This window comes from Parabacteroides johnsonii DSM 18315, from assembly GCF_025151045.1.
GTDB lineage: Bacteria > Bacteroidota > Bacteroidia > Bacteroidales > Tannerellaceae > Parabacteroides > Parabacteroides johnsonii.
This window is the reverse complement of sequence record NZ_CP102285.1, coordinates 2595219-2825904: the sequence shown is the minus strand read 5'-3', so window position 1 is coordinate 2825904 and position 230686 is coordinate 2595219. Positions and strand designations below refer to the sequence as shown.

Sequence of the window (230686 nt, the reverse complement as noted above, 5' to 3'; positions counted from 1 at the left end):
GTGGCTAAGGCCGGATTGCCCGATCCAGTGAAGCCTAAGGCTGCTAAGGCCGTAAATCCTTTTCATTTGGGTATGGCTGGGTACACATTTGTAAACTTTGACTTGGAAACTACGTTAAAAACTTTGCAGCGTTTGGATATTCATTATCTTTGTATCAAGGATTTCCACTTGCCGTTCAAAAGTACGGACGAAGAGATCAAGGCGTTTCATGAAAAATGCGCTTCGTATGGTGTGACTGGATATGCTGTCGGTCCTATCTATATGAAGAGCGAGGCTGAAATCGATCGTGGTTTTGAATATGCGAAGCGAGTAGGTGTGAAAACGATTGTCGGCGTACCAAATTACGAACTTTTGCCTTATGTAGACAAAAAAGTGAAAGAGTACGACTTCAATTATGCGATCCATTTGCACGGACCCGATATCAAGACTTATCCGGATGCAACGGATGTTTGGGAACATACGAAAGATCTGGATCCGCGTATTGGTATGTGTTTGGATGTTGGTCACGACCTGCGTAATGGTTGCGATCCTGTTGCCGACTTGAAGAAATATCATACCCGCGTGTTCGATATGCACATTAAGGATGTGACGGATTCTTCAAAAGCCGGACGCGGTATCGAGATCGGTCGCGGAAAGATCGACTTCCCCGCGTTGATTCGTATGATGCGCGAAGTGAACTATACCGGAATGTGTAGTCTGGAGTTCGAAAAGGACATGAAAGATCCTTTCCTCGGTATCGCAGAGTCTATCGGCTATTTCAAGGCCGTTAGTGATATGGCATGATAAGAATTATGATTTATGATTTGTGATTTATGACTTATGAAGCACAAGTTGTGAAGCATAATTCATAAATTATAAATCATAAATGTAAAGATGAGAACAACGTTGTATCTGTTAGTGGCCTGCCTGTTTTCGGCGTGCAGCACCATTGAATATATCGGAATAGAAACTTATAACCCGGCCGAGATTACTTTCCCGAAGAAGGTCGACAAGGTTTTGATTGTTAATAACGCCGTTCCCCAGCCTGATGATGTCGGTTATACCTATAATTTATATGGAACTGTGCAGGACACGGCCCGCGCCCATGCGGATAGTGCTTTGTATGATGCCTGCCATTCTTTAGGCAAATCGATTGTGGATGTTTCTTTCTTCAATGATGTCCTTCTCTATCATGATGGCACCCGTCAGGATACAAAATATTTGGTGGATGAAAAGTTGACGCCCGAAGCGGTGAAAGAATTGTGCCGGGAGACAGGGACGGACGCTGTTATTTCGTTCGACCGCCTGCTGTTCCGGATGGAAAAAAATGTTGTTGCTTTTGCCGAAGGTTTTGTTGTGGGAGGAGTCGATGTCGAGATTACGGGAGTCGTCCGCGGTTATCTTCCCGGACGCGACAATCCGTTGGCCACCGTCTATGTGCAGGATAGTGTTTTCTGGTCTGAAAGCGCGGACAATATGGAGCAATTGAAACTTTATCTGCCGTCGCCGGATGAAGCTTTACGGGCTGCTGGACAGTATATAGGTACGAAGATTACTCCGAACTTTGTACCTCATTGGGATAATGAAAGCCGATGGTTCTACAAAGGTGAGGGGGCGCGTTGGAAAGAAGCGACTGCCTATGCCTTGTCCGACAAATGGGAAGAAGCGGCTTTGCGTTGGAAGCATGTGTATGAAAATTCTTCGCGTTGGAAAGAACGGGCAAAAGCTGCATCGAACTTGGCTTTGTACTATGAAATGAAGACTCAGTTGAAGGAAGCCTACAACTGGGCTGCTAAATCTTACGAGATTTTTAATAGTAAAAAGGGAGAAGACTATAATTATACGAAAATGCAACGGCTGTATGTAGAGGCTCTTGGCAAGCGTATCCGTTCAGATCAAAAACTAAATAAGCAATTTGGAGAATAATAATCTTATATTCTCTGAATTATTATTACTTTTGGCAGACGTTTCGAATAAAGAATAAATAATAAGATATGAGTGCTAATAATGCAAAGGTTCAAGCTGTCATAGAAGCTACTTTCAATTCGGCCATCAATAAACTTGCGGCAAACGAAGCTGGCAACTGTTACAGCGATTTATACGTACAGGTGGATGCTGAAAGTGGAGAGTTGCTTATTTATGATGAAGAGGATGCGCTGGTTGAGAAGACTATCATTTTCGATTGGGTGAATACGACATGTGATGACGATCAGTTCACTCAGCAGGTTGCTGCAACTTTGAAAGCCGTGCTTGCCGTTTTGGTTACAAAAAAAGTTTTTGAAAACCCTTGTTTTTTGAAACCGTTCTCGGTAAGCCTGACAGATGAGGATTTCTCTGTTATTGAGGAACTTCTGTTCTTGGACGATGAAAATCTTCGTTTGGATGATCCTCTTTTAAAAGATTTAGATGCAGATTTAGATGATTTTTTAGCGAAACTTCTTTCAGATGTCAAATAGACTTCTTATATTTGCGCCCGCATTCAGGAAGTAAATGTCGCCGAAATAGCTCAGTTGGTAGAGCAACGCATTCGTAATGCGTAGGTCGCCGGTTCAAGTCCGGCTTTCGGCTCACAATATCAAGCAGTTATCTTTTTCGATGACTGCTTTTTTTATGGCTTTTTCTGTGGTTTTCGTGGTTTGTTTAAACCAGCGTTTAAACCATGAGTACAACAGTCAATGTCGTATGTTACAAATCTAAAGTCTTGAAAAACAATGAATCACCTTTGATGATTCGTGTTTGTAAGGATCGAAAAATGAAATATCAAAGTCTTGGTATTTCCATATTGCCTAAATATTGGGATTTTAAAGTCAACAAACCAACTTCTAAATGTCCAAATAAGGAGTACTTAGAAAGGTTAATAGCGGAGAAAGTAAAAGTCTATACAGATAAGGTTATAGAGTTTAAATCACAGGAAAAAGAATTTACTGCAACTTCTTTAATGGAGAAGGTGAACAAACCAGTAAAGCGTAAAACTGTACAAGAGGTCTTTAACCTGTATATTCAAGAACTTGAATCTGCAAATCGTTTACGTTATGCGGATATGTATAAATGTACTATGTACTCTCTTATAAAGTTCAACAAGCATTTGGATATTCCTTTTTCTGATATAGACACTATCTGGCTAAAACGTTATGAGGTGTGGTTGCAAAGTCAAGGATTGGCTATAAACACATTGGGAACACGCTTTAGGCATTTACGGGTGATTTATAATCTTGCGATAGAGGAGAAGATCGTTAAATCAGAATATTATCCTTTTTATTCGTTTAAAGTCTCTAAATTAAGCCAAACTACAGCCAAACGTTCAATTCTGAAAGGTGAGATTCTATCAATACTAAATTATCAAGGGCAATCGCCTTTGGAATGTTTAGCTATAGACTTGTTTACTTTTTCATATTTGGCAGCAGGCATTAACTTTGGGGACATTGCTCGTCTGACAAAAGATAATATCTTGGAAAATAGATTAATCTATATCAGAAAGAAAACTCAAAAGCAGATAAAGGTTTCATTGCAGGAACAGGCTATTAAATTGATTCAGAAATACTCAATGCCTGATAATCCCTATTTATTCCCTATTCTATCCAATTTTCATAAGACGGAACAACAGAAAGTAAATAGGATTCATAAGATTATAGCGAAAGTGAATAAGTCTTTGAAAGAAATAGGAGAAAGGTTGAGTATTCCTATTGACTTGACAACATATAAGGCAAGACACAATAAAAATTATATCTTTCTAAATATGAGATGATTAACATAGAAACAAAACAGGCTTGTTAACGGTTTAGAAACCAGCGAACTTCTATAATCTGCCTCATTTTGCATCAAGCGAAAGAACGTACTTACCTTTTGCAAAGGTACAAAACTGCATCTATCTTTGCAAGGTTTCCTGCAATTTTTATTTCTCCGCAATTTTATCCTCCATCATTTTTCCTGTTCTGAAAACGGCTTCCGGCTTGATGTGCGCAAGCCCATTCCAGAAGCGGCACAAGCAAAGAAAAGCCCACGACGACCACAATGTCACCAGTGACACTGCCATCGTCGCGGACACTTCTTTTATGTGCTTGTGCTGAACGGCGTGGACAGTCTTGTCATTTTCCTTTTTCGTTTCCGTTGTCAGCCGGAAATGCCGCCGGATGCAGGACACGGCAAGCGTGAATCTGTTCCTGCGACTATTCCCGGCTGTCATGTGTTGCCTGTCTTCCAACCGTCTTGCCCTGCCGTTGCCAATCGGAGCAATGGCAGGCAAGACCATTTTCAGACAGATGCCGCCGGAGGAACACCCGCGACCGCAAGCCATGCCCGCATGACAATGACGGTCACGGGACTTCCGTCACGGCGGCAGGAAAGCGAGGCTTTCCCTTGTCAGTTGCGCCGCCCTTTCGATTTTCCTGTGGCGCGTTGCGCCATCTTACACACTTTACTCCTTTTCCTTTCCGCCTCTTCAAGTGTATGCCAATGTCCCCATGCCGCCATTCCAGACGGCATCAGTGGTCATTTTCGTTGCAGGGGCAAAGGTAAAGACGGGATTAGGAACACAAATTTTTTAGCCACAATCTCCACACTTCGCAGGCTCAGGTAGTATTCTGTCGAAAAAATTTGCTGAACCTACTCCCCTGACCTTTGCTTTTTTCCCCTGAAACGAAAACGACCGATGCGCGGTCGGAAGACGTCACAAGGAGACATCGGACATACGGAGAGGCGAAAAGAAAAAGGATTCGACCCGACCCTCCCCATCCGAGCAAGACAAGTAAGTAACAACAACTTAAAATTGGAAGATATAAGATTGACTTTGAACGACATCGGAAAGGCTTTGCGGATGGCATTGTCCGCAATGGCGAGAGCGGCATGGGGCATTACCCTTTGCGCAGGAGGTTTGGCGGTGGGCATCGCAGGGGAAATCCTGTTGGGTGTGTTTAACTTCATGTTCGGCATCCTCACCGCCCTGCTTTCAGTAGCGGCAGCTATCGGAATTTTTATCTGGTTATTAACCCTTTAATTCATACGGACATGGCGAAAAGACAAAGCAAGACGGCAGCGCAGCAATGCAGGTATTACGAGGTGGACAACATCTTCGAGTATATGGTAGAGGTGTACATCAACGGCAACTTTACTTCATTCAGAAAGTTGTACCGCGAGTTGAACAAGGAAACGAGAAAAGACTTCATCGCCTTTCTCATCTTGGAATGCCCGCCCCAATACCATATAGAGATTTTACAAGAAACCGTATAACCATCTTAAATTACAGACAATGGAAACTTTTGACTTTTACATGGATTGCAAGGTAACTTGCTGGGAACGTACCCGCTTCTCAATCAAGGCGAACAGCTATGAGGAAGCCAAAGCCATCATTCTTTCATGGAAAGATAAAGACGTGAACAGCCATATCGGTATGGACGAGAACGTCATCTATTGCGACTACGAACTGAACCCCGAAACGGCAGAAGGACTATCCCCAGTGGAAAACGAAAACAACCCTACGATGGAAATCTACGGACGGGATGACGAGTTGTTTTATCACAATATGTTGGACGAACAATAGAGCAAAGTTATGAACGGAAACGAGGAAATACGAAGTTTACAAGGTGGACGAACTTTCGGACAATGCGAAAGAAAACGCCTATTGGAATTGGCTGAAAGGCTTTGAATATGACGCATCCGACAACCGGGCAACGCTGAAAGCCTTTGAGGAGATTTTCAAGGTAAAGGTAAGCAGGTGGAATTATGATGCCCATACCTATAATTTCCAATTCACCTCACATTACAGCGGGGAAGAGGAAGAACTGTGCGGTGTGCGGTTGCTGAAATTCATCGTGAACAACTATTGGCACAGCCTTTTCAAGCCCAAGACCTATTGGCACAAAAAGGATTTCCACAAACAGCGCAGAAGTCGGATATCCGTAACCAATGATTGTGTGCTGACGGGTTATTGTGCGGACATGGACATACTGAAACCCATATACGACTTCCTGAAATCCCCCGACAAGCATACGAACTTGTATGACTTGATGAATGACTGCATCGACAGCTTTTTCCGCTTTTGCAGGGATGATGTGGAATATGCGAGCAACGAGGAAGCCTTTGAGCGTGATTGTGAAGCCAACGGATACGAGTTTTTATCCAACGGAGAAATTTTCAACTAACTAAAATACATACATATATGAACGGAACAGACCATTTCAAGCGGACCATCCAAGCCTATTTGGACAGCCGTGCGGCGGAGGACAAACTGTTTGCAGCAAGTTACAGCAAGCCGAACAAGAACATGGACGATTGCATCACCTATCTGTTGCATTGGGCGAAAAGCCAATGCAATGGAGGCAACGGCATAGGCGTTACCGCAGGAGAAGTATTGTCGCAAGCGGTACACTATTTTGACGAAAACGACATCGAAATCGGCAAACCCATTCCATGCCAAGTCATGGTATGCGGGGTTGAACTGACAGACGAGGAAAAGGCGGAAGCGAGGCAGAGAGCCATCCGCCAATACCAAGACGAGGAACTGCGCAAGTTGCAGAACCGGAACAGGGCAAAGGCGAGCCAAAAGACAAACGCACAACAAGTTGAACTTTCATTATTCTGAACCTATGAAACCCAAGACACCCATACAGAAAGAAATCGTCCGTCTGAGCGCGACCCTGCCCGGACTGACAGGCGCACAGAGAACCTACGCTTTCCGCCATTGTTTCAAGCATTATGGCAGGCGGACGGCAAAAGGCGTCATCACCTGCACGGAGTGCGGACACGCATGGAAGAGCGGGCACACCCTTGCCGACACGCTTTGCGGCTGCACCTGCCCTAACTGCGGCACGGCATTGGAAGTCGTGGTCACCCGAAAGAGGGTGTTCGTGGACAACGAGTATTTCTCCATCATCACCACCTGCAAAGGCTACCAAGTGATACGCTTCTTTTTCGTCAGAAGCCGTCAGAAAGTCGGGCAGAAGGCGGAGTATTCCATCTGCGAGGTGGCACAACGGTGGATTGCACCCGACGGAAAATCCGAGACAGTAGCAAGGTTGCGTGGCTTTTCATTTCTCTACTACGACTTGTGGAATGAGGACAGCCCGATGGAAATCCGCAGGAACAACCAGCACAGGGTATACGACATCGACCCAATTTGCACCTACCCACGCCGACGGATTATCCCCGAAATCAAGCGTAACGGATTTGACGGTAACCTGCACGGCATATTGCCTTACGACTTCTTCAAGGCAATCCTTTCGGACAACCGTATGGAAACATTGCTGAAGTCTGGCAACATCGAACACTTGCGCTATTTCCTCTCCCGTCCGAAGGAACTTGACAGATGTTGGAACTCGTACAAGATAGCCATGCGGAACAAATATGGCATAACCGACATCTCCTTGTGGTGCGACCTCGTATATCTTTTGGAGAGGTTGGGAAAAGACCTGCGCAACCCCCATTTCATATGCCCGACCGACTTCAAGGCGGCTCACGACCTATATATGGAGAAACGGCAAGCCCAATTGGAGCGTGAACGTGAGCAGCAGCGCAGGGAATGGGAAGCAGAGCGGTTGGAGCATGAACAGAAGCGTTTGGAAGAAATGGAGAAAGAGAAAGACGAGTATATCCAAAAGAAAGCCGCTTTCCTCAACCTTATACTGACTGACGGAGTAATCATCGTCAAGGTACTGCAAAGCGTGGACGAGTTCTACGAGGAAGGAAAAGCCATGCGCCACTGCGTCTATGCCAACGCCTACTACAACAAAGAAAACGCCCTGATACTTTCCGCACGGATAGACGGGCAGCGCATCGAAACGGTGGAGGTGGACTTGCGGACGCTGAAAGTGGTGCAGAGCCGTGGCGTATGCAATTCCAATACCGAATACCACGACCGCATCATCGCCCTTGTGGAAAGCAATGCCGAACAGATACGGCAGCGGATGAAGGCGGCATGATTGTATAACGACTTAATACTTAGCGATATGGAAGTAAGAATAGAAAACATGATTTTCGGGTGGCACGAAGAACTGCCCGAAATGTTCATCGAATTGTTGAACACGCTTGTGCTGACAAAGAACGAGCAGGATGTAAGGGGTGTAATGGAGGTGTTCGCACGAAAGGAACTTTTCAATGCCCTTTTCGCATTCGGGTATGGCGCACACCATCTGTGGGTGACGCAGAAAAAGGCATCCGACCCAGACCAATGTTTGGAGAACAGATTACTGATTGTCGAATTTTAATTGATAAGGCTATGACAACAAGAATGACCGTTAACGGAACAAGCACCTGCCAAGCGGCAGGAACGGAGAAATACGAGCGTTTCCAAACGAGTTCCGGCAGGAAAAGGCGCACTTTCGTGCAATACGACTACCGACATACGGACGGAGAACTTTTCTCCTGCGTGAAACCCACATTGGAAGAATGTAGAAGGTTGCGTGACGAATGGTTGAACCTTAAAAACAAGGAGGGCAGACGATGAGCGCAGGATATGATACGCTGATAGTGACGTTCAGCGACCCAATCAAGGTGTTGGACAATATGTTCGCCGATGCGGACGCATGGGGAACGGACAGCCTCAAAGGCTGGGTGGAGGACTACGAAAGTACGAGGTTTACGCAGATAAACGGGCATACGGCAGTCATCACTTCCGAATACAACATGTCCTGCGTAAAGGAATGGCTCACACGCTGTACGGCTATCGCCGACATGAAGGAATTTTGAGTGCGTGGCGGTGGGAACCACCGCCCACACTCCATTACCAACCATAAAAACGAGTGGAATGAAATACTATTTCATACTGACAGACGGCAAGGACGCATGGATGCAGTTCGTTTACCTGCCTACGGGAGACCATGTGCCTGGCTACATCCGTGACCTACGGAGCGTGGGAATATCCGTACACGGGTATGACCTTTGGAACAAGGACACACGTCCCATTGCCGAGCGCACGCTTGAACGTGTGCAGCAAAGGATGAAGCGGTAAAAATCGGGATGGCAAAAGCCACCCTCAAAACAAGAACACTTAAATTCAGAAAAGATGATAGCAAAGACGATTTTGGAACAGATGGGCGGACATAGGTTTGCCGCCATGACGGGAAGCAAGAATTTCATTGACTTGGGCATCGGGCTGCAAATGAGCCTTGCGAGGAACATGACTTCCGCCAACCGCCTGAAAGTGATATTGGACGAAGTGACCGACACTTACACAATGTGCTTCTATCGCCAGTCCGTTACCAAGAATTTCGGCATCAAGGTCAAGGAGATTGCCAAGTTCGAGGGGGTGTATTTTGATATGCTTCAATCTATCTTTACGCAGGTTACGGGACTTTACACCCGTTTCTGACCCTTTGGCGGATGGCAGGCTTGCCGCCCGCTACTTTTGACGGTGAGCAGAAGGCGGCACAAAAGTAGCAAAAAGCCCTCTTGCCCCCATCTTCGATAAATAAAAAAATCCGCAAAAATTGCGGATGAAGATATGTTGTATTCATTATTTTTGGTGGAGGGGAATGATATTCTCGTCATGTTGAACTACTACATTTCTGCCTCGTCTCCATACCCCTCAACACGTTGATTAGTTTCATCACTTTTGCGTAATTCTTCTTTGTTCTCATAAAAAATGTTTTTACCATAGTCATAATAATTTTAATGTTAGACACCAGTTTATAACAATTCTCTACTGCGTTTGTTATATACCAAACACATTGGAACTCCAAAGGCAAAAGAGGTTCAACTATATCAATGAACGAGAAAATCCACAGATTTCGATGATGATTAAACAAAAAGTGTGCCATTTCATACAACGACACACCTTTTGTCATAATGTCAGTTCTAATTACGGTTCATACAGCAGCAGGAACTCCATTTTGCGCCGCCGTTCTATCGAGCGGACGGGCTTGCCTTTCCAACAGCGGAAAGAAATGTATTCCTTGTAAATGTCACGGTCTCCGGCTTCCAGCTTGCGGACGAGCCTGCTTTTCGGATGTCCGCCGTGACCGAGCAATACCCCTTGTCCTACATTGAAACTCAATACAGTAAGGAGCAGCGCATCCTTGCCAAACCTACGGAACAGCTTGTAGCGCACCGCCAAATCCTTGCGGAGCAGGGCTTCCGCCTCTTCTTCCGTCATGTCGTAGGAGAGGTTTTCGTTTGGCAACCTGCGATGTCCGTAGCCGTAGTAAGGGTAATCGGAACGGTCGTGCATTCCTTCGTATTTTTTAATCAGTTCAATGGCTATGCCTGCTTTCGGATGGCCATTGAATTGAGCCAGCAGTTCCGCCATACCGTCCGTGCCTTGTGCCGGCAGGCTGCCGCAAAGGACAGCTGCCAGCAGCAGAAACAATGCTTTGCGCATTATCGGTTGGTATTCAAGGTATCCGGCACGGCGATGCCTTCCTCCGTTTCCGCGTCCGAGTCGTTGTTGAACGCCACTTCCCACTCGCAGGCATTGCCGAAGTTGTCCTCCACTGTAACGGTCAGGCTTTGCGACTCGTCGCACTCCGAGGTGTAGTACAGGCGGAACTTTTCGTTCTCCACCAGGTAGCGGTCGTTGGGCTGCAACACCAAGCCGTTATCCAGCTTCAACGTGCCTTCCCCGTCGTATTGGAAATAGCGGATGGTATAGACAGCCCCGTCAAACTCGCCCTCGCGCACCAGTTCACAGCGGATTTCCGCCGTCTCGCCCTGCGCCAGTTCCTTCGGCACGGGCATGGTCTCCACCGTGAACGGGTAGGCTTGCGTCACGTCCAAACCGTCATCGCAGGCGGTGAAGCCGATGGGGAGCAGGCCCAGACAGAGGGTTGCCAATGATTTCATTCTATTTCTTTTCGCTTTCCGTGTATTGTTCAATTTGTTCATGTTCATATCTGTTACATTTTAAGTTTAATATTCTTGTTGTTTTTCTCGTTTTGTTTCAGGCGGCTTTGCAGGTACTCGTTCAAGTCCTTGCATCCGCCGTAGATGCCGGAGCAGTCCGATACCCTTTCCCCGTAGCGTGTGCGCAAGGCTTCCAATGTCCGCCGCCCGGCTTCGTCGTTGTCAAAGTAGCACAGCACCCTCCCGTAGCCGTTCAGATGCCGGTACGCCCTCGCCACGTTGGACACCGAATTGAGGACAAGGTGGTCCTCCCCGCCACCGATGCCCAATACACGGGCGGAGAGGTAGTCCATGAAGCCCTCGTACACGTTGCAGGCATCCGAGCCGACCGACAGCAGGGTGACATCCTTCGGCGGAACACAGCCCTTGAAGAACGGGTTGCGTATTTCGTAGCCGCCACCCTCGTTGCCGAAAGCCACGGCGAAATACCGCTTCCCGTGCGTGGTGTAGCGCATCTCCTTGCAGTTCGCGATGGCAATGGCGGACGGTATGCCCCTTTCTTGCAGGTAACGGAGCAACGCCCGGTTCTGCAAGGGTTGCACTTCCACATCCTCAAAGCTGTGCCCGGCGGATTGCCGCACTTCGGGATAATGTCGCGGCTCATAGTCCCGCAACGGCATGTCCGCCACCTCCGCCACATATCTCGCTTGCGTGAGGAAGTCGCCGCTTTGGATGAACTCCCCCGCAAGGGCGAAGATGTTGCCGCCCTTGCCCTCGCCAAAATCAAACCAGAGGTTCTTCTCCGGGTTTACCTTGAAGGAAGGCGTGTGTTCCTCCCGGTACGGCGACCTGTACCAGATGGCATTGACACGCCTTTGCACGGGATGATGCCCCAGCCGCGCAAGGAAGTCCTCCAGCGGATAGTGTTTCATCGCTTCTATGTCCATAGGCGCACATTCAGTTGATGATGAACTTGATACCTATCCCGTACTCCGTGTGGCACACGCCCATGCTGCCGCCCCACAGGAAGCGTTCACGCAGCGAAGCCGTCAATGCGATGAAATCCGCGAGGTACACCTCCATTTCCAGCGTGGCGGCGCAGCCATAGACAAAGGCGTCCCTGTTGTTCAGCCTCGCCCCGTCGTACAGCGTCTTCTCGCCCCAGTTCACCGTCTCGTACCCGGCAAGGGCCGATGCGCCAACGTAGAAGAACACCACCTTCTTCGCATCCGACAGGAAGTTGTAGTAGTAACCGCCCTCCGCCGTGAACTGTGCCGCAGGGATGCTTTTCGTCCGGTAGGAATGGCTGGTTTTCAGGTATTCCACCCCGTACACCCACTTGTCGCCGCCTTTGGCGTAACTTGACAGCATAGCACCCAGCACATAGCCGTCCGCCTCGTTCAGCCCGGCTTTCAACCCGATGCCCCGCATCTTCGGCAGGCACCGTTGGGCTTCCGCCCGTCCCATGCAAAGGACGGACAGAAGCATTGCAAGGAAAAGGACTCTCGCTTTCATCGCACACGCAGTTCGTTGATGGTTTCGGCCTGTACCAAGTCCTCGTTCTCCACGGTGAACGTCAGGTGACGCCCGCCGTCCTTCTCGTTCATCTCCACCACGAGCCGCTTGCCGTCGGGGATGGTGAACTTCGGCAGGCAGAACACCGTGCGTTCCGACTGCTTGCCTGCCACGCGCACGGCGTAGTTGTAGGCGCGGAGCGGGAACAGCACCTGCTCCTGCATGGCGGTGCGCTTCGCCACCTGTTTGTCCACAATCTTGAACGTGATGTAGTCCACGTCGAAAGGCACGTTGCTCTGGTTCCTGATTTCCGTGTGGAAATACAGCAGGTCGTTATGTACGTAAATACCTTTCAGGATGTACTGGATGCCGAAACGCTTGCAGCCGATGTGCTTCACCTTGCGCTTGTCCTCCTTGTGCAGCGACTTCATGATGAGGTGCACCAGCATCGGGCTTTCGCTGCCCAATTCCTTCAGGTAGATTTCCTGCGCATTGTTCGGACGGTTCACCGTGCTGCCGTCGTGGATAAAGTCCTTCATCTCCACGTTCAGGATAAGCGGCTCGTCGGAGTATTTCACATTAAATGTGTAAAATGACCCGTCTTCCGTGATGACGCTCATGTTCGTCTCGCTGCGGAAATTCTTTACCGTCGCCTTCACGCGGATGACGTTCTCCGCACCGTCCGCCTTGCCCGCAATCAGGTTGGGCGAACCCAAGTCCACGTAGCGCACCGCCGCCGGAAACAGGATGTGGACGGTCTTGTCATACGTGACCTCCAGACCGTGCGGCGGTATCATGCGGTCGAACATCAGCTTCTTCGTCAGGCCGTGGTACAGGTCGCCGTCCTCTTCTTCCTGCGGATAGACCTCTTTCGTCAGTTTCAGCCCGTCCTCCTTGGCGGTGGCGGTGCTGTCGTTCGTCACTCCCTGCGCATAGGTCGCACAGGCGATGCCCGTCAAAAGGGCAAACATCATCATTACTTTCTTGATACTCATTTTTACTTTGGATTTAGTGGTGATTAAAAATTGGTTTGTTGGTTGTTATTATTCCTTGTTTTGGTAGAGCAATACTTTGTACCCCGATTTCAGATGCACCTTGACCGTGCGCATCCTTTTCGAGATGTACTGCGATATGCCCTGTATCGCCCCTCGCCCCAAATCGGAGGCGAGCTGCGCCCCCGCGTCGGTGGAGATGTTGATGCTGCTGCCGAGCGAGCTTCCCATGTTGGCCCCGATTTCCTTCGCCGCGTCAATCTCCATCGAACCGGGGATGAAGATGCCCGCCTGCCCGTCGCTGTCGTACACCTCCAGTTCCACCGGGATGATGGTCCCCTGATGCTCCAACGAGGTAATGTTGATGCCGAGCCTTTCGCCCTGCAACCGTGCCACGCCAACGAGGGTCGTATTCCGTGGGATTATCCTGCCCGACACACGCATCGGCTTCAGCAGCCGGAGCTTCACCGTCTGCCCGTCCGTCAGCGTCTGGTCGCCCTGCACACAGGCGGCGATGGTGTTCTTCCCCGTCGTTTCCTCCGCACCGATGGCGGTGTGGAAGCCGTAGTTGCGTTCCCCCGAATAGTCCGCGATGAATGCCGAGTCCGTCATGGGCTGCGGCAGGGCGGACACCACCGTCCGCCTCACATCGCTTACGGGTTCAGCCTTCTTGGTCTTTTCACCTGTACTGACAGAACTTTCCGCTTCTTCGGGTTGCGCGGTTTGCCCGGCATTGTTGCCATTCTGGTACTTTGCCGCCAGCTCGTAGGACTTTTCCAGCAAGGCAACCTGTTCCTCCATCGTGGACGGCTTGCCCTCCTGCGCCACAAGCATGGCTTCCAGTTCGTCGATGCGCTTTCGGAGTTCCTCCTTTTCCGTGTCCTCCTTCGGCGGCTCGTAGAACGTGCCGAGTGAGGTGTTCAGCCGCTCATAGGCGGCTGCGGAAGTGCAGATACCTGCCTGTGTTTCATCCTCTGTTTCTTTTTCGGGCGTGTCCGTCCGTGTCAGACGGTAGTCATCCGATACGGTGTCGCTACCATCTTTTTCACCGTCGTTCCAAAAGGCGGACAGGTCGCCCACCATGCCACGGCGTTCCTTCTGCTTGTTTTCCAAATCCAGCTGCTCGTAGGCTTTCGCCTTGTCCCCGATAATTTTGGAGTCTTCGGGAAGGGGCATGTCCGTGTTAAATCCCTGTCCTTGCTCCGCTTTCTCCTTGTCCTCGGAGGAGGGAGCGAAGATGAGCCACATGCACCCGGCGAACAGCAGCACCATCAGCGGATAGACCAGCATCTTCTGCCTTTGCTGACGCTGTTGTTCGGTCAGCGGCTTCTTCTCTTTTGTTCTCGTTTCATTTTTCTGTTCTTTTGTTTCCATCATCAGTTCAATTAGCTTGTCAAAGTCTGATTTTTATTCCTTTATTCTCTTTGCTTACCTGATTCTGTAAGCGAATGGGCATTTTATGCGTACCCAAGGCAGTCGGATGGAGCTTCGGTTTGTTTTTATCCGGAAACAACCTCTGCTCCAAGTGTTCCAGTCCTATCCGGGACTGCTCCTTAATGATACGGTTATGATGCCCTATTGTACGTTTAGGGTACGTATCATCCCCCAAGTCACAACGGACTACGTAATCCAGCAACGCATCGCTTATCTTGCCGAATGATTCCGCCAACCCATACTTGACCAACAGAGGCTTCGGAATTTTTGTCTGCCCGTCCCATCCCTTTTGAGAGAGTCCGTGAAGCACCATCCGTTCCCGGTGCAGGGCTTTCCGGTAGTCATCCGGGAACTTGCCTTGCACTTTCTGCTCGTACAAATCGGAGGCACTGCGCATAATCCGTCCTTTTTCCTCCTGGATGGCCGCATCAATGGAGTCCGCCGACCAGTGATTGTCCGCACGCATTTCCTTGGCCCGTTCCCATTCGAGGTCTTCTATCTTTTGGTACATATCCATCAGACCATGCCTGATGGCGGTCAGGTCTCCCGGATATTCCCCATGCAGGGCAAGCCGCTTCAAGTAGTCGAGTTCCTCGTCCTTCATGCAATACCCTACCAGCTTATGGGCGGTAGCCACTTCTTCCGGATTGGGCAGAGGACATAGGGTATGGCTTTTACCCGTATGGGCACTGCAAAGCAGCGTGTACATGGCATTCAGTTTTTGGGGAAGTGTTTCATTCCCCATTTTCAATCCGGACAACAACCAGACCTGCTGTTTGCCCCAATCGGTTTGTTGCAGTACATCCATAACCTTGTGCCAGCCGCTGCGTTCCGTCTGGTCCAGATTCCGGAAGAAACGGTAATCCCAAAGTATTTTTGCCTGTTCCTCCGTAATTGCCGGACGATGCCCGTTCCTTACGATGGAATCGGCAATGGCATTGTAATCTAGGCGAAGCACCTGATGGCAGAACTTCAAGGTCGGTTTCCATCGGAATCCGGCATCCTGCAAGTTTTCCATCTTTTCCCATATCCAATCTGATAATTTCATTGTGGATTCAAATTTGAGTGATACACCTTATTATATATTTCCAACTTCTCGATGTGCCGTATCTTCAACGCCTTTTCACCCTTGCCGAAGCCGATAATGGCGGTGGCGGTCATATAGAGGCAGAGCGAAGCGAACACGGCAAACGCCGCAATGACTATTCTTAACCGCGCTTTTGGTGGCAGGGCGTCCAGCTTCCCGCGCAATTCCGTCTTGAAACGGGTGGTCCACTTTTCAATGAGATTTTTCATCTTTCCCATACGCATTATCGTTCTATCGTCCGGATGTCCCTGTTCTCCAATACCGTGAAGCCCTCGATGGTGAAGCCGTTGGGGTTGTCGTCCGAGCGGCTTGCGTTAAGCAGGCGGCAGGCGGTCACCAATGTGCGTTCCGTCACGTTGCTCTCGCGGATAATCATCTGCCTTGCGTATGTCCGCGCCTCGTAGGGATAGCGGTTGAAATTGCACACCACGCTGTCCACCTGAAGCACTTGGTTGATGTTCCCGGCGATGACGCGGTTGTAGAAGCCCTTTTCGGCGAAGTCGGCGTAGTAGTTGTACGCGCTCTTGTCCGCCAAGAGCAGGGCACGCTTCACGTTGTGCTCGATGGCGCTTTTCTCCGGCGAGAGGGTGAAAAACAGTTCGTGGAAGCGGCGCACGTGCTCCCTTGCTTCCGCCGGGCGGTTCTGCGACAGGTCCTGCGAGAGCGCGAGCATCAGGCTCTTGCCCCCGTCGAGGACGTATATCTTCTGCCGCTGCGCTTCGGCGAAGCGGAAGGCGCACACCACCGAGCAGACCACCACGAGGGCGCAGGCCACCGTATAAACGATGCCGAACAGACGTATCTGCCGGAAGCTCGTCTCGATGTTCTTGAGTGATTTGAATTCCATTTTTCTTTTTCGTTTTTATTGGTTTGTAATTGGAAGCCATCCCGCACCAGCCGCAGACCTGCATGACATCAGTTACGGACTCATGTACCATCAGTTCCGGACTGATGCAGGATGAGTTCCGGACTTATCTTCGGAACAGCTTTCCCGCCGTTCCCTTGATGAGCTTTCCCGCGCGACCCGCCACGTTCCCTGCGGCGGCTCCTGCCACGCTGCCGCCCAAAGCCCCGGCGGTGTTGATGTTCTTGTTGTAGTTGCCTATGCCGCCCCCGGCTTGGATGATCCATCCGGCTACCGTCGGGATGGTGAAGTAGCCTACGATGCCGATGATGAGGAACACGATGTACACCCCGTTGCTCGCCTCCACCGAAAAGTTCGGGTCGGTCTGCATCGCCTGTATATCGTTCTGCAACATCAGGATCTGTATCTTCGCCAGTATGGTGCTGAACAAATCCGATACGGGAAGCCACAGGTAAATCTGTATGTAGCGGCTGAACCACGCCGAGAGCGTCGAGTGGAAGCCGTCCCATACGGCAAAGGCGAAGGCTACCGGACCCAGGATGCTGAGCACCACGAGGAAGAACGTGCGGAGCGTGTCGATGATGAGCGTGGCTGCGGCGAACATCAGTTCCAGCAGTTCCCGGAACCAGTCGCGCACCGTCTTCTTGATGTTGTACGCCGCCCGGTCCATGTACATCCCCGTCATCGTCACCAAGTCCGAGGGCGACCAGCCCAGCTCGTCCAGCTGGCGGTCGAACTCTTCGTCGCTGGCGAGGTAGGCGGTTTCCGGGTTGCGCATCATCGCCTCGTATTCCAGCCTGTCCTTCTGTGCCCGGTACTCGTTCATGTCGAAGGTCTGTTCTTCAAGGATGCCGTGTACGCCTTGTACGATGGGGCTTAGCACGCTGTTCATCGTGCCCAGCACGACGGTCGGGAAGAACAGGATGCACAAGCCGAGCGCAAAGGGGCGGAGTAGCGGGTACACGTCTATCGCCTCGGCGCGGGCGAGCGACTGCCACACGCGCACCGCCACGTAGAACAGCGCGCCCAGCCCAGCAAGCCCTTTCGCCACGCCCGTCATGTCCGCGCACAGCGGCATCATCTCATCGTAGAGCGAAAGGAGTATCTGGTGAAGGTTGTCGAACTCTCCCATGGCCTACCAGTATTTTTCGTTGGGATTGCCGTACAGACCCATCACCCGGTCCATGTCGTTCTTCTTTCTCGCCCGGAGGTAGGACACCGAGATGGTCTTGTTCGTGTAGTAGCGCACGAGGTTGCGGTAGTTCATCAGGCTGCGGTAGGCGTTGTCGATGATAGCCAGCCGTTCCGCGTCCGTGAGCGACATCCCCGTCACGTTCACCACGTTCTTCAGGTCTTGCAGCACGTCCGAGCTCTCGTCTATCAGCATGGCGTAGCCTGACGATATGGCTGCAAGCTCTTCCGGCGTGTAGTTCTCATCAGAGAGCATCTTCTGGTAGTTGTCCACGTATATCTCGGAGATTTCCATCACCAGCCCGATGCTTTTCGACACTTTCACGCCGCCCTTCACCACGTCATGCACGGATTTCAGTGCGTCGTAATACTTCTTTCCCTGTTCAAACACTTTCTTGGTTTCCAAGAAGCCGTTGAGCGTGTTCGCCTTTGTGCCCGCCGTCTCCACCATCTCCTTGGCGGAGTTGATGATGCTCTGCGCGAGGTTGCCGGGGTCGGACACCACCCATTGGGCGTTTGCCGTGCCTGCACCCGTGAGGCACAGGCAGACCGCCACCAATGGCATTTTCAGTTTTTGTCTTGTTCTCATTCACGTTGGATTTAGTGGTCATTGTTTTTATTGTTCTTCTTTATTTTCTCCGCCAATGGCTTCATCCGTGTTCACCCGGATATAGTCGCCGTTAGGCGAAAAAGACAGGACGTCCGTTTCCTCGTTGTACACCACGTCGATGCGGAAGCCCGTGTTCATGTAGAGGTTGCCGTCCGCTTCCTTTTGCAGCAGGTAGGTCTCCGGCTTCAGCTTCCGGCGGACGCCCGCCCTGCGGAACAGCGTCACCTTGTAGAGCGTGCCCTCCTTGTACACCAGTATGTCGGGCTTTCCCTCCACACTTTCCCAGTTGCCGCAAATCTTCTCGCGGATGTCTTCGTTTTCTTTCATTACCGTCTCGCAGGCTTGCAGCATCAGCGACGCCAAGCCTATCATGCCGCCGCACAGCAGCAGCCGTTGTGTCTTTGTCAGTTCAATGTTCATTTTCTGTTTCAATTTTTAAGGATGAATAATTGGTTTACTGCATTTCTTCTTTTTGTTTCTCCGCAATCTGCCGTATGGCAGCTTCCATGTCGCCGCCCAGCTTCTCCGCCAGTTCGCGGACTTCCATCTTCTCCGTTTCCTCCGTCGTATAGGCGAGGTACTCGTGCATGGACACCTCCGTGGCGTACACCGCCGACTGTGTACCGCCCAAGCCTATCCAGACCTCCTTGTACCGCCTCGACGGGTCGTTGGACTGGTTGATGGAGAGTATCTGCGACTTCTCCTTTTCCGTTAGCCCCAAGAGGGACTGTATCTGGTCAAAGCGGTTCATGAACTTCCGCTGGTCGAGCAGTATCTTGCAGTCCGAGTTGTTGATGATGGACTCCTTGACGATGGGCGAGCTGATGATGTCGTCCACCTCCTGCGTCACCACAATTGCCTCGCCGAAGTATTTTCTGACCGTCTTGTAGAGGTACTGGATGTAGGATGCCATGTTCGCCGAGGAAAGGGCCTTCCAAGCCTCTTCCACAATCAGGAGCTTCCTGACGCCTTTGAGCCGCCGCATCTTGTTGATAAACGCTTCCATGATGATAATCGTCACTACGGGGAAAAGCTCGGCATTATCCTTCACTGCATCAATCTCGAAGACCACGAACCGCTTGTGCAGCAGGTCGATGTTCTCCGTGGAATTGAGCAGGAAGTCGTAACGTCCGCCCTTGTAATACTGCCGGAGCGTGGTCAGGAAGTTGTCGATGTTGAAGTCCGTCTTCGCCACCTTGATGTAGCGTTCCTCCATCTCCTTGCGGTACACGTCCCTCATGTATTCGTAGAACGAGTTGAACGACGGTGTGATGTCCTTGTCCTGCTGGATTTTCAGGATGTAGGCGTTCACCGCGCTGCCCAGTTCCGCCGACTCCGTTTTCGTGGCGGGTTCGTTCTCGCTTTTCCACAGGGTCAGCAGCAGCGTCTTGATGCTGTCCTTCTTCTCCACGTCGAACACCCCGTCGTCCGTGTAAAACGGGTTGAACGAGATGGGCTTGTCCTCTGTGTAGGTGAAGTAGATGCCGTCCTTCCCCTTCGTTTTGCGGTGTATCATCTCACACAGGCCTTGGTAGGAGTTGCCCGTGTCCACCAGCACCACGTGGGAGCCTTGCTCAAAGTATTGGCGGACGAGGTGGTTCATGAAAAATGACTTGCCGCTGCCCGAAGGCCCCAGCACGAACTTGTTGCGGTTGGTCGTCACGCCCCGTTTCATCGGCAGGTCGGAGATGTCTATGTGCAGGGGTTTGCCGCTGATGCGGTCCGCCATGCGGATGCCGAAGGCGGACGGAGAGTCCTTGTAGTTGGTCTCGCCCGCGAAGAGGCACACCGCCTGCTCTATGAACGTGTGGAACGACTCTTCCGCCGGGAAGTCCGCCGCGTTGCCGGGGATGCCCGCCCAGAACAGCGTCGGGCAGTCCGTCGTGTTGTGGCGTGGCACACAGCCCATGCTTGCCATCTGGCTGCCCCCGTCGTTCCGGATGCGTTTCAGCTCCTCCGCGTCATCGCTCCATGCCATCACGTTGAAGTGGGCGCGGACGGACTTCAGCCCCTGCGAATGCGCCTCGTTCAGGTATTCCTCCACCCACTCGCGGTTGATCGCGTTCTGGCGGCTGTACCGGGAGAGTGACTGCATGTTCCTCGCCGTCTTCTCGAAGCGGCGCAGTTCCTCGTCGCTGTTGCCGATGAAGACATACTGGTTGTAGATGTGGTTGCAGGGCAGCAGCAGTCCCAGCGGCGCGGCGAAGGACAGGCGGCAGTCCGATCGGTCGGTGGACAGCCTTTCGTAACGGCAGTCCGTGGCCACCGCAGCGGGCAGGTCCTCCGTGTCCGACAGGGTGTGCAGGCACAGGCGGTTGTCGCCGACACGCATTTCCCTTGCCGTCATCTCGATGTCCTCCAGACAGTCCGCGTTGTCCAAAGAGAGCGCGAAATACCTGCCTATGATGCCCGTCTCCTTGTCCGTGCCTGTAAGCTCGTCATCGGAGAGACGGCGCAATTTGATATGCCCCGAATCGTTCAGGATACGCGCGAACTGCTCCACCGCCTCGATGAACTTCACCGCCGTTTCCTTGTCCTGTATCTCCTTCGGCACGATATGCCCACGGCACAGCGTGTTCCAGTTGCTCTGCTGCCTCATGCGCTCCTTCGTGGTCTTCGTCAGGAACAGGTAGCATTTGTGGTGGAGGAACGGACGCTCGTTGAAGTGCATCTCGTAGCTGCGGGCGAGGAAGCCCATGCCTTCCCTGCCAAGGTCGGGTCGGTACCGCTCCTTCACGTACCAGTCCTGTTTGTGCAGCACCGAGTGGTCGGGCAGCACCTTTATCGCCTTGCACCACGCGGCATGAATGCCCTCGTATTCCTCCGCCGTGACGGTATAGACCTCCGGCAGCTCCACCTCGAAGGCGGCGGTGATGTCCGCGTCTTTCGAGACGATGCACCCGTGTTCCACCGAGAGCAGGGGGAAGCGGCTTTCCAGCGTGGTGGCTTTCATTACATTTCTCATACGTTTCTTCCTTTCTTCTTTTTTCGTTGTAACAGATTGGACACCCGTCTGCGGTGGAGCACATGGCGGGGGCGCATCCGTGCCGCGCCCAGCTTCATCAGCCCGTGTTCGCCGTACTTCGCGTTCAGCCGGAACGTGAGCCACACAAGCGAGGAAGCCGATACGGTGCCGAAACCGATGCAGAGCCATTGACTTGCGCCCGCCATGTAGAGGATGACGAAGAGGATGAAGGCGGCGAGCAGCCCGCCCGCGAACAGGAACAGGTACTGCGCCTTCAAGCCCTTGAACTCCACCGGACGACCGATGCCCTTGTTGATGGGGTATTCAGCCATTGTCCTTATACCTATTATTATATATGTATAGCGGATGCCCGTTTGTTAAAGGAAGAATGAGCGCAGGATGGTCGCGCTTACAATCAGGAAGATACACGCGCCGAACCAGCTTGCGGCGGTCTTGGAGGTGTCGGGGTCTCCTGCACTGAACTTGCCGTACACCTTGATGCCTCCGATAAGCCCGACAACCGCGCCGATGGCGTAGATAAGTTTCGTCGCGGGGTCAAAGTAGGAAGTGACCATGCTGGTGGCTTCGGTGATGCCCGCCATGCCGTTGCCCTGTGCGAATACTTGGACGTTTGCAGCCAGCAGAAGGGCTGCGAGGATGATTTGCTTTTTCTTCAATGTCTTTGTCATAATCGTTACTTGTTTTTGTGCCTCCGGGTCGGATATTCCCTTTGGCGGTTGATACTTGTTTTTAATTTGCGGGCGTTTCTGCCCGTTGTTGGATTTAGTGGTTTCGGTGGCAAGCCGACGGTTTAGCCGTAGTCGATTTTCTTCGCATCTTGTTACGTTTTTACTTGTTATACATAGTCACGGATGTTGAAGTTCTCGAAGCTGTCCGGAACTTTGGGCACTTTTGGGGGCATAACCGTTGGTGCTGGTTTTGCCTGTAACGCTGACACGGAGTCCAGATAGAAGTCCATCAGCTCGTCCAGTTTCTTGCGGGTCGCTTCCGAACTTTTTTCTATCATCGCGAACAGCTCGTTGCCCTTCATGTCGCAGAACACCATTCCGGCGTGGCGGCGTTCCTCTTGCGTGGCTTTCGGCTTCTTCGCCGTCCGCATGGCAAGGTCGATGTCCTCGAAGGTCAATCCGCCCGCTTCATGGGGGTCGCCGTCATAATCCCCGTCTTCGTCATATTCCGCCCCGATGTCGGAAACACGCTTGTCGGCAAACACGTCGTCCAGTTCCTCATCGGGAATCTGGCGCGACGGCCTGGCTCCCGAAAGCCGGCTATTGAGGGAGGCCGTCTCATCGTCAAAAGCCACATCCTTTTCGTCCACCTCCTCACCGGAGACTTGCCGGGTGGCATCGGGCACCGATGCGGCAGCCTGCGGTTTCCTTTCAGGCATCCGGAACAGGCTTTTCCCCATGATGTCGCCGGACCTTTCCGGTATGCCCACATCCTTTTCCTTGCCCTCTTTGGGTACGCTTTCCTCCCGGCGTTCCCAAGTCAGGTAGATGACCATCCACAGGTTGAAGGCCATCATCAGCACGATGAACAGCTCGGCCATAATCAAAGCGGCTGCGAGGTTTCACGGCGTAGCAGGGCGTTGATGTCGTCCCCATAGGTCTGCAAGTGCTCTTCCAGCACGTTCTCAATGTACCCGCCGATGGTGCTGGCATTCCCGCCCAATGTCCGCACGATACGGGACAGTTTCCCGTGCATCTCGCGGCTTAGGTAAATGCACTGGCGGTGCGCCCCTTGCCTAGGTGTCAAATAGCGGAGGAACTCCGCCGCCTTTTCCAATTGAGTGTCGTCCACGATGTGGATGACCACGTCCGCCGTTTCCAGGTTCTTCACTTGGGGAGTGTCCGCCTTCGGGCTGCCGTTCCCCCTTTTCTTTGTTCTCGAATTAAAAAATCCCATCTTGTTTTCGTTTTTTAGGGTGAATAAAATCAATAAATGTCCTCGTAATTCTTCTTGTAAAGCCGGCGGATCACTTCCTCGTATTCGCGGAAGTGCTGCTCCAGCACACGGTCCACATAGACCGACAGCGTAAGCCCGTTCTTCCCAATGACCTGCACGATACGCTGTATCCGCTCGTGGTAGCCCTTGCGGATGTAGGCGGTCTTGCCCGAACACACGGGGATTTTCGGTGCATGAAGGAAGCGTTTCAGATATTCCACCTCTTTCTTCGCTTTCGCTGGCACTTTTTCCGTTTCTCCTGTCGCCCCGCCCGGGGCGTCTCCATCCGTTCCGGCATTTTCATGGGCGGCGGGCGCGGGCATTTCCGGGCGGAACGAGTCCAGGAACTTGCCGGGGTCAATATCCACATCGAGTTTCTTGGCCATCGGTTCAACGTTTTACGATGCCGAGTATTTCCTCCGCGAGGGCATCGATGCCGCTCCCTTTCGCCAACGCCTTGTCCGGCGGCAGCAGCGTGGAGCGGAAGAACGGGCGGTCTCCTTCCTCCGAGCCTTCCTTGCGGAAACGCTTGCTGTCGGGCAGGCAGGTGTCCAGCACTTCAAGCCCCATCCCGGCGATCACCTTGTCATAGATGTCGTACAGGTCGGTCTTCTCACGCTTGTCCACCATGTTCCACAAGAGGCGGATGCCCTTGATGTTCGACTTGCCTGTGGTGATTAGCGTGTCGTTGATGACGCTTGCGTACTTCAGCGAGCTTTCCATGATGAAACGGTCTGCGGCTATCGGGCAGAAGATGTAGTCCATCGTCGCCACCGTCCGGATCAGGTCGAGGTTGTTCACCGTACCCGTCAGGTCGAAGAAGATGAAGTCGGGCGGTGTCGCCGACTCGACAAATGGCCTGACCGTTTCAATCGCGTTGCCGGGACGGCTCCCCACAATCGGGTAGGCGCGTTTGCCGATGCGCTTGAACTGCTCGTAGGCTATCTTGCGCAGGTACGGGTTGCGCTCGATGCTTTTCAGGTCGCGTTCGCGCATGTCCTTGATGCTGAACTGGGGGTAATCGCAGTCCACGACCGCCACATCATACCCCTTCACGTAATACAGGTAACTCGCCATCAGCACGGTGAGTGTCGTTTTGCCTGCCCCTCCCTTCTGGGTGGAGAAGGCGATGAACAAAGGTTCTTTTTTCATGCTTTCTTCTTTTTTATTTGTTAGACATCCGTTTCTTGGTCCGGTCGGCAGCCATCCACTCGCGCAAACGGGCAGGTAGTCCGGCGTGCCAACCATTCCGCCTGCAAAGGAAAATGACTTTCGCCAAGGTTGTATCTCTTTGCCGTTGCGTGGCAGCATTTGGCGTTGTCGTGGCAGCTTGTGGCGTTCTTTGCCCGACCTTGTCGCCATTTCCTTTGCGTTTTGACCGGTGTCCACTCTTGAACATTCCCAACATTCCCAACATTCCAATGCCGGTATGCCTGCGTGCCGGCAGGCAGGTGAACAGGCTGGCGGGCAAGAGTGCCTGCCACCCGGCAAGAAAGAATGCCTGCCGGTTCGTGGGGCTATTGGTTTCAAACAGGTAAAACTCCTTTGGGCAATGCCGCCTCGTGGACTTCTTAACGCATTTCTGCCATTGCTTTCCTATCGTTTCCTTTTTTGCTCTTTGGCATTTCACCGTCCCAATGCCTGTATGCCTGTGTGCCGGCAGGCAGGCACAAGGGCAGGCAGACTGGCAGGCGGGAGAACAGGCAGGCAAGAATGCCCGCCACCCGGCAAGAAAGAATGCCTGCCGGTTCGCAAATCAGAAAGCCTACAGGCTGGCAGCTATGCTTTTTTCACTTGCGTGGCAGCATTTGGCGCTGTCGTGGCAGCTTGTGGCGTTTTTGAGCCGTATTTCAGACCTGGGAAACGCCCTACCTTTGCACCCAAGCGGCAGGGCAAAGCCGAAAGCGCGTACCGCAGGCCCCGGCTCCGTCCTTCTTTTGGGCAGCAGAAAGGTATCGGGCAACCGATGCCTTGCAGGGTCGGTAACGACAGGTCTATCCCCAATCCGTCGGGTACGGATTTTTGTGTCCTTTAAGACACAGCAAGGTATGTTTCGAGTTACTCGAAACCTTGCGGGTTACTCCCGCAAGCCTTGCCCCTGAAAGGGGAAGGGGCTTCCTCTCCGAAGTCGGGAAGCCTGTCTCCACCTGCGGTGCGTATGCCGAAGCTGCGCTTATGCCGTGACACCACTAAATCCATAGTAACAATGAACAGAGAACGAAAGAAAGGGGGCAGACACCCCAAGTTGGAAAAGAGGACGCACCATGTGATGCTGCGTTTCAGCGACGAGGAATGGCTCAGGTTCCTCGCCATGTACGAACAGACGGAGGTCAGGGCTAAGGCGGTCTTCGCCAAGGCCCGCATCTTCGGGGAGGAATTCCGCGTGTTCCGGGAGGACAGGACGCTGGTCGAATACTACGCCAAGCTGTCCTCTTTTCATGCGCAGTACCGCATGATAGGCAACAACTACAACCAGGCCGTCAAGGAGCTGCGCTGCCATTTCTCGGAGAAGAAGGCGATGGCGTTGCTCTACAAGCTGGAGCAATGCACGAAGGAACTGGCGGCTTTGACGCGCCGGATTGTGGAACTGACAAAGGAGTTCGAGGAACGATGGTCGCAAAAATCAGTTTAGGGAAATCGCTGTTCGGGGCGTTGGCGTACAACGGGGAGAAAATCAACAAGGAGCAGGGCAAGCTGCTCGGCACGAACAAAATCTTCGACGGCTGTTCCGGAAAGATGGACATCTGCCGTGCCATGCAGGACTTCTCCCGTTACCTCTCCCCGCACACGAGGACGGAGAAGCCAGTCATGCACGTGTCGCTCAATCCGCATCCCGACGACCGCCTGACGGACATGGAGTTGGAAGGCATCGCGCGTGAGTACATGGAACGGATGGGCTTCGGCGAACAGCCGTACATTATCTACAAGCACGAGGACATAGACCGCCACCACCTGCATATCGTGACCATCCGCGTGGATGCCGACGGCAGGTGCATCAGCGACCGCAACAACTTCCGCCGCAGCAAGGAGATTACCCGTGACTTGGAACGCAAGTACGGCCTGCACCCCGCCGACCGCAGGCAGCACCGCAACGACAATCCGCTCCGCAAGGTGGATGCCTCGCAGGGCGACGTGAAGCGTCAGGTGGCAAACACCGTCAAGGCGGTTATGGCTACTTATAAGTTCCGGACGATGGGCGAATACCGCGCCCTGCTCTCCCTCTACAACGTCACGGTGGAGGAAGCGCGTGGCATGGTGAACGGGCGCGAATATCATGGTTTGGTCTATTCCGCCACCGACGATGCCGGGAACAAGGTGGGCAATCCTTTCAAGGCGTCCCGCATCGGGAAGTCCGTCGGCTATGAGGCCGTGCGCCGCAGGTTTGAGTATTCCAATGCCCAAATTCGCGACAAGCGTCTAGCGGACATGACGCGCAAGACCGTTGCCGCCGCATTGGGCAGGACGTACCGCAAGGAAGAGTTCATCGCCCTGCTCAAAGCGAAGGGTGTGGACGTGGTGTTCCGCCATACGGACGAGGGGCGCATCTACGGGGCGACCTTCATCGACCACCGCATGGGCTGTGTGCTGAACGGCTCCCGGTTGGGCAGGGAATTTTCCGCCAATGCTTTGCAGGAGCATTTCACCCTGCTGTATGCAGACACGCCGCCAATGCCGTTCGCCGTTACACGGGACGAACCGCAGACGGAAGCCCATACCTATGTGGAACACGACGAGGGTCACTCCACGGGCTTGGGCTTGCTTGGCGGCGACGCATCGGGCGCACAGGCGGAGGAAGCCGCCTTCGAGCGCGAACTCAAACGCAGGCGGAAGAAACGCCGCAAGGGTTTGGGGCTGTGATTACCTAAGTACGGAACAGAGGGTATCTAAGTCCGTAACAGAGATACCCTAAGTCCGTACCTTAGGTTGCCACGCTTCCGGACAGGAATTAAACACTATTATTCATCAACTAAAAACAGAAACAGATTTATGTCACAACAGGAAGACGATTTGAGGGCGTTGGCGAAAATCATGGACTTTCTCCGCGCCGTGAGCATTATTCTGGTGGTCGTCCACCTCTATTGGTACGGGTATGAAGCCGTAAGGCTGTGGGGCATCGACATCGGTGTCGTGGACCGGATGCTGGTCAATTTCAACCGCACCGCCGGGCTGTTCCACCATATCCTTTACACGAAATTTTGTGCGTTGTTGTTATTGGCTCTCTCGTGCCTCGGCACAAAAGGCGTGAAGGAGGAAAAAATCACGTGGGGCAGGATTTGGGCGGTGCTTGCCGCAGGGCTGGCGTTGTTCTTCCTCAACTGGTGGTTGCTCTCCCTGCCGCTGCCCGTGGAAGCCAACGTAGCTTTCTACACCGCTTCAATGGCGGCGGGCTATGTGTGCCTACTGATGTCCGGCACATGGATGAGCCGCCTCTTGCGCACCAACCTTATGGAAGACGTGTTCAACGTGGAGAACGAGAGCTTCATGCAGGAGACACGCCTCATGGAGAACGAGTATTCGGTGAACCTGCCCACGCGCTTCTATTACAGGAAGAAGTGGAACGACGGGTATATCAACGTGGTAAACCCGTTCCGAGCCACTATTGTGCTGGGCACTCCGGGCAGTGGAAAATCGTATGCCGTGGTAAACAACTTTATCAAGCAGCAGATTGAAAAGGGCTTTAGTCTTTACTGCTACGATTTTAAGTACCCAGACTTATCGACCATCGCCTACAACCACCTGATGAACCACGGCGACGGCTACAAGGTCAAGCCGAAGTTCTACGTGATCAACTTCGACGACCCGCGCAGGAGCCACCGCTGCAATCCCATCCACCCGGATTTCATGGAGGACATCACCGATGCCTACGAGAGTGCCTACACCATTTTATTAAATTTGAACAAGACTTGGGTACAAAAGCAAGGCGACTTCTTCGTTGAGAGTCCGATTATACTTTTTGCCAGTATTATCTGGTTTTTACGGATTTATCAGGATGGAAAGTATTGTACCTTCCCACACGCCATTGAGTTGTTGAACAGACGGTATGAGGATGTCTTTCCTATCCTCACCAGTTATCCCGAACTGGAAAACTATCTTTCGCCCTTTATGGACGCTTGGCAGGGCGGCGCAGCCGAGCAGTTGATGGGACAAATTGCATCAGCGAAGATACCGCTCTCGCGCATGATTTCGCCCCAGCTCTATTGGGTCATGTCCGACAGCGAGTTTACGCTGGACATTAACAATCCCGATGAGCCGAAAATCCTCTGTGTCGGCAACAATCCCGACCGACAGAACATCTACGGCGCGGCGTTGGGCTTGTACAATTCACGCATCGTGAAGCTCATCAACAAGAAGGGCAAGCTGAAGTCGGCGGTAATCATCGACGAGCTGCCCACGATTTACTTCAAGGGATTAGACAACCTGATTGCCACCGCCCGAAGCAACAAGGTGGCGGTCTGCCTCGGCTTTCAGGACTTCTCGCAGTTGAAACGCGATTATGGGGACAAGGAAGCGGCGGTTGTGATGAATACGGTGGGTAACATCTTCTCCGGGCAGGTGGTGGGTGAGACCGCCAAAACGCTTTCGGAGCGTTTCGGGAAAATCTTGCAGAAGCGGCAGAGCATTACCATCAACCGCGAGGACAAGTCCACCTCCATCAACACACAGATGGAGAGCCTGATACCCGCAAGCAAGATTTCCACACTGACGCAGGGCATGTTCGTGGGTGCGGTGGCCGACAATTTCAACGAGCGCATCGAGCAGAAAATCTTTCATTGCGAGATAGTGGTGGACGCGGAGAAGGTGAAGCGCGAGGAACAGGCTTACCTGCCCATCCCAATCATCACGGACTTCACCGATGCCGACGGCAACGACCGCATGAAGGAAATGATACAGGAGAACTACAATCGCATCAAGGCGGAAGTGCGGCAGATTGTCGCCGACGAGTTGCAGCGCATCCAGTCCGACCCGGAACTGCAACACCTCTTGCAGAACAAGTAGTAACGCCATAGGCGAAAAAAGGAAAATCCTTAACTCGGCTGGATGTCCAGACCGGGCTAAGGATTCCCTTTTCTCATTGATTGACCCTTGATAGTTATTGCATTGATTGCTCCGCCTTATACAGCAGATGGGGCATTTCCTTTCCATTGTATATGATGATGGTATGGCTACCGCAAGGCTTCATGCCAATGGCTTCCGCCACACGGATGGAGGGCGTGTTTTCGGGACGAATGCTGCAATAGACCTCTTGCAAACCAAGTTCCTCGTAAGCGTACCGCAGGCATCTACGGGCAGCTTCCGTGGCATAGCCGTTGTGCCAATACGCATTGTCCAGGATGTAGCCGAGTTCCACCGCTCCATTCCCGTTTATCACGCTTTTCATCAGCCCGGCCTGTCCGATAAGTTTGCCCCGGTCTTTCAACACAAGGGCGAAATAACCGTAGCCATCCTTGCGGTAACGGGAGAACTGGCGGTTTACCCATTGCCGCACCTCCTTCTTGTCAAAGCCGTGTTCCCATGCGTACATGACTTCGGGCTTGCCCATAATGGCGAGTAACGCGCCCATGTCCTTGCGGGTGATTTTACGGATGACAAGCCGTTCCGTTTCCATGACAATGAGCGACTCGGCGTAGGTCTTTATTTCCATACCGTCGTCTTTCCATTCCTTGACCAGCTGCCGGACTGTATCATCCACGAGCCTGCGGTAAGCGTCATCGGGAACGGCTTTCAAATAAAACGTGTCATTGGTTTCTTTCAGTACCCAATCGGCTATGTCCTGCAAGTCCTTCCCCTCGGGGATGTAGTCCTTGTGCATCATGTACTCGTTGATGTTGTCCTCCAGCAGTTCCCTCATGGCGGTACGGGTGTCTTCCTCCAATTCCGAAAACGGGGTTTCCGCTACTTGAAAAATGTCGTTGTCCCATTCATCCGCTTCTTCATCGCCCTCTTCCGGCACACAAACGCCCCGTTTCATGTCCAGCATCTCCTGAGCGAATTTCCCCGACTCCCTGTCCTTGTACTTCTTGGCGTATTTTTCCAGCAGTTCCCAGTCCTGCCGCCTCATGGGGAAGCGGAATGCGGCGCTCTCCACCTCATTGCAGCGCATCATGTCCGCCTGTTCGTCCTTTGGAAGCGACTGGCATTCCTTGCAGATGTGCAGCGCGTGTCCTTTGCCCGTGAAGCTCTCGTTGGACTTGTGGCAGCCGCATATCTTGCAGTAGTGTCCGCTGTGTTTCTTTTTCTTCTTCGCCATATTACTCACTCCTCTCCAGCAAAGCTTTCCCCTGTTCGGTGAGTCGATACTTCTGTTTGGGATGTTTCGGCTGGTTCGGATAGAGCGGTTCCACCAATCCGGCTTCCATAGACGGGTTAAGGTAATTGCCCAAGAAATTCTCCCTGTCTTTCAGTTCCATCATTCCCATCATTTCTTTCAGCGAGCAGGTGTGTTCCCCTATCAGTTCAATGAGCCGGACGATGCTTGTCGGGTACTTGTCGGGCACTTGTCGGGTACTTGTCGGGTGCTTGTCGGGTGCTTGTTCTGGCGTTTCCCTCTTGTAACGGAAAATCACCCATACGGAACTTCCGTCCGTGTGAAATTCCGGGTCGGGTATGCCTGCACGATGGCACTCGTCTATCATCAGTCTAATGCCGCGCCCCCAGCTCTCCAACAGTTCGCTCTTGTAAAGCACGTTGGCTATGATGAGGTTGGGGGGCTCTGAACTGTGTCCGCCAAGCAGTTTTTCAAGGGTCATGTCGGGAGGAAACGCGCCGCTGCTCTCTATTTCCACACGATCGTCATAAATGGCGATGCCCACCGAACCACCCGGACGGTGGTAGGCCCTGTGACAAAAGGCGTTGATACAACACTCCCTTAATGCCTTGTATGGGATGCTCAGCTTTTCTTCACGGTACAGCCCCTCTATTTTTCCCGACAAGGACAGGTGCTTGAAAAAGAACGACATGGCGGCGTCCAACAACGCGTAAATGTTCCCTTGCAGGCGTTGGTTGTCCATGAATTCCTCTTTGGTCGTACCCCTAAACCTTGCCATTCGCAACAGGCATTGGGGATAGTCGTACAGATTGCGCCCGAACAGCACGGCAGCGGCATTGTTCAGCTTCCCGTCATGCAGCAGGTCGAATTTTTCAAGAATGACTGGTATTTCCTCTCGGATAGTGGTTTCCGGCAAGCGTCCGCAGCTGATTCCGGCACGTACCGCGCCGATGATGGCATTCTCGTCGAGGTCGCTGATTTGCAGGTCGGGATTGGGCATCGCCTCCCAACTGTATTTGCCGCCCCTTTGCATCAGCAGGTGGTTGTACTTGTCCTGCGACATGACGGATGTCACACTTTCTATCCGCTGGTAAGCCCTGCCTTTGTACGTGAATGGGCGCATATAGCGTTGTTCCTCCGCATATAAGGCAATGACTTGCTTGTTCGTGTCGGGAATACTTATGTATGAGACCTTTATCGTGGCAAATGGCTCAATCTGGCGGATGGCTTCCGCTATTTCCCGTTTCGTCTTGTCGCTCACCTCCTGACCGATGATTTTCCCGTTGTCCTTGACACCGAACAGCACCGTGCCGCCCTCGCCGTTGAGGAAGGCGCACAATGTTTCCATGCCGCGCTCCAACTGCCCGGTGGTCTGCTTGTATTCTGTCCGTCTCCCTTCATCGCCGGAGGCCAGTTTGCTTATATCGTCTATATGGGTTATATTCATGCGTAATCGTTTGGAGGGCAAAAATAATCATTTGACCGACAGATACGAAATTTTGGAGCATTTTCTTGCAATCTGCCATTGATTGAACAGGAAAAAGGAACCGGGAGCAAGAGGGGCTTCTACCCATACACCTTGCTCCCGGCAATAAATCGGACAGAAACACTTTCATCTCTTGCGTGCCCGTTCCCGCTCATCGTCTTTCACGATCCGCTCGTTCAACTTTTCGGAAGCCCGGTCGAAGAAATAGGTGCGGCTGTCGTTTTTCCTACGCCGGATATCCACATAGGCGTTGTAGCACTGGCTGGCTTTCAGTTCCATGCCGAAGATTCGGGAGAAGTGGGCCATTAGTTCCTGGATGCCGGTTTCACCGCCGTTGATACATTTCAGGGTGTCGAGCCCGTACAACAATTCCACCAGGTCGGATATGCTGCCCGTCCAGCATATCGGAGGGGCGTCAGAATGAGGAGCGCCGGTTTTCTCGCCGGTGAACATGCGAGAGGGCGGTGTCGGCAACGGATGGTATTCACGGGCAAGGAACCGTAGCATCTTGCGCACAAAGGCAAGGGCCTTGTGCACATGCAGGTTCAGTTCATTTTCATGACTCCTGCCTTGCAGGGCCTCATGGTATTGCAGTTCCGTTTCCGCGTAGCTCAGGGCGTGCACCGGGTGGCCGCTCCCGGACGGGGTGAGGCAGAGCTGGATGACCCTTTGGGTGAACTCATCGTAGGCCGTGCGTAACCCGGCGCGGCTCTCGGGATTGCTTATCAGACGGAAAAATTCGGTTTCCGTCAAAGTGAGATGTTCCATTTGTTCCTAATCTTTTTGTTTTTAATCGGATGAAATGTGCGCACATACATCCATAGGAGCAAATGGCAGTCCAATTATGGTGTCATGGCGATAGAATCTTACACAATTCGCTATAAATCAGATTATTCATGAGCAAAAAAAATGTTTTCAGAAAGAATAAGCAACCCTTTTCCCGTGTCCGACTTCCGGACAAGTGTCCGTTTTTCGTACACTACACCGCCATGTCACTTCTTCGTCTGAATCCCATACAGATCCATTTTCTCGTACAACGTGCTCCGGCTTATGCCAAGCAGCCTGGCGGTCTCTTTCCGGTTATGCCCGGCCTTTTCCAAAGCCTGGCATATCCGTATCCTTTCCATCTCTTCCCCTTTCAAAGTAACGTCAGGGTCGGAAGGCTTTTCCGCTTCCTCCAAGTTCAAGTCCTCCGCAGTCACCATCTCCCCTTGGGCAAAGAGCACGGCGGATTGGACCACCTGTTTCAATTCCCTCACGTTTCCCGGCCAGTCATGGGCCAGCAGCCGTTTCTTCGCCTCCGCATCAAAACCTTTTACCTGCCTGCCATGTTCTTGGTTGTAAAGTTCCCGGAAGAATTCGGCAAGCGGCAGGATGTCATCCGGGCATTCCCTGAGCGGGGGCACTGTCACGGTGTATTCACTCAGCCGGAAATACAAGTCCCGGCGGAAACGCTTTTCAGATATGGCTTCTTCCAGATTCTCATTCGTTGCGGTGATGATGCGCACGTTGGCTTTCCGGTCTTTTGTACCGCCGACCGGGCGGTAGCGCTTGTCCTGTATGGCGCAGAGCAGCATCTGCTGCACGCCGAGGGGAAGGTTGCCTATCTCATCCAGGAACAACGTGCCGCCCTCGGCTTCCGCCCAATAGCCTTCCTTGCGCCCGACCGCTCCGGTAAAAGCCCCCTTTTCATGCCCGAACAGGGCGGAAGCGGCCAGGTTCTCGGAAAGCAACCCGCAGTCCACCGTCACAAATGGTTTGTCCGCACGGTCGCTCTGGGCATGTATCTTCTCCGCGATGTGTTTCTTCCCGGTTCCGTTTTCACCCCGGATCATCACGCAGATGTCGGCTTTGGCCAGGATGTGGAGACGCCCGAATACTTTCTGGTAAGCTTCGCTTTCCCTCATGAACAGGGGTTCCTCATGGAACGACTGCCTTTTCTGCAAGTCTTGGAGCATGGCGGGAAGCTGGCTGGTCAGCAGTTTCTTGGGGATATAGTCTTCCGCCCCGGATTTCATGGAGCGCACGGCGGTGGACACTTCCGCATAATCCGTCATGATGACGCAGGGATTGCGCTTTCCCTGTCGGCGCAGTTCCTCCAACAGCTTGATGCCGTCGCCGTCGGGCAGCTTCAGGTCGGCAAGCACGATGTCGTCATCGTCCATCGTGGCAAATAACTTTCGGGCACCCGCGCAATCTAAGGTGCTCACTGTCCGGTATCCGTTTTCTTTCAAAAAATTGCAGACATACCCGCTGTACACGAGGTTGTCTTCCACTACGATAATCTTTCCCATTTCTTCATCTCCTTTCCTGCGGCTTTTATGATGGTTTCTCCTTGTTCCAGCACGACACGGACTGCGCAGGCGACCTCTTCGTCCGAGCGCGGTTCATTATGGATGGCTTCATGTAACTTCTGCAAGGGGCGTTCCGTCCGTATCACCATCCATGAGCTCCTCAAATGGTGTACCAACCCGTTCAAGGCTGCCAAGTCTTTCCTTTCGGAAACCCTCCGGACTTCCTCCATGTCCTTCTTCGTTTCGGCAATCAGCTCCTCCAAGGTTTTCCGCTTGTCGCCGAAAGCAAGCAAGGCGGAAAAGTCCGGCTGCCGGTTTCGTCTTTCACGGCTGTAGTGTCGTGTCGTTTCCATCAGCTCGTCTATGGAAAACGGCTTGGGAAGCAACCCGGAAAATCCGGCCTCCCTCAGTTCATCCTCCGATACATAGCCCGCCGCCGTGGCTGCCACCACGGGAATGGTGCGGGAATTGCCGATGTCGGACATGCGCAGCAGCTCCAAGATTTCATAGCCGTTTGCTTCCGGCATTTTCAGGTCTGTTATCAACAGGTCATAATCCTTGTCCCGTATCCTGTCGGTCAAATCGGTCAAGGTCAGGCAGGTGTCGCACGACACGCCGCATTGAAGGTACATCTCGCGCATCAGGCGGAGCGTCACCGGATCGTTGTCTATGGCCAGCACGGAACATCCGGCCAGTGAGGGGTGGACATCCTTCGCTTTCTCTTCTTCCGGAACTTCTTCGGCTTTCGGCAGCGGAAGGACAACGGTAAAGCGGCTTCCCTTGCCCGGTTCGCTCTCTACGGAAGCGGAACCCTGCATCAACTTTACGAGATTGGCCACGATGGCAAGGCCCAGCCCGAATCCGTCCTGTGTCACGGCATTGCCAAGACGCTCGAAAGGGGCGAAGATCTGTTCCTGTTTTTCTTTCGGGATACCTGTTCCGGTGTCCTGCACGGACAGGGTGAACAGTCCGTCCTTGTAATCCGTATGGAGTGTGATGCGGCCGCTGCGGGTGAACTTGAGCGCGTTGGAAAGCAGGTTGCTTCCGATGCGCAATATGCGCTCCTTGTCGCCGCCCAGCACCTCTGCCGTCCGATTGTCGGTCACGAATTCGATGCCCTTGGCTTCCGCCAAAGGGGCGAACTCCGTTTCCAGTACAGTGGCTATGGACCCAGAGCGGAACGGACGGATGTTCAACTTCTCTTTCCGGTTTTCCAGCCTGAAAAATTCCAGCAGCTCTGTGGTCATGGAAGCCATGCGGTCCGCGGACTCACGCACGATGCGTATGTGGCGTGTCCGGTCTTCCGGGGCTTCATCCCGGAGCAAAAGCTCTGCATTTCCGCTTATTGCCGTCAGGGAAGTGCGCAGTTCGTGACTGACGGTCTGCATCAAGTTACGACGAAATTGCAGCAACTGACGGTTCTTCTCGTTGCTCGCCTGCAATTCGTCGATAAGTCCTTCGCGTTTTTTCTTTTCGCTGAGATTACGTCGGATTTCCCGGTGGATGGCGATATGGAACAAGACCAAAAGGAGGATGGCGGCGGACAAAGTAGAGGCTAGCAGGAGCGTGGAGCGGTTTTGCGCTTCCAGAATCTTGTGCTCCCGTAAGGAGCAGGCCTCTTGCGCCTGCCGGTCCAGATGCTTGATGAGGTGGTTCAGCCGGGCGTTCAAGGCAAGATTGTGGGCGTACAGGCTGTCGGCGCTGGTTTCCATCTCTTCTGTTCCTTCCTGCTGCATAGCAATCAGGCTGTCGCTGAAAGCGTGCAGTTCCCCGGCGGAAGGCAATATACGGACGGTTTTCTTGGCACCCAATGCTCCCAGGAGATTGTCCCTTCTTTTCCTCACGGTACGTATGCGGGTGGCACGTTCCGCCACTTCGGGCAGATGGTTGACCAGAATGCTGTCCGCTGCATCCTGCATCCCAATGGCTTCCACGACACGGAACAGGTGCGTTTCCTTGTCAGCAAGCAGGTGCCGGAGCGTATCAATCTGTCCCGGACGCACATGCTGCCTGCACCGGGGCTTCAAGGCCAGCAGCAGGCTGTCCGTGGAAAGGCGTTTCCGGCGATAGTATGCCGTATCCGTATTTTCCTGGCTGATCAGGCTCTCGCCCAGCAGGGAAAGCTCGGTGATGTGAAGCTGTGCGGCATGGATGTCGTTCCGTACCGATTGCAGGTCATGCACTTCGGAATCTATTTCCCGCATCCGGCCACGCTCATGGATAAGGATGACCACCATTCCTGCGATGACGGCCAGCAACAGGAAGCTCCCGGCATATATCTTTTGTGTCAAGGATACTTTCATTGCTAGTCATATTATTCGTAGCGCATCCTGTTAAATGAATGTGCTACTCGTTAAGGTAGCAAAAATAGGAATTATCTGTTATAATCCATGCGGACGATTCGGAGTTTACGAATAATTACCATTTTGGTACAATTCAAAACAAATTAAAACGCTTTTGGAATAAAAGTAGAAAGCCCTTGGACTCCAAACGGGGCAAGGGCTTCCTTATTTTGTATTGGAATACAAATCCAATACAAATTCAATACAAATCCAAGAAATTACATCATGGGCATCAGGACCAGATCCATTCGAAGCATTCGATATCATCCTCTGACAGATCGTCACCGATTTGCAGTTCTATGAGTTCCAGTTCTGTTACGGATTTTATGGCGTGCTTCTGTCCTTTGTGAATATGAATCACATCGCCGCCCTGTAGCACTTTTGTTTTCCCGTCAAGAACGAAACAGCCGGTTCCATCCATAATCGTCCATATTTCTTCCCGGTGGGAATGCCGCTGGTAACGGAAGCTTTCCCCGTTATGGATACAGACATGCCTGACCAAGAATCGGGTCCCGCTTCGGGAGGTGAAACGGGTAATGACTTTGTAAGTCCCCCAAGGCTGTTCTACATAGCTTGAATCGCTGTCATTCGCGTAGTGAGAATCACTATTTTGACAAGCCACATACGGTAATTCTGCTCCTTTGCCTTCATGGAGGCATGGCACGGCTGGTGACATTTGGTTGTGTTCGGGATGGATAATTGTCTTTTTGTTCATATGCAGCAACGACATATACAAAACAAGCACCTGAAAGTATATTTGAGTTTCACCTCCAGATGCTTGTCGTCAAGTTGTAAAACAATAATCAATTATTGCTTGTACCTCCGTCGTGGTTTCTGTTGTAAGAGGTTGCTGTCACTGCCATATCTCCGTATTGCCGTCCGCTGACTGAACGGTTCAACGCGGAAACAGTCAGGGTAGTCACCTGCTGGGTCCCTGTCACGTGCAAGGCTGTACCAATGGGCAAGGTAACATTGAGGGGATAACTGCCCGTGGCCGTAGTGACGTTCGCCCCAGCGATGCGGGCCAAAATCTCAATCAGGTAAGCGGTTATCCTGCTGGTACCTGACGAAGTGATTTCCGTTCCGATGTGGTAGGTAAACGAAGCCGAACCTACTGTTATATCACCCGAACCGTACAGGTTATCCCACAAGTCCTGTTCAAAGGCAAGCGGCGTGGTCGTGGAAGAGGAGGTCACATCAGCACCGAAGAGCAATGTATAGGAAGTGAACTGGTCGGCAAATACGGTCACCTGTCCGCCTTCCACCGTGTACTCGGCATCCACCCATTGTCCGTTCACGTATTTCTGTGCCGTGACGGATTGTGCCACTTCCGCATCCACGTCGTAGGCCAATTCAATGGGACTTGAAAGCGTGGCATTCGCATCGCTACAAGCTACATTGGTTCCTATCAGCATGACTCTTTCTGCCGCGCGGGTTGTGGTACGGGTATTGGCCTCGGCTTCATCCAACGTGTAAAGCGGCGTAACCACAATGGAACTTCCAGCTGGCAATTCTGCTGCTTCAGGTACGGTGACAGCCACAGTGACCGCTCCCTCGTCATTGCCTTCGATGGTTTCAGATGTCACGTTGGTTTCCGTATCGCCACTAGCGGCAACCTCGATGGTCGTGCCCTCATTGGGCAGGGCCACGTTCCACACTACATTGGCGGCATTTCCGCTTTCACTCACGATAACGGTCGTTTCTTTGGTCTGTTTGCCTGAAGCGGATGCTGTCAGCGTATGACTTCCTGCCGCTACATCTTCAAAAGTGAACGTACCGTCTGCGCTTGTTTGTGCCGACGTGCCGTCCATGCTCACGGTAGCTGTAAGCCCGTTGCCGTCTATGCCGGTTACACGCCCACTGATACTGTGCGACACAGACACGGTGGGCGGTGTCACGTTGCTGTAATCCGGGTCGTCATCACTGCACCCTACGAAACTGGTGGACAAAGCCACACTGAGGAATGCGTACATTCCAAACTTTGTTAGATTTTTCATACTCAAAAAATTAATTGAACAACTAAAATTAGATATTGTAATATTATTGTGAATATTTGAGAAATTATCGTTGGAGTCGTTGTGCTTCAATCAGTATTGCTTTTTTTACCCAACAGGTTTAACTTGAAGCAAATACCTCCCGTGAAATGTTTCCCGTTCTGCAAGGTCGCCTGCAAAAAGAGGTGTTTCCACAACAAGCAGTCTGCGCCGATGTTAATATCGTCACCGGTATATTCTACCATCGCCCGAAGATTCCTTGCAAAGGATGGGCGATAGGTAATGCCGGCCGCTATACCCCGCCATTTGGCATTGAAATCCGAAGTGAAATAACGGTAGGTCAAATGTAGACCAAATTCATGCCGTTTGTACATAACGTGTTTGCTGGCAGCCACATAATAATTCTGGAAATAGTCGTTGACCGGATATCTGCCTTCGGCATAGGATTCGTTCACTTTGCGTCCGGGATCTTGTGCGCCAATAGCAATCGCTGGCCACCATTTGCCTTCCTTCAGTGGGCGGACTTTCAGGTGAAAGTGACGGTCTTTCTTATGATGTCCTACATTGCCATCATTGTCAATTCCTTTCAGGATGGTGCAAACGTATGCTATTTCTATCCATGAAAAAGGGGTAATGGCCAGAAAATGGTTGGTCGTGTTGAATTTTTCTCCTTCATATTGGTAGGTGTCGGGAAGAAATTCCTTGTTCAAGAAGAAAAAACCGACACGGGCTTCTCCCTCTGTCGCCATTTCCGCAGTGGGCACGTGGATCATGCCTGTTACACCCGAATAATCTTGTGCCAGCAATGCCGGATAGCCACATACCATAACAAGAAAGCAAATCAATAATCTTTTCATTTCTTACCTCCTTTCTTGGTTGTGAAATCCGGCTTCATGGTGTTGCTTCCCCATTGCAGGGCGTTGCGGTCAAACCAGCCCTCGCGCTCGTTCTCCTCCGGGTCTGTCGTGTACATCTTGTTGGCATAGGCATCACCCTCCATGCTGTATGTCAGACGGAAGTTAGAAGCCGGACGGAAATTGGCCGTGCGACGTTTCCGTTTGTAAGGTGGTATCATCATCACCACCTTAAAACCGGCATTCTTGCCTCCCTCATTGCTGTACTCTCCATATAGCCCCACTGTGCAGTGGTTGAAATGCCGCATGGCTTCCACAACAGCCCCATAATCTTCATAGAGGAAGCGTCCGCCTCTCGCGCGGAACTGCGTATTCCATTTGTTCAGATAGACATCGGCCCCAAACAAGGCAGTAACCCGTTTTGGGGTACTTGCCTCCCAGTCCACTGCCATAGAGCAATAGCCGGTTAATCCGGCTTGTGCTTCCAATGCAAGCCATCGGTTTACCACATACATTCCTTTCAAGTCCAGTCCATACCGTTCCCGTCCGAACAATCCGCTGCTTGCCTTTAGAAACCATCGCGAGTTCCAATGGGTTTCCTTGGATAGCACTGCCATGTTCAGCCGCACTTTCTTGTATCGGTCGCCATAGTCGTTATACACCGGCACTAATGCCTGCGCTGCGGCCTGCCATCCTTTGCCCATGTTCCATTTCACTCCGGGTGTCAGGTTCAGCAGAATTTCATACACTTTTCCATTGTGAAACAAATCCCGGTAATTGAAATCTGCCCCGACAAACAGATCTACCTGACCGGCAGGTATGGACGGCTGTGCAATTATGGATGAATGCCCATAAAAGACCAGCATGAATAGCAAGATGAACAGTTTCTTGCTTTTTCTCTCGTAAGCTCTCATTTTTTCATATATGCTCGTAATTATTCGATTGTCTATTGGTGTCATAGTTCATATCCCCGTCATCTTTCATCCGATGCCTTTTGTGATGTTTTCTACGAAACGCAAGTTTCTCTTCATCCTTTTAACCCAATGTGAGCCATCCCGGTTTTACTCCAAGATGGCTCACATTGAAACGGCACTCGCACAAAGTGACTTTCAGCCTTTCACCTGAAAAGAGGTGAAAGGTTTATTTTCCCCAATCATTTATTCACACCTTCATTAGTCCGAATATAATCCCCCCATGATAAAACGTTGTTTTAGCTTCCGCCTTTGCTTAGGTTAAAGCAAACATGTTCTTCAAAACATTTATAGCTTGGCATACAACTTGTCCGGTGATTATTTTTTGTCCAAGACCTCATATATGGAATGTTGGCTCTTGAATTCCGGCACCATGTCTTTCATCCGTCTGACGATTTCCATGTCACTTTCCGTCACGCTGGCCCTCACCATGTCGTTCACTTGCCGACAGGCATCCTCGTAATCATATTCCCGGACTTTGGCGATTTTTATTTTGGGATGGAACGTGGGCTGCGTGTTTTCCTTCTCGTTCAACACCTCTTCATAAAGCTTTTCGCCATCGCGCAAACCGGTGATTTGTATCTCCACATCCTTTGCCCCGCTCAGCTGAATCATCCTTTTTGCAAGGTCGATAATTTTTACAGGATTTCCCATGTCGAACACAAAGATTTCTCCGCCATTCCCCATGGTTCCCGCTTCCAACACCAATTTGCAGGCTTCGGGTATCAGCATGAAATAACGCACAATGTCCTTGTGGGTCACCGTTACCGGACCACCATGCTTAATTTGCTCCTTGAACAGTGGAATGACAGAACCGTTCGATCCCAACACATTTCCGAAACGGGTAGTTACGAATTGCGTTACCCCTTTCACCTTGCCCTCCTTGATGGCCTTGTCCAGACTTTGCACATAAATTTCGCAAATGCGCTTGGAGCATCCCATCACATTGGTCGGGTTCACCGCCTTGTCGGTGGATACCATGACAAATTTCTTCACATCATACTTGACGGACAAGTCTGCAATGATTCGTGTGCCGTCCACATTGTTACGGATGCTCTCACCCGGGTTGTTTTCCATCATCGGTACATGCTTGTAAGCCGCCGCATGGAACACATAATCCGGTCGGCTTTCTGCAAAGATTTCCTCCATCCGCTCCTTCATGCAGATGTCGCTGACGATGGTCTGCGCTTCGATGTCCGGCCATTGCTTGGCCATCATCAACCGGATGTCGTGCAACGGAGTTTCGGCTTGGTCTATCAGGATGAGCCTTCGGGGATTAAACTGCGCCACCTGCCGTACAATCTCACTGCCGATGCTCCCTGCGGCACCCGTTATCAGGATAACCTTGTCTGTCAGTAAATCCTTCACCGAATCGAGATTGATTTCTATTTTCTCACGGGGCAGCAAGTCTTCTATTTCCACTTCTTTTAGCTGAGTGTGGCTCAGGTCGCTTTTCCCGTCCCATTCTTGTATGCCGGCAGTCATATGTATTTTGATGCCTGCTGACACCAACCGGCTGACCATATCGGGATTGTTCCGGATGGCATCGTTTTTTAGCGGAGATACCAGCAAGACTTTGGCATGAAGCCGTTTCATTTCTTTCACCAGGTTCTCATCGTTCGGATACACTCGCACGCCCAACAGGTATCGGCTGGTCATATCCGATTCGTCCGACACAAATCCGGCAAGGATAAATGCGGATGCATCTTGGTTACGGATGCTTTTGGCCAATCCCACGCCACCGGCTTTCACCCCATAGATGAAGACCCGCTTGGCTTGTTTCTGATGGAAAGCGGAATCATACAGGAATTTCACCAGAACACGCATAGCCCACATTAGTGTGGTCGCCAGCAAAGCGGCAAGTCCGATGTCCCTCATGCGTATTTCCATGAGCCAGCGGTCTGAATGGAACACATATTTCATTCCCATGATCAATACCAGTCCGGTCAGCATGGCAAACCCTGTCCGCTGCAAATCCACAAAGGAGGAGTAACGGATGATTCCCGAATAGGTATGAAACAGCCTAAAGCCTATAATATAGAAGAGAAGGTAAAAGCTAAATGCTCCCAGCAAAAGGTTAAAATGCTGAAGGGTATGCAATGTTCCGTTGTTGAGCGCATAGACGAAAAAGTCCGCGCCCAGCACAATCAGGCAATCCAAAATGAGAATGACCCAAAATGGAAGTGCCCTCTTGGAAAAATACCAATTAGAAAGGCTTGAAATCATTTACTCATCTGTTTTTATTGGATACTGTTTTTAATCGTTTCTACAATGTACATCACGTCTTGGTCGGTGACGTAGGGTCCGGCTGGCAAGCACAATCCCCTCTTGAACAAACGCTCGGAGGTTCCATCCGTATAACATGGATTCTGTTTGTACACAGGCTGTAGGTGCATCGGTTTCCACAACGGACGAGACTCTACGCCTGCCACATCCAAAGCGATGCGCATGGCTTCCACATTTCTATTTGGTTCGCAATCCGTATGAGGATTGGAAGCGGCATGGGTCACACCGGCTGCACCTCCTACCGCACCTTGTATCACACTTTCATAAGCATGTTCCTCGCCTTTTACGCGGAGGTCAGGGTCAAGCAGGATGGTGGTCAGCCAGTAATTGCTGTCAAAACGAGGCGAAGGATTCTCATGAATCGTGATTCCGTTTACCTCCTTGAGCAGTTCCTTGTACAAAGCCTGTACATGCCTATGATGGGTAATATGCTCATCAAGCACGGTCATTTGTCCACGTCCGATACCAGCGCATATGTTGGACATCCGGTAGTTATAGCCAATCTCTTCGTGTTGATAGTAAGGATAAGCTTCCCGTGCCTGAGTAGCGTAGAACATGATTTTCCTTTTTGATTCCTCGTCCGGGCATATCAATGCACCGCCACCGGAGGTGGTAATCATCTTGTTTCCGTTGAAAGAAAGGATGCCATACTTTCCAAAGGTTCCGCAGACTTGTCCGTCATACCGGCTGCCAAATCCTTCGGCTGCATCTTCAATAACCGGAATACCGTATTTGTCAGCTACCGCACAGATTTCCTCTATCATAGCTGGCATACCATACAAGTACACCGGCACAATGGCCTTCGGTTTCTTTCCCGTGACTGCCATTCGGTCTGTTATCGCCTTTTCCAAAAGTTCCGGGCTCATGTTCCAAGTCTGTGACTCTGAATCCACAAATACAGGTGTGGCCCCCAAGTAAGTCACCGGATGGGCTGAAGCACAGAAAGTGAAGCTCTGCACCAACACTTCATCCCCGGCTTTCACGCCGCAGGCAATCAATGCCAAGTGTACCGCAGCTGTGCCAGCAGACAAAGCCACCACTTTTTTGTTCAGTGAGTTATCGTGCAAGCCCTCTGTATGATTCACAAATCTTTCCAAGTCTTCCTCAAAGCCGTTGACATTGGGGCCGAGGGGGACTACCCAATTGGTATCGAAAGCTTCCTGAATGAAAGCCTGTTCCTTGCCGCTCATGTGGGCAAGGCACAAATAGATACGTTTTTTTGCCATATCAAATATGATTTTTATAGTATGCAGTTGTGTGGGCATTTGAAAACAATCAAATGCCGATGTATTTTTCAGATAAAAATTGATTACCTATGAAAAGGAGGCAAGCTTAAGATAATAGTCTTGCCTAAACCAGAATTTTATTTCAAGTAACGGATAATTCTGCAAGGATTGCCAAATGCCAACACGTGGTCAGGTATATCTTCCGTGATAACGGAACCGGCTCCTATTACGCACCACTTACCGATACTTAAGTTCGGAATGGCAGTTGTGCCCGCACCAATCCAGCTTCCTTCCCCGACATGAACATTTCCGCAAAGCGTTGCGTGCGGGGAAACATGCACATAATCTCCGATGACGCATTCATGATCCACAGAAGCACCGGTATTGATGATGCAATGTTTTCCCGCATTAGCATCCGCTTGAATTATGGCTCCTTGCATGACTACGGTTCCATCTCCAATCTTTGCAGTCGGAGAGAGAATGGCTGACGGATGGATGGCTTTTCCATAGGAAGTCTGCAATCTTTCCGCCACCTGTTTACGAATCTTGTTGTTGCCGATGCTTATGATGAATGGTGATTCTCCGGTAAAAGTATGCCGCACCGGATAACCTTGTAGTTGGTCAATATTCGGATTGTCATCTATCAGACCGTCCACCCGTACACCGGATGCCTCCAGAATGTCAATGATTACCTTGGCATGGCCGCTTGCTCCATATAAATACATACGCGAATCAGTTATTTCCGGTAAAAGGTTCCATCGTGGCGGACGTTTCCGAGGAAATACCTTCCCGAACCAATACCTTCTTTATAGTTAGTAAGATGATTTTCAGATCCAACAGGAAAGAACAATGGTCTACATACCACACGTCCAGTTCAAACTTCTTGCTCCAGCTGATGGCGTTCCGCCCATTGCATTGCGCCCAACCTGTGATTCCCGGACGTACTTCGTGACGCCTTGCCTGTTCCTTGTTGTATAAGGGCAAGTATTGCACAAGCAGGGGGCGAGGTCCAATCAAGGCCATGTCGCCTTTCAACACGTTTATCAGCTGTGGCAACTCGTCAATGGAAGTGGAACGGACAAATCGGCCCACCTTGGTCAGCCGTTGTTCATCCGGCAACAGGTTTCCATCGGCATCCCGCTCGTCCGTCATGGTCTTGAATTTGATGACCTTGAAAATTTTACCGTTCTTACCCGGACGTTCTTGCAGGAAGAAAGCCCCCGCACCCTTATTTGCGAAATGCAGCCAAAGGGTAATGACAAGGAGTATCGGCCAAATGACAGCCAATACGCAAAGGACGAGGATAAAATCTATCACTCGTTTCAAACAATGTTTATACATGATTTTGCGTTCACAAATGTACATCGTACATATACATCATATTCTTCGCGTGATTATCGCTCCAAGAAACAAATTCAAATGATCCGTTGGTAATACGCGAGGAATTCATTCCAGAGCCTCTGTTGGTCAAATCGGTTGACGATGGACGGCCGGGTGGAGGCTGCGAAATGTTGGTATAAGGCAGTGTCTTCTACCATCCTTTTCATTTTTCGATAGAGGTCATCTGCATTCCTCGGTTCCACCAGTAACCCATTGTCTTCGGTCACCACATTGTTGCACCCGATGATGTCCGAACTGATGACCGGCACGCCCATGGCGCCCGCTTCCATTAAGACCATGCCGAATCCTTCCCTATACGACGGCAATAGCAGGCATTGCGATGCCGCCAGAAAAGGCCTTACGTCCGATTGTCTTCCGCCATACACCACTCCATCTTGATTCCCCCTTATCACGTCCTGCACACGGGCATCCACAGGATTCTGTTCGTTTTCAAAAGCCCCTAAAATTAGCAAACGTACACGAGGATTCTCTTTCCTGTATCGGGTAAATGCCTCAATCATTTCATTGACCCCTTTGTCCTTGACGATACGTCCCATAAAGATAAATAGGAAATCATCCTTGCTGATGCCGTATTGATTCCTCAGCCCTTCCTTCTCTTCCTGACTGTACGCAGAAGCGTCAAAGAAATCTTTATTGATCCCATTGCAACTGCCATAACCGATTACCCGGCTTTTCCTTGCCGGGCAAATACCATCCTTTGCCAGCGTTTTTTTTACCCCATCACTTACGCACAATACCTGCGTTGCGCACGCGCAAGTCAGCTTTTCCATGCTTTCCAATATCCGCCTCATTATGCCGCTGCAACCTTGGTATCGAAGTCCGTGGCACATATAGATGCGAGTTCTAATTCCCGTCAGTTTGGCTGCAAGCATGGCAAGCAACGCACCTTTTGGTGTGTTTCCATGTACGGCATCCGGTTTCATCATATGGAAATAAGATAAGAAAGCTAACAGACTTTTCAAGTCCTTGAAGAGTGAAATCTCCCGTTTCATGGGAAGTTCATGCACTTGGATGCCTTCCGACATTCCTCTTTCGCCCAATTCATTCGGCTTCAATTCGTTCGAACTGACGAATGTCAAGTCGAAGTGGTTCGACATGAAGTTAAGTTGTCCCTTGAACAGTACCATTGACTGGGCGACTGTTGTGACCCATATTAATTTTTTCATCACTTGAAGTACTGATAAATGTTTACATTATATTGTGCCAGCGGAACAGTGTATACAAATATCACTTAGTTTGCTCTTTCAAAATAATTCTAGGCTTTTGCATTACGCAAACAGAATAATCAGGCATGTCTTCCACAACTACTGCATTGGCTCCAACCTTGCAATAATTGCCAATTTTTACATTTGGTAAAATTTTTGCACCTGTACCTAATTCGCAATAATCTCCTATAATAACATTGCCACCAGCGATTGTTACTTGATGATATATTGTGCAGTAAGCTCCAACTATTATATCATGTCCACATACAATTCCATTAGGTCCATGTGGTAGAAATGGAGGAGTAGTAAACCTACTGCCAGCGTTTACATTCGTACCAAATGAACAATGATGTCGGGCATCTATCCTCTTTATCCAATATAAATAATACAACTTAATTAATAAAGGGGTCTTGTTTTGAGGATTAATAACGATGTTTCTTCTTCTCCAATACTTATCGTGATTATATCCATGAATCCACGCTAAAACTTTTTTTTGCAAAGGGCTCTTATTTACCCCCCCCCCTGTTAAATTTTGTAATTTTTCTTAAGGTGCACATAGGAAAATGTTGGCTAATTTAGTTACAATATTGGGAAATATATTAAATAATCCCATGGAAAACTTTAGTTTAAATGATACTACCGATGAATGCCGTATTTCATTCCAGCTTTCACTAAATTTAAATAGAATCATTTGCTTCTGTTCTTTGGTTGCCATGGGATTCATATAGCTAAGAAGTAGAGCTTTGCAGAGTTGACGATATGAACAATCTTCTAAATCACGTTCAGCTGTTTGCTTAAAAAAAGTGATGCGCTCATTATAAGCGTCAATAAAACTGAGATTTGGTCTCTTTTTATGTTGAGTCATAGTGCTCATTTCATTATACGCATAATAATAATATGGGCGTGACGTGACAACTATTTTCTTTGCCGAATAATACCACCTCCATGTAATCCAATCATCTTCAAAAAATCTTCCTTCCGGTATTTTAAAATTTTTGACAATGTTCGTTTTGTAAAGTTTTCCCCACACAATAATTTTTGCAGCATCTGAAGTGAAAATGCTATGAGAGTTATAAACTTTTACAGATAAATCCTTTGTAACATTAGGGAATATACGATCATTGCCCCTTACATAATTACATTGCACAATCCCTGCTTGATGTTTCAAGGCTAGGCTAATTAAATCCTGCACATAATCTACATGTAGAAAATCATCCCCGTCTAAAAAAGAAATATATTCTCCTTCCGCTAAATCTATTGCGACATTGCGAGCTGCGGCAACCCCTCCATTAGTTTTATGAATAACTTTTATTCTATTATCCTCCTTAGCATATTCATCGCAAATCTTACCACTCTTATCAGGAGATCCATCATCTACAAGAATAAGTTCCCAGTTATCGTATGACTGATGTAGTACACTTTCTATGCAAGTAGGCAAATATTGTTCAACTTTGTAGCAAGGAACAATAATTGAAACTCTAGGTAATAAATTTTTATTCATGAAATACAACTTGTTTTAGCAATCCTCGTATATTTTAGCAAGTTCTTCAAATTTGCTAGAAAGCTGTTCTTGTATCATAGCTCTACTGTGATTTCTTTTCCCACATTCATATGCTTTCTTCTGGTATTCTGTTATGAGAGTAGGGATATCGCAAATTTTTTGAAGTTGAGGCAAAATGCTTTGATAATCTGAACAACAAAATGCCGCATCTTTATCTTTGAGATATTGATAACCTGCATGTTTCTCCCAACAAATTGCCATAATCGCGCAAGACGAAGCCATTAAATCTATTATCTTGGTTGAAAAAGAAACCCTAGTTAACAATCTGTTCTTTTTATCCAATGATTCCACATGAAGGGCAATATCTGCATTTTTATAAACTTTTTTAAGCTCAACTGGAGTTACACTCCCTTTCATAAAGATAAATGCATCCTCAGAAAGTGCCGCTTTCTGCTCTCTGGTCATCTCCTCTTGGGTATAGACGTCAAGTATCATGCGAATGCCGTTCTTGTTTATTACCTGAAGAGCCCTGCCGATTTCAACCAGTGATTTCCAACGGTTACAATATAAACGTCCGGCATATACTAACCGGATAGGTGTTCCTATTTCTTTAGGAGTATATTTGTCAGCGAACTCACCACATTTCATTAACGTTGAACTTTCAATACCATATTCAGACTTATATTCAGCAGCTTGGTCTTGACTGAATGTGAAATAATGGCTGTAAAGTGAGATGTGTTTTGAAAAGCGTTCGTGAATGGCTTTCCTTCGTATCCGATTTAATAAACTTCCGTATTTAGGAACAGATGCTTCATCATCGGCTGTGAATGCGACAAAAGGAGCGCTTGTCATAGTAGACACCAACTTTTCTAAACGCATTTGTTTCGGAGAAATATATCGCGGACAGAACACAATATCAGGATTAAATTCTTGAATAAATTTTTGTAATTCCTCCGTATCGTACCGTCCTGCTAACCAAATAAAATCCCGAAGTAATTGAACAGGCGTATTGAAAGTCATTGATATTTTCTTCATGAATCCATATATGCCTTTCCGCTGAGCGTTTTGCTTTGCTTCTACAATATCTTTAGCCTTACTGATCTTGGATATTTTTCTACCAGCTTTGTGTCCTCCCAGTATTGATTTAGCCATTTGGCCATCTGTTATTTGAAAGTATTTATCACAAATGCTATTTATCGGTAATCCTGGAGATGTATATATTTGGGCGAATTCTGCATTAAAACCAGTGAACCAGTTTGTAAGCACACCATTCCCATAGACATAGTCATTCCATTCTTCGCTAGTAATAAGTAGAATCCTCATGTTTATTTATTTCCTCCACACCATCTTATTTACCACCCCCGTGTAACTCTGAATAAGTTTCACCACCTTTGTAGAAACATTCTCACCCGTATAGTCAGGAACAGGAGTTCCGTAATCACCTTTTTTGTGCAGCTCCACAGCCGTTTCCACTGCTTGCAGAAGCGATTTCTCATCAATACCTGCCAACACAAAGCATGCTTTGTCCAGCGCCTCCGGACGTTCGGTGGAGGTACGGATGCAGACGGCTGGGAAAGGATGACCAACCGAGGTGAAGAATGAGCTTTCCTCGGGTAGTGTACCGCTGTCGCTCACAACGGCAAAGGCGTTTATTTGTAAGCAATTGTAGTCATGGAATCCTAACGGATCGTGTCGAATGACCCGTGTATCTAGTTTGAATCCACTTGTTTCCAAACGCTTACGGCTGCGTGGATGGCAACTGTACAGGATAGGCATGTCATACTTGGCCGCCAAAGCGTTAATAGCATTGAACAGCGAGGTGAAATTTTTCTCCGTATCTATGTTCTCTTCTCGGTGGGCAGACAGCAGGATGTATTTGCCTTTCTGCAAACCCAAACGCTTGTGGATGTCGCTCTTCTCTATTTCCGCTAGGTTAGCGTGCAACACTTCCGCCATAGGCGAACCAGTCACGTAGGTCCGTTCCTTGGGCAGACCACACTCTGCCAAGTAGCGACGGGCATGTTCACTGTAGGCCAAGTTCACATCACTGATGATATCCACAATGCGGCGGTTGGTTTCTTCGGGTAGGCACTCATCTTTACAGCGGTTTCCTGCCTCCATATGGAAGATGGGGATGTGCAGGCGTTTTGCTCCTATCACAGAGAGGCAGGAGTTGGTATCGCCAAGTACCAGCACCGCATCCGGCAGTATCTGTACCATTAGTTTATAAGAAGCGTTGATGATGTTGCCCATCGTTGCCCCCAAATCATCCCCAACGGCATCCATATACACTTCCGGCTCTTTCAGTTTCAGGTCACGGAAGAACACGCCGTTCAGGTTGTAGTCGTAGTTTTGCCCGGTATGCGCCAGGATGCAGTCGAAGTATTGGCGGCACTTCGTGATCACTGCCGCCAGCCGGATAATCTCCGGGCGGGTACCTACGATGATCAGCAGTTTCAGTTTCCCGTTCCCGGCGAATTTAATGTCCGAATAATCTGTTCTCAGTTCCATTATCGCTTTTGTTTTAGAGATTCATGATGTTGTCCTCAGTCAGAGGGGTATAAGGTCCGTCTTTTACTTCAAAGATTACCGTCGCGTTTTCCAAAACCTCCAATGTATGCCATTGTCCGGCAGGGATGTGTACGCCATAGATTCCTGAAGCTACAGACAATTCCTGTCTTTCCTGCACTTGTTTGTCTTCATTGTAGAAGAGGACGTTTATCCTTCCTCTTAACAGGATATAGGTCTCAGCAGTATGTGGATGCCGATGTACAGGTAACTGCGTTCCCGGCTCCAAAGCGTTCAGCAGGCGTTGTGCCTTGGCCTCCAAATCGTCATGCAGATTATAGTTCATCCGCAAACGAGGACTGAGTGTGGCTTTCTCCGACACTTCGTCCAGCAAAATATCATTGATTAATTGCATAAAACATTATTTATCAAGTGCCTATTTATTTTCTTTCAATACCACCTCTTCATAATACGTGTCCGGTCGGTTGGGATCAAACGGTTCGTTAGCCCACATCACAGTAACCAAGTTTTCTGTATCCGATAAGTTGATTATATTGTGCGTATAGCCGGGAAGCATATGTACGGCTTCTATCTTTTCGCCAGACACTTCAAATTCTATTACTTCATCTGTTCCCACCTTGCGCTGCTGAATCAGCCCATGTCCGGCCACTACGATAAAAAACTCCCACTTGGAATTATGCCAATGTTGCCCTTTCGTAATACCCGGTTTGGTGATGTTCACCGACACCTGCCCGCAGTCGGCGGTTTTCAGTAGCTCGGTAAATGAACCTCGCTGATCAATATTCATTTTCAACGGAAAGGCCATTTCCTCTTTGGGCAGATAAGTCAGATAGGTGGAATACAATTTCTTGGCAAACGATCCGGTTGGAATCTGAGGAATCAAGAGGGTCTGGGGTTGACTGTGGAACAATTGTAGCAAATCAACGATTTCTCCTAAAGTCGCCCTGTGGCTTACCGGCACAGCACAATAGCGTCCCTCCGGATTCAGCACCGTTTCCACTCCGTCAAATTCGCAATGGTGCTCATTCCCTGTCAATGCGGCAATCATCTCCTCCACGAGGTCATCGATGTAGAGAAGTTCAAGTGCGGTGGAACGGTCGTTGACTGAGATGGGCAGATCGTTGGCAATGTTGTGGCAAAAAGTGGCAACTGCGGAATTGTAATTCGGACGACACCATTTTCCAAACAGGTTTGGGAAACGATAGACTAATACTTTTGCGCCTGTTTCTTCGCCATAACGGAAGAACAGTTCCTCGCCAGCCAGCTTCGATTTGCCATAGTCAGATTCCCCATATCGCCCTATCAAGGTCGCCTGAATGGATGACGATAGCATGACTGGACAGCGATTGTAGTGTTTGCGCAGCGCATCAAGCAACATAGAGGCAAATCCAAAGTTGCCTGCCATAAACTCGCTCTGCTCTTTGGGGCGGTTTACCCCCGCAAGGTTAAAGACGAAATCAGCCTTAGCGCAATACTCATCGAGCTGTTCCGGAGTGGAATCGATGTCGTATTCCATCACTTCCTCAATGACAAGCTCGCCATAATTGCGTGCCTTGCCATCACGTATGTTCTTGAGTTGGGTGCAAAGGTTCTTGCCGACAAATCCCCTTGCCCCCGTAACCAGTATCTTCATTATTCTGAACGAATTTCTTTTGCATTGGCGCGTTCTATCAAGCCCAAATCTTCCTGAATGAAGCGAAGGCGCATCAATTGCTTTTTCATGCCTTCCACATCCAGCTGAGTCGTGTTGTGGCTATGATAATCCTCTATTTGGGACACCTTTTCGTCTCCTTCAATGAAAAATTTGTCATAGTTCAAGTCGCGGTTGTCACAAGGAATTCTGTAATAATCGCCCATGTCTATGGCTTTGGCCATCTCCTCACGGGTCACCAGCGTTTCGTAAAGCTTTTCTCCATGGCGAGTACCGATGACCTTGACTTCGGTTTCTCCATACTTGGGATTGATTTGTGCGTAAATCTCCTTCAAGGCTGTAGCCAAGGTGGCCAAAGTAGCGGCAGGAGCTTTCTGCACGAAGAGGTCTCCGTTATGCCCGTGTGTGAAAGCATAGACTACCAAGTCTACCGCATCATCAAGCGTCATCATAAAGCGGGTCATGTTCGGATCTGTGATGGTAATGGGTTTGCCGTCCATCATCTGTTCCACCCACAAGGGAATCACAGAACCACGACTGGCCATCACGTTACCATAGCGTGTGCAGCAGATAGTCGTCTGTGCGTTCTCGCCCAATTCACGTCCCTTGGCAATGGCCACTTTCTCCATCAGTGCCTTGCTGATGCCCATGGCGTTGATGGGGTAAGCCGCCTTGTCCGTGCTGAGCACCACGACGTTCTTCACTCCGTGTTCTATGGCAGAGAGAAGTACATTTTCCGTACCTAATACATTGGTACGAGTAGCTTCCATTGGGAAAAACTCGCAGCTGGGTACTTGCTTCAAAGCAGCAGCACTAAACACGTAGTTCACTCCACGCATCGCCACATCTACTGATGTCTTATTACGTACATTTCCAATATAGAATTTCACTTTGGGATTTTGCAACAGATGACGCATGTCATCCTGTTTTTTCTCGTCACGGCTAAAGATGCGTATTTCCTTAATGTCGCTATCTAGAAAACGGCGTAGCACTGCGTTGCCGAAAGAACCGGTACCACCGGTTATCAGCAAAACTTTATCTTTGAAAACTGACATAATGTATGAATGATAAAATAATTGTTATCAGTAATTTTTACCTACGAGCACTCAATTTATGGAACTCCCTTTAAAGAGTATTTTTCAATAACCTGAATTGAGTGCTTACTTACCTTTTCATTTATGAAGTATGTTTTTTCGAATTCGATTAACAGCTAATTTCATTTCAGTCGTTTTGCCATAAACCGCTAAGAATATTACATTGAAAGATAATATACTTATAACAGCATCGAAAATGAGACCTAATAACCCAGATATTCTAACCCAATCAATAATCAAATGGCTAATAAAATATGAGGCAAACAATAAAACCATCCAAACAATGAACCTTCCATAATAAGATTTTGGTGATTTATCAAATCCCTTCCGATATACAAAATAAGGATCAATAATGCAATATGTAAAAAGTCTAGCTATTACTGTTGCAATGAACACACCTGGCAGCTCCAAATATATTGCACCAATAATTCCAAATGCGATATTGATAATAGCTGCATATAACGGTGCAAATCTTGCTTCCTTAAAAAGCCCCATGGCCGTTCTATAAGAAGATGGTATTGAATTTATCATGAGTACATAAAACCCCAATACTAAAGTTACAACTACAATATCATCCAACAAAAATTCTCTACCCAACCATAAATAAACAAAAGGAGTCAACAAGCATGACATACTAACGGAAACAGTACCTACCAACCAAAAGGACAAAAGACTAAGCTGTTTGAAGGTGTTTTCATTATCTTCTTTGGATGCCATAACATTATAATTTCCAATGCTGGCACTGATGCCTGCAACCCCTTGGTTTATAATAGTCGTAATTGCATTGATTATAAGGGAATAGTTTGAACATACACCTACTAATGTCGTCTTAATAAATCCCGATATTATTATACTGCTTGAGCCGTTAAGAATAACCGAACCAAGTTTGTAGATAATAATATTTTTTATATTAAAAAAAATATTTTGCCGTTCTTCTACTTGTAATTTTAGATGTTCGTATTCCGAAATCCATGCATACTTCTTGTTTACATAGACAGTTGTAAAAATGTTATTAGCTAAAGTGACAACGATGAAAGCCACAAGAAAGAGGATGAAATTATGGGTCAGATATAATATTACTACTTGTATACCAACTAATAATATATTTAATGCTGTATGTATAGCTATGACAATATAATTTTTTTGATCGGCAATCAAAAGAGATTTTTTATACCCATAAATATATGAACATACTGTATTCAATAGGAACAATATATATAATAATGTGATGTTCTCCTTTACATCAGGTACATCAGAAATAATCAAGTCTAAAAAAGGTATAACAGACAATCCTAAGAGTAATATGGTAATGGCTATGTAACGGTATGCCGTAGCAAAAAGATTGATAAGTTTACCTACTTGTTCTCTATCTCCTAAAGCCAAAGGTTTATAAAGACTGTAAATAATCGCAGATCCGATACCCAACTCAGTAAATGATAATAAGGTAAGGATGTTAGTAAATAATCCATTGACTGATAGATATTCATTCCCTAAAGTGACAACAAACACAGTTCGTGTCACAAAAGACAAAAGCAAAGATAGAATTTGAGTTCCAGAACCTATACTCAAATTCTTAATTGTGTTCAATGTCCTGTATGAGCCCATTTATGAAGTATGTTCCTTAGATTTCTTGCTTTAGGTATTGTCCAGCCAAGTATTCGACAGTAAATGTAAGCGGTCTTGAAATGTTTATTCTGACAGAAAAAATTCAATGGACGTAAATGCAACCTTGTGGAAGTAAGTTTACGTTCTAATACCCTATCATTATTCAGATTGATTTCAAGCTCTTTAATCGCTGTTTTTTGTGGAAGTGCATTACAGCAGGTATATACTCCTTCTAAAATTCCATCTAATGCTTCAATCCTAATTTCATCCAAAGCTTTATTTTTAATATCGAAAATATTAGTAAGTTTATTGACTCTAATATTTGCGCCTTTGATAATATCACGAAGTTTTCCTTCTTTAAATGTTTTGTTTACAGAATCTTCCTTATCCAAATAAACATTATATAAACACTTTTCAATCGCAACCAAAACTGTTCCTTCTGTGAGATTTGCATAATTGAAGATGCTATCTTCACCATAGACGCAACTTTCATCAAACAAAACTTTTATGTAGCTTTTTTTGTATAATTTATTACATGGAGACGGCATAAGATATTTGAAATGCTTTTTGAATATTTCCCAATTACCATTTTGATAGATTGCATTACCTGGATTCGGAGTTCGTAAGAGTCTTCCGTTTTTGTACACATTAAAGCCAAATAATACAAAATCAGGGCTTACGGTTATTTGTTTCGTTACAATTTCGCAACAGTTCGGTTGTAATTCATCATCACTATCAAGGAAAAGAATATATTCTCCTTTGCAAACTTTCAGTCCGGCATTTCTTGCACTTGCTTGCCTACCGTTCTGCTTGTGTATTACACGAATTCGATTGTCTGTAGTAGCGATATGTTCACAAAGATCGGGAGTTTCATCAGTGCTGCCATCGTCAACGATTATAATTTCAAGATTTGTGTAAGATTGATTAATTACACTAGGTAACTATATACCAGTTTGCACCAGTACAAAGTTACCGTTGTTTTTAATTAGTTTTCCTATAATTTATAAATCTTTTTAAGTTTAAATAAAGTTTCAATTTGTCCATTTTCCTTTACTACATCTTCCTTTATTAAACCTTTCTTGTAACCATAATAATATATCTCACAAAATGAAGTCCCCTTTATTCTACGCACAACTTTTATAGTTTTAAGCGGTTTTCCATCAAAAACTATATCCTCGTACATAGATTCCAAACTCAATTTATCCCCACTAAAATCAACATAAGTCCACGTTGCTTTCCCTTTTTCCGATGGAGGAAGTATAAGGTCTTCTTTTATGGAATTAGGGTCTTTTGCAAACTCATCTTCCTTCAAAACATAATTGTTTGTATGTCCACTTATATCTGAAACTTTAATTTTATCAAGAACAATAGAATTAGCTTGGGAAGCATAATACGTTACCGTTTTTGTTGATATAGTAGTTTCTCCCATCATCATAGATGTTACTATTGATCTCAATTTAGGAGTATAAACAATTTGTTTTCCTATTTGACTTGGTTTTACTGTTCCTAAAATCTTAACACAAGTCCCTTCCTCTGGAAGATAGAAATCTTCTACTTTAAAACTTTCTTGTCCCCATACATTAATTGTTGTCACCATTAAAAGCGTTACAAACAAAAACTTTAATTTTACCATACTTTTGTTATTTTACTCCTTCCAACAGCCAACAAAGGAATGATTATCAAAAAAAGAAGTGGGCTGCTATCCACTTTTCTGTTAGGTGTCGCCAAACCCCTGTACACGCGCAGACAAGCAACCCACTTGATATAGCAAGTTACTTGTGCCTTGCGTGTTGTTAAAAATTGGCGACTTTAACAGAAAAAAGGCACTTCCGAAAATTTTCCACAATAGTCCCTCTGGACGCTACAAATGTAACATTTTATTTTGACATGTAACAGTATAGTGTTACATTTGCGGTAAACTTAAAAATGAATATTATGGAAAATACGAATGAACAAGAAATTAAGATTGGGGATTATGTTAAACTAAAAAGTGATCCAGATCAAATATTTATAATTGCAGAAATAGTAGATGAATATACTATTTCTGCAATTGACAAAAATAAAAACAGATATCCTTTAAACATTTCTGATATAGAAATAGGGGATTATGCAGATATGCTTAAATATGAAAAATATCCTCCACTTTTTTTACGTCCCCAAGACCTTTCGGACAGCGACATGTACACCTAATTCTTCATTCCATTCGATTTTGAATTTAGAAGACGGGCAGTATAGAGGTGCAATTAATTTTACAAAAGTTTCGTCATTAAAAAATCCTCCTCTTTTCCCCCATTGACGATAAACCCTTGTATCCTCAATGGGGAGGTTCATTTCTTTGGCGATCTCTTCCAATTGTTTCCTACATTGTTCTGTAGTAGGTGGTATTTTTTCTTTCATGATTGATTTTTAATATTTTATGAAAACTGATTGTAAGCATAAATGGATAAAAACTCCTTCCGGTTATATGTGTCAGAAATGTTCTGCTATTGTACTGGATAAAGATGTCATACCCGTTTTAGGTGTAATCTTAGAAGATTCAGACCTTCAAGATGAAACAAACAAAGAAGAAGATCAATCTAAATAAAGGTCTTTTTCTTTGACCAACTGTTCTAATTCCAAATCCTTTTCAGTAGGGTGAAGGATTCTTTGCACTAATATTTTTGCATTGTCGGAACTTTCACCCATTCCCAGCAATCTCTTGTACAAAGATTCGTCAGTCAAGTTGTTTTGCTTGAAAATATCCCTTACTTCGGAAGGCGTAAAGCATATTTTTTCTTTTGACTTGCTTTTAGTCCTTCTTTTTTGAGGTCTATATTTCATTGCAAATTTTAGAAAATCCTCAAATTCTTCTCCGGTTGTCATTCCTTTCTTGCTCATGCAATCAGTCGTTTGTAAGTTATACGATATTTAATGTTACAAAGTAACAAATTAAATTTGTGAAAATCACTAACCTTTCTGGTATTGTACCGGAAGGTAAACTCATTAGCATACCGTTGTAGATGCTTTGGACTCATGTAATGATAAATCCCGATGTAGCCTCTTTTTAAGCCTGTCCAAAAGCCTTCTATCGTATTGGTATATATTCTTCCATTCACATACTGTCCTTTGCCATGATCGACCGTGTAATGGTAATAGGATTTGTCAATTTCATCATACCCTCCCCATTCATCAGTATATAAAACAGCCCTTTTGTCTACGAATTGCTGAATTATAGGAGTTATTTCGCTTCTGGACGTACTTTTGATAACTCTTGTAACGACTTCCCCTTTTCGTTCAACCATTCCCAAAACAGGAGTCTTGTCTTTAAAACTTCGACCTTGACATTTCTTTACTTTCTTGTCTTTGTGGCGATTCTTGTTCTTTCCGCCTACAAAGGTTTCATCTGCTTCTACTTCATTTTCCAACCTCCCTTCGTTTTTACACATTAAACATTCTCTAATACGCTGCAACATGAACCATGCAGTCTTTTGGGTAACTTTTATATCTCTTGACAACTGCAAAGATGATATGCCTTTCTTGTGGGAAAGAACCAACCAGATAGCCATAAACCATTTTCTTAATGGCAACTTTGTATTCTCAAAGATTGTTCCCGTTTTAACGTTGAACGATTTGCCTGTGTTTTTGCAGATATACCTATTATTGGAACACACGTACACTTTTGATTCTGGATCGAAAGGTGACACTACACCATTCTCCCATATTAAACTTTCCAGATACTTTAAACATACTTCTTCTGTTGAAAAAGCCTCTGCAAGTTCTATTAATGAATTGAATGATTTTACATTTATCATAATAGTTCATTTTTAAATATGGTAAAGATATGAAACAAATAATGTACATGGTACAATAAAGAGAAATTAATATATTACTTATCTTCTGCAAACTGGTATATAGTTACCTTACACTATTAACCGCACGCAATAATGTAGATTGGCAATTATAGGCAGGAATGATAATTGAAATGAGTAGATTCATATGCAAAGTTCACTGACTTATGACAACAAATGTTCTGAGATATATCTATAGGATAAATCTCTATGTCTCTCTAACGTTTTGGCAGCTTCATTCAAATTTAATTTGCTCTCTTGGGAGAAAGTATTACTGTTGATAAGATGACTTTCCAGACTATAGTCTTTCACAAGTGTTTGTAATCGGCTATTGGCAATACTTCTTGGGATATATTTGATGAAGAGATTTTTCCCGAAATTTATCCCGAATGCTGACCCATGGAAAGAATTTGTAACAATTGTAGTGGCATTTAAAAATAATCCAAGCCATTGATTGGGTGTCACATTTCTGAGATGAATAGCTTTAATACGCTTAAACAAACGTTGGTTAATATAAGCTATTTCTAAACCATAGTCTTTAGCGTATTGTTTCGCAAACTTAAGAAGTTCCATATCTTCACTCATAGCATAAATCAAAAGATAATTCTTTTGTGGACATCGGCTGTAATCAGCGATTTTTTCCCATTGTTCTTGAGTCAAGAGTAAAACCGGATCTACAACTAATGTAGCATCTTTGCCCGTTAATTCTTTTACAATGCTGACGGCTTCATGTTCTCGAACGGATATTCCTTTAAAAGATTTGATATAATCAGTAAGACATATTTTCAATTGTTTGGGAATTGTAGAAACTCCCATACTGGCTGCATAAGCATATTTCTTCTCATAGGGAGCAAATGGAAGGAAATAAGAGTCATCTCCATCAGTACATGCCAAATTCCAAACCTGGTCACTTCCTGAAACAATTTTGTCATAAAAAGCAGCGACCTTAGTTAATTCTTCTTTGGTGTAAGAACTTCTTGATTTGGGGAGATAATTTGTATAAAAATCATAGAATGCTTGAGGACAAGGCTTCTGATATGAATTTCGAAATAATATGTTGTAAATTTCCCGTAAATTCAAAAAATGGCTAATCGATTTAGGCGCAAAACGTTTTTTATTAAATTCCGCTTGATAGTCAATTATTTCAGCTTCATGACCTTGCGAGCGTAAGTAATATACAAGAGCATACGCTTGAAGCATTGCTCCATAATTGTGAGCTGTATGAAAAGTTAACGTCCCTATTTTCATTGGTTTAAAATTGAATTAACTGCATGAATGAAATTCCTATAATAATTATATTTGTTATATGCAACCGCTACTTCACGTGCGTGAAACTTTAATGATGAGTACAATTTTTCATTATATGCAAGTTCATGAATTTCCTTTGCTAAATTTTCTATAAAATGTTCATCGCAGTTTACAAGACGACAAGCCATTGTATCAGCATATTCAGGGATTCCACCCTGCGAAGATGCTATTACAGGCACTTCGCAACCTAAAGCTTCTAATGTAACATTTCCCGCAGCTTCCCGGCAAAGTGACGGTATTACAGTAATGTCACTTCCTGACAGATAATTAGGCAGCTTCGATTGTTCTATATAACCTGTAAACAAAGCTCCTCCGCAAATCTTCTTAGCTTCTTTTTCTACTTTCAGTATATAATCATTTTTCTTACTTCCAGCATAAACGCTACTACCTATAATCATCAATTTTAGGTTGGAATCGTTTAATAAAACCATTGCTTTTACCAATTCTAATACGCCCTTATCAGGAACTATTCTTCCACAGTAGGATATTAATTTTTGATTTGGTTTCACTCCGGCTTTGTTACGAATTGCTAAAGCTGCATTCTTTCGCCCCCTCCGTGAGAATCTATCTGTATCAACAGTGTTTCTTACTACAATAATTTTTTCTGAAGCACAAGGTACGACATTGGTCATTCTGCGTTTGCAAAATTCACTGATTGCGAATAGACCATCACAGCAATTAATGATATCTTTGGTGCTTTTAAGCTCATTGTTTAGACGATCAATGTGCATATGAAGAATAAGAGGACCTTTATATAGTTGCCGCATGTATTGAGTATGAAAGCACTGTCCTTCAAGAATGACAATGTCATAGTGCTCTTTGCTGATAGTATTTACGCACCATTTTATAAAATTAGAGCGTAAATAGATCTGCTCTGCACTCAGTTTACGCATCATTCTCCAAAATAAATTTTGAAGTTTGTCCATTTTCGCATTAGGCTTGTAATAATAAAAGGATGTATGCTTATATTCTTTAGATTTACTATAAGCTAAATAATCATAATAGCTAAAAATAAAGAAATGATGTTCTCCATATTCTTCATTTACATCTATAAGATGAGTCATCATTGTTTGTGTTGCACCACCTTTAGTTGCTGGTATGGGGCGTTCAGATGCTGTAATAAGTGCTATTCTCATATTTTTTATCATTTTGTTTAAGTATAACTCCCCAAAAGATAGCTAGTAAAAGCATTTGGATTTGAGTACCAAGCAATTTACTAACCATGCAACACACAAAAAATACAATTAAAGAAATAATATAAGCTCTTTTTTCTTCAGTACCGCTCTCTAGGTACTTGATATTCTTAATAAGATTGTACCAGAACAAGAAAAATAGCAATATGCCTATGAGACCATAATTATACAAAGTTTCTAGAAAATCATTATGGGCTCCTATATTCAATGCTTTGGAAACGGCATTTGTCCCATGTCCCAACAACATTTCACTTAAAGATGAATGACTCAGAAAATTGTAAAAAACTTGTAGGGCTATCTCGCTTCTTCCATTGCCTCCAGAACTAAAGTCTTCTTGCAACCCATGAAAAACACTTGGAAATTGAAAAAAGAGAGAAATCAAGTATGCCATAATAAATCCCGCTACCAATAGAACAATTTTTTTTGATATTTCTATTTCTGAAAAAGTTGAATGTATATAATATACCAAGATAAAGACAGAAGATATGATACAAGTAGATTTGGTAGAAACAAAAAAAGATATTATTGGCAATAAAACCAATAATAATACATGTTTCCTATCTTTTATTAGAAAAACAAACGGGTATAATAATAGGACATAATATATGGAATTATATCCGGCGATAGCGTTATTTGTGCCAATTAACGAATATATATCCATATTAGTTAAGGTAATATATAAGAAAGCTGTAATATTACAAGTGATTGCTCCAAGATAACTAATCAATGATACATCTTTTTCTTTATAAGTTAAGTTGTAGGTAATGTAAAACACAACTGGCCATATGATATAGCTCGACATATATTGAATCGGATTGCTAATCCCTTCTAATAAAGGATTTATCACCATATATATAGTGAATATGAAAGCACTGGCTATTGTTGTACTAATGACTTGTTCTCGCAAAAGGAAAAATCCTATCAGAGTAAAGAAAATGATATAACTAGCACGTCCATCTATATTTCCTGTAGACACAAAATTTATATATGAATTGATTACTCGAATATACAAATAGAAAAATGGTAGAAAGAATAACAATATATTCTTCCAATTATAATTCAAGCTCCTCTTCATTGCAATTCTTTATAAAGCTGAATGTAGTCGTTCATAAGTTTATATTTATCGAAATTTGAAGTCACAAATTCAACACAGGCTTCAGAATAAGATTTTTTCCCCTTATTCCGTATTGTATCCAATCCATGAATAATAGAATCATAATCTTTGTATTTGCAAAGGAAGCCGCATTCTCTTTTAACTAATTCGGAAGTTGCAGACAGATTATAAGCTACAACTGGTGTTCCACATGCTAGTGCCTCTATCGTAACTTTGCCAAAAGTTTCTCGCATAGATAGATTAAGGAAAACATCAGCACAAGCATAGTAATCAGCTAATTCTCCTACAGAAGATGTCACGCCTGCCATAATGATATTTTGCGGTAACGGTTGCGTTTCCTTAAAAACATTTCCTACCAAAATGAACTTATAATTAGGTCTGTGCATTGCAACAATCTTTATGTCTTCTATACCTTTTGATAAAGTCCAATTCTGAGCAACACCTAATACTACAAAGTCTTGTTCAATATTAAAATTCTTACGCACATCTGTAGGATGAGGGAAAAATTTGCTTAAATCTATCCAATTGTAAATTCGTCGAATTATATACGAATCTTTCAATATTGAATCTTTAATAAAAGCTGTTACCCAATCAGAGACTCCAATTACAGCAACCTTTGGAATTATACTAAATAATTTTTCCTTGTCTTTTAAATTAGATTTGCTATGATCAAAAAACCAACTTGAATTCCATTTTTTTATATCTATACAATTTCCACAGCTATATTTCCATTTACTACATCCAGAGTCAGTAAAATAACAGCAATGTCCTGTGAAATACCAACAATCATGGAGTGTGAGCACGGTTGGGATATTATGTTGAGCTAAATACTTTAATAGTAAAGACAAATTGATGCAATTTGAATGCAATACACGGAGATGAACAACATTAGGCTTAATCTTATCCATTTTTCTTAATAATTTTTTTGTCGAAAAATAGGAGAAATAGCCTTGCTTACCTGTTAAATGAGATAGGAAACTATGCAAGTGCATGGACCAAACTGAAGAGAGTTTTATAAAATGCTCACTATCATTTACATTATTGGCCGCTACATACGAATCTATGCCTTGCGATAGTAGATATTGATGTAACTCTGTAGTTGTCCTCCCTGTGCTACTGTATTCATATACAGCATTAATTTGTAGTACTTTCACTTTTTCTCTCTCCTAATTAATTTAACAATAAAATAGGAAATGTAGAATATAAAACTAATACTCAATCCTTTCTAAAAATATCTCGCGTGTAAACTTTCTCTTGTACATCATCTAAGCACACGTCATACCGATTGGCAATGACAATTTCACATTGTGCCTTGAATGTTTTTAAGTCATTCATCACACGGCTACCAAAGAAAGTACTACCGTCCTCCAAAGTCGGCTCATAAATAATCACCTCTGCCCCTTTGGCCTTGATACGCTTCATTACCCCCTGTATGGCAGATTGCCGGAAGTTGTCGGAGTTGGACTTCATTGTCAGACGATAAACACCAATCACACAACTATGCTCTTTCTTGGCATCATAACTACTATTCTCAGCATAATACCCTGCTTTCTGTAAAATTGCATCTGCAATGTAATCCTTCCGAGTGCGGTTACTTTCAACAATAGCTTGTATCAAATTCTCTGGTACATCAGCATAGTTAGCCAGCAATTGCTTGGTGTCTTTGGGTAGACAGTAACCTCCGTAGCCGAACGATGGATTATTATAATGTGTACCAATACGTGGATCAAGCCCAACTCCTTCAATAATGGATCTCGAATCCAACCCTTTCATTTCAGCATAAGTATCAAGCTCATTGAAATAGCTTACTCGTAGCGCAAGATAAGTGTTTGCGAAAAGTTTTACGGCTTCTGCCTCTTTCATGCCCATGAATAGAGTCTCTATATTCTGCTTGATGGCACCTTCCTGCAACAGAGTTGCGAAAGTCTTTGCTGCTTTTTCCATTCTTGCCACATCTGTCACAGCTTGTATGGCTTCGTTCTCTTCTATAAATTCTGGTCGATTTATGATTTTGGGGTAGCCTACTATGATACGACTTGGATAAAGATTGTCATAGAGTGCCCTGCTTTCACGTAGAAACTCGGGCGAGAAAAGCAGATTGAATTGCTTTACTCCTTTCTTCGCATATCGCACATAAAGATTACGAGTATAGCCTACAGGAATGGTACTCTTAATGACCATGACAGCATCGGGGTTGACTTTCAGTACCAAATCTATGACCTCTTCCACATGACTGGTATCAAAATAGTTTTTTACCGGATCGTAATTGGTGGGGGCGGCAATTATCACAAAGTCTGCATCAGCATAAGCAGTGACACCATCCAGTGTAGCTGTAAGGTTCAAATCCTTTTCAGCCAAGTACTTTTCAATATACTCATCCTGTATAGGCGACTTACGTTGATTAAGTAAGTCTACCTTTTCAGGAATTACATCCACCGCAGTCACCTGATGGTGTTGAGCCAAGAGTGTGGCTATAGAAAGTCCAACATAGCCTGTACCGGCTACTGCTATCCTTATTCTTTGGGATTTTTCCATTAGTGCTTTGTTAGATTATTAACTATTATTCATTTAAAGTGGGATAGACACGACTCCTGTGGGGGCTGAAATGAAATGGGCATCAACAAATAGACAATGCATGTATCTTCATCTGCACCGTTACCTGCCGATGAAGCATCATTCGCATCGCTGTCTTGCAAAATTGCTTTTTTGCAGGTTACGTAGTTTGTACTTAATAAACGTTCTGCCTCCGCTGCAATAGTGCTGTTCATACACACTATGGCATATACCTTATCTTGGTAGATGGCAAAATCCTTTTCTCTATGTTCCTCCATTCTGCGGTCAAGATTATTCGTGATGCCGCAATAACATCTCTGTCGGAGTTTTATAGCAATATCCGTAAAATATGTCAAATACAACTGGTCTATTTTTTTGACAATTAGTTGAGCATCTGATATTTCATAGGCTTTGAAGTACACGTATTTATATCGAATGCTTTGGATATGTAGCAACAAGTTATATAATAAATAGTAGTTCTTCTCATCTTTAGCTTGATTTAAAGAACTCTTAATGATATTCTCACAATGCCCTATAATCTCCCAATTACAACCTATAGGTTCTAACTCTCGGTATCCTGCTATTTGACAATTATGACCTGTGAATGATGAAACAATGGTTTTCTTGTCATTGTCAGAGCAAATCAGAATATCATTCGTAACAAGGTTAATATCAGCCACTATGCAGTTATCCCAAGATATATAGGATATATGTATTATTCTTACATGGCCGTCTGCATTTGAAGTTAAGAATGTGGTGGGCTTAGGAGATTCGATCTTTGTTATATCGTTCTCTGCCAGTTTACTTATTCGCATAAATGATAATTGTAATATTTTTAATCCAGTTCCATGCTGCCAGACCGAAGAACTAGTCCTTTTATAGTCTTTATTTGCGTGTGAGCATATTCATATAAGAATGGAGTGCACACCGTGTCTTTTTATAATTTGAAACACAACGCATTTTGCAGAGTGATGATTCGATGGAGGTCTGTACCGATGTAGTTGTACATTCCTTGCTTTTGCAAAGTCTTGGCTCGTTTCTGCACCTCTTTACCATATAGACCGAAAAGTGAGAATTGATTGAGCTGAAACTGTATATTCATAGTTTTCAAACGTAGATAATCATTCTCGTTCATATACAGGTATCGTTCAGGATGTGCCAACACCGGATAATAGCCTTTAGCTTTGATACGAAGCAGAATATTGTTCAAGCCCATAGGAGGATTGAAATAACTGGTTTCTACCAACAGGTGCTTGCCGTCTTTGCCTATGGGTAGGAGGTCGTTCTTCTCCAAACGCTCTTCAAACAGATTGTCCAGCATATTCTCCGAAGCAAGATGAAGCATCACCGAGCCTTGATAGGCGGCTTTCAGTTCCGCAAATCGGTCTCTCAACTTTTCAGTGGTGTTGGGTATGTCTTCCATAATGTGTGGAGTGAGCCACACTTCTTTTACTCCCAACCGTTCATATTCGGCAAGTATTTGCAGGGATTCATCCATGGTTTGCACTCCATCGTCTACTCCGGGAAGGATATGGCTGTGCCAGTCGGTGAAGCCACGGAAAAATCCGCTTTCTTCCAATGTCTGCCGTTTACGGAACCACATGATGGTCAGTTGTTGTAATAACTTTTACTGCCGTAACCATAGGCATACCCGTATTTATAGCCATACCTATAACCATAGCGGTATCCGTAACGGCTGCTACCACCTATCGTTCCGTTCAGCACGAGTGCCATGTTCTTGAATCGCTTTGCCTCGTAGTCGCTTTGCAATTTGGGCAGCATATCACGTTCCAACAAGCCTGCACGGACAATGAACACGGTTCGGTCTGCAAGTTTCTCAATGATTTGTGTGTCGGCCACAATATCGACAGGCGGACAGTCAATGAGGATATAGTCGAAACGACAACGCATCTTTTCTATCAGTTCAGCCAAGCGTGGTTCAGCCAACAACTCCGTAGGGTTGGGAGGGATGGTACCTACCGGAAGAACAAACAAACCGGGATAATTTTCCTTTTCCACAATCAAATCTTCACAGTTGTTCTCACGCTTGCCGAGATAATCGCTCAGGCCTTTCTTGGGAGAACCTACATAGGCGGATGCCGAACCATGACGCAAGTCACCGTCCACCACCAATACCCGTTTTCCCTTCATGGCAAAAGTAGCTGCGGTGTTCATGGTCAGGAAGGTCTTGCCGCTGCCCGGATTGAACGAGGTTATCAAGGTAACACTTGCCTTGTCTTTATCCTCTTTGGCATCCAGAATAAATTCCAGATTGGTGCGCAATACACGGAAAGCTTCATTGACTATATCCCGCTTACCTTGATGGATGACAATTTCTTTGGCTGTGTTCGCCGTCTTTTTCTTCTTTTTGCCACTCCCGACCAAAGGTATTTCTCCGACAAACGGCACAGATAGCGATTCCAGATCCTTGCGGCCACGTACCTTGGAGTTCATGTTCTCACGGATGAAGATAATCACTACGGGAATAAGTAAGCCTAAGGCGAATGCAACCAAGGCGATATTCTTCTTCACAGGTGCTGTCGGTATCATGCTGCCGGATGGCGGCGTGATGACGCGGGTATTATAGGCGGTGAATGCCTGCGACAACTCGTTTTCCTCACGTTTTTGCAATAGGAAGAGATAAAGAGCTTCCTTTACTTTTTGTTGGCGTTCTACCGACAACAAATACTTGCCTTGTGTGGGGTTGGCGGCTATCCGTGCCGTGGTCTGCCGTTCGCTCTGCTGCAGCGAGCGTATTTGAGTATTCAGCGTGGTGATATGGTTGTCAATGGAGGTGATAATGGCGTGACGCATATTCTCCAATGACTGATCCATGTCGATTACCAACGGGTTTCGTTCACTACTGTTGGCCACAAGGTCATTCCGGCGAAGTTGGGCCGTGTTGTAATTGGCGATTTGTTGCTCAATGCCGGGACTCTCGATGCCCGAGTTGGCCGGGAGCAACTGGTTCTTGCTGGTGGAATTGGTGAGGTAATTACGGATATAGCGGGCCATGGAAAGCTGTGTGTTCAACGCAAGGATTTGTGCATTTGTTGCACTGCTCTGTTCCATATACATGCTGGCAGCAGCCTGTACATCTGGCAACAGATGCTCGCTCTTGTAAGAGGAAATGTTCTCGTCCACATTGCCGAGTTCCTGCTCAATTACACCGAGACGGTCGCTGATGAAAGCCGAGGTACTGACGGCGATCTGGTTCTTGTCCTTTATCCAGTTCTCATTATAAACGGCTATCACCGTATTCAGCACATCTTCCGCCCGTTGGATGCACACGTCTTTGAATGACAGATTGATGACGGTAGATTTCTCATCACTCAATGTAACAGACAAGTTGGAAGCATAGCCACCGGTGGCATCCTGATATCCTCTGCGCGATACATAAACAGGTGCATCCTGGATGGCGGAATCGTTCGCAACCTTTACAACAAGTCTTCCGATTGGGGCGTCAACCGTGTCATTCAATGTAGCCGTTATATTTCCTGCCACATCTTCACCGTTACGCGAAAAATCCGTCAGAAGTACTTGGCCGTTTTGACTGGGATTAATGGTAAAAGCCACGCTCTCGTTGTCTTGCAAATCGTTGAAGTCCACCGTGTAGGGGCAATCCCGACCGTACAATACTTTCTTGTAAAACCCACCGTCCGTGTGATAGTTGACATCTAAGTGAAGACGTTTCACCACGTCAAGCATTACCGCAGGGGACTGCAACGATTGTATTTCATTGTTCACGTTGGTGTTGGTCTGGAATAAGTCAAAATCTCCCATCAGACCTGCCGCATCACCCAGTGAGTTTCCTTTGGAATCCTCTTTGATTAGGAGCGATGCGGAACGGGTATATACCGGCGGGGTGGTCAAAAGATAGACGACAGCCACTCCGACGGTCACTGCTAACGAAATGACGAACCAATACCACCTGTTGAGACAGAGGTAGAACAAATCTTGTATGCGGATAAAGTCATCCGTCTGTTTAGGTCTGGATATATTGTTTTGAGTTGCCACGATATACGATATTTAGATTGGACGTGATTAATTAAAAATGAGGATGGCCACAGAAGTCAGCAACGATGCCAGCGAAATCCAGAACGAAGTGGAGCGTACGTTGTTTCCGTTGACAGTGGACTGACGGGCTTTTACCGCGTTGGGTTCCACATAAACCACGTCATTCTGTTGCAGATAATAGGCGGGCGAAGAATAGATGTGTTCGCCGGAAGTAAGGTTCAGTCCGTACACCCGTTGCATATCCCCTTCTTGCCGTAACACCATCACCTTGGAACGGTTGCCGTAGATGGTCAGGTCGCCTGCCATGCTGAGTGCGTCAAGTATGGTCAGCCTATCCCGGTCAATGCTGAAACGTCCGGGACTGTTTACCTCGCCCAACACGGATATACAGAGATTGGCAAATTCCACGGTCACGACAGGGTCTTTCACCAAATTCTCCTTTATCAATTCGTTCTTGATACATTCGGCGATTTCTTCCCGTTTCATCCCGGCCACGTATATCTTTCCGAGTACAGGAAAGTCAATCTTACCGTTGGCATCTACGGTATAAGCGGATACTCCTTGATTGCTAGAAGTCGTTACGCCATTTGTCCTTAAAGACTGGCCCAATTGCCTGGACACATAAGGCAGGTTGAACAAGTCCGTCAGTTGAGGGTCACGACTGTTGACGATAATGGAAATCTTATCCTCCGGTCTAACCGTGATAGCCTTCACCTCTGGCAACTTGATTTCTGTCTCTCCGGGTCTCAAATCCTGGAAATAAACAACTTCCTTGGAAGAACCGCACGAGCCCAATGTCACTGCATTTGCGACAATGAGCAAGATGTAAAATACTTTATTTATACTCATATTCCTGATTTTTCTTTGTTTAAGACCTTCTATAGCCTGCGTCTTGAAATACTATGGTGTTTTGGTAGTGCCATTCTTTGAATGATTTGCCGTTAACTGGCTTTCCTGTTTTGTATATCCTTTCTGCAAATGTTCTTTTCACACACTCCATGCCACCCACGGCAAATGGCATTTCCCTGTCCTCTACACTTGCCACAACGATAGGGAGGGACACACGAAACACTTTCATCGCATTAATAACCGACTTCGCATAGATGTGACAAAGGTGAAAAGCGGAACGTTCGAACGCCACCCAATAATTATCGGCACGATACAGGTGAATATGTTCTCTATTGGAATGCTCGCTGAAAAGTATGTCTGACAGCTGATTCTCCATCAACCTGCCAAGCTCTATGCCGAACCGGTTCATTGGAATTGTGATTAATTCAATTTACAATAGCATTGATTTTCGGTCGTAAGGGGATTGATTTTTTCCTGTTTGTCAGGGAATACTTTAGACCGGTTTATGCTCTCACTTTATAAGCTGAATATACTCCGCTTCCACTTCTATGGAGGCAGCCAACAAGGTGGGAAGTTCCACCAGCAGCCTTTTTGTCTTCGAACCACGTATGGTTACCAATGTTCCCGTATATCCGTCCAACTGTCCGCCGATGATGCGGATTTTCCGGTTTCTCATCTCCGGTGTCACCTCGTCAGGGGAATAGAACTTAGGATTATCACTGGCTTCTACCGCCTTTATGAAACGTTCCATATCTGTGGCAGGGACGACGATAGGAGTGTGCTGTACACCGAGCTTGTAACGGTATTGAAGCTTGGGGGTACTCTCCACAATGGCATCAAGATGCTCCCTCGTGTCTTTCACGAAAAGCAAGTCCTGCATGAAAGGTACCTCCTGATCCACCCGTTTGCCAGCAACTACGACCAAACGATGCACCATAGGAGTGAAACACTGTACCTTCAAGTCCTCGAACATCTTGTAGGCGGGAAGCTTGGCATGTCTGCGTTTGAGGTCTCGCATGGCAAACCAGTGCAGTTCATTCTCTATAGGTTGTATTTCGTCCATGTAATAAAGGGATAGCCTCACTCCTTAGTTGGTGAAGGGGTACATCTCTGACTCCTCCAAGTGTTTATTGTATTTTGAAACACAAGTAGTTACAACGGTAAAGCTTAAAAGTTCGGGGAAATTCCCCTGCATCATATATGCTATCATTTTCATATATTTGCATGACCCCAATCACACTTTAATGAGAGCGAAGTCATATCTGCTATCGGTACATCTCTCCGTAAGAGATGTATCATGTTTAGCAATTGGGGATAATTAGTTGACATCCAATAAAGTGTAAAATGTAATAATTACAATTTGTCAAACAATTGTTCGACAAATCCTCTTTAAGGACATATTGGAGACTATTCATTTCTTAACTTTTTTGGTATTTATCACCGTTTTCCCAACAATTGTGTGTAACTTTGCACGCGAAATACATCTCTTACGGAGAGATACACCGATTTGTCGAACAAATCAACTTTCTTCCACCAAGCATTTTTCCAACGGGTTCTTGTCGATTCGCATTTCATTTTCTTCCTAATCCGCTTATATACAAAGGATAGCACTTCCTCCAATGAAGTTACCGCTACAGAATATACATCGCGCTTTCAGGTCTTAATCGGTACATCTCTCTTTAAGAGATGTATCTTTCTTTCTATTTATTTTGTAATAAGCAATTTGCTAATTTACGTGCTTCGATTTGTCAAACAATTCCGCCTCTTTTGTCGAACAAATCTGGTGGAAAGTTCGTCCAAAACGTAAATTTCAGGCTTCATTTTGTGCTATTTGCGGTATTTTATGTAATTTTGCGGCGTGCGAAACCTCTCTTAAAGAGAGATTTACCGTTTTGTCCAACAAAAAATCCCCCTGAACGGGACATGTTCAAGGGGAAAATTTCAACTTGCAGAACATTTTTTCTTCCAACCATTCGATTCAGCCAATAGACCGGATGACCTTGCTGTTGGCTTTGTCCACCACCGAAGAATCCAGTAGTGCCAGGTAGATGCGGGTCGTATCTTCCGAATCATGCCCCAACGCCTCGCTGATGACTGGCACGGGCACATTCTGGCTCTTGGCGATGCTGGCCCACCCATGCCTCGCTACATAAAACGTGAGTTTGATAGGACATCCAACCATCTGGCCAATCTTTTGCAACCGCTTGTTCATCACATGTGAGGCGTTCAAGTATTGCCGCCTTTCCTTTTCTCCCGGCACCTTGATAATTGGAAGAAGGTAGGGGGAATCCGGGTCAGTGTATTTCTGTACAATATCCTGCATGGGCTGCTCCCATTTGATGCAAAGCTGCTGGTCGGTCTTGTGCCGCCGATAGACAAGCACGCCGTTTTGCAAATCTTTCTTCTTCAAGAAAGCCAAGTCCACGAAAGACATGCCGCGAAGATAAAAGCAGAGCAGGAACAGGTCCCGGGCGAAAGCCAAGGCAGGATATAATTCCAGATCCAGATTCTTAATTCGCCCGATGATGTCTGAGGACACGGCTCTTTTGACCGTCTTCTCCACTCCCGTATGGACATGGCGGAACGGATTGCGGTTCTCTACCAATCCTTCTTCCGATGCCCTATTATATAAGGTACGCAGGTTGCGCATGTAAAAAGATACCGTATTCGGGCATTTCCCGTTCTGCTTCAGGTAAGCCTCATATTCCATCATCATGACAGAATCCATCGCATCCAAAGGTACATCTCCCGCCTCGCCCCGGAAACGGATGAAACTGTTCAGCGAACTGGCATAGACTTCGGATGTCCGCTCTTTCCCCATGCGTATGGTCTGTTGGATGACTTTCCTGGCATAGACAAAGAAACAGTCGTCATGCCCTTCCGGACTGTGATAGGCGAGGACTACCTGCTCGGAAGACAGTTTCCCTGACTGTTCCAGCTTCCGGATAATACCGTTTAACCGTTTTTGGTCTTCCTCCATACGGAAACGCAAGGCTTCCAGATAGCGTTCCCGCTCCGGATTGCCATCCACGCTGCGGATTTTGCCCGCTTCCTTGTCCCATTCATAATGGTACAATTTGTACCCCGTACTGATCAGGCGGGTCTGCCGCCCGTGTATCACTTGATAACATAACGTGCCCTCTTTGCCTGCGACTGAAGAGGACCTGAACTTGATTTTTATTGTTGCCATAATAATCTTTTTTACCGATAAAATATAAGTGAGCCGGGGGCATACGGTTATTCGTCCGTATGCCCCTTAACTGTTTTTATCCAAGCGGCTCAAATCCTCACTTTCTTTACCTGTGGTAAAGGTGCCTCCGTTTGCATTTCCGGACGGATATGCCAAGCCTGCCTGCCGGATGGCGAAGCCGGGGCAATTTCATGAGATACTCCGGCATGGGGACTTTCCTTCTGGGATTCTTTTTCCTTTCCGTCATCTTCCAAAACAGGCTCTTGTTTTGGGGCCAGTTCCAACTGTATCTTGCGGTCAAGCGCGGCAAGTTCGGATTTCAGTTGTTTCAATTCGTCCTCCTTCTTCCATGTCTTGCCCGCTATCTCCTGTAACTGAGGTATTTCTTTTTCCAACACCTCATTCTTCACCTTGTACTGGTCGATGATGGCCGGAATCCTTTCCAATGCATTCAGGAAATTACGCGCGGCGGCTATCGGATCCGCCATCGCCAGATGCCCGTTGTTGTAGGTGTACTTGTAACTACCCCTGACATGGAAACGGTTGTCAATGAACTCCAACCCCTCGCTGAGTGTCCGCTCACTCACCACCTTGATGGGGAAGCCGTACAATTCACCGATACGCTGGGGTACTCCGCCCGTCGTGGCGTTCTTGGCTATATCCTGCAACTTCTTACCAATGGTCTTTTCATCGGTGGTGTCCAGCCCGTCAATCTTTATCAAGTTGAGCCGGTTGCCCTCCTTGTCGGTCTGTGCGGCTGCGGTGAACTTCCCCCAATCCTCCGTCATGGCAGAGATGATGGCACGGTTGTTATTCAGCGTCGTGGTCTTGCTTTCCAACTTCAACTCCGAATCGCGCTTGCCCCTGTTGAACGACTTGCGCTCACCCTCCAGCGAGGCTATCTTCTTTTCGAGTTTCGCCTTGTCCAGCAAGTCCGTGTTGCCCGACAGTATCGCCATGTATTCCGAGAAGTTCATGCCCGATTTTTCGTCCATCGCCCCCTCGTCGATGGTTCGTGCGCCCATCGCGCCGGATTTCAACTGCGAAATGAACGTCTGCTTGCAATGCAGCAGGTTGAACTTGTACGAGTCCAGCGACTTCTCCACGGCGTAGATTATCACATCCACCTTGTTGTTGGCGTACAGCTTGGCAATCTCGTTGCCCTTCCTGACCGCCCGACCGTCACGCTGGGCGAGGTCGGACGGACGCCACGGCGTATCGAGGTGATGAATAGCCACCGCTCTGCGCTGGGCGTTCACGCCCGTGCCGAGCATACTCGTCGAGCCGAACAGCACACGCACCTGACCCTCGTTCATTGCCTCAATGACCGCCTTCCGCGCCTTCTCGTTCTTGCATTCCTGAATGAAGCGGATTTCGTGGGCAGGTATGCCGTAGTCCTCTACCAACTTGCGCTTGATTTCGGTATAGACGCTCCATCCTCCGCCCGGCTGGAATGTACCGAGGTCGCTGAACACGAACTGCGTCCCCCTCTGCGCATCGTATTTGTGGTAATACTCCGCAATCATCTTGGCGCAATGGCTCGCCTTGTTGTCGGGGTGGTCCTCGTAATCCGGGTCAATCATGCGCATATCAAGAGCCATCTTTCTCGCATAGTCCGTGGCGATGAGCATCTTCGCCTTTTCCTCCGTCTCCGACAACGGCAGCCTGCCAAGTACCATCGCATTTCCTGTCTTGGCAAACTCCATCAGTTGTTTGATGAAATACTCCTGGTCGGGCGTGGGCGGTATGTGATGCAGTATCTCGTTCTTCTTCGGACGGTCCACGCCCACATCCTCCGCCGTGCGGTAGTCGGTTATCTCGTTGTAGAACGCCGCCAGTTCCGGCACTTTGATAAAGTATCGGAAGCGTTCCTTCTGCACGATGGTGTTCGTCACGTTGAACTCGAAGTCCGTCGTCTTCTTGGCGAATATCGCCGCCCATGCGTCGAAACAGCGGATGTCCTGCTTCTCCAACGCCTTCGGGCGCAGGTACTTGAACAGCAGATACAGTTCCGTAAGGCTGTTGGAAATCGTAGTTCCTGACAGGAAAGTCGCCCCCAAGTCCCTGCCCGTCCGTTCCTGTATGGTGCGGATGGCGAACAGCAGGTTCAACGCCTTCTGGCTTCCCTCGGAGTTGCCCAGTCCCGCCACACGGTCATGGCGCGTGTTGAACGTCAGGTTCTTGAACTGGTGGCTCTCGTCGATGAACAGGTGGTCAATACCCATCTGTTTGAAGTCCGCCACGTCGTCCGTCCTTGTCTTGATGGCGTATTCCACCTTTTCCAGCTTCGCTTGCAGGTTGAACTTGCGTTTCTCCAAGCCACGCAGCATGGCGCGTGACACGTCCTTGCCCTGCCCACGCAACACTTCAAGGTTTTCCTCCACTGTGTCCAGCTCCGCCTGCAAGATGCGCTGCTGCAATTCCGGTGACTGCGGTATCTTCCCGAACTGGTCGTGCGACATGATGACGCAATCCCAGTCGTTGTTCTTGATGTCATTGAAGAAACGGACACGGTTGGCGGCGGCAAAGTCCTTCTCCGAGGCATAGAGAATGCGGGCGTTGGGGTAAGCTTTGCGGTAGGTCTCGGCTATCTCCCTCACGTTGGCTTTCAGCCCGATAATCATCGGCTTGTGTACCAAGCCCAGACGCTTCATCTCGTGCGCTGACACGCACATTATCAATGTTTTGCCGGTTCCGACTTCATGGTCCGCCACTCCGCCGCCGTTCTGTTTCAGCATCCAGATGCAGTCCTTCTGCGAGGGGTACAAGTCCTTTATCCCCAAGCCTTTCAAGTCCAAGTCCGGGAACTTCTGGTGCGAGCCGTCGTACTTCGGGCGCACGAAGCAGTTGAACTTGTCGTTGTACATGTCCGTCAGGCGTTTCTTGAACTCCGGCGACTGTTCCTCCAGCCATTCGGTGAAGCCGTTTCGTATCTCGTCAATCTTCGCATTGGCAAGCTGGATGCCCTCGCTGTCTCGCACCTTGATGTCGTTGCCGTTCTCGTCCTTGCCGATGCTTTTCATCATGTCCGGGCAGGTGTTGTGCAGCGCGTGTTTCAGCAGGTTCATGCCGTCGTAGTTGCGGTAATAGCCCTTCACCAAGAACTCGTCCGTGATTTTCATCGTCTTGTAGGCGCAGCTCACCGAATACTCGTCAAGGCTCTCCGAGTAGGTTATCCGCACGTCCGTGTCGAACAGGCGGCTCATGTAGGCGGCATACACGCCCGTGGGTATCCAACGCTCCCCGAAGTTGAAGTCCAAGTCCTCGAAGGGGATTTGTTCGGGCACGGCGGCTTTCAGGGCTTCGAGCGACTCTTCCGCCTGCGGCAGCATTGCGTGTTCCCCGTGTTCCCTAATCCAGCCCTCCACGTCGGCCACTTTCTGCACCACGTTCCCGGCGATGAAGCGGTCGGCAATCTCGTAGCCCTCCGCCAGCGGGTTGTAGAACACCCGTCCTTTCAGGGCTTCCAGCAGGTCCGTTTGCGGCAGGTCGCAGAGGGATTCCATGTAGGGCAGGTTCACTCCGCCGTACAGGTTGAGCGAGGCGGACAGGGCTTCTTCAGGCGACTCCACTTCGACCAATGTTTCCTGCGAAAAGGAAACGGGACGATCGAAGATGTCCGCCTTGACGAACTGCCCGTCCTCGCCACGTTCCAACGAGAGCATATTGCGCCCCGAAGCGTCCATCAGGATGAGCTTCGCGTTGTGCTTGGCGTTCAGGTTGCCGTAGCGCATGACGAACTCGTCGTAGTAGGTGTTCAGGTTGCGGCGCAGCAGGGCGTTTTCCTCGTGGTTCTCCGCTTCGTGGGCGTAGAGCCGTTCATAAGTGTTGCGCAAGTCAATGTATAGCTGTGCCTTCTGCGCCTGCATCCCCTCCATGTCGAGCGGCTGGAAAGTCGCCCCGTACTTGGTGACATCTTTCAGCACCCCGATTTGGAAGCGGATGCCGCCCGTGTGTTCCCATACTAATGAGCCTTCTTTCAAATACGGCTCCATAATGCCCTTGAACGGGCGCGGTGTCATCGCTTCCTCTTTCCGGCGTTGCCGCTCTTCGGGTGTCAGGGCGGCTTCTTCCTCGCGCATTTCCCTCTCCACGCGCTCGATTTGTGCTTTCCGTTCCGCCTCAAAACCGTTTTCAATCGGATAGATTGGACGCAAGGACGATGGTTGCGCCACGTTCTTAGCTTCAATTTGCTTGGCGGCATTGGCGTCCATCTTCTCCCGACCGAGGCGGCGCAGTTCCGCCCGGCGTTCCGGCGTGAGCGACATCATCATCTCATAGAAGCCGTTGATGGGCGGGTTGGTCTCCCAGTCCAGACTGCGGTAGATGGCATCCTCCGGGTCTTCGTCCTCTGCGGTTTCGGAAACGTCTTTCACATCGGGTGAGGCGACAGACACGGTTTCCTGTCGGGACACTTGCGGCATATCCATCCCGTTGCGGATGATTTCCTCCATTTCCTGCGCTTCTTCCGGAGTAATGGACGTGATGCCGGAAGCCGCTTCTGTGGATTCGGCTTTCACTTTCCCGGTCTCTTTTTTCGCCGCTTCCTCCTTTCCGCTCTCCGGGAGTACGAACAAGGTAGGCTGCACGGCTTTCTTCCCTTTGGACTTACCGCTTCTCTTCCGTTCCGGTTTCAGCCCGCGTTCCGCCAGCCGCCGTTCTTCCTGCGTATAGCCGAACAGGTCGTACAAGTCCATAATGGGTGCTTCGGGCCGTTTGGTCTCCACCTCCTGCGGTATGGCTGCAATCTGTACCACTTCCTGCCGCACCGGATTTTCCTCTCTTTTTGCATCCGCTTGTTGTCCGGCAACCGCCTTGACATCATTTCCTTTTTTCGCCTCCGTCTGCATACGCTGCACGACAATTGTCTGCTTGGTTTCCAGCTTTTCTTCCTTGATGCCGTTATAACGGTTCAAGTTCAGTCGTTCCGACAAGTCCGCCGACAGCATTTGGTACAAGTCCATGGCGATGCCCTCCACGCCGCCGCTGTGCGTATAGACCATAGCGGGCTTGCCGTAAGGGTCGGTGTCCCTTTTCGCGTCGGTATGGATGATGCGCTCCGGGTGGTCGAGGAAATACCCGTTGGAAACAATGTTCGTGTGGTTGCTCTTTACCACGTCGCCAAATCTTTTGTCTTCTTCGGAAAGTTCCTCCTTGCCCTCGTTCTTTTGCAGGATTATCAAGTCGCACCCCACTTCCGTGTTGGCATCTTCCGTGAACAGGTTGTTCGGCAAGCGGATGGCGGACACCAAGTCCGCTTTCCTCGTCATCATGTAGCGTGTGCCGCCGTTGCTTTCCGTATTCAATACCCCCTGCGAGGTGATGAACGCCACGATGCCGCCGTCACGCACCGCGTCCAGCCCTTTCAGGAAGAAATAGGTATGCACCTTCCTTGCCGCTATCTTCTTGAACACCGAGCCGTTGGCGTATTCCGGGTCGAACACCGCGATGTCCCCGAAAGGGATGTTGGATATGGCAAGGTCAAAACGGTTCAGGAACGGCTTTTCTATCTTCTCGAAGCCCTCCGTGCGTATCTTCTGCTGCGGGTACAGGTGTCCCAGCATCTTGCCCGTCAGCAGGTCTTTCTCGAAGGCCATCACCTCCGCCTGCGGGTTGCCCGACAGCACCGAGCCGATGAACGCGCCCATGCCCGCCGACGGCTCCAGCACGAGGTTGGGGTGCACCTTCTTGTCGTGCAGCACGTCCGCGATGGTGTCCGTGACGGTTTTCGGGGTGTAGAACGCCGTCAGCACCGAGGCTTTCAGCGAGTCCATGTAGCGTTTGTACTCCGTTTCGTCCTTGCTGTTTTCCCTGATGACACGGTGCAGTTCCACGGTAGGCGCGAACAGTTCGAGGTCGGACTTCGCCCATCGCGCTGCGTCCGCCAGTTCCCTTGCCGGGTTCAGGATGCACTTCAGGCCCCCGAAGCCGCAGTAACGCTCTAATAGCGCACGTTCCCTTTCCGTCGGGGTGCGCCGCTCCCGGTCAAGCGTGAACGCCGTGCGTACCGCCTCGATGTTGTCGCGCAGCTTCTGTTTCCTATTGAACGCCATGTGTACCCTCCAGATAAAGCATGACGGTTCCCACCAGCTCCGTGTAGAGCAGGTCGTGTGCGGGCGACAGGGCGAAGGTGTCGTCCGACGTGTCGTAACCGGCGAACAGGTTTGTCAGATAGGGGTAGAGCTTGCGACAGAACGCCTCGTGGTCGGATTCCGCCACCTCGTTGGCGAACTCGTTTTCCACGACCTCGCGCAGCAGGGCGTAGGGCGAAAAGTGCAGCCCGTGCAGCAGGATACGCATGGCTTCCTCGTGGGCATACTCCACCGTGCCTCCCGTCCGCCTTTCCTTTTCAAAGGTGGCGGTGGCGGCTTCCTCCCTTTCTGCAATAAGGTCTTTGTCGGAAACTTTGTCGGGATGGTATTTTCTCAGATAGTCCAGCAGGTACAGCCCGTAGTAGGACAGTTCCGCCGGGACGGTTTTCTTGTTCTGTTTCATTTTCTGATGGATTTAGTGGTGAAAAATAAGATTGTGGGTTGGATAGGAGGTAAGAAAAAGGCACCCGGTATCCCTCCGAGTGCCGCCACTAAATCCACAGTAAATAACGAGTATCAACGAGGTGAAACAGATTATGAACAGTGAATCAGTGGCAAAGGTAGTCATTATTTTCTTCCTCCTTTCCTGTAAGTGGACTTTTTTACGGATTTGGCTTCAGGAAACACGAATTTCGTGTTGAAGTCCGCATCGAAAGTGACCATTGCGCTGAACGGCTTGCCCTGCCTGCTCTTGAAGCCGCCGAGGACACCCGTCCTGCCTTGGGTCAGCAAGTCGTTCATTTCCGCGTCGGTGAGCGTTCGGCCTGCCATTTGGCGGAACACAGGCAGGGCGCAGTCCGGGTTGTCGCAGCGCACCACCTTGCCGTAGAACTGCATCGTGCCCGTGCCACACTTGGGGCAGACACAGCCCGATGCCTTGTGCCCGAACAGCTTGTCCGAGGCGAGCAGTTCCGTGGTTATCTTACGGGTATAGCCCTCGATGTCGCGGATGAACGCCTCGTGCGGCGTCCTGCCTTTTTCTATCTCCGCCAGTTCCTCCTCCCAGCGTCCCGTCATTTCCACGTCGGCGATGTCCATGCCCCTGACGATGGAATACAGGGCGAGCCCTTTCTCCGTCGGCACGAGCGACTTCTTCACGCGCACCATGTACTCCCTTTTGAGCAGGGTCTCGATGATGGCGGCACGGGTGGCAGGCGTGCCGATGCCGCAGTCCTTCAACGCCTGCCGCACTTCCTCGTCCTCCACGCCCTCGCGTCCGGCGGTCTCCATCGCCGCCAGCAGGGTGCTTTCGGTGTGCAGCGGCTTCGGGCGCGTCATGCCCGAACTCATCGAACAGCCGTTCATCGCCAGCGTGTCGCCTTCCTTCCAGCCGGGCAATACGGTGTCCTCCTTGTCCTCGCCATAGACCGACCGCCAGCCCGCCTTGCGCACGATGCAGCCTTTCGTCTCGAACGCCACGCCTGCACACTCCGCACGGACGGTGGTCGTGTCCTTGACACATTCCGAAGAGAATGCCTCTATCATGCGCCCCACAATCATGTCGTAGATAAGCTGCTCGTCCTTGTAGAGTGCCAGCGGACGGTTGGGTGTCACCAACAGCGCGTGGTGGTCGGTCACTTTCGAGGCGTCCACGCTGCGGCGGTTCAGTTTGTCCAAGGCTTCAATCTTCTCTGCAAAGGAGGAATGCCCCGCCAGACGGTCAAACAGCAGGGGCACTTCATCAAACACGTCCTCCGGGATGTAGCGGCTGGATGTTCTCGGATAGGTGACGAGCTTCGCCTCGTAGAGCTTCTGCACAAGGGCGAGCGTCTGCTCCGCCGTGAAGCCGTGCTTCGTGTTCGCCTCCTTTTGCAGCGTGGTCAGGTCGTACAGGAGCGGAGGGTTCTCCACCTTCTCCTTCTTTTCGACTTTGGTAACGGTTGCCGCCATTTGCTCCTTCACCTTATTATATAGGGTAGCGGCTTCCTCCTTGTCCTTCCATTTCTCCACCGAGGCGAACTTCACGACCTCACTCGTGTTTACCGACGGCGTGGTGAAATGGAGCTGGTGTACCGGTTCGGGCTGGAAACGCTTGTTCTCCCAAAACCGTTGGCAGACCATCGCCAGCGTGGGTGTCTGCACCCGTCCCACGGAATACGTGCCGCGTCCGGCGGCTACCGACAACGCCTGTGTGCCGTTGATGCCCACCAGCCAGTCGGCTTCGCTGCGGGCTTTGGCGGCTTGATAGAGGTTATCATACTCGCGCCCGTCCTTCAGTTCTTTCAGCCCCTTGCGGATGGCGGCATCGGTCAGCGAGCTTATCCACAGCCGTCGGAACGGCAGGGTGCAGCCTATATAGGCATACAGATAGCGGAATATCAGTTCCCCTTCACGGGCGCAGTCGGTCGCTACGATGATGCCGTCGCTCTCGTTCCACAGCTTGGTTATAACCTTGATTTGCTTCACCGCCGCCGCGTCCGCCTTGTAGCCCTTGTCCGTTTTTACCTGTCGGGGTATGAGTTCAAAGTTTTCAGGGATGACGGGCAGGCTGTCACGCCGGAAGCCCTTGATGCCGTACCCGTCGGGCAGGGCGAGCTGCACCAGATGCCCCAACGCCCATGTCACGTGGTAGCCGTTCCCGGTGAAATATCCTTCTTCCCTTTTCATCGCGCCGACAATCCGTGCTATCTCACGGGCGACGCTTGGTTTTTCTGCCAATATGGTAATCATGTCTTTCTCTGTTTTAATCGTTGATACTTTTGTTTTTAATGGGAATGAAACGAGGCACGGCCTTGTTTGTGGAATATGCGTGCAAGGCGGTGTATGTTCCCCGTTTCAGCCCGTCAATACTTATTGGATGGATTTAGTGGCGGCAATCAGGACACCTTCATGCCTTTGGATTTCTTGGTCTGCTGCTTTTGCTGCACATCGTCCTTCGGGGCGGTCTGACCCTGCTGCAACGGCTCTTTCACGTGCTTGGTCGCTTCGTTGGTCTTCCCCTCGTTGTTCACGGCAAGCTGTGTACGGCTCTCGTTGGACGGCGCGACGGTCTGTGCGAGGTCGGGGTTCTGCGAGTAGGTCAGCGGACGGCCTTTCTCGAAGTTGAACTTCAGGTACTTTGTGCAGGGCTGTCCTTGGTCGTCCTTCGCGTTGGCGAGCACTACCGTCTTGCCCGCTACATAGTCGGCAATCTGTTGGTCGGTAAACGTGTCGTCCTTCCATTTCTTGATGGGGCGGATGCTCCCGTCCTCATTCGTCCACGAGCGGTTGCGGCGTTGGCCCTCACCGTTGTTGTCCTGTTTCTGCCCCTGTGCGTCTGGCTTTTCCTGCGGTTTTCCTTGACGCTGTGCCTGTTGCTGTCTCTGTTGCCCCGGCACAAACTCCACGTCGCGCTTGTCGGCGTTCACCTGCAACAGGGCTTGGAACTTGCGTCCGTTGGAAAGCGTCACTTCCTTGGGCAAGGGCAGTCCCGCACGGAGGATATCCTGTTCCTCTTTTGAAAGATGGGTCTGCCCGATTTTGTTCGGGATGCGCACCTTGTCGGCGGGGATGTCCACGATTTCATTTGTCAAACGGTCGATGCTGATGTAGTGGGGCTTGATTTCTCCCGTCTTCTCGTTGGCGAAGTTGACGAGCTTGCCGAGGTTGCCCGTGCGTTTCAACGTCTTCTTGTCCTCGTCGGTGAACGTGTAGCCTCTGTGGGGGATGTCAAGGCGCGGCTCGTTTCGGATGAAGTGGGGTGTCAGCTTCAGCTTGCCGTCCTCCGCCTTCTGGAAGGACAATCGGGCTTGCAATTCGTAGCTCTCATAGCCGAAGGTCGGCTTCACCGTTACCAGCCCCGTCTTGCCGTAGTTCATCAGGGCTTTCATGTCCTTTTCCGAAAGTTGCTCCTTGTCAATGCCGCACTTGCGCAGTTCCGCCCAGTCCACGTCGCCGTCCGCTATCAGGTTCGGCTTTGGCTGTGCCGTGGCTTCTTGTGTTTCAGCTACCTGTGGCTGCTGAACATCTTTCTCTTGTTTCAGTTCTTCTTTCTTTTCCATTTCTTCTGTCTTTTTGATGGGTTCGTTGTCATTGTTCTCTTGTTTCACATTCTCTGTTTCTGCTTGTTGTTGGTACTTGGCGGTGTCCACCTTGTGCGAGGCAAGTATCTCCGCGTTTGCCACGGGGTCTTTCAGAAAGTCCTTAATAACGGGTAGCAGCGTGTCCACCGCATCCGCCGCCACCCGGTAGAAGCCGAAGCGTGTCGGCTCCTTGCACTGGCGGTAGAAGTTCTTGAAGAAATTGTCAATCACGTCCCCGTGGCGGTCGAAGCGCAGGAAGTCCTGCGAGTGTTCCGGCTTCGCGGGCTTCGTCTTGGGATAGCCCTTGCCGTCCAGCCCGGCAACCACGCTGATTTCGCCCGTCTTTTCGTCGCGGACGACCAGCACGTCCTCTTGCTTTTTCTTTTTCTGTTCCATTTCCGATGTTTTTTAATAGGTTATTAAAATCACAGCTTGCGCCATTCGTCTATTTCTTTCTCATATACTTCCAAGTGGCGGCGGACGATGTTTTCCGTAAGTCCTGAAACACTCATTTTCCGTTCTCCGAACAACCGGACAATCCGGTCCAGCCTGTCACGGGTTTCTTTACTGAGGAATACAGGCTTGCGGTCTTCAATGGAAGGCACGGGCAGGTAAATCCGTTTATAATCTGCCAAGGCTTCCTTGCAGGTTGCCAGACTCGATTTCTGTTCTCTGTTTTCAGCCGTCATGGCCATGTTTTCTTTTTCTGTTGTCCTCATTTTTACTTTTATTTTTTAGGTGAATACTTCTTGTTGCCCGGTCTTTTGCCGGATTTGTTCTTTGGGGCTTCCATGCCGGGTTGCTCTTTCATGCGGAGCACCTTGGTGCCGCCTTGCAGCACTTCCTCCATATTCTGGCTGATGAACTCCAGCACGTCCGATTCCTTGTAATAGGTCTTGTGCCCGATCCGTTGGTAGCGGAGCCTGTACTTGCTTCGGAAGCGTTGCAGCGACCGCTTGCTTGTCCTCAGCATCTCGCACAGGTCCTGGTTGTCGTACAACCGTTCCCCGTCCAGGTACTTCACTCCGGCGGCATCCTTGTTTACCAGCACCGAGATGATCCGGTCCTGGCGGTCGAAGCGTTCCATGATGCGGCCCATCCATTCCTCGAAGGTGTCCCGCCCGAGCGTTCCCGCCGTCTTCGGGATATTCTCCTTCTTGAAGATTCTGGCGGCTTGCCCGCCACTGCTTCCCGCCGCTTCCACGGCCGGGTCCTGTTTCATTTTCTCTGTATCCATATCGTTCCTTGTTGATGATTACGCTGCAAAAATCGGTATTGCGCAAGAGGTGTTTTCCATAGTCGTTACCGAGTCGGCAATGATTTTTTTGAAAAGTCTCGTCCGGCAGGTCTGAAAAGGCTTTTATGCCGCTATTTTCATCCATCATAGTACATGGAGAGCCTTAGACCTTATATTATATATACATTATGGAGCGGGGCAGGAACTGGAATAGGAATGATTGGAAGATAGATGTACCCGAAGAACGCCAACGGTTGCCACGGCAACGCCAAATGCTGCCACGCGACTGACAAACGGTGGACTCTGCCTGTAAATCCGTTTACTTTGCAGCGTAATCACAATTAAACGGTAATCTTATGGAAAATGTAATCGTAATCGAGCAAAAGACTTTTGAGGAATTAATGGCACGTTTCAACCGGCTGGCCGGAATGGTGGACAGGTTCTGCCGCAAGGCGGAGGAGAAACGCCTCAGTGAATGGCTGGACAGCACGGAGGTGTGCCAGATCCTGCAAATCAGCCCGCGCACCTTGCAGACACTGCGCGACAATGGCACGCTGGCCTATTCACAGATTGTGCGTAAAATGTTTTACCGGGCGGAAGACGTGCGGCGCATCGTGCCGCTGGTGGAGGAACGCCGCAGCCTGGCGGCCTTGAAAGGAAAAACTATTTGAGAAGGGTTAAAAGAGTATCACTTAAATCAGACTGACAATGAATGAATTGATGACCAGAGAAAGCGGGCAGATGGCCGCGCTGTTCAGAATGTTGGAACACGCATTGGACCACATTGAGTTATTGACCGAAAACTACCGTCCGGTATTGGGCGGGGAACGCTACCTGACGGACCGGGAAGTGGCGAAGCTGCTAAAGACCTGCCGCCGGACCTTGCAGGAATACCGCGATGCGGGACGCATGTCTTATATCCAGCTGGGAGGGAAAATCCTGTACCGGGAGTCGGACATCGAGCGGCTACTGAAAGAGGGTTATCGGGAGGCATTCCGCAATGGAACCTGAGAAGGACATGGAAAAACAGTAGGTGGCGGTGGAGGTCGTGTACGCATTGAAAAGTGGACCATCCTTTCCGGTATTTGCAAAAACACTTGCAACTGACCGGACACCTGTAGGAATGTACGAAAGCGGCGCATCACGGGAGATAATCCTCTCATGATGCGCCGCTTCCTTGTGCGTGGGTGGATAATACGGTCAATTCCGCACCATTTGCCAATGCGGACTGACCGGAAAGATGAACAGGCGGGCGGTATTCCGTCCACCGTGGCAAGTGAATTTTCCGATGACCTGTTCACGCAGCCGCTTTGCCCCATAGGTGTGAAGACGGAAAGCAAGGGCAATGACCATCGGGAGGCCGTACAGCACGTCTGTCCCGTAGCCGTCCGGCTGGCGGACACGACGTTCTGTCTCGCCGGGATTCAGAATGCCGCTTTTGTACACGCCCTTTATCGCCGCCCGGAGCGTGGGGGCAACCACGCCGAACAGTTCCATCAGTTCCGGTTCGTTCATCCAGACAGCTGTACCGGATACTTCCGGCACATGAAGTACGCCGTGTTCGTCCAAGGTGATAATGTGACGTTCCATGACTTCTGACTTTTGGGTTATTCATCCATTGACATTCCGTTCCGGCTGTTGCGCCGTTCCATCAGGCGGTCCATGTCTTTTGATATCTTGCAGTCGGTAATCTGCGCATAGATCTGGGTACTGTTGATGTCGGCATGGCCCATCATTTTCGCCGCGCTTTCTATGGAAATACCCTCGGAGACCAGAAAGGTACCGAAGGTATGTCTTGCGGCATGATGGGAAAGGTTCTTCTTGATACCCAGCATGACACCCAGCCCGTGGATGTCGTACCAGAGGATGTCGCGTTTAGGCAGGGGGAACACGGGACGGGTATCGTCCGTGGTGTTGTACAGTTCCAGTATCCGCCGCGCGGCCGGGTGCAGGGGTACGAAGGTCTCCACCTCGGTCTTTTCCCTCGGCTTGCGGATATAGAGCCTGCCCTCCGAAGTCTTGCCGATGTGGCGGGGGTACAGGTTATACACGTCCGCGTACGCCAGACCGGTCAGTGAGGAGAAGATGAACATGCGGCGGGCCAGCTCCACCTTGGGATCCGGCATCGGCGTGGCCATAAGACGCTTCAGCTCGCTGCGGCTGATGTGGCGCATCTTGGGCGGGTCCTTCTTTTCGTAATGCACGTCCTCCAAGGGGTTGCACCGGAGCACGCCTTCATCCACTGCGATGTAGATAAGCCGGTTTAGCCAACACAGGCAGTGGTTCACGTGCCCGGAGGCATAGCCCAGTTCCTTTTTCAGGAACAGTTTGAACGAATGCCCGAACTCCTCCGTGATATCGGAAAAGGCGATGTCTTCCAGACCACGGGACTGGAGGAACTGTTTCAGGTTGAGCTGCGTGGTCTTCGACTGCCGGAACGTGGAAGTCGAATGGATTTGTTCGGCACGCAGCCTGAGCCGTTCCCGTTCCGCTTCGCCGCCTTTGAGAAGGGTCTGGGGAATGGTCGCCACACCCGTCACGGCGTTTTTCAGCAGTTCGGCACTGACCGCCCCCTGTTCTTTCAGCAGGCGGTCATAAGCCCGTTCCAAATTCAGGCGGAACTCTGCCAGGCGGTTGTTCTCACGGGGCTGGCGGATGGTCCCCGTCCGGCTGTCCCATTCCTCCGGACGGCAAAAGATACCGGTCGTGATGAGGATGCTCTTGCCGTCGATGGACACACGGCAAAGGACGGCGGTCGTGCCGTCGGACTTGATTCTTTTTCGATTGATATAGGGCAATATCTTGAAAGTGCTACGCATGATGGTTCTTTTTAGCTGATGTTTTACATTTATATATTTCACAATTTCGTTTCTATCGTCCTTACCTATAAGACTAACTCAAGGTCTTTGGTCGCCTCAATGAAGCGGTCCATATCCTCGAACAGCTTTTTCGGGGTAACTCGGGCATAAATCTGGGTCGTTTTTATATTGTTATGTCCCAGCATCTTACTGATGGTTTCGATGGGTACGCCCTCTTCGAGCGTGACCAGCGAGGCAAACGAGTGCCTTCCCATATGATAGACGAGTTCGGTCGTCAGTCCGGCAAGGACGCGCAGGATTTTCATGTTCGCCCGGAGCGTGCTGTACAGCTGGTTGGGGAACAAGGTCTCCCGTGAATTATCCCGGTATTTCTCTATCAGGGCAATGGCTTCGGGCAACAGCTTGACACGCGCCTTCAGTTCGTTCTTCTTCCGCCGGTATTTCAACCACAGGCTGCCTTCGTCATCGGTGTACAGGTTCTCACGGGTAATGGAGATGGTGTCCGCGTAGGCGGTTCCGGCATAACAGGCAAACAGGAAGAGGTCCCTCGTAAGGACGAGGGAGCGGCGCTTTTCCGGAATATCCAAGTCACGCAGTTTCTCGAAGTCCTCGCGGCTTAATGCCTTCGGGGTGGTCTCTTTCTGCTTGGGTATCTTGAAATGCAGGAAATGGTACCGTTCGGAAAAGCCTTCCTTGTACGCAATCCGGCAGATCCGTTTCAGCAGGGCCAGGTGATGCCGCGAGGTCTGGTTGGAATACCCGCATTTTACTTCGATATAGGATTGGTATTCCCGGATGAACTGTTCGTTCAATGCGCCGAAGGCGATGTCCTTCACCTTGTACTTTTTCTTGACAAACTCGCCGAGCGTCTTCCGCGCATAATGGTAGGTGCTCATGGAGGAAGCGCACACATCGATACCGATGCGCTCCCTCGTTTCCTCGATGTGCCGGTCGAACAGCCGGAGCAGGGTCATCTGGGTTTCCATGCTTCCTTGGAAGAGGTTCTTCACGTCCGCAGCGGCGAAATCGCGTTTCCTTTCTTGCAGTTCATTAAACGCCGCATGGATGGCCAGCAGGAGTTTCTCGATTTTCGCATTGGTTTCCACCGCCTCGCGGCTCTTTCCTTCCAGACGGTTTTCCCGCACATTCCACAGCTTGGGCGTGCACGAGAGTTTGGTGCTGAACTGTGCCACCGTCCGGTTCAATGTGATGCGTCCCATGATGGGAGCTTTGCCCGATTTGTCGGGTTCGGTCTTTTTCAAAAACAGCAAGACCTTGAATTTCTCAATTTTCATACGCCTACATTTTTTGAGTGCAAAGTTATTATGAATGTAAGCGTTCATCGCTACGCAAAATACTGAGTATCATAGAAAAGCAACCCGTCGAAGAACTTTTTTCAATCATCCGGTTAACACGGCAGGTTTCCGAAACAACCTGTTAACGGTTAAGAAACGGAACCGATTCAGCATTCCGTCTGAATCCGTTTTTGAAAGGTGTGCCAGATAATGAAATGCGGCTCATTTCTAACAAATTATGTTTCTAACGCGCTGTTCTATTTGATGTTGCTATGCTAATGAGTTCCCACGTTGCCCGCCATAGTTTCGCCACAGTCTTAAAGAGATCAGGAGTGAATACCTCTTTAATCTGTGAGGCTTTAGGTCACAGTTCAGAGAGAGTAACCCAAATCTATCTGGACAGTTTCGGTAATGACCAAATGGAAGACGCAATGAAAAATCTACTCTAAACCCAAGAATCCTGTTTCCAGAAATGGGGATGGGATTCTTTTTTATCCTTTATCTTTGCACCATCACCATTTAATAGAAGAATCTCATGTTTACACTTCCAGACAAATTACCCCATGACGATCAACTTCCCGCATTGGAGTACGTCTTTCATTTGGCTACATTAATAGAACCTTTTGAGGACTTCTGCGGATCGCCATTGCTTGATCGGTATATCTCACGTTACAATACATCTGCAATCAAATTTAAAAAGCTGGATAAATTGAAAGCAAGGCTGAATGAATTTCTTTCTCATGAAGAATTTGGAGAGACACTAACTTCCTTTGAACTGGACACTGAAAAATTCTGGCATTTATTATTATTCGTATATGATTTCTCTTACAATCAATGTACGGACGGGATCAAACACATATCCTCATTGACAGCCTTACAAACCATTATTGACAAAATAACGGAAAATACAGAACTTCACTCGTTGCAATCTCCCACTTTCAAAGAAGAAACAAAGATTACATTTTGCATCGGAAAGAAGAAATATACCATTGAGGATTGCCCTACTATACTTCGTATATGTTCAAGGCTTAAAGAGGATATTGACACCTCTGACGATTGGAATTGGCAAAGCATTAAATCCTATATGAAGCCTGAAACTTCTGAATCCACTTCCGTATTGGCTTACGCCTTCTATCTTTATTTTACAACTTTCTTCAACTCCTATCAGCCCATCATTTCCAAACGGAAGATAAAAGATTCACCATCTAAAAAGGAAAAGCAACTGATTGGCGATTTAATTTTCTTCACAGGAATTATCCAAAATGAAAGCATATCAACCGATCCAGACTACTTGAAAACGCTGATAAAGAGATATAAAGACTATCAACTGCCAAACGGAGCTTTCACATACTAATCAAGGGGAACAAATTTGTCCCCTTTTTTTGTTCCTACCCCACCCGCCAAAATACCCGCACCTTTGCAGCGTAATCAACAACGAGAGGTGCACATCTCGATTCACTGATTACCTGAACTCCCGAACAGGAAAGAGGGAAGAACAAAAATAAAAAAGAGATGGTAACATTAAACATTAATTTCGAAAACAAAACAGTAAGAGAGTATGACAACATGGGTGCACACAATGCAACCAAACTGATGATGAGTAAATACGAAAACCTGACCATCCAGTTCAAAACCGGTAAAGACAAATTCCCTTACGCTTGGTTGGAATCTCGAAGCATGGCAGGCTTCAAACTGATCTTGAATCAAAAAGAACTTACTTGGCTGATGGGATATTTGAAGGAAGGAAAAACAGAAGATTTCGGAACTGAACCAAAAAATGTAGCAGCCTACAAAGAAGATAAAGACAATGATTTGCAACTCGCAATGTTCAAGCAGTTGATCGAAAGCGGTAAAGTCCTGCAATTCGTTCCTTTATTCCGCGAGACTAACGGATATATCACCGCTTATGCCTCTTATAAAAAAGGAAAGATCATATTTCGATTGAAAAGAACGGATGATTTGATGGAATATCTGACTGAAAAAGAATTGATCTGATAAAAGAAAAACAATGAGAGGAAGTATATTCCGCTTCCTCTCTCATTTACGAACCATTTAAAACAGAAAAGACGATGAATACTCAAATAATTCAAATCAATAAAAACGAAAACGGTAAAATCCAATATCTGACAGAAGTACTCCCTATGATCCCAGCCAATACCATATTATATAAAACACTTACAGGTTTGGGAGCCACTTACGGAGAGTTAAAAGCAGACCGTAATTCCATCATTATCGAACCGAACGTCCCTGTTATCGTGGGCAAATGCAATGATCCGAAACATAAAGGCGACAGCCTATTTGGAGTCTACGAAGGTGTTTATACGGAAGATGTCATTAAGTATCTGGAAAAATCAGCAGATAAGAAAACAAAAATCCTGACTACTCCCGAAAGTTTTCACAAAGTGAAAGACGCTTTTGAATTGATGGATATGGATATATATGGTACATGCTTCCTGTTGTTCGATGAATGCCATAAGATCGTGAAAGATGCAGATTACAGATCGGATATAACTCTTCCGTTCGATGATTTCTTCTTGTTCAATGAAAAGGCTTTGGTATCTGCAACTCCCATTTCTTTCAGTGATCCCCGTTTTGAAAGCCAAAAGTTCCAGACCATAAAGATCGAACCGACCTTTGAGTATAAACTCCCGATCAAGCTGATTCATACCAACAATGTACTGGAGCAATTAAAAAGGGAACTTGACAAATTGGACACGACAATATGTTTCTTTATCAATTCAACGGATATGATCCATTCCTTTATCAAACAACTGGATATTGAAAATGAATCTACCGTATTCTGCGCAAAGAAGAGCGTGGAGAAACTGAAAAGTAAGAAATTCAAACAGGCATTCGAGCAATGGAGCAAATCCCAAATGAAGAAATACAACTTCTTCACCAGTCGTTTCTACAATGCGCTGGACATTGAACTGGAAATAAAACCTACGGTCATTATGATTTCAGAGGTATATTTTTCAGAATATTCCATGATCGATCCACATACGGATGCGATACAGGCAATCGGGAGATTCCGTAATGGAGTAAACAGTATATATCACATTTTCAATACAAATCCCAATTTACCAGTCCGCACGAAAGAAGAGGTTGATATTTACTTGCAAGTGAGCAAAGAAGTTTATAACAAAATAAAGACATTTTACGACTGTGCAACTTCCGAAGAAGCAAGAAACGCTTATCGTGAAGCATTGAAAGTACTGCCATTCAACAAAATGTTGGATAAAGAAGGAAGAGAGAATTTCTTTGCTATCGACAACTATGTGGATGAAGCCCTACTCAAATCAAGTTATAATGAGAAAGAAGAACTGATTGCAAGTTACAAACGCAACCCCTTGTTCGACTTGGATGTGGAATCTGCTTATTTCCCTTTCGGAGATTTCGAACGATTAAAAAAAGAAAGTAAATATGCTTCTTTGAAAGATAAACGTAAAGAAGTTGTTAACCTATTGGAATCGTTGAATGGTGATGATGAAACCGAGATGATCCGTAACTGTAAAGACGAATTGAGAAAGGCTGATCCGTTTATTTACGAAGCATACGAAGAGATTGGAAAGGAGATGATCGAATCTCTGGATTATTCCGTAAAACGAATCAAAGAGGCTATGATCTTAAAACAATACAGGGAAAAGACAGAAGGCACAGAATTTATCCAGTTGATAAAGAACTCCTTCACTGTGGGACAAAGATATACGAAGAAACACATCAAAGAGGAATTAACCCGTATTTATGCACTTACCGGAGTAACTCCCCAAAAGACGATCACAGGACAATCCATAATAGAGTTTTTCCATGTGAAAGAGATTAACACTGGTGGAAGTCGTAAATTTTTATTAGTTGAATCGAAGATATGACAGTGCAACATTTTTGAGAGAATAATGATTTTATAGACCCTGTTCAAAAAATGTTGCGTGATCTCAGAAAAACAAACTTCTACTATGAATCAGAATCCTTCGGAAACTTACTTCGAAGGATTTTTTATTTATGAGCCTTTATATCAAAATAATTTTCTTCAAACCAAATTACAGAGATAAAACATGCCTCAACTTTGAAAAATCACTATAAATCAAGCTATCATGTATGACACGCGGGCTTAACTTCACTTATCTTAAAGACCCCCCTCAGTAGATGATAGAGAAGTGAAAAATATGCAAGTAATCTACCTATGAATCTCTTTTTCAAAAACGGATAAATGCCTATCCGAACTCTGGAAACGGAGGAAAGAGATTTTTAACGGATAGAGATTTAATGACGGATTGCGGTATTTTCCCCCTTTTCTCTTTTATATGGTGTAATCCTCAACACTACAAAGGATTAAAACCAAGTCAATACACAGGAATTATCAACAAAAATCAAATTTATATCATTATGGAAAGTCAGTACAAGGTATGTGAAGTGAAACTCACTTACAAGTCAAAGATTAAAGCCTCTGAAAGAGAGAAAATCTTTTCCGCTGAAGATGCTTATAAAATCCTTTTGTCTGTATTTGATTCTGAAACAATACAGTACAAAGAGTTTTTCAAAGTCATTTTAATGAATAAAGCCAACAAGGTATTAGGCATTTGCCCTATTTCAGAAGGTGGATTGAACGAAACATCTGCGGATATACGCATTATTATGCAGGCAGCAATATTGGGTAATGCTTCTGCTATCATATTGGCACACAATCACCCATCTGGAAACATACAACCAAGTATGCAAGACGATCAAGTAACAAAAAGAGTAAAGGAGACTGCCAAATTGATTGGTATCAACCTTTTGGATCATCTTATCATAACGGATGAGACTTATTACAGTTATTCTGAAAACGGACGGATTTAAGATTGTGAGATATGGAAATAATACTTTATATCTTAATTGCCGCCATTGTGTACCTGATAGTGTTGTTAATCTATCCGATCATTCCGTTTATCCTTCTTTTTACCTTCTTGTATAAGGCGATAAGGAATTAAACGATATATTTTTATTTAAACCATTGAATTATAAAACGCTTTTCGTACTTTTGTCCCAATCTCATACGCCTAAAGAGATAGGACACAGTGTGGGAGGACATACGTTTTACGAAAGGTGTTATTGAAATTATCTTCTGTTATCAAATTCTCGCAAAATTTGTATTAGAGTGAAGGTGATGGCAATAGCACCCGCATCTTTTGTTATAGACTTACCTGAAAGGGTAAACTATATCTCAATAGGTGTGGGTTGCTGTTGTTTTATCCACTCTAATGGCAATGCGAGAAGCCAGATAACAGGATAAAGCAAATACAGTTCCCACACCTTTTTTATTTATTAATTTTTCCAAAGGGAACAGGGAAAACAACAAGAATCAAAATGAATAGAATTTTTAATGTATGTATGTTTGTTATCTGTTCTTTGTTACTGTTATCCAGTTGTGATAAAGAACTAGTGAAGGGACCTGGAGAATGGGAACAGGAGAGAAGAAATAATTTTTACGATTACAAAGTAAAAAATCGAGAAGGCTTTGATATGTTAAGCATTACTCCATGTGCTTATAATGAAGATACTGTATTCTTGACAGGTATTAAAAATGAAAAAATGTGGATCGGTATGTTTAATAATCATACAAAGGAGCAATTGAAAGAATGGAACGGAACAAAAACAGTCGAACGTACAATAAAAATTGATAAAGGTTATGGCGAAACAAAGCTTTTGAATGTTACTGCATTTGATTTTAGATCAGGTATTTACAAAACGAATCGGGGATTTATTGCTGTACTTTCATATCTTCATAGAGAAAATACCTTTTTAACGACAAGTGATGTAGTTTCCAAAGATATTTTCCTTTTTAATGGTAATGAAATAATTGTCTATCCTCTTAATTATCCAACTATTGCAAATCCTTATTGGTTTCAAGGAAGTATTTTTGTATTAAATATGATTGAGGATTGTACTTATTCTATCATATTATCACCTGATGGAAAAAAGATTGCAGAATGGAAGGGGAATTTTGTAAATGGAGACTTCAATCCAGTTCCTATCTCTTATACAGAAGGAATTTTTATTGCCCGTGAAAGTGATTTCTTTATTATCAGACATAATTACCAGACGGGAAAAGATGTTTGGAAGACCTCTATCCCTTCTTTAAAAGGTGTTGAAGATAATGCCCGCATCAATTCAACAATCTTAGAACAAAGTAATCCAATCTGGAAATACCAGATTGATATTACCAATTATGACGGAAGTAAGAAACAAGTTATTTTTACTGTTGATGTGGAGACAGGAGAAGTGACAGAAGTTTAAAGATAGTTCAAATAGAAAATAAGGGTGGGACACATTTTATAGAAATGATATTATGAACATTTTTTATAAATTGTGCCCTGCTTGGTTTACAAGACATCATTATCACAAATGATCGTTTTTTTGTATGATACAATATTGAAATATAGATAATTAACAATAATATTAATCTAACATCTGTTTAAACCAACACTTAAACCAGAAATTACATAAAATCAGAAAGATAACAAAGTTGAATTGTAAATATCAATAATTCAATGTGTTATATTGAGTGTTGCCGAAATAGCTCAGTTGGTAGAGCAACGCATTCGTAATGCGTAGGTCGCCGGTTCAAGTCCGGCTTTCGGCTCACAATATCAAGCAGTTATCTTTTTAGATGACTGCTTTTTTTATGGCTTTTTCTGTGGTTTTCGTGTGGGTTTACATGGGATCATACCGAAATCCTGAGGGATTAAAATATAATCATCTCCCAAAGTATCCATTGCATCTTCCTATAAGCCCCCTGATAGTATTTAAGTATTTATTATAATCCCCGATAGTGTAAAAATAATTCCAGATAAATTTGTTTTGTATAAAATAAAAGCGTTCCTTCGTGCTGTCACTCATTTTCAGAGAGATTATAGGTATAGAGTGAACAAAAACAAAGGAGCCTTGACTGTGCAATGGGTATAGCTTGACAACTTTCAGGTCAAGCTTTTTTATAACAGTATATAACGACAAGAAATATAATAACCCAAACCTTAACTATTAGAAAGAGTGTGTTGCCTCTATATTAGAGGGACACGCTTTTTTATTGTAGTTATGTTGCAGTTCTTTTATTTAGCCCGGTTATGTACGTATAAGGAGATACCTATATTCATAGAGAATTAATTATGCATACATATTGGTGAGTCTGAATAAGAAAAAAGCAATATCCCTCACGCCTCTCAGCTGTGCTCTAAAAGCTTTGATTTTAGCATTGAAGGACTCACTCGCGGCATTGGTGGAGCGTCTTTTAAAAAAGCCAACAATATTCAAGTAGTGTGTTTGTATGGTTCTGGCAACAGTGCCAAAAGACAGGAAACCGGATTTGTCCACCTGATCATACCAATGTGCCAAACGCGTCAAGGCAATATCTGCCGATTGTGCCTGATGATATATCAACCCTAACCTCATGCTTAAGTAATAGGCCTTCTTGATATCGGGATATTCCCGGAAAAGGATTTTAGCTCTTTTTCTTTGGCTCTCCGACCACAGTTCAGTTTTTTTGAACAAAAGATAGCGGCTTCTGGCCAACAGCTGTTTTCGACTGTCCCCATTCTCAAATGTTTCAGTAACAAAAGGCTGTCCTGATGCTTTAGCGTATGTGATCTCGACCATTTCTTTATCCAAGGCTTCCCATCGTGCCTTTATCCGCATTTCCTGAACGGCTTCAAAAGCTAACTTTTGAACATGAAAACGGTCGATAACCAGCTTGGCAGCCGGGAAACAGAGACGGGCTATCCGGGCCATATTGGGTGCCATGTCCAATGTTATTTCCCGAACTTGAAACCGCCTGCGACGGGAAAGTTTGAGTATAACTTGGGATACCTTTTCTACGGATGTCCCTTTGATCATGGCGATGATTGTGCCTTTTCTTCCTTTGGCCTCTTTGTTAATCAGGATTGTATACAGTTCTCCCGACGACAGTGCCGTTTCGTCCATCCCGACGTAGGGTCCAATGTTTTTCTCGAAGAGCATCCATTCTTCGGCATGGGCACGTTGCTCCCAATTCCTGAAATGACTCAGATGATTCTTATATTGGGACTCCAACAGTTTGGCTTCCATTCCGTAATGATCCGCCAAAAGACTAATGCTAAGAGCGCGCGAGTCGATCCAATGCTTTTAAAAAAGACGCAAATTCAGTCGTTATTTGCGTTCCTTCTGCCACTAATTTCCAATTGCGGCTTACATACTTGCCAGTACTGTGATTGAACCATCTTCGTTTTTTGATAAACAACAGGCAGCTACGCCCACGCATCGGATAATCCTGCATCCTGACTTGTTCATAAAAGCCCTTGCTCTCCAAGTTATCGGTTGCATATTCTTTAGGATGTATATTCTTCTCTTCAAAATATATTTCTACCCTATCCGACTTTTCTTTGAAATCAGACAACTCAAAATAATCAAACATTCCCTCCGGAAAGATAAAACGAAGAAATTGATCGTAACTCATCTCTTTTATTTTTTTACTGCCACTAAGATACGATTTTTTCCCCTCAGGATTTCGGGATGATCCTTTACATGAGGCATGTAAACTGAGATGTAAACCATGAGTACAACAATTAGTGTCGTATGTTACAAGTCTAAAGTATTGAAAAACAATGAATCACCTTTGATGATTCGTGTTTGTAAGGATCGAAAACTCATCGGCCGGGGAGCGGCCAGTACTAAGGGATGAGATCCCCGTTCCGATGAGTGTAAAATTATAATAATTTAAATCGGTTTCCAAACTTTGTAGCCAATTGTTGCGAAGTTGTAGCCCAATTGGCCAGTGGTATGGTTTATTTCTTCCGTGTATTATGATATGTAAGATAAACCAGTTTTTCAAGGGTTGTGTCCGATGGGAACATGACCTTGTTCTCGTTACCTTGCGGATTTGGCGATGATACCCGTTAAGAGTTTAATCTTTCCACTGTCTTGACCCCTTTCACCGCGTTGATTTTTTTAGTCAACATATTTAGCGCCGTTGTGTCGCGGACCATCACTGTAAAGTTCCCCTGGAAGATCCCGTCTACCGAATCGATGTTCAGAGAGCGGAGCGTGACACCTGCTTCTTTGCTGATGACGGAAGTGATGTTGGTGACAATCGCGATATCGTCACGACCGATGACCCGGAGCGTAACAATATATCCGTTGTCTCCTTTGCCGCTCCATTTTGCTTGAATGATGCGGTAGCCAAAACGGCTGAACATCTCCTGCGCGTTTGGGCAGTCCATCCGGTGAATCTTGATTCCCTGTGTAGAGACGAAACCGAAGACCTCGTCTCCGTAGATCGGGTTACAGCATCTCGCCAACTTATATTCGATACCTGTCAGGTTTTGGTCGATCACCAGTACGTCCTTGTTCGTAGAGATCTCTTCTACTTCGGTTGTCGTGATATATTCTTCAGCACTGCGTACTTCGGTGTGCTCGTTCGTTTCTGTTTCTCGGCGGAGCTGCTCTAAATATTCGTCGATCACCTGGTTCGGGTCGAGGCGTTCTTCGGCAATCTCTACATAAAAGTCGGTGACAGTCTTGAACCCCTTTTTCTTGATGTAGCGCATCAGGGGAGCTTCCTCCATCTCGATCTTCCGGTTTTTGAAGCGGCGTTGCAACATCTCTTTGGCAAAGTCCACCGCTTTGGCCGTTTCTTCACGGAGCGCCTGTTTGATCTTTACACGCGCTTTAGAGGTGACGACGATGTTCAGCCAGTCACGCTTAGGAGTCTGGGTGGGAGCAGTGATGATGGAAACCGTATCGCCGTTGTTCAATGTATGTTTGATCGGAACATTCTTTTCGTTTACCTTGGCCGAAACACATTTACAGCCTAACTTGGTATGGATTGCGAAAGCAAAGTCGAGTACGGTCGCCCCTTTGGCCAGCTTGATCAGTTCGCCTGTCGGCGTGAAGACATAGATTTCGTCCTTATACAAGTCCATCTTGAAATCCTGCATCAAGTCAAGCGGGTTGTTCTCCTTCGTTTCCAATGCGGCCCGTACAGTATTTAGGAATTCATCCAGTCCGCTTTCCGCTTTTCCTCCTTTATATTTCCAATGTGCGGCTAGTCCCCGTTCGGCGATCTCATCCATGCGACGGGTACGTATTTGTACTTCCACCCATTTGTTCTGTGGCCCCATCACTGTGATATGCAAACTTTCGTAACCGTTCGTTTTTGGAATGGAGATCCAGTCTTTCATGCGTTTCGGGTTCGGTTGGTACATATCGGTGATGATCGAGTAGACCTGCCAGCAGTCCGAACGTTCCTTCTCATACGGTGTGTCCAGGATGATGCGGATGGCAAATAAGTCGTAGACGCCCTCGAACGGGATATTTTGCTTTTTCAGCTTATTGTTGATGGAATGGATAGACTTCGTACGTCCTTTGATGTCGAAACAGAGTCCGGCTTCTTTCAGCTTCCGTTTGATGGGGGCGATGAACTCGGCGATGTAGGCGTCTCGCGAACGCTTTGTCTCGTTCAGCTTCTGTTTGATGAAGTCATATTGCTTACGGTCGGTATATTTCAGCGACAAGTCTTCCAGTTCGCTTTTGATCGTGTACAGTCCGAGGCGGTGGGCAAGCGGGGCGTAGAGGTAAGAAACCTCCGTTGCCAGCCGTTTCCGATCTTCGTCGCTCTTCAGGAGCTTGCCGAGGCGCATCAAGCAAAGACGGTCGGCGATCATAATCAGGATCACGCGTACATCTTCAGCAAACGAGAACAACAGCTTATGGAAGTTTTCGGAGTCGACAGCCGTATTGCGGGCATAAAGGGCAGAAGTTTTCAGCAGGCGGCTGATGATCAAGGTGACATCCGCATCGAATGTAGCTTTCACTTCCTCTAAAGTGATGATCTTTTTCATGACCGGACGATAGAGTAGGAGGGCGATGACCGAGGTGCGCTTCAACCCGATCTCGACGGTGGAGATCAATGCCGTATCAATATTGCGGAGCAGGCCGTTGATGCCGTTTTTGTCTCGTCCGTAACAATCCAGAGCCACAACCCGCTTCATCAACTCCTTCATCTTGCTCAGATCTTCTTTTTTCAGGAAAGAGTATAGATGGCGTAATAATTGCTTGTACTTGGAGAAAAACTGTTTTTTCTCCTCTTCGGTAAAGAACGGTTGTATATCCATAGTCGTCTGTCTTTTTACTGCCTGTTTGAGGGCTGTCCGTAAAACATACCGTAAAAATAAGTTTTTCTACGAATATCAGTGCAATTCTAATGGTATTTTTATACATTTGCGATATACATAGGCTGGCAGGGCCTTGTAGCGTGTCTGATTATTAACTTATTAAAAAAGATATACTATGTTAAACGCAAAAGACTTAGAGTTACTGGCGGCTAAAGGGATCGGCGAAAAGCAGATTGAAGAACAGTTAGCTTGTTTCGTGAAAGGGTTTCCTTTTCTGGAAATTACAGCTTCGGCCTCGGTTGAGAAAGGGATTATGGTGATCCCGCAGGAAAAACAGGCTACTTATATGGATGCTTGGGATGCTTACTTGGCAAAGAATAAGAAGATCGTGAAGTTCGTGCCGGCTTCGGGTGCGGCAAGCCGTATGTTCAAAAACCTGTATGAGTTCCTGTCTGCCGACTATAACGAGCCTCAGAATGCGTTTGAGAAGAAGTTTTTCGACGACATCAGGAAATTTGCTTTCTATGATGCCTTGAATCAAGCTTGCATTGAGAATGAAGCGAAAGATATTCCTGCGTTGGTTGCTCTTGGAGAGTATAAAGCTGTTGTCGCCAACTTGCTGGAGCCAAAAGGACTGAACTATGGACAACTCCCGAAAGGTCTGTTGCTTTTTCATTCTTATCCGCAGACAGCCCGCGCGGCTATGGAAGAGCATTTGGCCGAAGGTGCGATGTATGCGAAGAACAATGCCGGCGAAGTGAATATACATTTCACTGTGTCGCCTGAACATAAGGCATTGTTCGAACAGTTGGTTGCTGCAAAGGCGGGAGATTATGAAGAGAAATTCTCAGTCAAATACGATATTTCTTTCAGCGTGCAGAAACCGAGTACCGATACGATTGCTGCCGATATGAACAACAATCCGTTCCGCGATAAGAGCGGTAATCTGTTGTTTCGTCCGGGTGGCCACGGAGCTTTGATCGAAAACCTGAACGATGTGGATGCCGATGTGGTGTTTGTCAAGAACATTGACAATGTGGTTCCGGATAGCTTCAAATGTTCGACTGTCATCTTCAAAAAGGTGATCGCCGGTGTGCTGGTTTCTTTGCAGGAACGTATTTTCAACTATCTGGAGCTGATCGACAGCGGAAAGTATTCGCATGACCAGGTGGAAGAGATGATTCACTTCCTGCAGGAAGAGCTGTGTGTGAAGAATCCGGAAACGAAGTTGTTGGAAGATGCCGAGTTGATCCTTTATATTAAGAGTAAGCTGAACCGTCCGTTGCGTGTCTGTGGTATGGTGAAGAATGTCGGTGAACCGGGCGGTGGTCCGTTCCTCGCTGTCAATCCGGACGGAACTGTCTCTCTGCAGATTCTCGAAAGTTCGCAAATCGATTTGAAGGACCCTGAAAAGAAAGCGATGTTCGAAAAGGGTACGCACTTCAACCCGGTAGACCTGGTTTGTGCGTTGAAGAATTATAAAGGTGAGAGGTTCAACCTGCCAGATTATGTGGACAAGAATACCGGTTTTATCTCTTATAAAAGTAAGGACGGTCGCGAATTGAAAGCGTTGGAGTTACCTGGTTTGTGGAATGGTGCGATGAGCGACTGGAATACAATCTTTGTCGAAGTGCCTATCGAAACCTTCAATCCGGTTAAGACGGTAAATGATCTGCTGCGGCAGGAACATCAATAAATAAAAGGAGTCTGAATTACGGCAAAGCTATAATTCAGGCTTTTTTCTTGAAGACCACCTCTTTTTCGTCGTCGTTTTGAAGGATGAGGTTCATATTGCTGTAATCGATTGTCCCTTCGTATAGGACTTCACCGTTAACCAGCAGTACGATGTTGTCTTTCGCCGTACGGAACCAGTGTCCCTTGTAGTCACTAACGAGCTTAACGGGTGATAATTGATAGGTTGTGCACTGGAATGTGTAATCGTTGTCAAAGGTAATGGAGGTCTTTGTTTGAGCCTCTTTCTCGTCCGGATGATAAGTGGCGTAGACGGCATCGGTGATAATGTTCTCCGGATTACAGGAAACTGTCCGGTCAAATCCGACCAGTCCGGTAATCAGGAGTTGCATATCAGGACCTTCCTCATCTGTTTCTTTGGGGATCAAATAGCCCATTACGCCGCAATTGATGGCCTCCGTCTCTCTCGGTTTCATCTCTTGGTATTTCTTTTCGACTTTGAGATATTCGCCTTTCATAGCTACCGGAAGGATGGCTCCGCTGATGCAGTCTTTCAATGTGGCGGCATCGGCATAATAGGTGAAGTCGCCGTTGAAATAAAAGATATTCGGACCGGTCGGAATCGTATCTTTCGTAAAGGTTTCTGTTTGCGCCGTTTCGTCGGATTGTTTGTTACCTGTGCAGGCAGCCAGTAACGGGAGGATGAAAAGTAATCCTATTAATTTCCTTGTTTTCATATTCTCAGTTGTTTAAAATATGAAAGAATAACAAGGAGACCTGTTACTATGTTTAAAAAAAGCCGACCATCATTGGTGGGGCTTTGTCATTTTTTAATTCCGCCTGTCCTAATGTGAAGAAGTTCCGCTTTCCAAAATACTTACGATGGAGAAAAGCGTGAAACAGATACCTCCCAATCCTGCCAGCACGCGTGCCGGAACGAAATAGTATCCGTGAACGGAACCTATCTCGAATAGGAAAGCCGACAGGAATAAGCAAGTCAACGCCGTAAAGATGGGAATCAGCGGGATACGGTTGGATAGTTTGAACTCATGCCGCCATATCTTCGACAGCAATATTACCTTGCTGGAAATACTGTAGCATACCAATCCCAAGCCGATCATGATGTAACCGGTCGAGCCAAGCGACATATTTGCCGTGCCCAGTATCAGGATCAGTCCCCAGATGATGCAGAGGCTTCCCACGACAAGAACGAGCACTGGCCATATCTTGCGTTCTGTCTGGGAGAAAATGTTCCGTATCTGTCGGGCAATGGTGGCAACCAGTGTGATCAGGCAGGTACAGATACTGGCAAGTCCGATCATTACATGTCCGGCAACGAAATATTTCGGATGTAAGCTGCTTTTGGACAATAGCACGAACGCCCATATCCAAGTTGTCAGCGCGAGAATGGCGGCAACGGAGATCAGCATCAATCCTTGTGTCCGGGTAAAGGCTTTCGGCGGTACGTCATGGTCGCTCTTTTGGGCATTTTCGGTAATCATGGTGAAACGGGTGGAAGAAGTGGCAGTCGTTGCGACACAAGCAGTGATAAACCCTACGCCGCAGATCACATGTCCCGCAACGAACGAAGCTGAGTCCGGTGAAGAATGTAGAATATGCATGCCGCCAATGATAGTCAGGACCGCTGAAAGGTAGCCAATTCCCGGAAGTGTATATTTGCTGACCTGCCCGAATGTCCCGATGATCTGACGTATGATGGTGGCTGCCGTTGAGAATAGTGCGATGCATATCATACCCAGCGAGAATATCACAGGCCCCGCCACATATCGGTTCGGATCTGTCCCGTAGGAGGTGATGAACCAGCCGTAGCCAAAACAAAACAGGGCCATGAGTAAAGGTATTGCTCTGAACAGAACGCTGATGCCGTAATTCATAGGATCATTATTTTAAGTTTCCAGACAAACAACGCCTGTCAGGGGTTTGTTCCCATTCTTTACATTTTATAAATACTTTTAGGTATAGACGGATGGCTGCCTGTGGGCCGGGAATTGTGTCCGCATCGGTTCCTAATCCGATGTGGACACAATTATAAACGGATAGGCATCAAACAAAAAAGCCGCCCGAAATAAATCGGACGGCTTTTTCGTATGGCAATAGAACCACAGAGATTACACTCTTCTTTCTTTGATTCTTGCTTTCTTACCGGTAAGAGCACGCAGGTAATACAATTTAGCGCGACGTACTTTACCAAACTTGTTAACAGTGATGCTTTCGATAAACGGAGATTCGATCGGGAAAATACGTTCTACCCCTACGTTTTCAGACATCTTACGCACTGTGAAGCGTTTTTTGTCACCATGACCGGAGATGCGGATTACAACACCTCTGTACTGCTGGATACGTTCTTTGTTACCTTCTTTAATACGGTAAGCTACTGTAATAGTGTCACCACTCTTGAATGCAGGAAATTCCTTCTTCGTAGCAAACGCTTCGTTTACAACTTTAATTAAATCCATTGTTTTATAGCTTTTTAATTGTAATTTTTAATGAAACGCAATGTAACGGGCTACTTGTCCCGACAGAGATTACGCAAAGCGGATGCAAAGTAACGAAATAATTATTTGATACGCAAGTGTTAATTCTTAAATAATTCCGCTTATCACTATAAAATAGGAGCGAATGGGAGATAAACCAGCACCTCCGTCACCTCCGGATAGATATTTCGATATTCGTCTGTCAAATCTTTCACAAAATACCCGCTTATCGGCATCGTATAGTTCATTAACAATTCGTGCTTATCGGAATAGATCGAGTATGAAGGCTGATTGGATGCTGACTTTTCTATCTCCAGTATTCCTTGTACCAATAGCTGGTTCTCTTCGTCATATACATACATGCGTTGTAAGCTCTCGGCAAAGGGATAAGAACGTTTTTTTATCACCCATTTTGCTTCCGGCACTTTTCCGATCGCTTCGGCTGCGATCTGTGCCGAATCTGAAGGTGTAACCCCTTTGATCAGGCATTGTCTTTTCCCGCGGAGCGTGTAAATTCTTTTTTCCCACAACTCTTCCCCGTCTTTTGCTTCGACCGTAAAGATGGCTGAATTTCCTCCGGCATCCGTTACTGTGATCTGCGCATTGCCTATGTTCAGAGCTTCGACCAGAACAGTAGCCTTGCCTTCGTTGCTACTTGTGACGAGCACGATGTTTTCGTCTGACGAAGTTGCGTGGATCTTCCCTTTTGCTCCTTGTACGTTTACGGAGGTACCTATGTTGTTAGTGTACACTACCAAGGTATTGTTTTCTAAAGCTATCTGTTTCCCGGAATTAATGTCTCCTATGATTTCGTCTTGGGTAAAATAAATATTGTCGTCATCGTTGCAAGCAGTGGTGAACAATAAGCAAAAGACAAGCCACAAGTTAACGAAATAAATGTTTTTTAGATGCATTGTATTTTATTTATTGGTTCATATCTGTGAATAAGGCAACGGCGAGAGGAACAGGCTGGTATTCCGGGTAGCCGTATAGGCATATTCCGGCAGGTTCTTGATACGCAGCCAGTCCGGATGTGACCGGAATTTATCCCAGGCGGCATTGCGTGTCGGTTCGTCTTTATACCAGGTGAGATACATTACTGCCGGCATGATCGGGCCGGCCAACACTTCTCCGTAGCAGACGGAGTTAATGCCGACTTTGTCGAAAACATCAATCTCGTCTTTATTGAACATCGCGACTTTTCGCCGGTTGGCTTCTTCGTTGGGGCTGTGATACGTCCTGAGTTCGAACATCGTCCGGTTCTTGTCCGGCATCAGAAGATATGGCACTTTGTCGAAAGCTTCGCATAGGAAACTTTCGAAATTGAAGTAAGCCGGATTGGGAGCCGTCTTGTCGAAATAAGGTTGTGCCGCTTTCCTGAATGCTGCGTCGTCCCAGATTGCTTGTTTCACCTGATGATAAGTCATGATGTCGGGATAGATGAACAGCAGCAGACGCCGTTCTTTTTCCTCTTTTTTATAGGGGGTGAAGGCACCGGCTTTGATGCTCTTCCTGTTATAGGCCGGTATCAGTATATCGTGGAAAAAGTTGTCCAAGCCGTCCGCGCCTTCTTCCAGCGTGTAGATACGCCATTCGTATAGTTGCTTTCCGGATGGAGCGTTTTTTTCGGAGGTTGCAGCTATCCCTTTGATAGCCGGGAGAGTGGCCAGCAGGCCTGTCAGTTTCATAAAGTGCCTTCTTTGCATGGTTCTATAGAATTTAGATAAAAAATAAGTTAGTAAACACTTCAAAGGTAGGAAATATCAGGGTATTTTCCGTACATTTGTTTTGATTTATGATTTATGAATGATGATTTATCAGAAAGACATTGTGATTATCATTTATACATCATATATTCTATATTATAAATTTCAGATCTTTCGATGAAGAAAATATATGTCTTTTTATTTAGTTGTGTTGCCGTTCTTTCCACTGTCGCACAGACGACGCCGAATCTTTACCGAGCAGTGGACAAAGCGAAAATGAATCATTGGGTGGACTCGGTCTTCGATGCGATGAGCTACGACGAACGTGTCGGGCAACTCTTTATGGTCATTGCCAACCCGAAATCTGACACACGCAATATGCAACGCTTGATGCGTTATGTCAATGAGATAAAGATAGGCGGCATTCTTTTTCATAAAGGCGATCCGGTCATGCAGGCCGAGGTAACGAACCGCCTGCAAAAGACATCGCGCGTCCCGATGCTCGTGTCGTTGGATGGAGAGTGGGGACTTTCCATGCGTCTTTCTGGTACGACCCGTTTCCCGAAGAATATGATGTTGGGGGCGATCGAAGATAACGATCTGATAACCGAATACGGCAAGGAAGTCGCCCGTCAGTGCAAGGAGATGGGAATCCATATCAATTTCGCACCCGATATGGATGTGAACAGTAATACCGATAACCCGGTGATCGGTCTCCGCTCTTTCGGTGAGAATCCGCAAGCGGTAGCCGACAAGGGGCTGGCGTATGCCCGCGGGCTGGAAGGGCAGGGCATCTTGTCCGTTGCCAAGCATTTCCCCGGACATGGCGATACCGCCGAAGATTCCCATTATACGCTGCCTGCCGTTCATCATGACCGGGCACGCTTGGATAGTGTGGAATTATTACCTTTCAAACGCTATATCTATGACGGCTATGCCGGTGTGATGACCGGACACCTTTATGTCCCGGCGTTGGACAAGGTACGCAACAGACCAGTCTCCATGTCTCGTGCCGTCGTCACCGACTTGCTGCAAAAAGAACTCGGATTCCGAGGGTTGTGCTTTACTGACGCTTTGGCAATGAAAGGGGCTACTACCCGTAAGTCCGATAATCCTTCCGTAAAGGCACTATTGGCGGGTAATGACATCCTTTTGGCTCCGGCTGCGCCGATCAACGACTTCGCAGCTGTGAAGGAAGCTTTGGAAGAAGGTATTTTGGATAGGGAAGAGATAGAAGCGAAGATCATCAAGATTCTGCAATATAAATATATTGCCGGACTGGACGATTATCGCCCAATCGAAACGAAAGGTTTGTCCGAACGGCTGAATTCTCCCCATGCTGCGTGGCTGGCAGCCAAGTTGAATGAAGAAGCGGTCACTCTGTTGAAGAACGAGGGTGACATCATCCCATTGAAGCAGTTGAATAAGAAAAGGATTGCTGCCCTCTCTATCGGTGACGGGGTAGGGAACGAGTTTCAAAAGATGCTGGGGCGCTACGACTCGATTGCTTGTTTCAGCATCAGCCGGAATTCGACGGCGGCTCAAGTGCAGAACGTATATAAGAAATTGGAGAAATACGATGTGATCATTTGCGGTGTACATACGGTCCGTATTCCGGAAAGCTTGGCACTGCACCAGTTGGCAGCCAAGAAAGAACTGATCTATGCCTTTTTTACTTTGCCCTATTTTTGTAAAGAATATAAATCTTCCATCCTGAAAGCCAAAGCGGTTATAATGGCCTACGAGGGAACGCCGCTTGCCCAGAAATATGCCGCACAAGCCATTTTCGGCGGTATTGCAGTTAAAGGAAAGCTGCCGGTTTCTATTCCTACCCTGTACACGGCTGGGACGGGCATGTTTACCGAAAAGACACGTCTCGGCTATCACGAGCCGGAAGAAGTGGGGGCAAGCCCCGAACGTTTGGACGTGATCGCCTCCATCGTGGAAGATGGCCTGGAGCAGAAGGCTTTTCCCGGTTGTCAGGTGCTCGTAGCTAAAGATGGTATGATTATCTATGACAAATCATTTGGCTATTTCGATTACGACAAGAAACAAGCTGTTGACGAAAATTCCATTTATGACCTGGCTTCTTCCTCCAAAGCGGCGGGGGCTTTGCTGGCCGTAATGAAAGCCTATGATGACAAGAAGTTCACGCTGAACAATAAGATCTCCGATTTTATACCCGAACTGAAAGATTCAGATAAGAAGAACTTGGTCATTAAGGACCTTCTCTATCATCAGTCCGGCTTGACGCCAACGATCAATTTTTACCTGAATGCGATCGACAGGGATAGCTATAAAGGCAGCCTGTACAGCAATGTAAAGAACCAGGCGCATCCGGTCCGTTTCGATGCCCGGACGTATGTGCGCAACGACTTCTCTTTTCTGCCCGGTTTGATTTCCTTTGACAGGAGACCTGGCTTTACGACCGAAGTGGCCCACAAGATGTATCTGCACGACTCTTTTAGAGACACCATCATTCAGGAGATTAAAGACTCACGCCTCGGTGTGCGCGGCAAGTACAAATATAGCTGTATCAATTTCATCCTGTTGAAGATGATGGTGGAAAAGCAGATGCAGCAGCCGATGGATCGTCTGCTACACGATACGTTTTTCAGCCGGCTTGGAGCTTGGCATACGACCTATAATCCGTTGCATATCTTCGATACGATACAGATCGTCCCGACCGAGTACGACGGTTTCATCCGCCGCCAACTGTTGCGCGGCTATGTGCACGACGAGGCCGCCGCTTTTCAGGGTGGTGTTTCGGGTAATGCCGGACTTTTCTCCAACGCGGGCGACCTGGCGAAAGTGCTGCAACTCTATTTGAACCAAGGTCACTACGGAGGTGAAGGATATTTGTCTAAGGAGACCTGCCGCCTCTTTACTCAAAGCAAAAGCCCGACCTGTCGCCGCGGCTTGGGCTTCGACAAACCGGTAGCTGGCGGAGGCAAAACGTCTCCCTGCGGTAGCCTGGCTCCTATCTCCGTCTATGGGCATACTGGTTTTACCGGCACTTGCTTCTGGGTGGACCCGGATAACAAGCTGTTGTATATCTTCTTGTCCAATCGTGTGAATCCGACGCGGGCTAACAATAAGCTCAGTTCGCTGAACATTCGTACACGTATCCAAGATGCAATCTACAAGGCAATTAATAATTGACAGTTAATAGTTAATTTTCATTCTTCATTTTTAATTTTCCATATGTTATTCGGACACGGTGACGATCACTATAATTCGCAGAAAGAGGTAAAGATAAATTTCAGCTCGAATGTATGGCATGGGGCTGATCTCCGTACACTCAGAGAACATCTGAATGGGAAGTTTTGTGAACTCACGCGTTATCCGGAACCGGATGCTTCTTCCCTGAAAAGATTACTTGCTCGTTGTTATGAGGTGGAGGTGGATAATTTAGTGGTTACGAACGGCTCTATCACAGCTTTCTATTTGTTGGCGCAAACCTGGAAAGGGGCGAAATCCGCTATTGCTGTTCCTTCTTTTGCCGAATATGAAGATGCGTGCCGCCTGTATGGGCATGAGGTATGTTTCTTCCCGACTTCGTGTGATCTGTCCGCCCTTTCGTTGAAAGGGCAGGATTTCTGTTGGATTTGTAACCCGAACAATCCAGACGGCAAACTGATCCACAGGGAGGAACTGCTTACTTTGATTGAGGCAAACCGGCAAACTGTCTTTGTCATTGACCAGGCATATGTTGCTTTCACGACGGAAGAATTGCTGAAGCCCTCGGATATCTTCAATCATCCGAACCTGATTCTGATCCAATCGATCTCGAAAGAGCATAATATACCGGGACTCCGTATCGGCTACCTGATCGCTTCACCAGAAAAGGTCGAGCAGATAAACCGGTACATTATTCCTTGGTCTGTCAACGCAATCGCAGTGGAAGCAGGTAAATACATCTTGACGCATCCGGAGCAATATATCCTGCCTATCTGTGAATGGAGGCGCGAAACAATTGAACTGATCGATCGGCTGAATGAGTTGGGAGACTTGGAAGCGTTACCGACATCCGTGACCTTCTTCCTGGCCCGCTTGAAAAAAGGAACGGCTGCCGCATTGAAACAGTATTTGTGGGATCATCACGGCCTGCTGATCCGCGACGCCTCCAATTTCCGTAGCTTGAATGAAACCTATATCCGTATATCGGCACAGACGGCAGCAGAGAACCGGGTATTAGTTGAGGCGGTGCGGGAATGGTTTAGGCGATTGTAACACCCTTTCTTGTTTATCAGAAGACAAAGAATCCATCTTTTTCTATTTGTTTTTTGAAAAAACTATCCATATTGTCATTGAACCGAACAAGGTCAACGGAACAACCCAACAACTCTTCGAAGAAACGTTTGAGCCCGGCAAATCGGATGAGTCCGGTTGGTTCGGCTTCGATACAGATATCGACATCGCTGTTTTCTGTTTGTTCGTTTCTTGCCATAGATCCCAAAATACGGAGTGAGCGGATACCATATTCTTGTTGTAGCTTTTGCTTGTAAGAATTTATAAGTTTAGTACATTCTTCTTTGGTCCTCATCTTGATTGTTTTTTATAGTACAAAAATAGGGAAAACGAAGGTCCATGCCTTGAAACAAAAGTTTCATCCGAGGAAACAAAAGTTTCAAGGCAAGCAACTCTTTGAAACTTTAGTTTCAAACTTTTTTCATACTGAAACTTTTATTCCATAGGCAACGGTTGGGCGAGTTATAGTTTCTCGCCCAGCCGTGAATGGTGTCAAGTAAAGACAGAGTTACTGAACTTTTTTGGATGCTTACCGGCTACTGACTTTATATACTTTGTGCATCGAGGGGTTTTGGACCACGATGACATACGGTCCGGAGGCTGGCAACCGTATTTCAGTGTATCCGATGGCTTCGCGCTGTATGACCAAATGTCCGGTCATGGCATAGACCGTGAGACGGCTTTCGTGTGTGCATTTGATATGCAACACATTGCCTGCCACCGAGACGGAAACGGCTTCTTCGACAGGATCAACTGCCGTTGGGTTGTCTTCGTCCGGTTTTTCCGGTTCTCCTTCTGGAGGTGTTGGCGGTACGTCTTCCACTACTGCCAATAGGGCTTCGATGAAACCGGGCGACAAGGAGGTGGCATTGCTGCTCAAGCTCACTGCTGAAGCCTCTCCGGCCAATCCGGTCAGTTCATCCGTTTGGAAGCTGCAAGCGGATAGGGTACAGTCGGTGAGCGACTGGGCTGCCCCTTTGGTGGAAAACAGGGCGGCTATGCAAATGAATATGAACTGTCTCATGATTTTAATTGTATCCATCGTTCTGTTCGATATTAGGATTCTTGTGTTGTTCGCTTTGCGGTATTGGCAGCAAGGCTTTATAGGCATCCATATCGAAATAGGCTGCGCTGTATTCCAATACGTTCAAGTAGAGATTCCCGCGGTGGTGGGAGGAATGGAAACTGTCCATATATTCTTCCATCAGGGAGGCTTCGGTAGTTTCTGCCGGTTGCGTGCTGTCGGCTTTCCAAGTCGCGAGTTTTTTGATGAAAGCCGCAACGCCTGTTTCGTCCGTCATTTGCGAAACCGCCTGCCAGTCCTTTTTCAGCAGATGGGATTCGAGAAGCAGGATACAGGCTTCATCGGATGTAATTTCACCGGTGGTATCAAACAAAGATTGAACTTCCTGTGCCGTTTCGAGATCGCTGATTACGGCGGTCAGGACAGCGTCCCGTTCCGATTGTGCGATATTCATGGCATCGCTTGGCTCCAATACCTTTTGTATGAGCGGGACACGTCCGAACCATTCTGTCAGCATGAGGTGGCAGTAGGCGCGGATGGCGCGTGCCTGTTTCAAGGCGTTCGTCCGTACGTTTTCGGTGATCTCGCTGCTCGTGCTTTCGCTTACACCTTCTATCAGTTGGTTACAACGTGTGATAACGGTATAGGCGTTTCCCCATAGTGTCTCCAGTTCGGGGGTGGACGGCGTGTAGGTTTTGGAGGTGAAGGCGGCATATTGCCCGTTGGCAGCGTCGGCTTCGTCCTTCTTCATAAAGGCATCGTCGATGGCTTCGTTCAATACCTTATATTCTTGGTAAGAGCCGATGATGGCAGTCAAAGCCATCTTGACATGTTCATCTGTTTTCCAAAATGTATCCGGGGTTAGTTCATCGCTCGGCTCACCGCTACTGCCACTTGTTGTCCAAATTAATTTCCCTACTCTTTCCATGCCATATTTATTTTTTAACTTTAATGTAAGCGGATAGGTTCCCGCAGGTGCGTTTTCTACATCAATATCAATATATTTCCCGTATGCGCCAGAGATACTTTTATCATCAAGAACCGCTTCATTGGGAAGTCCTTCAACCGTAAATTCGACTTTTTGGTCTTCGCCATCCAAATAAGACACCGAAAATTCAAATCCGAAATAAGAAGCTTCATACGACAACTCTGCTCCAGTTGCCAAGCAATAAGCATCTTCTCCGTCGCCAGTTACAATGAAATTATGTGCCGAAACGTCATTGCCACTGTTCCCTGCCCTCTCCGCATACAACGCATACGGTACGGCGAGCATCTGTTGCGTGGCCACCTCCTTGTAAGAAGTGCCTCCGTCTGTATCCATGCTGATTCGTAAGTAATAGGGCGACCGGCTCCAGTCGATTCCGGCAAACGTACCTTCAATAGCCGTCCCGTCCCCGATTTGCAAGTTGACAACTCCATTCTTGGCGGTTGTAGTGCGGTGTGCCTCTCCGTAAACGACCGTTCCGGATGTGTTGCCTTGCAAGACTTCTACTTTGATCCCGACTTCCTTTTCTGATAGCGGATTGCCTTCTGCGTTCCGTGCAACTGCCTGGAAGTTCATCGCCTGTGGGACTTGCCCGTATGCCATTGCGCTACATACCAACAGCAAAATCCAAAGTACCCATTTGTTCATAACATTTTTCTGATTTAGATTCAACCGGATTCCCTTCGGTTGATGAGTAAAAAGGAAGCGCGGGAATCATTGTCTATTACCACATTGAGGCTCTGGACTGCCTATAGACCGATAATAGCACAATGATCCCGCGCTTTATGCTGGTATATAGTTTCCCAAAAAGGAAGTATATAACGAACACAAGCGCAGGAGACATTCTATCTATTATCCCGATCTATCAGAATTGTCCAGATTCCAATGTGAGATAATATCGAAACGCTTCTACGTTATTTTTTTAATACGAGGTCAAAGGTCGGCATTTTTCTCCGATGAATAAAATAAAGCAGGTGGAAATTATCCGGATTTAATTCCGGAATGCCTGTCTTCCGGGAAAAAGTTATACATTTGTTCCGGAATCCATTCACACAAGATGTTCAACTTATGAAACACCAACTCTGTATATAGCATCTCTACACTGACGTAAGGTGCATTGGACTTCTCCCCGTGCTTGGCGCGGAGCTGTAAAGGCAAGTGCTAACTGTTGCATCTTCTATACTATCCTATACACATATACAGGGTACGATTTTCTATACATTTATTTATTCATCAGTCGGGTAACCTTCCTCTGAGGAGGTATGCTCCGGCGTATCTATTAAGTTGGACTATGAACTTTACTTATAAACAAATCTGGCTCATCAACTATCCGGTTATGATGAGCCTTTTGATGGAACAATTGATCAATATGACGGATGCCGTCTTTCTGGGACGTGTCGGCGAAGTGGAGTTGGGAGCTTCGGCGCTGGCGTGTATGTATTATCTGGCAATCTATATGCTGGGCTTCGGTTTCGGTCTGGGAATACAGGTTTTGGTTGCCCGGAAGAATGGGGAAGGGCAGTGGGACGAAACGGGTAAGGTGTTTTGGCAAGGACAATATTTCCTACTAGCTTTGGCATTGGGACTCTGCCTATTGTCCGAACTGTTTTCCCCGTTTCTCCTCCGGCGTATGATTGCTTCCGAAGCTGTCTGGCAGGCGGTTGTCAGCTATGTGAGCGGGCGTAATTTCGGGCTGTTTTTTGCTTTTCCGGTATTGGCCTTTCGCTCTTTTTTTGTTGGGATTACGAAGACGAAGATTCTAATTGTAAACTCGGTGTTGATGGTACTGGTGAATGTCGTTTTGAATTATGTTCTGATATTCGGGCGGTTCGGATTCCCTGCAATGGGAATTTCGGGGGCGGCTATCGCTTCTTCGCTGGCGGAAGGTTTCTCGCTGCTGTTCTTTGTCTTTTATGTTTGGCAAAAGGTAGACCGGAAACACTTTGGGTTGATGCCGTCGTTCAATTGGATGTTGCTTCGGCAATTGTGCCGCCTGTCAGTATGGACGATGATACGTTCGTTTGTTTGTGTGATTCCTTGGTTTTATTTCTTTGTGGTGATCGAACATTTAGGGGAGAGCCAGTTGGCGATTGCCAATATCATACGAAATGTCTTTACATTGTTCTTTGTCATCATGAACTCGTTTGCGACAACAACGAGCGCATTGGTCAGTAACCTGGTTGGTGCAGGGGAGTTGAGGCTGGTGATGCCGCTTTGCCGAAAAGTGATAAGGCTGAGCTACGGGGTCGGGACGCCATTGGTGTTGGTTGCCTTGTTATTCCCGGCTGTCGTGTTACGGGTGTATACGAACGATGAAGGGCTGGTCGGTGGGGCGTTCTGGCCTTATGTGGTGATGTTGACAAATTATTTTCTGGCAGTTCCTGGCTATGTCTATTGTAACGCGGTGATCGGAACGGGCCATACCCGGACTGCTTTTGTTTTCCAGTTGATCACGATTACCGGATATGTCGGATCTCTTCTTTTATTGTCTTCGTTTAAGGAAGTACCGCTGGCGGTCTTCTGGACGGCGGACCATGTGCATGTCTTACTGCTTTTCTTCCTTTCTTATTTATATATGAGGAAGCGGTATAAACAATTCAATGCCCACTAATTCTATAATCGGCGCCAGTGATTTTATAATCACTGGCGCCGATTATAGAATTAGTGGGCATTGAAGAAAGAATTATTCGGAATGAAAAAGTTTTTCCTCTCCATAAAAATAAGAAGTTGTTGCTGCTGGATTGGGTTATCCCTGGGATAAGTCCAGTTGTGAGAATTATGATTATTGTCTATTTTTGTAAACCAATAAAGAATCTCTCCTATCATTAATTCAATAAATATATGGAAAATGCAAACTTTTACATCTTTACCGGTGGACCGGGAAGTGGTAAGTCCACAGTGTTGGATCTTTTGGGAAACATGGGGTATAGGATTGTTCGGGAAGTGGCAAGAGATATTATCCGGAATCAAGTAAAGACCAGAGGTGACGCGCTCCCTTGGGACAACACGGTTCGTTATGCACGCTTGATGCTCCTGCGTTCAGTTGTCGATTTTGAGGAGATGGCTCATGTGCCCACCCCTTGCTTTTTCGACAGAGGAATCATCGATACGCTCGGTTATGCCCGCTTGATAGACATCCCGGTGACCACGTGCATGGAAGAGGCCGCTCGTGCCTATCGGTATAATCGCACCGTTTTCCTGTTCCCCTTTTGGGAAGAGATTTACACCCGAGATGCCGAGAGGAAGCAGGAGGTGGAAGAGGCAAGAAGGACTTTTATCGCGTTGAAAAAGGAATATGAGCATTTCGGATACCAAACGATTGAAGTGCCGCTTCTGTCTCCTTCAGAGCGAGCCGAGTGGATTTTGGGGCAGATCAGCATTCGTTAATCTCTTCCTTTTATCCGCCTCTATTCTTTATCACCCCAAAGATTATTCTTACTTTTGTCCGATAATCCCGGTAACAATTATGGACGAAAAAGTGCTCGAAAAACTGAAAGTACTGGCTGAATCGGCTAAGTACGATGTGTCTTGCGCTTCCAGCGGAACGTCGCGGAAGAACCAGAGCGGCGGGATTGGAAGTGCGGCAGGGTGGGGCATTTGTCATAGCTTTGCCGAGGACGGTCGTTGCATTTCTTTGTTGAAGATCATGCTGACAAATTACTGTATGTTCGATTGTGCCTACTGCATCAATCGCCGCAGCAACGATATTCCCCGCGCCACATTGACGGTGACGGAACTGGTGAACCTCACAATCGAGTTTTACCGCCGTAACTATATCGAAGGGCTGTTCCTGAGTTCCGGTGTTGTGCGCAATGCCGATTATACGATGGAACGCCTTGTTAGGGTGGTAAAAGACCTTCGGACAGTGCACCGTTTTAATGGCTATATCCACTTGAAAAGTATTCCCGGCGCCAGCCAGGAATTGGTGAATGAAGCCGGACTCTACGCCGACCGTATGAGTGTGAACATCGAGATCCCGAACGAGAAGAGCCTCCAGTTATTGGCTCCTGAAAAAGATTTCCAGAGCGTCTTTCAGCCGATGCGTTATATCCAGCAAGGCGTTTTACAGAGTGTCGAAGAGCGGAAACGTTTTCGCCATGCCCCGCGTTTTGTTCCTGCTGGACAGAGCACGCAGATGATTGTCGGGGCGACGCCCGATTCGGATAAGGATATCCTTCGCCTTTCGTCCGCCCTCTATCAGCGTCCGACGATGAAACGTGTCTATTATTCCGGATTTATCCCCGTCAATGAATATGATAATCGGTTGCCGGCTTTGAAGCAGCCGCCGTTGGTACGGGAGAACCGTTTGTATCAGGCGGACTGGCTCCTGCGTTTCTACCAGTTCAAAGTGGATGAGATCGTGAACGATACCTATCCGGACCTCGATTTGGAAGTCGATCCGAAGCTCGGATGGGCGTTGCGTCATCCGGAACAGTTTCCGGTCGATATCAATAAGGCGGACTACGAGATGCTTCTTCGTGTACCCGGTATCGGGGTGAAGTCGGCGAAATTGATTGTCGTTTCCCGCCGTTATTCCCGCTTGGGGACGGAACAGTTGAAGAAGATGGGGATCGTGATGAAGAAAGCCCAATATTTCATTTCCTGCCACGAACTGCCTGTCCGTACGATTAACGAAGTGTCGCCTGAGGCTGTCCGTCAAATCTTAACCCGGAAAGCGGGACGTAAGAAAACCGACGACCGCCAGCTTATCCTCCAATTCAGGGAAGAATCATGACGGTATTCGTGTATGATAAGACCTTTGAAGGGTTGTTGACCGCAGTTTTTGACGCTTATTCACGCCGCAGCTTTCCTGATCTGCTGTTAGCGGAAGGAGAGCCTTTTCCCTTGTTTTATGATGAGGCGGTGACGATCTGTACGGACGATGCCAAGGTGGATCGTGTCTGGAAAGGTTTGCAGAAGCGGCTTTCCGCTACGGCTTTGTCTGTGATTACCGTTGCCTGGCTGTCCGAACTGCCGGGAGCGGATATGCTGCTTTTCCGTTATATCCGCAAGGCGATCGACGCCCCGCATACGATCGAGCTGAACTTTGGCGATCCTGATGTCCTTGAAGTCTCCAAGGTATGGAAGAAGGTGACGAACGAGCGTCTGCGTGTCATCCAGTTTCTCCGTTTCCAAAAAGCGGCGGACGGGACTTTCTTTGCCGCCGTCAAGCCTGTCTATAACGTACTCCCTCTCACTCTTCTTCACCTGAAGGACCGCTTTGCCGACCAGTGCTGGCTGCTTTACGACCTGAGACGTGAGTACGGTTACTATTACGACCTGAAAGAGGCTACCGAAGTGCGTTTCGAAGAGAAGGAAGCCCACCTTCTTTCCGGCTTGCTCAGCGAGGAACTGATGGATGCCGATGAGAAACTTTTCCAGAAGATGTGGAAAACGTACTTCAAGTCTATCGCCATCAAGGAGCGGCTCAACCCCAAACTGCACCGCCAGCACATGCCTGCCCGGTTCTGGAAGTATATGCCGGAAAAGCTGTAAGCCCGGAGGCGTTACTCTTTCTTATCGGTCAGACCGTTATCCCCATCTTTTTCATCAAGAAGCAAGCATTCATGTTTTGGGCTACCCCTTCCCTTAGTTGGTAGGAGAATGTCAGTTCGTTGTCTTGGATGTCGGCTTCGAAGCGGTAATTCTTGATCTGGGTAGGAAATTCCTGTTCAAGTTCGCCTAATGCCAAGTCATGTGTGGCAATGATACCGCAAGCCTGGTTGGCCACTAATTGTTTCATCAAAGCAAGAGAACCTTTTTGTTTGTCGATCGAATTGGTTCCTTTCAGTATCTCGTCTAAGATAATGAATAACTTTTCGCCCTGTTGCAAACGGTCGATAATCATCTTCAGCCGTTTCAGTTCGGCAAAGAAATAAGACTCGTTACTCACAAGAGAATCGGAAGTACGCAGGCTGGTCACCATCCGCGCCGGATACAAGGTCAAAGACGCTGCACAAACCGGAGCACCGATACAGCCGAGCAGATAGTTGACGCCGATGGTACGCAGGTAAGTGCTTTTCCCAGCCATATTCGCCCCCGTGATAATCAGGAACCAGGGACTTTTCCGGATGTCGATGTCATTCTTTACGCATACGTCTCGGCGTAGTAACGGATGTCCGAGTGCTTTGCCTTCCATTTTGAAATAGGCGTCTGCTATCTCAGGATAAATGTATTCCGGGTGATTGAAGGCAAATCCGCCCAGCGAACAGTAAGCATCGAACAAAGCCAATGCTTCGAACCAACGTTCCGTATCATCCCCATGTTCCATCTTCCATTTTTCCAGCTTCATCGCCATGCGTGTATCACGTAAAGTAAAAATATTCAGTATGACGCCGATTGTACTGAAACGTTGGTTCAGTGCGCCGATATGTCCGGATAGTTTTTTGATGATCGAAGAGGCTGTTTGACCGTCGCTTGCAAACCGTTGGTGGATATCAGCCAACTCGGCGGATTGAAAGCTTTCGCCTTCGATGCATTTGATCAGGTTGGAATAAGTATGCAATATTTGTTCCATCTTGTCCAATGAATTGTGTACCATTGTGATCTGCTTCGCATTGATGTAAGCGACAATGAAAGACAACCCGAAAAACACGCCGGCTATCGATATCGGGAGCAGGTTCAGCGCACATCCTATCGCGATCAATAACCAGATGGAAGGAATCAGATAGATGAGCAGTTTCCATATTTTACTGTTGATCAGGCAGGGGGCTACCTTACCTAATAGGGTAATAAGTTGTTGATCGCTCTGGTTTCCCGGATGCAGAATACCTGTCACATAGAAATGTTGTCGGAGCTGCGTGAATGATTCCAGTTCGCGAACCGCTTCTTGGCGTCTTACTATCATCGTCTTGTCGGTGAGTGGTTGCATAAACCAACCGGCCAGCTTCTCTTTTCCCATAAAAGTAACCGTGCGGTTGATGGACTGGAAAAGCGAATGGTTTCCGAACAAATCCAGATCAAGGCTGAACGAGTGTTCTGCGGAACTTTTTTCCGGTGCTCCATCGAACGCACTGAAATCGTAATCTAACCCGTTCAGTTCGTTTTTGCACAGGTTTGCGAGTGCTTCGGCATAACATTTCCGGGCGAAGAGCTTGGTGTGCCAGACCATTAGAGCGATGAACGGGGTAATAAACAAGACGGCAATCCCGGCCAGCACTTTCCAGTCTTCGGATTTGAAAAACCAGATCATGGCGATCAAACCGGCTACTAACAACAAACGGATGCTTCCGAGCAAATGAATTTTTTTCTTCAGACTATCGGCCCTGCGGGTGTAAGCTGTGATAATATCCTGGTAATAGTTGTATATCTTTTCCATGTGTGCAAAGATAGAAAAAATGAACTAACCATTCTGTAATTGGTTTTATTTAAAAGAATGATAACGAAATGACCAATATAGGTGCTAAACAGGCGAATTATCATTCTTTGATTCGTATATCTTTGCTGAGATTTTTATCGACTCAATAAACTTGATGCATTTTATGAAAAGAATCGTGATGCTTCTGCTTCTGTCTGTGATGGTCTGTACTCTGTCGGGGCAGGAAAAAAAAGGAGAAACTATCGGGGAAAGAATCGTGGCGAATGCTTATAATGCCGATAGTATTCGCGGTATTTTGGACAAGATGCCGTATTTCACCCTGTTCAAAGACAATTATTTCGTAGGAGGGACGACTCTCGGACATAAACCGACTGCTGCCAATTCGGATGTGAAATTTCAGTTGAGTATCGCCCAGCGACTGACAAAAAGTAAATTGCCGTTCGATACTTATCTGTTTATCCAGTACACTCAGAAGGCTTTTTGGAATGTCTTTCAGGAATCGTTACCCATGAAAGACCTAAATTTTAATCCCGGTATCGGCCTGGGGCATCTGATCGTTTACCATAATAAATATATAGGTAAGGGATATCTTATGCTCGAACATGAATCGAACGGGAAGGACAGTACCGCTTCCCGCAGCTGGAATAAAGTTACTTTTGCGGTTGCGATCACCCTTTCGCCGAATTGGGAGGCACAATTCAAGACTTGGATACCGATTGTGGACGGAGAAAATAATAAAGACCTACTGAAATATAACGGGATCTTTCAGGTTGCCGCCAATTACCGGACCGACAACCGTCGTTTTAATTGTGGCGTGATCCTGACAAAGCGCAAGACTTGGACCAGTTTTAACACACAGGTTGAATTGAGTTACAAATTTAACAATAATGAGAATCAATATTTCTTCCTGCAATATTACAATGGCTTTGGAGAAAATCTCCTGGAATATAATAAGTTCAAAAGCATGATAAGGATAGGCTTCGTTATCAAACCTTCCGATTTTAGCCTGTATTGACAGAAGGAAATAAACAACCGTTCTCTTGTATTGTTATTTATATATACATTGTATAATAATGCAAAATAACAGAATGAACGTAAAGGAACAATACTGGAAGTACTCTCTGGTTACGATTATCATAGTGCTGGGGATGATTCTTTTTGTGGAATTCATCCCTTTTCTGGGAGGTATCTTGGGTGCTTGCACCATTTATATATTGGTCAGAAAACAAATGTTGTATCTGACTGAAAAGAAACATTTACGGCGTAGCTTCGTCGCTATAATCTTGTTGTTGGAAACGATCCTTTGTTTTTTGATACCGCTCTCGTTGGCTGTCTGGCTGCTTATCAACAAACTGCAAAATTTTAATTTGGACCCGACCCAATTGGTCAAGTCGGCGGAACATATCGCGAACCTGATTGAGCAACGGACCGGATATGACGTGCTTGATACTTCCAATATTATGTCTGCTGTCTCCATTCTCCCGAAGATAGGGCAGGTGTTGATGGGAGGAATCAGCGGCTTTGCTATCAATGTGGCCGTACTGGTACTGATACTCTATTTCATGTTGATCGGTGGTGCCAAGATGGAAAAGTATGTTTACAGCATTTTGCCTTTTAGTGACGAGAATAAGAAAAACGTTCTGAACGAGATCAATATGATCGTCACCTCCAATGCGATTGGAATTCCGTTGCTGGCCATCATCCAAGGGCTGATCGCTTTGCTCGGATATTGGATATTCGATGTGCCGAGTCCCTTCCTTTTCGGCTTTCTGACCTGTTTTGCTACGATCATTCCGGTTGTGGGGACTGCGTTGGTCTGGTTGCCTTTGGCTCTTTATATGGTGTTGACAGGGGATTGGGTGAATGCTGCCGGATTGACGGCTTATGCTTTGATTATCATTACGAATGTGGATAACCTGATTCGTTTTATCTTGCAGAAAAAAATGGCGGATACCCATCCGCTCATTACCATATTCGGTGTGATCATCGGCTTGTCTCTGTTTGGTTTTATGGGGATTATCTTCGGGCCGCTCCTGATCTCGATCTTTATACTTTGTTTCAATATATTCAAGGAAAAATATCTGGATAATGCCCGATAACCGCTACTTTTGTATGGATAAATAAACAAAGCCATGCATAGCAGAAGAATTAAAAACAATTGGCATATTATCAAAGGACAGCCTCTTACCGAATTAGACAAAAAAGTTCTTTATTTTCAGAATAAAGGTCACCTGGTGCCGTCACGCAAACTGATCAAGACTGCAGAACAGATCGAAGGTATCCGCAGGAGCAGTGCGGTGAATACCGGAGTGCTCGATTTGATCGCAAAAGAGATCAAGGCCGATATGTCTACCGCCGAGATCGATAAGCTGGTGTATGATTATACCGTTTCGCACGGGGCTATTCCGGCGCCTCTGAATTATGAAGGATTTCCGAAAAGCGTCTGCACTTCTGTCAACGAAGTGGTCTGTCACGGTATTCCCAGTGAAGATGAGATATTGGAAGAAGGAGATATTATTAATGTAGATGTTTCGACTATCTTGGACGGATATTACTCGGATGCTTCCCGTATGTTTGTCATAGGTAAAACAACTCCTGAAAAGGAAAAGCTGGTGCGGGTGACGAAAGAGTGTCTCGAAATTGGCATGCAGGCAGCGAAACCGTTCGGTTTTGTCGGTGATATCGGCAATGCCATCCAACGCCATGCGGAGAAGAACGGTTATTCTGTCGTCCGCGATTTATGTGGTCATGGTGTCGGATTGGAATTTCATGAGGAGCCGGAGGTCTGCCATTTCGGGCGGAAAGGGACAGGGATGCTTTTGGTTCCCGGTATGGTATTCACGATCGAACCAATGATCAACATGGGAACATGGCAAGTCTTTATCGACGAAGAAGACGGATGGACAGTCGTTACCGAAGATGAACTGCCTTCCGCTCAATGGGAACATACATTCCTAATGACGGAAACGGGGCTTGAAATACTTTCTTATTAGCCTCGATATTTATAGAAATGACATTTCGATGGTGAAAAAGAAAGTATGTCAAATATCGATATTCATGGGACGCAGATGACGAGCGCAGATTAACGCAGATATATTAATTATCAACAAAATAAATCTGCGTCCGTCTGCGTGTTCTGCGTCATCCGCGTCCGGTAATATCAATTTGATACACCTCCTTAGAGATAACTATTTTTTGTCTTTCAACAAATCACGTATCTCGGTAAGCAACTGTATATCGGCAGGAGGGGGAGCCGGAGCAGCCGGTGCTTCTTCTTTTTTCTTGTTCAGGGCGTTGATCCCTTTTACTAACATAAAAATAGAAAATGCGATAATGATGAAATCGAATGTCACCTGCAAAAAGTTTCCATAGTTGATGGAAACAGCTGGCGAGACAACTTTGTCACCGTCCATTACAGCCTGTTTCAGTATGATCTTTAAGTCGGTGAAGTTTACGCCTCCGACAAGCAGACCGATAGCAGGCATAATGATGTCACCGACGACAGATGATACGATTTTACCGAAAGCACCGCCGATAATGATACCCACAGCCATGTCGATCACGTTGCCGCGCATGGCGAATTGTTTGAACTCTTGTAGAATCTTCTTCATAATTTAGCCTTTTTATATTATAACTACAAAAGTATACGTTTGGTTGCGGATATTCAAAACAATTTGAGAATCTTATGCTATGATGAGCTGTTCGATATCTTCTTCCGGCGTTTGTATAGTACCGATTCCGAAGTTTTCGACCAGGACTTTTGCAACATTCGGTGATAAGAATGCTGGCAATGTCGGTCCCAGGTGGATGTTCTTGACACCCAGGCTTAACAGGGCCAATAAGACGATTACCGCTTTTTGTTCGTACCAGGCAATGTTGTAGACGATTGGCAATTGGTTGATATCTTCCAATCCGAATACCTCTTGCAGTTTCATGGCGATCAATGCCAGTGAATAGCTGTCATTGCACTGTCCGGCATCCAGTACGCGAGGAATGCCGTTGATATCTCCTAACGGCAGTTTGTTGTACCGGTATTTGGCGCAACCTGCTGTTAAAATCACGCAGTCGTTCGGCAGTTGTTCGGCAAATTCGGTATAATAGTTACGGCTTTTCATGCGTCCGTCGCATCCGGCCATAACGACAAACTTACGGATTGCTCCGCTTTTTACGGCATCGACTACCTTGTCAGCTAATGCCAACACCTGATTGTGTGCGAATCCTCCGATGATTTCACCATGCTCGATTTCATTAGGAGCGGCACAGCGTTTGGCATGGGCGATGATTTCGGAAAAATCTTTTGTTTTGCCGTCTTCGCGTGCCGGAATATGTTTCCATCCGGGGAATCCGGTAGAATTGGTGGTGTAGACACGGTCCCGATAGCTGGCACCTTCGAGTGGGGGAACGATACAGTTGGTCGTGAACAGGATCGGTCCGTTGAAATTCTCAAACTCTTCCCGCTGTTTCCACCAGGCGTTGCCGTAGTTACCTACAAAATGTTTGTATTTCTTGAATGCAGGATAGTAGTTGGCCGGCAACATCTCGCTATGTGTGTAGATATCGATCCCGGTTCCTTCGGTTTGGGCAAGCAATTCTTCCATGTCTTTCAGGTCGTGTCCACTGATCAGGATGGCCGGATTGTTGCGTACTCCGATGTTGACGTGCGTTATTTCCGGGTTGCCGTAGCTGCTGGTGTTGGCTTTATCGAGCAGCGCCATAGCTTTAACTCCGAAACTTCCGGTTTCCAGCACAAGGGAGGTGAGTTGCTCGGCGGAGAGGTCTTTACGTAATGTATCGGCGAGTGCACGTTGGATGAACAGGTATAATTCGGGTTCTTCGTAGCCGAGGTTCGCGGCATGTTCAACATAGGCAGCCATACCTTTTAGGCCGTAAATGGTCAGTTCTTTCAGCGAGCGGATGTCTTCATTTGCTTCCCGGAGTACGCCTACTGTCTGCGATTTTCCTTCAAATGAGTTTTCCTCGCCGTTCCATACCAGTTCGTCGATGATGGGAAGTGTGATATTTTCTTTTTTTGCGATGGCAATCAATTCGTTGCGCAACTTAAGCCCTTTGATGATTCGTTTGGTTATGCTTTCGATGTCAAAGTTGGCGTTTGTGATCGTGGAGAATAGGGCGTCTGTAGTGAAATGGCCTACCTGCATGGAGGTTTCTATCCCTGCATTGTGGAGCATGGTGGCGACAGTAGCGATCCCTTTTGTTACAAATAATAGTAAATCCATCCGGTTTGCAGTTTTGTCGTCTTTTCCGCAAACTCCTTTGATAGTACATCCTGTACCTTTTGCCGCTTCCTGGCATTGAAAACAAAACATTTTAGCTTCCATATCTTTATTTGGTTTAATGATTACTGGATATTTTTATCTTTTTCGATAGGCAAATGTAGGGAGACTGCATTCTTTGAATTGTACCAAATGTTACAAGCTCCGGATTTTTTTCGTATTTTTGTAGAAAGTAGTAAGATGCAGTATGATCGATATATTAATGAAAGCTCCGTTATTCCAGCATGTTTCTTCTGAAGCCATTTCTGGTTTTCTGGAAAAAATTCCGTATCGGATTGAAAGCTATCAGGAACATGATATAGTGGCCCTCCAAGGGGCACCTTGCAACCATTTAATGGTTGTTCTGAAGGGTCTTTTGCAGGGACAAATGGTGAATGATGCGGGAAAGTTGGTTGTAATAGAAGAACTTACTCCTTCCCGTTTATTGGCTCCGGCTTTTTTGTTCGCTCCCAAAAATGAATTGCCTGTCAATATTATAGCAGTAGAGCCTTCTGAAATCTTGTTTATATCCAGAACTGATTTTACTGAGTGGATGCAATCGGATAAACAGGTTCTGCAAAATTTCTTAATGTTGATTTCCGGTCGTAGTAGTTTTCTGACAGATAAGATTATGTTCCTGTCACTTAAAAATATCAAGAATAAAATTGCCGATTATTTATTGCGTCATCTTTCTTCTCCGGATGCCTCTACAGTAAAACTGTCCGATACTCAGCAGGAAATTGCCGATCGGTTTGGGGTTACGCGTCCTTCGTTGGCACGTGCATTTGCCGAAATGGAGCAGGAGGGGATTATTTCGATCGATCGGAAGACGATTACAATCAATCGTTTACAACAGTTGAGACAAATAGCAAAATAACCCCGCTCCTTTTATTTATGAATTAGCGGAGTTATTTTGCAACAAGGCTTTTTAGTTTACTTGCTTAAGAGGGATTGTTTCATTCTTGCAATGTCTCGCAGGTAATCCTGCAAGTCTTGTTCATGTTCTTCTTCCATAGACAGGATGTGCTTGGCGATGTCACAGGTAGTGAAGTCTTTACCATTTGTAAATTCGGCGATTTCCTGGTAGCGTACGATAGCACAACGTTCGGATGCAACATTCTGGTTTAGCAGATTGACTACGTCAAAGTCGGTAGGGATGCTGTATTTGCATCTGGCAAGATCAAACCATTTTTTCGGATCTAATACAGGAACACCTTCCAGTTCGATGATGCGGTCTGCCAATAACTTGGCGTGGCCCAACTCTTCTTGGGCGTGTTCTTCAAATTCAGCTTGTACGTTTGCCCGCATAGCTCCTTCTGCAACGAAGGCACCAATCCAATATTGGTAGTAGGCCAACCATTCTTCGGATAATGCTGCATTCAGTTGTACTAACAGATTGTCTACATCTAATTTGCCCTTAAGGATCTTAACACTTTCTTTTGCCATGATTGTAAAATTTAGTTTAGTATAGCGCATAAATACTTTTTAGGAACAACTGATAGTTATATTTGTTCATATTGGGAGCCGGATATTATTTTTTAGATTGTTTTTCGTATCCCTTCTTATATTTTCATTTCCTGAAAATGGTGTTTTGTAACCATTGTTTCGTCATTTATCTCTTTATTGCCTAAAAAAGAGAGGAAAGATCTCGCATATGCGTACCATATAATATCCATTCTTCTGAGTAAAAAAAGATATAAAAAACCTTCCCAAACATTTGCATAAAAGAAATCTTCGTTCTACTTTTGCACCCGCATTCGAGCGAGAGTGGCCGTGATTGACATGATGCGAAGTAGGTAACGGTGATAGGGAAGGATGAGGTTAGCGAGGCTAAGCGAGATGTCCGACCACCCGGAGGGTTTCGAAAAAAAAACTTTTCAAATTTTCTTCTAAAAAATTTGTCAGTTTAAAAAAAGTCCTTACCTTTGCAGCCGCAATCGAAACGATAGCGATAAGTTCTTTGAAAATATTACATATCAACAAGTAGTACAAGAGACGTATATGAAATACGAAACATACCGTCAGTAACTACGATAAAGACGAGATTCTGAGCGAAGATATAAAACAATTTCAACAACGAAGAGTTTGATCCTGGCTCAGGATGAACGCTAGCGACAGGCTTAACACATGCAAGTCGAGGGGCAGCATGGTAAGTAGCAATACTTATTGATGGCGACCGGCGCACGGGTGAGTAACGCGTATGCAACTTACCTATCAGAGGGGGATAGCCCGGCGAAAGTCGGATTAATACTCCATAAAACAGGGGTTCCGCATGGGACTATTTGTTAAAGATTCATCGCTGATAGATAGGCATGCGTTCCATTAGGCAGTTGGCGGGGTAACGGCCCACCAAACCGACGATGGATAGGGGTTCTGAGAGGAAGGTCCCCCACATTGGTACTGAGACACGGACCAAACTCCTACGGGAGGCAGCAGTGAGGAATATTGGTCAATGGCCGAGAGGCTGAACCAGCCAAGTCGCGTGAAGGATGAAGGATCTATGGTTTGTAAACTTCTTTTATAGGGGAATAAAGTGTGGGACGTGTTCCATTTTGTATGTACCCTATGAATAAGCATCGGCTAACTCCGTGCCAGCAGCCGCGGTAATACGGAGGATGCGAGCGTTATCCGGATTTATTGGGTTTAAAGGGTGCGTAGGTGGTAATTTAAGTCAGCGGTGAAAGTTTGTGGCTCAACCATAAAATTGCCGTTGAAACTGGGTTACTTGAGTGTGTTTGAGGTAGGCGGAATGCGTGGTGTAGCGGTGAAATGCATAGATATCACGCAGAACTCCAATTGCGAAGGCAGCTTACTAAACCATAACTGACACTGAAGCACGAAAGCGTGGGTATCAAACAGGATTAGATACCCTGGTAGTCCACGCAGTAAACGATGATTACTAGGAGTTTGCGATACACAGTAAGCTCTACAGCGAAAGCGTTAAGTAATCCACCTGGGGAGTACGCCGGCAACGGTGAAACTCAAAGGAATTGACGGGGGCCCGCACAAGCGGAGGAACATGTGGTTTAATTCGATGATACGCGAGGAACCTTACCCGGGTTTGAACGTAGTCAGACCGACCTTGAAAGAGGTCTTCTAGCAATAGCTGATTACGAGGTGCTGCATGGTTGTCGTCAGCTCGTGCCGTGAGGTGTCGGCTTAAGTGCCATAACGAGCGCAACCCTTATCACTAGTTACTAACAGGTCGTGCTGAGGACTCTGGTGAGACTGCCAGCGTAAGCTGTGAGGAAGGTGGGGATGACGTCAAATCAGCACGGCCCTTACATCCGGGGCGACACACGTGTTACAATGGCATGGACAAAGGGCAGCTACCTGGCGACAGGATGCTAATCTCTAAACCATGTCTCAGTTCGGATCGGAGTCTGCAACTCGACTCCGTGAAGCTGGATTCGCTAGTAATCGCGCATCAGCCATGGCGCGGTGAATACGTTCCCGGGCCTTGTACACACCGCCCGTCAAGCCATGGGAGCCGGGGGTACCTGAAGTCCGTAACCGCAAGGATCGGCCTAGGGTAAAACTGGTGACTGGGGCTAAGTCGTAACAAGGTAGCCGTACCGGAAGGTGCGGCTGGAACACCTCCTTTCTGGAGCCAGAGTCTCATGAGAAAGTAGTAATTTCAATGAGGTATGTTATTCTCTGGTACTACGGTTGAATATGTATAAAATATGATCTTAACCGGGCATGCCGGTATAGAGAAAGATGAGGCTGAGGTATTTATCTCAGGCGCACAACAGTTGACAGTCCTATAGCTCAGTTGGTTAGAGCGCTACACTGATAATGTAGAGGTCGGCAGTTCAACTCTGCCTGGGACTACCAAACAGTTGACAGTTGAGAGTAAACAGTTGAAAGGTAAACAACTTTCCACTCTGCACTCTGCACTTTCAACTCTCTACGGGGGATTAGCTCAGCTGGCTAGAGCATCTGCCTTGCACGCAGAGGGTCAACGGTTCGAATCCGTTATTCTCCACACAAGATGAGTGATTATTGATTTATTAATTATTAATTATTCATTAAACATAAGATCTTTGACGTATTGGACAACTTCAAAAAAGTAAAGTAACAAAAAAAGTAAGAGCAAGCTAAAGATATATCAATCCGACACGCAAGATTAATTATTAATTGTTTAATTATTAATTTTGAAAACTGTGTCAGTGATAAAGAAAGTAAGCAAGGGCAGACGGTGGATGCCTTGGCTCTCGGAGGCGATGAAGGACGTGATAAGCTGCGATAAGCTTGGGGTAGGTGCAAATAACCTTTGATCCCAAGATTTCCGAATGGGGCAACCCGGCTGGTAGAAGGCCAGTCATTCCGTAAGGAAAGCGAACGTGGGGAACTGAAACATCTAAGTACCCATAGGAGAAGAAAACAAAAGTGATTCCGCAAGTAGTGGCGAGCGAACGCGGAACAGCCCAAACCGATGTTGTTTAGGCAATATCGGGGTTGTAGGACCACGCCATGGCAAGCGATTAAGGAAGTAGAACGTTTTGGAAAAAACGGCCGTAGACGGTGAAAGCCCAGTATACGACTCTTTAATGAAGCCTAGTGGTATCCTGAGTAGCGCGGAGCACGAGAAATTCTGTGTGAACCAGCGGGGCCCATCCCGTAAGGCTAAATACTCCCGAGAGACCGATAGCGAACCAGTACTGTGAAGGAAAGGTGAAAAGCACCTCGAACAGAGGAGTGAAATAGTCCCTGAAACCGTCTGCCTACAAGCGGTCGGAGCAATCTTTTGATTGTGACGGCGTGCCTTTTGCATAATGAACCTACGAGTTACTTTCTCCGGCAAGGTTAAGGACTTCAGGTCCGGAGCCGAAGCGAAAGCGAGTCTTAAAAGGGCGGTATAGTCGGAGTGAGTAGACGCGAAACCAAGTGATCTACCCTTGGTCAGGATGAAGGTTGGGTAACACCAACTGGAGGTCCGAATGGGTATACGTTGAAAAGTGTTCCAATGAACTGAGGGTAGGGGTGAAAGGCTAATCAAACTTGGAGATAGCTCGTACTCCCCGAAATGCATTTAGGTGCAGCCTTTATATAGTATATAATGAGGTAGAGCGACTGATTGGATGCGAGGGCTTCACCGCCTATCAAGTCCAGATAAACTCCGAATGCGTTATATATATTTATAAGGAGTGAGGGCGCGGGTGCTAAGGTCCGCGTCCGAGAGGAGAAGAATCCAGACCATCAGCTAAGGTCCCCAAATAACAGTTAAGTTGAACTAACGAAGTCAGACTGCAGAGACAGCTAGGATGTTGGCTTGGAAGCAGCCATTCATTTAAAGAGTGCGTAACAGCTCACTAGTCGAGGAGTCTGGCGTGGATAATACTCGGGCATAAACTGTTTACCGAAGCTATGGATCTCGTATGAGATGGTAGGGGAGCATTCCATGTACGTCGAAGGTGAGGGATGACCCTTGCTGGAGTGCATGGAAACGCAAATGTAGGTATAAGTAACGATAAAGGAGGTGAGAAACCTCCTCGCCGAAAGACTAAGGTTTCCTGATCAACGTTAATCGGATCAGGGTAAGTCGGGACCTAAGGATAAGCCGAACGGCGATTCCGATGGAAGAATGGTTTAATATTCCCATACTACTTTATGGAGCGATGTGGAGACGGAGAAGTGACAGTCCTGCCATCTGACGGAATAGATGGTTAAAGGGTGTAGATGTAGATCGAAGTAGGCAAATCCGCTTTGAGAGTCGAACCTGACAGTATGTCGCGTACTTGTACAAGGCAATATGGACGTAATCAGGCTCCCTAGAAAATCCGCTAAGCAAATTCATAAAGTACCCGTACCGTAAACGGACACACGTAGTTGGGTTGAAAATACTGAGGCGCTCGAGTGATTCACGGTTAAGGAACTAGGCAAATTGACCCTGTAACTTCGGGATAAAGGGTCCCTGCAGAGATGTGGGGCGCAGAGAATAGGTCCAGGCAACTGTTTAACAAAAACACATGGCTGTGCGAAATAGAAATATGAAGTATACAGCCTGACACCTGCCCGGTGCTGGAAGGTTAAGAGGAGAACTCATCGCAAGAGAAGGTTTGAATTGAAGCCCCAGTAAACGGCGGCCGTAACTATAACGGTCCTAAGGTAGCGAAATTCCTTGTCGGGTAAGTTCCGACCTGCACGAATGGTGTAATGATCTGGACACTGTCTCAACCGTGAGCTCGGTGAAATTGTAGTATCGGTGAAGATGCCGATTACCCGCGATGGGACGAAAAGACCCCGTGAACCTTTACTATAGCTTTACATTGAATTTGGGCAACTAATGTGTAGGATAGGCCGGAGACTATGAAGCAGGCACGCCAGTGTTTGTGGAGTCGTCGTTGAAATACGGCCCTTTGGTTGTTTGAGTTCTAACTCGCAGAAGCGAGGACACTGTATGGTGGGTAGTTTGACTGGGGTGGTCGCCTCCAAAAGAGTAACGGAGGCTTCTAAAGGTACCCTCAGACCGATTGGTAACCGGTCGTAGAGTGTAATGGCATAAGGGTGCTTGACTGGGAGGCCTACAAGCCGATCAGGTAGGAAACTAGAGCATAGTGATCCGGTGGTTCCGCATGGAAGGGCCATCGCTCAAAGGATAAAAGGTACTCCGGGGATAACAGGCTGATCGCTCCCAAGAGCTCATATCGACGGAGCGGTTTGGCACCTCGATGTCGGCTCGTCACATCCTGGGGCTGGAGAAGGTCCCAAGGGTTGGGCTGTTCGCCCATTAAAGTGGCACGCGAGCTGGGTTCAGAACGTCGTGAGACAGTTCGGTCTCTATCTATCGTGGGCGTAGGATATTTGAGGGGCTCTGACACTAGTACGAGAGGACCGTGTTGGACAGACCACTGGTTTACCGGTTGTACCGCCAGGTGCACCGCCGGGTATCTAAGTCTGGATTGGATAAGTGCTGAAAGCATCTAAGTACGAAGCCAGCCTCAAGATGAGATATCCCTGAGGGTCGTTGTAGACTACGACGTAGATAGGCTACAGGTGTAAGGGCAGTAATGTCGAAGCCGAGTAGTACTAATCGCCCGAGACTTTCGTATCATGTATAGGATTGATATATCGCTTAGGACGATCCGAAGTTGGGTCGTTAGCTCAGGAGTTATGTAGCTTAACTTGGGGTTGTCCGGTCAAAAATCTTAATATAAAAAGTTATTAAGGTGGTTATAGCGTTGGGGATCCACCTCTTCCCATTCCGAACAGAGAAGTTAAGCCCAACCACGTCGATGGTACTGCGTAAAAGTGGGAGAGTAGATAGCCGCCGTTTTTAGAAAGTAGAGTTAAAGAGCTCAAAAGAGAAAAGGAGTTAGTCGTAAGACTGGCTCCTTTTTCTGTTTCTGCTTTTTCGATTAAACGGATCATACCGAAATTCTGAGGGATTAAAATATAATCATCTCCCAAAGTATCCATTGCATCTTCCTATAAGCCCCCTGATAGTATTATAATCCCCGATAGTGTAAAAATGTTTGCAAATCTTTATTGATTTTTCTTTTAATAATGATGGTTTTTGGATGAATTTCATTTTTATGACTATAATTGCACTTGTTAGTTGACTCTACCCCTTCGAATCTTTACTATCTTTGCAAGTAATCAAGTAATTCATCTTACAACATTGACAAAATAAATGAATGAGACCATACTAAACGGCTTATTAAATCTATTTGCTATTTTCGCTTCCTCCGTACGAATTGAAAGGGAGCAGGCAAGTCGTGCCGTTCATTCCTATCTCTCCAGTCACTTCGGGGTACGTTCCCACAAAGAATATATTGAACTTTACAATGCGTTGCGTGATATGTACGATGATTCGCTCTTTGTACTCGACAAAGAACAGATTGTCCGGAATATCTGCGAACAGATGAAAGTAAAGTTGAGGGCCGAAGAACAGTTGCTTTTGTTGATTCGTTTCGTGGAGTTTGCCTATACGAATAGCGAGGAGGCGGACCGGCATTTGGATCTGTTCCGCTTGGTGGCCGATATCTTTTCGATTCACCAGGAAGAATTTGATGAAGCGCTTGCCTTTATCACTGGAAAACCATCTTTGTCTTTGCTGACGATCAGCGGAGAAGATGAAGCGGATGCCAACCATATCACACGGAAAGGGATGGAAGGGTTCATCCGTGTGCTTTATATCCGTCGCTTCGACAAACATATTTTCACTTATCACGGGAGTGGGCAGGTCTTTATGAACGATATTCCGCTTTCGTCGGATATGTTTTATGCCTGGCAACATAGCAGTGTGCTGAAAGGACCTTTGTTCCTGCCGGTATATTACAGTAATCTGCTGGCTGTTTTTAATAAGAACGAGCATAAGGAGGTCATTCGTTTGGACGGACGTGATATTGATTTTACATTTAAGAACAGTTATAACGGGTTGCATAACTTCTCTTTCAATCTCGAGTCCGGGCAACTTGTCGCTATTATGGGGGGGAGCGGTGTTGGGAAGTCGACTTTGTTGGGAATCATGAACGGTAATATCCGTCCTGATAAGGGAATGATCACCGTGAACGGTCATCCACTCGACTCTCCAGAGGCACGACAGTTGATCGGTTTTGTTCCACAGGATGATTTGCTGATAGAGGAGTTGACCGTTTACCAGAACCTCTTGTACACGGCACGACTTTGTTTTGCATGTTTGACGGATGAGGAAATCGGACAGCGTGTGGAAAAGGTGTTGAAGGAGTTGGACCTGGAAGAGATAAAAGATCTCGAAGTCGGTTCCCCTATCCGTAAGACGATCAGTGGGGGACAGCGGAAGCGTCTGAATATCGCTCTCGAACTGATACGCGAGCCGGCTATCCTGTATCTCGACGAACCGACGTCGGGGTTGTCGTCATCCGATTCCGAAAAGGTAATCATGCTCCTGAAGGAACAGACTCACCGGGGGAAATTGGTGGTGGTGAATATACACCAGCCTTCGTCCGAAATCTATAAATTGTTCGACCGCCTGTGGCTACTAGACCGGGGAGGCTACCCGATCTATGACGGGAACCCGATAGAGGCGATCACCTATTTCAAGCAGGCGGCCAAGTATACCGATCCGGATATCAGCGTGTGCAGTGTCTGTGGTAATGTGAATCCCGAATTAATTTTGAATATCATCGATTCCAAGAAGATCGACGATTCCGGTAATCAGACGAATATCCGGAAGTTCACGCCGGAGGAATGGCATGCCGAATATATTGCTTCCCGTCCCGTTTTTTCGCCAGCCGAGGAGGGGGCGTTGCCGGAGAACCTACAGAAGAAACCTTCCTGGTTCAAACAATTCTTGATCTTCTTGGAAAGAAATATACGCACGAAGCTGACGAACAAGCAATATTTGGCTATCACACTGCTGGAAGCCCCTTTGCTTGCGCTGATTGTTGCCCTTCTGACCCGTTATATGGACGGGGATGAATATACGTTGCTTGCCAACAAAAATTTCGTGTCTTATATCTTCATGTCAGTCATTGTTTCCACTTTTATGGGGTTGAGCATCAGTGCTGAGGAAATTATAAAGGACCGGACGATCCTGAAGCGCGAACATTTCCTCCGGTTGAGCCGGAGCAGCTATCTGACGTCCAAAATGGTGTATCTGTTGGCTGTGTCTGGGTTGCAATCGCTTCTGTTTATCGGGGTGGGAAATACTATTATAGGAGTGGGGAGCGAAATGTTCGGCACGTGGTGGAGCATCCTATGGGCAACGTCGTTCCTGGCGAACCTGACCGGATTGATCCTTTCGCAGACGATGAGCTCGGTTGTCGCGATCTATATCACGATCCCGCTTCTGTTGATTCCCCAGATATTGCTTTGCGGTTTGGTCATCAAATTTGACGACCTCAATACGAGGGCTTCGGACGAGAATATCGTGCCGCTGATCGGAGAAGTGATCCCTTCGCGCTGGGCTTTTGAGGCGTTGATGGTGGAACAGTTCCGCGATAACGCTTACAACCGACCTTATTTTCCGATCGAGAAAGAAAAGTACCTGGCGCAATATTACGAGAACGTTCATTCGCCGGAAGTGCGCAGCCTGGCAGAACAGATTGCGGTAAAAGACGATCCCGATAAGCGGAAAACAGTCGAGAATGAGCTGGCCGTATTGAGCCGTACCGCCCGTATTGCTCCCCGTACGGAGAATGAAAGTTATCTGGCATATCTGGACAAGGTGGATGCCGCCTTACACGAACGAGCGCACAACTTCACTGCCTACCTCGACCAGATCCAGCAGGAACGTGGTCGGGAAGAGGGAGCCGAACAACTGACGAAGATGAAGAAAGCTCATCATAATACGGCGATCGAAGATCTGGTTATGGGGACCGGAGGACGCCATTTGTATAAGGAAGCAAACCATCGTATCTACCCAGTGATCGGGCAGATCTATGTGGAACCCGACAACCGTTTCGGACGTGCCGCTTTCTACAGTCATGAGAAAAATTGGGCCGGATATCATATTTCTACTTATAAATTTAATTTATTGGTTATAGGTTTCTTTGCATTATTAGCGATTATCGCTATATTCGCAGAGTTTCCGGGACGTTTCCTGAAACGGGACGAATTTTGAGGTCCGAAATAATAAATTATTAAATTATACAATATGAAAAAGAGTGTATTAAGCATGCTCGCCGTAGCAGCATTAGTGTTTGGAATGACTTCCTGCAACGGAGCCAAAAAAACAAGCGAAGAAGCCGAAAAGACTGAAGAAGCCGCTGTTATAGCAGGTAAGGCTCCGAAAGACCTGTTGACTGAGGAGTTGAAACAAGAGACAATTCAATTGTTGAAGGACATGCCGGATTCTGATATTCCTTACCGTCTTTCTACAGGTGAAGTAAAAGTAAATGTGGGTGATATCAAGTATATGGTGCCGGTTGGTAAGGCAGCCGAATTGAGCACTCCGACACAGAAGGCCCGTGCATTGGGTATGTACATGGCTGATTATAACGTCCTGAAGGCGATCGGTAAACCGACAGCCGAAGTGGAAGGTGTAATTGCCAAGTTGGCTACAGACCTAAATGTGTCGTTTGTTCTGGATATCCTGAAAGAGCAGGCTCCGAAAGATGCAACTAAAGAACAATTGCAGGCTTTTCTGAACGCACAGGAAGACAAGATTATTGAAAAGATGGCTGCTGAAAACAAAATAGATGCCGAAGTTGAAATGTTAGGTGCTGCTTCTGCCGAATATGCTTGCCTGGTTGCCAATCCTACATTGGTTGTAGAAGGCGATGCTACTTCTGCCGGTCTTTCTACAAATATGGAAAAACGTGTCAGCATGCTGGAAGAGGTGGTTGCCGATTTGGCTGCTTACTATCCTGACCTGAAACAGTTAGGCGAAACGATTGCTCCGCTGAAAGAAAAAGTTGCTTCTATCCAGAGTGCTCGTGCTGCAAATGCCGAGATCATGGGTATCCGCGATGCTCTGTTGAAGTAAGAAAGATTCCTATACATTAATATAATAAGTAGCCCGACCTCCTATTGGAGGCCGGGCTACTTGTTTTGGGGTGGGTAACCCATTTTCCCAAGTTAGGCAACTTGCCTTTTTGAGTTGAGCGATTTGTCTTTTTTGAGTTGGGCAACCTGCTTTTATCACCCTTTGTAGCTGATCGAAAGTAATGTGATATCGTCCGATTGGACAGCCCCTACGACAAATTCTCCAACTGTCTCAGTTATCTTTTCCACAACCTCTTTCGGGTTCTTTCCGGCAAGCGTCCGGCAGTTCTCGAGCAACCGTTGTTCGCTGTACAGTTCATGCTGCATGTTCATTGCTTCCGTTACCCCGTCGGTATAGAGGAAAAGGTTGTCACCGGGCGATAGCTTCAACTCCTTCTCGTGGTAGCTAACATCATTGATTGCTCCTAATATCATATCACCAGTGGTCGGTACTTTGGAAACCGAGCCGTCCTTTTTCATCAGGATAGGAGGGTTGTGACCAGCATTGCAGTAGGTGACGGTACCTGTATGGATATTCAGGATACCATAGAATACGGTCACGAACATGTCGTTTACGCTTTCCTGGCAGAGAATATTGTTGGAACGTTGCATGCACATGGAAGCCGAATTTTCGGTCAGTGCGATGGCACGTATCACAGTCCGGCTGATAGCCATGAAGATTGCGGCGGGAACACCTTTTCCCGACACGTCGGCAATGACGAAGCCCAAGCGATCCTGGTCAATGCGGAAGAAATCATAAAAATCTCCTCCTACATATTTGGCTGCGTTCATATAGGCATACAAGTCGAACGATTTCAACTCCGGGAACGGAGGAAATGTCTTGGGCAGGATTGTTTGTTGGATTTCCTGGGCGACATGCAGGTCGTTCTGGATGGATTCCAACTGTGTGTGTTCCTTTTGTGCCTGCTTGATAAAGGCGATCTGCTCGGCCGCCTTTTCAATGGTACGTTCGAGGTCTTCGAGATTGATCGGTTTGGTTGTGAAGTCGAAAGCTCCCTGATTCATGGCACTACGGATATTCTCCATATCGCCGTAGGCCGATACCATAATGCATTTGAGTGCCGGGTTACGCATCTCGTTGATCTTCGTGAGCAACGTTAGCCCGTCCATTTCCGGCATATTGATGTCGCTCAAAATCACGTCGAAGTCCGGCATGGCAAGCAGCATTTGGAGTGCTTCCAGTCCGTTATGGGCGAAATGGAATTCATATTCGCCTTTCTTTATTTTGCGCCGGAAATATTGAGTCAGCAGTATTTCCAGGTCGAGTTCGTCGTCTACACTTAATATTTTTATAGCCATAGTAGCATTATTTCTCTGATTATTGAATCGGAATGGTGATGGTGAAACGGGTGAATTCGTTCGGCTCCGATTCCATCTCGATCGTTCCGTTATGTTTTTGTTCGATGATCGACTTGGTGATAGAGAGGCCGAGGCCGGTTCCTTCCCCGACCGGTTTGGTGGTGAAGAACGGCGTATAAAGTTTCTCTTTGACCTCCTTCGTGATTCCCAAGCCGTTGTCTTCGATAACCAACCGAACCCGGTCTCCGTCTTTTGTCAGCTTGACCCTGATGGTCGGACTATAAGGGTTTGTTGAGACACCTTTGGACTTACTGAAGACTGCATAGCAGGCGTTGTTCATCAGATTGAGGACGGCACGGCTGAAGTCCTGCGGGATCACTTTGACCTGCGGGATCGTATTGTCGTATTCTTCCGTGATGGCAACATTGAAACTCTTGTTATTGGCGCGGACTGCATGGTAGGAAAGCCATACATATTCTTTTGTCAACTGACAGAGGTCGGTCGGTATGTATTCATCGTCCTTGCCGCGGGAATAGAGCAGGATGCCCCGGACGATGCTCGATGCCCGGTTGCCGTTTTCCTCGATCTTGCACATGTTACTTTTGAGGTCGTCCATGATTTCCCGGATCTCCTCGTCCGCATCGGCAGGGAGCTTGCTTTCCAGTTCGTCCAATACGTCTTCCATATCTTGCAGCAACTTGCATGATAGTTTGCTGAAGTTGATCACGAAGTTAAGCGGGTTCTGTATTTCATGTGCGATACCTGCGCTCAACAGTCCGAGTGAAGCCATCTTTTCCTGCTGGCTGATCTGTTTTCTCAGACGTTCTAATTCTTTCATACTGTCCTCATTCATTGTTGCTGCTTTTTTGATAAATAGGAATCGTAATCATAAACTCGGTAAAGTTGTCCTTCTCACTCTTCACGATGATGGAGCCTTGGTGGTTCAGAATAACTTCGCGGCAGAGATACAAGCCGACACCCGCTGCCTCGGCAGTGGGCTTCGTGGTGAAGAACGGCTCGAATATCTTAGCTTTGATATTGTCTTCGATACCGATACCGTTGTCGCGGATGCTGAGGAAGATCGTTCCGTTCAGCCTCTTTTCGACGTGTATGTTGATGACTGGCGTGAAGTCTTCTTTCTGCAATTTCTTTAACAATGCGTAGACACTGTTCTTTAGTAAGTTAAGCATCACTTTGTTCATCTGCTCGATATTAATCTCTGCGGTCGCGGGTTCTTCCGGGCAGTCGAGTTCGATCTGTATCTGCTTGTTCTCGATGTCTTCTTTGAACTGCTTGCGGATCACGTCTACGTTCACCTTGCAGAGGTTGCAGATGTCCGTCGGAGTGACATCGCCGTGACGGTCTTTCAATAATTCCTCCATTGCTTTGACGATTCGGACGGTGTTGCAGCCATGTTCGTTTATCTTTTGTAGGTTGCTATTGATCATATCGAGAATCTCGATGCTGTCGGCGTAGTTCTCCTTTGACATGATTGCCTGCTCGTCCGTAATATTTTCCTTCAGGTCATTGATCAGGTTGACGGAAAGGCCGGCGAAGTTGTTGATGTAGTTGATCGGGTTCAGGATGCGGTCGACCAGGCCCTGTGTCAATTGTCCGACTGTAGCCAGTTTCTCCTTGCGGACTAATTCGTCCTGTGCTTTGGCCAGGGCGTCGAGGGCATCGGACAGTTTCTTGGATTCATTCAGCACCTGGTCGCGCTGGATACGGAGTTCGATCGTTCGCTCTTCCACTACTTTGGCAAGATACTCCTTCTGCTTCAGTTGCTTGCGCAGCTTCGCTTTGTAGATATACAGAATGATTTGTAGGCCGATCAGGCTGGCTATCCATCCTCCCCAGTCGTAATACATCGACAGGATAAGCAAGATCCAGTCGGCTAATACGAGCTTCTCTATGATTTGCAGCTTTACTTTAAGCGCTGCTATATCTTTAATGTCGAAGTCTGCCATATCAATGAATGTCTTTTGTCATTGTGAGTATATTTTTCCCGGCTGAACGACTATAGCTGACTTCCGTCATCAGTTGCTTGACCAGATAAATTCCGAGGCCGCCTATCGGGCGCTCTTCCAGCGAGAGAGTAAGATCCGGCTCCTGTCTTTCGAGAGGGTTGAAACCGATGCCGGTATCGGTTATGACGATTGTCAGTCGTTTGTGCTCGTAGCTCATGTCGATACGGATGTCCTGGTCTTTCTTGTCGGGATAGGCATACAGGATGACGTTGGTCACGGCTTCTTCGAGTGCCAGTTTGATTTGCATCGACTGTAGCTCTTCCAGTTCGTAAGCGCCGGCTTGCTGGTCCAGAAACGCGTATAGACGGGTTAGCTGTTCCAGCTCGTTCTTTATATGTAGCGTATTTGTCATCTGCCGGAATAAGGATGCTTGTTATTCGATCGTGAGGATGTGGGAGAATCCGGTGATGTTCAGGATTTCCATAATCTCATTCTGAATATTTTTCAGCCGGAAAGAGCCTCCTTTGCTCTTCATCCCTTTTTGCAGCGTAAGGAGCAGTCGGAGTCCGGCACTGCTGATGTAGGTCAGTTCCGCACCGTTGAGCACTACCGTTTGCGCTTCCCCCTGAAGGATGGGAGTGATCTCTTTTTCAAGATCGATGGAGGTTAACGTATCCAATTGTCCGGAAAGATTGATGACTGTTTCTTTCCCATTTTCTATTGTTATCTTCATAATCTGTTCCTATTCTGATTTTTCATTCAAACAAAAGTATAGATAATCCTTTACGTGAGCAAGTTATTGTATAAAAAAGGTTGTGTCTGCATTGACACAACCTCCTTTTGTTTAAATCTTCGGTAATTCCCAGGGGGCTCTGTATTCTTTGCATAAGTATTTATCTGCTTCTGCGTCATGGAAACTCTTTCCATCCCAAGTCAGTTTCTTGCCGGTTCGATAGGCAATGTTGCCTAATTGGGAGAATTTGGCGATATGGGCGCCGATCTCGATGCTGGCATTACAATTACGGTTGCGTGACTTGATACATTCCAGATGGTTCTTGACATGCAAGTTCAAACCGCCTTCACCATATGCTTTTTTCAAAGGAACTGCCTCCATGCGGGCTTTTCCGCTTACCTTTTCGGGGATTACTTCCCAGCCGCCGCGATCGACAACCAGTGTTCCGTTTTCTCCGACAAATCCCAAACCGTGATTGCGCCCGTAAGCCCCATCGTCAATACCGATTGCATGATCCCACATAACGGTGAAGTCATCGAACGTATAAATTGTCTGTAACAGGTCTGGAGTTTCGCAGGCATCATCCGGATATCCGAATTTTCCACCCGAAGCCATGATGGAGTTGGGGGCCGTAACGTTCATTCCATATAGTGCATAGTCGAGCAGATGGACACCCCAATCCGTCATCAGCCCGCCGGCATAATCCCAGAACCAGCGGAAGGTGAAATGGAAACGGTTACGATTGAACGGACGTTTAGGAGCAGGGCCCAGCCACATGTCATAGTCTACTCCCGCAGGAACGGGTTCGTCCGGCTTGACCGGGATGGAAGGGCACCAGCCTTGGTATGAAAAGACACGGACAGTACGTATTTTGCCTAATTGCCCGCTGTGTACGAATGCCATGGCATCCTGCCAGTGCGGATCACTGCGTTGCCATTGTCCTACCTGTACTACCCGATTGTATTTCTCGGCGGCGCGGACCATAATATTACATTCCTCAATGCTATTGCCTAACGGCTTTTCGCAATAAACATCCTTACCGGCCTGGCAGGCAGCTACCATTTGCAAGCAGTGCCAATGGTCGGGCGTACCGACGATGACAACGTCGATATCTTTGTTGTCGATCAGTTTCCGCCAGTCTTTATAAAGGTTTTTAACTTTCTTGCCTGTGATTTTTTGAGTTTCGGCCGCGCGACTGTTGAGAACTTCGTCGTCGATGTCGCATAATGCGATACACTCGACTTCCGGATTCCGGAGGAATGCTTGCAGGTCTGAAAACCCCATCCCTTTACAGCCAATCAGTCCGACACGTATTTTGTCATTTGCCCCTACACTTCCCGGGGTAGCGTTGATAAAAAATGGACTCATGGAAAGTCCGGCTCCTAATAAAGTCGCTTGCCGGATAAAATCTCTGCGTGTTGTCATGGTCTTATGAATTAGATAGTATAAGTTATTGAGCCAAATGTATAAATAAAAGGTGAGTGGTACAATAAAAACTGTGATAAAAATATAAATACGGTGGCTTTTTCCGAAAAGGAGCGTATTTTTGTATCCGGTTTGCTTTTTAAGGAAAACCTATTATTTGTAAAACAGACAGAAGATGATTAGAGTAACTTATTTTATCGTATGCCTTTTGCTGGGAATTACGCTGGTTTCGTGTATTCGTGACGAAGCGTTGAATGCAGAAGCGGATATATTGACTTGTACAGTGTCGGGAGATATTTTGAAACGTGATCCGATTATAGAAAATAATAAGGTAGTATTGATGGTAACGGCCGATGCCGATTTGACGCATCAGGCGCCTGAATTTACCTTGACTCCCGGTGCAATCATTTCTCCGGCCAGCGGGACCGAACGTGACTTTACGACTCCGCAATCTTATACGGTAACTTCTGAAGATGGAAATTGGAAGAAAGAATATCAAGTTACTTATATTATTGCCGGAATTAGCTCGGAATATCATTTTGAGAATGTAAAGGATTACAAGAGTTCGCTTTTGAAATATGTTTATAATATTTTCTATGAAAATGATTCTGAGGGAAAATGGGTAATGGATTGGGCCAGTGGAAATACTGGTTTTGCTTTGACGGGTGCAGGTACGGAAGATCCGGCATCATTTCCCACTTCTTCTTATGCGGAAGGAAAAGTGGGTAAATGCGTAAAGTTGGAAACAAAGTCGACTGGGGATTTCGGTTCGAAGTTGGGTATGCCTATTGCTGCCGGTAATCTTTTTATGGGTACGTTTAGTGTAGGGAACGCATTGACCGACCCATTGAAAGCAACAATGTTCGGAGTTCCGTTCGAGCATATACCGACCTACTTGAAGGGGTATTATAAGTATAAGGCAGGTGAAGTATATAAAGATGAGAATGGAAATATTGTAAAAGATAAAAAGGATACGTGGGATATTTATGCAATCTTTTACGAGACGGATGAAAAGACAAAAACATTGGATGCAACGAACCGTTTTGATCATCCTAATTTGATATCCATAGCTCGCATTGATGAGAAAGACCGGAAGGAAACGGATGAGTGGACAGAGTTCTATTTACCCTTTGTAACAAAGACTGGAAAGACTGTGGATAAAGATAAGCTGAAAGCTGGTAAATATAATGTGGCTATTGTCTTTTCTTCCAGTATAGAAGGGGATTATTTCAGAGGTGCTGTCGGTAGTACATTGTATGTCGATGAAGTGGAACTGATTCATACAGCAGATTAAAAAAGATTATTGTGATGAGAAAGAATATTGTATCAATTTGTGTACTGGCCTTGTTGTTGGTAACGTTTTCGGTTTTTGGACAAGAAGACCGTAATAAGGGAATTATCAATTCTGCATTGATCGGTTTGGAGTATGAGGTAAAAGCCGGCTTTAACATAGGAGGAACGGCTCCGATACCTTTACCCGTCGAGATTCGTGATATAACGGGGTATAATCCTACTATGGCTGTTGCGATAGAAGGAAATGTGACAAAGTGGTTCGATCAAGAAAAGAAATGGGGAATGAGAATCGGTATTCGTTTGGATAGCAAAGGGATGAAAACGAATGCCAAAGTGAAAAACTATGGAATGGAAATTATCGGTGAAGGCGGCGAACGCATAAAAGGAAACTGGACGGGATATGTGAAGACGAATGTAAAGAATACATATCTGTCTTTTCCGGTTTTGGCTACTCATCAGTTTAATCGTCGCTTCAGTATGAATCTGGGACCGTATTTTGCGTATATGTTGGAGGGCGATTTTTCCGGAAACGTGTATGATGGTTATTTGCGCGAAGGTGATCCTACCGGTAATAAGGTCGTTTTTGCCGATGGAAAAAATGCCCCTTATGACTTCTCGAAAAACCTTCGCCGTTTCCAATGGGGTGCGCAGTTAGGTGCCGAATGGCGTGCTTTTAAACATTTGAATGTCTATGCAGACCTGACTTGGGGATTGAATGATATCTTTCAGAAAGATTTCGATACGATTACTTTCGCCATGTATCCGATTTACCTGAACGTCGGTTTCGGCTACGCTTTCTGATACAAACGTATTTTGATATATCGTTATGGCTTTTCTGATTCATGATTATGAAATGGGAAAGCCATAATTTTTTTAATAAACGACATCTTTTCTATAGGGCAATCACACCAAAAGAACCCTTTTCCTACCCTCTTTCCTCTATTGTCATTTTGATACCTTAATCAGGAAATTTGCTATCAAATAGAATGTTAAAAAATATTACCCTTGCGGGGAATTTCCAAAATATGCCCTATTAATTCAAATTAGATGGGATAGAGGTGTTATTTTGATATTTAATAGTTATATTTGTCCGAATAATTTTTTAGTCCAATATATTTTGAATTACCATGAAAGAAAACACTAAGAAGGGTGTAACCCGTCGAGAGTTTCTCGGCCTTTCCGCTCTTGGATTGGCAAGTTTGACTATCCTGCCCAGCTGGGCTGTAAATGGGGTGCGTATCGCACCGAGTGATCGTGTCGTTTTAGGGTTTGTCGGATTAGGACAACAAGGTTTATCCGATTTCAAGAGCTTCTCTACTTGTCCTGGGGTGCAGGTCGCTGCCTGTTGTGACGTGGATTCCTTGAAACGTGAACGTTTCAAACGTCGTGTCGAGGCTTGGCAGAAGTCTCTGAATGTGGCTCCCCGTTGCGATATGTATGAATTTTATGAAGATGTGCTGGACCGTAAGGATATCGACGTGATTGAAGTGGCAACACCTGACCACTGGCATGCATTGGTCGCTATCCATGCTTGTCAGAGCGGCAAGGATGTTTATTGTCAGAAGCCGTTGGCTTATACGATTACGGAAGGTTTGGCTGTCGCCCGTGCCGTACGCGATAATAATCGTGTGTTCCAGATCGGTAGCCAGCAGCGTTCGAGCAAGGAGTTCCAGGATGCGATCGCCTTGGTCCGTGCCGGTAAGATCGGCCATATCGAAAAGATATACGCTCGTGTCGGCGAACCACCCAAGCCATTGGACTTGCCGGAAATGGATGTCCCCGGTAATCTGAATTTCAATCAGTGGATGGGACCGTTGAACGATCCGAAGATTCATTATCATCCTGATCTTTGTCCTCCTATCTCTCTTGAACCCGAACAGAACGAAAAACTGTGGGGGGCATGGCGCTGGTATCAGGAAACCGGAAACGGGTATACAGCTGACTGGGGTGCTCATATGTTTGATATTGCACAGGCGGCCATCGGTATGGACGGATCCGGTCCGGTAGAGTTTATCCCTAAAGGATATGAAGGTACAGAATATGCGACGATGAAATATGCCAATGGTATCGTGATGACCGAACAGCCTTACCGTGAGGATAATGCCAACGCGCAAGGCATCAAGTTTATCGGTGATAAAGGCTGGTTGAAAGTGGCTCGCGGTTATATCGAGTGCTCTGATCCTTCCTTGTTACCGAAAGAGGAAAAGAAAGTCAGGAAAGGAGAATACGAAGTAAGTTCTCCGCATATGCAGAACTTTATCGATTGCGTACGTTCACGCCGGAATCCGATTGCTCCGGTTGAAGTAGGTTGTAGTACGAATACGCTTTGCTGCTTGCAGAATATTGCCCGTGAACTGGGACGTCCTGTTCATTGGGACCCGGCTACGTTGAGCTTTAATGGTGATAAGGAAGCCGAATCGCATCGCCTGTACTGGTACGAATACAGAAATCCGTACAAATTGCCGTATTATGACAAATAAGAAAGATAAGAGGTAAAGGAAAGTCCCGGAATAAAGTTTCGGGACTTTTTTATATATTTTTTAGTTCGGATAGTGATTATTCCATTCGCTCTGTTTAATTTTGCCAAATCCAGACAAAAAACATAATGTATCATGAAAACTAATCAACTATTTCTTTTGACAGGTTTGGCAGCCGTAACTCTTCCAGCCTGTGTCCAAAAGGACAAAAAAGGGGTGTCGGAGAAGCCTATGAATATTCTCTATATCATGTGCGATGATCATTCTTATCAGACAATCAGTGCTTATGATCATCGTTTTATCGAAACTCCGAATATCGACCGGATTGCTAATGAAGGCGTACGGTTTACGAACAGTTTCGTCGCCAACTCTTTGAGCGGTCCCAGCCGTGCTTGTTTGCTAACGGGCAAGCATAGCCATAAGAATGGCTTTACCGACAATACAAAACGTTTTGACGGTAGCCAGCAGACATTCCCGAAGTTGTTGCAGCAAGCCGGTTATCAGACCGCTGTTGTCGGAAAGTGGCACCTGACATCCGATCCTACCGGTTTCGATTATTGGAATATTTTGACTGGACAAGGAGATTATTATAATCCGTACTTTATTGATAACGGCGAGAAAAAACAGATCGAAGGTTATGCAACAAACATCACGACGGACCTGGCCTTGGACTGGCTGGATAACAAGCGCGATAAAAACAAACCTTTCTGCCTTTTGCTCCATCACAAAGCCCCCCATCGTACTTGGATGCCAGATACCTGCGACCTGGATCTGTATGAAGATATTGTTTATCCGGTTCCCGAAACGTTCTATGACAAATATGAAGGACGTATTGCCGCATCCGAACAGGAGATGAGCATTATCGAGGATATGGATCTCGTCTATGACTTGAAGATGGCGGATAAGGAAAATGAAATCCATACGACGACCGGTCTTGAGGAAAGCGGCCGTAGCTTGTATAACCGGATGACTCCGGCTCAGAAAGCAGCCTGGGACAAACATTATGATCCGATCATCAAGAAGTTTAAGGAACAGAAGTTGACAGGAAAGGCATTGGCCGAATGGAAATACCAGCAGTACATGCACGATTATCTGCGCGTGATCCATTCTATTGACCGTAATGTGGGCCGTGTATTGGATTATATGAAGAAGAGCGGCTTATTGGAGAACACCATTATTGTCTACACTTCCGACCAGGGATTCTATATGGGTGAACATGGTTGGTTCGACAAACGTTTCATGTATGAAGAATCTTTCCGTACGCCTATGTTGGTCCGTTTTCCAGGCGGTGTTAAAGGCGACATCCCCGAAATGGTCCAGAATATCGACCATGCAGCAACTTTTCTGCAATTGGCTGGCGTCCCTGTTCCCGAAGATATCCAGGGAGATTCTTATTTGCCTTTGTTGAAGGGTGAAAAGCCGAAAGACTGGCGTACCTCTTTGTATTATCATTTCTACGAGTATCCGGCGGAACATGCAGTAAAACGTCATTATGGTGTCCGCACCGACCGTTATAAATTAATCCATTTCTATCATGATATCGATGTGTGGGAACTTTATGATCTGCAAAACGATCCGATGGAGATGCATAACATCTATAACGAACCGGGCAATGAAGCCTTGATCGACAGTCTGAAAGCAGAACTGCGTAAATTACAGAAACAATATGATGATCCGATTGAAACGGAGTTGGCAACTGCAAAGAAATAAGATAGAAATAATAAAAAAGGCATTCATTTCTGAATGCCTTTTTTATTATTTGCCATAAGGTTGTGGAGCATATCGGACTCGAACCGATCACCTTCAGACTGCCAGTCTGACGCTCTAGCCAGATGAGCTAATGCCCCTCGTGACTTATTTTCAGGTGCAAATATAGGGCTTTTCCTGATATAACCACTATCTTTGCCATAGAATTTTTATAAAAAATAAGATGATTGTTTATAATACAACGTTTCATATAGAAAAAGATATTCTGGATGAAAGTTTGGATTATCTGAAAAGACAGTATATCCCGAAAGCCGTGGAGAGCGGATTTCTACAGCGGCCATGTCTGCGACGTGTGATGCAGGCTGAGGAGGGAGAAGGTATTAGTTTCTCCGTCCAGTTTCATGTTAAGAATGTCGATACGTTGAATTTCTGGTTGCAGAACGAAGGAAATAACCTTCACCGGGCATTAGTTGCCCGTTTCGGTCATAAGATTGCCGGCTTTAGTACTTTACTGGAAGAGATAGACTGGGAGAAATGACGAAAGACCGTGTCATATTAGGTATTGACCCTGGAACGATCGTGATGGGGTATGGAGTGCTGAAGATTGAAGGACACAAACCTAAACTGGAAGCTATGGGCATACTTCAATTGAATAAATACGAGGATCATTATTTGCGGCTTCGTAAGATTTTTGAGCGGGTATTGGGACTTATCGACCAGTATCATCCGGACGAACTGGCCATTGAAGCTCCGTTTTTCGGGAAGAACGTACAGAGTATGTTAAAACTGGGCCGTGCACAGGGAGTCGCTATGGCTGCCGCGCTCGAACGGGATATCCCGATATTTGAATATGCCCCTCTAAAAATCAAGATGTCCATTACCGGAAATGGAAACGCGGCAAAAGAACAAGTAGCTGGAATGCTACAGCGTTACCTGCATATTCCGGAAGCATCCATGTTACCGCAATTAGATGCGACAGACGGATTGGCGGCTGCCGTTTGCCATTATTTCCAGACGAATAATCCGGTACAGGAAAAGAAATATACCGGATGGAAAGACTTTATTGCGAAGAATCCGGGCAAAGTTCATTGATACAAAAAAGGATGCCTGTAATTACAGACATCCCCCTTCTCATAGACACACTTCTCTATGTATATTGAATACACATCGATCTATACGATACCTTGCGCCATCATCGCTTTGGCCACTTTCATGAAGCCCGCAATGTTCGCACCTTTCACATAGTTGATATATTGATCCTCTTTTCCATGTTCGACACATTGCTGATGGATAGCACTCATGATCTGATGCAGTTTGTCGTCGACTTCGGCAGCTGTCCAGGAAATATGCATGGCGTTCTGAGTCATTTCCAGACCGGAAGTAGCGACACCGCCGGCATTGACAGCTTTACCCGGTGCAAAGAGTTGTTTGTGTTCGATGAACAAGTCGACAGCTTCGGCCGTACATCCCATGTTGGACACTTCGGCTACACATAATGTCTTGTTGTCGATCAGCTTGCGTGCATCATCTGCGTCCAACTCGTTCTGAGTGGCACAAGGCAGTGCGATGTTTACTTTCTGTTCCCAAGGTTTCTTACCGGGATAGAAGGTTGCGCCGGGGAATTCTTCGGCATAAGGAGCTACGATGTCATTACCGGAGTTACGCAGTTCCAGCATATAATCGATCTTTTCGCCGGAAATGCCATCCGGATCATAGATGTAACCGTCCGGACCGGAGATGGTGACGACCTTTGCCCCCAGTTCGGTCGCTTTAGTGGCGGCTCCCCAGGCAACGTTTCCGAAACCGGAGATAGCGACAGTCTTACCTTTAATATCTATACCATGAGTTTCCAACATTTGATGAACGAAGTAAAGAGCACCGAAACCGGTTGCTTCGGGACGGAGGATAGAGCCTCCGAATTCCATTCCTTTACCTGTGAACGTGCCGGTGTTTTCGCGGGCCAGCTTCTTATACATACCGTACATATAACCGACTTCACGTCCGCCGACGCCGATGTCGCCTGCCGGAACATCGCGGTCCGGTCCGAGGTTTCGCCATAATTCGAGGATGAACGCCTGGCAGAAACGCATGATCTCCGCATCACTTTTTCCGCGAGGAGCAAAGTCGGAACCTCCTTTTCCACCACCCATCGGCAATGTCGTCAAAGCGTTTTTGAAAGTCTGTTCGAATCCCAGGAATTTTAAGATGGACAGGTTGACAGAAGGATGGAAGCGGATGCCGCCCTTGTACGGGCCGATAGCGTTGTTGAATTGCACACGATATCCCAAGTTGACTTGTATTTCTCCTTTGTCGTCTACCCAAGGCACACGGAAGGTGAAAATACGTTCCGGTTCAACCAATCGTTCGATGATTTTAGCTTTCTCGAATTCGGGATGCTGGTTGTACACTTCTTCAATTGAAAGAAGAACTTCTTTTACTGCTTGCAAATACTCCTTTTCGCCCGGATGTTTTGCTTCCAGTGCTGATAAGATTACTTCTGTCTTCATAGTATATAATTTCTTTTTAAGATAACATTCTGTTTGCAAATATAGGGAATAACCTGGGTTGGCAAAATGTTTTGCTTACTTTTTGATAGTTCTTTTTATGTTCTTGAACAATGTTCTTTAAGTGAAAATCCGGATTTTTGCGGATGGGATTCCGGTTCCCCTTTGTGCCAGGAAATGTGCGGTGCTGTTGGCACAGCCGTTTCCCTGCGGTGAAACGTTTGTGCCATGCTAAGGAAACATCTGTGCCATGCTAAGGGAACGGACGTGCCACTTGCTCAAATCTTGTTACAGACTTTCGGTTGATTGTTTTTTTCCTTACATTTGGGGCTGTTAATTCTATCAAATCATTATGAGCGGAATACCGGACTTTAAGAACCTTGTGTTTAAGGACACATCATTCGCCAATCTAATGAATAAGCGTATATATAATGTATTGCTTATCGCTACTAAATACGACGCCTTCATGCTGGAGGACGATGGGCGAGTGGACGAGCAGATATTCAACGAATATACGTCACTCAGCCTTCGTTACCCACCTCGTTTTACACAGGTGACGACAGAGGAGGAGGCGCTTGCCGAGTTGAAAAACCGTAATTTTGAACTGATCATCTGTATGCCGAATATGGATAACCGAGATATTTTCGCGGCGGCAACGGAGATCAAGATTCATTACCCCAATATACCGATCGTAGTCCTCACCCCGTTCTCGAAAGAGGTTTCCAAGCGGATTGCCAATGAAGATTTGAGCGCGATCGACTATGTGTTCAGTTGGTTGGGAAATGCGGAGTTGCTGCTTGCTATTATCAAGTTGATCGAAGACAAGATGAATGCGCCGGATGATACGGCCAGCGTCGGTGTACAGATTATTCTGTTGGTGGAAGATTCCGTTCGTTTCTACTCTTCGGCTTTGCCGCATCTGTATAAGTTCGTGTTGGAACAGAGCCAGATGTTTGCGAAGGAGGCATTAAACGACCACCAGCGTACACTTCGTATGCGCGGGCGACCCAAAATCAAGTTGGCGCGTACTTATGAGGAGGCTGTCCGCATCTTTAACCAGTATCGTGATAATATGTTAGGGATCATCTCGGATATGAGTTTCATGCACAATGGAGTGAAAGATCCTTACGCCGGATACAAGTTCGGGCAGTATGTGCGGAAGACCGGCCTGATTATCCCTTTTGTGCTGGAATCGTCGGAGGTTGGCAACAAAGTATACGCAAAGGAGTTGGGAGCTTCTTTTATCGATAAGAACTCCAAGAGTTATCCGCAGGATCTGAGGAAGAAGATCATGCAGCGTTTCGGTTTCGGCGACTTTGTTATACTGAATCCCCAGACGAAGGAAGAAATCATGCGCATTAAGGATTTGAAAGATTTGCAAAAGAAGGTCTTTCAGATACCCGACGATTCGCTGGTTTACCACCTGAGTCGCAACCATTTCTCCCGTTTCTTCTATTCCCGTGCCATGTTTCCGCCGGCTGAGGTTCTGAAACGCGTGGATGTGAGCGACTATAAGGATATGGATGAGGCGCGTAAATTGATTTTCGATCTGATCGTACAGTATCGCCGGATGAAGAACTCCGGTGTCGTTGCGGTTTATCAGAAGGAGCGCTTCGATGAATATAGCAACTTTGCCCGCATAGGCGACGGTTCGCTGGGAGGAAAGGGCAGGGGCCTGGCGTTTATCGGGGCGATGGTGAAGCGTTATCCCAAGTTGGAACACGATCATTTTGCAGTGACTATTCCGAAGACGGTTGTGATCTGTACGGATATCTTCGACGAGTTTATGGAGACAAACGAACTGTATTCGGTCGCTTTGAGCGATGTGGATGATGAGACGATCTTGAAATATTTCCTGCGTGCCAGCCTTCCTTCCCGCCTGATTGAAGATCTGATGGCGTTTTTCGATGTTGTCAAAAGCCCGATTGCCGTCCGCTCGTCCAGTCTTTTGGAAGATTCCCATTATCAACCGTTCGCGGGGATTTATTCTACCTACATGGTACCAAAACTGGAAGATAAATATGATATGCTTCGTACATTAAGCGATGCGATCAAAGCTGTCTATGCTTCTGTTTTTTATCGTGATAGTAAGGCATATATGACGGCAACGTCGAACCTTATCGATCAGGAGAAGATGGCGATTGTTTTACAGGAAGTGGTGGGGAACCGGTACAATGATCGTTTCTATCCGACTATTTCAGGTGTCGCGCGTTCATTGAATTTCTACCCGATTGGAAATGAAAAGGCGGAAGATGGTATTGCCAATATCGCTTTAGGCCTTGGCAAGTATATCGTAGACGGTGGCCAGACGTTGCGTTTTTCCCCGCGCCATCCTCATAATATTTTGCAGATGAGTACGATGGACTTTGCGTTACGTGAGACGCAGACCCGTTATTATGCGCTCGATCTGAAGAACTTGACCGAACAATTCTCGGTTGATGATTCGTTTAACCTGCTTCGCCTGAACCTGAAAGATGCCGATGCGGACGGTTCGTTGAAGTTTATTGTCTCGACCTACGATCCTTATGACCAGATCATCCGTGACGGTTACTATCCCGGTGGCCGCAAGATATTGTCTTTCGTCAATATCCTTCAGCATGATGTGTTTCCGCTTGCCGATACGCTTGACCAGATTCTGCATGTCGGGCAGGATGAGATGGGACGTCCTATAGAAATTGAATTTGCGGTTAATATCGATCCTGTGAGGGCAGAGCAGAGCCCTACCCCTACAGCTACTTTTTATCTGTTGCAAATTCGCCCGATCGTGGACAACAAGGAGGTGATGGAAGAAGACTTGACACTCGTCGGGCAAGAGGATACGATACTTTCGTCGACCAGTGTCTTAGGACATGGCATTGTGACGGATGTGCAGGATATCATATATGTGAAGACCGGAGCTTTCAGTTCTTCCAACAATCAGTTGATCGCTTACGATATCGAGAAGATAAACCGGAAATTCACCGCTGAGGAAAAAAATTATGTATTGGTCGGTCCCGGCCGTTGGGGCAGTAGCGATTCCTGGCTGGGCATTCCGGTGAAATGGCCGCATATCAGCAATGCTCGTGTCATTGTGGAATGCGGATTGGAAAATTATCGTGTAGATCCGAGCCAGGGAACGCATTTCTTCCAGAATCTGACCTCGTTCGGGGTTGGCTATTTTACGATCAACCCGTTTAAGGGAGATGGCTGGTTCGATGAAGAATATCTGAACTCCTTGCCCGCAGTGGAGGAAACCGAATATCTCCGCCATGTCCGTTTCGATAAACCGATCGTGATCAAGATGGATGGAAAGAAGAGTCTGGGAGTGGTGCTGAAACCGGTTTAATCTTTCTTCTTGATGAAATCCGAAGGATAATTTACCGGGTTGATGACCTCCCCGCCTTTCAGACGAATCCAGGTTTTGAAGCTGGTGGATCCTTCGGTCATTTCGATTACGCGGGCACCGTTGCTCAGGTTGTTGTATACTGTGTCACCACCGGTATAACGGCCATAGGCAAGCAGGATACCTTTCCAGAAAACAGCATAGTCGTCATCATGATCGTGTCCGACAAATACTCCTAACATATCCCCCATTTCTTTCATTGAGGCGAACATACCGGAGTTCAGTTGTGGAGCGCAGGCTTTTTCTTTTCGCGTTCCGATCAAGATGGCTGTTTCGTCTGATGCAGCCTGGTTGTATTCCGGCAGGGCGATGTGGAAGAATGCCAGCGAGGGCAAAGGAGTGCCGCCATTTTGCTTCGTGTATTTTGCGCTGTTTTCGCGATACCATCGGATCTGGTCGAACTTGATATAATCGTAGCCGCCGATTCCTTTGATCTGTGAATATGAATGCGAGTCCAGGCAGTACAGGATAGCTGCGTCTTTCTTTCCATCGGACGATTTCAGGGGTAGGATAAAATTGGTTGCTCCTACAATTCCGGCTACGGAATCGGTCAGGTTGTAAGGAATCGTCTGTATGATATCGAATAGCTGGGTACGGGTGAGTCCCTGTTCGTCATCGTGATTGCCGAATGTCACACCGAAGGGAATTTTGCGGTTGGCGGCTAAGTTCAAGATCGTGCGCATCCCTTCCTCTGCCGGCTGACCATAGATGACATCACCAGTGAATAGCACTAAGTCCGGCTTTTCCGTATCCAGCACTTCGTTGATGCGTTTGAGGGAAACGGCTGATTTGGGATTTCCGTGAATGTAGTGTACGTCCGTGAACTGTACGATTTTGAACTTGCCGTCTTTATTGAACTTCAAGGCGGGTTTCTGTGCGTAGCCTGGTTGCAGGCTTCCGAGTACAAGTGAAAGGATAATAAGAAGTTGTTTCATCTTTAGATGGTTTTTGTTTATGAATTGTTTACTCGATCGTAATGTCGAATTGATCGTATGAATCTGTTCTCCATGCCTTTTCGGATGTCAGGGGAGAAAGTGCGAATAGGGGAGAGAATGTCTTGATCTTGATCGTCTTCCCGTCCGGCATAAATTCCATGATGCGGAGCCAACAGTCCCCTCCGTTGCCATGCCATTGACCGTCGGCGGTCTGGGCATTGAACATCATTTGGGCTACATTCTTACCTGTGCTGTTTTTGTCAGTCCGGAAGCTGACATTGCCCTTGTAGTCTGTTATCTCGCATTCATGTCCACATATCACCATACAGATGTTGGAGGAAGGATAGACCAGTTTCTGCCAGATTGCTTCTCCGTAATTGGCGGGTGATATTTTGTAGCCTTCCTTAATATGACGCTTGGCTTCCGGTGACATATAGGAGTGCGTCAGCAGAATCACTTTATGATTTTTGTATTTGTCTTTGCCGGTAACTTTTGCCGCCCATTCGATCGCCTCGTCACGTGGAGCAAATTCGAGCGAAATGACTAATAGTTTTCCCCATGTGTCTGTCTCGAACTCATAAGCTGCATTTTCAAGAGTTGGAATACCTTGGTAGTTCAGTCCTGTTTCGACCAATGACTTTTTCCAGCAGCTATTCCGTTCGGAAGGAAAGTAATCGGGAAGGTGGCAGAGACGGTTTTCTGCTTTCTCGTATCCGTAATCGTGATTCCCGGTACAAACGACATAAGATATTTTGTCGTCGAGCCGTTCGAATGCCCTGGATGCGGCTTGCCATTGCTCTTCGCTTGTTTGATTTCCGTTTATGCCATCCGGAATCCGTATCTCGTTCTGCTCAACCAAATCGCCGGTACATAAAACTCCTTTGACGTTCAGTGATCCGATACTGTTGGCGATCCAGGCTGTTTGTAGCTCGAACAACGGCTGGTTGGCATCAAACTTGTTATAACTCTGCGGATCAGGCAGCAGGATCATGGAAAAAGAATTCTTATCGGATAGTTGAGGCCGGACGGGATAGACCTGGGCGATGATTGTTGTCAGGCTCAAAAGGCCGGTCACTAATAATAAAAATTTTATTTTCATGTCTATTTTCAGTTTGTTTTGTTGTTATTTGAAAATCGTCGTCTTTTAATCCGCTAAAGCCTCGCGTCTTCGCTGGATGATTCCGATCAGTTCGATCAATTCTTTTTGGCCACTGGTTACTGCCAAGTCGATGCAGGAATTGCCTTCTGCCGTCTTGATTTCTAGATCGGCCCCGGATTCCAACAGATAGTTGACGAGGTTTTTGTCTCTACGTATTATCGCTATGTGCAGAGCTGTTTGATGGCGATTGTTGAGTGCATTGATATCGGCTCCTAATTCGAGTAGCTGGCGTACCATCTCTTTGTTGCCACGTCCGGAAGCCCAATGGATAGGTGCATCTCCATCGGTATCAGTACGGCTGATGTCGGACCCATGTTCGACAAGTAGCTTTACGATTTCTTTCTGACTACTCTGTACTGCCAATTGTAAAGGAGTGATCCCAAGGTTATTTTGTGGGTCGGGAGCTACTTCAGCTTCCAGTAATACACGCACGTTTTCTTTTGCCCGGTGGAATGCGGCTATGTGTAGGGGAGTGTCGCCTCGGTCGGTGGCTGCTTCCAAGTCATAGCCGGAGTGTTGCATGGCCTTTAAAAGATCGGACTGCCCGCTTTGGGCGATGTAATGTATAGGTAATAAACCTTTATCGTCACGGATGGCTCCGTTCGCTCCCCGTGCCAGCAAGAGCTTGGCCATTTCTTTTTGACGGAAAGCTGTTGCGATGTGCAGAGCCGTTTGTTCGTATTTGTCCGTATAGTTGATATCCACGCCTTTGTCTAAGACGTATCCGGCCAATGCGATCATCCCTGCTTTGGCGATATAGTGGAGCGGAGTACGGCCGCTGTCGTCGACATATGTGATGTCGATATTACCGCTTTTAAACAACATTTCCGCCACTCCGCGTTTACCGTTTGCGCAAGCTTCTAAAAATGCGGCGTCCAGATCGTCCGGATCTGCGGTGATCTTCACCTGCGATTTTTCGATCCGGCTAATGATCGACCTGCGATTTTTTTGCAAGGCCAGTTTGTAAGGGCTGATATTGTTCCTGTTACGGCAATTAGGATCGACTCCGGCTTTCAATAAGAGATTGACGCGTTCCAAGTCGTCATCCTCTACTGCATGGTATAAAGGATTGTTCTGGTTGATATCCGACGTGTCGGCATAGGCCCCTTTTTCCAACAAATGGTTCAGCAGGATGCCATTGCGATTGCGGAACTGATTGTCTGTTGTTTGTGCACAGACGAAGAATGGGGTTCGCTGTAGGTCGTTTACGGCATTGATGTCTGCCCCGTTATCCAGTAAAAGGTCGATGCAGTCGATCGTTTGCGGTTTCGTCTCCTTTACCAGTAAATGCAGAGGTGTGTTTCCGTCTTTGTCTTGTCTCATTGGATCGGCACCGTTTTGTAACAGGTATTGGATAATCTCGGGATATTGTTTCTTGCAAACGATATGAAGCGGTGTTTGGCTAAGGGCGTTCGCTTCATTGACATCGACTCCGAATGTAACCAATAGAGGGATAACCTGCATTTTATTGTTGTCGCAAGCCTCGTGTAACAGTGTGTTTCCTTCTTTCCCATAGAGAACGTATGGGTCGGCTCCTTTCTCTAAAAGCTTGCGGACGATATGGGCGGTTGTTTGCCGGCAAGCATAGTATAGAGGTGATAGATCTGAGTAGTTCATTAGGTTGACATCCAGATCGGACCGCTCCAGCAACAAGTCCAATATAATGTCCGGTTCGTTCTTTTCGGGAGGTACGATTTCGTCCGGTCCGGACTGATAGGCGTATGTATTCTGATAGTCTTTTAACTTTTCATGTAAAATGGAATTCCCGCTTCGGTTCTGTTCGTTAATGTCTTCTACATGGTCAATCAGAAGCCGTAAGATATCTTTTGTATATTCATTGGCGTGAATACGTCCGATGCTTTCCAGTTCCAAGCTGCTTAATGACTCTGATCTATCAAGAAAAAGAGGCAATAACTCTATCAATTCTTTGTAATGGGAGTAGAAGCAGTAATAGTTGATTAGCTCTTTGAGGTAATAATGAGGCTGCTCATATCCGTCAGGGGTGCGAGGTGCATTAGATAGAAGGAAGCCTGCCTCCAGTAACCGACGAATCTCTGCCGTGTTACGTCGATGTAAAGCCTCTTCCATTGCCTGATGTGTCAAATCGTCTGCTCCGGTATGTATTTGATTGTCGTTCATGGTATTTTTATGCAAAAATAAATCGATTGTATCTAAAGTATTTGTTTTTATTTGTCAGGAGTGAAACTTTCCCGGAGAAAGTTTTCAGCCACCTGCAATGTTTCCGGTTTGCCGACATCTATCAGATGAAGGTGCTCGTCTGCGTAGGCGTGGATGTTGGTTTTAGCGCAGATGGAGAGGTAGAAGTTGATGATCGGGAATTTGCCGGTCCATTCTTCCATCCAGTCGAATATTTTAGGAGACAGTACATGTATCCCGCTGAATGCATATTCGTTATATTGGTTCGGATCGAAATCGGGATAGAATGATTTTACTTCGCCTGTCTCACGGTTGCGCCAACCGCATAGTTTGTTTTCCTTATTGAAAAGCAGATAGCGGGAGGTGTTGCGCTTGCTGACTAATAATGTCGCCAGCGGATTTGTCTCTACATGATGATTGTAAAGCGCACGGAGATCAATATTGGATATGATGTCGACATTATGTATCAAAAACGGTTCGTTACCTTGTAAAAATGAGGCGGCATGTTTGATTCCCCCACCGGTATCGAGCAGATAATCCCGCTCGTCGGAGATATGAATCTGGATACCGAAATTATTGTTGGCAGCCAGGAAGTCGATGATCTGGTCTCCCAGATGATGAACGTTGATGACTATCTGATGAAAGCCGGCATCTTTCAATTTAAGGATTACATGTTCGAGCATAGGTTTTCCATTGATAGGAAGCAATGCTTTTGGGGTGTTGTCGGTCAGCGGTTTGAGGCGTGTTCCCAAGCCGGCTGCGAAAATCATAGCTTTCATAATATTGCGTTAAAGAGTTGTTCTATGTTTTGTTCCCTGTGGACGAGGTCTACCCGGACACCGAACTTGGAATGAATATGTTCTGCCATATGCTGGGCGGAGTAAACCGAACGGTGCTGGCCTCCCGTGCAACCGAAACAAATCATCAGATTGGTGAATCCCCGGTCCATATAACGTTTGACAGAAGCATCCACAATTTCGTAAACATGGTCCAAGAAGCGGGTGATCTCTCCGTCTTCTTCGAGGAAGCGGATCACCGGTTCGTCTAATCCGGTAAAATGATTGTAACGTTCGTATTTACCGGGGTTATTGATGGCACGGCAGTCAAAGACAAACCCACCGCCATTGCCACTCGGATCGTTGGGAATTCCTTTTTTATAGGCAAAGCTGACAATCTTGATTTTGAGCGTATGCTTTTGGATGTCGTCATAGAATTGAGACAGATTTGTCAGATCCCGTAGTATGTTGCATAAATAGGGATACTCCGGATAATCTTCTTTCAAAAGTTGCCGGAGGTTGTCGATTGCGAAGGGGACACTTTGGATGAAATGCGGTTTCTTCTCGAAATATCCCCGGAAACCGTAGGCTCCCAAGACCTGTAAAGTCCTGAAAAGAACGAAATGGCGTAATTGCCGGAAGAAATGCTTTTCGTCTATTTCCATATACCTGCGTAGTGCTTGCAGATAGTCGGCTATCAATTCCTGTCTCAGTTCAGTCGGATATTTGGCTTTCGCCTGCCAGAGGAAAGAAGCGACATCGTAGTAGACCGGGCCTTTTCGTCCTCCCTGGAAATCAATGAACCAGGGTTCACCGTTTTTTACCATCACGTTACGCGACTGGAAATCCCGGTACATGAATGTCGGTGTACAGTCTTGCAGCAGGACATCGCTCATTTTTTGGAAATCGTCTTCCAAAAGGTTCTCCTGGAATTCCATTCCGGTAGCTTTCAGGAAACAATATTTGAAATAGTTCAGATCCCAAAGGATCGAACGTTTATTGAATTCGGGTTGAGGATAGCATTGATTGAAGTCGAAACCCTCCGCCCCCTTAAACTGTAGGGCCGGTAGAAGCGTAATCGTCTTATGCAGCAAAGACTTTTCCGTCTCGTCGAAGAAGCAGCTTTTCCGTCCTTTCTCGATTGCATGAAAGAGTAGGGCATCGCCCAGATCTTCCTGGAGATAGAGCGATTTATCATCCGACCAGCAATAAACCCGGGGAACAGGCAATCCTTTTTCTCGGAAATGCGCGGCCATATAAATGAAGGCATTGTTTTCCTCTACGGAGGTTCCGCTTACCCCGATCAGGGAAACGGGGCCTGACAATCTGAAATACCGGCGGTTAGAGCCGGAAGAAGATAGTTCGGTTATGTCAGTTGCCGGTGAACCGGTATATGTCTGGTAAAGTTGTTTTAATTCTTCAGTTATCATGTCTTTGTATTTTCGGCACTAAAGTAGTAAACAATTGACAATTGGCAATTGACAATCGATAATTTTCGTCTGAAAATAAAAAGGCGGGCGTAACCGTTGTACCGGAACGCCCGCCTATACGTCTCTTTTAAGGGGGTGTGTCAAAATCCTCTTGTTCCCGCGTCAAGCGCGGGAACAGGATAATTTTGACATACCTCCTTGATTAAAGTATTCCTTGTGCCATCATTGCTTTGGCTACCTTCATGAAGCCCGCAACGTTTGCACCTTTCACGTAGTTTGTGTAGCCGTCGGCTTGTTTACCGTATTTTACACATTGTTCGTGGATATTCTGCATGATGCTTTTCAGTTTGGCATCTACCTCTTCGCTACTCCAGCTCAGTTTCTGAGCGTTCTGTGTCATTTCCAGACCGGAAACAGATACACCGCCGGCATTGGCTGCCTTACCCGGAGCGTACAGGATCTTAGCTTCCAGGAATGCGTCGATAGCTTCAGGAGTAGAAGGCATGTTAGCACCTTCCGATACGGCGATACATCCGTTGGCAAGCAATGTCTTGGCATCTTCTCCGTTTAGTTCGTTTTGAGTTGCACTCGGCATTGCGATGTCGCATTTTTCTCCCCAAGGACGAGCACCAGCCACATATTTGCAACCATATTGTTCTGCATATTCACGGATACGGCCACGATACAGGTTCTTCAGTTCCATGATGTAATCCAGCTTAGCACGGTCGATACCGTCTGGATCGTAGATGTAACCGTCCGAATCGGACATTGTCACCACTTTGGCACCGAGGCTGATCAGTTTTTCTACAGTATATTGGGCTACGTTACCTGAACCTGAAACACAAACGGTCTTTCCTTTGATGTCGATTCCCTTTGTATTCAGCATTTCCAGCAGGAAGTAAACATTTCCGTAACCAGTCGCTTCGGGACGGATCAGTGAACCGCCGAATTCGCGTCCTTTGCCGGTGAATGTCCCCGTGTTTTCCTGAGCCAGTTTCTTATACATTCCGTACATATAACCGACTTCACGTCCGCCAACACCTATATCACCTGCAGGAACATCCGTATCCGGGCCGATATGGCGCCATAATTCCAATACGAAAGCCTGGCAGAAACGCATGATTTCAGCGTTTGACTTACCGCGCGGGCTGAAGTCGGAACCCCCTTTGCCACCGCCCATCGGCAGAGTTGTCAGTGAGTTCTTGAAAGTCTGTTCGAAAGCCAGGAACTTAAGGATCGACTGGTTTACAGAAGCGTGGAAACGGATACCTCCTTTATACGGGCCGATCGCATTGTTGTGCTGGATACGGTATCCCATGTTGGTTTGGATCTGTCCTTTATCATCCATCCAGGTTACACGGAAGGAGAAAATACGATCGGGGATACAAAGACGTTCGATCAGATTGCTCTTTTCAAATTCGGGATGTTCATTGTAAGCCTCTTCGATTGTTCCTAATACTTCTGAAACTGCCTGATGATATTCCGGTTCATTCGGAAATCTTCTCTTTAAGTTGTCTAAAACTTCACTTGCCTTCATAAGACTGATTTTATTTAGAATGTTATATTTATAATCAATTTGTTAACCGGTAGCCGTTTTTTTAACGACCTCGCAAAGGTAAGCTAAAATTTTACACAAACAAATATTTGAAAGAAAAAATGCATTAAAAATATCATTTCGGTATTTTAAACGGGTAAAAGTAACTAAATGTCATTCGTCTCTTCGTCTTCTACTCTTATAGATAGGGACGAACACGATGATTGCTGACGCTACCAGGGCAAAAACGATATCAAAGGTTATCTTTTCGCTGTATGCAAGCAGCATGTAGCAAAGGACACCCCATAAAAGAGTGATACATACGGCTTGACTATTTGTAATCTTTCTGCGTGCCATAGTTTACATTTGTTTAGTTGGATGATACAAGCGAACCGAAATAAATGACCAAGGCCAAAAATACGGCTACAAGGATAAAAAGAACGATAATTTGTTTTTCGAGAGGAAGATGACGGAGGAACGGAACGTGACGTGTCCAACCTGAAACGGCTTGAATCTGTTCGGCTTCTTCGTCTTCTTTCGGAAATTCGTATCCGTTTGCTTCCAAAATCTCCATTGCACGGGGAACTTCGCTTTCAAGCAGTTCAATGCGAATGCCACCCATATTGGCTGGGTACATGACCTGGCTCGTATATTCGTTTCTCAGATAACATTTGATTCCTTCCGATTTCAGGAGGGATTCGATCATCTGTGCTGCTTCCGGTTCATAGAAACGAGCTATTTCAACTATTTTATCTTCCATTTTTCCTCCATATTAATGTATTGTATAATGTAAATGATGAATTTACCCGTTTATTAATTTATTCGCAATTTCTGTGGCTTGGCGGATACGGTCAGCCATGCCGATACCGCCTTTGATGTTTCCGGCCAATGTAAGGCCAGGGTAATGCGCTTGCAGTTCGTCGATCGTTTCGAAGCGGGTGCCGCTATTCTGTTCGTATTGCGGAATGGCATGTTCGTGACGGAAGACACGGATCATATCAGGTTCCGTTTCCTCCGGAAATTTCAACATGGTGTGGAGCTCGTGTCTGATGAGCGCTTTCAGTTCCTCTTCCGGCCAGGTCGTCAGGTCGGCATGCTTTACGCCTCCGATAAAGAACGAGAAGAGGGCACCCTCTTCCGGAGCCCGTCCGGCAAAACAAGCGGAGGGGAAAAGAATTCCGAGCACATCTTTTTTCTCACAGGAAGGAACCAGGCCTCCGAACGCATCGAAACGTAATCCACCGGTGTCGCGGAACCCGACGCTGGCCTGTACGACCGGTGCATAATACAAGTTACTGATCCGGTCCATCTTTTCTTTCGGGACAAACGGCAACAGGGCCGGCAGTGTATAAGCGCCGGTGGTCGTAACTATCCGTTCCGCAATAATAGTCTGTTCGCCGTCGGCTGTCGAATAGGTAGCCATCCATTTGTTTGCACAAGGGCGGACTGTGACGTCAGCGGCCGACAGTGTGATATGGGCCGGGGCGATCGCCTCGGCCATCGCCCCGGTCAGTTTGTCCAACCCTCCGGCGACGGAAAATACTTTCTTGCTGGCGAGGCGGTCGCGATCCGTTTTCGGCTGCTTGGCTTTCGCGATGGTTCCGCGGATGAAGCTTCCATATTGCTGTTCTAAGTTATAGAGTTTAGGGAGCGCATAACGAGTGACGAGTTTCATCGGATCGCCGGCATAGACACCGGATAGGAATGGGTCTACCGCATAGTGCAGGAATGATTTACCCAAGCGGCGGGCTGCCAATTCCCCGACAGACTCATCCGGATTGTTCCCTTTTGCCCGAAACGGTTCTCCGAGGATACGGAACTTGTCGCCAAGCGTAAACAGAGGAGTCGTGACTGCACTGAACAGTCCGGACGGGAGGGCCCGGAACCGATCTCCTTTCCAGATCAGCCGACGTTTGGATTCTTCGCGGGCAGTCTCCAGTGCACAGGCAGGGGAGAGGGCTTCGAAAAGTTCGGCGACTTCGGGGTAGGAGACGACACCTGTATTGGGGCCGCTTTCGTAGACAAAATCCTTTTCGCGGAACGTATGGATTTGTCCTCCGACACGATCAGCCTTCTCGAGGATATGAATGTCTTTTCCGGCGCGAGTTAACCAGAAACCGGTCGTCAATCCGGTCAATCCGGCACCGATAATCAGAATATCTGTCTGCTGGGAGTCCATTTTGTTATACAGGTTTAGAAAATGATTTGTTTGTTTCGAGCATCAGCTTGTCCAGCGAAGCGGCTATGTTTCGTACGAAAAGCCTGCCTTCAGGTGTCATCCTGATTTGGTTTTTGTCGAACTCGATTAGTCCATCCTCTGCAAATTCGCGTAGATGCGCTTCGTCATAGGCGGTTGCCTGCTTGATGGATCGGGCGGGGGTGGAAAGCTGTTCCGACAGTTCGTTCCAGTCGATCCGGTAGTTGCACATCAGCATTTCGATTGCTTCTCGTGTGATCTGTTCCTCCCGGCTTAGGAGATATCCTTTGGCGACAGGCAAGATGCCGGCTTCGACTTTCTCGATATACTCCATGATATCTTTTGTGTTCTGAGCGTAAGCCGTTCCGAGCTGGCTGATTCCGGTCACACCGAAAGCATAGACCTGGCCGGTAGTGCGGCGCGTACAATATCCCTGGAAATTACGATGTAGCTGTCCGTTCTGCGAAGCTGTGTACAACTCGTCGTCTTTGCGGACGAAATGATCCAGACCGATCGGCTGGTAGTCTGCTTCGCAAAGGATCCTGTGGGCTGTTTCGAACATCCGGCTCTTCTCGTCGCCCGATGGCAGTCCTACTTTTTCCAATATCTGCTGCCGGGGGAAAGCCCAGGGCACATGCGCATACGAGAAGGTGACGAGCCGGTCCGGTTTCATGGCAACGGCTCTTTCGATTGTCTGGGCAAAGCTTTCTTCCGTCTGGAAGGGCAAGCCGTAGAGAAAATCCATATTGACACGTACGTCGAGCGAACGCAGGATCTCCATGACGTCTTCCATCGGGATTCTGGACGATTGACGGTTTACGCCTCTCAGGACCTCCTTGTTGAAATCCTGTACACCGATACTCAGTCGGTTGAAACCGGATTTGACCAATTGAACCCAGCCTTGTTCCATTATCCAGCCCGGATGGCATTCGACTGCTATCTCCGGATTGGCGATCGTTGGGAACTTGTCTAAAACATGGTCGTTCAGCTCTTCCAGCTCGATGGCCGGCAGGACGGTAGGGCTACCGCCTCCGTAATGGATTTGCGAAACTTTGCGTCTGTTGTCGAGCAGAGGTAATACCAGGTCGATCTCTTTATGTAAGGCTTCGACATATCGGTCTACGATTTCTCCTTCCGGAACGGGATAGGAATTGCATCCGCAATAGTGACAGAGGCGGTGGCAGAAAGGAATATGGAAATAGAAGGAAATTAACTCTGGTTTTTGATTGTTTGACGCTTGGAGGGCATCCGCATAATCATAGTCGTTGAACCCGTCATGGAAATAGTTTGCCGGCGGATAGCTGGTGTACCGGGGAACCGGTACATTGTATTTGTCTAAAAGTTCTTGTTTCATATCGTATTTTTATCTTTTCTGAAAACTGTTATTATATAAATAAGAGATACCAAAGCGATGCTTGCCTCAAAGAAGAAAAGCCCGTGATAACCCGTATGATCTGCAATTTTCCCACTCAGGATAGCCATCAACATGCCACTGAGATGCGTGATGACCGTCTGGATCGTGAAATCCGTTCCTTCGCGTCCTGGGCGTACACAGTCCATAGCGGTCGTATAAACTACGATCGTCGCCATCCCGTAGCTGCCCCACAGAAGGAAAATCCCGCCATAGAGCAAGGTAGTCGTAGGATGCACATACGAAAGTCCGAGGAAATAGAGTGTCGCTATCAAGACAAATACTGCAAACAGGATGCGTGCCCTGAAACGACCGATCCGCCGTACGATCATCCCGCCGGCAAATGAGGAGAGGAACCCGATGAATGTCCCCGCCACTCCGCTCATCACTCCGATCTCCTTCATGTCGTAGCCTAAGTCGACCAGCCAGGGCTTCAACATGGCGAGCGTACCGATCAAGCCGGAATAGTAAAGGAAAAGGAAACCGATCTGTTTCCAGATGCTCCGGCGGGCGAAGAAATAGATCACATCCGCCTTTTTGGCCCGTTCGTGCGTGTCCTTCGGTTGGATGCGGAGGCCTTTGTTGAAAAAGAGCGGCAGGAGGGCAGCGATGACAAACAGTGCGACGCAGGGCAACAGCCCGTTCCATCCGATCTGTTTGAAAAGTAGGAGCAAGACACCGCCCCCGATCATCGAACCTCCGAAACTTCCCATCGACTGCATACTGTTTACAAGACTTTTATCCTTCCGGCTGAAAGCGAGTACCGCCAACGCGTCGGTCGCGATATCCTGCGTGGCGGAAGCGACGAAGGAAACGATGATCAGGGCGACGATCGTATAGAAGTCCGTATGGAAATCAAGGAAAGCGACGGCAAAGATCAGGCCGGCGTAGATCAGTTCGGAAGAAAAAATCCACCGTTTATAATCGCCCGTCGTCACGGCGTGTCGGTCTACCATCGGTGACCAAAGGAATTTTAGTATCCAAGGCAACTTGATCAACTGGAGAAGCCCGATGGCCGAGAGCGAAAAGTTTTCCTGACGCATCATGACGGGGATGACGGTGGAAAAGAAGCTCATTGGGATCGTCTGCGCGATGTAGAGGCAGAAGAAGGTCGCGAGGTTGTATGTTTTGTCTTTCTGTATCATAATATCGTTATATAATCATCCGACTTCCGGCCGGGGCTTTAAGAGTTTTCAAAGTGTCGTCCGAACTTCTGCCGAGACTTTTAAAAATTCAATTGTATATTCCCTCCGATCGTGAACGGCCGTCCTTTTTGTGCCAGACCCTTTCCGCCTGTTTCGAAATAGAAAGCAGAATAGTCTGCACCGGTCATATTTTTCCCCCAGATTGCAAAGGTAATAAAATCTTTTGTAGCAGACACTTTTGCATTCAATAGTCCGTAGTAGGGTTGTGAGATTTTATTGTCTTCTTTCCATTGGATACGTCCCGTTCCGGTGTAGTTTGCACTGATTGTGAAGCGATCGATGTGTCGGCAAGGGTTCGGGATCGTGTAATCGGCTCCGACGGCAAAAGTGTGGCGTGGGACCATCGGCAGGAAATTGCCGCTGTAGTCGATGCCTTTCCGTTCATCTTTGTAATCTTTGAAAGTGGCGTGCGTAAAGCCGTAGTTTACCTGTACCATCAGCCCGTTGACCGGATTCCCTTGCAGGCTGACTTCGACACCTTTGCTCTCACTACGTCCAGCGTTACGCAGGAACTGCCCGTTCTGGGTGGCGAGCATCTGGTAAATCTGTTGGTTCTTCCAGTCGATCCAGAAGAAACAGACCTCAGCGTTCAGGCGGTTGTCGAGAAGCGGGTGCTTTGCTCCCAACTCGTAGTTCCAACTGGTTTCGGGGCGGAATGTGCGGTCTTCCTCACGATCGAAGGAGGTATTGAAACCACCTGTCTTATACCCCTTCGTCACGGTGGCGTAGAGCATGCCGGTAGACGGGAACATATATTGCAGGGCGATTTTCGGGGTGACCTGGCTGAATTTGAGCCGGCTGTCGAAGGCATCCATCTGCTTGCTGCCGCCGTCCGTTTCTTTATAAAAAAGAAAATCGTTGGAGGTGTGCTCATAATCGTAGCGGATGCCGAAAGTCAGTGACAGACCGCGCGTCAGCAGGTCGTCGATTGTGGATTGGTGGTAGAAAGCGACACCATAGGTCGGCGTGTCGTACAGCTTGCGTGTCGCATAGTCTTTGGTAAAATAATCGAGTGTCACGGTATTGTCTATCCCCTGCCAGAAACCGAAGGCACCGAACAGCCATTTGTAGCGTCCGGGAGTCGTTGATTTGATGTTCAGTTCTTCGGAAAACATTTTCTGCTTCATATCCTGACGTGCGAAATAGATGCTTTTGGGAGAGAAATCCTGGTCGATGCCTTGATGGTCCGAGATATATTGGAAGGCGGTCCGGCTGTTGATGCTGTAGCCCCTTCCCTGGTAATCCGCCGAGAAGCCGGTTGTCGAAAGTGTCCGTTTGTAGAAACTGTAGTCATTATAGTTGACTTCTCCCGGTTTATGGGTGACCGAATCGCAGACAGCGTAGGGATAGCCGCCCTGGACAGAACGGTCGAACGAACTCATCAGCCCGATCGAAAGGTTCTTTCGAGGCTTCCATTCCAGGCGGATGCGGGCGGAACCGGACTTCATATCATCTGCCTTTTTATCCGTAAACAGGTTGGTAAAATAGCCGTCGCTGCTTTGGAAATCACCGGAAACGGCATATCCGAACTTTTCTCCGATCTTTTTATAATGGGAGAGGGCATAGTCGCGGTAACCGTAGTTGCCGTTGGAAAGCCAGATGTTCGTCCCTTCATATTTCAGAGGCGATTTTGTATAGACATTGATGATGCCGCCCATCGTGTTACGGCCGTAGAGTGTCCCTTGCGGACCGCGCAACACTTCGATCCTGTCCACTTCATTGAAATCAAAATCGAAAGCTGATTTTTCGAAGTAGGGGATGCCGTCCACATAAAGCCCGACCGAGGGTGCATTGATTTTCGATCCGATCCCCCGGATATAAACCGGTGAGGTCAGTTTCGATCCGTAGTCCGGCATGAAAAGATTCGGGATGAACGAACTGAATTCTTTGATTCCCGTGATATTCCGGTTTTGGATGGCCGTTCCCGTCACGGCTGATGCCGATAGGGGTTCCAGCCTGAGGTCCCGCTGTTGCTTGAACGATTGCACGACCACTTCGTTCAGTTCGACATTGCGGATCTTCGCCGTATCTTTTTCAATCTCTTCCCCTTTTGCCGTGTATGTCAGGCAGAGCAGTAACGGGAGGTAATAGAATAATTTCATGTCTTAAAATGTAACGGTGATTTCGCCTCCGATCTGGAAAGGTTTGCCTTTCTGGATGAATGACTGGTTGAATGATTCGAAATAGAACGCCTGGTAGTCCGTGCCTGTGATGTTGCGGCTCCACAGGTTGAGGTTGACGATTCCCTTGCGGATACCTGCTTTTGCATTGACGAGGCCGTAGAACGGTTGGCTGATGTCGTTTTTTTCTGTCCAGAAGATCTTGCCGGCCCCGGTGAATTGGGCGGATGCAGTAAATTGGTCGATCATTTTCCGGTGGAGCAGTTTCGTGTATTGCAATCCTAAGCTTACGGTGTGGCGCGGTGTGTAAGGAATGAAATTATCCTTGCAGTCCGTTTTTACGATCTGGCTGTTCTCGTCCTTGTCCGTGAAGATGTAATCGCGGAAGGTGGCGTGTGTAAAACCGTAGTTAAGATCTGCGGTTAGTCCGTCCATGATACGCCCGCGCAGGCTCAGTTCCATGCCGTAGCTGTTCGCCTTTCCTCCGTTGGTGATCAGACGCCCGCTGCCGTTTTCGGCAAAGCTGGTCAGTTGGATGTCACGGATGTCCATATAGAAGAGTGTCAGCTCTGCACTCAGCCTGCCTCGGATCAGTTCGCTACGGATGCCTGCTTCGTAATTCCAGCTATGTTCCGGTTTATAGGAAGCGACGTCTTCCACTTCTCCCGGTTGTTCGGCCTTGTCGGGGGCGAACTTGGACATCAAGTCATATTTGGCTTGAGCCTGGACCAGGTCGCCGAACATCTGTACATTATATCCTCCTGTCTTGTATCCTTTGGCGACCGAGACATATGTGAATGTTTCGGGTGTGCACTGGTAACGGAGTGAAATCTTCGGCAATACTTGCAGGAAATCTTGTGAGATGTTGCCGTCCATAGTTGTTGTGACCGGTAGTGTCATCTTCATCGGGCCCATTTCCACGCCGATCTTCATGCTGTCTACAGCCGAGTGATAGTCCAGACTGGCTTTTTCGTAGTCCAGACGGATACCGGCGGTAATGGAAAGTCCTTCGACAAAGAGGTCGTTGTAGGTCGATTGGTGGAAGGCGGCGAAACCGTGAGTCGGTGTGTCGAAGTTGCCGGGGAAATAGATCTGGTTCAGTTTGTCTCCCTGGACGGTCAGTTTCGGTGCTTTCGGATTATTGGCCAGGATGTCGTCGAATGCTTTTTGCAAAATACCTGTCAGCCCGTCTTGCTTGAAGATCACGGGACCGTCAGTATTCAGGCTGTTGTAAAAACCGTAGGCGCCGAAGCTCCATTGGTAATTGCTTTTTGTATTGGATTTGATCGCTAGCTCTTCGCTCCAGGCATATTGTTTCTGTCTTTGATGGAGGGTGAAGACAGATAGTTCCGTATAGTCCTGGTCCATTTTCATATCGTCTTTCAGATATTGGTAAGCCGTGGTGGAGGCGAGGATGAAACGGTCTGTTTTCCATTCCAGGTACAAACTGTTGTTCAGTGTGCGGCGCCAATAGGAACTCGGATCGTTGATGCGGATCGGCTGTACGGTACCGGTTTGTGGGTCGTACTGCCCGTAAGGAAAGGCTTTTTGCGTTACATAGTCATAGTTGAATGTATATTGCGCTTTCAAATGATCTGTAATATACCCCTCCAACTTGAAACGGCCGCCTGCCGATTCCTCCTTATCGGCCTTTGTGTTGTTGTATTCGTTGATGAAAAAGCCGTCGTTACGGTCGTAATATCCGCTTAATGAGAGTCCGATGTTTTCTCCGATCTTGCTGTATTGGGAAACTTTGGCTTTGGCTACCCCGTAGTTGCCCATCGACATTGTGACTTTTGTTCCTTGGTAATCGAAGGGGGAGAGGGTGTAGATGTTGACGATACCTCCCATTGCATTGCGTCCGTAGAGGGTTCCCTGCGGTCCGCGTAAGACTTCGATGCGCTGAATATCGTTCAGCTCGAAATCAAAAGCACTTTTATCCAGGTAAGGGACGTTGTCAACATATAATCCGATGGATTGCCCACTGCTTCGCGCTCCGATTCCACGTATATAGATGGCCGAAGTCATTTTCGAACCATAGTCCGGCATATAAAGGTTGGGGATGAAAGCGCTGATATCCTTGAGGGCATCTATCTGCTTGGCTGCTATCGCTTGGGGTGAGAGGATGGAAACAGCTCCCGGAAGCGTACGAAGGTCGTTCGTTTCCTTTGTGGAAGAAGTGACGATCACTTCACCTATATTATAGGTCTTGATCGTGTCGTTCACATTTTCATTCACCCGTTCGGCTTTAATCGGTTGCAAACACGTAAGCGCGCCTGCAACAAGGATATACAGATAGCGTTGATTCATCGTATTTATTGTAAACTATTAGTATTTTACGGTTGCAAAGGAACGGTAAAGATGAATGGGAATCAATCACTACATGTAGTGATTTTAAAGTTCGATGTCGTCGCCTGAAATAATACCGTTCATAATGGCATAGAAGGTAAGCCCCGATACGGTTTTGATACCGAGCTTGGTGGTGATGTTCTTGCGGTGGCTGAGGACTGTGTTCAGGCTGATATTCAGCTTGTCTGCAATTTCTTTGTTGGTACTGCCTTTGACGATTAATTGGAGGACATCCGTTTCGCGGGTGGACAGTTCTTTGTTGTTCTCGCTGGAAATACTGTTGTTTTCTCCGGTAAAAAGTTGTTCCATCTGCTCGATGATGATTTCCTGCGAGGCCTTGATCGTGATATGATTAGTTGCCGATAACCCTCCTTCGTCTTCGGCCCCGTCGATCAGGACCATTGTCTTGCTCCGACGAGGGAGGAAAAAGTCTGCATAAAGGACAAATGAAGCGGCATTTGTAAAATAGTAATCGAATGTATCGTTGCCGGAAGTCGATAAAGCCTCGAAAGTGGGGTAGTGGCTGATCTCTACCGGTGGAAAATAGTCGGCCAGCATGCTTTGTAGGCCGATGCTCTGTAGCGTGTCGGGTAATATAATTGCTATTTGCTTGTTGCGATGCATCCGGCTGTTTGTTAAATACACAATTTTTCCATAGCCGAAACCATCGGTGTCAATATCCGGTAGCGGATGCGGTTGTGTTGTTTGATATCTTTTTCCAGGCTGCTGATCGCGAATATGACAGCGTAACATAAGTTCTCGTTATAGTCGCCGGAAAGATGCTTGACCATGATGCTTTTCAGATCTGCCAACAGGGCCTCTATCGGATCTTCCAATCGCTGCTCCGTTCCGAGATGCAATGCTTCGAGCTGTCCGGAAGATTGATAATCTTTCAACATTTCGCTTAATGACAGACAATAGGGGAACCATACCCGGTCGTCCTTTTCGATCCGTGAGGTCAGTTCTTCTTTGAAAGAGGAAAAAAACTTACCGATCAGGTTGAGCGTGTTGTTTCCCGGTGTACTCATCGATATGAATGAACCGAGATGCCTTTCTATATTCGGAATTTGGTAGCGCTGGTAATACAGGTTGGTTTTAGTCAGATAATCGATGATTTGTGAAGTATGGAATGTTTGTAGCTTCTTTTCTGGGAAGTATTCCTCATTGAGGAACGTGTTGATTACCGTCAAGAGGAAATCGGCATCCAGTTGGTATTCTTCACATATCGCCTTTACCGATTTGTCACCTAAGCCCAGGCGGATTCCAAAACGGTTAATGACAGGAATGAGTGAGGGATGCTCTTCCACCACCTCACTCATTTGCATATTAGGATATACTAATGGCATATTTTATGCTTCTTCCCATTGTTTTCGTAATAGTTCCACTGCGGCGGGCACCAAAACGTTCCGGTCTCCCTGGCATCCGCATTCGAAACTTACATATTTGTCGTAATCCAACATCTTCAAACCTTTAAAGCCGTTCACATAGTTATCCGCTTCGCCGTCTTCACCCGGCATGCTGCGGCGTTTACGGCTGGCAACATGCACATGTTGCAGATATTCGCCTGCGGAAAGGAAAGCTCCCATGTCGGAAGTCTCTTCCCAAGTCATGTGCCAGAAGTCACCCATACAGCGTACACCCGGATTGTTGATATCGCGGCAGATGGAGGCTGCATCCGCTACCTGGCGGAGATAAAAAGCCTCTTTCCTGTTGAGCGGTTCAAAGATAACAGTAGTTCCGTGTTCTTTTGCGAAGTTACCCATTTCATTGAATTGTTCGCACAAAAAGTCCCGTGTTTCCTGTGTATGAGGCATGGCTGGTTTCTGGCCGTTGAAAGCCGGAACGATGATCACTCCCGTAGAACCTAATTCGCCTGCGGCAGCCATGATCTCTTTCATCGTATCCATACACTGTTTGCGGATAGCCGGATCTGTCGAAAGGATGAAACCCTGGAAACCTGCACAAATGGCGCTCACTTTGATATTGCGTCCGTTGAGTGCATCCTTGATCTCTTTTACACGATCTTTCAGGCCGCGTCCACCCGGTTCGAAACCAACGACGCCCAACTTTTCCATGTAGTCGAGCTTTTCGTTGAGGTTGGCACCTGGGGCGATTCCTTCCTGAAAAGATATCTTCAACTCGGCTTTGCTGTTGGGGCATGATCCCTTTTCTGTCGGACAACCTTCTGTAGAAGCAGCTTTGCCACCACAGGCAGCAAAAGCTGAACTACCGGCTGCAACAGCCGCGCCAGCCAGAGTTGTTCTTAAAAAGTTTCTTCTGTTCAGTGCCATATAATTCTTATTTCTTGTCTTGGGCTTTACCCGGAACTTGAACTGTAAATCCACTCATATCCATCTTGCCTAAATTCAAGTCTTTCGGAGTGTAATCGATAGGAGAAGCAGTCATGGCATCCCAGGTCGTTTCTGCACCAGTGTAAGCTGATTCACGTCCCATGATAGCAGCCATATTGGCTACAGCAGTTTCAGATGCTTGGTCAATAGACTTGCCACTGCGGATCAAGTTAATCCAGTTGACGTGTTCCAATACATACGGATTCTGCTGTTTTGTGTTTGCTTTTTCTGCTTCTCCGTCATATTTCCAAACTACATTGCCTGCATTATCTTTGATTTCCATCGTAGCGCTGTTCCAAGAGCCTTTTGTTCCTTGGATAAATTCGCTGACGTTAGTGGCACAACCGTCAATCTGGCGACACATACTATGCAAGTGGATGCCGTTTTCCATTGTGAAGTCGATGCTGAAGTTGTCATACTGGTCGCCTGTTATACGACGCTGACGAGAACCGAATCCGACTGCTTTGACCGGTTTCAAACCACTGAACCATGTGAATACATCGATGTTGTGTACGTGCTGTTCTACGATGTGGTCTCCGGATAACCATTTCCAGTTCACCCAGTCTTTGATCATATATTCGCAATCGTTCCATTCTTTCTGGCGGTCACGATACCACAACATACTCTGATTCCAATAAACAACACCACCGGTGATTTCACCAATAGCTCCTTCCATGATCTTCTTGTAAGATTCTACATAGCTACGCTGGTGATGACGTTGTGTACCGGTAATGACACATAAGTTCTTAGCCTGGGCCTGTTTAGCTGTTGCCATGATAGTACGATATCCTACTGGATCTACACAAATCGGTTTTTCCAGGAATGAATGTTTGCCTTTTTCAGTCGCATATTGGAAATGAATCGGACGGAATACGGGGGGGGTAGCGATAATAACAACATCGACACCACTATCGATTACCTGTTTGTAAGCGTCCAAACCAACAAAACGTTTGTCTGCCGGAATATCAATGTTTTTCTCTTTTTTCAATTTACCTGCCAAATCATCGATTCTTTCCTGAAATGTATCACCTAAGGCAACGATTGTCACACCATTACCTGCTTCCAAGAAGTTGAATGCTGCACCGGAACCACGTCCACCACAACCGATAACACCGGCTTTCAACTCTTTTCCGTCAGTAGCCTTGTCGGGCAATTCCGGAATATAATAAGTTCCAGGCTCTTTCAGAGGCTTGTTTGCTGCAGCACTTTCGCTGCCACCTGCACATGAGGTTAATACACTTGCACTACCTGTACCGATTGCACCCAGTGCTCCGGCCATAGCTGTACTTTTTAAAAACGATCTTCTGCTAATACTGTTTTCTTTCTTCATGATATAGTAATTTTAGGTATCAATTAAACATCTGTTATTTTGCTCCAATTGCTGGGTCCGGTTCGCAAACCACACGGAAACCGATACCTCGGATATCCGAATACCACCAGATACTCTTCGGTTGCTGCGGGTCTGTCTTCAGCCATGCGTCATGCTTGGTATAATCGCGGGCTGCGGAACGGACATCTGCTGCATCGGAAGTGTAGTTACCGCCGCGTACAACCCATTCTTCTCCTTCTGTGATTAACGGGTTAGTCACACTTTCACCGCCTTTACTGTAAGCCTGAGGGTCATATTTGTCGGCACAATATTCCATTACGTTACCCAGCATGTTCTTCAAACCGAACGGGTTCGCTTTCACTTCGCCCGGCTCCTGAGTTCTGTTCTTGCTGTTCTTCGCGTAAATCACGAATGAACTAATGCTGTCTGTCTTTGCATCGAAGAACTTACGCCAGAATCCCTGATCTGAAAAATCTTTAGGATTTCCTGTGAAGAAATAAGGAGTTTCCGTTCCTCCACGGGCTGCATATTCCCATTCTGCCTCGGTCGGCAGACGGTATTTTTTCCCTGTTTGTTTAGACAACCACTGGCAGAATGTTTCTGCTGCGTAATGTGTCATCGTAATAGCCGGACGATCACCAGCACCCCATCCTTGGTCGGGGAATCCGAACGGGGGAGTCGGACCGGAAATGGCATCGACATCCGGATTGCTGTTATTTGCGTATACGGTTTCGGGAGGAGTACGTCCTTCACTCATGGTTTGTCCGTAGAATGCCCAATATTGATCCCAAGTAACTTCTACTTCTGCCATAAAGAAAGGACTGACCGTAACATTTCGGACCGGAGCCTCATCTGCCTTATGGAACGGTTCTTTATCTGTACTACCCATTTTGAATGTACCGCCCGGAATGGCAACCATTTTGAAAGTAACGGCCGTACCCGGAATTTGTTCCGTATAGTCGGTAAATGATGTGACAGGTGTCGCCGTCTTGAAATAGAGGCTGGTGTCGACCGCTGCTGTGGCAGCACCGGGAATGCCTGTTAATTTACCATGTTTGTAATCCGGATTATAGTGCCCCGCGTCGAGGTGGCAGCTGATACACTGCAAATCCAGTTTCTTTTCGTTTTCGTCATAATAAAGGTGAGCAGTGATACCATCTTGGTTAATCCCTTCCGGGAACAGATTCTGATGACATTCTTTGCAGGATTCGTTCGGAATATATTTAACGGCATGTTCCAGTTCCGACTTGGTGTTCCAGTCGAAATCTGCACTGTCTTTTGTCATGAAAGACCATACGTCTTTCAGTCCCAATTTGGCTTTAGCCGTATAATGATTCCATGTGTCGCTTTGAGGCGGAAGGTGACAAGCCACACAATGTGTTTTAACACCGCTTCCGTTATTTACGTGTTTGGAGAGTTTCCAGCTGTCTTCTACATGCGGATGAACATGGCACATCATACAAGATTCATCGGAAGAGAAATAAACGGATGTTTTGTATACGGCAACCATAATGCCTGCCCCGAGAAGTAACCCGACCAAAAGAATGAAGGTTTTTCCTTTGAAAAATCTCCCTTTGTTTTCGGAAGGATAACGATTAGAATTGTTATTAGTAGCCATTTGTTTTTATGGTAAACGATTTTACAATTAGTCTTGAATTAGATTTAAAAATCGGCAATAAAAGTAGTCTTTTTCTACATAAAATAAAAGTTTGCACCAGCTATTTAACGAAATATGCATAGTGATTATGCTTTTTTACCAATTTTTGTAAAAAGAGAAACTTGTCCCCGCTTCTTGGATAGAAATGCGGGGACAGATTCCTTTATTATTGCTGTTTATAAATTAGATTGAATCGGTTTCATGATGAAAGAGAATTCATAGTCCCCGTAATGAATACGGTATTGTTCCAGTGGAAGTGCTCCCCAACTGTTGACGCAACCCAATCCCATTTGTACCTTGTCAATGCACATATTGGTATAATTTGCCTGAGGTACAAGTTCGGAGTGTCTTTGGTCTTTTTGCGTACCGTCATCCAGAGATTCGATCGAATAATTCAGGGCTGAAGCCGAGAATGGAGCTTCCGAAATGAACATAAGTCCGTTACCGCCCTTGTTGGTCTGTTTCCACCACCGGATATCCGTTTTGGTCCCTGTTTCCTGCGGACGGATATAAGAGTAGAATTGCTCTTCTACAGTCTGTTTGTAGTTACCCAAGTCGGTAACGTTGTTACGGTCGGAATAGTTTTCGATCGGACCTCTGCCGTAGTAGTTGATCTGATCCAAGCATTTAGGCATCTGCATCTGCATGCCGAAGCGGAACATATCGGAAACTTCAGCCGATTTGTCGGCTACCATTTTCTGTATGACCTTTACTGCACCTTCATTGTTGATCGTATAAGTCAGATACAATTTGGCCTTTACTGCATCCATTGTATATTCAGCATTGACAGTTGCCATGTCGTTCTCGATTTTGTTTGTCAAAGAAACCAGTTTCAATCCCGGTTCTTTCCAAGCGGCATATTTGTTTTGTAGGTTGGCTCCCATATCGTTGTCGGTCGGAGCACGCCAGAAGTTCGGAGTCAATTTACCATCTTCTTTCAGCATTGTCGTGCCGTTTACGTCGTATCTACACAGGAATCCGTCATGCTTGTCAAAGTCTATGCGGAAGTTCTCTCCTTCGACGATCAGATAATTAATGTCATTATCTTTAATGGTTGGGATAACAGTCGCGATGTTCACCTGGTGTACATTTTGCAGATCCAGTTTCGGAGCGCTGTACGGGCGGATGGTCAACTGGTTTTTAGCTACCGTATAACCGGCAGGCAGCAATGTTTCCGCTTTTTTCAACTTAAAGGCCACATTTAGCAAAAGTTCTTTGCATTTGCAAATTCCATCTGTGCTATAATTCAGTTTTATGGACTTGGTCTGTTGCGGAGCTACTTCCAAGTCTTTGATCATACCTGTCTGAACCACTTCGCCGTTAGCCAGCAATTCCCATTCTGCATAGTAACCGTCCAGATTACGGAAGAAGTTTTCGTTATATACGTTCACGACACCGTTCGCCAAATCGGATGGAGTCACCCAGATCGATTGGTAGATATGTCCGACTTCGTGCATGTGCGGATTCGGTTTGCGATCCGGGCTAATCAGACCATTGTCCATGAAATTGTTGTCGGAAGCATCATACCTGTTCCAATCGCCTCCATAGGCATAGAAAGGAACGCCGTCTTTTGTTTTCCAACGCAGAGACTGATCGACGAAATCCCAGATAAAGCCACCTTGATACTTCGGATATTTGCGAACCAGATCCCAATATTCTTTGAATCCCCCTTGAGAGTTACCCATTGCATGTGCATATTCGCATTGGATAAGCGGTTTGTTTACATCACCTTTACAATATTCCTCGCTTCTTTCATAGTTCAGATACATCGGGCAATAGATATCGGTGAATTCGCTTGTCCGTGCTTGTTCGTATTGTACGGCACGTGATTTGTCTTCATTCTTGATCCAAGTATAACAAGCTTCGAAATTAGATCCCATACCGGCTTCATTGCCTAATGACCAGAAAATGATGGATGGATGGTTGTAGCCGCGCTGAACATTGCGCTGGTTGCGTTCCATGTGTGCTTTGGCAAACAACTGGTTTTTAGCCAGAGTCTTGTCTCCATATCCCATTCCATGAGATTCAATGTTTGCTTCCGCAACCACATAAATACCATATTGGTCACACAAGTCATACCACAAATTGTTGTCCGGATAATGACAAGTACGTACGGCATTGATGTTGTATTCTTTCATGACCTTGATATCCTGGATCATGCGTTCGCGTGATACAACATAGCCGTCGTCTGGATCCATTTCATGCCGGTCGGCCCCTTTGAACAAGACAGGTTGTCCGTTTACCAATATCTGGGAGTTTTTCAATTCGATCTTGCGGAAGCCTACTTTTACCGGAATGACCTCAGTCGTGTTGCTACCGTTTTTCAAGCTGGCGATCAAAGTATAGAGAACCGGAGTCTCGGCAGTCCATTTCTCAGGATTGCTTATCGCCATATCGGTGGAAACTTTGCCGGCACCTTTGACCGACGCAGTGGCGACTTCCTTGCCTTCCTTGTCTAACAGTTTCAGGTCGACTGTCCCGCTACCTTTCAGGCTCAGGGAAATATTTAAAGTACCGTCTTTATACTGTGTATCCAAATCCGGAGTTACGCGGATGTCCTGGATGTATTTCGGAGTACGGGCGTAGAGGTAGCAGTCACGACCTACACCGGAGAGGCGAAGGAAATCTTGGTCTTCCAGATAAGTCCCGTCGCACCAGCGGAACACTTGGAATGCGATCAGGTTCTTTCCCGGTTTCAGGTATTTGGTCAGGTTGAATTCAGCTTCGAGTTTGCTGTCTTCACTGTAGCCGACGAATTGTCCGTTCACCCAAAGATACATGTTTGACGTGACAGAACCGAAATGAGCGAAGATCTCTTTTCCTTTCCAGTCTGCCGGAACCATGATTTCTTTACGGTAAGAACCTACGTGGTTGTTTTCCGTAGGGATTTCAGGTGGGTTGTTCTCGAACTGGCTTCTCCAGGGATACCCTACATTTACATAGATCGGATCGCCATAACCATTCAGTTCCCACAAGCCGGGCACTTTCAAATCATCCCATCCCTTATCGTTGAAATTCACCTGATAAAAATCTGTCGGGCGCATATCTGCATTTTTTACCCAGAAGAATTTCCAGTTGCCATTCAAGGTCATAAAATTTTCGGATGATTCCTTACATCCTTTCAATGCACTGTTTTCGTCTTCGTATGCGAAATAGTTGGTGTGCATAGGGGCCCTGTTGATCTCGTTTACGTTAGGGTCTCTCCACTCATTTTTTTGAGCGAAAGCTGCTGTCCCGAGCAGGGACAGGCAGCAAGCAAGTACGTTTAGTTTCATAAGATGTTATTTATTTACGGTTTTTTAGGATCTTAATTAATCCATTTTTGCCATTTTACATTATCGTTATATCCGGCTTCAACCATTGTTTCAATGAATTGCATGCCTCTTACACCATCGTATACTGTTGGGAAATCCAAGCAATCACCGCTGGGGGATTCACCGTTTTTGATAGCTCTGACGGTAAGCGAGAAATTGCGGTAGATATTGGCAAAAGCTTCGATAAAACCTTCCGGGTGTCCTGCCGGAGTTCGGGTATTCCACAGGGCTTCAGGGGTCAGATAACCGTTGTTGCCGATATCTAATATTTCAGTAGGACGATCTCTCCACCTCAAAGTCAGCGTGTTCGGTTCCATCTGACGCCATTCCAATCCGCCTTTTTCACCATAGATACGGATGCGGATATTATTGGCTTCACCGGTTCCGATCTGTGTTGCGGTCAAGACGCCTGTCACATCGTTTTCGTAACGGAGGAATGCTGCCCCGTCATCATCGATAGGACGTCCGGGAACGAATGCCTTCAGGTCGGCACATAGTTCTTTGACTTTAAGTCCAGTTATATATTCACTTAAATGCCAGGCATGTGTTCCGATGTCACCTACGCAGCCGGCTTTGCCCGAGCGCTTCGGGTCCGTACGCCATCCGGCATTGTTGCCTCCTAATAATTCGATACGTTCAGAAAGCCATCCTTGCGTATATTCCACATAGACGCGGCGCAATTTCCCGAGTTCACCTTTCGCGATACGGGCTTTCGCCTCTTTTACTGCCGGATAGGCTGAGTATACATGTGTCAGAGCCAGCACGAGTCCGGTTTCTTCCACTTTTTTCTGTAGCTGTTTGGCCTCTTCAAGAGAGAACGTCATCGGTTTATCTACGACTACATGGAACCCTCTTTCGAGCGCCATCATAGCTGGTTCGAAATGCCAACGGTTGGGAGTCACGATTGTGACAAAATCCATCCTTTCTCCTTCCGGTAAAGTCATTTCGTGTTCGAACATTTCCTGGTAAGTGCTGTAAATCCGGTCTTCCGGCAAAAAGTAAGATAAACCGGAACTTTTGGATATCTCAGGGTCTACGCTGAAACATCCACAAACTAATTCAATCTGGTTGTCCATAAAGGCTGCGCGACGGTGGATCGCCCCGATAAAGGCGTCACTACCTCCTCCAACCATTCCCATTCTTAATTTTCTGTTCTTCATGATATTATTAAATTAGCAATTCAATGAATTGAGATATTGCCCAAAATTACAAAATGTTGTAATAAATACAATGTATTTTGTAATTTTAATTTGTTACAATTATCGTATGAGTCGCATTTACAATAGTTCCGTTTTTTCCGACTCCTTCGACTGTAATCGTATATTCACCCGGTAGATCGGAAGTATAAAATGGGATTGTCATTTCTTTCTGACCGTTACTTTGTAAAGTGGGAATCCAGAGCAGGGTATGTCGGAAATCTGGTTTGCCTAATGTTTTAACCTTTTCTTCTTCATATATGGGTGTATAAAAATAGCGAGTGGCCTGCGTGCATCCTTTATTGAACAGTTGCGTGGCTGGATCCAGTTTTATCCCCTGGTAGTCTCCTTTGTATGTCGAAAAAGATAAGATGCCGTCAAATCGTTGCCCTCCGAAAATATAATGTCCCAAATAGACATCTATTTTTTTTAGTAATAACGGGTTATAGCTGTATATCTGTTCTTGGTCCGTGATTGGTATGTTGTCGAACAAAACAAGTGTTTGTGTGGAGAACTTATCCATTTTTTCTGTTAGGACAGAGAAGGTCCGCTTGCCATCCTTTTTACTGACCCTGGCAATAGGAATGAACTCTGTCAATATCTCTTCAATAAAAGGGAAACGCGTATATTCATCCAGAATATAAGACTTATAGGGCTTGGAAAACGTGTGTGGGGGAGCACTTTCTATCCGGTTGATGGAATCACCGGTATAGACTTGCATGACTTGTACTCCCATGCTTCTTTGTAAAAGATACTGATGCCAAGTGGAATCAAGATAGATAGGTTGGTATGTTTTGGAACGATGCAGGGCGAATGGCGATTGTAAATCGATCCGGTATGACTTTTCGGATGTATTCAAAACAACTGTAGCCATCTCTTTTTTCCCATGTGTCAAACCTGTATAAAAAGTGATATGTCCGTTTTTATCGGTTTTCCCGTTGAATATTTGGATATTTTCTCCCGGAAAAGAAAGCAGTCCAACGATACCATATTCTGTAGCCGGCTGATTATTGCTTCGGTCTATAAGCTGTCCTTCATAGATAGGACCTTCGTATTCCGGAATAATTTTTGTAGAGAAACTTATCGGATCTTTCGAAAACAGACTTTCTTTCCATTTCAGGATCGATGGAGTCGTTGTTTGTATTGGGTCTGTACCGGCAACAGAAACAGAAAGGGAGATAGAGTCGGAGGGTAATTCCTGGATACGGATAACCCCTTTATTTCTTGCTTGATATGAGGCTTTGTCTGCCGATACTGTTATGATGTGGTTTGGTGTTACCCGGTTAGGCAGCTTGAAAGAATGATTTTCTGTTCCGGACTGTATCCGGTTTTCCTGAGGTTGATAAGGATTTACGACAGAAATCTTTTTTTCAAAAAATATATCTTCTCCTTCGTTCTGCATGTATCGGGTGTAAGCGACCAACCGATAGTAGCCCGTGGGTAGGGTGACAGGAAGTTCCATCCAGCCATTTCCTGTCCCGTCTGTCAGATCCAAACGGACCTGTATTTCGGGTATGGAGTCATTCAACAATTCAATATAACCGACTTTGCTGAAAGAACTTAATTCCCCTTCAGTATTAGTCGTATATAATTTTAACCAAAGCAATTCACCTGCAATGTAAAATTGTTTGTCGGTTTGAAGATATACCCGTTCTTGGTATGAAGCATATCCGTAGCCTGTCCCGATTAGCAAGAGCAGGATCGGCAGCAGTATTTGTCTGGTTGATATAACTGTTTTCATAAGATACTGTTTTTATTGATGATTGTTTGGCCAGAAATCCGGTTTGTTTTTTGTTCCTCCACGAGATCTACAATCTACGCATCGCCGATTCATACAAAAATAAGTTCCGCTTACTGCTCCTTCCGAAAGGATTGCAAAACCTTGCCCATAGGCTTTTTCTAACTCTCTTCCCGAAAATAGCTGTTTTTCTCTGCAATCATATATATCCGTCATGCCCGGAACATCTTCTGCTTTTATATAAAGGCGATAGGAGGTTTCGGTTGTAGCGTAAATATATCCGATGATGATTTCTTCAGGATTGCTCAAGCAGGTGATGTTTCCTTTTATTTCAGTTGGTTGGGGGGCGAATATTCCCCCTGTCTGTTCGACGTTTTTTCGCATATTTTCGAGATATTCATATGCTTTCCTGTCGAGTGCTTGTTGCTGGATTGATATGCTGTATAGATAAGAAAAACGGCTGTCTGCGGCTCCCAGGCTTAAAATAGTGTGGTCTTTTATTTTATTCTCAGAAAAATTGTCTGACTTACTTAATAAAATTCGGTTAGATGTTTTACTGGCCCAACAATAATGGACGTTTTCGGGTGAAAACTGGTTCAATTTCTGGATACCGTTTTCATAGCTCCAAGTATATTGAGCGAAATACTCGGAAACGATTTCCCAGTCTTCTTTGTAAGTCCAACGGTAATAGCGTGAAGCGTCCGGATCGTCGTTGTGGGTCGAAACTCTGATGTCGACTTCTTCCAGTTCTTTATACTGATAATTGACTTCATCGATTTCCGGAGTGATCTGCGGCTCTACAAAATCGGATTGATATTCTTTTCCGTTTATCAGGAAGTGGATGGCGTATTTTTCTCCTGGTTTGAACGAAATAGAGTCTGTTATCATGTAAGAACTTCCGGTTGTATTTTGTGCTGTTGCGATTGTCGTGCCTTTATCGGAAATAAGGGTGACTACTGCCTTTTTATTGGTTAGGTTCGGGTCATAAAAACTGCTGGATCCTTCGTTTGTCCGGTTGATGTGGATTATGGTTCCGTAAGGAGCAATGATGGCGCCCTCCACAACCAAAAGGTCGTTGATCCATTCCACGTCGGGTTCGTAGGGAGTGATGCAACTGGTTGCCAAACCGATCATCGTGCAATAAAAAACAAGATATAGTTTTATAGATAACTTTTTCATGATTCAGAATTTTATGTTGTAAGACAAATAAGGAATAGGAGCACCGAATATTGCCATCTTATAACCTTGTAATTTCCCTTCTTCGGATATGTAGTAGACGGAGTAAGCATTCTTTCTTCCGGTTACATTGTATACTCCGATGGAAAACGTACTGTGTGTAAGCAAAGTCAACTTATGGCTCGGTTCGATATTAAACGCGATATCCATCCTGAAGAAATCCGGTATCCTGTATTGGTTACGTTCGGAGTAGTAAACAAATTCTCCTCCTGCGTAACTGAATTTGGAAATCGGCAATGTTACCGGACGTCCTGTACTGTAGTCGCAGTTTAAAGAGAAACTGTATCGTTGCGTAAATTTGTAATTACCGGCAAGTTTCACTTCGTGCGGTTTGTCGTAATCTGCCGGATACCAGTTCCCGTCGTTGATCGGATTGGATATGCGGGCATCATGTTGCCTTAATTGAGTTCGTGAATATGAATAACTGATCCAACCGTTCAGTTTACCCTGTGTCTTTTTCACCATAAACTCCACGCCGTAAGCTTTGCCTTGTGTACTGATTACATCGGTTTCAATGTGATGGTTCATGGTCAGTTGTGCACCGCTTCGGTAATCCAGATAGTCTTTTATAGCTTTGTAATATGCCTCGATCGAAGTCTCGATACTGTTTCCCATAAAATTCTTATATAATCCGGCTGCCACTTGCATCCCTTTTTGTGGTTTGATGTTTGTGTCGCTTAGTTTCCAAGTGTCGGTAGGCGACATGATGGTAGTATTCGACAGTTTGTGTATATTCTGTTGTAAAGTATTGAATCCAGCTTTGACAGAGAAGTCACCACCGAAAGCATAACGGGCGGATAATCTGATTTCTGGGGCATGATAGGTCTTGAAAGCACGAAAAACGTTGATGGTCTTAGTCTCTGTCTCTGTTCCTTCACTGGGTAGTAGAGTAGGATCATAGAGGGAATAGGTACGCGGCCCCATCGAATTGAACATCATGTAACGCAAACCAGCACTAACCGACAGTTGGTCGTTTATCTCCCATCTGTCTGCCAGATAAAGATAGGTCTCTATTGCCTGCTCTGTTTGTAATTTATCTGGTGCGACCAATGATTCCGGATGGTTGGGCAAGTTTTCTCCCGGATTCAACCGGTAGTAAGTCGTTCCACCTCCGAAATCAACTGTATGTTTTTCATTCAAGTAATAAGTGAAATCCAACTTTCCGAAAATTTGGTTTATACCGAAACGTAATCTGTAGGCTTCTGCCGGGTTCTCTTCTGTTTTTGTCAGATAATCATAATGATCATATCCACCTGTAAAAGTCCCGGTCATCCGGTTCGGGAAAACATGCCTCCATTTTAAGGAACCGTTGGCATTGGTATAACTATATCGTTCGTTTGAATCGAAGTAGAAATGATCGTGACTGTAATAACCACTGGCATACAGGTTGTCTTTGTCGGAGAACTTATGATCCACTATTAGGTTTACATCGTAAAAACCAGCCTTCCCATCTTTATAACCGCTTTTTTCTGGTAACAGGTTGAGCAGCCAGTCCGAATAGGTTGTTCTGCCTCCGGCAATAAAAGATGTTTTCTTTCCGATTGGTCCCTCCAGTGTGATGCGGCTGGTCAGAAGTCCGAGACTTGCCGATCCTGTAAATTTCTTTTTATTACCTTCTCTTCCGTTAATTTCGAGGACAGATGAGATACGGCCTCCATATTTGGCAGGAATGCTACTTTTATACAGTTCGATATCTTTTACTAAGTCGGCATTGAATGCTGAAAATAGTCCGAATAAATGTGTTGGATTGTAGATTGTACCGTCGTTGAATAGGATCAGGTTCTGGTCGGTCGATCCTCCCCGTACATTGAAGCCGCTGGAGGCTTCGCCTACCGCTTTCACACCCGGCAGCATCATGACAATCCGTATCACGTCTTTTTCCCCGAATACAGTCGGCACATTTTTTATTTCTTTGAGGTTGACTCGTTCTACACCTAATGTATTGCTCCGGACATTCGCTATCCTGTCGGAAGTGATGGTCACCTCTTTCAGCGAATAGACCTGTTCTTCCAATTCAATGTCAAGCTGCCCGTTTGAGTTGAGCATCACTTGTCGTTGAGTATCTTTCAGTCCTATTCCTTTGATCTGTAGATTGTGACGTCCGGCTGGTAAAAGTAGGGTGTAAAAACCGAATGCGTCAGTTGTTGCAGCAATAGTTGGATTTTCGATATAGATGACAGCGCCAACGACCGGCTCGCCGGTACGGAAGTCGGTCATGTGGCCGCTTAATTTGATTGTACCGGAACGGGGAGTTGAAGCGTCTCCGATAGTATAAACTTTGTTTTCCGAGGTTGCTTTCTGTTCTTTTTGCTTATTAAGGACAGTTGCGAAATTAGATTTTTCTTCTCCTATCCTGCTACTTTTAAAAAAATTATCAGGGAGGGAGGTTATCAGTTTTTGGTCTTTCAGGACAAATAAATATTTATTGTCAAACGGGAATACTTGCAAATGACTACCTTCCAATATTTGCTGCATGGCTTCGATAGGCTGCGTATCCGTACAGCTGAGGGTGACAATCAGTGAATCGACATTCGCCGGATTGTAATAGATAATTAGTCCGCTTTGTGTGGCTATCTGGCGGAACACTTCTGCCGCCGGTTGTTTCTCGGCATGGATACTGACATTCTGTTGGGAAAACAACGGGGAATGACAGATAATCAATATGATTATAATATATCCGATTTGTGTTGTCCTCATTTGTTTAGTGTTTCATATTGTTTGACAATTGTAACAAAAGCCTGTTCTGGCCACTTTTTGAAGTTCAGCTTCTGTTCCCGGGCGTATCGGCTTAGTTCTTTCTTTTTATCAGGGAAAAGGTTGAGTAGGGCCCGTTTGTTTTTAACGGGATAACATCTATTTTCCTTGACGACATAGAATCGTTCTTTTATTCGGAAAGAGGCTTCGATGGAAAGTCCATTTACTTTTTCCTCGTAAGTGACAATGTATTTTTTGATAACTGGGTAGATACTATCGGATAGTAATACTACATATTCGTCGCCGATCAAGTCTTGCCATCCTCTTACTGACGGGTTGATAATGTGGTAACCGTTTAGTAGGATATAATCGATTCGGTCTTTTTCGGCAACGACAGGATAAAGCTTTTTCGGCGATTGCAAAACGAGCTCGTCTCGGAATAAATCCAACTTCATGAGAAGCCGTGGGTAGAGGGTTTTTCCGGAACTTATTGTTCCTTCCTCGAATTCGGCATTTACCAGATACGGATGATTCGTTGTTTGTTTTTCATATCGTGAATATTCTTTTCCGTTATAAATGAGGGCATATTCTTGTGCTGCGGAAAAGTAGTCCTGCATTAATTTGCCAGGCAATCCCTTGTCTGCATCGGTTTGTTGTCCGTGTAGTATTCCGATGGATAGATATAATAGTAGAATTATAGAAGTTCCTGTTTTCATAAATAGATAATATTTTGATAAAGGATAACAGCGGCAAATATAAGAATAATATTGCATTATGTAATATTGTGTGCAATAAATTAGAGAATGTAGATATATCAAAACCGAATATTGGTACATTTCATAAAGAAGAAAAGGAAGAGAATTGCTTCCCTTCCTTTTTCGTAGGAGGTTGAGAGTCGTTATTCCATTCCTGGGTTCTGGACCATTGCTGTGTTACGTTTGATTTCGTCACGACTGATCGGGGCAAAATACATCTTGTTGTCCCACTTGCGCGATTCACGATAAGACAAGTCTGTCACATAATAGGAATAATCCCATTTAGCTTCGTCGCGGACATAAGGTAGATTAGCTGTTTGTCCGGGTTTCAGACGACCGACAACCATAATACCAGTCAGCGGTTTGTTAGCTGTTTTGTCGGCGATCATCCAACGGCGGACATCGTAGTAGCGCGATTCTTCATATGCCAGTTCTGAACGGCGTTCCTGTTGCAGGAACTCGCGAAGTTCATTCTGGATAAATGATTTTCCGCGTATGGCTAATGTGTTTTTAGTGTCCGGGCGACCAATACGTCCACGTAAAGCGTCCAGATAGGTTGCCGCTTCATCCAGCCTATTCAGTTCGATGCAGGCTTCTGCTGCGATCAGATACATTTCGGCCAAACGAATATATGGATAAGGAGTAACTTGAAATATTTGTTCGCTGGCTGCTACCGTTCCATCAATTAGTTTTTTCTCTACGTAACCGGTAAATGAACCGTTCCAGTCCTCGATAGATGATTTTCGGGTGTCAACACCGTATAAACCGTTAAAAGTAACAGTTTGTTTGTTGGGTAATTCAATTTCTACCTTTCCTCCATCACTGACTTCATAGTAACCCATTTGCAGATTGCCCAAGGGAGTCGGATCGTAGGCTTTGGAGTCTGTTGGACGTTCACGTCCCCATACTGCTCCGTCATATCCGATTGTAGCATAGAAACGTGGTTCACGATTTGAGTATGGATTAACGGTAGTCGATTCACCGACTTTTGTTAATGGTGTATCATATAGAGATCCATCTTCCATCTCGAATGACATGGCCAAATCTTGTGTAGGTGTTACTCCGGCCCAGTTATGATAGCCATTCGGGCCGTGGCATAAGCCGACACGGTTTCTTACATTCTTGTCTCCACCGTTTTTGTTAATGAACTGTTTGGTAAAGATCATCTCCTTGTTATTGCTGATGATGATATTATGGAATTTTTCAGCAATCTCATTGACGGTATTGGCATTACAATCGATTAGTGAGTATGTGCCGCTTTCAATAACCTCTTTGGCTGTGGCTAAAGCTTGTTCATAAAGCGCGCTCCGATCTCCTTTATATTGGTTACATTCCAATGTATTGATGGTGCGGTCTGCAAAAAGCGGACTGGCAAGATGTAATAGTATACGGGCTTTGAGTGCTTTTGCTGCACCGCTGGTAGCACGTCCTAACTCACTGTCTTTGACAGTTTCAGGTAGTAAGCTGATCGCTGCGTCGATATCTTTCAGGATGAAATCCAAACAATCGCCAACATTACTGCGTGGAATACTGATGTTGGCAGCGCTTGCCATGTCATAGATCTGATTTACAAGAGGAACACCTCCAAAGCCTCTTACTAACTCTGTATAGAGATATGCCCGTAAAAAATGAGCTTCTCCTTTCATGACGTCCAGATTGTAACCTGGAGATTCGGGAACCTTGTCGATATTGGAAAGAACTAGGTTAGCTCTGTAAATCCCAAGGTAGCGGTCTTTCCATCTGAACGGGCAATTTTCATTGTCGAACCATTGCAGGTCACTGCCTGAAACGGCAATTTCATTGATCGCCTTTACGCCGTAGTTGTGGGTGAAATAAGCATCGTCTGTTAATCCGGACGTATTAGCTTCTTCTGCACCGTGCATGACATAGGCATAAATATCATTTACGACAGCTTGTGTCAAACCTGCATCCGACCAAACGTCTGTTTCGTTATATTGGTCGTTTGGAGTCAGGTCCATAAAATCAGAGCAAGAAGACATTGACAGTGTAACACCTACTGCTGCCGATATACATATATTTTTTATCGTTGTTTTCATAAGATTTTAAATATTAGAATGTTGCTTGAACTCCAAAATTGATAATCCTTCTTTGTGGATATGCTTCCAAATTGACGTCTCTTGCTTCGGGGTCGGCGACTTTTACATGATCCAATGTGAAAAGATTTGTTGCATCACCATAAATACGAAGTTTGGAAATACCCGCTTTTTTTAATGCATCGACAGAGAACGTATAACCCAGTTCCACGTTCTTCAGACGCAGATAGTCACCTTTGCGCAAGAAATAAGTATTCTTATTGGAAATCCAGTATTGATCTTCGCGTTCATAAGTACGTGGTCCGTTTGCCGTCGGGTTATCAGGAGTCCAACGTTGGTCGTAATATTCTTTCAGGAAATTACCGATCGTACCGGACCAGGTTTGAATATATACCTGACCTCCTGTTGCTCCCTGGAACAGAGCCATCAAATCCCAATTTTTCCAATTTAACCCTAATGTCAAACCTGCGACGAAACGAGGTTCTTCGTTTTTGTCTGAACGGATGCGGTCATCTGCATCGATTTTGCCGTCGTTGTTGATATCTTTAAAACGTATGTCGCCAGGTTGTGCACCTTCCCAGTGTGGGTAGGCATCGATTTCCGCCTGGTTGTGGAAGATACCGTCAGCAACATAGTACAGGCTTGTGCTCACTGGCAATCCTGTTGAAACCTGCCATGCGGGAGCTCCCGGAGTTTCATCCCAGAATAAAATTTTATTACGGGCATAGGTCGCATTTAATGATACATTATATTGCACATCACCGATATTGTCATTCCAACCTACCAACATGTCAAAACCACGGTTTTTCATTTCACCGATATTTTCTCGTGGTAATGTGATACCTGTGATTTCCGACAGAGATGCGTTACGGGAAATCAACATGTTTGTACGTTTATGATAGAATGCATCAGTTTCGACACTTAACCGGTTTTGTAAAAATTTGAAGTCAAGGCCGACATTGTAAGTTGTACCGACTTCCCATGTGATGTTAGGGTTCGGAGTGCGTACGGCGTACAGACGTTTACTTTCTTCACCGCCGAATACAACTCCATGTTCTGTAAATCCGTATGTATTCAGGTATTGGATGGAACGGTCGTATTCATTGTCCGAATTTAATAAAGCGTCGTTACCTGTCTGTGAAATGGATGCACGTAGTTTAAAGTAGTCGATAAAACGGACATTTTCTTTCCACCAGTTTTCTTCAGAAACGCGCCATGCGACAGATGCACCCGGGAAGAATCCGTAGCGTTTGTTTTTGGGGAATCTGTAAGAACCGTCAGCACGCCATACAAATTCAAACAAATAGCGCTCCAAGTAATTGTAGGATACACGTCCAAAATAGTTCAAGCGAGCTTCTTCCCATGAATAACCAGTGTTTTTCATACCGACGTCGCTACCCAGATTTAATTCCGGTTTAGTATCGGATATGAAACCTTGGCGGAATGCACTCGTAAAATCATAATCTTTTTTCTGGGCTTCAATACCGAACGTAACTCCTAAATTGTGCTGGCCGAATGTACGGTTGTAATCGATCAGTCCGTTTACCATCCAGGATGTAGCATCACTGTGCTCACGTGATAACTGCGCATTGTCCACATAACGTTTGGCAGCAGTCAGGCCGGAGCTGTTTTTATTAACGCCGTCCCAAGAATATAACAGGATTGGTTTTTCGAATTTTTTCCTGTTATAGAAATGCTTGTCATAAGAACCGTTTCCTCTTATGGTTAAACCTTCAATCCAAGGAATTTTAATATTGACTGATAAGTTATTTTGGATATAGTAATTTTTCTGGTTGTCGAAACCTGCTATATCTGTGGAGGTTACTGCGGGATTATCGCCACGTTCCAAGTCTGGACCCGGCTCGCCTGTTGGCCAATATGCATTTTGAGTTGGTTTTCCACGACGGATACCGGAAAAAATACTACTTGCCGATTTCATCGGGTATTTCGTATTCTCTAGACGGGCGATGCTACCCAACTGGAAACTTACATATTTACTTGTGTTGATATCTAAGTTCATACGCAAGCTATATTGATCATATCGGTTTGCCGAGTTTTTATAAATACCATCCTCGCCGTTAGCTGCGAAGTTGACATAGTATTTCATCTTTTCAGATCCTCCCTGTACACCTACGTCGGCACGATACATTGGAGACGCATTCTTGATTGTTGTGTCAAACCAGTCTGTATCCGGATGTCCCCAAGGATCGGAACCGTCTTGGAATAAACGTAAGTCTTCGTCTGTCCATGTTCCCGGATTGATTTCGTTGACCATTGTGGCATATTCGAATGCATTGGCCATTTTAGGAAGGCGTGTCGGCTGTGAAAAACCGCCGCTGGCATTGAATGTTACAGTGGCTTTTCCTTCTTTACCGCGTTTGGTCGTAATAAGGATTACACCGTTTGCGGCACGTGCACCGTAAATTGCGGCAGATGCGTCTTTTAATACGGAAATAGATTCGATTTCGGTCGGGTTCAAACGGTTAAAACCACCGTCGCGATCCGGAATACCGTCGATTACAACGAGGGGATCGTTGCTTCCCAATGAGTTTGTACCGCGTACTCGTATTGTAGTTCCACCGCCACCCGGTTCATCTGATTTTTGGAAACCGATGACCCCCGGCATACGGCCTACCATACCGTTTGACAAGTTGGTTGTCGGCGAAGCTTTCAGTTCTTCACCAGATACACTGGCAACAGAACCGGTCACAGTCACTTTCTTTTGTGTGCCGTAACCGACTACTACTACTTCTTCCAGTTTTTGAGTGTCTTCTTTTAAAGTTACATTGATCGTTGATTGGTTACCAACTGGAACTTCTTGAGCTTGATAGCCGATGTAAGAGAAAACAATAGTTGACTTGGAGGGTACCTCCAATGTATAATTACCGTCGATGTCGGTAATTATACCGATTGTAGTTCCTTTTACTGCGACGTTAACACCGATTAGGGGTTCACCAGTTACATCCACTACGGTACCTTTTATGGTTTTTTGCTGTGCAAATGCCGTAGCTGTAAACATGACGCAAAGTAGAAAACAACCGAGCGTCCTGAATAAATGGTTTAAAGAATATCTTTCCATGTTTTAGAGATATTAAATGAATATAAGGTTAAAAACATTAATGGATAATGGTTTATCCGTTTGGGAATGGATGTTGAGCTATGTTTTCATAGGCAATAGTAGTTTAATTAGACGTATGTTTGTAAAGAATAATTGCATTGAAGAATTTTCACCTGGTCGCATATAATTTAACTTTTAGGTTAACATTGAGTTTTTTACGGAAATATTTCTATAATGAAATGCAAGCCCTGTTAACAATTACGAACTTATTTCGGGACAAAAGTGGGTAAAAAGGAGATTAAATCAAAATGAATGTATAAAAATGTTTTGTCTTGTGATTGTTTATTGCGTTGTGTAATTATTCTGTGTTTTTTTAGAACTGATAAAATCAACATATTGAGATATTTGTTGATTTATATATGATTATTTCTTTACTTTAATTGCAATAATGTTTTTGTCTGTCTATCTTGAATCAAGACGAAAAAGGACAGTAGATTACCTACTGTCCTTATAAAGAGTGAAAATCTAAATCAAATTAGTCACTATATCCCGGATTTTGAATCAGATTTTTGTTACTGTTCATTTCATCTCGCATTATAGGCAGGTAGTAGCATTTGTCGACAAACTGGCGGGCTTCTTCTGCTAAATCGATAACCTGATATTTCATATCCCATTTAGTCGGATCTGCATTATATTTGGTTTGTGCTCCGATTCCAGGTTTTAACCATGCTGTTACACGGATACCCTTCAAGCTATTTAGACCTGGTGCATCCGGCGCAATCATCCAACGGCGCAAATCCCAATAACGGATTTCTTCGTAGCAAAATTCCAAACGGCGTTCGTTCTGATAGATTTTACGAAGTTCTGCTTGGTCGTTTGTCGTTACAGCCGGAAGATTGACATTGGCACGATATTCATTCAAATACTTTTTCGCTTCATCCAGTTCGCCCAATTCTATGCAAGCTTCGATATAGCAAAAATAAATTTCAGACAAACGAATGAATGGGAAGATTGCGTTGATCTTGTTGCGATGATCGCCATCGGCAGGGTTGATGTATTTTTTCAAATAATAACCGGTGTAAGTTGCGTTCCAACTTTCGCCGCCTCCTGCACGTGTGTCCATGCCTGAATAAAATTTAGACTCGTCTGTTACGGAAGGGTCTAATTGATAATAGCCTGTTTGAATTTTACCAGTGGGTTCGATCGTTGCATAGTCGGATGGGCGTTGTATCCATTGCATACCATCATACATGATAGTGGCATAAAAACGAGGTTCACGACCGCTATAAGGAGCTGCTGCATGTTGTGCGTTACTCCAGTCGAATTTGCTGCCGTCTTCCATAGCAAAAGCATCTACTAAATCTTGTACAGGAGTGTTTCCTCCCCAAGCATGGTAACCGGAAGGTCCATTGAATACTGGCATTTTTGTACCGCTTTCGTCTTTGGTATCAATAAAATATCGGGAGAAAATGTGGTCGGCACTTTCTGTCAGGAAAAAGTTCCAAATAGCTTCTGCTTTTTCTTCAGTGGAGAGTCCTGGTCCGCCGTAGGTCGGTATTGCATGCCCCATCGGATTATCCAGTAGCTCTTTGGCAGCAGCCTTGGCAGCTCTCCAGCGATCGGCTTTTGTTCCTTCAGTATAGAAAATAAGTTCCGGATGGTCGTATGAACCTAACAAAGACGACTTGGCAGAGGCTGTCGCTTGATCATGCAGGTCGCTGGCGGCATCAGTTAAAACACGTACTTTTAAAGCCTTTACTGCAGCTAATGTGGCCCGTCCTTTTTGTGTGTTGGCAAATGTCCGGTCTTTCAAGCATTCTGCAGCGTTTTCTATGTCGCTCAGTATTTGTTTGATACAATCGGTGTAAGAAGAACGAGATAGCAAGAATGACTCTTGCGGGTCTGTCAGTTGTGTTACTCTTAACTGAAGGGGAACGCCTCCGAATGCTCTTGTTAACCGATGAGTAAAATAGGCCCGAAGGAAATAGGCCTCGCCTTTTAGTTGCTGTTTGGATTCGTCAGCAAAAGTAGCATCGTCTACATTTTCAATGAAGTCGTTACAAGAACGGATGTTCAAGTACAAACGTTGCCACTGATGTCCGCTCTGAGTCTTAGAGAACCATCCTAAATTTACATCCGTTACGGCTCCGGCATTTGTCTCGCGGAATTCACGTCCGTGTGTAAATAAAGCTTCATCACAAGCAGAAGCTTGTAACTCTTCTGTGAAACCAGCATCTTGGAAGGCAAAATATATGTCATACATATACGCTTCGGCCAAATTCTTTTCTTTCCAGATATCCTCTGCCATGATCTCTGTTTGGGATTTCGTATTCAGGAAATCCGTGCTACAGGATGCTGTTATTAGAGCAGCAGACAGTAAACATAATATATTCGCTTTTTTCATTTTATTCTAATTTAGAAAGTTACTGTGAAACCGACATTGATAATTTTTGACTGTGGATAATTGGTTGCATTGGAACTTGTACTTTCCGGATCTATATCTTTGCAGGGTGAGAATGTTAGTAAATTTACACCGTTTACATAGATACGTGCATAAGAGATCAATTTGGTCTGAGATAACCAAGCTTTTGGCAATGTCCAACCGATCTCCAAGTTTTTCAGACGGATATAATTTGTATTGACCATCCAGTAGGTATTACTGCCAGCGGCTGTTCCATCCCAATAATAAGCAGAACGTTCATTTACACGTGGATACAGGCTGGACGGATTTTCGATAGACCAATGTTTGTCATAGACGTATTTCGGGTAATTACCGATATCTCCTGCTTCCCAGTAAACTTTGGTCCATGAATCGGCTGCCCCTTGGAACAGTACGCTTAAATCGAAGTTTTTCCATTGCAGGTTACCTGTGATACCGTATGTCCATTTAGGTTCATTGGTGCGGTCGGAGCGGTAGCGGTCGTCCGGCGTGATTTTACCGTCCCCGTCCAAGTCTTTGAATTTCATATCACCAGGACGTAAATCAGCATCTTTAGTGATACCATCGTAATTCGGACGATTGGCGATATCATTAATTTCGTCCCAATCTTTGAATACTCCGTCATATTCATAATATAAGCTTGTATTCATCGGATGGCCGGTCGATTTTTGCCATTCCGGAGCACCTGGAGCTTCATCCCAGAATTTGATTGTATTTTTTGCGTAACCACCGGTTGCAGAAATGCTATAATGCCAGTCTTTGCCAATATTGTCGCTCCATTCGATTTTGAAGTCGAAACCTGTATTGTCTACTTTACCGATATTTTCAGCCGGGAGGGTCAAGCCGGATGTCGTTGGAATGGAAGCGTTTCTACGCCACAAGATGTTGGAACGTTTGTTGTAAAAATAGTCGGCTTCCAAATATAAACGATTGTCAAATGTACGTGTTTCGATACCGATATTAAAGTTGTTTGCACGTTCCCAAGTAATATTTGGATTCGGGAATCGGCTGATTCTTAAACCTTTTTCATCGGCGTTGTCAATAATGTAACCCCATTCGTAGTAGTATGTCGGAGAAAACTGATATTCTCTTAAAGAATTGTCGAAATAGACTTGGTCATTACCCATCTGGCCCCAAGATGCACGAATTTTGAAGTAGTCAATGAAAGAAAGGTTCTCTTTCCAGAAATCTTCTTCAGAAATACGATATCCCAATAATACACCAGGGAAGAAACCAAAGCGGTTACCTTCTGCGAACATGTAAGAACCGTCATAACGCCAAACGAATTCAGCCAGATATTTTTCTTTATAATTATAAGCCATACGTCCAAAGTAATTCATACGGGCACGTTCCCAATTATCTCCATCGCTTTTAGCATTTTTTTCTTTGTCACCCCCAGCATTAAAATGATGCAAAGCGTTTGACAGGAAATAACGGCGGTAAGCATTGAATGATTCAGCATTCGACCAATCTCGCTCCATACCAATTAAGAAGTTAACACCATGATCGCCAAAGTTGCGATCGTATGTCAAGATACCACTCAATATGGTGTTGGTTTGATCGGTTGATTCCATGGATAAATCAGGATCTTCATGGTTTGGATAACTTAACATTGGAGTTAGTTTCGGAGTTTTTCCATCTGCTTCGTAACTAACCTTATCCCAGTCATATAATGTCCAAGGCTGGAACCATGTTTTACTTTGTTTTAAATATTTGTCATATGAGACGGAAGCTGTTAATTTTAAACCTTCGATCCAGGGTTGGGTGATTTCAACTTTTGCATTACTCTGAATGTAGTAACGCTTGTCATGTGTGTAGCCGGTTTCGTCCGTGCAAGCTACAACCGGATTACGTCCGTATTCCTGTGCTGGTCCAGGCAGTCCGTTTGGCCAGTAAGCTTGATCGGTTGGGCGTCCGCGGGAAGTGAACCACAATAAATCTCCCGCACCTTGACTTGGAAAATTACGATTTTCCTGACGTCCCATCAATTGTGCACCCACCTTAATGTAGTCATTAAACTGTGCATCGACGTTCATGCGGAGATTGAATTGCTTGTAATTGTTTGCTGATTTGTGATACAAACCATCCGTATATTTGTGACCGAAGTTTACGAAATACTGATATTTGTCCGAACCTCCTTCCAGTGATGCATTATGTACACGCTGTGGTGACCAATTTTTGAAAGTGGCTGCATACCAGTCTGTGTTTGGATATCTCCAAGGGTCGTTACCATTACGATAAAGCTCTATCTCTTCCGGAGTTCTGAACAATGTATATTCGCCCATGGTCTGGCCATTATTTTTAGCAGGGTTAAGCATGGCTTTGTTCATATACAGTTCATTCATCAATTCAGAATATTCGACAGCGTCACACATTTCCGGTAAGTTGGTTGGTTTAGACCAGCCTTGGTTAAAAGAGTAAGTGAATTCAGGTTTTTTCCCTGCGCGTCCCTTTTTAGTCGTGATCAATATTACACCATTGGCAGCACGTGCTCCGTAAATAGCAGCGGAAGCATCTTTCAATACGGACATTGTTTCGATTTCGTTCGGGTCCAAACGTTCCAAACCTCCGGCCCTTGCAGCTACTCCATCGATAACAATCAACGGGTCATTGTTTCCAAGCGTATTTGAACCGCGGATTCGGATCGTTGCTCCGTCATAGCCCGGTTCTCCTGATCGTTGGTAGGTTACAACACCAGACATTTTACCTGCGATGGCATTTGATAAGTTGGCAACTGGTGATTTAACCAAATCATCACCTTTTAGTGTAGAAACGGAACCGGTAACGGTTTCTTTTTTTTGAACACCATACCCGACAACGACAACTTCATCGATGTTTTGAGTATCTTCTTGCATGGTAATGTTGATTGTTGTTTGATTCCCAACAGAAAGTTCTTGCGTTCTATATCCTATATAAGAAAACACAAGAGTCGCGTTTGTCGGAACTTCTAAAGTGTATTTACCATCAATATCAGTAATGATACCAATAGTCGTGCCTTTTACAGATACGTTTACACCGATAAGAGGTTCACCTGTAGCATCGACAACTATACCTTTGATAGTTTTTTGTTGTGCAAAAACAACTGTTGTACATAGTACAAAAAGTGATAAGGTTAACATTCGGAAGAGGCTACTAATGACACCGCTTCGTTGTGAATGTGTTTTCAAAGAAAAGTCTTTCATGTTCTTTCTTTATTAAATGAATATAAGGTTAAAAAAACAATAAGGATATTGCTATCCAGCTTAAAAAAATAGAATTCGAATACTATTTAGATCATAGGCAATATGAATTAAATGAAACATGTATTTTGGTAAAATTGATTATGCTGTATGAAAGAAAATTACGATAGAGTGGTGGCTATTACAGATCATCAAGCCATTTTTTGAAAAATGCTCTGCGATATAAGTTTTCGATAGATTGTGTTGTACCTTCTTTGAACTGTGTTCGAATGATTGTTGGTCTCATAATGAATACTTTTAAGTTAACAATCTATTAGGAGGCCGATCATTTACTTAAAGTAAACACTGACCTTGTTAATAGATTTAAATTATATCTGTGGCAAAGATATTGCAAAATGTTATATATACAAAAATAAATGCAATAAAATATTACAGAGCACACTTATTTTGTTCTGGGACTATTGTTAATTTGGTTACATGAACAGTATATTAGAAAATATAGATACAATTCGAAGGAATAAAGGCTATTCGCAGGAATACATAGCGACTCAAATAGGAATGAAGCAAGCTGGGTTTAGTTTGATTATGTCTGGAGAGAGGGAATTGAAATATAATACCTTATTGCAAATTGCAAAGGTGTTGCAGGTCTCTGTAATAGATCTTATAACATTTCCGGAGAAGTATGTTCCATCCAAAGGGGGAGGCATGTCGACCGAAGCCGTTCTGCAAATTAAATTAGACAGCGATAAAAAGGATCAGATATTGAATATTGTGTTTGGGGAGCAGATTGCGGAATTGTTGAAATCGAGATGATTTCCTTATTGGCACGGAAGGAGAGGCTCGAACTCCCGACACCTGGTTTTGGAGACCAGTGCTCTACCAACTGAGCTACTTCCGTGTTTGCGGGTGCAAAGGTAAGAGAATATTCTATAATTCCAACTATATGCACGAAAAATAGTTGATAAAACTGCTTATTTTCTCGATTCTTTGGTGATTCCCGGAATTTCTTTCCTATCTTTGATGTAATAGAGTTGTTAATCGGGTATATAATTTATACAAACAATCAACAAAGACATGAAAGACGAATTAGACATGAATGCCAACCTTTTGGTTGAGTTCCTTCAAAAGCCATCTTCCAAATTTACAAAGGCGGATATCGTATCGTATATTAAGGAGAAGGATATCCGGATGGTGAACTTTATGTATCCAGCCGGTGACGGGCGCTTGAAAACATTGAATTTTGTTATTAACAATGCTGCATATCTGGATGCAATCCTGACCTGCGGAGAGCGTGTGGACGGTTCCAGCCTGTTTTCGTTTATCGAGGCGGGTAGCAGCGACTTGTATGTGATTCCGCGTTTCCGTACGGCGTTTATTGATCCTTTTTCCGCATTGCCGACATTGAGCATGCTGTGCTCGTTCTTTAATAAAGATGGCGAACCGCTGGAAAGTTCGCCTGAATATACGCTGCACAAGGCAAGCAAGGCCTTTACGGATGTGACGGGTATGCAGTTCGAAGCGATGGGAGAGTTGGAGTATTACGTGATTGCGGATGAGGAAGATTTGTTCCCGGCAACAGATCAACGAGGATATCATGAATCGGGGCCTTATGCGAAGTTCAACCAGTTCCGTACGCGATGTATGCAATATATCGCACAAGCGGGAGGACAGATAAAATACGGACATTCGGAAGTTGGTAATTTTACTTTGAATGGTAAAATCTATGAACAGAATGAGATTGAATTCCTGCCTACGCGAGTGGAAGATGCCGCCGACCAGTTGATGATCGCCAAATGGGTGATCCGTAATCTGGCATACGAGTATGGGTTGAATATTACGTTTGCTCCGAAGATCACGGCTGGAAAAGCAGGTTCCGGTCTGCATGTGCATATGCGTATTATGAAGGATGGCAAGAACCAGATGTTGCAGGATGGCGTTTTGTCGGAAACGGCCCGTAAGGCAATTGCCGGTATGATGAAGTTAGCTCCGTCCATTACGGCTTTCGGCAATACGAATCCGACTTCTTATTTCCGTTTGGTTCCTCACCAGGAGGCTCCGACGAATATTTGCTGGGGCGATCGTAATCGCTCTGTATTGGTGCGTGTTCCGTTGGGATGGGCCGCCAAGAAGGATATGTGTTCGCTGGCAAACCCATTGGAAACAGATAGTCATTATGACACGACGCAGAAGCAGACGGTCGAAATGCGTTCGCCGGACGGATCGGCCGATTTATATCAGTTGTTGGCAGGATTGGCGGTCGCTTGCCGCTACGGATTTGAAATTCCGGATGCGCTGGATGTGGCCGAGAAGACATATGTGAACGTGAATATTCACCAGGAAGAAAACAAGGCACGCTTGGAAACATTGGATCAGCTGCCGGATAGCTGTGTCGCTTCGGCCAAACGCCTGCAGCAGCAGAGGGAGATATTCGAACTGCATAATGTCTTTAGCCCGAGCATGATCGACGGTATCATAAAGAAATTGGAAAGCTATAATGACACGACATTGCGTGAGGACCTGAAAAATGATCCTGAAGGAATGCTTGAACTGGTAAACCGGTATTTTCATTGTGGGTAAATGATGATTTACCGTAGGGGCGGGGTTCTACTCCGCCCGATGTAAATAATATCCGCCTTGCCCGGATTCAATGGGCAGAGCAGAGCCCTGCCCCTACGAAATAACCATTACACCATTCTTAAATCCTCGAACATCCGTTTATACACTGCCGCCTTTTCCTCCAAAGGCTTGGGATAAGCACGTGAGGAAGAAGGCATACGGTAGAGGCGGAAAATGCGGCCCGACAGGGTGAAACGGGAGTAGGAGCCGACTTTGGGCTCTTCAACTGGAGGGAGCATGGCTATCAGGGTGTCCATCGCTTTTTGTCCCGTTACGACAATTGCTTCGCATTCTGGTATTTTTGCCAATACTTCAGCCGGGTTAAGCGGGGTGACAACCTGTAGGAAGTTATCCGAGGCATTGTTTTTAAGCCGGATGATCTCCACGGCGGTATCACCGATTCCTATTCCTTTTTCCCGACAGAAAGCTTTTGCTTTCTCTTCACTGAAAGCCTTTTTAGTTTCTAAGAAATATTCTTTATCGTTATAAAAGATCAGTCCGAGTATCCGCCACATGTCGTTTTGGATATTCGGATAATAGAAATTCATCGACCAGCGCACACGCGGAGGCGGGAAACTACCCAGCATCAATAATTTCGTGTTTTCCGGAAGGAAGAACCCTAACGGATGCTGTTCTACCGGCTGAGTGACTGGTGTTTTCATTATTTTACCCGACTGTTCCATTCATCCGGTTTGAAACCGACCAAAACCTGATCTTCGCTGATCAGCAGAGGGCGTTTGATCAATTTGCCGTCCGAAGCCAATAATGCAATCTGTTCCGCTTCGCTCATCGCGGGCAGCTTGTCCTTCAATTTCATCTCCTTATAAACCAATCCGCTGGTGTTGAAGAAATTTTTCAGTGGCAATTTGCTGTGTCCGATCCATTTCGTCAGTTCTTCGACGGAAGGATTCCGGTCGATGATATGGCGGTCCTCGTACGTTACTTTGTGCTCATCCAGCCACTTTTTTGCATTTCGGCAGGTGCTGCATTTCGGATATTCTAAAAACAAGTAGCTCATACGGTTACGATATTATTTTCCTTCTTTCTTTTGTCTTTTGGCATCTTCTTTGGCCATCAGCACGACATTGTACACGAAGTCGGTCATCCATTCTTCCGAATATCCGAGTGTTTCTTTGTATTTACGTATTCTCCAGGCGACTTTCTGAACGCCGACATCTTTCCATTCTGAACGGGTCACGATTTCGTGGATGGTCTTCTGCGTTTGCGAATATAATAGTTTCTTCACCAGCATGGAGAAGCGGAACTTCCATTGCATCAGGTTGTCGAGCAGGGAGAACAGATCGTTGTTGAACCCCTGGTACATGATGAAATAGGATTTGATGTCGTTCTGCGTCCTACAGTTCTTTTTGATAGAGGCATCGATTTCCTTGAAGAAGTTTTCGTTCAGTCCGTATTCCTGCATCAGGATTTTACGGGAACGGGATTTCTCGGCTATACCCAACTTGTTGTTTTGGGTCGGAATCTTAAGCATCCGCTTGAACAACGCCATGTCGTTCAATATGTTGAGGTTGGTGATACCTAACTGCACAGCCATTACCGCCTGGTAATACACGCGGATCAACGTAACGAACTCTTCTACGGAGCCTTTCGATACGACTTCTGTTTCTTCTTCTTCTTTCTTTTTAAATAGTTTGGAAATGAAATTCATTGTGTGTATTTATATTTATTGCCGGCAAATATAGGAAGAATCTTTCTATATGCCTAATAGTACATTTTGCAGGATGTAAACAGCGGCTCCCGACAGATAGCCGGCCAAGGCGAGCAACGAGATCCTTTTCAGATACCAGATGAAGTTGATTCCTTCCAATCCCATCACGACGACTCCGGCAGCAGAACCGATGATCAGCATGCTGCCACCCACTCCGGCGCAGTAGGCGAGGAATTGCCAGAACACGCCGTCTTGTACGAAATGGGCCATATAAGCCGGGTCGGCGGCCGTAGCAACCATCGCATCCGAGGCAACAGGATACATGCCGATAGCACCGGCGACGAGCGGAACGTTATCGACGATGGCAGAGAGTGTTCCGATAATCAGATTAACAGCATATACGTTGCCGATCGTATCGTCCAACCAGAGGGAAAAACTACCCAGAACACCACTGCAACGCAGTGCGTCTACAGCCAGCAAGATACCGAGGAAGAACATCAGGGTAGCTCCGTCGATACGGCTCACAACTTTCGATAAGCGGAGTTTCAGATCCTCGTTGATCGGAGTTCTCCGGTACATCAATTCGGTGAATACCCACAGGATACCGACTCCCATCAAAATTCCCATGAACGGCGGCAAGTGGGTGATCGTTTTAAACACCGGAACGAACAGCAGGCAAAACACGCCGATGCAGAGGATCGCCAGTTTTTCGTTCGCTTTCAATACTTTTAGCAGAAGGTTGCCGCGGTCTTCCTCAAAAGCGTTGGGAGGGGTCACTTTCCCGTGCAGGCTGCGGGAGATGATCAGCACCGGGACTAAAGCCGACACGAAACTCGGCAAAAACAGATGCGGGATGGTCGCCGCAGTCGATATGTTTCCTCTTACCCATAGCATGATAGTCGTCACGTCACCGATGGGCGACCAAGCTCCGCCGCTGTTGGCGGCGATCACGATAATACTGCCGAAAACCCAGCGTTCTTTGTAGTCGCCGACTAATTTCCGGATCAACATCACCATCACGATAGAGGTGGTCAAATTATCTAAGACTGCCGACATGAAGAAGGTGATCGTGGCGATGACGAACAACAATTTCCGCTTGCTGTTGGTCGTGATCCGGTTGGTGATGAACAGAAAACCTCCGTGCGAATCGATCAATTCAACGGTAATCATCGCTCCGATCAGGAAAACCAATGTTTCTGCGATTTCTCCGATACTGCTCAATATCTGATGGTCGATGACGAAGCGGATGCACTGGTCTGCGTAGGGCAGATCCTTCATGAACGGGAATGCGTCTAAAAAAAGTTTAAATTCCTCGGCAGAAGCGGCCGGAATGAATTGAGGAGCTCCCAATGTATATAAAACCCAAAGGATTGTTCCGGTCAGGAGTGCTGTTCCCGCTTTATTGATTTTTAGCGGATGTTCCAGGGCAATAAGCAAATATCCGACCAGGAACACGATGATCATTGTTGTCAACATAGTATGTTTATTAAATTTAATTCAACGTGACAAAATTAAGAATTTATTATGAGAGAAACACCTTTGTTAAGGTGATTGTTTAGATTTGTCCGGCATATATGTTTAAATCGTCGCAGGGCAACCGGAGTTTCCATGCAGGGAAGTTACCCCGCGGATGCTTATGTAATTTGTTTTCGACAATGTCGAGAATATAAACGACAATGTCGGGAATATACACGACAACGTCGAAAATATGCACGACATTGGCGAAGACAAATTAGACTGGCATGAATTATACAAAATAATACCATCCGCCGTGCCTGATCTTTTTGTATCTTTGTCCTGCATTTAAAGCAGATATGAATATATGATAAGCTATTTACAAATAGATAAGTTGACGAAAAGCTTCGGCGATTTGATCTTATTCGAAGATATCACTTTCGGAATCGCGCAAGGGCAGAAGGTCGGACTGATAGCCAAGAATGGTACGGGGAAAACGACCTTGCTGAATATCATAGCCGGAAAAGAGGATTATGACAGCGGGGCTGTTGTGTTCCGAAACGATCTTCGGGTTGGCTACCTGGAACAGACGCCGCATTATCCGGATGGCCTGACCGTTTTGCAAGCGTGCTTTTACTCTCCGAACGAGACAGTGCGTCTGATTGCCGAATATGAACAGGCGATGGCAAGCGGTGATCATTCTAACCTCGAAGATATCCTGCTCAGGATGGATAACCTGAAAGCTTGGGATTATGAACAGCGTGCCAAGCAGATTTTAGGACAGCTGAAGATTTATAATTTCGACCAAAAGGTGGAAACGCTTTCCGGTGGGCAGTTGAAAAGGGTGGCTTTGGCAAACGTACTGATCACCGATCCCGAACTGATCATCCTTGACGAGCCGACCAACCACCTGGATTTGGAAATGACTGAATGGTTGGAAGGATATCTTTCTCGCGCGAACATTAGTATTTTGATGGTGACGCACGACCGTTATTTTCTGGACCGTGTCTGTAGCGAGATTATCGAGATAGACCGGAAACAGATTTATCAGTATAAGGGGAATTACAGCTATTATTTGGAAAAACGACAGGAGCGGATGGATGCGTTGAATGCCGAGGTGGATCGGGCCAGCAACCTGCTTCGTAAGGAGCTCGACTGGATGCGCCGCCAGCCGCAGGCTCGCGGGACAAAGGCGAAGTACCGGATCGATGCTTTTTACGAGCTGGAAAAGAAAGCCAAACAGCAGCATGAGGCCGGTAACGTCAATCTGGATGTGAAGGCTTCGTATATCGGATCGAAGATTTTCGAGGCGGAGCATGTCTCGAAAAGTTTCGGTGATCTGAAGATCGTGGAAGATTTCAATTATGTATTCGCCCGTTACGAAAAGATGGGGATTGTCGGGAATAACGGAACGGGAAAATCCACTTTTATCAAGATGCTGATGGGGGAAGTGGAGCCTGACAGTGGCCGTTTTGACGTGGGCGAAACGGTTCGGTTCGGTTATTACAGTCAGGACGGCCTCCAGTTCGACGAGCAGATGAAGGTGATCGATGTGGTCCAGAATATCGCGGAATATGTCGATTTGGGTGACGGGAAGAAGATGGGTGTTTCACAGTTCCTGAACTATTTCCTTTTTGCTCCGGAGAAACAGCATAACTACGTTTACAAGCTGAGTGGGGGAGAAAAACGCCGTTTGTATCTTTGCACGGTCTTGATGCGTAGCCCGAACTTTCTTGTGCTCGACGAGCCGACGAACGACCTGGATATCGTCACGTTGAACGTGCTGGAGGAGTATCTGCGTAATTTCAAAGGATGTGCGATCGTCGTGTCGCACGACCGCTATTTTATGGATAAAGTGGTTGATCATCTGCTGGTGTTCCGGGGGAATGCCGATATAAAGGATTTTCCGGGCAACTACACGCAATATCGTGAATGGAAAGAGGTGCAGGACCAGTTGGAAAAAGAGGCTGAAGCGGCACGCCAGGCAAAAATGGCTTCTGCTGTGGAAAAAACGCCGCGTCCTGAAAAGGAGCAGAAAAAGAAACTGACTTTCAAGGAACGCAAGGAGTTTGAAGCGCTCGAAGTCGAGATTCCTCAGCTCGAAGCCGAAAAAGCCGAGTTAGAAACGGCCATGAGCAGTGGCATGTTGAGTAATGACGAGCTGCTGGCCAAATCCGGACGAATCGCAAAAGTAATAGAAGAAATAGACGAAAAGACAATGCGCTGGCTGGAATTAAGCGAGCTGGCGTGAATAAAATGGAAGATCATAAACCCATATTGTGGAACCGGAATTTCGTGCAATGCTGTATTTCCTATTTCCTGATGAACTTCTCTTTTTATATGTTGATGCCGACGATGCCGGTCTATCTGGTGGAAGTTTTAGGAATCGATACGGCGAGTGTGGGGATCGCTTTGTCCAGCTATACGATCGGCTTGCTCTGTGTCCGGCCTTTTTCGGGTTTTTTAGTGGATTGTTTTTCGCGTAAGCCGTTATACCTTTTCGCCTTCTTTGTTTTTGCTTTCATGTTCGGAGGATATCTGATCGCCACGACGATGCTGACTATTATGGCTGTCCGTTTCATTCAGGGTGGCTTTATGGGGTTGACTTCGGTTGCCGGAAATACGATTGCGATCGATGTGATCCCTTCCTCCCGGCGCGGCGAAGGAATGGGGTTTTACGGTCTGACGATCAACCTGGCGATGTCGCTGGCACCGTTGGTGGCCGTTGCCATCTATGGGAAAGGCGGGTTTCATCCGGTTGTCTCGATCGGTTGGGCGGCGGCTTTGATCGGAGTCGGTTCGGTTTGCCTGATCCGCTATCCGAAGCGGGAAAAGGTGCCGCGGCCGCATTTTTCCCTCGACCGTTTTATCCTGGTGAAGGCGTTGCCGGCTGCGCTTGCTTATATCCTGGTGGCTATTCCTTATGGGATGATTACCTCTTTTGTTGTTTTGTACGGAAAGGAAATAGAGGTGGCCGATCCGGGCTATTTCTTTATTTATATGGCGATAGGAGTAGGAACGTCGCGCCTGATCTCCGGCAGATTGGTCGATCATGGGAAGATACATTGGGTGTCGGTCTGCTCTTCGGTCTGCTTGCTGGTGACGTTTACCGTGTTTGCGACTGTCCACCAGTCTTGGGTTTTCTTTGCCTGCGCCTTGATGATTGGCATCGGGTACGGAGTAGGGGTTCCGGCTTTCCAATGCCTCTTTGTCAATGTCGCTCCGCATAATATGCGCGGTACGGCGACCTCTACTTATCTGACCTCTTTTGATTTTGGGGTCGGTATTGGAATGCTTTCGGCCGGTTTTATCGCTTCCTGTGCCGGATTGGCTGTGGCCTATGGAGTGGGAGCCGGTTGTTGCCTGGCTTCGCTTGGCGTTTATCTGCGTTGGGTGAGGCCCTCGTATGAGAAGCATAAATTATTAGTATAAGTTTATTATGAAGAAAGAGAAAAACAATAGTATTAAGGTACAACATTACGAATCGCCTTGCGGCCTGCTGTTGCTCGGTTCGTTTGGTGATAAACTCTGCTTATGTGACTGGCAGGTGGAAAAACATCGCGATCATGTAGACCGGCGGTTGAAACGGATGCTGTGTGCCGAATTCGAGGTTGGCACATCGGAAGTAATTGAGAAAGCAGCAAGGCAACTCGACGAGTTTTTTGCCGGAAAGCGTAAAGAGTTCGATCTGCCGCTTCTTTTCGTTGGTACGGACTTTCAAAAGGCTGTGTGGAACGAACTGTTGAAAATACCTTTCGGAAAGACGGTCTCTTATGGAGAAATGGCCTTGCGTATCGGTATGCCCAAAGCTGTCCGTGCGGTTGCCAATGCCAACGGCGCAAATTCCATATCGATATTCGCACCCTGTCATCGGGTGATCGGCAGTGATCGTTCGCTGACAGGTTACGGCGGCGGGCTTTCGGCTAAAAAGTTCTTGCTTGAATTGGAGTCCCAACCCAGGCTGGCTCTGTAAATAGAAGGTCGTCTGGTTTGCAAGTAGCCATAACGGAGTTTTCGACATTAATGCCGGAGCATTTATTAATTTGGTCTATTAATAAAGAATATGGTATCTTATTTGTAGTAAATATTGCATTTGTACTTCAAAAAGATTTCTTAATTGTTAAACAATATCCAATTTGCTAATCGTTAACAATATTTGAGTATATTCAAGAACAATGTTATAAAACATATTGTTATATTTGTAGTAACGAAAAGATAAAAGGTAAAAAGAAAGGGGCAGATGGCCCCTGTGTTTAGGTTTAACAATTTAATGTTTAGGTATTATGAGACGTTTAGGTATGGCTGTTGCAGCCGTTTTATTATGTGCAACAATGGGTTTTGCACGCGAGAACCGTAACAATGTAAGTAAAGAACCGTTTGCTATTAACTTTGAAAAATTGAGCAACTATTTGCAGTTGTCCTCTTATCAGGCCAATGAAGTAGCAAATATCAACGAGTATTTTCTGGATATGCAGGGAGAAAGTCTCCGGGCAAGTGAAAAAATGCGTGACAAAAAGATGCGTCAGGCTGTTTATGGAAATCTGAAGTTGATGAAGAAGGTTCTTACACCGGAACAGTATCGCAAATATGTGGTTCTGTTGAATGTGACAAATAACAATAACCGCACTTTGAATTTCTGATAATTCAATCTGAATCAGGTTATTTTTGATAGCGGGAGAGATTGTATGCTTTATGTGTACAATCTCTTCTTTTTTATCTATCTTTGCGCTGTTTTAACAAATAATGAACAACACAAAAATCGAACAGCAACGCAAACATGGAACAACCGCTTAATCTGGTTTCTAATACCACGCTGAGAAAAAATGTAGCAGACTACACTTTGATTGTTATCGGTGCTTTTTTACAGGCACTTAGTTACAGTTTATTTCTTGCACCTTATAAAATCGTACCGGGAGGGGTGTATGGTATATCGATTGTTTTGCACCACGTGACGCAGGGGCTTTTCTCCTTTATGCCCGAAGGATTGCCGATGGGAGCGACTGCTCTTTGTTTTAATGTGCCTTTGTTACTTTTGGCCATGAAAAAACTTGGTTTGGCATCGGGGCCGAAAACAATTGTGACTTTTGTCTTGATATCCATTTTTACAGATAGTTTTTCATATCTGTTTGCCAATCAGCCTTTGGTTGAGAATGACAGTTTTATTGCTTGTTTTTATGGTGGCGCAATTTTAGGACTTGGAGTGACGTGTGTGTTCCGTGCGCAGAGTACGAGTGCCGGTACGGATGTGTTGGCCCGTGTGATCGCCCAAAATTCTAATTTGAAGGTAAGCAATATGATTATCGTCATAGACTCGACTGTGGTGATGTTGGGGTTGCTTGTATTCCAGGATTGGGCGGTGCCTTTGTACTCCTGGTTTGCTATCTTCGTATTCGGAAAAGTGGTGGAAATGTTTCAGACCGAGAATCCCAACCGGGCGGTGTTTATCGTTTCGAAGAAAACGCAAGAGGTAAAAGAACTGATTGTCGGAAAGATGGGGATGCGCGGTACTTTCCTGCATGGTCGCGGTATGTATGAAGGAAAGGAAAAAGAGATCATCTTTACCATTGCCGAACGTAAAGACCTGCCCCGCCTGAAAGATGAAGTGAAGGAAATCGACCCGAATGCCTTTATCTCGACTATGCATGCAAGTAAGGATTCACCGCGTCCGGGAATTTAAAGAGTTGAAAGTTGAGAGTTGAAAGTTGAAAGTTATTTTCGCTCTCAACTTTCAACTCTCAACTTTCAACTTTCAACTTTCAACTTTCAACTAAAATGTATACCTTTGCCTCATTCTAAAAACAAACCGTAATAGTAATGCCTAATATTTCACAACGAGGAGTCGATATGCCGGCTTCCCCAATTCGGAAACTTGCCCCGTTGGCTGATGCTGCCAAACAGAGAGGTGTTCATGTCTATCACTTGAATATCGGTCAACCTGACCTGCCTACCCCGCAAGCGGCATTGGATGCGATCCGGACGATCGATCGGTCGGTGTTGGAATACAGTCCCAGTCAGGGATATCGTAGCTATCGTGAAAAATTAGTAGGATATTATAAGAAGTATGATATAAATCTGGCGGCGGATGATATTATCATTACGACTGGTGGTTCGGAAGCCGTATTGTTCGCTTTCCTGAGTTGTCTGAATCCGGGTGATGAAATTATCGTGCCTGAGCCAGCCTATGCCAACTATATGGCCTTTGCCATTTCGGCGGGGGCGGTGATCCGTACGGTAACGACGACGATCGAGGAAGGTTTTTCTCTGCCGAAAGTAGAAAAATTCGAAGAGTTGATCAATGAGCGTACTAAAGCGATCTTGATCTGTAACCCCAATAATCCGACCGGGTATTTATATTCTCGCCGTGAAATGAACCAGATACGGGATATCGTAAAGAAATATGATCTTTATCTGTTCTCGGATGAGGTGTATCGTGAGTTTATATACACCGGTTCACCCTATATTTCCGCTTGTCATTTGGAAGGGATCGAACAAAATGTTGTGCTGATCGACTCGGTGTCGAAGCGTTATTCGGAATGTGGTATCCGTATCGGTGCGCTGATCACAAAGAATGCCGAGGTCCGCAATGCCGTTATGAAGTTTTGTCAAGCCCGTTTGAGTCCGCCGCTGATTGGTCAGATTGCAGCCGAGGCTTCTTTGGATGCTTCCGAAGAATATGCCCGTGAGACGTATGATGAATATGTCGAACGGCGTAAATGTTTGATCGACGGCTTGAATCGTATTCCGGGGGTGTATTCTCCGATTCCGATGGGAGCTTTCTATACGGTAGCCAAATTACCGGTGGATGATGCTGATAGGTTCTGTGCCTGGTGCTTGAGTGATTTCGAATATGAAGGGCAGACGGTTATGATGGCCCCGGCTTCCGGTTTCTATACGACCCCGGGGCTGGGGAAGAATGAAGTCCGTATGGCTTACGTTCTGAAAAAAGAAGACCTGGCGCAGGCACTCGTGGTGCTTCAGAAGGCGCTGGAGGCATATCCGGGGAAAACAGTATAAATGAATTGATAATTGACAATGAATAATTGACAATTAAAACCTGTCAATCCAAAATTGTCAGTTGTCAATAGTTAATTGTCTATTGCTTTGAGCCTAGAGTATTTTATAGCAAAACGTATCTATTTCAGCAAAGAGGGAAACCGGCAGGCTACTCCTCCTGTTGTTCGTATTGCTATGATCGGAATAGCCTTGGGACTGGCTGTCATGATCCTTTCGGTGGCTATAGTCATTGGTTTTAAGAAGGAGATCCGGAATAAGGTGATCGGTTTCGGCTCTCATATCCAGATCACGAACTTCGATAATAATGCTTCCTATGAATCGACTCCGATTGCTGTAAGCGACTCGTTGCTGGATTACTTGAAAGCTTTTCCGGGCATTACGCATGTGGAGGCTTTTGCTACGAAGCCGGGAATCCTGAAAACAGATACCGACTTTCAGGGGATTGTCCTGAAAGGAGTAGATGAGAACTACGACTGGACTTTTTTCCGTAATAATTTGAAAGAGGGTGAACTGTTCACCCTTCCTACCGATAAGGCGTCTACGGATGTGTTGATCTCCCGTTATCTGGCTAATCTGTTGGGCCTGAAAGTGGGTGATTCCTTTTTAACTTATTTTGTGCAGGATGAAGTGCGTGCCCGTAAATTCCATATAACAGGTATTTATGAAACGGGTTTTGTCGATTATGACAAGCTGTTTGTGATAGCTGATATCCGTCAGATACGCCGCTTGAATGGTTGGGCACCCGACGAGGTGAGCGGTTTGGAATTGCAAGTGGCTGATTATGATCATTTGGACCGGATTGCCGAAGATTTGTATTTTGATATTGCCGAGAAGCAGGACCGGAATGGCAACACATATTATACCCGCTCCATCAAAGAACTGAATCCGATGATATTCGACTGGCTGGAGGTGCAGGATATCAACGTGGTGGTGATCTTGGTACTGATCCTGGCCGTTGCCGGCTTCACCATGATTTCGGGGCTGTTGATTATTATTTTGGAACGGACGAACATGATCGGTATTTTGAAAGCTTTGGGTGAAAATAACACCAGTATCCGCAAGATATTCCTCTATATATCCTTTTTTCTGATTGGAAAAGGGATGATATGGGGCAATTTGATCGGAATCGTACTTTGCCTCGTTCAATCTTATTTTCGTGTTGTAAAGCTCGATCCGTCCGTTTATTATTTGGATGCGGTTCCTATCGACTTGACCGTCTTTTCCATTGTTTTGCTGAACATCGGTACATTGACCGCTGCTATGTTAATGATGCTCGGACCTTCTTATCTGATAACTAAAATCCATCCGGCAAAAAGTATTCGGTTTGAATAATAATGTGCCAATTGGTATATTGTCTGATTGGCATATTGTTTTATGCTACATTATTGGTAAAATCTTTTTTCCCGTTGAACATTCTGTAGATACGGACATATATGTCATAGGCCGGTTGAGCGATTTCCAGCAAGGGAAGCCAGACGGTCAACGGGTTTTGTTGCAGGAGTAGAGCTGATTTTTTATAAACGAACGCTTTGACTGTGAACCGGAAGATCAAAAGTAATCCTGCCAGTATCGAAAGTAGCCAGTTTCCTAAAAGCCCGGCGATGAAGGTGGAAATTGCCGCAATTCCGAAAAATAGATAACTGACGATTTCCATCCGGTAAAAAGTTAAGGAACATCCTTTGTAAAAACGTTTGGTGGCGGAGCGGGAGGCTTTCATTTCTCTCCAGGTTCCGGAATCCTCTATTTTGTTCATCTCGATGATGGAATCAGACGAGAGTTGTACTTGTGTATTGGTGGAATTCGAGACTTCGTTGATGAACAGATCATCTGCTCCGGCATGAAGGTTGAGGGACTTGGAGTAACCTTTGTGGTCAAAGAATAGTTTCTTGCGATAGGAAAGGTTCCGACCGTTTCCGGTGAAAGGATGATGGGAGAGGGCCGAAGATATCATTTGTAACCCATTGGTCAGGTTATCATAAGCAATGAGCTTGTGTAGGAACCCTTTTGTATGGCGATACGCGCAAAAACCTAAAACAATATCTGTTTCGGTATTGTAGGAATTGACCATTGCCTTGATCCATTTAGGACTGATCGGACGGCAGTCTGCTTCGGTGAAAAGGAGGATGTCATGTCGGGCAGCCTTGATCCCCATAGTGAGCGCAAGTTTTTTATGGCTCAGGTATTGAGTGTCTACAGGCACGTATGTATAATAGAGGTTCTTGTATTCATTTGAAAATAGTTTCAAAATGTCTTCACTGTCGGCATCGGAACCATCGTTGACAACAATGACCTCATAATCCGGATAATCCTGGTTCAGCAATACCGGCAGGTTATTGCGTAAATCTTCTGGTTCGCCGTGAGCATAAACAATGACAGAGACTGGTTGGGCTTCTTTGTCCACCGTAGCCTGTTCCGTGCTTTCGGCTGTCTTTGCGGCACGTAACGGGCGTGCATATGTAACCAGATAATAAAGTATTTGTATGATAAACAACACACCTGTAATTCCTGCCAGGAGTAGTTCAAGGGTAGAGAATGTAAGTAAATTTTCGCTCATCGATATTATATTGTCTTTGGTAGTGCAAATGTACGGATGATTTTTGATTTTATCGCCGTAAAATGGTTGCCGATCTATATAAAAGGCTATCTTTGCCCCTGTCAAATAGTTAACAGAGCGCCATAACCCCTCAAATGAACGCTGCGGATGCGGATCGCGACGATTTCCATATCGGTATCATCGAACAGATCCTGACCACCCAGCGACATTATGACCCGCTCATCAAGGCTGTCGGTGCCCACATGGACCCGTTGGTGTCTGCCTTCCAGGGAGGACAGGCGCGTGCGTATGACGACCAGACGGGGATGATGGATAATTTCCTGCAGGAACTGCAGTCTGACAAGTACAAGGATGATGTTGAAAAGCTAAAACTCTCCAGTTGGATCGATGCTTTGAAAAAGGCGAACGACCTTTGCGCCTCATTGAGTTCGGGACGCACGGGCGAACGGACGGAACAGGTGAAAAAACAGGTGACTGCCCAAACGCGTCCGATCTGCGATGCGGCTTATGCAGATGTGGTCAAGCATCTCAATGCACGTTGCCTGATTAATGGCGACGAGAAATATGCCGAACTGATCACGTATTGGAACACTCGTCTGGATCATTACCGGGCCGTCACTTCCCATCGCCTCGGCGCCGGGAAGGGGGGAGCACAGGTAAGGGCGACATCACGCCGACCCCTCCTGCCGGAGGCGGAGGAGACGAACGCCCCGGCGAATTGTAAGCCCGGAGGACAAAAAAGAAAAAGCGGGGATGGCAGGGATCTCCGCTTTTTTTATGAGGCTAAGGGTCATTTCTTCCCGCAAAGCTTGAACAGCTTGCAAAGGTCGTAACCGGCAGTGAGCTGGAAAACGCAGTTTTTGTCGGAGTACTCTTTTACATTTGAGACGATCCCGGCATTATAACTGAATGCCAGGTCCAGCCCGAAGTCGAAGCGATAGCCTAAGCCGAAAGTGATGGAGGCTAATGTGTTTTGATAGGGAATGTTTTGTTTACCCGTTCCTGCCCCATCTTCGCCGGACATCAATAGCCAAATCCAATCGTTTCTTTTTATGCAAAGATCCAATTGCGGTCCGGCAAAAATGTTTAGTCCTTTCAATATGTAAGGCATATATAATTTGACTTTCAGAGGAATTAGCAGATAGTTCTCTTCAATAGCATCCTTATTCCATTTGAAACCCTGGTTCGCATATAAAAAATCAGCTTCTAATGCGAAGTTCTGAATCCTGTATTCTCCAAATAATCCGGCAGTAACGCCAGTACGAGAATTATGGTCTATGCCTGTAACCGACACATCTGATATTCCCAAACCGATTTTAGGCCCGAAAGACCACTGACTTTGTGCTGTGCTGCCGGATTGGATACCGAATATCATTAGAAAAAGATAAAAGATTTTTTTCATGATGATGGATTTATATTTAAGGTTTAACATTGATCATTTGTAAATCCTTCTGGTATTTGAGGAAACCGCCTTCTACATACCAGCCGTCGGAGAGACCATTATTCCCCTAATTGCAATGAAAAGAAAGAGGACCGCTTTCCGCATGTTTTTCAATGTAAATACGCCAGATGTCATAACCATCGTCTTTTTCGTATTTATCGTAGGTCGTGTTCATACTGCGGCGTTGACTATCCACAACCCATGCATGGCCTTTATTTGTTTCAGGATTTGTTCCTCTGACATATGCCGGACATTTCTCCTTTGCTTCTTTCCCTGATAGATTCTCTTGCATATCCTCATTAGAACAAGAGAATGATAAGCATAAAAAGAGCAGCATGAGGATAGAGATACAGCCTGAACTTGGAGGATTGTTTGCATGTGTTTTCATATGCGGTAATTTTATAATGTTAGACTTAGTAAATAAATATCACAAATGTAAGGTTTTAAATTGATAGATTAGTAAGTTAATGTGAAAAAATACAAGTCCCCTTGTCCCCGCGCTTGACGCGGGGCCGCAAAAGAACCGACCTTATCAATCAGATGTTTATAGTGGCAGTTTTAGTGCGATCCCGCGTCAAGCGCGGGAACAGGACAGTTTTGTTGTTTATAGCATATCCGAATAATAAGCCACTGGCAACTTCCGGCAGTTATATTGCGAAGCCATCACTTCGCCGTAAGCGCCTGCGGAACGGAGGGCGATCAGGTCGCCACGATGGGCACGGTTCAGTTCGACATCTTTACCGAATACGTCGGACGATTCGCAGATCGGGCCGACAACGTCATAAACTTCAACTTCTTCGTCGCTGGTGATATTTTCCATGCGGTGGTATGCGTCGTACATGGCCGGGCGGATCAGCTCGGTGAAGCCGGCGTCTAAAATACAGAATTTCTTCGTTTCACCGACTTTCACATACAGCACTTTAGAAATTAGCGAACCACATTGTGCGACGATGGAACGTCCCGGCTCGAAATGAACTTGCTGTCCCGGACGAAGTTGCAACAGTTTGTTGAATACGGCAAAATAGTTGTCGAATGCCGGGATAGGCAAATGATTCGGGTGATAGTAATCGATTCCGAGACCACCACCGAAATTCAGATTCTCAACTTTTATTCCACGCGCTTCCAGTTCTTCCTGAATTTCATTGACACGGATTACCAAGCCACGGAAAGCAGCCATGTCTGTAATCTGTGAACCGATATGGCAATGGATGCCGATCAGTTTAATATGTTCCAGGTGGCTGACCAAGTCCAACACCTGTCCGAGCTGACTCAGGTTGATACCGAATTTGTTTTCCTTCATGCCGGTTGTAATCTTGGCATGTGTATGAGCATCTACTTCCGGGTTGATACGGAGGGCGATCGGGGCTACTTTGTTTTTGGCGGCAGCCAGTTCGTCCAGGATTTCCAATTCGGCAGCCGATTCTACGTTGAAGCAGAAAATATCGTTGTCCAGCCCTAAGTTGATCTCCCAATCTGCTTTGCCGACACCGGCATAAACGATTTTGCAGGCAGGGAAACCTGCATCGAGTGCAGCCTGTATTTCACCGCCACTCACACAATCGGCTCCCAGGCCGTATTCAGCGATAACAGACAAGATACGGGGATTAGCGTTCGCCTTGACTGCATAGTGGGCATGATAGCCATACTTTCCGGCTTCCGTTTTCACCATATTGAGCGTTTCTTTCAGCAGCTTTATATCGTAAAAATAGAAGGGAGTTTCCAGTGATTTGAACTTTTCTATAGGAAATGTACCTTTTAATATCATTTTTTTTGAATTTCTTTTGGTAATTAAAAAAGTATATCTATATTTGTAGCACGTAAATTTTTTCATAGTTAAGGTTTTGGTCAGAAAGGGTCATCTGTGAAGACGGCCCTTTCTTTTTTGTTGTACCTTATGAAAAAGGATGGCGTATTGATTGATTCGATACGCCATCTTTTTTGTTTATGCTTTATTGTTGAATAAATGATCGCTTAATGCTTGCAATGCTCGTGTTTTGTCGGAAGCTTTAACAAGGAGCGAGACGTTGTAGTTGCTACCTCCGTACGAGATCATTCGTACCGGGACATCCTTCATTGCCTGGACAATGCGGGCTTCGAAACCGACATTGTCCCATTCTAAATCGCCTACTACGCAAACGATTACCATATCTTCGTCCACTGTAACCGTTCCATATTTTTTCAGGTCGTCCACAATCTCTTCCAGATGTTTGCGATTGTCGATCGTAACGGAAACGCCTACTTCGGAAGTCGTTACCATGTCGATAGGAGTCTGGTAGTTTTCGAATATTTCGAACACCTTACGCAGGAATCCGGTAGCCAACAGCATACGGCCGCTCTTGATCTTGATGGAAGTGATATTGTCTTTTGCGGCGACGGCTTTGATTTTTCCTTTTTCCGTCATGTTGGAAATCATGGTGCCCGGAGCTTCCGGCTGCATCGTGTTCAACAAACGGACAGGGATGTTATTCAGCTTGGCCGGTAGGATGCAGGTAGGATGCAGGATCTTGGCCCCGAAGTAGGCCAGTTCGGCAGCTTCTTCGAAATGCAGGTGGCGAACCGGCGATGTCTTTTCAACGATACGCGGATCGTTGTTGTGCATACCGTCGATGTCTGTCCATATCTGAATTTCTTCTGCGCCGATAGCCGCACCGATCAGAGAGGCGCTGTAGTCGCTGCCGCCACGCTGCAGGTTGTCGATCTCGCCGTAGGCATTTCGGCAGATGTAGCCTTGTGTGATGAAGAGGTCTGCGTCTTTGTGTTCGTCTAATAATTTGACAAGTTTTTCTTTAATATACACAGGGTCCGGTTCTGCGTTCTTGTCAGTACGCATATAATCCAATGCCGGAATCAGAACGGAGTTCACGCCGCATTCGTTCAGATAGAGGTTCATCATACCGGTAGAAATCAGTTCGCCTTGAGCCAGGACAACCTTTTCTTCAAACAGTGTGAAAAGATCTTTCGTAAACGTGCGGATATGATCGAAATGATGTTTTATCAGTTCTTTGGCTTTCTGCTTATATTCGTCGGTGCTGTAGAGTTCTTCAATATGGCCATAATATTTCTGAGCCAGTTTATTGATGACTTCGTTTGCTCCGTCAGGGTTTTTCTTGTACAAGTAATCCGAGATTTCAACCAATGAGTTGGTTGTACCGGACATGGCAGACAAGACTACAATGTTACGTTCTCCCGTAATCAGTTTTGCTACACCTTTCATTCTCTGTGCAGATCCCACAGAAGTACCGCCAAACTTTAAAACTTTCATTTTCTTTTACTATATTAATTTGTTCTTCTTCGCTTTAAATGCGTGTGCAAAGTTACATAAAAAATTATTCTCCAACATCACTTAGGCAGGCATTCTCACATTTTACTATACGCGCGGGATAATTATGTACCAGCGTGTAGTTGTGAGTCGTCATGACGACGGCCGTTCCTTTGCGGCAAATGTCGTGCAGCAGTTGTACGATTTGCCCGCTTGTCTCCGGGTCTAAATTTCCGGTCGGCTCGTCTGCAAGGATCAATACCGGATCATTCAGCAAAGCGCGGGCGATCACGATACGCTGCTGTTCGCCTCCCGAAAGCTCGTGCGGCATCTTGTAGCCTTTGTCCTGCATTCCGACTTGAAACAGCACGTTGTCGATACGTTCTCTTATCTCGCTTTTCTTTTTCCATCCGGTTGCTTTCAGGACGAATTCGAGGTTTTTGTGTACCGAGCGATCGGTCAGAAGCTGGAAGTCCTGAAAGACAATTCCTAATTTCCTGCGCAAGTAAGGAATGTCTTTCCGTTTTATCTTGCAGAGGTTATAGTCCAGCAGCCATGCGTCCCCTTGGTTGATGGGAATTTCGCAGTACAAAGATTTCAACAGACTGCTCTTGCCGGAACCGACTTTTCCGATCACATACACAAATTCTCCATTGTGGAGCGTAAAGGAAGCTTCATGAAGGATCACATTCTCTTCACGGCAGATTTCCACTTTATCCAGTTTGAGCAGGGTTGTCTCTTCCATTGTTATTATCCTTTATGTCTGCTTTTTAGTTCGCGTGCGAGGTCTTCGATTCGAAGTCCTTTGCTTGTCAATAATACGATCAGGTGGTAGATCATGTCGGCAGCTTCATAAACGAGGCGCTCGTCTGTCCCGTTAGTCGCTTCAATAACTGTTTCGACGGCTTCTTCGCCTACTTTCTGTGCCATGCGGTTGATACCTTTCTGGAACAGGGTAGTGGTGTAAGAACCTTCCGGCATTTCCTGGCGACGCTGTTCGATGAAGTTCTGCAAGTATTTGAAGAACATGATATCTTCCACATTCTTTTCGCCGAAACAAGTGTCGGCGCCTGTATGGCATACGGGACCGGCGGGAATAGCCTTGATCAACAGTGTGTCGTTGTCGCAGTCAGCTGCGATGGTGACTACCTGCAGGGTGTTTCCGCTGGTTTCACCTTTCATCCAGATACGGTTTTTCGTTCGGCTGAAGAATGTCACTTTACCGGTCGTTTTTGTTTCTTCGTAAGCTTCTTCGTTCATAAAGCCCAACATCAATACCTTGTTTGTGTTGTAGTCCTGAACGATGGCGGGAATCAGGCCGCCCATTTTTTCAAAATCTAATTTCATTTTTTATCTGACTATTATATTGTTCTTAATTCATCCGTATGCGTTTCTTTATCTTTCAGCACCCGTTTTCGGTTTCATAGGCATGGAACAACAGTTCCATAGGTATGTAACAACAGTTTCATCGGCATGTAACGAGAGTTTCCCTATAAGGAAACGGTTGTTTTCTGCCGTAGCCGTCAGAGACGGACGTTGATCCCTTCTTCGTGGAGATACTGTTTCAAAGTTCCTATGCCGATTTCCCCGAAATGAAACACGCTTGCCGCCAATGCCGCATCCGCCTTCCCTTGGGCGAATGTGTCGCGGAAGTGCTCCATTTTTCCGGCTCCTCCCGAAGCAATGACCGGAATGTGCAGGTTGTCAGCCAGTGTGGCCAACGCCTCGTTGGCGTAGCCGTCTTTCACGCCATCGTGTGTCATGCTGGTAAACAGGATTTCCCCGGCTCCCCGGCTTTCTGCTTCTGCCGCCCACTGAAAGAGATGTTTTTCCGTTGGAATACGTCCGCCATTCAGGTAGCATATCCAGTCGCCCGTTTCGAAATTTGCATCGATGGCCACCACACATACCTGGCTGCCGAAATTTTTGGCAATCTCTTCGATCAGTTCCGGATTACGCAGGGCTGCCGAGTTGATGGAAACCTTATCGGCTCCGGCGCTCAACAGGCGCTCTACATCTTTCAGCTCGTTGATGCCGCCGCCAACCGTGAAAGGAATGCTGATATTGGCCGCTACCTTCTTGACCAGTTCCGTAAATGTCTTACGTCCTTCGTGCGAAGCGGTTATATCTAAATATACCAACTCGTCTGCTCCCTCCCGGCTGTATTGTGCCCCCAGTTCGACCGGGTCGCCGGCATCGCGGAAGTTTACGAAATTAATTCCCTTAACGGTTTTCCCATCTTTTATGTCCAAACAAGGTACTATTCTCTTGGCAAGCATATATAATCATTCGTTTTTATCAGGTGAAGCGGATCAAGTCTTTCAGTTGTATCTTCCCTTCGTAAATCGCTTTACCGAAGATGACAGCCGGAATACCCGCTTCAGCCAGTTTTTCAATATCTTGTATGGAACTGACGCCTCCGCTGGCTATCAGGTAAAGCAGAGGTATCTGTTCCCGTATCTCCTTATATAATTCGATGGCAGGTCCTTGCAACATGCCGTCGCGACTGATGTCCGTACAGATTGTCTTCGTGATCCCTTTGTCGTAATAATCCTGGATGAAAGGGATCAGTTCTTTGTCTGTCGTCTCTTCCCATCCGCTTATTGCGATCATCTTATCTTTGGCATCAGCTCCGAGGATGATTTTCTCCGGACCAAACTTGGTGATCCAGGAAGTGAATATTTCCGGATTCTTCACGGCGATGCTTCCGCCCGTAACCATCTGCGCACCGCTTTCGAAAGCAATTTCCAGGTCTCCTTCCTGTTTCAGTCCACCTCCGAAATCAATGATCAGCGAAGTACGTGTCGCCAGCCGTTCCAACATACGGTAGTTGATGATCCGCCCTTGCCGCGCTCCGTCCAAGTCTACCACATGCAGACGCCTGATGCCATGATCTTCAAACATCTTGGCTACTTCCAGAGGATCTTCGTTATACACTTTCTGGGTGTCGTAATCACCTTGGGTGAGGCGTACGCATTTCCCGTCGATCATATCTATTGCCGGAATCAACTCTATCATATCACATTACAGTTTTAAAAAGTTACTTAATATAACCTCGCCGACCGAACCGCTTTTTTCCGGGTGGAACTGAGTCGCATAGAAATTGTCTTTATGCAGGGAAGCGCTGAACGGGAGAATATATTCGGTTGTTGCGGCGGTATATTTGTTTACGGGTACATAATAACTGTGTACGAAATAAACAAACTTGTTTTCCAATTGCTTGTTGAACAGTCCGTCTTTAACATCCGTAATCGTATTCCATCCCATGTGCGGAACTTTATCTGCGTGTTGCTGCGGAATGAAACGTTTTACTTCTGTATCGAAAATGCCTAAGCAATCCGCATCACCTTCTTCCGAATGGCGGCACATCAACTGCATGCCGAGGCAAATGCCTAAAACAGGTTGCTTCAATCCTTTTATAATCGCATCCAGTTTATGCTCTTTCAGGTGTTCCATTGTGGTCTGGGCTTCACCGACACCCGGAAAGATTACTTTATCCGCTTTACATAACAGTTCCGGATCTGCTGTGATTGTTGCTTCGACTCCCAGCCTCTTCAGTGCGTAACTCACAGAATAAATATTTCCGGCATTGTATTTGATAATGGCGACATCCATTGTTGCTTTCTTTTTTATATTGAACTGCAAAACTAACAAATTATCATGACATATAGATGTCTGCTTTATGAAAAGTTGCAGAATAGATGTTATTTGTGATAAACTGGCTGGTTTGCCATTCTTGGCTTATTGTATGGTTTCCTCAAATACCCGCTGGTCTAAATCGAAATAGTAGTGCATGAAATTTGGTTTTCTATCCCGTTTATTTCGAATTACCCGCAGAGGTAATATTTTTTAATAAACATGATATTTGTCAAAGTGTTGAACATTAGTGGAATACAAATATTTCCCATATCGTAGGGGTTATTGTAATCTATGTTCCCAACCAAATAAACGGAAAGATTTTAAAACAAATTAAGAATATTGCAAAAATCTAAGCCGCTTGGTCGAAAGTTTGGTTCCTGACTAATGCGCAGATTCGATGTATCAGTTTGTTTCTAATATTGTTTATAACCAAATTATGATGCTTCCCCTCTTCCCTTTTGCGCCTGTAATACTCTCTTAATATTGGATCATGTATGGCAGCCGTTCGTGCCGCTTGGGTGAGTAGCGTGTTTAGTTTTTTATTGGCAAATCCACTGGTCTTTGCGTTACCTTTGACACTGGATCCGGAGGTTCGTTGGAACGGGACCACTCCCGCATAGCAGGCCAGCTTGCGTGGATCGTCAAAACAGGTGAAGTTTTCGGTATAAACGATCAAAGCAAGGGCGTTGACAAAAGCCACGCCTTTGATGGATGTAATACGCTCATAATTGTTTTTGATCTCCTCTTCACTGTTGATCAGATCCATTATTTCCTTTTCCACATCTTTTATTTCACGGGTCAAGTTTTTCACTTGTGTCAGGCTATGTTGATATATGTAATCCGTTGCGCGATTCCCTTTCAGGACCGAATGGAGTTCTTTGGCATGTACCAATGCTTCATTTTTCATTTTCACCAATAAATCACGGAATGTAAAAAATGAGTGCAACGCCCGTATGGTTTCCGTATTGGGGGCATAGACCTTGGCCATATCCTCGAAACGGCAAGCGTATTGTGCGATCAGCAATGAATCCGATTTATCATTTTTCCCGCGTTGCATGCCACTGCTGTGCTTGATACTGTAAGGATGTTCCAGCCACAGTGTATAACCTTCGTGCGCGAGAGTGTTACTCAAACAAACGCTGTAAAGTCCCGTGTTCTCACCGCAAAAGAGCATCTGATCCTTGCCTGTCTGCGGATAGCTTTCACAAAGCCATGCCAACAGACTCTCATGTCCGGCAACATCATTACTGAACTCACGATGGACTCCTGAAGACATGTTTTCTTTCTCTATCACACTTACATCCACTTTTTTCTTGGAGAAATCAATCCCGATAAATAATTTATTCATACCTTTATATTGTTTTTGGATTAACCGAAAGCAGGAATGGGCTACTACTCTAAATGATATCCTCATATATATCAATAATCTATTTAGTCTTTGCCTGCTTGACTAACGGAAGTCTGTTACAATAACTAGTCTTGAAAGACTATCATTTTCTATTAGTGTACTTCCGTTAGTCGGTTAATCTATTTTCTTCATACAACAAAGATATAGATTAACCTCAGCTTCTTGCTTTACGCAAACTTAGAGTATTTTTATCGGCTATGAATCTGCTTGGAATCCGTTCCTTTTTGGCAAAAATGGATTCTTCTGTTCCTACATTTTTTGCTTAGTAAGGGTGCTTGCAAAGCATAACAGACGGAACTATGGAATAATAGCAAGACAAAAACGGATGTGTCTTTCAGAATATGAATAAAAAAGTTTCAGTGTAAAAGGTTTATTATCAGAGATGATTGAAAAATAATAAAAAATATATGTGTGTAACTCTTGCATAATTCAAATAAACCACCTACTTTTGCATCGCAATTCAGAGGAATAGCACTTGAAAAAGTAAAGGTTCGGTAGTTCAGTTGGTTAGAATACATGCCTGTCACGCATGGGGTCGCGGGTTCGAGTCCCGTCCGGACCGCCAAGAAACATTTTGGTGCGTTAGTTCAGTTGGTTAGAATACATGCCTGTCACGCATGGGGTCACGGGTTCGAGTCCCGTACGCACCGCGAAAGTAAATAGCAAATTAAAGCAAAGCTCTGAAATTCAAGGATTTCAGAGCTTTTTCTTTTTCCCCGCTTCGGCAAAAAACAGCGGTTTTAGGCAGTTCTCACGTGGCTTATCCGTGGGACTTTTTGAAAGCCGTTTTTGCTCCCACGAATTGACGCATTTGTCTTTGATTGTCAGCTTTTTGCGTAGCTGGTTTTTGAGCGTAGCAAACTAATTTTGTACCACTTAAAAATCAAAGAATTATGGGAGCAGTGAAAAGAAACACATTGAGCGTATTGTTCATCATCAAGAAATCGAAACTTCTGAAAAACGGTGAAGCTCCTATCTGCATGCGCATCACCGTGAACAAGCGAGTAGCCGAAGTTATGATTAAACGGAGCATTCCCGTAGATTTATGGAATCAGAAAAAGGAATGTTCCAAAGGGAAAGACCGTGTAGCCAACGAACTGAACCACTATATCAATACGGTTCGCGCCAAAATATTGCAGATACACCGTGAACTGGAAATAGACAACAAAACAATAACAGCCGATATAATAAAAGATTGTTTTTATGGACGTGACAAGGTACAGCGCAGCTTGCTGGAAGTTTATGCGGAACATAACGAGAAATGCCGTGCCCTGATTGGCAAAGAATATACGGAAAGCACCGTAACCAAGTTTGATACTTCCATAAATCGCTTGAAAGAGTATATCCGCAGTTGCTACCACCGTGATGATATAATGCTGGTAGAACTGGACGGGCAATTTATCCGTGATTTTGATTTTTGGCTGAAAACGGATAAGCACTGCCAAAACAATTCCGCATTGAAGCATTTGAAGAACTTGAAAAAGGTTGTCCGCATAGCTTTGGCTAACGGTTGGATAAAGAAAGACCCGTTTTACGGCATCCGTTTCAAGCAGGAGGAAGTAAACGTAGAGTTCCTCTCACGTGAGGAACTGGATATTCTGATGAACAAGGAATTTACAATCAAAAGGCTGGAGCAGGTAAGGGATATTTTTGTCTTTTGCTGCTTCACCGCACTTGCTTTCGTTGATGTGCAGCAGTTAAGCCGTGAGCACCTGATAAAAGACAATAACGATGCTTTGTGGATACGCAAGGTACGGCAGAAAACCAATCAGATGTGTAACATTCCCGTTTTATCCATTCCCCAAAGGATATTGGGGAAATATAAAGATAATGCGGAGTGTATAAAGAAAGGTGTGCTTTTACCCGTAATCAGTAATCAGCGCATGAATGCCTACTTGAAAGAAATCGCTGATTTATGCGGTATTGCCAAACGCTTAACTACACATGTTGCCCGCCATACTGCGGCTACCGTTGTTTTTCTCGCCAATGACGTGTCAATGGAAAATGTCTCTAAGATTTTGGGACATTCCAATATCAGAATGACACAGCATTATGCACGGGTATTGGATAGTTCCATTATGCGTGACATGGCAAATGTGGAGAGAAACTTTCTAAATGGCTGACGGTATAATTTCCCGAAACCGAATAAGACATTAACAAAGATAAGCTCCGTATTCCGTCCGTTCAAGCCCAAGCCCTACGGGTTTTAAAGAAAATCTCCACACCTCACGATGTTCGGGTAGTATTTTCTTTAAAAGGCTTGCACAGACGGACTACTACACTGGCAAAGTTAATGTTCTTAGTCAGTTCCGGGAAAAATGTATTCGGGGGACGGTAGGCTATTCCTGCCGTTCTTCATTATAGCATGATTGCAGAAGTCTGTCTATATCGCTTTGGCGGTAGATAACCTTTCCCCGTATCTGAATATAGGGGATGATACCCGTATCTCTCCATTCCTGCAATGTGCGGATGCTAACTTTCAACAACTTAGACACTTCTCTGTTGTTCAAAAAGCTATCATCGCCAAATGACGGTTTATTCTCCTTTACCAGTCGGTTGATACCGTCCAGCAAGCACTCCAAAGATTGGAAGAACTCTTTTACCGGTTCACTGTTTCCGTTTATCAATTCCATATTGAAATATTGTTTTATCGGTAGTTTGGAACATATCAGTCACGTAAATAGTTGCCATAATAAGAAATGGAAAGTATATCTTTCACTTCGTCATAACCGATATAGAGCCGCTTGAAGCCCTCTACAATGAAATAGCGGTTCTTCTCTTTCTGTATCTCGTAGGTGGCTGGTCTGGCTTGCCCGTTATCCGAAACACGGAGCATGGAGAGAAGGTATTTCCGTCTGCTTGGATATATCATAATGGCAGGATGAAGATTCAGGCTTTCCCATGTGCCTGCAATAGCCGACAGCCTGAAAGAACGGTTTGTTTCTGTTTCCTTTTTCATAGGACAATACTTATTTATGGTTTGACTTCTTGTTTCCGGTATATGCTGTAACCAATCTTTCAATATCGGCAGCCTTATAGTACATCTTGTTCCCTATTTGGGAATAGCCCAGTTTCCCGCTATCCCGGTAATTCTGCAAACTTCGCAGGCTGATACCGAGCAGCGCACACACTTCACGGCTGGAAAGCCATTCTTCCGATTTTCGGGAACTTTCCATACAGATACTTTTCACCTGATTGGCAAAGGTGGAGAAACGCCTGCACACCAGTTGAAAGGTCTGTTCTTCGACAGCCACTACTTTCATGCCTGATTTCCTTTTGGCGGGTTGATGATACCTTTGTCGGCTTCTTCCCGATAAAGGGAGGAAATGACTTCTTTATAGCTGTTCAGGTGATGTTCCAATACATTGTCTATAAAGTTGCCGATGCTTACCCGCTTGCCTGCAATGACACCCACCATTCGGGCAATACGTCCGTGTATCTCTCCACTGACATACACACTTTGACGGGTGCAGACCGTCCGTTTTTTGAGGAACAATGATTTATAACCGTCCCGTTCCCTGCTTTCCATTCCTTGCAAGGGTTGTTGTTTTACTTCTTCCATATAGTCACTTTTTAAAGGTTGATAGATAATTCTTCATTCCTATTGAAAGAAAAAAAGACATCCGTACAGACAGCTATATCCTTGAACAGCTTTCAAACAAGACATAAAGACATATTTACATCTTGTTTGATTGTCTTGTGTATTGCCTTATTTCAATCAATCCGCAACAAAGAAAATGGTAAAAACAGACGCTTTATAAAAAGTGGTTGTTTTGTCTTCCCTTGTCATGGATTGTCACGGCAGACCGTATTTCAGCAGCAAACGGTTGTCTGTAATTTTGCAGCGGATAAACGGACGGGGAAAGAAGCCTGACCGCTTGCTTCGGTAGTCCGAGGGAACGAGGATTCTTGCTTTCAAACGAAAGCAGCAAGTTGTGTTTTCAGGTCCTCAGATGCTTCTGAGTGCCTGAAAACCTTGCACCTTTGCAGGTGGGCGGTTTCTCTCCGAAGTCGGGAAACTTGTAAAAATATCAGCTTATGGAACAGAAAAAGAAACGCTTCAACAAGGGAGGGCGAAAGCCCTTGTCAAACCCGAAAGTACACCGCTATTCGTTCAATCTGGACGATGTGGAGAACGCCAAATTCCTGTCGTTCTTTGACAGGTCGGGGTATGCGGTAAAGGCACATTTCATCAAGAATTGTATTTTCGGCAAATCATTCAAGGTTGTGGTAAGGGACAAAAGCAAGGTGGACTATTATATCCAGCTGACACAATTCTATTCCCAGTTCAGGAAGATAGCCAACAATTACAATCAGGCGGTGAAAGAACTGCATTCCAATTTTTCGGAAAAGAAAGCACTTGCGCTGCTTTACAGACTGGAACAATGCACCGTTGAACTGATAAAGACCAATGAAATGATAGTCCTGCTCTGCAAGCGGTTTGAGCAATCCTATCAGAGAGAGGGTATAATATCGGCGGATGAATAACGGGAACCTGCCAAAAAAGAAATATCCCGAAACTGCCCACGTGCCACAATTTCGGGATAACTTCCTTACTGCTTATTATCTCCGTGTTCCTTCTCGAACTTTCGGAGCGTGCCCACATCGAACCGCTCCCTGATGAACTCCCTGACATCAGAAGCCCGATAATAGGCTTTGCCGCTAATCATCATGAAAGGGAGCTTTTTCTTGGCTCTCAATCTTTGCAGTGTACGGGTGCTGACCCTGAACAGCAGGCACAAATCCTGATTGTCCAGCAGCTTGTCACCCGGCATTACTTCGGGGTTGTTCTGCAAAGACCTTACACCTTTGCCCACTTCTTCCAACTTGTCGAGCAGTTTTTGCATCCACTCTTTAAACTCATAGTTTTCTATATACATATTCGCTTCATTTTTCAGGTTATACATCAATGATTACCAACCGGTTGATGAAGCAAAGTTCGGAAAATGGGAGCAAAAGAATTAGAGGGTAGCATACGCTACCCCGTATAAATTGGTGCTAAGTGATTGATTATCTATACCCTTTATTTATGTGTTCTTTTCGGATAAGATTTGCCAACTCATTAAGAAACTCCGTTAATTTGGCAGGTTTCCGTTTGATGACATCCATATACTTTTGGTGATAATCTCCTAATTTGATATTAAAAAGCCATTCAAAGGCTTTGCCTAAGTCTGTCAAATGAACAGAAGTGCCATTTTGATATATTATCCGTTGAGAAAGGAATAGACCGTCAACAATTTCCATGATATTGATAAGGCTTGTTTTGTCTGCCAAATGGAGAGGGGAAAGATATAGGTTATTTGCGTGTTGCTGGAATTGTTCAGGGTATTTGATACGCAAGTTCACAATACGCACTTCTGTCTTGATTAGTTCTATTGCTTCATCAATCAAGTACAGATAGGGTATTTTTTTCTTGCTCAAACCGCATACGGTACGATTTAAGTCTGTGCAGTCCAAAAGAAAAATAGCGAAGCAAAACACTATAATTCTGTTCGTTGCAACTGAAATCAGCTAAATGTGTAGTCAATTCCTCAATAGCTTCTGTAAATTCTGTTAAAGAAACTTTACGCTGCGAGCATTCCAATAATAATTGGAAAAATCTCTCTTGTAATATATCTTTCATATACTTATATTTAATGGCTATCGAATTGATAGCTTTATTCACTTACTTTTATTAGTTTGGTTAGAAGATATATAACTTTTTAATTGTGCCAGATTAGAAGTTATAACAGCATATTTTACACCACTATCTATTATATCATCTATCATTTGCCTTATTTCAGCAGGAGAATGATTTATATGTCCATCAAACATAAGTTGCAGAGCATCATTACTATAAATTTTCTTAGCTATTGGCACACTGATAAATAGAGGTAAAAGATATAATCTGTTTGCTTTTTCTGTTTTAGGATTGATGCCCATTCTTTCACAAATAGCTAAGCCTTCCCGAATAGCTTTCATAGTAGTTTTGATAATAGCTGTATTCTCTATAAATTTAGAGACACTTCCGGCACTCATTATTCCCGCTGAAAGACCGGCAGCGACAGCATAATGTGTGATTAGCCATACTAATATTTGATTAGAAATGACAGGCTTTAAGTTTGCTTTATCCAGTATTATAGAAAGCTTTTCTACTCGTGGAGTTATCCGCCCGTCTTTTTCACCTAACGGAGTATTGGAATATTTTAGACCTGAAATGGCACAATGTATGCTTTTATCTTCTTTTCCGCCCCCGACCATAAATGGAAAGGCAAAAAAGTATTGTTCAGGTTTTAGATGTTTATCTATTTCAGTAAAAACATCCCAGTTATTTTGGAAAAATACAACATTTGCTTTTCCTGCTGACTTTGAAAGACTTGGCAATATAGTTGATAATTGTAATTTATTGGTGGAGACAATAATGTATTCAAAATCATTGTTTGACGAAAGTTCGTCTATTACTGTAGGCTTAAAGATTATATCTGTATCTTTTCTTGCTTTCTCTCTAAAGTCAGAACAGATAATGCGAATACCATCTTTTTGTACAAGTTCTTTTTGCTCCTTACGCACCAATACAGCAACGTCACATCCTACTTTGGATAATTGCCAGCCATAAGTACAACCCACTACGCCAGCACCGTATATCAATATTTTCATAAAGCGATGTTATTAAGTTTTTTATTGTCGTTGATAAATACAGAGTTGAATACCGATAGATTTTCGGTATAAGTATCACAAATATCAAGTAGCTGTGTAGGGGTATAACCCGTGAACATTTTAAACTCTTTTATTAAATGTGATTTATCATAATATCCACAATCATAGGCAACTTTACTTATACTAATTTGTGGAGTTGATTGCAAAATATTGAATGTCTTTCTAAATCGTGTGATTTGGATAAAATCTTTTGGATTTAGTCCTACATATTCAACGAATATCCGTTTGAATTGCTTATATCCTAAACAAGCCGTTTGAGATAAAACGGATATATTTCCTTCACCTTCATTGATATTGTGTATAGTAGCCATCATCCTATTAGCGTTGCATGATATATTTTCGCATAGTCTATTTAATAAATATTCTTCTATCAATCTGACTATTTGATAATTATCTGATGCTTCATTTATTTTCTCTTCCAATTCTACTAAACAGGTGTTCTCTAACAAATCAATACCTATATTCTGATTAGTAAACTCTTCCATAGGATATGGAAAAAACATCCTGCATCCGATAGGCTGGAATAAAATAATGACCATATCCAAGAAAGAAAATTCTATGTCTGAATAAGTACTGATTTGCCCGCTTATATAGGATTGTGGTTGCGTTCCCTTATGAAAAGAAGAAATAATTTTATTTCCTTTATGAAAAACAAGTGCTACACAACCCGCTGGGATAGAACGCTGAAAGCCTTGCTTTACATCATCTATCCTTAAAAACCAATATTGCTTTATATAAGGAGTGAGCAATTTGGTAGGTTGTATTACTTGAATTTTCTCCATTTTGCCTTAATTATCAGGCAAAAGTAAGATTTCTTAGATTGATAATAGGTGTAAAAAAGGGACATTCTAATAAAAAAGTAATAAATGTGATAGGACTAAAGCTTAGTCTATGTTCTTCATAGGGTTATTAAAAACAAAATAGTAAAAAGCAATTCCTTGCCATCTTAAAAAAATATTTTTTAACAATTTTCTTTTCAGCAAAATGTATTATATCGAATCGTATTTACGAAAGTAAGTTTATACTATGGTCTTTTGTTCTTATATCTAAAAGCTTTTATTTAATATAACTAAGTTTGTATTAGTCCATTTTAAAGGTCAAAGCCAATTGTGGATTTTTCGGTGGATAAAATGTCCCAATAATAATAAAAGGATTAGTACCTACATTATGAAATTTCTTGGTTGTTCCTAAGAAAAAATATATATCTTTTTTACACCATTCTGTGAAATATTTCTCTTTCACTTTTTCACATGCGACTTGTTCATTTCCATTAGCAGCAGCAAGGCAATTCCAATAAAGCATCCCTAATTCCCAATCTTCAATCATGAGTTTTCGCTCTTTACCATCTTCTGATATAAACTTATATGAGAACTCATAAGGCAATTTTTTAGCTACTTTGAATATTCTTTTAGTTTCTTCTACATCAAATAAACTATGTTGGGCTTGATTGGCATATACAACATCTAATTTCTGCTTATTCCATTCTCTTGTAGATTCTTCCCAAACAAAATCAATAATTCTTTGAGGTTTAAATACGGCTAATGATGTTCCTATTTGAGGATTTTTGGCTTCTTCAATAAGCTCAGCCATATTATAACGGACATGTTTTAAAACAATAGATTTTCTTTTTGCCCAGCCATTTTTTGTACCAATTTCTCCTACTATTTTTATTTCATTATCTATATTTGCAGGACGAAAACTTTCTTTCCTAAAATCACTTGTGTTTTTAACCAAATCAAGTTCTATCCACTGCCATTTACTATATCTCTTATCATAACTTAATTTACGAAAAGGAATAGGATATATTCTTATCCAAGTGCCATCTTCCAAGAAACCAGCAGTACAAACTAATTCATCGTATTTTTCCGATAAAGTAGGGTATGTTTTTACAGCAATTAGAACTCGAGTTGTAGGCATGTTTTATAGATGTTTAAGGGTGTAAGTTATATCAGGTAGTTGCATTAAATATTTCGCAACTCTTCCTCTATGACATTGTTTGTGA

General features: G+C 46.1%; 206 protein-coding genes, 8 tRNA genes, 3 rRNA genes and 3 pseudogenes (2 of these 220 only partly in view). 72 read left to right on the top strand and 148 right to left on the bottom strand.

The window, feature by feature from the left end:
- The 17 genes from NQ564_RS11670 to NQ564_RS11590 all read left to right on the top strand — a co-directional run.
- Nucleotides 1–783: the 3' portion of a sugar phosphate isomerase/epimerase family protein gene (locus NQ564_RS11670; RefSeq protein WP_008151383.1), read on the top strand. It extends 69 nt beyond the left edge of the window; 783 of the gene's 852 nt are visible here — the last part of the coding sequence; its start codon lies off the left edge, out of view; the stop codon is at nucleotides 781–783.
- 90 nt (nucleotides 784–873) lie between these two features.
- A complete protein-coding gene (locus NQ564_RS11665) occupies nucleotides 874–1905 on the top strand; it encodes a DUF6340 family protein (RefSeq protein ID WP_008151381.1) in 1032 nt (343 codons plus the stop codon).
- Nucleotides 1906–1973: 68 nt separating this feature from the next.
- The gene (locus NQ564_RS11660; protein WP_008151379.1) at nucleotides 1974–2435 is read left to right on the top strand and encodes a hypothetical protein; all 462 of its coding nucleotides are present in this window, start codon (nucleotides 1974–1976) and stop codon (nucleotides 2433–2435) included.
- Nucleotides 2436–2474: 39 nt separating this feature from the next.
- Nucleotides 2475–2547, top strand: a tRNA-Thr gene (locus NQ564_RS11655).
- Nucleotides 2548–2638: 91 nt separating this feature from the next.
- Nucleotides 2639–3724 carry a site-specific integrase gene (locus tag NQ564_RS11650; RefSeq protein ID WP_039848299.1) on the top strand — a complete coding sequence of 362 codons (1086 nt, stop codon included), beginning with the start codon at nucleotides 2639–2641 and terminating at the stop codon, nucleotides 3722–3724.
- 309 nt (nucleotides 3725–4033) lie between these two features.
- Nucleotides 4034–4555 carry a hypothetical protein gene (locus tag NQ564_RS11645; protein ID WP_227963148.1) on the top strand — a complete coding sequence of 174 codons (522 nt, stop codon included), beginning with the start codon at nucleotides 4034–4036 and terminating at the stop codon, nucleotides 4553–4555.
- A 72-nt stretch (nucleotides 4556–4627) separates the two neighbouring features.
- Nucleotides 4628–4972 carry a hypothetical protein gene (locus NQ564_RS11640; protein WP_008151371.1) on the top strand — a complete coding sequence of 115 codons (345 nt, stop codon included), beginning with the start codon at nucleotides 4628–4630 and terminating at the stop codon, nucleotides 4970–4972.
- An 11-nt stretch (nucleotides 4973–4983) separates the two neighbouring features.
- Complete coding sequence (locus NQ564_RS11635) at nucleotides 4984–5205, top strand: hypothetical protein (RefSeq protein WP_008151369.1); 222 nt, start codon at nucleotides 4984–4986, stop codon at nucleotides 5203–5205.
- 19 nt (nucleotides 5206–5224) lie between these two features.
- Nucleotides 5225–5515: a hypothetical protein gene (locus NQ564_RS11630; protein WP_008151368.1), complete on the top strand. Its 291-nt coding sequence runs from the start codon at nucleotides 5225–5227 to the stop codon at nucleotides 5513–5515.
- Between the two features lie 43 nt (nucleotides 5516–5558).
- The gene (locus NQ564_RS11625; RefSeq protein WP_008151366.1) at nucleotides 5559–6116 is read left to right on the top strand and encodes a hypothetical protein; all 558 of its coding nucleotides are present in this window, start codon (nucleotides 5559–5561) and stop codon (nucleotides 6114–6116) included.
- Between the two features lie 17 nt (nucleotides 6117–6133).
- A complete protein-coding gene (locus NQ564_RS11620; protein WP_008151364.1) occupies nucleotides 6134–6556 on the top strand; it encodes a PcfK-like family protein in 423 nt (140 codons plus the stop codon).
- 4 nt (nucleotides 6557–6560) lie between these two features.
- On the top strand, nucleotides 6561–7892 hold the full coding sequence (locus NQ564_RS11615; RefSeq protein ID WP_008151363.1) for a PcfJ domain-containing protein: 1332 nt from the start codon (nucleotides 6561–6563) through the stop codon (nucleotides 7890–7892).
- A gap of 27 nt (nucleotides 7893–7919) precedes the next feature.
- Nucleotides 7920–8177 (top strand): hypothetical protein, encoded by a 258-nt coding sequence (locus tag NQ564_RS11610; RefSeq protein ID WP_039848297.1) that lies wholly within the window; start codon nucleotides 7920–7922, stop codon nucleotides 8175–8177.
- A gap of 11 nt (nucleotides 8178–8188) precedes the next feature.
- The gene (locus NQ564_RS11605; protein WP_039848296.1) at nucleotides 8189–8416 is read left to right on the top strand and encodes a DUF3873 domain-containing protein; all 228 of its coding nucleotides are present in this window, start codon (nucleotides 8189–8191) and stop codon (nucleotides 8414–8416) included.
- Entirely contained in the window at nucleotides 8413–8658 is a 246-nt protein-coding gene (locus tag NQ564_RS11600; protein WP_008151358.1) for a DUF6956 domain-containing protein, read from the top strand. Before NQ564_RS11605 ends, NQ564_RS11600 begins: the two co-directional genes overlap by 4 nt.
- A 58-nt stretch (nucleotides 8659–8716) precedes the next feature.
- Nucleotides 8717–8920, top strand: a complete 204-nt coding sequence (locus tag NQ564_RS11595; protein ID WP_008151356.1) for a hypothetical protein — start codon at nucleotides 8717–8719, stop codon at nucleotides 8918–8920.
- Nucleotides 8921–8974: 54 nt separating this feature from the next.
- Entirely contained in the window at nucleotides 8975–9280 is a 306-nt protein-coding gene (locus NQ564_RS11590) for a hypothetical protein (RefSeq protein ID WP_008151353.1), read from the top strand.
- Nucleotides 9281–9769: 489 nt separating this feature from the next.
- On the opposite strand, the gene NQ564_RS11585 is transcribed toward NQ564_RS11590, so the two are convergent.
- From NQ564_RS11585 to NQ564_RS11490, 20 genes are all read right to left on the bottom strand, one after another.
- On the bottom strand, nucleotides 9770–10288 hold the full coding sequence (locus NQ564_RS11585; protein WP_008151349.1) for a lysozyme: 519 nt from the start codon (nucleotides 10286–10288) through the stop codon (nucleotides 9770–9772).
- Nucleotides 10288–10797 carry a DUF3872 domain-containing protein gene (locus NQ564_RS11580; protein ID WP_008151346.1) on the bottom strand — a complete coding sequence of 170 codons (510 nt, stop codon included), beginning with the start codon at nucleotides 10795–10797 and terminating at the stop codon, nucleotides 10288–10290. The genes NQ564_RS11585 and NQ564_RS11580 overlap by 1 nt, the downstream gene beginning before the upstream one ends.
- 5 nt (nucleotides 10798–10802) lie before the next feature.
- A complete protein-coding gene (locus NQ564_RS11575; RefSeq protein WP_008151344.1) occupies nucleotides 10803–11696 on the bottom strand; it encodes a toprim domain-containing protein in 894 nt (297 codons plus the stop codon).
- Nucleotides 11697–11706: 10 nt separating this feature from the next.
- The gene (locus NQ564_RS11570; protein ID WP_008151342.1) at nucleotides 11707–12264 is read right to left on the bottom strand and encodes a conjugal transfer protein TraO; all 558 of its coding nucleotides are present in this window, start codon (nucleotides 12262–12264) and stop codon (nucleotides 11707–11709) included.
- On the bottom strand, nucleotides 12261–13253 hold the full coding sequence (gene traN, locus NQ564_RS11565) for a conjugative transposon protein TraN (protein ID WP_039848311.1): 993 nt from the start codon (nucleotides 13251–13253) through the stop codon (nucleotides 12261–12263). Before traN ends, NQ564_RS11570 begins: the two co-directional genes overlap by 4 nt.
- Before the next feature lie 54 nt (nucleotides 13254–13307).
- Nucleotides 13308–14630, bottom strand: a complete 1323-nt coding sequence (gene traM, locus NQ564_RS11560; RefSeq protein WP_227963260.1) for a conjugative transposon protein TraM — start codon at nucleotides 14628–14630, stop codon at nucleotides 13308–13310.
- A gap of 19 nt (nucleotides 14631–14649) precedes the next feature.
- A complete protein-coding gene (locus NQ564_RS11555) occupies nucleotides 14650–15738 on the bottom strand; it encodes a hypothetical protein (RefSeq protein WP_008151338.1) in 1089 nt (362 codons plus the stop codon).
- Nucleotides 15735–16001 carry a TraL conjugative transposon family protein gene (locus NQ564_RS11550; protein ID WP_008151335.1) on the bottom strand — a complete coding sequence of 89 codons (267 nt, stop codon included), beginning with the start codon at nucleotides 15999–16001 and terminating at the stop codon, nucleotides 15735–15737. Before NQ564_RS11550 ends, NQ564_RS11555 begins: the two co-directional genes overlap by 4 nt.
- Nucleotides 16001–16624 carry a conjugative transposon protein TraK gene (gene traK / locus NQ564_RS11545; RefSeq protein WP_008151333.1) on the bottom strand — a complete coding sequence of 208 codons (624 nt, stop codon included), beginning with the start codon at nucleotides 16622–16624 and terminating at the stop codon, nucleotides 16001–16003. The genes NQ564_RS11550 and traK overlap by 1 nt, the downstream gene beginning before the upstream one ends.
- A 124-nt stretch (nucleotides 16625–16748) precedes the next feature.
- Complete coding sequence (traJ, locus tag NQ564_RS11540; protein ID WP_008151330.1) at nucleotides 16749–17774, bottom strand: conjugative transposon protein TraJ; 1026 nt, start codon at nucleotides 17772–17774, stop codon at nucleotides 16749–16751.
- A 3-nt stretch (nucleotides 17775–17777) separates the two neighbouring features.
- Complete coding sequence (locus NQ564_RS11535; protein WP_008151327.1) at nucleotides 17778–18422, bottom strand: DUF4141 domain-containing protein; 645 nt, start codon at nucleotides 18420–18422, stop codon at nucleotides 17778–17780.
- Nucleotides 18423–18449: 27 nt separating this feature from the next.
- Nucleotides 18450–18863: a DUF3876 domain-containing protein gene (locus NQ564_RS11530; RefSeq protein ID WP_008151325.1), complete on the bottom strand. Its 414-nt coding sequence runs from the start codon at nucleotides 18861–18863 to the stop codon at nucleotides 18450–18452.
- Between the two features lie 34 nt (nucleotides 18864–18897).
- Complete coding sequence (locus NQ564_RS11525; RefSeq protein WP_227963146.1) at nucleotides 18898–21408, bottom strand: TraG family conjugative transposon ATPase; 2511 nt, start codon at nucleotides 21406–21408, stop codon at nucleotides 18898–18900.
- Nucleotides 21405–21740 carry a DUF4133 domain-containing protein gene (locus tag NQ564_RS11520; protein ID WP_008151318.1) on the bottom strand — a complete coding sequence of 112 codons (336 nt, stop codon included), beginning with the start codon at nucleotides 21738–21740 and terminating at the stop codon, nucleotides 21405–21407. Before NQ564_RS11520 ends, NQ564_RS11525 begins: the two co-directional genes overlap by 4 nt.
- A gap of 45 nt (nucleotides 21741–21785) precedes the next feature.
- On the bottom strand, nucleotides 21786–22097 hold the full coding sequence (locus NQ564_RS11515) for a DUF4134 domain-containing protein (protein ID WP_008151316.1): 312 nt from the start codon (nucleotides 22095–22097) through the stop codon (nucleotides 21786–21788).
- Nucleotides 22098–22264: 167 nt separating this feature from the next.
- Complete coding sequence (locus NQ564_RS11510) at nucleotides 22265–22978, bottom strand: hypothetical protein (protein ID WP_008151314.1); 714 nt, start codon at nucleotides 22976–22978, stop codon at nucleotides 22265–22267.
- A gap of 2 nt (nucleotides 22979–22980) precedes the next feature.
- Entirely contained in the window at nucleotides 22981–23367 is a 387-nt protein-coding gene (locus NQ564_RS11505; RefSeq protein WP_008151312.1) for a DUF3408 domain-containing protein, read from the bottom strand.
- A complete protein-coding gene (locus NQ564_RS11500) occupies nucleotides 23364–23759 on the bottom strand; it encodes a DUF3408 domain-containing protein (protein WP_008151310.1) in 396 nt (131 codons plus the stop codon). The genes NQ564_RS11505 and NQ564_RS11500 overlap by 4 nt, the downstream gene beginning before the upstream one ends.
- Nucleotides 23760–23763: 4 nt before the next feature.
- Nucleotides 23764–24525, bottom strand: coding sequence for a ParA family protein (locus NQ564_RS11495; RefSeq protein WP_008151308.1), 762 nt, complete (start codon nucleotides 24523–24525; stop codon nucleotides 23764–23766).
- 13 nt (nucleotides 24526–24538) lie between these two features.
- Nucleotides 24539–24790: a hypothetical protein gene (locus NQ564_RS11490; protein ID WP_157632066.1), complete on the bottom strand. Its 252-nt coding sequence runs from the start codon at nucleotides 24788–24790 to the stop codon at nucleotides 24539–24541.
- Between the two features lie 12 nt (nucleotides 24791–24802).
- On the opposite strand from NQ564_RS11490, the gene NQ564_RS11485 reads away from it, so the two are divergent.
- Nucleotides 24803–25408: a hypothetical protein gene (locus NQ564_RS11485; RefSeq protein ID WP_157632065.1), complete on the top strand. Its 606-nt coding sequence runs from the start codon at nucleotides 24803–24805 to the stop codon at nucleotides 25406–25408.
- Between the two features lie 23 nt (nucleotides 25409–25431).
- On the opposite strand, the gene NQ564_RS11480 is transcribed toward NQ564_RS11485, so the two are convergent.
- Entirely contained in the window at nucleotides 25432–25572 is a 141-nt protein-coding gene (locus tag NQ564_RS11480) for a hypothetical protein (RefSeq protein ID WP_227963145.1), read from the bottom strand.
- Nucleotides 25573–25579: 7 nt separating this feature from the next.
- On the opposite strand from NQ564_RS11480, the gene mobA (NQ564_RS11475) reads away from it, so the two are divergent.
- The 3 genes from mobA (NQ564_RS11475) (at nucleotide 25580) to mobC (ending at nucleotide 29370) form a co-directional block, all read left to right on the top strand.
- Nucleotides 25580–26005 carry a conjugal transfer protein MobA gene (gene mobA, locus NQ564_RS11475; RefSeq protein WP_008151302.1) on the top strand — a complete coding sequence of 142 codons (426 nt, stop codon included), beginning with the start codon at nucleotides 25580–25582 and terminating at the stop codon, nucleotides 26003–26005.
- On the top strand, nucleotides 25984–27231 hold the full coding sequence (gene mobB, locus NQ564_RS11470; protein WP_008151300.1) for a conjugal transfer protein MobB: 1248 nt from the start codon (nucleotides 25984–25986) through the stop codon (nucleotides 27229–27231). The genes mobA (NQ564_RS11475) and mobB overlap by 22 nt, the downstream gene beginning before the upstream one ends.
- Before the next feature lie 129 nt (nucleotides 27232–27360).
- Entirely contained in the window at nucleotides 27361–29370 is a 2010-nt protein-coding gene (mobC, locus tag NQ564_RS11465; RefSeq protein WP_008151299.1) for a conjugal transfer protein MobC, read from the top strand.
- A 94-nt stretch (nucleotides 29371–29464) separates the two neighbouring features.
- Here mobC and NQ564_RS11460 read toward each other — a convergent pair whose 3' ends face one another.
- From NQ564_RS11460 to NQ564_RS11345, 24 genes are all read right to left on the bottom strand, one after another.
- Nucleotides 29465–30622 carry a GNAT family N-acetyltransferase gene (locus tag NQ564_RS11460; protein ID WP_008151297.1) on the bottom strand — a complete coding sequence of 386 codons (1158 nt, stop codon included), beginning with the start codon at nucleotides 30620–30622 and terminating at the stop codon, nucleotides 29465–29467.
- A gap of 1 nt (nucleotide 30623) precedes the next feature.
- Nucleotides 30624–32087 carry an ATP-binding protein gene (locus tag NQ564_RS11455; RefSeq protein ID WP_008151294.1) on the bottom strand — a complete coding sequence of 488 codons (1464 nt, stop codon included), beginning with the start codon at nucleotides 32085–32087 and terminating at the stop codon, nucleotides 30624–30626.
- 165 nt (nucleotides 32088–32252) lie between these two features.
- Nucleotides 32253–32750, bottom strand: a complete 498-nt coding sequence (locus tag NQ564_RS11450) for an RteC domain-containing protein (RefSeq protein WP_260056423.1) — start codon at nucleotides 32748–32750, stop codon at nucleotides 32253–32255.
- Nucleotides 32751–33118: 368 nt separating this feature from the next.
- Nucleotides 33119–34420, bottom strand: a complete 1302-nt coding sequence (locus tag NQ564_RS11445; RefSeq protein WP_008151291.1) for a sigma-54-dependent transcriptional regulator — start codon at nucleotides 34418–34420, stop codon at nucleotides 33119–33121.
- A complete protein-coding gene (locus NQ564_RS11440; RefSeq protein ID WP_008151289.1) occupies nucleotides 34402–36723 on the bottom strand; it encodes a hybrid sensor histidine kinase/response regulator in 2322 nt (773 codons plus the stop codon). The genes NQ564_RS11445 and NQ564_RS11440 overlap by 19 nt, the downstream gene beginning before the upstream one ends.
- 271 nt (nucleotides 36724–36994) lie before the next feature.
- Nucleotides 36995–37477: a phosphomannose isomerase type II C-terminal cupin domain gene (locus NQ564_RS11435; protein ID WP_157632064.1), complete on the bottom strand. Its 483-nt coding sequence runs from the start codon at nucleotides 37475–37477 to the stop codon at nucleotides 36995–36997.
- Between the two features lie 88 nt (nucleotides 37478–37565).
- The gene (locus NQ564_RS11430) at nucleotides 37566–38759 is read right to left on the bottom strand and encodes a beta-sandwich domain-containing protein (RefSeq protein ID WP_008151285.1); all 1194 of its coding nucleotides are present in this window, start codon (nucleotides 38757–38759) and stop codon (nucleotides 37566–37568) included.
- Nucleotides 38760–38845: 86 nt separating this feature from the next.
- Complete coding sequence (locus NQ564_RS11425; protein WP_008151284.1) at nucleotides 38846–39613, bottom strand: YjbH domain-containing protein; 768 nt, start codon at nucleotides 39611–39613, stop codon at nucleotides 38846–38848.
- A complete protein-coding gene (locus NQ564_RS11420) occupies nucleotides 39610–40569 on the bottom strand; it encodes a hypothetical protein (protein WP_008151282.1) in 960 nt (319 codons plus the stop codon). Before NQ564_RS11420 ends, NQ564_RS11425 begins: the two co-directional genes overlap by 4 nt.
- A gap of 330 nt (nucleotides 40570–40899) precedes the next feature.
- Nucleotides 40900–42807, bottom strand: a complete 1908-nt coding sequence (locus NQ564_RS11415) for a polysaccharide biosynthesis protein (protein ID WP_227963144.1) — start codon at nucleotides 42805–42807, stop codon at nucleotides 40900–40902.
- A gap of 14 nt (nucleotides 42808–42821) precedes the next feature.
- Complete coding sequence (locus NQ564_RS11410; RefSeq protein ID WP_039848307.1) at nucleotides 42822–44093, bottom strand: DegT/DnrJ/EryC1/StrS family aminotransferase; 1272 nt, start codon at nucleotides 44091–44093, stop codon at nucleotides 42822–42824.
- A gap of 137 nt (nucleotides 44094–44230) precedes the next feature.
- Nucleotides 44231–44818 carry an acetyltransferase gene (locus NQ564_RS11405; protein ID WP_008151272.1) on the bottom strand — a complete coding sequence of 196 codons (588 nt, stop codon included), beginning with the start codon at nucleotides 44816–44818 and terminating at the stop codon, nucleotides 44231–44233.
- Between the two features lie 7 nt (nucleotides 44819–44825).
- Nucleotides 44826–45434 carry a sugar transferase gene (locus tag NQ564_RS11400; protein ID WP_039848292.1) on the bottom strand — a complete coding sequence of 203 codons (609 nt, stop codon included), beginning with the start codon at nucleotides 45432–45434 and terminating at the stop codon, nucleotides 44826–44828.
- A gap of 74 nt (nucleotides 45435–45508) precedes the next feature.
- Nucleotides 45509–46660 carry a glycosyltransferase family 4 protein gene (locus NQ564_RS11395; protein WP_008151268.1) on the bottom strand — a complete coding sequence of 384 codons (1152 nt, stop codon included), beginning with the start codon at nucleotides 46658–46660 and terminating at the stop codon, nucleotides 45509–45511.
- Nucleotides 46661–46721: 61 nt separating this feature from the next.
- Nucleotides 46722–47198 carry a serine O-acetyltransferase gene (locus tag NQ564_RS11390; RefSeq protein ID WP_008151267.1) on the bottom strand — a complete coding sequence of 159 codons (477 nt, stop codon included), beginning with the start codon at nucleotides 47196–47198 and terminating at the stop codon, nucleotides 46722–46724.
- 45 nt (nucleotides 47199–47243) lie between these two features.
- Complete coding sequence (locus NQ564_RS11385) at nucleotides 47244–48200, bottom strand: glycosyltransferase family 2 protein (RefSeq protein WP_008151265.1); 957 nt, start codon at nucleotides 48198–48200, stop codon at nucleotides 47244–47246.
- A 15-nt stretch (nucleotides 48201–48215) separates the two neighbouring features.
- Complete coding sequence (locus NQ564_RS11380; RefSeq protein ID WP_227963143.1) at nucleotides 48216–49352, bottom strand: glycosyltransferase family protein; 1137 nt, start codon at nucleotides 49350–49352, stop codon at nucleotides 48216–48218.
- Between the two features lie 177 nt (nucleotides 49353–49529).
- Complete coding sequence (locus NQ564_RS11375) at nucleotides 49530–50711, bottom strand: UDP-N-acetyl glucosamine 2-epimerase (RefSeq protein ID WP_008151263.1); 1182 nt, start codon at nucleotides 50709–50711, stop codon at nucleotides 49530–49532.
- Nucleotides 50712–50724: 13 nt separating this feature from the next.
- Nucleotides 50725–51123, bottom strand: coding sequence for a WbuC family cupin fold metalloprotein (locus tag NQ564_RS11370; protein WP_008151262.1), 399 nt, complete (start codon nucleotides 51121–51123; stop codon nucleotides 50725–50727).
- Between the two features lie 21 nt (nucleotides 51124–51144).
- Complete coding sequence (locus NQ564_RS11365) at nucleotides 51145–52362, bottom strand: capsular polysaccharide biosynthesis protein CapF (protein ID WP_008151261.1); 1218 nt, start codon at nucleotides 52360–52362, stop codon at nucleotides 51145–51147.
- On the bottom strand, nucleotides 52362–53435 hold the full coding sequence (locus tag NQ564_RS11360; protein WP_008151260.1) for a polysaccharide biosynthesis protein: 1074 nt from the start codon (nucleotides 53433–53435) through the stop codon (nucleotides 52362–52364). The genes NQ564_RS11365 and NQ564_RS11360 overlap by 1 nt, the downstream gene beginning before the upstream one ends.
- 117 nt (nucleotides 53436–53552) lie before the next feature.
- Nucleotides 53553–55043, bottom strand: a complete 1491-nt coding sequence (locus NQ564_RS11355; RefSeq protein WP_157632063.1) for a lipopolysaccharide biosynthesis protein — start codon at nucleotides 55041–55043, stop codon at nucleotides 53553–53555.
- Between the two features lie 14 nt (nucleotides 55044–55057).
- On the bottom strand, nucleotides 55058–55975 hold the full coding sequence (locus tag NQ564_RS11350) for a glycosyltransferase family 2 protein (RefSeq protein WP_233421229.1): 918 nt from the start codon (nucleotides 55973–55975) through the stop codon (nucleotides 55058–55060).
- 98 nt (nucleotides 55976–56073) lie between these two features.
- Nucleotides 56074–56712 carry a hypothetical protein gene (locus tag NQ564_RS11345; RefSeq protein ID WP_008151257.1) on the bottom strand — a complete coding sequence of 213 codons (639 nt, stop codon included), beginning with the start codon at nucleotides 56710–56712 and terminating at the stop codon, nucleotides 56074–56076.
- Nucleotides 56713–57014: 302 nt separating this feature from the next.
- Here NQ564_RS11345 and NQ564_RS11340 point away from each other — a divergent pair, with 302 nt between their 5' ends.
- Nucleotides 57015–57269, top strand: a complete 255-nt coding sequence (locus NQ564_RS11340; protein ID WP_157632062.1) for a hypothetical protein — start codon at nucleotides 57015–57017, stop codon at nucleotides 57267–57269.
- Here the strand turns inward: NQ564_RS11340 and NQ564_RS11335 are convergent.
- Complete coding sequence (locus NQ564_RS11335) at nucleotides 57228–57476, bottom strand: hypothetical protein (protein WP_157632061.1); 249 nt, start codon at nucleotides 57474–57476, stop codon at nucleotides 57228–57230. The two genes, NQ564_RS11340 and NQ564_RS11335, sit on opposite strands and share 42 nt — an antisense overlap.
- Before the next feature lie 19 nt (nucleotides 57477–57495).
- Between NQ564_RS11335 and NQ564_RS11330 the strand changes: the two genes are divergently transcribed.
- Nucleotides 57496–57663 (top strand): hypothetical protein, encoded by a 168-nt coding sequence (locus tag NQ564_RS11330; protein ID WP_008151254.1) that lies wholly within the window; start codon nucleotides 57496–57498, stop codon nucleotides 57661–57663.
- Here the strand turns inward: NQ564_RS11330 and NQ564_RS11325 are convergent.
- From NQ564_RS11325 to NQ564_RS11230, 20 genes are all read right to left on the bottom strand, one after another.
- Nucleotides 57651–57956, bottom strand: coding sequence for a hypothetical protein (locus NQ564_RS11325; RefSeq protein ID WP_008151253.1), 306 nt, complete (start codon nucleotides 57954–57956; stop codon nucleotides 57651–57653). The two genes, NQ564_RS11330 and NQ564_RS11325, sit on opposite strands and share 13 nt — an antisense overlap.
- Nucleotides 57953–58870, bottom strand: a complete 918-nt coding sequence (locus NQ564_RS11320; protein ID WP_008151252.1) for an IS1595 family transposase — start codon at nucleotides 58868–58870, stop codon at nucleotides 57953–57955. Before NQ564_RS11320 ends, NQ564_RS11325 begins: the two co-directional genes overlap by 4 nt.
- 201 nt (nucleotides 58871–59071) lie before the next feature.
- Entirely contained in the window at nucleotides 59072–60154 is a 1083-nt protein-coding gene (locus tag NQ564_RS11315; protein ID WP_008151251.1) for a polysaccharide pyruvyl transferase family protein, read from the bottom strand.
- On the bottom strand, nucleotides 60151–61350 hold the full coding sequence (locus NQ564_RS11310) for a glycosyltransferase family 4 protein (RefSeq protein ID WP_167317722.1): 1200 nt from the start codon (nucleotides 61348–61350) through the stop codon (nucleotides 60151–60153). The genes NQ564_RS11315 and NQ564_RS11310 overlap by 4 nt, the downstream gene beginning before the upstream one ends.
- Nucleotides 61322–62383, bottom strand: a complete 1062-nt coding sequence (locus NQ564_RS11305; protein ID WP_157632060.1) for a hypothetical protein — start codon at nucleotides 62381–62383, stop codon at nucleotides 61322–61324. Before NQ564_RS11305 ends, NQ564_RS11310 begins: the two co-directional genes overlap by 29 nt.
- A 95-nt stretch (nucleotides 62384–62478) precedes the next feature.
- Nucleotides 62479–63675, bottom strand: coding sequence for a glycosyltransferase (locus tag NQ564_RS11300; protein ID WP_008151247.1), 1197 nt, complete (start codon nucleotides 63673–63675; stop codon nucleotides 62479–62481).
- Nucleotides 63676–63736: 61 nt separating this feature from the next.
- Nucleotides 63737–65056, bottom strand: a complete 1320-nt coding sequence (locus NQ564_RS11295) for a UDP binding domain-containing protein (RefSeq protein ID WP_227963142.1) — start codon at nucleotides 65054–65056, stop codon at nucleotides 63737–63739.
- Between the two features lie 29 nt (nucleotides 65057–65085).
- Complete coding sequence (locus NQ564_RS11290; RefSeq protein WP_008151240.1) at nucleotides 65086–65889, bottom strand: GIY-YIG nuclease family protein; 804 nt, start codon at nucleotides 65887–65889, stop codon at nucleotides 65086–65088.
- Nucleotides 65890–66011: 122 nt separating this feature from the next.
- Nucleotides 66012–66677 carry a tyrosine-protein phosphatase gene (locus NQ564_RS11285; protein ID WP_008151239.1) on the bottom strand — a complete coding sequence of 222 codons (666 nt, stop codon included), beginning with the start codon at nucleotides 66675–66677 and terminating at the stop codon, nucleotides 66012–66014.
- Nucleotides 66678–66682: 5 nt separating this feature from the next.
- Nucleotides 66683–69091, bottom strand: a complete 2409-nt coding sequence (locus NQ564_RS11280; protein WP_394358193.1) for a GumC family protein — start codon at nucleotides 69089–69091, stop codon at nucleotides 66683–66685.
- 27 nt (nucleotides 69092–69118) lie between these two features.
- Nucleotides 69119–69940, bottom strand: a complete 822-nt coding sequence (locus tag NQ564_RS11275) for a polysaccharide biosynthesis/export family protein (RefSeq protein WP_008151233.1) — start codon at nucleotides 69938–69940, stop codon at nucleotides 69119–69121.
- Nucleotides 69941–69959: 19 nt separating this feature from the next.
- Complete coding sequence (locus NQ564_RS11270) at nucleotides 69960–70349, bottom strand: hypothetical protein (RefSeq protein ID WP_008151232.1); 390 nt, start codon at nucleotides 70347–70349, stop codon at nucleotides 69960–69962.
- A 102-nt stretch (nucleotides 70350–70451) separates the two neighbouring features.
- Complete coding sequence (locus tag NQ564_RS11265) at nucleotides 70452–71003, bottom strand: UpxY family transcription antiterminator (protein WP_227963141.1); 552 nt, start codon at nucleotides 71001–71003, stop codon at nucleotides 70452–70454.
- Nucleotides 71004–71918: 915 nt separating this feature from the next.
- Nucleotides 71919–73130, bottom strand: a complete 1212-nt coding sequence (locus tag NQ564_RS11260; protein WP_227963140.1) for a site-specific integrase — start codon at nucleotides 73128–73130, stop codon at nucleotides 71919–71921.
- A gap of 89 nt (nucleotides 73131–73219) precedes the next feature.
- Nucleotides 73220–79183, bottom strand: a complete 5964-nt coding sequence (locus NQ564_RS11255) for an N-6 DNA methylase (protein WP_227963139.1) — start codon at nucleotides 79181–79183, stop codon at nucleotides 73220–73222.
- Entirely contained in the window at nucleotides 79170–79625 is a 456-nt protein-coding gene (locus tag NQ564_RS11250) for a DUF1896 family protein (protein WP_039848289.1), read from the bottom strand. Before NQ564_RS11250 ends, NQ564_RS11255 begins: the two co-directional genes overlap by 14 nt.
- 164 nt (nucleotides 79626–79789) lie before the next feature.
- The gene (locus NQ564_RS11245; RefSeq protein WP_227963138.1) at nucleotides 79790–81892 is read right to left on the bottom strand and encodes a type IA DNA topoisomerase; all 2103 of its coding nucleotides are present in this window, start codon (nucleotides 81890–81892) and stop codon (nucleotides 79790–79792) included.
- Nucleotides 81893–82038: 146 nt separating this feature from the next.
- Nucleotides 82039–83619 (bottom strand): DUF3945 domain-containing protein, encoded by a 1581-nt coding sequence (locus tag NQ564_RS11240; RefSeq protein ID WP_008151213.1) that lies wholly within the window; start codon nucleotides 83617–83619, stop codon nucleotides 82039–82041.
- A gap of 29 nt (nucleotides 83620–83648) precedes the next feature.
- Nucleotides 83649–83942 carry a DUF3408 domain-containing protein gene (locus NQ564_RS11235; RefSeq protein ID WP_008151211.1) on the bottom strand — a complete coding sequence of 98 codons (294 nt, stop codon included), beginning with the start codon at nucleotides 83940–83942 and terminating at the stop codon, nucleotides 83649–83651.
- Between the two features lie 8 nt (nucleotides 83943–83950).
- The gene (locus NQ564_RS11230; protein ID WP_008151209.1) at nucleotides 83951–84460 is read right to left on the bottom strand and encodes a helix-turn-helix domain-containing protein; all 510 of its coding nucleotides are present in this window, start codon (nucleotides 84458–84460) and stop codon (nucleotides 83951–83953) included.
- A gap of 356 nt (nucleotides 84461–84816) precedes the next feature.
- On the opposite strand from NQ564_RS11230, the gene NQ564_RS11225 reads away from it, so the two are divergent.
- Nucleotides 84817–85131 (top strand): helix-turn-helix domain-containing protein, encoded by a 315-nt coding sequence (locus NQ564_RS11225; RefSeq protein ID WP_008151207.1) that lies wholly within the window; start codon nucleotides 84817–84819, stop codon nucleotides 85129–85131.
- A gap of 37 nt (nucleotides 85132–85168) precedes the next feature.
- Nucleotides 85169–85471 carry a helix-turn-helix domain-containing protein gene (locus tag NQ564_RS11220; protein WP_008151206.1) on the top strand — a complete coding sequence of 101 codons (303 nt, stop codon included), beginning with the start codon at nucleotides 85169–85171 and terminating at the stop codon, nucleotides 85469–85471.
- A gap of 189 nt (nucleotides 85472–85660) precedes the next feature.
- Here the strand turns inward: NQ564_RS11220 and NQ564_RS11215 are convergent, their stop codons facing one another.
- The 3 genes from NQ564_RS11215 to NQ564_RS11205 form a co-directional block, all read right to left on the bottom strand.
- Nucleotides 85661–86050 (bottom strand): hypothetical protein, encoded by a 390-nt coding sequence (locus tag NQ564_RS11215; RefSeq protein WP_008151204.1) that lies wholly within the window; start codon nucleotides 86048–86050, stop codon nucleotides 85661–85663.
- A gap of 17 nt (nucleotides 86051–86067) precedes the next feature.
- Nucleotides 86068–87279 carry a site-specific integrase gene (locus tag NQ564_RS11210; protein ID WP_039848306.1) on the bottom strand — a complete coding sequence of 404 codons (1212 nt, stop codon included), beginning with the start codon at nucleotides 87277–87279 and terminating at the stop codon, nucleotides 86068–86070.
- Nucleotides 87280–87344: 65 nt separating this feature from the next.
- Nucleotides 87345–88574, bottom strand: coding sequence for a site-specific integrase (locus tag NQ564_RS11205; RefSeq protein ID WP_039848288.1), 1230 nt, complete (start codon nucleotides 88572–88574; stop codon nucleotides 87345–87347).
- 281 nt (nucleotides 88575–88855) lie between these two features.
- On the opposite strand from NQ564_RS11205, the pseudogene NQ564_RS11200 reads away from it, so the two are divergent.
- From NQ564_RS11200 to NQ564_RS11170, 7 genes and pseudogenes are all read left to right on the top strand, one after another.
- Nucleotides 88856–89023, top strand: a pseudogene (locus tag NQ564_RS11200) (tyrosine-type recombinase/integrase); the annotation flags it as partial.
- 86 nt (nucleotides 89024–89109) lie between these two features.
- Nucleotides 89110–89928, top strand: coding sequence for a hypothetical protein (locus tag NQ564_RS11195; protein WP_129650106.1), 819 nt, complete (start codon nucleotides 89110–89112; stop codon nucleotides 89926–89928).
- 158 nt (nucleotides 89929–90086) lie between these two features.
- Nucleotides 90087–90569, top strand: coding sequence for a hypothetical protein (locus NQ564_RS11190; protein WP_008151192.1), 483 nt, complete (start codon nucleotides 90087–90089; stop codon nucleotides 90567–90569).
- Between the two features lie 74 nt (nucleotides 90570–90643).
- Nucleotides 90644–92443: a DEAD/DEAH box helicase family protein gene (locus NQ564_RS11185; RefSeq protein WP_008151190.1), complete on the top strand. Its 1800-nt coding sequence runs from the start codon at nucleotides 90644–90646 to the stop codon at nucleotides 92441–92443.
- 514 nt (nucleotides 92444–92957) lie between these two features.
- Nucleotides 92958–93410, top strand: a complete 453-nt coding sequence (locus NQ564_RS11180; protein WP_039848305.1) for a JAB domain-containing protein — start codon at nucleotides 92958–92960, stop codon at nucleotides 93408–93410.
- A gap of 507 nt (nucleotides 93411–93917) precedes the next feature.
- Nucleotides 93918–94847 carry a hypothetical protein gene (locus NQ564_RS11175; RefSeq protein ID WP_039848287.1) on the top strand — a complete coding sequence of 310 codons (930 nt, stop codon included), beginning with the start codon at nucleotides 93918–93920 and terminating at the stop codon, nucleotides 94845–94847.
- A gap of 273 nt (nucleotides 94848–95120) precedes the next feature.
- A tRNA-Thr gene (locus NQ564_RS11170) sits at nucleotides 95121–95193 on the top strand.
- Between the two features lie 521 nt (nucleotides 95194–95714).
- Here the strand turns inward: NQ564_RS11170 and NQ564_RS11165 are convergent.
- Both NQ564_RS11165 and NQ564_RS11160 read right to left on the bottom strand, forming a co-directional pair.
- Nucleotides 95715–96650: an ISAon1 family transposase gene (locus NQ564_RS11165; protein ID WP_129650104.1), complete on the bottom strand. Its 936-nt coding sequence runs from the start codon at nucleotides 96648–96650 to the stop codon at nucleotides 95715–95717.
- A 28-nt stretch (nucleotides 96651–96678) separates the two neighbouring features.
- Nucleotides 96679–97038 carry an ISAon1 family transposase N-terminal region protein gene (locus tag NQ564_RS11160; RefSeq protein ID WP_087375557.1) on the bottom strand — a complete coding sequence of 120 codons (360 nt, stop codon included), beginning with the start codon at nucleotides 97036–97038 and terminating at the stop codon, nucleotides 96679–96681.
- Between the two features lie 96 nt (nucleotides 97039–97134).
- Here NQ564_RS11160 and NQ564_RS19410 point away from each other — a divergent pair.
- Nucleotides 97135–97227 (top strand): annotated as a pseudogene (locus NQ564_RS19410) (hypothetical protein); the annotation flags it as partial.
- A 61-nt stretch (nucleotides 97228–97288) separates the two neighbouring features.
- On the opposite strand, the pseudogene NQ564_RS11155 reads toward NQ564_RS19410, so the two are convergent.
- Both NQ564_RS11155 and NQ564_RS11150 read right to left on the bottom strand, forming a co-directional pair.
- A pseudogene (locus tag NQ564_RS11155) lies at nucleotides 97289–97485 on the bottom strand (IS256 family transposase); the annotation flags it as partial.
- Nucleotides 97478–99694, bottom strand: a complete 2217-nt coding sequence (locus NQ564_RS11150; protein WP_008151182.1) for a RelA/SpoT family protein — start codon at nucleotides 99692–99694, stop codon at nucleotides 97478–97480. The pseudogene NQ564_RS11155 and the gene NQ564_RS11150, both read right to left, overlap by 8 nt.
- A gap of 175 nt (nucleotides 99695–99869) precedes the next feature.
- On the opposite strand from NQ564_RS11150, the gene NQ564_RS11145 reads away from it, so the two are divergent.
- Entirely contained in the window at nucleotides 99870–101390 is a 1521-nt protein-coding gene (locus tag NQ564_RS11145; RefSeq protein ID WP_008151181.1) for a DUF4301 family protein, read from the top strand.
- Nucleotides 101391–101424: 34 nt separating this feature from the next.
- Here the strand turns inward: NQ564_RS11145 and NQ564_RS11140 are convergent, their stop codons facing one another.
- The 5 genes from NQ564_RS11140 to NQ564_RS11120 all read right to left on the bottom strand — a co-directional run bounded on the left by NQ564_RS11140 (nucleotide 101425) and on the right by NQ564_RS11120 (nucleotide 105569).
- On the bottom strand, nucleotides 101425–102123 hold the full coding sequence (locus NQ564_RS11140; RefSeq protein ID WP_008151180.1) for a hypothetical protein: 699 nt from the start codon (nucleotides 102121–102123) through the stop codon (nucleotides 101425–101427).
- A gap of 108 nt (nucleotides 102124–102231) precedes the next feature.
- Entirely contained in the window at nucleotides 102232–103281 is a 1050-nt protein-coding gene (locus tag NQ564_RS11135; protein WP_008151179.1) for a DUF2776 domain-containing protein, read from the bottom strand.
- Between the two features lie 234 nt (nucleotides 103282–103515).
- Nucleotides 103516–103863 carry a 50S ribosomal protein L19 gene (rplS, locus tag NQ564_RS11130; protein WP_005645840.1) on the bottom strand — a complete coding sequence of 116 codons (348 nt, stop codon included), beginning with the start codon at nucleotides 103861–103863 and terminating at the stop codon, nucleotides 103516–103518.
- Nucleotides 103864–104009: 146 nt separating this feature from the next.
- On the bottom strand, nucleotides 104010–104795 hold the full coding sequence (locus NQ564_RS11125) for an Ig-like domain-containing protein (protein WP_227963137.1): 786 nt from the start codon (nucleotides 104793–104795) through the stop codon (nucleotides 104010–104012).
- An 18-nt stretch (nucleotides 104796–104813) separates the two neighbouring features.
- Nucleotides 104814–105569, bottom strand: coding sequence for an NIPSNAP family protein (locus NQ564_RS11120; protein WP_227963136.1), 756 nt, complete (start codon nucleotides 105567–105569; stop codon nucleotides 104814–104816).
- Nucleotides 105570–105764: 195 nt separating this feature from the next.
- Here NQ564_RS11120 and NQ564_RS11115 point away from each other — a divergent pair, with 195 nt between their 5' ends.
- Nucleotides 105765–108749, top strand: a complete 2985-nt coding sequence (locus NQ564_RS11115; RefSeq protein ID WP_008151175.1) for a glycoside hydrolase family 3 N-terminal domain-containing protein — start codon at nucleotides 105765–105767, stop codon at nucleotides 108747–108749.
- A gap of 42 nt (nucleotides 108750–108791) precedes the next feature.
- On the top strand, nucleotides 108792–109820 hold the full coding sequence (locus NQ564_RS11110; RefSeq protein ID WP_008151174.1) for an aminotransferase class I/II-fold pyridoxal phosphate-dependent enzyme: 1029 nt from the start codon (nucleotides 108792–108794) through the stop codon (nucleotides 109818–109820).
- A gap of 16 nt (nucleotides 109821–109836) precedes the next feature.
- Here NQ564_RS11110 and NQ564_RS11105 read toward each other — a convergent pair whose 3' ends face one another.
- The 3 genes from NQ564_RS11105 to NQ564_RS11095 form a co-directional block, all read right to left on the bottom strand.
- Nucleotides 109837–110133, bottom strand: a complete 297-nt coding sequence (locus NQ564_RS11105) for a nucleotidyltransferase family protein (RefSeq protein WP_008151173.1) — start codon at nucleotides 110131–110133, stop codon at nucleotides 109837–109839.
- A 234-nt stretch (nucleotides 110134–110367) separates the two neighbouring features.
- Nucleotides 110368–110862 carry a hypothetical protein gene (locus NQ564_RS11100; RefSeq protein WP_129650100.1) on the bottom strand — a complete coding sequence of 165 codons (495 nt, stop codon included), beginning with the start codon at nucleotides 110860–110862 and terminating at the stop codon, nucleotides 110368–110370.
- 4 nt (nucleotides 110863–110866) lie between these two features.
- Complete coding sequence (locus NQ564_RS11095) at nucleotides 110867–112495, bottom strand: RagB/SusD family nutrient uptake outer membrane protein (protein ID WP_008151168.1); 1629 nt, start codon at nucleotides 112493–112495, stop codon at nucleotides 110867–110869.
- Between the two features lie 643 nt (nucleotides 112496–113138).
- Here NQ564_RS11095 and NQ564_RS11090 point away from each other — a divergent pair.
- The 4 genes from NQ564_RS11090 to NQ564_RS11075 all read left to right on the top strand — a co-directional run bounded on the left by NQ564_RS11090 (nucleotide 113139) and on the right by NQ564_RS11075 (nucleotide 117343).
- Nucleotides 113139–114458: an MATE family efflux transporter gene (locus tag NQ564_RS11090; RefSeq protein ID WP_008151167.1), complete on the top strand. Its 1320-nt coding sequence runs from the start codon at nucleotides 113139–113141 to the stop codon at nucleotides 114456–114458.
- Nucleotides 114459–114688: 230 nt separating this feature from the next.
- On the top strand, nucleotides 114689–115234 hold the full coding sequence (locus tag NQ564_RS11085) for an AAA family ATPase (protein WP_008151163.1): 546 nt from the start codon (nucleotides 114689–114691) through the stop codon (nucleotides 115232–115234).
- Nucleotides 115235–115313: 79 nt separating this feature from the next.
- On the top strand, nucleotides 115314–116582 hold the full coding sequence (locus NQ564_RS11080; RefSeq protein WP_008151162.1) for a putative DNA modification/repair radical SAM protein: 1269 nt from the start codon (nucleotides 115314–115316) through the stop codon (nucleotides 116580–116582).
- A complete protein-coding gene (locus NQ564_RS11075) occupies nucleotides 116579–117343 on the top strand; it encodes a TIGR03915 family putative DNA repair protein (protein WP_008151159.1) in 765 nt (254 codons plus the stop codon). The genes NQ564_RS11080 and NQ564_RS11075 overlap by 4 nt, the downstream gene beginning before the upstream one ends.
- Before the next feature lie 28 nt (nucleotides 117344–117371).
- Here NQ564_RS11075 and NQ564_RS11070 read toward each other — a convergent pair whose 3' ends face one another.
- Nucleotides 117372–119165 (bottom strand): MutS family DNA mismatch repair protein, encoded by a 1794-nt coding sequence (locus tag NQ564_RS11070; protein ID WP_008151157.1) that lies wholly within the window; start codon nucleotides 119163–119165, stop codon nucleotides 117372–117374.
- Nucleotides 119166–119319: 154 nt separating this feature from the next.
- On the opposite strand from NQ564_RS11070, the gene NQ564_RS11065 reads away from it, so the two are divergent.
- The 3 genes from NQ564_RS11065 to map all read left to right on the top strand — a co-directional run bounded on the left by NQ564_RS11065 (nucleotide 119320) and on the right by map (nucleotide 122158).
- Nucleotides 119320–120180: a phospholipase A gene (locus tag NQ564_RS11065; RefSeq protein ID WP_008151156.1), complete on the top strand. Its 861-nt coding sequence runs from the start codon at nucleotides 119320–119322 to the stop codon at nucleotides 120178–120180.
- Nucleotides 120181–120253: 73 nt separating this feature from the next.
- A complete protein-coding gene (locus NQ564_RS11060; RefSeq protein ID WP_008157178.1) occupies nucleotides 120254–121264 on the top strand; it encodes an AI-2E family transporter in 1011 nt (336 codons plus the stop codon).
- Nucleotides 121265–121297: 33 nt separating this feature from the next.
- Nucleotides 121298–122158, top strand: coding sequence for a type I methionyl aminopeptidase (gene map / locus NQ564_RS11055; RefSeq protein WP_008151153.1), 861 nt, complete (start codon nucleotides 121298–121300; stop codon nucleotides 122156–122158).
- A gap of 195 nt (nucleotides 122159–122353) precedes the next feature.
- On the opposite strand, the gene mscL is transcribed toward map, so the two are convergent.
- Nucleotides 122354–122776 carry a large-conductance mechanosensitive channel protein MscL gene (gene mscL / locus NQ564_RS11050; protein ID WP_008151150.1) on the bottom strand — a complete coding sequence of 141 codons (423 nt, stop codon included), beginning with the start codon at nucleotides 122774–122776 and terminating at the stop codon, nucleotides 122354–122356.
- Between the two features lie 72 nt (nucleotides 122777–122848).
- Nucleotides 122849–124504 carry a hydroxylamine reductase gene (gene hcp, locus NQ564_RS11045; RefSeq protein ID WP_008151149.1) on the bottom strand — a complete coding sequence of 552 codons (1656 nt, stop codon included), beginning with the start codon at nucleotides 124502–124504 and terminating at the stop codon, nucleotides 122849–122851.
- 142 nt (nucleotides 124505–124646) lie between these two features.
- Between hcp and NQ564_RS11040 the strand changes: the two genes are divergently transcribed.
- Complete coding sequence (locus NQ564_RS11040; RefSeq protein ID WP_008151147.1) at nucleotides 124647–125315, top strand: Crp/Fnr family transcriptional regulator; 669 nt, start codon at nucleotides 124647–124649, stop codon at nucleotides 125313–125315.
- Between the two features lie 56 nt (nucleotides 125316–125371).
- On the opposite strand, the gene NQ564_RS11035 is transcribed toward NQ564_RS11040, so the two are convergent.
- A complete protein-coding gene (locus tag NQ564_RS11035; RefSeq protein WP_036608018.1) occupies nucleotides 125372–125884 on the bottom strand; it encodes a ferritin-like domain-containing protein in 513 nt (170 codons plus the stop codon).
- A gap of 627 nt (nucleotides 125885–126511) precedes the next feature.
- Here NQ564_RS11035 and NQ564_RS11030 point away from each other — a divergent pair.
- The 7 genes from NQ564_RS11030 to NQ564_RS11000 all read left to right on the top strand — a co-directional run bounded on the left by NQ564_RS11030 (nucleotide 126512) and on the right by NQ564_RS11000 (nucleotide 135851).
- Nucleotides 126512–128042: ribosomal RNA gene (locus tag NQ564_RS11030) — 16S ribosomal RNA — on the top strand.
- Between the two features lie 156 nt (nucleotides 128043–128198).
- A tRNA-Ile gene (locus tag NQ564_RS11025) sits at nucleotides 128199–128275 on the top strand.
- Nucleotides 128276–128352: 77 nt separating this feature from the next.
- A tRNA-Ala gene (locus NQ564_RS11020) sits at nucleotides 128353–128426 on the top strand.
- A 190-nt stretch (nucleotides 128427–128616) separates the two neighbouring features.
- A 23S ribosomal RNA gene (locus tag NQ564_RS11015) occupies nucleotides 128617–131493 on the top strand.
- Nucleotides 131494–131606: 113 nt separating this feature from the next.
- Nucleotides 131607–131717, top strand: a 5S ribosomal RNA gene (gene rrf, locus NQ564_RS11010).
- The 16S, 23S and 5S rRNA genes sit together here with 2 tRNA genes alongside, the layout of an rRNA operon.
- A 357-nt stretch (nucleotides 131718–132074) precedes the next feature.
- A complete protein-coding gene (locus NQ564_RS11005; RefSeq protein WP_008151116.1) occupies nucleotides 132075–134987 on the top strand; it encodes an ATP-binding cassette domain-containing protein in 2913 nt (970 codons plus the stop codon).
- Nucleotides 134988–135020: 33 nt separating this feature from the next.
- Nucleotides 135021–135851: a hypothetical protein gene (locus NQ564_RS11000; protein ID WP_008151113.1), complete on the top strand. Its 831-nt coding sequence runs from the start codon at nucleotides 135021–135023 to the stop codon at nucleotides 135849–135851.
- A 155-nt stretch (nucleotides 135852–136006) separates the two neighbouring features.
- Here the strand turns inward: NQ564_RS11000 and NQ564_RS10995 are convergent, their stop codons facing one another.
- The 6 genes from NQ564_RS10995 to NQ564_RS10970 all read right to left on the bottom strand — a co-directional run bounded on the left by NQ564_RS10995 (nucleotide 136007) and on the right by NQ564_RS10970 (nucleotide 141295).
- On the bottom strand, nucleotides 136007–137170 hold the full coding sequence (locus NQ564_RS10995; protein ID WP_008151111.1) for a PP2C family protein-serine/threonine phosphatase: 1164 nt from the start codon (nucleotides 137168–137170) through the stop codon (nucleotides 136007–136009).
- Between the two features lie 19 nt (nucleotides 137171–137189).
- Nucleotides 137190–138023 carry a sensor histidine kinase gene (locus NQ564_RS10990; RefSeq protein ID WP_008151109.1) on the bottom strand — a complete coding sequence of 278 codons (834 nt, stop codon included), beginning with the start codon at nucleotides 138021–138023 and terminating at the stop codon, nucleotides 137190–137192.
- Nucleotides 138016–139137: a sensor histidine kinase gene (locus NQ564_RS10985; protein WP_008151107.1), complete on the bottom strand. Its 1122-nt coding sequence runs from the start codon at nucleotides 139135–139137 to the stop codon at nucleotides 138016–138018. Before NQ564_RS10985 ends, NQ564_RS10990 begins: the two co-directional genes overlap by 8 nt.
- A gap of 1 nt (nucleotide 139138) precedes the next feature.
- Nucleotides 139139–139549 (bottom strand): ATP-binding protein, encoded by a 411-nt coding sequence (locus tag NQ564_RS10980; protein ID WP_008151106.1) that lies wholly within the window; start codon nucleotides 139547–139549, stop codon nucleotides 139139–139141.
- A 21-nt stretch (nucleotides 139550–139570) separates the two neighbouring features.
- Complete coding sequence (locus NQ564_RS10975; RefSeq protein WP_008151104.1) at nucleotides 139571–139870, bottom strand: STAS domain-containing protein; 300 nt, start codon at nucleotides 139868–139870, stop codon at nucleotides 139571–139573.
- Between the two features lie 111 nt (nucleotides 139871–139981).
- Nucleotides 139982–141295, bottom strand: coding sequence for a Gfo/Idh/MocA family protein (locus NQ564_RS10970; protein WP_008151102.1), 1314 nt, complete (start codon nucleotides 141293–141295; stop codon nucleotides 139982–139984).
- A 175-nt stretch (nucleotides 141296–141470) separates the two neighbouring features.
- Here NQ564_RS10970 and NQ564_RS10965 point away from each other — a divergent pair, with 175 nt between their 5' ends.
- From NQ564_RS10965 to NQ564_RS10950, 4 genes are all read left to right on the top strand, one after another.
- The gene (locus NQ564_RS10965) at nucleotides 141471–142589 is read left to right on the top strand and encodes a PCMD domain-containing protein (RefSeq protein WP_008151101.1); all 1119 of its coding nucleotides are present in this window, start codon (nucleotides 141471–141473) and stop codon (nucleotides 142587–142589) included.
- Nucleotides 142590–142603: 14 nt separating this feature from the next.
- The gene (locus NQ564_RS10960; RefSeq protein ID WP_008151100.1) at nucleotides 142604–143389 is read left to right on the top strand and encodes a porin family protein; all 786 of its coding nucleotides are present in this window, start codon (nucleotides 142604–142606) and stop codon (nucleotides 143387–143389) included.
- A 326-nt stretch (nucleotides 143390–143715) separates the two neighbouring features.
- A complete protein-coding gene (locus tag NQ564_RS10955) occupies nucleotides 143716–145068 on the top strand; it encodes a Gfo/Idh/MocA family protein (protein WP_008151099.1) in 1353 nt (450 codons plus the stop codon).
- A 132-nt stretch (nucleotides 145069–145200) separates the two neighbouring features.
- The gene (locus NQ564_RS10950) at nucleotides 145201–146775 is read left to right on the top strand and encodes a sulfatase family protein (protein ID WP_008151098.1); all 1575 of its coding nucleotides are present in this window, start codon (nucleotides 145201–145203) and stop codon (nucleotides 146773–146775) included.
- Between the two features lie 63 nt (nucleotides 146776–146838).
- Here the strand turns inward: NQ564_RS10950 and NQ564_RS10945 are convergent.
- A tRNA-Ala gene (locus NQ564_RS10945) sits at nucleotides 146839–146912 on the bottom strand.
- Nucleotides 146913–146995: 83 nt separating this feature from the next.
- On the opposite strand from NQ564_RS10945, the gene NQ564_RS10940 reads away from it, so the two are divergent.
- Both NQ564_RS10940 and ruvC read left to right on the top strand, forming a co-directional pair.
- Nucleotides 146996–147310, top strand: a complete 315-nt coding sequence (locus tag NQ564_RS10940) for a DUF4286 family protein (protein WP_008151097.1) — start codon at nucleotides 146996–146998, stop codon at nucleotides 147308–147310.
- Nucleotides 147307–147864 carry a crossover junction endodeoxyribonuclease RuvC gene (gene ruvC, locus NQ564_RS10935; RefSeq protein WP_008151096.1) on the top strand — a complete coding sequence of 186 codons (558 nt, stop codon included), beginning with the start codon at nucleotides 147307–147309 and terminating at the stop codon, nucleotides 147862–147864. The genes NQ564_RS10940 and ruvC overlap by 4 nt, the downstream gene beginning before the upstream one ends.
- A gap of 80 nt (nucleotides 147865–147944) precedes the next feature.
- Here the strand turns inward: ruvC and gdhA are convergent, their stop codons facing one another.
- Nucleotides 147945–149279 (bottom strand): NADP-specific glutamate dehydrogenase, encoded by a 1335-nt coding sequence (gene gdhA / locus NQ564_RS10930; protein ID WP_008151095.1) that lies wholly within the window; start codon nucleotides 149277–149279, stop codon nucleotides 147945–147947.
- Between the two features lie 349 nt (nucleotides 149280–149628).
- Here gdhA and NQ564_RS10925 point away from each other — a divergent pair, with 349 nt between their 5' ends.
- Nucleotides 149629–152601 carry a PEP/pyruvate-binding domain-containing protein gene (locus NQ564_RS10925; RefSeq protein ID WP_129650096.1) on the top strand — a complete coding sequence of 991 codons (2973 nt, stop codon included), beginning with the start codon at nucleotides 149629–149631 and terminating at the stop codon, nucleotides 152599–152601.
- Here the strand turns inward: NQ564_RS10925 and NQ564_RS10920 are convergent.
- From NQ564_RS10920 to NQ564_RS10790, 28 genes are all read right to left on the bottom strand, one after another.
- Entirely contained in the window at nucleotides 152598–153593 is a 996-nt protein-coding gene (locus NQ564_RS10920; protein ID WP_008151091.1) for a metallophosphoesterase family protein, read from the bottom strand. The genes NQ564_RS10925 and NQ564_RS10920 overlap by 4 nt on opposite strands.
- Before the next feature lie 28 nt (nucleotides 153594–153621).
- The gene (locus NQ564_RS10915) at nucleotides 153622–154692 is read right to left on the bottom strand and encodes a metallophosphoesterase (RefSeq protein ID WP_008151090.1); all 1071 of its coding nucleotides are present in this window, start codon (nucleotides 154690–154692) and stop codon (nucleotides 153622–153624) included.
- Between the two features lie 45 nt (nucleotides 154693–154737).
- Nucleotides 154738–156891 carry an ankyrin repeat domain-containing protein gene (locus NQ564_RS10910; RefSeq protein ID WP_008151089.1) on the bottom strand — a complete coding sequence of 718 codons (2154 nt, stop codon included), beginning with the start codon at nucleotides 156889–156891 and terminating at the stop codon, nucleotides 154738–154740.
- A gap of 47 nt (nucleotides 156892–156938) precedes the next feature.
- Nucleotides 156939–157688 carry a nucleotidyltransferase family protein gene (locus tag NQ564_RS10905; RefSeq protein WP_008154954.1) on the bottom strand — a complete coding sequence of 250 codons (750 nt, stop codon included), beginning with the start codon at nucleotides 157686–157688 and terminating at the stop codon, nucleotides 156939–156941.
- The gene (locus NQ564_RS10900; RefSeq protein ID WP_008151083.1) at nucleotides 157685–159115 is read right to left on the bottom strand and encodes a RapZ C-terminal domain-containing protein; all 1431 of its coding nucleotides are present in this window, start codon (nucleotides 159113–159115) and stop codon (nucleotides 157685–157687) included. The genes NQ564_RS10905 and NQ564_RS10900 overlap by 4 nt, the downstream gene beginning before the upstream one ends.
- A 202-nt stretch (nucleotides 159116–159317) precedes the next feature.
- Nucleotides 159318–160652: an NADP-specific glutamate dehydrogenase gene (locus NQ564_RS10895; RefSeq protein ID WP_008151081.1), complete on the bottom strand. Its 1335-nt coding sequence runs from the start codon at nucleotides 160650–160652 to the stop codon at nucleotides 159318–159320.
- 171 nt (nucleotides 160653–160823) lie between these two features.
- Nucleotides 160824–161006 carry a hypothetical protein gene (locus tag NQ564_RS19350; protein WP_008151079.1) on the bottom strand — a complete coding sequence of 61 codons (183 nt, stop codon included), beginning with the start codon at nucleotides 161004–161006 and terminating at the stop codon, nucleotides 160824–160826.
- Nucleotides 161007–161019: 13 nt separating this feature from the next.
- Complete coding sequence (locus NQ564_RS10890) at nucleotides 161020–161409, bottom strand: putative signal transducing protein (RefSeq protein ID WP_008151078.1); 390 nt, start codon at nucleotides 161407–161409, stop codon at nucleotides 161020–161022.
- A gap of 42 nt (nucleotides 161410–161451) precedes the next feature.
- Nucleotides 161452–162828: a protoporphyrinogen oxidase gene (gene hemG / locus NQ564_RS10885; RefSeq protein WP_008151076.1), complete on the bottom strand. Its 1377-nt coding sequence runs from the start codon at nucleotides 162826–162828 to the stop codon at nucleotides 161452–161454.
- A 4-nt stretch (nucleotides 162829–162832) separates the two neighbouring features.
- Complete coding sequence (gene hemN, locus NQ564_RS10880; protein WP_008151074.1) at nucleotides 162833–164200, bottom strand: oxygen-independent coproporphyrinogen III oxidase; 1368 nt, start codon at nucleotides 164198–164200, stop codon at nucleotides 162833–162835.
- The gene (locus tag NQ564_RS10875) at nucleotides 164197–165402 is read right to left on the bottom strand and encodes an MFS transporter (RefSeq protein WP_008151072.1); all 1206 of its coding nucleotides are present in this window, start codon (nucleotides 165400–165402) and stop codon (nucleotides 164197–164199) included. Before NQ564_RS10875 ends, hemN begins: the two co-directional genes overlap by 4 nt.
- 80 nt (nucleotides 165403–165482) lie before the next feature.
- Entirely contained in the window at nucleotides 165483–167564 is a 2082-nt protein-coding gene (locus NQ564_RS10870) for a TonB-dependent receptor (protein ID WP_008151071.1), read from the bottom strand.
- Nucleotides 167565–167567: 3 nt separating this feature from the next.
- The gene (locus tag NQ564_RS10865) at nucleotides 167568–169892 is read right to left on the bottom strand and encodes a TonB-dependent receptor (RefSeq protein ID WP_008151068.1); all 2325 of its coding nucleotides are present in this window, start codon (nucleotides 169890–169892) and stop codon (nucleotides 167568–167570) included.
- A gap of 84 nt (nucleotides 169893–169976) precedes the next feature.
- Nucleotides 169977–170555: a LuxR C-terminal-related transcriptional regulator gene (locus tag NQ564_RS10860; protein WP_008151066.1), complete on the bottom strand. Its 579-nt coding sequence runs from the start codon at nucleotides 170553–170555 to the stop codon at nucleotides 169977–169979.
- 11 nt (nucleotides 170556–170566) lie between these two features.
- On the bottom strand, nucleotides 170567–171256 hold the full coding sequence (locus tag NQ564_RS10855) for a hypothetical protein (protein WP_008151065.1): 690 nt from the start codon (nucleotides 171254–171256) through the stop codon (nucleotides 170567–170569).
- 24 nt (nucleotides 171257–171280) lie between these two features.
- Nucleotides 171281–172222: a sugar phosphate isomerase/epimerase family protein gene (locus NQ564_RS10850; protein ID WP_008154972.1), complete on the bottom strand. Its 942-nt coding sequence runs from the start codon at nucleotides 172220–172222 to the stop codon at nucleotides 171281–171283.
- A gap of 7 nt (nucleotides 172223–172229) precedes the next feature.
- A complete protein-coding gene (locus tag NQ564_RS10845) occupies nucleotides 172230–173612 on the bottom strand; it encodes a Gfo/Idh/MocA family oxidoreductase (protein ID WP_008151058.1) in 1383 nt (460 codons plus the stop codon).
- A gap of 34 nt (nucleotides 173613–173646) precedes the next feature.
- Complete coding sequence (locus tag NQ564_RS10840) at nucleotides 173647–175230, bottom strand: SUMF1/EgtB/PvdO family nonheme iron enzyme (protein ID WP_008151057.1); 1584 nt, start codon at nucleotides 175228–175230, stop codon at nucleotides 173647–173649.
- A gap of 215 nt (nucleotides 175231–175445) precedes the next feature.
- A complete protein-coding gene (locus tag NQ564_RS10835; protein ID WP_008151055.1) occupies nucleotides 175446–178544 on the bottom strand; it encodes a glycoside hydrolase family 2 TIM barrel-domain containing protein in 3099 nt (1032 codons plus the stop codon).
- A gap of 32 nt (nucleotides 178545–178576) precedes the next feature.
- On the bottom strand, nucleotides 178577–179743 hold the full coding sequence (locus NQ564_RS10830; RefSeq protein ID WP_008151053.1) for a Gfo/Idh/MocA family protein: 1167 nt from the start codon (nucleotides 179741–179743) through the stop codon (nucleotides 178577–178579).
- Nucleotides 179744–179828: 85 nt separating this feature from the next.
- Nucleotides 179829–181520: an alpha-2-macroglobulin family protein gene (locus NQ564_RS10825; protein ID WP_129650094.1), complete on the bottom strand. Its 1692-nt coding sequence runs from the start codon at nucleotides 181518–181520 to the stop codon at nucleotides 179829–179831.
- A 12-nt stretch (nucleotides 181521–181532) separates the two neighbouring features.
- Nucleotides 181533–182696, bottom strand: a complete 1164-nt coding sequence (locus NQ564_RS10820; RefSeq protein WP_008151047.1) for a DUF4249 domain-containing protein — start codon at nucleotides 182694–182696, stop codon at nucleotides 181533–181535.
- Nucleotides 182697–182699: 3 nt separating this feature from the next.
- A complete protein-coding gene (locus NQ564_RS10815) occupies nucleotides 182700–185450 on the bottom strand; it encodes a TonB-dependent receptor (protein WP_008151046.1) in 2751 nt (916 codons plus the stop codon).
- Nucleotides 185447–186163, bottom strand: a complete 717-nt coding sequence (locus tag NQ564_RS10810; RefSeq protein WP_008151044.1) for a hypothetical protein — start codon at nucleotides 186161–186163, stop codon at nucleotides 185447–185449. The genes NQ564_RS10815 and NQ564_RS10810 overlap by 4 nt, the downstream gene beginning before the upstream one ends.
- A gap of 182 nt (nucleotides 186164–186345) precedes the next feature.
- On the bottom strand, nucleotides 186346–188259 hold the full coding sequence (locus NQ564_RS10805) for a RagB/SusD family nutrient uptake outer membrane protein (RefSeq protein WP_039848250.1): 1914 nt from the start codon (nucleotides 188257–188259) through the stop codon (nucleotides 186346–186348).
- Between the two features lie 13 nt (nucleotides 188260–188272).
- Entirely contained in the window at nucleotides 188273–191335 is a 3063-nt protein-coding gene (locus NQ564_RS10800) for a SusC/RagA family TonB-linked outer membrane protein (protein ID WP_008154985.1), read from the bottom strand.
- A gap of 514 nt (nucleotides 191336–191849) precedes the next feature.
- Nucleotides 191850–193718 carry a RagB/SusD family nutrient uptake outer membrane protein gene (locus tag NQ564_RS10795; protein ID WP_008151039.1) on the bottom strand — a complete coding sequence of 623 codons (1869 nt, stop codon included), beginning with the start codon at nucleotides 193716–193718 and terminating at the stop codon, nucleotides 191850–191852.
- An 11-nt stretch (nucleotides 193719–193729) separates the two neighbouring features.
- Entirely contained in the window at nucleotides 193730–196936 is a 3207-nt protein-coding gene (locus tag NQ564_RS10790; protein ID WP_039848249.1) for a SusC/RagA family TonB-linked outer membrane protein, read from the bottom strand.
- A 474-nt stretch (nucleotides 196937–197410) separates the two neighbouring features.
- On the opposite strand from NQ564_RS10790, the gene NQ564_RS10785 reads away from it, so the two are divergent.
- Nucleotides 197411–197746, top strand: coding sequence for a helix-turn-helix domain-containing protein (locus NQ564_RS10785; RefSeq protein WP_008151035.1), 336 nt, complete (start codon nucleotides 197411–197413; stop codon nucleotides 197744–197746).
- A gap of 9 nt (nucleotides 197747–197755) precedes the next feature.
- Here the strand turns inward: NQ564_RS10785 and NQ564_RS10780 are convergent.
- Nucleotides 197756–197831, bottom strand: a tRNA-Trp gene (locus tag NQ564_RS10780).
- Between the two features lie 176 nt (nucleotides 197832–198007).
- On the opposite strand from NQ564_RS10780, the gene NQ564_RS10775 reads away from it, so the two are divergent.
- The gene (locus NQ564_RS10775; RefSeq protein ID WP_008151033.1) at nucleotides 198008–199510 is read left to right on the top strand and encodes a glutamine synthetase family protein; all 1503 of its coding nucleotides are present in this window, start codon (nucleotides 198008–198010) and stop codon (nucleotides 199508–199510) included.
- 107 nt (nucleotides 199511–199617) lie between these two features.
- On the opposite strand, the gene NQ564_RS10770 is transcribed toward NQ564_RS10775, so the two are convergent.
- Genes NQ564_RS10770 through nhaD form a run of 4 tightly spaced genes read right to left on the bottom strand, consistent with a single transcriptional unit; the run spans nucleotide 199618 to nucleotide 202694 of the window.
- Nucleotides 199618–200211: a uracil-DNA glycosylase family protein gene (locus tag NQ564_RS10770; RefSeq protein WP_039848284.1), complete on the bottom strand. Its 594-nt coding sequence runs from the start codon at nucleotides 200209–200211 to the stop codon at nucleotides 199618–199620.
- On the bottom strand, nucleotides 200211–200567 hold the full coding sequence (locus tag NQ564_RS10765; RefSeq protein ID WP_008151029.1) for an arsenate reductase family protein: 357 nt from the start codon (nucleotides 200565–200567) through the stop codon (nucleotides 200211–200213). The genes NQ564_RS10770 and NQ564_RS10765 overlap by 1 nt, the downstream gene beginning before the upstream one ends.
- Before the next feature lie 12 nt (nucleotides 200568–200579).
- Nucleotides 200580–201218: a hypothetical protein gene (locus tag NQ564_RS10760; RefSeq protein WP_129650092.1), complete on the bottom strand. Its 639-nt coding sequence runs from the start codon at nucleotides 201216–201218 to the stop codon at nucleotides 200580–200582.
- 45 nt (nucleotides 201219–201263) lie between these two features.
- A complete protein-coding gene (gene nhaD / locus NQ564_RS10755) occupies nucleotides 201264–202694 on the bottom strand; it encodes a sodium:proton antiporter NhaD (RefSeq protein ID WP_008151024.1) in 1431 nt (476 codons plus the stop codon).
- A 346-nt stretch (nucleotides 202695–203040) separates the two neighbouring features.
- Between nhaD and NQ564_RS10750 the strand changes: the two genes are divergently transcribed.
- From NQ564_RS10750 to NQ564_RS10720, 7 genes are all read left to right on the top strand, one after another.
- A complete protein-coding gene (locus NQ564_RS10750) occupies nucleotides 203041–204924 on the top strand; it encodes an ABC-F family ATP-binding cassette domain-containing protein (RefSeq protein WP_008151020.1) in 1884 nt (627 codons plus the stop codon).
- A gap of 5 nt (nucleotides 204925–204929) precedes the next feature.
- Nucleotides 204930–206105 (top strand): MFS transporter, encoded by a 1176-nt coding sequence (locus NQ564_RS10745; protein WP_039848248.1) that lies wholly within the window; start codon nucleotides 204930–204932, stop codon nucleotides 206103–206105.
- A 7-nt stretch (nucleotides 206106–206112) separates the two neighbouring features.
- Nucleotides 206113–206646, top strand: coding sequence for a methylated-DNA--[protein]-cysteine S-methyltransferase (locus NQ564_RS10740; RefSeq protein ID WP_008151016.1), 534 nt, complete (start codon nucleotides 206113–206115; stop codon nucleotides 206644–206646).
- A 310-nt stretch (nucleotides 206647–206956) separates the two neighbouring features.
- Nucleotides 206957–207313, top strand: a complete 357-nt coding sequence (locus tag NQ564_RS10735) for a hypothetical protein (protein WP_005640785.1) — start codon at nucleotides 206957–206959, stop codon at nucleotides 207311–207313.
- Nucleotides 207314–207450: 137 nt separating this feature from the next.
- On the top strand, nucleotides 207451–208350 hold the full coding sequence (locus NQ564_RS10730) for a YitT family protein (RefSeq protein WP_008151011.1): 900 nt from the start codon (nucleotides 207451–207453) through the stop codon (nucleotides 208348–208350).
- Nucleotides 208351–208487: 137 nt separating this feature from the next.
- Nucleotides 208488–209687: a pyridoxal phosphate-dependent aminotransferase gene (locus NQ564_RS10725; RefSeq protein ID WP_008151010.1), complete on the top strand. Its 1200-nt coding sequence runs from the start codon at nucleotides 208488–208490 to the stop codon at nucleotides 209685–209687.
- An 87-nt stretch (nucleotides 209688–209774) separates the two neighbouring features.
- Nucleotides 209775–211019 (top strand): ABC transporter permease, encoded by a 1245-nt coding sequence (locus NQ564_RS10720; RefSeq protein ID WP_008155016.1) that lies wholly within the window; start codon nucleotides 209775–209777, stop codon nucleotides 211017–211019.
- A gap of 40 nt (nucleotides 211020–211059) precedes the next feature.
- On the opposite strand, the gene NQ564_RS10715 is transcribed toward NQ564_RS10720, so the two are convergent.
- The gene (locus tag NQ564_RS10715; RefSeq protein WP_039848247.1) at nucleotides 211060–212241 is read right to left on the bottom strand and encodes a glycosyltransferase; all 1182 of its coding nucleotides are present in this window, start codon (nucleotides 212239–212241) and stop codon (nucleotides 211060–211062) included.
- 134 nt (nucleotides 212242–212375) lie between these two features.
- Here NQ564_RS10715 and NQ564_RS10710 point away from each other — a divergent pair, with 134 nt between their 5' ends.
- Nucleotides 212376–213074 carry a DUF6261 family protein gene (locus tag NQ564_RS10710; RefSeq protein WP_008151002.1) on the top strand — a complete coding sequence of 233 codons (699 nt, stop codon included), beginning with the start codon at nucleotides 212376–212378 and terminating at the stop codon, nucleotides 213072–213074.
- Here NQ564_RS10710 and NQ564_RS10705 read toward each other — a convergent pair.
- The 10 genes from NQ564_RS10705 to NQ564_RS10660 form a co-directional block, all read right to left on the bottom strand.
- A complete protein-coding gene (locus NQ564_RS10705; protein WP_021862075.1) occupies nucleotides 213032–213643 on the bottom strand; it encodes an outer membrane beta-barrel protein in 612 nt (203 codons plus the stop codon). The two genes, NQ564_RS10710 and NQ564_RS10705, sit on opposite strands and share 43 nt — an antisense overlap.
- Before the next feature lie 106 nt (nucleotides 213644–213749).
- Complete coding sequence (locus NQ564_RS10700; protein ID WP_021862076.1) at nucleotides 213750–214070, bottom strand: hypothetical protein; 321 nt, start codon at nucleotides 214068–214070, stop codon at nucleotides 213750–213752.
- Between the two features lie 216 nt (nucleotides 214071–214286).
- Nucleotides 214287–215447, bottom strand: coding sequence for a diaminopimelate decarboxylase (lysA, locus tag NQ564_RS10695; protein WP_129650090.1), 1161 nt, complete (start codon nucleotides 215445–215447; stop codon nucleotides 214287–214289).
- A 177-nt stretch (nucleotides 215448–215624) separates the two neighbouring features.
- A complete protein-coding gene (locus NQ564_RS10690; RefSeq protein ID WP_008150997.1) occupies nucleotides 215625–216944 on the bottom strand; it encodes an aspartate kinase in 1320 nt (439 codons plus the stop codon).
- Between the two features lie 64 nt (nucleotides 216945–217008).
- Nucleotides 217009–217686 carry a cell division ATP-binding protein FtsE gene (locus tag NQ564_RS10685; protein WP_008150996.1) on the bottom strand — a complete coding sequence of 226 codons (678 nt, stop codon included), beginning with the start codon at nucleotides 217684–217686 and terminating at the stop codon, nucleotides 217009–217011.
- A 5-nt stretch (nucleotides 217687–217691) separates the two neighbouring features.
- Entirely contained in the window at nucleotides 217692–218288 is a 597-nt protein-coding gene (gene hisIE / locus NQ564_RS10680) for a bifunctional phosphoribosyl-AMP cyclohydrolase/phosphoribosyl-ATP diphosphatase HisIE (RefSeq protein ID WP_008150995.1), read from the bottom strand.
- Between the two features lie 176 nt (nucleotides 218289–218464).
- On the bottom strand, nucleotides 218465–219220 hold the full coding sequence (gene hisF / locus NQ564_RS10675) for an imidazole glycerol phosphate synthase subunit HisF (RefSeq protein WP_008150993.1): 756 nt from the start codon (nucleotides 219218–219220) through the stop codon (nucleotides 218465–218467).
- A gap of 19 nt (nucleotides 219221–219239) precedes the next feature.
- Nucleotides 219240–219959 carry a 1-(5-phosphoribosyl)-5-[(5-phosphoribosylamino)methylideneamino]imidazole-4-carboxamide isomerase gene (gene hisA / locus NQ564_RS10670; RefSeq protein ID WP_008150992.1) on the bottom strand — a complete coding sequence of 240 codons (720 nt, stop codon included), beginning with the start codon at nucleotides 219957–219959 and terminating at the stop codon, nucleotides 219240–219242.
- Between the two features lie 6 nt (nucleotides 219960–219965).
- Entirely contained in the window at nucleotides 219966–220556 is a 591-nt protein-coding gene (gene hisH, locus NQ564_RS10665) for an imidazole glycerol phosphate synthase subunit HisH (protein ID WP_008155036.1), read from the bottom strand.
- A 373-nt stretch (nucleotides 220557–220929) separates the two neighbouring features.
- Nucleotides 220930–221928: an IS110 family RNA-guided transposase gene (locus tag NQ564_RS10660; RefSeq protein ID WP_008150990.1), complete on the bottom strand. Its 999-nt coding sequence runs from the start codon at nucleotides 221926–221928 to the stop codon at nucleotides 220930–220932.
- 548 nt (nucleotides 221929–222476) lie between these two features.
- Here NQ564_RS10660 and NQ564_RS10655 point away from each other — a divergent pair.
- From NQ564_RS10655 to NQ564_RS10645, 3 genes are all read left to right on the top strand, one after another.
- Nucleotides 222477–222553, top strand: a tRNA-Asp gene (locus NQ564_RS10655).
- 11 nt (nucleotides 222554–222564) lie between these two features.
- Nucleotides 222565–222638, top strand: a tRNA-Asp gene (locus NQ564_RS10650).
- Between the two features lie 243 nt (nucleotides 222639–222881).
- Complete coding sequence (locus tag NQ564_RS10645; protein WP_008150989.1) at nucleotides 222882–224111, top strand: site-specific integrase; 1230 nt, start codon at nucleotides 222882–222884, stop codon at nucleotides 224109–224111.
- A gap of 216 nt (nucleotides 224112–224327) precedes the next feature.
- Here the strand turns inward: NQ564_RS10645 and NQ564_RS10640 are convergent, their stop codons facing one another.
- From NQ564_RS10640 to NQ564_RS10625, 4 genes are read right to left on the bottom strand one after another with little or no spacing between them, the layout of a single operon-like run.
- Nucleotides 224328–224621 carry a helix-turn-helix domain-containing protein gene (locus NQ564_RS10640; protein WP_008150986.1) on the bottom strand — a complete coding sequence of 98 codons (294 nt, stop codon included), beginning with the start codon at nucleotides 224619–224621 and terminating at the stop codon, nucleotides 224328–224330.
- Between the two features lie 35 nt (nucleotides 224622–224656).
- Nucleotides 224657–224947, bottom strand: coding sequence for a DUF3876 domain-containing protein (locus tag NQ564_RS10635; RefSeq protein WP_008150985.1), 291 nt, complete (start codon nucleotides 224945–224947; stop codon nucleotides 224657–224659).
- Between the two features lie 10 nt (nucleotides 224948–224957).
- A complete protein-coding gene (locus tag NQ564_RS10630) occupies nucleotides 224958–225251 on the bottom strand; it encodes a helix-turn-helix domain-containing protein (RefSeq protein ID WP_008150983.1) in 294 nt (97 codons plus the stop codon).
- Complete coding sequence (locus tag NQ564_RS10625; protein ID WP_008150982.1) at nucleotides 225248–225550, bottom strand: DUF3408 domain-containing protein; 303 nt, start codon at nucleotides 225548–225550, stop codon at nucleotides 225248–225250. The genes NQ564_RS10630 and NQ564_RS10625 overlap by 4 nt, the downstream gene beginning before the upstream one ends.
- A 476-nt stretch (nucleotides 225551–226026) precedes the next feature.
- On the opposite strand from NQ564_RS10625, the gene mobA (NQ564_RS10620) reads away from it, so the two are divergent.
- Nucleotides 226027–226476, top strand: coding sequence for a conjugal transfer protein MobA (gene mobA, locus NQ564_RS10620; RefSeq protein WP_008150977.1), 450 nt, complete (start codon nucleotides 226027–226029; stop codon nucleotides 226474–226476).
- Between the two features lie 65 nt (nucleotides 226477–226541).
- Here the strand turns inward: mobA (NQ564_RS10620) and NQ564_RS10615 are convergent, their stop codons facing one another.
- The 7 genes from NQ564_RS10615 to NQ564_RS10585 form a co-directional block, all read right to left on the bottom strand.
- On the bottom strand, nucleotides 226542–226868 hold the full coding sequence (locus NQ564_RS10615; protein ID WP_039848282.1) for a helix-turn-helix domain-containing protein: 327 nt from the start codon (nucleotides 226866–226868) through the stop codon (nucleotides 226542–226544).
- A gap of 130 nt (nucleotides 226869–226998) precedes the next feature.
- On the bottom strand, nucleotides 226999–227379 hold the full coding sequence (locus NQ564_RS10610; protein ID WP_008150973.1) for an RteC domain-containing protein: 381 nt from the start codon (nucleotides 227377–227379) through the stop codon (nucleotides 226999–227001).
- On the bottom strand, nucleotides 227372–227611 hold the full coding sequence (locus NQ564_RS10605) for a hypothetical protein (protein WP_081450225.1): 240 nt from the start codon (nucleotides 227609–227611) through the stop codon (nucleotides 227372–227374). The genes NQ564_RS10610 and NQ564_RS10605 overlap by 8 nt, the downstream gene beginning before the upstream one ends.
- A gap of 38 nt (nucleotides 227612–227649) precedes the next feature.
- Nucleotides 227650–228624 carry a ketopantoate reductase family protein gene (locus NQ564_RS10600; protein WP_227963134.1) on the bottom strand — a complete coding sequence of 325 codons (975 nt, stop codon included), beginning with the start codon at nucleotides 228622–228624 and terminating at the stop codon, nucleotides 227650–227652.
- The gene (locus NQ564_RS10595; RefSeq protein ID WP_008150967.1) at nucleotides 228621–229466 is read right to left on the bottom strand and encodes a helix-turn-helix domain-containing protein; all 846 of its coding nucleotides are present in this window, start codon (nucleotides 229464–229466) and stop codon (nucleotides 228621–228623) included. The genes NQ564_RS10600 and NQ564_RS10595 overlap by 4 nt, the downstream gene beginning before the upstream one ends.
- Nucleotides 229467–229764: 298 nt before the next feature.
- Complete coding sequence (locus NQ564_RS10590) at nucleotides 229765–230601, bottom strand: hypothetical protein (RefSeq protein WP_008150965.1); 837 nt, start codon at nucleotides 230599–230601, stop codon at nucleotides 229765–229767.
- Between the two features lie 3 nt (nucleotides 230602–230604).
- Nucleotides 230605–230686 carry the final stretch of a DUF488 domain-containing protein gene (locus NQ564_RS10585; RefSeq protein ID WP_227963133.1) on the bottom strand. Its footprint extends 785 nt past the window's final position, so 82 of the gene's 867 nt are visible here — the last part of the coding sequence; the start codon falls outside the window, past its right edge — the gene reads right to left on this strand; its stop codon occupies nucleotides 230605–230607.

What these genes read in the sequence shown, in the direction of transcription:
- NQ564_RS11665 (WP_008151381.1), top strand. Translation starts at nt 874, where the DNA reads ATGAGAACAACGTTGTATCTGTTAGTGGCCTGCCTGTTTTCGGCGTGC.
- NQ564_RS11660 (WP_008151379.1), top strand. Translation starts at nt 1,974, where the DNA reads ATGAGTGCTAATAATGCAAAGGTTCAAGCTGTCATAGAAGCTACTTTC.
- NQ564_RS11650 (WP_039848299.1), top strand. Translation starts at nt 2,639, where the DNA reads ATGAGTACAACAGTCAATGTCGTATGTTACAAATCTAAAGTCTTGAAA.
- NQ564_RS11640 (WP_008151371.1), top strand. Translation starts at nt 4,628, where the DNA reads ATGCGCGGTCGGAAGACGTCACAAGGAGACATCGGACATACGGAGAGG.
- NQ564_RS11635 (WP_008151369.1), top strand. Translation starts at nt 4,984, where the DNA reads ATGGCGAAAAGACAAAGCAAGACGGCAGCGCAGCAATGCAGGTATTAC.
- NQ564_RS11630 (WP_008151368.1), top strand. Translation starts at nt 5,225, where the DNA reads ATGGAAACTTTTGACTTTTACATGGATTGCAAGGTAACTTGCTGGGAA.
- NQ564_RS11620 (WP_008151364.1), top strand. Translation starts at nt 6,134, where the DNA reads ATGAACGGAACAGACCATTTCAAGCGGACCATCCAAGCCTATTTGGAC.
- NQ564_RS11615 (WP_008151363.1), top strand. Translation starts at nt 6,561, where the DNA reads ATGAAACCCAAGACACCCATACAGAAAGAAATCGTCCGTCTGAGCGCG.
- NQ564_RS11610 (WP_039848297.1), top strand. Translation starts at nt 7,920, where the DNA reads ATGGAAGTAAGAATAGAAAACATGATTTTCGGGTGGCACGAAGAACTG.
- NQ564_RS11605 (WP_039848296.1), top strand. Translation starts at nt 8,189, where the DNA reads ATGACAACAAGAATGACCGTTAACGGAACAAGCACCTGCCAAGCGGCA.
- NQ564_RS11600 (WP_008151358.1), top strand. Translation starts at nt 8,413, where the DNA reads ATGAGCGCAGGATATGATACGCTGATAGTGACGTTCAGCGACCCAATC.
- NQ564_RS11595 (WP_008151356.1), top strand. Translation starts at nt 8,717, where the DNA reads ATGAAATACTATTTCATACTGACAGACGGCAAGGACGCATGGATGCAG.
- NQ564_RS11590 (WP_008151353.1), top strand. Translation starts at nt 8,975, where the DNA reads ATGATAGCAAAGACGATTTTGGAACAGATGGGCGGACATAGGTTTGCC.
- NQ564_RS11585 (WP_008151349.1), bottom strand. Translation starts at nt 10,288, where the DNA reads ATGCGCAAAGCATTGTTTCTGCTGCTGGCAGCTGTCCTTTGCGGCAGC.
- NQ564_RS11580 (WP_008151346.1), bottom strand. Translation starts at nt 10,797, where the DNA reads ATGAACATGAACAAATTGAACAATACACGGAAAGCGAAAAGAAATAGA.
- NQ564_RS11575 (WP_008151344.1), bottom strand. Translation starts at nt 11,696, where the DNA reads ATGGACATAGAAGCGATGAAACACTATCCGCTGGAGGACTTCCTTGCG.
- NQ564_RS11570 (WP_008151342.1), bottom strand. Translation starts at nt 12,264, where the DNA reads ATGAAAGCGAGAGTCCTTTTCCTTGCAATGCTTCTGTCCGTCCTTTGC.
- traM (WP_227963260.1), bottom strand. Translation starts at nt 14,630, where the DNA reads ATGGAAACAAAAGAACAGAAAAATGAAACGAGAACAAAAGAGAAGAAG.
- NQ564_RS11555 (WP_008151338.1), bottom strand. Translation starts at nt 15,738, where the DNA reads ATGAAATTATCAGATTGGATATGGGAAAAGATGGAAAACTTGCAGGAT.
- NQ564_RS11550 (WP_008151335.1), bottom strand. Translation starts at nt 16,001, where the DNA reads ATGCGTATGGGAAAGATGAAAAATCTCATTGAAAAGTGGACCACCCGT.
- traK (WP_008151333.1), bottom strand. Translation starts at nt 16,624, where the DNA reads ATGGAATTCAAATCACTCAAGAACATCGAGACGAGCTTCCGGCAGATA.
- traJ (WP_008151330.1), bottom strand. Translation starts at nt 17,774, where the DNA reads ATGGGAGAGTTCGACAACCTTCACCAGATACTCCTTTCGCTCTACGAT.
- NQ564_RS11535 (WP_008151327.1), bottom strand. Translation starts at nt 18,422, where the DNA reads ATGAGAACAAGACAAAAACTGAAAATGCCATTGGTGGCGGTCTGCCTG.
- NQ564_RS11530 (WP_008151325.1), bottom strand. Translation starts at nt 18,863, where the DNA reads ATGAACATTGAACTGACAAAGACACAACGGCTGCTGCTGTGCGGCGGC.
- NQ564_RS11525 (WP_227963146.1), bottom strand. Translation starts at nt 21,408, where the DNA reads ATGAGAAATGTAATGAAAGCCACCACGCTGGAAAGCCGCTTCCCCCTG.
- NQ564_RS11520 (WP_008151318.1), bottom strand. Translation starts at nt 21,740, where the DNA reads ATGGCTGAATACCCCATCAACAAGGGCATCGGTCGTCCGGTGGAGTTC.
- NQ564_RS11515 (WP_008151316.1), bottom strand. Translation starts at nt 22,097, where the DNA reads ATGACAAAGACATTGAAGAAAAAGCAAATCATCCTCGCAGCCCTTCTG.
- NQ564_RS11510 (WP_008151314.1), bottom strand. Translation starts at nt 22,978, where the DNA reads ATGGCCGAGCTGTTCATCGTGCTGATGATGGCCTTCAACCTGTGGATG.
- NQ564_RS11500 (WP_008151310.1), bottom strand. Translation starts at nt 23,759, where the DNA reads ATGGCCAAGAAACTCGATGTGGATATTGACCCCGGCAAGTTCCTGGAC.
- NQ564_RS11495 (WP_008151308.1), bottom strand. Translation starts at nt 24,525, where the DNA reads ATGAAAAAAGAACCTTTGTTCATCGCCTTCTCCACCCAGAAGGGAGGG.
- NQ564_RS11490 (WP_157632066.1), bottom strand. Translation starts at nt 24,790, where the DNA reads ATGTTGGGAATGTTGGGAATGTTCAAGAGTGGACACCGGTCAAAACGC.
- NQ564_RS11485 (WP_157632065.1), top strand. Translation starts at nt 24,803, where the DNA reads ATGCCTGCGTGCCGGCAGGCAGGTGAACAGGCTGGCGGGCAAGAGTGC.
- NQ564_RS11480 (WP_227963145.1), bottom strand. Translation starts at nt 25,572, where the DNA reads ATGGATTTAGTGGTGTCACGGCATAAGCGCAGCTTCGGCATACGCACC.
- mobA (WP_008151302.1), top strand. Translation starts at nt 25,580, where the DNA reads ATGAACAGAGAACGAAAGAAAGGGGGCAGACACCCCAAGTTGGAAAAG.
- mobB (WP_008151300.1), top strand. Translation starts at nt 25,984, where the DNA reads ATGGTCGCAAAAATCAGTTTAGGGAAATCGCTGTTCGGGGCGTTGGCG.
- mobC (WP_008151299.1), top strand. Translation starts at nt 27,361, where the DNA reads ATGTCACAACAGGAAGACGATTTGAGGGCGTTGGCGAAAATCATGGAC.
- NQ564_RS11460 (WP_008151297.1), bottom strand. Translation starts at nt 30,622, where the DNA reads ATGGCGAAGAAGAAAAAGAAACACAGCGGACACTACTGCAAGATATGC.
- NQ564_RS11455 (WP_008151294.1), bottom strand. Translation starts at nt 32,087, where the DNA reads ATGAATATAACCCATATAGACGATATAAGCAAACTGGCCTCCGGCGAT.
- NQ564_RS11445 (WP_008151291.1), bottom strand. Translation starts at nt 34,420, where the DNA reads ATGGGAAAGATTATCGTAGTGGAAGACAACCTCGTGTACAGCGGGTAT.
- NQ564_RS11440 (WP_008151289.1), bottom strand. Translation starts at nt 36,723, where the DNA reads ATGAAAGTATCCTTGACACAAAAGATATATGCCGGGAGCTTCCTGTTG.
- NQ564_RS11435 (WP_157632064.1), bottom strand. Translation starts at nt 37,477, where the DNA reads ATGAACAAAAAGACAATTATCCATCCCGAACACAACCAAATGTCACCA.
- NQ564_RS11430 (WP_008151285.1), bottom strand. Translation starts at nt 38,759, where the DNA reads ATGAAAAATCTAACAAAGTTTGGAATGTACGCATTCCTCAGTGTGGCT.
- NQ564_RS11425 (WP_008151284.1), bottom strand. Translation starts at nt 39,613, where the DNA reads ATGAAAAGATTATTGATTTGCTTTCTTGTTATGGTATGTGGCTATCCG.
- NQ564_RS11420 (WP_008151282.1), bottom strand. Translation starts at nt 40,569, where the DNA reads ATGACACCAATAGACAATCGAATAATTACGAGCATATATGAAAAAATG.
- NQ564_RS11415 (WP_227963144.1), bottom strand. Translation starts at nt 42,807, where the DNA reads ATGATTTCAAGCCTTTCTAATTGGTATTTTTCCAAGAGGGCACTTCCA.
- NQ564_RS11410 (WP_039848307.1), bottom strand. Translation starts at nt 44,093, where the DNA reads ATGGCAAAAAAACGTATCTATTTGTGCCTTGCCCACATGAGCGGCAAG.
- NQ564_RS11405 (WP_008151272.1), bottom strand. Translation starts at nt 44,818, where the DNA reads ATGTATTTATATGGAGCAAGCGGCCATGCCAAGGTAATCATTGACATT.
- NQ564_RS11400 (WP_039848292.1), bottom strand. Translation starts at nt 45,434, where the DNA reads ATGTATAAACATTGTTTGAAACGAGTGATAGATTTTATCCTCGTCCTT.
- NQ564_RS11395 (WP_008151268.1), bottom strand. Translation starts at nt 46,660, where the DNA reads ATGAAAAAATTAATATGGGTCACAACAGTCGCCCAGTCAATGGTACTG.
- NQ564_RS11385 (WP_008151265.1), bottom strand. Translation starts at nt 48,200, where the DNA reads ATGAATAAAAATTTATTACCTAGAGTTTCAATTATTGTTCCTTGCTAC.
- NQ564_RS11380 (WP_227963143.1), bottom strand. Translation starts at nt 49,352, where the DNA reads ATGGCTAAATCAATACTGGGAGGACACAAAGCTGGTAGAAAAATATCC.
- NQ564_RS11375 (WP_008151263.1), bottom strand. Translation starts at nt 50,711, where the DNA reads ATGGAACTGAGAACAGATTATTCGGACATTAAATTCGCCGGGAACGGG.
- NQ564_RS11370 (WP_008151262.1), bottom strand. Translation starts at nt 51,123, where the DNA reads ATGCAATTAATCAATGATATTTTGCTGGACGAAGTGTCGGAGAAAGCC.
- NQ564_RS11365 (WP_008151261.1), bottom strand. Translation starts at nt 52,362, where the DNA reads ATGAAGATACTGGTTACGGGGGCAAGGGGATTTGTCGGCAAGAACCTT.
- NQ564_RS11360 (WP_008151260.1), bottom strand. Translation starts at nt 53,435, where the DNA reads ATGTCAGTTTTCAAAGATAAAGTTTTGCTGATAACCGGTGGTACCGGT.
- NQ564_RS11345 (WP_008151257.1), bottom strand. Translation starts at nt 56,712, where the DNA reads ATGGTAAAATTAAAGTTTTTGTTTGTAACGCTTTTAATGGTGACAACA.
- NQ564_RS11340 (WP_157632062.1), top strand. Translation starts at nt 57,015, where the DNA reads ATGGAAAATACGAATGAACAAGAAATTAAGATTGGGGATTATGTTAAA.
- NQ564_RS11335 (WP_157632061.1), bottom strand. Translation starts at nt 57,476, where the DNA reads ATGAAAGAAAAAATACCACCTACTACAGAACAATGTAGGAAACAATTG.
- NQ564_RS11330 (WP_008151254.1), top strand. Translation starts at nt 57,496, where the DNA reads ATGAAAACTGATTGTAAGCATAAATGGATAAAAACTCCTTCCGGTTAT.
- NQ564_RS11325 (WP_008151253.1), bottom strand. Translation starts at nt 57,956, where the DNA reads ATGAGCAAGAAAGGAATGACAACCGGAGAAGAATTTGAGGATTTTCTA.
- NQ564_RS11320 (WP_008151252.1), bottom strand. Translation starts at nt 58,870, where the DNA reads ATGATAAATGTAAAATCATTCAATTCATTAATAGAACTTGCAGAGGCT.
- NQ564_RS11315 (WP_008151251.1), bottom strand. Translation starts at nt 60,154, where the DNA reads ATGAAAATAGGGACGTTAACTTTTCATACAGCTCACAATTATGGAGCA.
- NQ564_RS11310 (WP_167317722.1), bottom strand. Translation starts at nt 61,350, where the DNA reads ATGAGAATAGCACTTATTACAGCATCTGAACGCCCCATACCAGCAACT.
- NQ564_RS11295 (WP_227963142.1), bottom strand. Translation starts at nt 65,056, where the DNA reads ATGGAAAAATCCCAAAGAATAAGGATAGCAGTAGCCGGTACAGGCTAT.
- NQ564_RS11290 (WP_008151240.1), bottom strand. Translation starts at nt 65,889, where the DNA reads ATGCGAATAAGTAAACTGGCAGAGAACGATATAACAAAGATCGAATCT.
- NQ564_RS11285 (WP_008151239.1), bottom strand. Translation starts at nt 66,677, where the DNA reads ATGTGGTTCCGTAAACGGCAGACATTGGAAGAAAGCGGATTTTTCCGT.
- NQ564_RS11275 (WP_008151233.1), bottom strand. Translation starts at nt 69,940, where the DNA reads ATGAGTATAAATAAAGTATTTTACATCTTGCTCATTGTCGCAAATGCA.
- NQ564_RS11270 (WP_008151232.1), bottom strand. Translation starts at nt 70,349, where the DNA reads ATGAACCGGTTCGGCATAGAGCTTGGCAGGTTGATGGAGAATCAGCTG.
- NQ564_RS11265 (WP_227963141.1), bottom strand. Translation starts at nt 71,003, where the DNA reads ATGGACGAAATACAACCTATAGAGAATGAACTGCACTGGTTTGCCATG.
- NQ564_RS11260 (WP_227963140.1), bottom strand. Translation starts at nt 73,130, where the DNA reads ATGGCAACAATAAAAATCAAGTTCAGGTCCTCTTCAGTCGCAGGCAAA.
- NQ564_RS11255 (WP_227963139.1), bottom strand. Translation starts at nt 79,183, where the DNA reads ATGGCGTTCAATAGGAAACAGAAGCTGCGCGACAACATCGAGGCGGTA.
- NQ564_RS11250 (WP_039848289.1), bottom strand. Translation starts at nt 79,625, where the DNA reads ATGAAACAGAACAAGAAAACCGTCCCGGCGGAACTGTCCTACTACGGG.
- NQ564_RS11245 (WP_227963138.1), bottom strand. Translation starts at nt 81,892, where the DNA reads ATGATTACCATATTGGCAGAAAAACCAAGCGTCGCCCGTGAGATAGCA.
- NQ564_RS11240 (WP_008151213.1), bottom strand. Translation starts at nt 83,619, where the DNA reads ATGGAACAGAAAAAGAAAAAGCAAGAGGACGTGCTGGTCGTCCGCGAC.
- NQ564_RS11235 (WP_008151211.1), bottom strand. Translation starts at nt 83,942, where the DNA reads ATGAGGACAACAGAAAAAGAAAACATGGCCATGACGGCTGAAAACAGA.
- NQ564_RS11230 (WP_008151209.1), bottom strand. Translation starts at nt 84,460, where the DNA reads ATGGATACAGAGAAAATGAAACAGGACCCGGCCGTGGAAGCGGCGGGA.
- NQ564_RS11225 (WP_008151207.1), top strand. Translation starts at nt 84,817, where the DNA reads ATGGAAAATGTAATCGTAATCGAGCAAAAGACTTTTGAGGAATTAATG.
- NQ564_RS11220 (WP_008151206.1), top strand. Translation starts at nt 85,169, where the DNA reads ATGAATGAATTGATGACCAGAGAAAGCGGGCAGATGGCCGCGCTGTTC.
- NQ564_RS11215 (WP_008151204.1), bottom strand. Translation starts at nt 86,050, where the DNA reads ATGGAACGTCACATTATCACCTTGGACGAACACGGCGTACTTCATGTG.
- NQ564_RS11210 (WP_039848306.1), bottom strand. Translation starts at nt 87,279, where the DNA reads ATGCGTAGCACTTTCAAGATATTGCCCTATATCAATCGAAAAAGAATC.
- NQ564_RS11205 (WP_039848288.1), bottom strand. Translation starts at nt 88,574, where the DNA reads ATGAAAATTGAGAAATTCAAGGTCTTGCTGTTTTTGAAAAAGACCGAA.
- NQ564_RS11195 (WP_129650106.1), top strand. Translation starts at nt 89,110, where the DNA reads ATGTTTACACTTCCAGACAAATTACCCCATGACGATCAACTTCCCGCA.
- NQ564_RS11190 (WP_008151192.1), top strand. Translation starts at nt 90,087, where the DNA reads ATGGTAACATTAAACATTAATTTCGAAAACAAAACAGTAAGAGAGTAT.
- NQ564_RS11185 (WP_008151190.1), top strand. Translation starts at nt 90,644, where the DNA reads ATGAATACTCAAATAATTCAAATCAATAAAAACGAAAACGGTAAAATC.
- NQ564_RS11180 (WP_039848305.1), top strand. Translation starts at nt 92,958, where the DNA reads ATGGAAAGTCAGTACAAGGTATGTGAAGTGAAACTCACTTACAAGTCA.
- NQ564_RS11175 (WP_039848287.1), top strand. Translation starts at nt 93,918, where the DNA reads ATGAATAGAATTTTTAATGTATGTATGTTTGTTATCTGTTCTTTGTTA.
- NQ564_RS11165 (WP_129650104.1), bottom strand. Translation starts at nt 96,650, where the DNA reads ATGGAAGCCAAACTGTTGGAGTCCCAATATAAGAATCATCTGAGTCAT.
- NQ564_RS11160 (WP_087375557.1), bottom strand. Translation starts at nt 97,038, where the DNA reads ATGAGTTACGATCAATTTCTTCGTTTTATCTTTCCGGAGGGAATGTTT.
- NQ564_RS11150 (WP_008151182.1), bottom strand. Translation starts at nt 99,694, where the DNA reads ATGGATATACAACCGTTCTTTACCGAAGAGGAGAAAAAACAGTTTTTC.
- NQ564_RS11145 (WP_008151181.1), top strand. Translation starts at nt 99,870, where the DNA reads ATGTTAAACGCAAAAGACTTAGAGTTACTGGCGGCTAAAGGGATCGGC.
- NQ564_RS11140 (WP_008151180.1), bottom strand. Translation starts at nt 102,123, where the DNA reads ATGAAAACAAGGAAATTAATAGGATTACTTTTCATCCTCCCGTTACTG.
- NQ564_RS11135 (WP_008151179.1), bottom strand. Translation starts at nt 103,281, where the DNA reads ATGAATTACGGCATCAGCGTTCTGTTCAGAGCAATACCTTTACTCATG.
- rplS (WP_005645840.1), bottom strand. Translation starts at nt 103,863, where the DNA reads ATGGATTTAATTAAAGTTGTAAACGAAGCGTTTGCTACGAAGAAGGAA.
- NQ564_RS11125 (WP_227963137.1), bottom strand. Translation starts at nt 104,795, where the DNA reads ATGCATCTAAAAAACATTTATTTCGTTAACTTGTGGCTTGTCTTTTGC.
- NQ564_RS11120 (WP_227963136.1), bottom strand. Translation starts at nt 105,569, where the DNA reads ATGAAACTGACAGGCCTGCTGGCCACTCTCCCGGCTATCAAAGGGATA.
- NQ564_RS11115 (WP_008151175.1), top strand. Translation starts at nt 105,765, where the DNA reads ATGAAGAAAATATATGTCTTTTTATTTAGTTGTGTTGCCGTTCTTTCC.
- NQ564_RS11110 (WP_008151174.1), top strand. Translation starts at nt 108,792, where the DNA reads ATGTTATTCGGACACGGTGACGATCACTATAATTCGCAGAAAGAGGTA.
- NQ564_RS11105 (WP_008151173.1), bottom strand. Translation starts at nt 110,133, where the DNA reads ATGAGGACCAAAGAAGAATGTACTAAACTTATAAATTCTTACAAGCAA.
- NQ564_RS11100 (WP_129650100.1), bottom strand. Translation starts at nt 110,862, where the DNA reads ATGAGACAGTTCATATTCATTTGCATAGCCGCCCTGTTTTCCACCAAA.
- NQ564_RS11095 (WP_008151168.1), bottom strand. Translation starts at nt 112,495, where the DNA reads ATGAACAAATGGGTACTTTGGATTTTGCTGTTGGTATGTAGCGCAATG.
- NQ564_RS11090 (WP_008151167.1), top strand. Translation starts at nt 113,139, where the DNA reads ATGAACTTTACTTATAAACAAATCTGGCTCATCAACTATCCGGTTATG.
- NQ564_RS11085 (WP_008151163.1), top strand. Translation starts at nt 114,689, where the DNA reads ATGGAAAATGCAAACTTTTACATCTTTACCGGTGGACCGGGAAGTGGT.
- NQ564_RS11080 (WP_008151162.1), top strand. Translation starts at nt 115,314, where the DNA reads ATGGACGAAAAAGTGCTCGAAAAACTGAAAGTACTGGCTGAATCGGCT.
- NQ564_RS11075 (WP_008151159.1), top strand. Translation starts at nt 116,579, where the DNA reads ATGACGGTATTCGTGTATGATAAGACCTTTGAAGGGTTGTTGACCGCA.
- NQ564_RS11070 (WP_008151157.1), bottom strand. Translation starts at nt 119,165, where the DNA reads ATGGAAAAGATATACAACTATTACCAGGATATTATCACAGCTTACACC.
- NQ564_RS11065 (WP_008151156.1), top strand. Translation starts at nt 119,320, where the DNA reads ATGCATTTTATGAAAAGAATCGTGATGCTTCTGCTTCTGTCTGTGATG.
- NQ564_RS11060 (WP_008157178.1), top strand. Translation starts at nt 120,254, where the DNA reads ATGAACGTAAAGGAACAATACTGGAAGTACTCTCTGGTTACGATTATC.
- map (WP_008151153.1), top strand. Translation starts at nt 121,298, where the DNA reads ATGCATAGCAGAAGAATTAAAAACAATTGGCATATTATCAAAGGACAG.
- mscL (WP_008151150.1), bottom strand. Translation starts at nt 122,776, where the DNA reads ATGAAGAAGATTCTACAAGAGTTCAAACAATTCGCCATGCGCGGCAAC.
- hcp (WP_008151149.1), bottom strand. Translation starts at nt 124,504, where the DNA reads ATGGAAGCTAAAATGTTTTGTTTTCAATGCCAGGAAGCGGCAAAAGGT.
- NQ564_RS11040 (WP_008151147.1), top strand. Translation starts at nt 124,647, where the DNA reads ATGATCGATATATTAATGAAAGCTCCGTTATTCCAGCATGTTTCTTCT.
- NQ564_RS11035 (WP_036608018.1), bottom strand. Translation starts at nt 125,884, where the DNA reads ATGGCAAAAGAAAGTGTTAAGATCCTTAAGGGCAAATTAGATGTAGAC.
- NQ564_RS11005 (WP_008151116.1), top strand. Translation starts at nt 132,075, where the DNA reads ATGAATGAGACCATACTAAACGGCTTATTAAATCTATTTGCTATTTTC.
- NQ564_RS11000 (WP_008151113.1), top strand. Translation starts at nt 135,021, where the DNA reads ATGAAAAAGAGTGTATTAAGCATGCTCGCCGTAGCAGCATTAGTGTTT.
- NQ564_RS10995 (WP_008151111.1), bottom strand. Translation starts at nt 137,170, where the DNA reads ATGGCTATAAAAATATTAAGTGTAGACGACGAACTCGACCTGGAAATA.
- NQ564_RS10990 (WP_008151109.1), bottom strand. Translation starts at nt 138,023, where the DNA reads ATGAATGAGGACAGTATGAAAGAATTAGAACGTCTGAGAAAACAGATC.
- NQ564_RS10985 (WP_008151107.1), bottom strand. Translation starts at nt 139,137, where the DNA reads ATGGCAGACTTCGACATTAAAGATATAGCAGCGCTTAAAGTAAAGCTG.
- NQ564_RS10980 (WP_008151106.1), bottom strand. Translation starts at nt 139,549, where the DNA reads ATGACAAATACGCTACATATAAAGAACGAGCTGGAACAGCTAACCCGT.
- NQ564_RS10975 (WP_008151104.1), bottom strand. Translation starts at nt 139,870, where the DNA reads ATGAAGATAACAATAGAAAATGGGAAAGAAACAGTCATCAATCTTTCC.
- NQ564_RS10970 (WP_008151102.1), bottom strand. Translation starts at nt 141,295, where the DNA reads ATGACAACACGCAGAGATTTTATCCGGCAAGCGACTTTATTAGGAGCC.
- NQ564_RS10965 (WP_008151101.1), top strand. Translation starts at nt 141,471, where the DNA reads ATGATTAGAGTAACTTATTTTATCGTATGCCTTTTGCTGGGAATTACG.
- NQ564_RS10960 (WP_008151100.1), top strand. Translation starts at nt 142,604, where the DNA reads ATGAGAAAGAATATTGTATCAATTTGTGTACTGGCCTTGTTGTTGGTA.
- NQ564_RS10955 (WP_008151099.1), top strand. Translation starts at nt 143,716, where the DNA reads ATGAAAGAAAACACTAAGAAGGGTGTAACCCGTCGAGAGTTTCTCGGC.
- NQ564_RS10950 (WP_008151098.1), top strand. Translation starts at nt 145,201, where the DNA reads ATGAAAACTAATCAACTATTTCTTTTGACAGGTTTGGCAGCCGTAACT.
- NQ564_RS10940 (WP_008151097.1), top strand. Translation starts at nt 146,996, where the DNA reads ATGATTGTTTATAATACAACGTTTCATATAGAAAAAGATATTCTGGAT.
- ruvC (WP_008151096.1), top strand. Translation starts at nt 147,307, where the DNA reads ATGACGAAAGACCGTGTCATATTAGGTATTGACCCTGGAACGATCGTG.
- gdhA (WP_008151095.1), bottom strand. Translation starts at nt 149,279, where the DNA reads ATGAAGACAGAAGTAATCTTATCAGCACTGGAAGCAAAACATCCGGGC.
- NQ564_RS10925 (WP_129650096.1), top strand. Translation starts at nt 149,629, where the DNA reads ATGAGCGGAATACCGGACTTTAAGAACCTTGTGTTTAAGGACACATCA.
- NQ564_RS10920 (WP_008151091.1), bottom strand. Translation starts at nt 153,593, where the DNA reads ATGAAACAACTTCTTATTATCCTTTCACTTGTACTCGGAAGCCTGCAA.
- NQ564_RS10915 (WP_008151090.1), bottom strand. Translation starts at nt 154,692, where the DNA reads ATGAAAATAAAATTTTTATTATTAGTGACCGGCCTTTTGAGCCTGACA.
- NQ564_RS10910 (WP_008151089.1), bottom strand. Translation starts at nt 156,891, where the DNA reads ATGAACGACAATCAAATACATACCGGAGCAGACGATTTGACACATCAG.
- NQ564_RS10905 (WP_008154954.1), bottom strand. Translation starts at nt 157,688, where the DNA reads ATGAAAGCTATGATTTTCGCAGCCGGCTTGGGAACACGCCTCAAACCG.
- NQ564_RS10900 (WP_008151083.1), bottom strand. Translation starts at nt 159,115, where the DNA reads ATGATAACTGAAGAATTAAAACAACTTTACCAGACATATACCGGTTCA.
- NQ564_RS10895 (WP_008151081.1), bottom strand. Translation starts at nt 160,652, where the DNA reads ATGAAGGCAAGTGAAGTTTTAGACAACTTAAAGAGAAGATTTCCGAAT.
- NQ564_RS19350 (WP_008151079.1), bottom strand. Translation starts at nt 161,006, where the DNA reads ATGGCACGCAGAAAGATTACAAATAGTCAAGCCGTATGTATCACTCTT.
- NQ564_RS10890 (WP_008151078.1), bottom strand. Translation starts at nt 161,409, where the DNA reads ATGGAAGATAAAATAGTTGAAATAGCTCGTTTCTATGAACCGGAAGCA.
- hemG (WP_008151076.1), bottom strand. Translation starts at nt 162,828, where the DNA reads ATGGACTCCCAGCAGACAGATATTCTGATTATCGGTGCCGGATTGACC.
- hemN (WP_008151074.1), bottom strand. Translation starts at nt 164,200, where the DNA reads ATGAAACAAGAACTTTTAGACAAATACAATGTACCGGTTCCCCGGTAC.
- NQ564_RS10875 (WP_008151072.1), bottom strand. Translation starts at nt 165,402, where the DNA reads ATGATACAGAAAGACAAAACATACAACCTCGCGACCTTCTTCTGCCTC.
- NQ564_RS10870 (WP_008151071.1), bottom strand. Translation starts at nt 167,564, where the DNA reads ATGAAATTATTCTATTACCTCCCGTTACTGCTCTGCCTGACATACACG.
- NQ564_RS10865 (WP_008151068.1), bottom strand. Translation starts at nt 169,892, where the DNA reads ATGAATCAACGCTATCTGTATATCCTTGTTGCAGGCGCGCTTACGTGT.
- NQ564_RS10860 (WP_008151066.1), bottom strand. Translation starts at nt 170,555, where the DNA reads ATGCATCGCAACAAGCAAATAGCAATTATATTACCCGACACGCTACAG.
- NQ564_RS10855 (WP_008151065.1), bottom strand. Translation starts at nt 171,256, where the DNA reads ATGCAAATGAGTGAGGTGGTGGAAGAGCATCCCTCACTCATTCCTGTC.
- NQ564_RS10850 (WP_008154972.1), bottom strand. Translation starts at nt 172,222, where the DNA reads ATGGCACTGAACAGAAGAAACTTTTTAAGAACAACTCTGGCTGGCGCG.
- NQ564_RS10845 (WP_008151058.1), bottom strand. Translation starts at nt 173,612, where the DNA reads ATGAAGAAAGAAAACAGTATTAGCAGAAGATCGTTTTTAAAAAGTACA.
- NQ564_RS10840 (WP_008151057.1), bottom strand. Translation starts at nt 175,230, where the DNA reads ATGGCTACTAATAACAATTCTAATCGTTATCCTTCCGAAAACAAAGGG.
- NQ564_RS10835 (WP_008151055.1), bottom strand. Translation starts at nt 178,544, where the DNA reads ATGAAACTAAACGTACTTGCTTGCTGCCTGTCCCTGCTCGGGACAGCA.
- NQ564_RS10830 (WP_008151053.1), bottom strand. Translation starts at nt 179,743, where the DNA reads ATGAAGAACAGAAAATTAAGAATGGGAATGGTTGGAGGAGGTAGTGAC.
- NQ564_RS10825 (WP_129650094.1), bottom strand. Translation starts at nt 181,520, where the DNA reads ATGAAAACAGTTATATCAACCAGACAAATACTGCTGCCGATCCTGCTC.
- NQ564_RS10820 (WP_008151047.1), bottom strand. Translation starts at nt 182,696, where the DNA reads ATGAAAAAGTTATCTATAAAACTATATCTTGTTTTTTATTGCACGATG.
- NQ564_RS10815 (WP_008151046.1), bottom strand. Translation starts at nt 185,450, where the DNA reads ATGAGGACAACACAAATCGGATATATTATAATCATATTGATTATCTGT.
- NQ564_RS10810 (WP_008151044.1), bottom strand. Translation starts at nt 186,163, where the DNA reads ATGAAAACAGGAACTTCTATAATTCTACTATTATATCTATCCATCGGA.
- NQ564_RS10805 (WP_039848250.1), bottom strand. Translation starts at nt 188,259, where the DNA reads ATGAAAACAACGATAAAAAATATATGTATATCGGCAGCAGTAGGTGTT.
- NQ564_RS10800 (WP_008154985.1), bottom strand. Translation starts at nt 191,335, where the DNA reads ATGGAAAGATATTCTTTAAACCATTTATTCAGGACGCTCGGTTGTTTT.
- NQ564_RS10795 (WP_008151039.1), bottom strand. Translation starts at nt 193,718, where the DNA reads ATGAAAAAAGCGAATATATTATGTTTACTGTCTGCTGCTCTAATAACA.
- NQ564_RS10790 (WP_039848249.1), bottom strand. Translation starts at nt 196,936, where the DNA reads ATGAAAGACTTTTCTTTGAAAACACATTCACAACGAAGCGGTGTCATT.
- NQ564_RS10785 (WP_008151035.1), top strand. Translation starts at nt 197,411, where the DNA reads ATGAACAGTATATTAGAAAATATAGATACAATTCGAAGGAATAAAGGC.
- NQ564_RS10775 (WP_008151033.1), top strand. Translation starts at nt 198,008, where the DNA reads ATGAAAGACGAATTAGACATGAATGCCAACCTTTTGGTTGAGTTCCTT.
- NQ564_RS10770 (WP_039848284.1), bottom strand. Translation starts at nt 200,211, where the DNA reads ATGAAAACACCAGTCACTCAGCCGGTAGAACAGCATCCGTTAGGGTTC.
- NQ564_RS10765 (WP_008151029.1), bottom strand. Translation starts at nt 200,567, where the DNA reads ATGAGCTACTTGTTTTTAGAATATCCGAAATGCAGCACCTGCCGAAAT.
- NQ564_RS10760 (WP_129650092.1), bottom strand. Translation starts at nt 201,218, where the DNA reads ATGAATTTCATTTCCAAACTATTTAAAAAGAAAGAAGAAGAAGAAACA.
- nhaD (WP_008151024.1), bottom strand. Translation starts at nt 202,694, where the DNA reads ATGTTGACAACAATGATCATCGTGTTCCTGGTCGGATATTTGCTTATT.
- NQ564_RS10750 (WP_008151020.1), top strand. Translation starts at nt 203,041, where the DNA reads ATGATAAGCTATTTACAAATAGATAAGTTGACGAAAAGCTTCGGCGAT.
- NQ564_RS10745 (WP_039848248.1), top strand. Translation starts at nt 204,930, where the DNA reads ATGGAAGATCATAAACCCATATTGTGGAACCGGAATTTCGTGCAATGC.
- NQ564_RS10740 (WP_008151016.1), top strand. Translation starts at nt 206,113, where the DNA reads ATGAAGAAAGAGAAAAACAATAGTATTAAGGTACAACATTACGAATCG.
- NQ564_RS10735 (WP_005640785.1), top strand. Translation starts at nt 206,957, where the DNA reads ATGAGACGTTTAGGTATGGCTGTTGCAGCCGTTTTATTATGTGCAACA.
- NQ564_RS10730 (WP_008151011.1), top strand. Translation starts at nt 207,451, where the DNA reads ATGGAACAACCGCTTAATCTGGTTTCTAATACCACGCTGAGAAAAAAT.
- NQ564_RS10725 (WP_008151010.1), top strand. Translation starts at nt 208,488, where the DNA reads ATGCCTAATATTTCACAACGAGGAGTCGATATGCCGGCTTCCCCAATT.
- NQ564_RS10715 (WP_039848247.1), bottom strand. Translation starts at nt 212,241, where the DNA reads ATGAGCGAAAATTTACTTACATTCTCTACCCTTGAACTACTCCTGGCA.
- NQ564_RS10710 (WP_008151002.1), top strand. Translation starts at nt 212,376, where the DNA reads ATGAACGCTGCGGATGCGGATCGCGACGATTTCCATATCGGTATCATC.
- NQ564_RS10705 (WP_021862075.1), bottom strand. Translation starts at nt 213,643, where the DNA reads ATGAAAAAAATCTTTTATCTTTTTCTAATGATATTCGGTATCCAATCC.
- NQ564_RS10700 (WP_021862076.1), bottom strand. Translation starts at nt 214,070, where the DNA reads ATGAAAACACATGCAAACAATCCTCCAAGTTCAGGCTGTATCTCTATC.
- lysA (WP_129650090.1), bottom strand. Translation starts at nt 215,447, where the DNA reads ATGATATTAAAAGGTACATTTCCTATAGAAAAGTTCAAATCACTGGAA.
- NQ564_RS10690 (WP_008150997.1), bottom strand. Translation starts at nt 216,944, where the DNA reads ATGAAAGTTTTAAAGTTTGGCGGTACTTCTGTGGGATCTGCACAGAGA.
- NQ564_RS10685 (WP_008150996.1), bottom strand. Translation starts at nt 217,686, where the DNA reads ATGGAAGAGACAACCCTGCTCAAACTGGATAAAGTGGAAATCTGCCGT.
- hisIE (WP_008150995.1), bottom strand. Translation starts at nt 218,288, where the DNA reads ATGAAATTAGATTTTGAAAAAATGGGCGGCCTGATTCCCGCCATCGTT.
- hisF (WP_008150993.1), bottom strand. Translation starts at nt 219,220, where the DNA reads ATGCTTGCCAAGAGAATAGTACCTTGTTTGGACATAAAAGATGGGAAA.
- hisA (WP_008150992.1), bottom strand. Translation starts at nt 219,959, where the DNA reads ATGATAGAGTTGATTCCGGCAATAGATATGATCGACGGGAAATGCGTA.
- hisH (WP_008155036.1), bottom strand. Translation starts at nt 220,556, where the DNA reads ATGGATGTCGCCATTATCAAATACAATGCCGGAAATATTTATTCTGTG.
- NQ564_RS10660 (WP_008150990.1), bottom strand. Translation starts at nt 221,928, where the DNA reads ATGAATAAATTATTTATCGGGATTGATTTCTCCAAGAAAAAAGTGGAT.
- NQ564_RS10645 (WP_008150989.1), top strand. Translation starts at nt 222,882, where the DNA reads ATGGGAGCAGTGAAAAGAAACACATTGAGCGTATTGTTCATCATCAAG.
- NQ564_RS10640 (WP_008150986.1), bottom strand. Translation starts at nt 224,621, where the DNA reads ATGGAATTGATAAACGGAAACAGTGAACCGGTAAAAGAGTTCTTCCAA.
- NQ564_RS10635 (WP_008150985.1), bottom strand. Translation starts at nt 224,947, where the DNA reads ATGAAAAAGGAAACAGAAACAAACCGTTCTTTCAGGCTGTCGGCTATT.
- NQ564_RS10630 (WP_008150983.1), bottom strand. Translation starts at nt 225,251, where the DNA reads ATGAAAGTAGTGGCTGTCGAAGAACAGACCTTTCAACTGGTGTGCAGG.
- NQ564_RS10625 (WP_008150982.1), bottom strand. Translation starts at nt 225,550, where the DNA reads ATGGAAGAAGTAAAACAACAACCCTTGCAAGGAATGGAAAGCAGGGAA.
- mobA (WP_008150977.1), top strand. Translation starts at nt 226,027, where the DNA reads ATGGAACAGAAAAAGAAACGCTTCAACAAGGGAGGGCGAAAGCCCTTG.
- NQ564_RS10615 (WP_039848282.1), bottom strand. Translation starts at nt 226,868, where the DNA reads ATGTATATAGAAAACTATGAGTTTAAAGAGTGGATGCAAAAACTGCTC.
- NQ564_RS10605 (WP_081450225.1), bottom strand. Translation starts at nt 227,611, where the DNA reads ATGAAAGATATATTACAAGAGAGATTTTTCCAATTATTATTGGAATGC.
- NQ564_RS10600 (WP_227963134.1), bottom strand. Translation starts at nt 228,624, where the DNA reads ATGAAAATATTGATATACGGTGCTGGCGTAGTGGGTTGTACTTATGGC.
- NQ564_RS10595 (WP_008150967.1), bottom strand. Translation starts at nt 229,466, where the DNA reads ATGGAGAAAATTCAAGTAATACAACCTACCAAATTGCTCACTCCTTAT.
- NQ564_RS10590 (WP_008150965.1), bottom strand. Translation starts at nt 230,601, where the DNA reads ATGCCTACAACTCGAGTTCTAATTGCTGTAAAAACATACCCTACTTTA.